The following is a 178834-nucleotide window of genomic DNA, read 5'->3' as shown; positions in this document are numbered from 1 at the left end:
AGCAGACGGCCCTCGGACAGCACGATCAGCACCTTGCCCTCGGGGAAGGTCCAGGTGTGCACCTGCGGCTTGACCTCGTCCTTGACGATCCCCGGAATCGCGGCGAGGCCGGCCATGTCGATCTCGTTGTCGAAGTGGCCGATGTTGCCCACGATCGCCTGGTGCTTCATCCGGGCCATGTCCGAGGCCATGATGATGTCCTTGTTGCCGGTCGTGGTGATGAAGATGTCGGCCGTCTCCACCACCTCATCCAGCGTGGTCACCTGATAGCCGTCCATCGCCGCCTGCAGCGCGCAGATCGGGTCGATCTCCGTGACGATCACCCGGGCGCCCTGGCCGCGCAGCGACTCCGCACACCCCTTACCGACATCGCCATACCCGCACACCACGGCGGTCTTGCCGCCGATCAGGACGTCGGTGGCGCGGTTGATGCCGTCGATCAGCGAGTGCCGGCAGCCGTACTTGTTGTCGAACTTCGACTTGGTCACCGCGTCGTTCACATTGATCGCCGGGAACAGCAGGGTGCCCTCGCGGTGCATCTCATACAAGCGGTGCACGCCGGTGGTGGTCTCCTCGGTCACCCCGCGGATCTCCGAGGCCAGCTGCGTCCACTTCTGCGAGCCCTCGCTGATGGTGCGGTTGAGGACCTGCAGGATCACGCGGTGCTCGTCGTTCTCCGCCGTCTCCACCGCCGGGACCTTGCCGGCCTTCTCATACTCCACACCCTTGTGGACCAGGAGGGTGGCGTCGCCGCCGTCGTCCAGGATCATGTTCGGGCCGCCGGTGGGGGTGTTCGGCCAGGTCAGCGCCTGCTCCGTGCACCACCAGTACTCCTCCAGGCTCTCGCCCTTCCAGGCGAAGACCGGCACACCCTGCGGGTCTTCGGGGGTGCCGTTCGGGCCGACCGCGATCGCCGCGGCCGCGTGGTCCTGGGTGGAGAAGATGTTGCAGGAGACCCAGCGCACCTCCGCACCCAGCGCCACCAGCGTCTCGATCAGGACGGCGGTCTGCACGGTCATGTGCAGGGAGCCCATGATGCGGGCCCCGGCCAGCGGCTGGGAGGCGGCGAACTCCTTGCGGATCGCCATCAGACCGGGCATCTCGTGCTCGGCCAGAGTGATCTCCTTACGGCCGAACGCCGCCAGGGAGAGGTCGGCGACCTTGAAGTCCTTGCCGTTGATGAGAGTCATGAGTGAGCTGCTCCTCGTGGATGGGTCGAGGGTGGACATGGCTGACCTGCGGCATCGGGTACAGGGTGCACCGACGCGCGCAGCGCAGTCCGTCGGAGGCCCTCTCTCCCTCGGACAGTCCGTGCGTGGACCGCCCGACCGCCATCAGCAGCGACGTCTGGCTCGGTCACCAAGCTACACCGATTGGCCCAGCAAGCCCCAGCCCGCCTTCGCGTACCCGATGTTCGGCGGATAGGCCGTCAGAGGTGGACGTTATGGGACCTTTGCGCCTTTGATCCTGCGGTTATGTGTTGCAGGATGCCTTGAGATCGGGAACATATGCGCGATCTTGTGCGGCAAAGGCGTTAGGAGATCCACGTGACCAGTCCGGCCGATCCCCCCATGGGCGGGGGCACCAGCGGGCAGCGGAGGCTGAAGCTGCTCGCCGTCACCGCCTGTCCGACCGGTATCGCCCACACGTACATGGCGGCGGAGAAGCTCTCGCAGGCGGCGGAGAGCCTCGGCATCGACATGAAGGTGGAGACACAGGGCTCCATCGGCGCCGAGAACGTCCTTTCTGACAACGATGTCAGAGATGCCGACGGCATCATCATCGCAGCCGACAAGGACGTGGACCGCAGCCGGTTCGCCGGCAAGCGCGTGCTGTCCGTCGGGGTGTCCGAGGGCATCAGCCACCCCGAGCGGCTGATCGAGCGGGTGCAGAGCGCTCCTGTGCACGGCGGCGGTGGCGGCGGTGCGACAGAGGCTTCCGCCGGGGGCCTTGGCGGTGCGGCGGAGGCTCCCGCCCAGGGCAGTGGAGGCGGCCGGGAGCGGAGCGTCGCGTACAAGGCGCTGATGAACGGCGTCTCGTACATGATTCCGTTCGTCGTGGTCGGTGGTCTGCTGATCGCGATCTCGCTGGCGCTGGGCGGCGACGCGACGTCCAAGGGCTATGTGATCCCGGAGGGGACCTTCTGGGCGCACGTGAACGCCATCGGGGTCATCGGCTTCACGCTGATGGTGCCGATCCTGTCCGGGTACATCGCGTACGCGATCGGGGACCGGCCCGCGTTGGTGCCGGGCATGATCGGCGGGTGGATCGCCAACACCGGTGAGCTGTACGACTCCAAGGCGGGCGCGGGCTTCATCGGGGCCATCGTCACCGGCTTCCTGGCCGGCTATCTGGTGCAGTGGATCAAGAAGGTCGAGGTCCCGAAGTTCGTCCGGCCGATCATGCCGATCATCGTGATCCCGATCGTCGCGACCACCGCTCTCGGGCTGTTCTTCATCTACGTCATCGGCAAGCCGATCTCCTGGGTGTTCGAGCATCTGACGAGCTGGCTCAGCGGGATGACGGGCACCAGCGCGATCCTGCTCGGGGCGATCCTCGGCCTCATGATCGCGTTCGACATGGGCGGTCCCGTCAACAAGACCGCGTTCCTCTTCGGTACGGGGCTCATCGCGACCGGCAACCAGACCGTGATGGGCATGTGCGCCGCGGCCATCCCCGTGATGCCGCTCGGTCAGGGTCTCGCCACGTTGCTCCGCCGCAAGCTGTACTCGGAGCAGGAGCGCGAGACCGGGATGGCGTCGCTCTTCATGGGCTTCTTCGGGATTTCCGAGGGCGCCATTCCGTTCGCCGCCGCCCGGCCCGCGCAGGTCATTCCCGCCAACATGCTGGGCGGTGCCGTCGCCGGTGCGATCGCCGGCATGGCGAGCGTGAAGGACGCGGTGCCGCACGGCGGACCGATCGTGGCGGTGCTTGGCGCAGTGGGCGGCGTACCCATGTTCTTCGTGGCCATCGCCATCGGTGCGGTCGTCACGGCGCTCACGACCGTGACTCTGGTCGACCTCGGTGAGCGCAAGCGGCGCGGGGCTCCCCTGGTCGAGGTGCCGGGCGGGCCCGAGCCGGTGCTCGCCGGGGCTCCGCGGAAGGCGCCGTCCGCCCCTTCCGCCAATACCCGAACCGAACACCCGAAGCCGGAGCCGGAGCCGACGCAGCCGGCCGACGACGTTCTCTCTGGGTACCTCACCCGGCAGACCGTGAAAGTCCGGCTCGACGCCGGCGACAAGGAGGCCGCCATCCGTGAGATGGCCGCGCTGCTCGCCACCACCGGCAAGGTCAACGACGTGGAGGAGCTGGTGCGGACCGCGCTGCGGCGCGAGGAGCAGGGCACCACAGGGCTCGGCGAGGAGATCGCCATCCCGCACGCCAAGACCGATGCCGTGGACGCCCCGGTCGTCGGGTTCGCGCGGTCGTCGGAGGGCATCGAGTGGGGTTCGCTCGACGGTACGAAGGCCAAGCTGATCTTCATGATCTCCGTACCGGAAGCGGCCGCCGGGGACGAACATCTGCGGATTCTCGCCCTGTTGTCGCGGAAGCTGATGGACACCGGCTTCCGGGAGCGGCTGGAGGCGGCGCCCGACGACGCGGCGATCCTCGACGTACTGCGGGAGGTCCGGTAGCAATCAGCGGCCGGGAGCTTCCCGGATACGCGGACGGGGCCCCGCACCACCCGGTGCGGGGCCCCGTCCGCGTACGGACCGGAAGGCTCAGTGGCCGCCGGGCGCCTTCGCCGGGTTCTGGCCCGCGGCGGCCGCCGACTCGCTGTAGATGTCGGGTTCGAGGTAGATCACCCGGGCGATCGGTACCGCGGCGCGGATGCGCTCCTCCGCGGCGTTGATCGCGGCGGCGACCTCGGTGGCCGTGTCGTCGTGCTGGACGGCGACCTTGGCGGCGACGAGCAGTTCCTCGGGGCCGAGGTGGAGCGTGCGCATGTGGATGACCTTGGTGACCGTCTCGCCGTCGACCAGGGCCTTCTCGATCTTGCCGACCTCTTCGGTGCCCGCGGCCTCACCGAGCAGCAGGGACTTGGTCTCCGCGGCGAGGATGATCGCGATCGCGATGAGCAGGACGCCGATGCAGAGCGTGCCGATGCCGTCCCAGACGCCGTCGCCGGTGGCCAGCGCGATGCCGACGCCGCCGAGGGCGAGGATCAGGCCGACGAGCGCGCCGAGGTCCTCCAGGAGGACGACGGGCAGCTCCGGGGCCTTGGCGCGGCGGACGAACTGCGTCCAGGTGAGGTTGCCGCGCGTCGCGTTGGACTCCTTGATGGCCGTCCGGAAGGAGAAGCTCTCCGCGATGATCGCGAAGACCAGGACGCCGACGGGCCAGTACCAGTGCTCGATCTCGTGCGGGTGCTTGATCTTCTCGTAGCCCTCGTAGATGGCGAACATGCCGCCGACCGAGAAGAGGACGATGGAGACGAGGAAGGCGTAGATGTAGCGCTCGCGGCCGTAGCCGAACGGGTGCTGCGGGGTCGCCTCGCGCTGCGCCTTCTTGCCGCCGACGAGCAGGAGTCCCTGGTTGCCGGAGTCGGCGAGGGAGTGGACGCTCTCGGCGAGCATCGAGGACGAGCCACTGAAGATGAACGCGACGAACTTCGCCACCGCGATCGCGAGGTTCGCGGCCAGTGCCGCGACAATCGCCTTTGTTCCGCCTGACGCGCTCATGAGTGCGGGGTACCCCTTCGCCTTCGTACGTATCGACCACGCTGTCGGCGGTGCTTTGCCCGCCCTTTGCGGTGGGTCATTGTTGCAGCACGGGACGGCTCCGGTGTGTCAGGCCACCACGGTGGCTCGGAAAACCGTGCCGGGACCGGACACTTCGGCCTTTTCGTCGGCGGGGACGAATGCGGACTGACCGGGCGTCAGGGTGAGTTCGCCCGCGCGGACCGAGCCCGCCGTGCAGAGCAGGATCTGCGGTGTGGGGGCCGTGAGGTCGTGCGGGGCGGCGCCTTCGGGCAGGACGAAGCGGGAGAGGCGGAACTCGTCGATCGGGGTTTCGTAGACCTCTTCGCCGGTCTCGGAGGCCTCGGGGCGCAGGACGCCGGGGTCGGTGGCGTCGAAGCGGACGATGCGCAGCAGTTCGGGTACGTCGACGTGCTTGGGGGTCAGGCCGCAGCGCAGGACGTTGTCGCTGTTGGCCATGATCTCGACGCCGAGGCCGTCGAGGTAGGCGTGCGGGACGCCGGCGCCGAGGAACAGGGCCTCGCCGGGCTGCAGTCGGACGTGGTTGAGGAGCATGGCCGCGATGACACCCGGGTCGCCTGGGTAGTGGTGGGCGATGCCCGCGTACGGCTCGTACACCCCGCCGAGGCGCTGGGCGGCGGCCGTGACCTCGGTGACCGTCTCGGCCATCTCCTCGGGGTCGGCGGTCAGCACGGCCGTCAGGACCTCGCGCAGGGCGGCCTCTTCGGGCTGGGCGCGCAGCAGGTCGACGTACGGCTTGAGGCTGTCGACCTCCAGGGCTTCCAGGAGGGCCGCGGTCTCGGCGGGGGCGCGGAAGCCGCAGAGGCCGTCGAACGGCGTGAGGGCGCAGATCAGTTCGGGCTTGTGGTTGGCGTCCTTGTAGTTGCGGTGCGGCGCGTCGACCGGGACGCCGCGGCGCTCCTCGTCGGCGTAACCCTCCTTCGCCTGCGCGAGGTCGGGGTGGACCTGGAGGGAGAGGGGGGCGCCCGCGGCGAGGATCTTGAGGAGGAAGGGCAGGCGCGGGCCGAACTTGGCGGCCGTCGCCGTGCCGAGCTCGCGTTCCGGGGCCGCGTCGATGACCTCGTTCAGCGCGCCGCGCTCCGTGCGCGAGGGCGCGCCCGGGTGGGCGCCCATCCACATCTCGGCCTGCGGTTCGCCGCTCGGCTCGGCGCCGGTGAGCTCCGCGATGGCGGTGGTGGAACCCCAGGCGTAGGGGCGGATGGTGTTGGTGAGGCGGTCCACGGAGGGGCTCTCCCTTACTGGGTACTACTGCGTACTTACTGGAAACTGCTGCGTACGCGAGTGCTGGACTGCGGTGGTGACCCGTGCGGTGACCGCGGAGGTGACCGGTGCAGTGGTCATGATCCGGCTCCCGAGGCGAGCGCCAGGTAAACGGCGGCGAAATCCGTGACGGCGATCAGCTCGGCGAGCGCTTCCAGTTCGCCGCCGTCCTCCGGTTCGAGTTCGCTGAGCGCGACGTCGTGGCCGTGTGCCAGTTCGCGGGCGGCGGGGGCCGCGGTGAGGCCTCCGGCGTCCACAGGACGGTCGCGGAGCAGCACCACGCGCGCGCGGAGGGCCGCCGGGTCGTCGACGCGGTCGCGGAAGAAGTCGTCGGTGTCGTCGCCGCCGGTGGGGCTGCCGGCGAGGACGGCGCCGTGCGCGGGCAGTGCCTCGGGCAGTTCGGCGGCGAGTGCGGCGTGCCCGGCCTGCTCGGCGAGGGTGGCGGCGAAGCGGCGTCCCGCGGCTCCCGCGGACTGGCCCTCGGTCCAGATCAGCGGGAGGGAGTCGGCCAGTTCGGCGGCGAGCGTCTTGGCGGGGTTGCTGTACGTGGAGATGGCGGGGCCGCAGCGCTCCGCGACGCGGTCGAGGCGGTCGGCGACCTTCTGCAGGGTGGCGTCGGGGGCGGCGACCAGGCCGGTGCGGTCGAGGAGCATCAGCAGCGGGACGAGGAGGGCCCACAGGGTGCAGGGGGCGCCGGGTGCGGCTTCGTCCTCGACGCGGCGTGCCTCGTACGACGCGGAGCCGCGGGTGGCGTCGTCGTGCGGGCCTTCGTAGGCGCCGTAGGGCGAGGTGGCCATGGGGACGGTGAGGCCGTGGCTGCCCTCCACGCTCTCGGCGAGCGGGGTGCGCGCGGGGGTGACGGCGACGACCGTGCAGCCGCGGCGGTACGCCTGGTCGGCGAGGAGGGAGAGGCCCGGTTCGGTGCCGTCCGGGGTGGCGATGAGGAGCAGGTCCACGGGGCCGACCCAGCCGGGCAGGGTCCAGCGCAGGGCGCCCGCGGCGGGGGCGACACCGCTCGGCGCCAGCCGGATGACGGGGCAGCCGGTGCCCACGAGGCCGTCGAGGATGTCGGCGACGCAGGTGGCGGCGGTCCCCGGGCCGGCGATCAGGACGGCGCGGGGGCGGCCGTCGGGCTTGAGCTCCGTGAGACCCGCCTCCGCGGCGTGCCGGGCCGCGGTGCGGACGCGGGCGCCCGCTTCCGCCGCGCCGCGCAGCAGTCCGCGGCGGTCGGCGCGGGCGAGCGCCTCGGGGTCGTCGAGCAGCGACTCGTCGAGCATGGGTCAGGTCTCCGATCGCCGTGCGCGGCTTCCTGCAGGGTGGCCCGGGGTGTGCCGGGCGGGTGCCGCTATGCGGGGCGGCGTGCCTCGTCGACCAGGAGTACGGGGATGCCGTCGCGGAGCGGGTAGGCGAGGCCGCACTCCTTGGCGTCCGCCGTGCAGATCAGCTCGGTGTCCGTCTCCTTGAGGGGGGCGTGACAGGCCGGGCAGGCGAGGATCTCCAGGAGGCCGGCTTCGAGCGGCATGGGGTGGGTCCCTTCGAGCGGATGCGGTGGGGTGTGCGCTGTGTCGGCGCACAGGATGCGGCCTGGTCAGCCTACCTCCGTGCGCGGCGCCGCGTGGGGGTGCGGGAAGGTCGCGGCCGGACTGCCACGACCGTCCCGCTCTCCGTGCGCGACCGCCCTCTGGTGGCGGGTGTCAGCCGCGGATGATGGCGAGGGCCTCGTCGCGCACCTTGGCCATGGTCGCCTCGTCGCGTGCCTCGACGTTCAGACGGAGGAGGGGTTCCGTGTTCGACGCGCGTACGTTGAACCACCAGTCGGCGGCGGTCACGGTGAGGCCGTCCAGCTCGTCGAGGGTGATGCCGTCCTTGCCGTCGTACGCCGTCTTGATCGCGGCGAGGCGGGCGGTCTGGTCGTCGACCGTGGAGTTGATCTCTCCGGAGCCGGCGTAGCGGTCGTACTGGGCGACGAGGGCGGAGAGCGGTCCTTCCTGGCCGCCGAGGGCCGCGAGGACGTGGAGCGCGGCGAGCATGCCCGTGTCCGCGTTCCAGAAGTCCTTGAAGTAGTAGTGCGCGGAGTGCTCGCCGCCGAAGATCGCGCCGGTCCGCGCCATCTCGGCCTTGATGAAGGAGTGGCCCACGCGCGTGCGCACGGGCGTGCCGCCGTTCTCCTTCACGACCTCCGGGACCGACCAGGAGGTGATGAGGTTGTGGATGACGGTGCCCTTGCCGCCGTGCTTGCCGAGCTCGCGGGAGGCGACGAGGGCGGTGATGGCCGACGGGGAGACCGGGGCGCCGTTCTCGTCGACGACGAAGCAGCGGTCCGCGTCGCCGTCGAAGGCGATGCCGAGGTCGGCGCCCTCTTCGCGGACCCGCTTCTGGAGGTCCACGATGTTGGCCGGGTCGAGGGGGTTGGCCTCGTGGTTGGGGAAGGTGCCGTCGAGCTCGAAGTACATCGGCACGAGCTCCAGGGGCAGGCCCTCGAAGACGGTGGGGACCGTGTGCCCGCCCATGCCGTTGCCCGCGTCGACGACGACCTTGAGGGGGCGGATGGCGGTCAGGTCGACGAGGCCGCGGAGGTGGGCGGCGTAGTCGGTGAGGGTGTCGCGCTCGGTGAGGGTGCCGGGGGTCGCGGCGCTCTCGGGGGCGCCGGACTCGCTCCAGCGCTCCACGAGGGCGCGGATGTCCGCGAGGCCGGTGTCCTGGCCGACGGGGGCGGCGCCCGCGCGGCACATCTTGATGCCGTTGTACTGGGCGGGGTTGTGCGACGCGGTGAACATCGCGCCCGGCAGGTCCAGGGCGCCCGACGCGTAGTACAGCTGGTCCGTCGAGCACAGGCCGATCTGCGTCACGTCCACGCCGAGAGCGGCGGCGCCCCGCGCGAAGGCGCGCGAGAGGCCGGGCGACGAGGGGCGCATGTCGTGTCCGACCACGATCGCGTCCGCCTCCGTGACCTGTGCGAACGCCGCCCCGAACAGCTCGGCGAGCGACTCGTCCCACTGGTCCGGGACCACCCCGCGGACGTCGTACGCCTTCACGATCTGGGACAGATCAGCAGTCACGGCCAACCCTCTCTGCAGGTTCTGCGAGTCAAACGAGTACGGAGAGCCCTCCGCGGTCACCCCAAAAGTACCCGCTGTGACCGACAGCAGGCCGCGTCTGTGGAGAGCGCGCTCACGGCAGCATCCAGCCGAGCACCACGGTGCTCTGTCCGACGACGATCAGGCACATGACGAGGAGCAGTCCGAGGCTCCAGGGCAGCACCTTGCGCAGCAGGTCGCCCTCCTTGCCTGCGAGTCCGACGGCGGCGCACGCGATCGTCAGGTTCTGCGGGGAGATCATCTTGCCGAGGACGCCACCGGAGCTGTTGGCGGCCGCGAGGAGTTCCGGCGACAGGCCGGACTGCTGAGCGGCCGTCACCTGGAGTGCGCCGAAGAGCGCGTTGGCCGAGGTGTCGGAGCCGGTCACCGCGACGCCGAACCAGCCGAGTACCGGTGACAGGAAGGCGAGTCCGGCGCCGGCGGCGGCTACGTAGTGCCCGATCGTGGCGGCCTGGCCGGAGAGGTTCATGACGTAGGCGAGCGCCAGCACGGAGGTCACGGTGAGGATCGCGAAGCGCAGTTCGTGGACGGTGGCGGCCCATTCGCGCATCGCCACGCGCGCGTGGACCCCGATGACCACCGCGGTGCCCACCCCGGCGAGCAGCACGAGCGTGCCGCCGGTCGCCACGAGCGGCAGCGAGAAGACGTTGCCGCCGACCGGGTCACCCGAGGGGTCGCCGACGTTCAGGAAGGGCCAGTCGAAGGTGCGGGTCGCCTTCGCGAGGAGGTCCTTGACGGCCGGGATCTGGGCGACGGAGAAGACGGCGACGATCAGGGCGTACGGGGCGTAGGCGCGCAGCACTTCGGGGCGCGGGTCGTCGTGGTCGAGGTCTTCGCTGCGGGCGCCGGTGAGGACGGCGGCGCGGACGGGCTCGGGGGCCGGCCTGCGCGCGTGCGGGACCGCCATCAGCGCGCCCGCGCCCGCCAGCGCGGCGCCGATGTCGGCGAGTTGCGCCGAGACGTAGTTGGAGGCCGCGAACTGCGCGACGGCGAAGGCGGCTCCACAGGCCAGGGCGGGCACCCAGGTCTCGCGAAGGCCGCGCCGCCCGTCCACGAGCGCCACGAGGAGCAGCGGCACGACGAGGGCGAGCAGGGGTGTCTGGCGGCCGACGACCGTGGCGACAGTGTCCAGTGGCAGGCCCGTCACCTGAGCCAGGGTCAGTACGGGGGTGCCCATGGCTCCGAAGGCGACGGGTGCGGTGTTGGCGACGAGGGCGACGACCGCGGCGCGCACCGGGTCGAAGCCGAGGGCGACGAGCATGACCGCGCTGATCGCGACCGGCGCCCCGAACCCGGCGAGCGCCTCCAGGAGCGCTCCGAAGCAGAAGGCGACGACGAGGGCCTGGATGCGGGGGTCGTCGGAGAGCCTGCCGAAGGAGCGGCGCAGGATGTCGAAGTGCCGGGTGCGGACCGTCATGCGGTACACCCACAGGGCGTTGACGACGATCCACAGGATGGGGAAGAGCCCGAAGAGGGCGCCTTGCGCGGCGCTGGATGCGGTCTGGCCGAGCGGCATGCCGTACGCGAGCCAGGCGACGAGGACGGCGACGGCGAGGCCGATGAGGCCCGCCCGATGCGCTTTCATGCGGACGGCGCCGAGGAGGACGAGGACGGTCAGGAGGGGCAGGGTCGCGACGAGTGCGGACAGGCCGAGCGAGTCGGCCACGGGCTCCAGTTGCTGCACGAACACGGAACGCCTCCCGGCTGTGGGGTGGCGAAATCGTCAGTGCCCGGGAGAACGGACGTCAACGTGCCGGACGGGGAAGATCCGGTGAAGGGCGCGTCCGTGGAGCGTCGGTCAGGAGTCCGGTGAGCGCAGCACCCTGAGGTGGCCGCGGCGTGCGACCTCCATGGGGTCCGCCCGGCGGGCGCCGCCGCCGGCCTCGGCCGCGCGCTCCTGCGGGCGGGCCGCCTCGCGCACGGCGTTGGCGAGCGCTTCGAGGTCGTCGCCGGAGGGGCGGGCCGGACCCGAGGCGTCGGCGAGCCGGACGACGTCCCAGCCGCGGGGTGCGGTGAGGCGCTCGGAGTGCTCGGCGCACAGGTCGTAGCAGTGGGGTTCGGCGTAGGTGGCGAGGGGGCCGAGGACCGCGGTCGAGTCGGCGTAGACGTACGTCAGCGTCGCGACGGCGGAACGGCCGCAAGCGGTGCGCGAACAGCGACGTACAGGGCTCACGATGTTGGACGGTACCGCACTCTTGAGCGGGCCGCGACGACTCTCCATCAGGTCACTCCACCGTGTCGTGTCCGGTCCCGTGCGCCGACGCACCGCACGCGCACGCCGTTGACCTGCGTGGACGCCAGTGACCACAGGGGCGCGTGGTGTTGAATCCGGTCACCACATGGCGCGGATCACGTCATTTGGCGTGAGATCGACGGTCCAGGAGAGATACGGAATTGAGTCCAACCGCGACCGGAACGGTCAGGAAGCGACATGTCGCGCTCCACATGGAACATGCCGTGCCCCACATGGAAAGGCCGATCTCGGGGACTACTCTTCGTCAGTGATGGACGACCCCGTACAGCCCCGCTCCGCAGACCCGAGGCCCCGCCGCCGCGACCGCCACGGCAGGGGCATGCGCGGCCCCGTGGCGCCGCCTCAGGTTCCGCTGTCCGCCAGCCGGGGCGAGGCCTTCACCGATCTCGTGCAGGACTCCGTGGAGCGTCTGGAGCGGCGCTGGCCGCAGCTCACGGAGATCGAGTTCATGGTGCTCGAGGTGCCGCCCCTGGGCCGGGCGGGCGTCGAGTGGCAGGACGAGGTGGTGCCCTTGGGCGGCACGATCACGGCGTCCGAGGGGCGGCCCGCCCGCGTCGTCATCTACCGCCGCCCCGTGGAGATCCGCACCAAGGGCCGCGACGAACGCGCGCACCTCGTGCACGAGGTGGTCGTCGAGCAGGTCGCGGAGCTGCTCGGCATGTCCCCGGAGTCGGTGGACCCGCGCTACGGCGACGGCGAGGACTGACGCCCCGTCCTTCCGGCACCCCCTTGGTGAGCCCTCACTTCTGAAGCACCGCCAGGTCCCGCTCGGCCTTCGGCACGGCCACCGTCCCCCGGTCGTCCGGCAGCGTCTGGACGGTGAACATCGGGACGCCGCCCTCCGGCTGGGACAGCGTCCGTGCCGCGTGGACCGGGCCGCCGGAAACCGGCTCCACCGTGAGGGCGTAGGCACCCTTCAGCCCGTCGGGCCTCGGCGGGTCCGCGATCTCCAGGGTCGTGCCGCCCTTGACCGTGTACGTCTTCGTCACCGGGGAGCCGCCCTCGGTGCCGGACGACGCCGTGACCTTCACCTTCGCCGACTTCTCCGGCGCGACCAGCGAGAGCGTGGAGCCCTTGGCGCGGTTGCCCGCGGCCGTCGCGCGCGTGCCCACCTCGCCCGTCGCCGGGATGAACGCCGTCTCCTGCTTGCTGCCCTTGCCGCGGGTCACCCGCAGCGCCGCCACCACGGGGACCGGCGTGTCGGTCGGCGACAGGAGCAGCGAGCCGGCCTCGCCCTTGGTGACGTCGCCGAGGTCGACGGCGGCCGTCATGCCGGACTTGACGTGCAGGTTCTCGTTCCCGGCCGGGGTGAGCGTGCCGTTCGGGGAGGCCAGCTGGACCTTCAGGTCCGCGTCCCGCGCACCGGGTGCGTAGGCGACCAGGCGCACCGAGGTGGCGTCCTTCGGGATGCCGGGCAGGACGAGGCGGTCCGCCGGATCCGTGGACGCGGGCAGCCAGTCGCCGCCCAGCTTCTCGTCGGAGGACTGCACGGCGGCCGCGACCCGGCCGCTGCGCGCGATCACGTGCATGGTGAGGTTCGGGTACGCCTTGTCGGCGAGCGTGGAGAGCAGCACCGGGACGCTGGAGTGCGGCTGGACCTGGATCGAGTCGCCGACCGCGGACGTGACCTCGCCGTCCGGGCCGAACAGCTCGACGTCGATCACGGCGGCGGAGTCGTCCGGGTTCGTCAGGTGGATGTAGTCGCTGCGGTCCTTGGCGGTGCTCGCGCCGGGGAACCAGAAGTCGGTGTCGGGCGCCGTGCAGTGGGTGCCGTGCATGCCGCGGCCGCTGCCCGCCGCGTACGTCGTGGTCTGCTGCACGGTCCAGCCGGGGGCGAGCCCGCCGTCGGCCGTGCCGATGAGGGCGGGCGCCTCGGCTCCCGACTCCTCGCCCGCGACGGGCTCGCCCGGCGTCTTCTGGGTGAGGAAGGGCTTGGCCTTCTTGTCGTTCTGCTTGGCCGCGTCGGTCAAGGCCTTGCTCACGGGCAGCAGTTCCGCCTTGCCCGTGGCCTCGGCGCCGCTCGCCTTCGGTGTGAAGGCGGTGTACGAGGTCTCGGCGAGGTCGGAGGAGCTGGGCACCGGGCAGAGGAGGCTGGTGCGCTCGACGGGGAGCCGCGCGGCGGCCTTCGCCCCGGCGTCGTCCGTGCCGTCCTTCCCGCCGAAGGCGGCGAACCCGGTGACGGCGCCGAGCGCGACGACCACGGCGATCAGGGACTGGGTGGTGCGGTTCACTGCTGGCTCCCGTCGGGGCGCTCACTGTCGGTGCCGTGGGGCGGGGTGCCGCGGGGCGGCTGCGGGGGCGGGGGCGGCATCGGGGGCCGACCCTGGTCGTACGACGGGTCGTACGAGGTGTCGTACGACTGCCCGTACTGCTGGTCGCTTGCCTGCCCGTACTGCTGATCGCCCGACTGTCCGTACTCCTGGTGGTCTCCCGACTGCCCGTACTGCTGATCGCCTCCGTAGACACCGCCCGCGCCTCCGTAGGACGCGTACGGGTCGTACTGGCCGCCCTGGTAGGCGTCCGCCTGGTACGACGGCTGTTCGTACGCCCCGGCCGGGTACTGCCCGCCCTGGTACGCGCCGCCCTGGTACTGGCCGCCGTACGTGCCCTGCTCGGCGCCCGTGTGGGCGGGGGCCTCCCACTCCTCGTAGGACGACGACTGCTGGTGCGGGACGGCGGCGAGGGCCTCCTCCGAAGGAGGAGGCGGTACGTCCTGGCCCGCCTCCTGTGCGGCCTGCTCGCTCTGGGCCCGCAGCCTGCGCGCCCTGCGGCCCTCGCCCTCGACGGCCTGGGCCGGGACGACGGGCTCTTCGGGGAGGTCGTCGTCGACGTCGCGGCGGCGGCCCGGCAGGGCGAGCACCACGAGGACGACGGCGAGCGCGCCCTGCGCCCACAGCCAGGCCGTGTGGCTCAGCGGGGCGTCGAAGGTGACGTCCAGGTGGCCGCCCGCGGTGGGCAGTTCGAAGCCCTGGGCCCAGCCGTCGACGGTGGTGCGGGGCAGCGGGTGGCCGTCGAGGGTCGCCGTCCAGCCCGGGTCGGCGGAGTCGGCGAGACGCAGGACGCGGCCCGCGTCGCCGGACTCGATCTTCGTGTGGAGCTCGACGGGGCCGGCCGCGACGGGCTCCGGGTCGCCGGTCTTGTGGAGGATTGCGGCGCGCGCCACCTGCCGGTCGACGCGCCACAGGGCGCTGCCGTCCTCCTGGCTGAGCCGGGTGAGGCCCGGGGTGGCGTCCAGGGTGCGGCTCATCTGGCGGGGTGCCCCGTCGCGTACGAGGACGTACCGCACGGCGAAGCCGCCGAGCTGGTCGGCCTGGTCGGCGCCGGAGCCCGCGATCAGCCGGGCGACGATCTTGTCGAGCCGCTCGTCGTCGGGGGCCGCCGCGGCGAGTTCCGCGTCGCCGAGCCGGGCGCCGGAGCCCCGTACGAGCGTGTAGGAGACCTCGGCGGCGGAGTCGCTGCCAAGGACGAGGGTGCGGGCCTGGTCCTCGGTGCCGCTCTCCTCCGCGACGAACGCGGGCACCTGCACCGGGTCGCGCCGCTCCAGAGGGCCGTCGGCGCCGCCGATCATCCAGCCGGCGGCGACGAGCAGCGGTCCGGCGGCCGCGGCGAACGCGATGAGCGCGGCCACAGGCTGGCGCCAGCCGAAGCTCTGTTCGGCGACACGCGCGCGTGCCCCGTCGGCGCCGAGCGCGGCGGCGGCCAGGAGCGCGATGCCGTAGCCGAGGGTGGCCGGTCCTGCCCACGCCGAGCCGTTCGACAGGACGGCGAAGACGAGGGAGACCAGGGCGACGGCCCAGGCGGTGCGGACCGCGAGCTGCCGCTCACCGCGCAGCAGGGCGCCGAGCGCGGCGAGGACGATGCCGATGAGCAGCAGGCCGTGCACGGTGCCGGGGCCGCCGGGGCTGGCGCCGAGCAGGTCGAGGGCGGTGGCGGAACCGGTGCCGAACTCCAGGCCCGCTTCCTGGAAGAAGCCGAAGGGCAGCAGCGAGAGGGACCAGGGCGCGAGGACGAGAAGCGGGGTGCCGAGCGCGGCGAGGAAACGCAGTCCGTACGCCGTGATGTCGCCGCGGCGCACCACGAGGAGGGCGAGGCCGAGCACCAGGGCGATCGGCCAGACGATCGGCGTGAAGGCCGTGGCGAGGGTCAGGAGCAGGGTGTACGCCCAGGTGGCGCGCCAGGTGCCGCGGGTGCCCCGCGGGGTGGCGAGGCCGCTCGCCGCGATGCCCGCGCGCGCGATGAGCGGCAGCAGGACGGCGAGGACGGCGGTGCCGACGCGGCCACCCGCGAGAGCGCCGGTGACGGCGGGCAGGAAGGCGTACGCGATCGACGCCCACGCGCGGAGCAGCCGCGAGGTGACGAGCGGGCGCGAGGCGAAGTACGCGGCGAAGCCGGCCAGGGGGACGGAGCCGACGAGCAGCACGGTGACCGCGAGCCCGGTGGAGCCGAAGAGGAGGGAGGAGAGGCTGGCGACGAGCGCCACGTACGGCGGGGCGCCTTGGGTGCCGCCGGTGCCGACGGGGTGCCAGGCGTCGGCGTAACGCGCCCAGAGGTCGGAGGAGTCGGCGGGTGCGGGCAGCAGGGCGCCGCCCGCGAGCGCACCGGTGCCGAGCAGGGCGCGGCAGGCGATGAGCGACGCGAAGAGGAGTACTACGAAGAGGACGGGTCCCGGTCTGCGGGCGACGCGCTTGAGGCGGGCGAACTGCTCGACCTCCAGGAAGTCGGCGTCGTCGCCGCCGGGTCCTGACTCGACGGCTCCGTGCCGTCCCGCGCCGGCCGGGGCGTCGGCCTCGGTGCGGCCGATGAGGCTGCCCGCGGCCTGTTCGACGGTGGCCCGGACGGTGGCGCCCGGCGGTGGGAAGAGGGGCCGCATCTCGCCGGCGTCGGGCAGCGGCTTGCCGCGCTGCTTGCGGGCGCCGAGGATCCGGCCGGGCCGCAGCAGTGTGGCGAGGAGGCCGGCGACTTCGTCCAGGGCCTGCCCGGGGGCCTTGCCGACGAGGTACGCGAAGGTGCGCACGAGCGTGCCGACGACGATGCGGAAGAGCACCCAGGGCAGCACGGCCGATCGGGCGTTGACGAGCAGGGTGTAGGTGGCGCCCGCCTTGTCGACGCGGTGCGGCGAGGTCGCCGTGCGGCCGACGCAGTCGACGGTGCGGCGCTCGCGGGAGGATGCCTCGGCGTGCCGGACGACGGCGTCGGGGGCGACGAGGACGCGGTGGCCCGCGGCGTGCGCGCGCCAGCACAGGTCGACGTCGTCGCGCATGAGCGGCAGGCGGCGGTCGAAGCCGCCGAGCTGTTCGTAGACATCGCGGCGGATCAGCATGCCCGCGGTGGACACGGAGAGCACGGGCCGCACGTGGTCGTGCTGGCCCTGGTCCTGCTCGCGCCGGTCGAGGCCGGTCCAGCGGCGGCCGCTGTTGGCGATGGAGACGCCGACTTCGAGGAGCTGCCTGCGGTCGTACCAGCCGCGGAGCTTGGGGCCCACGACGGCGACTTCCTTGCCGAGCTCCTGTTCGTTCTCCACGACGCGGAGCAGTTCGGCGAGGGCGTCGGGCTCGGGCGCGCAGTCGTCGTGCAGCAGCCAGAGCCACTGCACGGGCTCGCCGTGCGGCAGCTCGGGCATGTCGTACGCGTCGTCGCGCCAGCTCCGGCTCACCGGGTCCCAGCCGCTCGGGCGCTTCAGATAGGGCAGCTCTTCGGGGGTGAGCACGGCGGCGCCGCGGACGGCCTCGTCGACGGCGGTGCCGAAGCCGGAGCGGCGGGCCAGGTGCAGCACCCGGTCGGCGCCGAGGGCCTCGGTGACCAGCTGGGCGGAGTCGTCCGCGCTGCCGGTGTCGGCGGCCACGGCGCTCTGCACGGGCCGCTCCTGCCCGAGAAGCCCCGCCAGGGCGTCGGGCAGCCAGCGGGCGCCGTCGTGGGAGACGAGGACGGCGGTCACGACATGCCGCGGGAACTCGGGCGGGCGGGTCGGGTCGAACCCGGTGGCAGCGTCGTGGGCTGCCGAATGGCTGTGCACGGACATCGAGGTACGGGCCCCGGTTCGCTGGACTGCGGTGGACGCCCGCGCCCCGCTGGGGCGCCGGGTCGTCTCGGACGGGGCCCCACACTAACGGCTGGCACAGGAACGGCCCGCCGCCTGTGGATAACCCACGGGTGACGGGCCGTTCGTCGCGCTTCGTTCGAGGGAGTCGTGTGGCGAATCGATCGTCGGCACGCGGGTGTGAGCGTGTCGCTCAGACCGCGGCCTTCTTCAGTCGTCGGCGTTCTCGCTCCGACAAGCCGCCCCAGATGCCGAAACGTTCGTCGTTCGCAAGTGCGTACTCAAGGCATTCCGAGCGGACTTCGCAGGCGAGGCAGACCTTCTTGGCCTCGCGAGTGGAGCCGCCCTTCTCGGGGAAGAAGGACTCGGGGTCGGTCTGGGCGCACAGTGCGCGCTCCTGCCAGCCGAGTTCTTCGTCCGCGTCCTCGACCAGCAGTTCCTGAACCAGCTCGGTCATGTGCGCCCCTCGTCTGTCTGTGCGTCCCCGTGGTGCGGCCGTCACCGGTTTCGGATGAACGACACGAGTGAAATTACAAGTGCGCCGATCCGGGCCAGTCAAGCCGAGATCTGCTATTGGGCCCCTTATTCACTCTGCGGAACCAAGGGTATGCGGAAAGTGTTCAAATCGGCCTAAACCATGACACCCTCGATGACTCGTCCGGCGCCCCGCCAACGAGTTCCCCCGAAATTCGATCTCAGTCGGATCTCGCTCGGGTCACATCAGGGAGGACGTCGATGTTTGAGTGCCGGTTGCTGCGCCATGTGTCCGGAGGGTCGGCTGCACAAACCTTTCGCCTGACAGAACAACCGGATGAGGTGAAACATAGCCCACATAGTGGACACCGAGTTGACAGTTGTAGGTGTGAGCGGCTGTTCTGGTGGGCATGCTCGCGAACCTGGCTCTTTCGATGACCCGCACCTGCGGTTCCATCGGTGCTGCCCACGCGCGCTGTCGCTGTTCCTGCTCCAGCTGTTGAGCCCATCCAGCTGTTGAGCCGCACGTCCCTTTGTATGCCGCGCCTCGTTTGCATGCCGTACCCGGCTTGCACGCAGAGCCGCACCCTCCCTCGCGACACCCCAGCACTCTTACGTTGAGGAACCACCGCACCATGAACAGCGACAGCGACCTCCAGATCGCCGGCGACATCCTCGAAGTCCCGCACCTCCTGCAGCCCGCCCGCGAGCACCCCGCCACCGTGGCCGAGTTCGTCGGCCTCGCCCGCACCATCGCCGCCGACCGCTCCCAGTGGGCCCACCTCGTCCAGTACGACGCCACCAGCCGCTGGTACCACCGCCTGCGCACCGGGCCCGGCTACGAGGTGTGGCTGCTCTCCTGGGTGCCGGGACAGGGCAGCGGCCTGCACGACCACGGGCGCTCCTCCGGCGTACTCACCCTCCTTGAGGGTGAGCTGACCGAGCACACGGAGCGGGGCACCCGGGCGCTCGGCGCGGGCGCGCAGCGCGTCTTCGCCCCCGGGTACGTCCACGAGGTCGTCAACGACTCCCTGGAACCGGCCGTCAGCCTGCACGTCTACTACCCCGGCCTCACCGAGATGCCGATGCACGCCGCCCGGTGCGCCGCCTCCGCCGCCCCGGACGCCGCGGAGGATGTCGTAACCGCCTGACGCGGTGTCGTACCCGCCTGACATGCTGGGGGCCATGCGCATTGTGGTTCTGGCCGGCGGCATCGGCGGCGCCCGATTCCTCCGCGGGCTCAAGAAGGCCGCGCCCGACGCGGACATCACGGTCATCGGCAACACCGGTGACGACATTCACCTGTTCGGGCTGAAGGTCTGCCCCGACCTCGACACCGTGATGTACACGCTCGGCGGCGGCATCAACGAAGAACAGGGCTGGGGGCGTACGGACGAGACGTTCAAGGTCAAGGAAGAGCTCGCGGCGTACGGGGTCGGACCCGAGTGGTTCGGCCTCGGCGACCGGGACTTCGCCACGCACATCGTGCGGACGCAGATGCTGGGCGCCGGATATCCGCTCAGCGCCGTCACCGAGGCACTGTGCGAGCGGTGGCAGCCCGGAGTGCGGCTCATCCCCATGTCCGACGACCGCATCGAGACGCACGTCGCCGTCACGATCGACGGCGAGCAGAAGGCCGTGCACTTCCAGGAGTACTGGGTCCGGCTGCGCGCCTCCGTGGACGCGCACGCCGTGGTGCCCGTCGGCGCCGAGCAGGCCAAGCCCGCGCCCGGCGTCCTGACGGCCATCGCCGAGGCCGACGTCGTGCTCTTCCCGCCGTCCAACCCCGTCGTCAGCGTCGGGACCATCCTCGCCGTGCCGGGGATCCGCGAGGCCATCGCCGACGCGGGCGTGCCGGTCGTCGGCCTCTCCCCCATCGTCGGCGACTCCCCCGTGCGCGGCATGGCCGACAAGGTGCTCGCCGCCGTCGGCGTGGAGACCAGCGCCGCCGCCGTCGCCGAGCACTACGGCAGCGGACTGCTCGACGGCTGGCTCGTCGACACCGTCGACGCGGGAGCGGTGGACCGGGTGGAGAGCGCCGGCATCCGGTGCCGGGCCGTTCCGCTGATGATGAGCGACGTCGACGCCGCCGCGCAGATGGCCCGCGAGGCCCTCGCCCTCGCTTCGGAGGTACGCGCGTGACCTCACCGTCCTACCGGGTGTGGGCCGTCCCCGGGCTGCCCGAGGTGCGGGAGGGCGACGACCTCGCCAAACTCATCGCGGCCGCCGAGCCTGCGCTCGCCGACGGGGACGTCGTCCTGGTCACCTCCAAGATCGTCAGCAAGGCGGAGGGGCGGATCGTCGAGGCGGCCGACCGCGAGGCGGCCATCGACGAGGAGACCGTGCGGGTCGTGGCGCGGCGCGGGCCCCTGCGCATCGTCGAGAACCGGCAGGGGCTCGTGATGGCCGCGGCCGGTGTCGACGCGTCGAACACCCCGGCCGGGACCGTGCTGCTGCTGCCGACCGACCCCGACGCCTCGGCCCGTGCCGTACGGGAGGGGCTGCGGGGCGCGCTGGGTGTGGACGTCGGCGTCATCGTCACCGACACCTTCGGGCGGCCCTGGCGGGCCGGGCTCACCGACGTCGCCATCGGGGCCGCGGGGGTGCGGGTCCTCGACGACCTGCGGGGCGGCGAGGACGCGTACGGCAATCCGCTGAGCGCGACCGTCGTCGCCACCGCCGACGAGCTCGCCGCCGCGGGTGACCTCGTCAAGGGCAAGGCGGCGGGGCTGCCTGTCGCCGTGGTGCGGGGGTTGCCGCATGTGGTGGGCGGCTCGGTGGAAGGTTCGAAGGGCTCCGCGGACGACGGGGCGCGGGCGTTGGTGCGGGCCGCGCAGGACGACATGTTCCGGCTCGGGACGTCCGAGGCGGTGCGGGAGGCGGTGACGCAGCGGCGGACCGTGCGGGAGTTCACGGACGACGAGGTCGATCCCGGTGCCGTGCGGCGGGCCGTCGCCGCGGCGGTCACCGCGCCGGCGCCGCACCACACCACTCCCTGGCGGTTCGTCCTCCTGGAGTCCGCCGCGTCGCGGGTCGAGCTGCTCGACGCGATGCGGGACGCGTGGATCGCGGATCTGCGGCGGGACGGCAAGTCGGAGGAGTCCATCGCCAAGCGGATCCGGCGCGGGGACGTGCTGCGCAGGGCGCCCTATCTGGTGGTGCCCTGCCTGGTGATGGACGGCTCCCATACGTACGGGGACGCGCGGCGGGATGCCGCCGAGCGCGAGATGTTCGTCGTCGCGGCGGGGGCCGGGGTGCAGAACTTCCTGGTCGCGCTGGCCGGGGAGCGGCTCGGGTCGGCGTGGGTTTCCTCGACGATGTTCTGCAGGGATGTCGTTCGGGAGGTGCTTGGGCTGCCCGGGTCCTGGGATCCGATGGGGGCGGTTGCTGTGGGGCGGGCTGCGGGGGAGCCGGGGGCTCGGGGGCGGCGCGAGGTGGACGACTTCGTCGTCGTCCGGTAGCGCCCGCCCCGGGGCGGGGGTCTTTTTGCGCAGTTCCCCGCGCCCCTGGGGTCCGTTCCCCCGGCACGGTTGCCGGTGCGGGTCGTGGGTTGTTTGCGCAGTTCCCCGCGCCCCTGAGTCGTTTCCCCCCGCGGTGTGACTTCGGGTGCGGGTCGTGGGTTTTTTGCGCAGTTCCCCGCGCCCCTGAACCCTCGGCCCTGAGCCCCCGCCCTAGCCCTCGGCGCTGAGCCCGCACCCTGAGCCCTCGGCGCTGAGCTCCCACCCTGAGCCCTCGGTTCTGAGGCCCCCGGCCTTAGCCCTCAGCTTTGAGCTACCGGCCTAAGGCCCCCCGGCCTCAAGTGGTCCCTTCGGTGGAGGGGGTTACCACGTGGCGATGTTTGTTTTGCGCATTCGGGGGGCCCTGCGGGGTGGGGTTCGGCCGCTTAGGTAGATGAGGCGGGTGGCTCTGTGGCGTTGGGTGGTGTAGGGAGTGAGGAGGGCGAGCATTTCGGGGTCGGTGGCGTCGCGGTTGTTCGCCAGGGCGTAGCCGACGATGCCCGGGAGGTGGAGGTCGCCGACGGTGACCGCGTCGGGGGCACCGTGGCTGCGCTGGACCGTTTCCGCCGAGGTCCAGGGGCCGATGCCCGGGATCAGTTCCAGGCGGGCCTGGGCCTGTGGCGGGGCCATGGATGACGCCTCTTCCAGGCGGGCCGCGCAGGCCACCGCGCGCAGGATCGTGGAGGCCCGCTTGTTGTCCACGCCCGCCTTGTGCCACTCCCAGGAGGGGATCAGGGCCCAGGTGCGCGGCTCGGGCATCACGTGCATGCGGGCCTCCGCGGGCGTGGGGCCCGGCGCGGGATCGCCGTACTTGCGGAGCAGGAGGCGCCAGGCGCGGTAGGCCTCGTCCGTCGTGATCTTCTGTTCCAGGATCGACGGGATCAGGGACTCCAGGACCAGTCCCGTACGGGTCAGTCGCAGGCCGGGCCGCCGGTGGACCGTCGCGGCGATCAGGCGGTGGCGCGGGACGAACGCGCCGGGGTCGTCCGACGCGCCCAGCATCTCGGGCAGTCGGTCGAGGAGCCAGGTCGCGCCCGGCCCCCAGGCCTCCGCCTCCACGGATCCGGAGCGCAGGGCGACCCGGAGGGTGCCGGGGCCCTCCGGCGTGCGGCTGGCGCGCCAGACCGAGCCGTCGGGGGTCGTACGGAAGGCGGGATCCGCCGGGCCGCGGCGCAGCGGGCCGAGGGTGAGGCGGAGGTCCAGCGGGTAGGGCGGCCGCCAGGTGCGGGTGTGCGTGGCCGTCGAAGGGCGCGGGACGCCGTGGGGTGCGGCCGTCGCGGGGATCGCCGTTTCGCCGCCGCGCACGGTGGTGCGGGTGGGGCGCGGGGCGAAACGGGATGACATCTGTACGAGGGTAGGGGACGGCGGGCCGCATCCGCCCCGGAGTCGTCCTACTGGTCCGAGGAGAAGCGGACCGCGCCCGCCGGGAGTGTGGCATCGCACCAGACGCGTACGCCCGCACGCAGTTCGTTGTCGGCGCCGACGGTCGCTCCGTCGCCGATCACCGTCCCCGAGAGCACCGAGCGTGCGCCGATCCGCGCGCCCGCGCCGATCAGGGAGTCCGTGATGACCGCGCCGGGTTCGACGACCGCTCCGGCGAGGATCGTGCTGCCGGCGATCCGGGCGCCCTCGCCGACGCGTGCGTTCTCGCCGACCACCGTGCCGCCGGTGAGCTTCGCGTCGGGGGCGACGGAGGCGGTGGGCAGGACCAGCCGGTCGCCGCAGCGGCCGGGGACCGCCGGGGAGGGCGCGCGGCCGAGGACGAGGTCCGCGGAGCCGCGTACGAACGCCTGGGGCGTCCCCAGGTCCAGCCAGTACGTCGAGTCGACCATGCCCTGGAGGTGGGCGCCGGAGGCTAGGAGACCGGGGAAGGTCTCGCGCTCGACGGAGACGGGACGGCCCGCGGGGATCGTGTCGATGACCGAGCGCCGGAACACGTACGCGCCCGCGTTGATCTGGTCGGTGACGATCTCCTCGGGGGTCTGCGGCTTCTCCAGGAAGGCGGTGACCCTGCCGGACGGGTCGGTCGGGACCAGGCCGTAGGCGCGCGGGTCGTCGACCTTCGTGAGGTGCAGGGAGACGTCGGCGCCCGAGCTCTCGTGCGTGGCGACGAGGGCGCGGATGTCCAGGCCCGTGAGGATGTCGCCGTTGAAGATGAGGACCGGGTCGTCGGGGCCCGAGTGCAGGCGCGCGGCCACGTTGCGGATGGCGCCGCCGGTGCCGAGGGGCTCGGTCTCCGTGACGTACTCGATGTGGAGGCCGAGCGCCGAGCCGTCCCCGAAGTACGGCTCGAAGACCTCGGCGAGGTAGGAGGTGGCGAGGACGATGTGCTCCACGCCCGCCGCGCGGGCCCGCGCCAGCTGGTGGGTGAGGAACGGGACGCCCGCCGCCGGGACCATCGGCTTGGGCGTGTGCACCGTGAGGGGCCGCAGCCGGGTTCCCTTGCCGCCGACCAGGAGGATCGCTTCTGTCACCTGTCGTCTCTGCTTCCTGCTGGGGCCGGCCGAACTTGAGTTTCGGCCGGCCAGTGTATGCAGACGGATTTGCAGATCGTGCAGTTCGCGCGGTGCCTCGGAGCTCAGCGGCCCTGGAGTCGGGCCGAGGTCGAGCGGGTCGTGCCGAGCTTCTGGTAAAGGCGCCTACCGGGGCACTCGGTGCGGAACCCGTCCCGATGCCCGGAGATCACCCGGAGCCGGACTTTCCTGCCTTTCTTGTAAAGATTGCCCCCACCCGACTTCAGGTATGTGGTGCCGCGCGGGTTGCCGCCGTACAGGCCGAGCTTCCACGCGGTCAGCCGGGCGACGGCTTTCACGGCCGCCTTCGGCGGGTTGACGGTGCTGTACGAGCCGATGACGGCGATGCCCGTGCTGTTGCTGTTGAATCCGAGAGTGTGGGCCCCAAGGACCGGCTTGGCCACACCTCCGGCACGTCCTTCGTAGATGTTTCCGCACTTGTCGACCGCGAAGTTGTAGCCGAGGTCACGCCAGCCGCCGCTCTTGACGTGGTAGCGGTAGATGCTCCGCAGCACGGATCCGGCCTGCGAGCAGCGGTAGCGGTTGCCGGACGCGCTGTGGTGCACGAAGGCGACCTTCACGGTCTTCGTGTACGCGAAGTTCTTCTCCCGGAGCTTCTCGTTGGCGCCCCAGCCCTTGCGCGTGATGATGCGCGGGCGTGGGCCGACGTACGGGCGCGCCTTGCCGACGGCGTCGGGTCCGCCGCGGGCGGCGATCAGGTCCTCCTCCGTCTGCCGCTTCGTCAGTTCGGGGATGGCCGCGGCGTCGAGGGGCGCGAGGTCCGCGTTGACGGCGGAGGCCGCGGCGCTCTCGGCGGACAGCACGCTGGTCCGCGGCGCGTCGAGGACCTGGGTGGCGCCCTGCGGCGGGGGCTCGTCGCCCGGGTCGACGAGTTCCAGGCGCAGCCCTTCGGGGAGCAGGCCGTTTTCGGAGGGGGTTGAGGTGGTGGAGGAGGTGTCGGGGTGTCCGGTGGCGGTATCAGGGTGTGCGGTGGCGGTGCGGTCCGTGGGTGAGTGGCGTTCCGCCCGTACGCGGATCTCGACGCCGTCCGAGGCGCCGACCCACAGGGGCGCGGTCGAGCCGCGGACCGCGCCGGAGCCGCGTTCGGGGGTGCCGGGGTCGGCGGCGTGTTCGTGGTTGTGGGTCTCGACGCTCTGCCAGCCGGACCAGGTGGTGGTGCCGACCGCGCGGGTGCGGACCTGGACGGTGCCGTGCAGGTCCACGTCAGGGTCGTTCCAGACGACGCCCACCAGGGAGAAGGGGCGGACGTCGCGCCGGGCCACGCCCTGCTCGCTCGCCCCGGCCGGGCCGAGGGAGCGGTCGGAGGCGAGCGGGGCGAGGGGGAGGGACTGGGTGCTGCCGGGGATCCCCTCCGCGGCGGGGCCGGCGGCCGACGGTACGCCGGACGACGTCGCGGCTCTGGCGCCGGACGCCGGCAGGGTCAGGGGCAGGGTGAGGGCGGCCGCGCACGTGACGCCGATCGAGGAAGCTAGAAGTCCACGCATACAGCTGATCGTTGACATAACGACACATATCTGTCCATTGGGGAACTGACGGGTCGTCGGCCCGGAGCGGGGGTTCCCGGCGTTCCCGCTCCCCCGCCACGCCGGGGGGCGCGCGGACGCCCGCGTACCCTTGCGCCCGTGAACGCCAACGACCGCACCCCTGCCGACCTGCTGCGATCCGCGCTCGCCTCGGACCCGGGCCGGCCCCTTGTCACCTTCTACGACGACGCCACCGGTGAACGCGTGGAATTGTCCGTGGCCACCTTCGCCAATTGGGTGGCCAAGACCGCCAATCTGCTCCAGGGCGATCTCGCCGCCGAGCCCGGCGACCGGGCCGTCCTGCTGCTGCCCGCGCACTGGCAGACGGCGGTGTGGCTGCTCGCCTGTTCGTCGGTGGGCGTGGTCGCGGACGTGGGCGGCGATCCGGCGTCGGCCGACCTCGTCGTCAGCGGGCCCGACTCGCTCGATGCCGCGCGTGCCTGCTCCGGGGAGCGGGTGGCGCTCGCGCTGCGGCCGCTCGGCGGGCGCTTTCCGCAGCCGCCGGAGGGCTTCGCCGATTACGCGGTCGAGGTGCCGGGGCAGGGGGATCAATTCGCTCCGTACGCGCCGGTGGATCCGGACGAGGTCGCCCTCGTGGTGGGCGGGGTCGAGCTGACGGGGGCGGAGGTGGTGGAGCGGGCGCGTGCCGAGGCGGGGGTCCTCGGGCTGGGGCCCGGGTCGCGTGTTCTTTCGGGGCTGCCGTACGACTCGTGGGAGGGGCTTGTCGCGGGGCTGTACGGGGCGTTGGCTGTGGGTGGGTCTGTGGTGCTGTGCCGGCATCTTGATGCTTCGGGGGAAGGGTTGGGGAAGCGGGTGGCGGATGAGCGGGTGACTGTCACCTTGCGGTGACTGGCCGGGGGCCTTGGGGGGTTCTTTCGGGTGCGGGTTCGTCGTGGCTGGTCGCGCAGTTCCCCGCGCCCCTGGACGAGCCCCCGGCTCGTCACCTGCCGTAGGGCCCCCCTTTCGGGTGCGGGCCCGTCGTGGCTGGTCGCGCAGTTCCCCGCGCCCCTGAGGTCGCTCCCCTTTCGTCGCTGGCTGCGGGCCGGTTCGCCTGCCCGGTCGCGCCCACGCACGCGGCGCAGCCGCACATGTCACGGTCCCGCGCCCCTGCACCGGGCCCCGGCACACCACCTGCCGCAGGGCTCCTCTTTCGGGTGCGGGTTCGTCGTGGCTGGTCGCGCAGTTCCCCGCGCCCCTGGGGTCGCTCCCCCCCTCGTCGCCCGCTGCGGGCCGGTTCGACCGCCCGTCGCGCCCACGCGGCGCAGCCGCGCATGCCACAGGTCCGCGCCCCTGGACCGGCCCCCGGCACACCACCTGCCGCAGGGCCCCCCTTTCGGGTGCGGGCCCGTCGTGGCTGATCGCGCAGTTCCCCGCGCCCCTGAGGTCGTTACCCCTTCGTCGCCAGCTGCGGGCCGGTTCACCTGCCCGGTCGCGCTCACGCGGCGCAGCCGCACACGTCACAGCCTCGCGCCCCTGGGATCGCTCCCCTTTCCTGGCTAGCTGCAGGCCCGGCTCGCCTGCCGGCCGCGCCCGCGCGGCGGAGCCGCACATGTCACAGCCCCCGCCCCACCCCAGCCCCGATAAATCCCCCGTTCGGCGCACGGGTGGTGTGGGTCCGGAGGCCCGGGGGCGGTTGGGGGGGCATGGTCGTCGGTACGGGCCATGCACCGACGGAGCCATGAGGGGTGGACGCTCACGTGACCGAGGACGCAGGGATGCCTTCCGGAGGGGGCGGGGAGACGGGGGCGTCGAAGGCGGCGTACGGGCCGGGGGCGGGGGCGAGTCCCAGTGGGGTGGGGGTCGCGCGGCGCAGGCATCGCTGGCTGCGCTACACCGCGCTCGGCGCAGCCGTCGTCGTGCTCGGTGCGGGCGGCGTGGGCTGGATGGCGTACGAGAAGCTCAACGGCAACATCACCAAGGACACGGACGCGGCCGCCGAGCTGGCCCGCTTCGAGAAGGAGCGCCCGACCGCACTGGTGCGGGGCGCCCAGAACATCCTGCTGCTCGGCTCCGACACCCGCGCGGGGCCGGACAACAGCAAGTACGGCAAGGACCCCGGCACCCAGCGCTCCGACACCACGATCCTGCTGCACCTGGCGGCCGACCGGCGAAGCGCGACCGCCGTGTCGATCCCGCGCGACCTGATGGTGGAGATCCCCGGCTGCCGGGGCACGGACGGCTCCCGGGCCGAGCCCCGCTTCGCCCAGTTCAACTGGGCGTTCCAGCTCGGCGGGACGGCCTGCACCATCCGTACCGTCGAGAAGCTCACCAAGATCCGTGTCGACCACCACATGGTCGTGGACTTCGCCGGGTTCAAGGACATGGTCGACGCGGTCGACGGCGTACAGGTCTGCCTGCGGGCGCCGATCGACGACAGCGACGCGCACGTGAAGCTCGCGCCTGGGCTGCGGACGCTCGACGGCGAACAGGCGCTGGGTTACGTACGCGCCCGCAAGAGCCTCGGCAATGGCAGCGACACCGAGCGGATGGACCGCCAGCAGGAGTTCCTCGCCGCGCTCGTCAACAAGGTGCAGAGCAATGACGTCCTGCTGAATCCGACGAAGCTCTATCCGGTTCTCGACGCGGCGACTTCTTCGCTGACGACCGACCCCGCACTCGCGAGTCTGCGGGGTTTGTACGAACTGGTGCGCGGGATGCGCAATATCCCCACAGAACGGGTGCAGTTCCTCACCGTCCCCCGGCAGTCGTACACCTACGACGCCAATCGCGACGAGCTCGTCGAACCCGCCGCGGAACAGCTCTTCACGCGGCTGCGCACCGACACCCCGGTCGAGGTGGCCCCGCACCAGCCCGCCGGGCAGGCGCAGGAGGAGCCTTCCGGAGAGGAGGCCTCTGGCGAGGAGGCCTCTGGCGAAGAAGGGTACGAGGACGAGTACGGCGGGGGCGGTGAGTCCTGGAGCGACGAGAAGCCGGACGACCCCTCGCATACGCCCTCCCCCGCACCGACATTCCGGGGCAACACGGCCGCACGCTCCACCTGTGAGTAAAACGATCCCCAAGGGAACGCCGCGCGCCACTAAGAAATAGGGCGGATTGCCCAGTTGTAGGGGAGTGGAATTTGTCACCGGCGTCGCTCGGCGCTGAACTGGGCGGATAGTGTGAGCGATCCGGTGCGCCGGGCCTTTCGGCCACGCACCGCTGGAACGACTGACCGAGCGCCTTCTTGAGGGGGGAAAGGCGCCGCGTGGCCCCGACGGAGGACGCAGAAAACCGTGGACGCGCAAGGCCGTGGGCGGGCAGAGAACATCGACCCCGCAGACCAGTGGGTGCTCAACCCGGACACCGGCGATTACGAACTGCGACTGAGCCCTTCCGCAGGGCAGTCGGCGGTCCCGAAACCCCGTGCTTCGTCACCCCGTCAGAGCGGCCGCGGCCGCTCGGCGCCGGGACGCGAGCGTCCCGGTCAGGGCGAGCGCGACGAGCGCCGCGAGGTGCCCGGGCAGCGCAGACGGCGCGTCAAGGAGCCGGAGCCGGGGGGCGGCGGCCGGCGCAAGCAGAATCCGCGCAAGTCCAAGGGCAAGAAGACCACCAAGGGCAAGAAGGTCCTGGTCTGGACGGGCGGCACGCTGGCATTCCTGCTCGTCGCGGGCTGCACCGGCGGCTACCTCTACTACCAGCACCTCAACGACAACATCACGTCGATAGACGATGACGGCGCGGGCACCGGCGGCTTCAGCAAGGACCGGGCCATCAACATCCTGGTGATGGGCACCGACAAGCGCAGCGGCAGCGGCAACAAGGGGTACGGCGACGAGGGCAGTGCCGGGCACGCCGACACGACGATCCTGCTGCACGTCTCCAAGGACCGGACGAACGCGACCGCGCTGAGCATCCCGCGCGACATGATCGTCGACATCCCGGACTGCCCGACGAAGCAGGAGGACGGCAGCACGAAGAGGATCCCCGGCACGCCGAACGCCCGCTTCAACGAGAGCCTCGGCCAGAACGACCGCACGCCCAGCTGCACGATGCGTACGGTCAAGGCGATCACCGGGATCACGCCCGACCACTTCATGGTGGCCGACTTCAACGCGGTGAAGACGCTCTCCAGCGCGGTCGGCGGCGTGGAGGTCTGTCTGGCCAAGGACATCGACGACCCCAAGTCGCATCTGAAGCTGGCCAAGGGCAAGCACACGATCGAGGGCGAGGACGCGCTCGCGTTCGTCCGCACGCGCCACTCCGTGGGCAACGGCGGCGACTTGAGCCGCATCGAGCTGCAGCAGCAGTTCCTCAGCTCCCTGATGCGCAAGCTCAAGTCGAGCGACACCCTCTCCAACCCGAAGAAGATGTTCAGCCTCGCGGAGGCGGGCACCGAGGCCCTCACCGTCGACTCCAAGATCGCCGACATCATGAAGCTCAAGAACCTCGGCATGGAGCTCGGCAAGCTCGACATGAAGAACCTGAGCTTCACCACGGTGCCGGTCATCGACAACCCCGCCGAGAAGGTGCACACCACGGTCGTGCCCGCGCCGGGCAAGGCCGAGCAGCTCTTCGCGATGATGCGGGCCGACGAGTCGCTGACCGCGGTGAAGCAGAAGCAGAAGAAGGAGAAGGCCGCGGTGGCCGCCCGCCTCAAGGGCCCCAAGGCCGACGCCGCCGACGTGCGGGTCGACATCTACAACGGCAGCGGCAAGACCGGCGCCGCTCAGACAACTCTCACGTGGCTGCAGAACGCTGAGGGCGTGCTCAAGTCCAGCCAACTGGGGAACGCGCCCTCGGTCATCAAGAAGACGACGCTCGAGTACGCGCCGGACCAGGCCGACCAGGCCCGTCGGCTCGCCGACATCATGGGTCTTTCGGGCGGCGCCCTGAAGCCGGGCAAGAGCGAGAAGAACGCACAGGGTCTCCCGACCATGAAGCTGACACTCGGTGGCGACTTCAAGGGCGCGGGGGTGCCCATTGATGCACCGACGAAGGCGCCGAAGGACCTGAAGAAGGTCGAAGCGGACAAGACTGTGTGTGCCGAGTGACCTGAAGCGGTTGTTCTACGTCTAACAATGCGCCAAGGCGCCGTGGAACGGCCGCAGTTCAGGAACGGGGCGGGGAGGGGCTGGGGATGAGGCAGGACAGCGTGCGTAAGGAGGGGGCGCGACGGCGTGCCCCGCGCGCGAGTGATCGCGGTCGGAGCGGCGGTGCGCGCGACGGCGCGGCGGGCTCCGGCAAGCCCGCGGAAGGCGGCGAGCCGCCGGAGGGCAATGGCCGGCACCGGCGCGGCACGAGCGGCGGCGAGCGGCCGCCGCGCCGCAAGCGCGGCATACTGCGCTGGTCGGCGACGGTCCTGTCCGTGCTGATACTCGGCACGGCCGGCGCCGGATACCTCTACTACCAGTACCTCAACGGCAACATCGAGACGGACGACCTGAACCTCGGCGAGCACCGGGCCCCCGAGCCCACGCCCAACGCCGCCGGCCAGACGCCCCTGAACATCCTGCTCATCGGGTCGGACGCGCGGGACTCCAAGGCGAACCAGAAGCTCGGCGGCGCGAAGGACACCTTCGGCTCGCCGCCGCTCGCGGACGTGCAGATGCTGCTCCACCTCTCGGCCGACCGCAGCAACATGTCCGTGATCAGCATGCCGCGCGACACCCTGCTCCAGATCCCCAAGTGCACGGACCCCGACGGCAAGGTCTATCCCGAGACCGGGCCGCGGTACATGACGAACGAGTCCCTGGGCCGCGGCGGACCCGGCTGCACGGTCGCCACCTGGGAGAAGCTCACCAACATCCACATCAACCACTTCATGATGGTCGACTTCGCGGGTGTGGTCTCCATGGCGGACGCCATCGGCGGCGTGCCGGTCTGCGTGGACAAGAACATCCACTCGCGCACCAGCACGGGCAAGGGCTCGGGCCTGAAGCTGAAGAAGGGCACCACGGAGATCCAGGGCGAGCAGGCCCTGCAGTGGCTGCGCACCCGCTACGGCTTCGAGGGCGGCACCGACATCAGCCGCGCCAAGGCCCAGCACATGTACATGAACGCGCTGGTCCGCAAGCTCCGCGAGAACACCGGCCTGACCAGCCCGAACCAGCTGCGCAAGCTCGCCGACAAGGCGACGAGGGCGCTGAAGGTCGACGACGGCCTCGGCAACCTCAAGAAGCTGTACGACCTCGGCAACGAGCTCAAGAAGGTCCCGCCGTCGCGCACGACGATGACGACCATGCCGTTCGAGTACGTCGGCGCGCGCGTGATCCCCAAGCCCGGCGACGCCGAGCAGCTGTTCCGTCTCGTACGCGACGACATCCCCCTGGACGGCAAGGGCAAGAAGAAGCCGGCCAAGGAGAAGCCGTCGGACGACCCGGCCGCCGCGGACGACAAGATCGCGGTGCAGGTCCAGAACGGCACGCGCAGCGACGTGGAGCCGCCGGTCAGCGGCCGGGCGAGCACGGTGGCGCAGCTCCTCGTCGGCAAGGGCTTCACGAAGGCGACACCGGACTCCGCGACGGCGCTCGCCGAGAAGAAGACGGTCGTCCGCTACCCCAGCAAGGAGCTGGAGGGCGATGCCCAGCGGATCGCCAAGTCGCTCGGTCTTCCGCTCAGCGCGGCGAAGAAGTCGACGGACGTCTCCGGGGTGACGCTGGTCGTCGGCGCCGACTGGCGCGAGGGCGACGCCCCGCCCAAGGCGAAGAAGAAGGACGACACGACGCCGGACTCGGCGGACGCGCTCAGCGGGTCCGACAAGAAGGCGTGCATGAAGGTGGACCCTGCCTTCACCTGGTAGCCGCCCGGGAGCAGTGAGAAGGCCCCGCGAGGACACGAAGAGGGCCCCGGCTCGTGCCGGGGCCCTCTTCGCGTACGCGTATCAGGCGGCCCGCTGGGTCTCCCCGAGCACGGCCGGGCGGCGCGAGGCGATGACCTTCTTGGCGAGCGAGCGCGGGCTGGTGAGGAAGCCCCAGCCCCACGACATGTGCATGGTCGCGAGCGCCACCGGGATCCGCAGGCGCGCCTTCAGCGGCAGGCCCTTGCCCGCGGGGACGGAGCCGGCGACTATCGCCGCGAGGTAGCCGCCGGGGACGACGAAGCCCCACGGGGTGAGGGCCGCGCCCACGACGACGCCCGCCGCGATCGCGCAGACCGCGGTCGGCGGCGCGAGGTAGCGGAGGTTGATGGAGCCCTCGTGGTAGCGGGCGACGACGTGGCGCCAGCGGCCGTAGTCCTTGTACTGCTTGGCGAGGGCCTTGACGCTCGGGCGGGGGCGGTACGAGACCTTCAGCTCGGGCGAGAACCAGATCAGGCCGCCGGCCTCGCGGATGCGGAAGTTCAGCTCCCAGTCCTGGGCGCGGATGAACTCTTCGTTGTACCCGCCCTGCTGCTCCAGGGCCTCGCGCCGGAAGACGCCGAGATAGACGGTCTCGGCCTGCTGGGCCTCGCCGCCGGTGTGGAAGGCGGCGTTGCCCACGCCGATCTTCGACGTCATGGCGGCGGCGACCGCGTGCTCCCAGTCGTTCTGCCCCTCGGCGTGCATGATGCCGCCGACGTTCATCGCGCCGGTCTCCTCCAGGAGGCGGACGGCCGTCGTGATGTAGCCCGGCGAGAGGGCGGCGTGGCCGTCGACGCGTACCACGATCGGGTGGCGGGACGCCTTGATCGCGGCGTTGAGCGCCGCCGGCGTGCGCCCCGTGGGGTTGGGGACCGTGTGCACCCGGGGATCCTCCGCGACGAGCTCCGCGGCGATCTCGTCCGTGCGGTCGGTGGAGGGGCCGAGCGCGACGACGACCTCCATCTCGCCCGCGTACTCCTGCTGCAGGATCGCGTGCACGGCCTCGCGCAGGTGCCGCTCCTCGTTGAGGACCGGCATGATCACGGATACGGCTGGAGGCTGCGCCTCGGACTTCGCGTTCATCACGCGTCACGTTACCGCGAATGGGGGACACGGGTGCGCGCCGTCCGGGTCGCTACCCCGGGCCGCATTTCGTATGGGCTTACGTTTCTCGGGTCACCGGCTCGTCCACGCCCGCGCCACGGCCCGTCACGCGGAGGTGCTCCCCAACGTGCCCACACCGCCCCGCTCCCCCACGCCACGACCGCGCCGCCCCGGCCCACCGGGCCCACCGGACAGAAGGCCCGTCCGGAAGCGCGCGGGGCGGGGGAAGCGGCCGCGCTGGGTGAAGCGGGTGGTGACCGGGCTGTCCGTGGCGGTCCTCGTCGCGGCCGGCATCGGGCACTCCGTGGTCACGAGCCTCGACACGGGCATCAGGCGGGTGGACGCCTTCCGGGACATGAAGAACAGGCCCAAGCAGGGCAACGGCATGAACGTGCTGCTCGTCGGCACGGACGGCCGCGACAAGATCACGCCCGAGGAGAAGCAGAAGTACCGCCTCGGCGGCGCCCCCTGCCACTGCACGGACACGATCATGATCGTGCACATCTCGGAGGACCGGAACCGCGCGAGCGTCGTGAGCCTGCCCCGGGACAGCTACGCCGATCTGCCCGCGCACACCGACCAGACCACCCGCAAGAACCACCGCGCGCACCCCAACAAGCTCAACGCGGCCTACGCGGAGGGCGGCCCGAACCTCACCGTGCGCACCGTCGAGCACATGACGAAGGTCAAGATCGACCACTACCTGGAGGTCGACTTCCTCAGCTTCATGAAGACCGTGGACGTGCTCGGCGGCGTGGAGATCTGCACGACGCGGCCGCTGAAGGACTCGCACACCGGGCTCAGCCTGGGCGAGGGCACCCATCTCATGAACGGCGGCGAGGCGCTCCAGTACGTCCGTTCCCGGTACGTCGACGGGGCGTCCGACCTGGGCCGCATGCAGCGCCAGCAGCGTTTCCTCGCGGCGCTGATCGCGAAGGCGACGAGCGGCGGTGTCCTGCTGAACCCGGTCAAGTTCGGCGACGTGACGCGGACGCTGCTCGGCTCGGTGCGGGCGGACGGCGGCTTCGGCACGGACGAGATGCTGGATCTCGGGCGGGCGATGCGGGGCTTCTCGCCGTCGTCGTCGGAGTTCACGACCGTGCCGCTGGCCCCCCAGGGGCAGGTCGTGCCGGGCATCGGCTCGACGCTGAAGTGGCACCCGGAGAAGTCCGCGCGGCTGTTCCAGGCGCTGCGCGAGGACCGGCCGCTCGCGCCCCACCGGGTCCGGGCCAAGGGCACGCTCGTCGATGTCGCCCCGCAGCAGATCCGGGTCCAGGTGGACAACGGCACCGGGGCGCCGGGGCTCGGTCAGCAGGTCGACGCGGGGCTGCGGGCGACCGGCTTCCGGACGACGGGGGTGCCGGGGAACGTGCCGGGCGCCCCGGCGAGGCCCGTCGAGCGGACCGTCGTCGCGTTCGACCCGCGGTGGGACCGGTCGGCGAAGACGCTGGCCACGGCCCTGCCGGGGTGCGAGATGCGGCAGGTGCCCGGGCAGGGCGCGACGTTGAAGGTGATCGCGGGCAAGGACTTCAGGGCGGTGCGGCCGGTGCGGGCCGAGGACGTCCAGCAGGGTGAGTTCGGGGCGGTCACCGGGGATCAGGTGGTCTGCCCGTAGCGGCGCGCGCTCCGGGCGGGCCTTTTCGGGCACCCGGGCCGCGACCGCCGGGTGCCTCAGTCGCCTCAGTCGTCGAAGCCCTCGGCGGCCCGGGCCTCCCGCAGCTCCTTGATCGCCCGGCGGCGGGCCAGGCGGTGGGTGCGGCGGATCTGGGCCTCCTGGTAGCGGCGGCGGTCGCGGTCCGTCTCGGGGACGACCGGCGGGACCGTGCGGGGCTTGCCGTCGGCGTCGACCGCCGCGAAGACCAGATAGGCCGAGCCGACCTGCTGGGCGGGCGTCGACTCGTTCCAGCGCTCGGCGAGGACCCGGACGCCGACCTCCATGGAGCTGCGTCCGGTCCAGTTGACCTGGGCTTTCACATGAACCAGATCGCCCACGCGGACCGGCTCGAGGAAGACCATCTCGTCCATCGAGGCGGTGACAGCGGGCCCGCCCGAGTGGCGTCCGGCGACGGCTCCCGCCGCGTCGTCCACCAGTTTCATGATCACGCCGCCGTGCACCGTGCCGAGGAGGTTGGTGTCGCTGTGGGTCATGATGTGGCTGAGCGTGGTGCGGGACGCCGAGGTCGGCTTGCCCGGAATCGCCCCGGGGGTCCGGTCGGTTTCCCCCGAAATGGACGCTGCCGAACGGGGAGCCTGGTCTGTCATGCCCTCCACCCTATGTCGGACGTATGTCCGACCTCTCCTCGGTCGCTTTGCATCAGCTCTGCAACAGCCCTGCCTCGAATTCCCGACCGCCCTGTAAGGCGCGGGTCCCCGCGCGGCACACTGGGCCACATGAGCGATTGGCCTGACGATCAGGGTGGCGGCCGGGGATACGGCCGCGGCAGCGGGAACTCCCAGCCCGAGGGAGCCCGCGCGATGCGGCACGTCCAGCGCGGCCGGCCCTCACGTCCGGCCGGGCCACCGCCCGGCGGGGTCCCGCAGCAGCCCGCGTACGACGACGGGTACGGCGACCGGCAGTACGGCGACGGGCAGCCGTACGGCGACGCCCGCGACGAGGTCTTCGAGCCGCGCACCCCGCGCCGGGACCCGTACGGCCAGGGCCCCGACAACGCGTACGACAGCGGCTACAACACCGGCCAGGTCTACGGCCAGCCCGCCGGGGGCAGCGGCGGCGGCCCCGGACGCCCGGCGCGCGCCGCGCGCCCCGCGCCGAACTGGCGCAAGCGCATCAAGTGGGGCTCGATCACGCTCATCAGCGTGCTGGTCGTGACCTCCGTCGGCACGTACTTCTGGGCCGACTCCAAGCTCAAGCGCGAGGTCGACCTCTCCAAGGTCATCGAGCGGCCCGAGGGCGGCGCGGGCACGAACTACCTGATCGTGGGCTCCGACAGCCGCGAGGGCATGTCCGACGCGGAGAAGAAGGAGCTCCACACGGGCTCCGCCGAGGGCAAGCGCACCGACTCGATGATGATCCTGCACGTCGCGGACGACGGCGGGAACACCATGATCTCGCTGCCCCGCGACTCGAACGTCACGATCCCCTCCTTCAAGGGCGCCGAGTCCGGCAAGCTCTACCCGAACCAGGGCCGCCAGACGAAGCTCAACGCCGCGTACGCGGAGGACGGCCCCGAACTCCTCGTACGGACCGTGGAGTACAACACCGGCCTCCGGATCGACCACTACGCCGAGATCGGCTTCGGCGGCTTCGCCAAGATCGTGGACGCGGTCGGCGGCGTCGAGATGGACATCCCCAAGGCCTTCAAGGACAAGAAGTCCGGCGCCGACTTCGAGGCCGGCAAGCAGACGCTCGACGGCCAGCAGGCCCTCGCCTTCGTCCGCACGCGGTACGCGCTGCCCGGCAGCGACCTGGACCGCACGAAGAACCAGCAGAAGTTCCTCGCCGCCCTCGCCAACCAGGCCGCGACGCCCGGCACGGTCATGAACCCGTTCAAGCTCTACCCGACGATGGGCGCGGGCCTGGACACCCTGATCGTCGACAAGGACATGGGCCTGTTCGACGTGGCCTCCATGTTCTGGGCGATGAAGGGCGTGACCGGCGGCGACGGCAAGTCGATGAACATCCCGATCGCCGGCATGGCGGGCGGCAACGTCCTCTGGGACAAGGCCAAGGTCAAGCAGCTCGTCGAGCAGCTGAACAACGACGAGAAGGTCACGGTCTCCGGGTAACCGAACCCGGCGGGTACCCCGAACGCTCCGTCCGCCGCGAAGCCGTGGCCGCTCCGTGCCACGGTTTATTCGAACTGCCACCCGCCGACGTCCGGAGCACCCGCCATGGCAGACCTGCAGGAGGAACTGAACACCACCGCCGAGGCGGGGGCGCTCGACCCGCCCCTCGTCCCGCCCGATACCGAGCCCGATCCTGCCCACGAGCCCGAGCCCGAGCCCGCCCCCGGCACCGAACCGCGGCCGGAGCCGGGCCGGTGCGCCGAGCCGGCCGACCCCGCCGAGCGGGCCCGCGCGCTGCTCGCCGCGCATCCGGTCGCCGACGGATACAGCGGCCTGCCCTGGGCGCTGCGCCAGCTCGCCTGGTACGACTTCGAGACGGGCGACAGCGTCCTGGAGAGCGACGTCCCGCGGCTGCGCGGGGGCCGGGTCGGCGCGCAGTTCTGGTCCGTGCACGTGCCCGAGGGGCCCGCCACCGACGGCGTGGACCGCACCATCGGCGCCACGCTCGACCAGATCGACCTCGTGAAGCAGGTCGTCGCCGCCCACCCCGAGGCCCTGCGGATGGCCCGCAACGCCTCCGAGGCCGCCGACGCGCGCAACTGCGGCCGCATCGCCACCCTCATCGGCCCGGCCCGCGGCACCGCGCTCGGCGACTCCCTGGGCACCCTGCGCATGCTGCACAGCCTCGGCCTGAGCGTGGTGACCCTCTCGGGCACGACGTGGGCCGGCGCGGGCGGCCTCACCCCGTTCGGCGAGGAGGTCGTCCGGGAGATGAACCGGCTCGGGGTCCTCGCGGACCTGTCCGGCGCGGCCGAGGTGACGGCGCGGCGGGTGCTCGCCGTCTCGAAGGCCCCGGTGGTCTTCATGCGCTCGGGGGCCCGCGCCCTGAACGACCATCCGGCGAACCTCACGGACGAGATGCTGGCCGCGGTGGGCGCCGCCAAGGGCCTGTGCCTCGTGCCGCTGACCGCCGAGCGGACCGGCCCCTCGGTGCGGGAGGTGGCGGACCACCTCGATCACGTACGCCGGGTCGCGGGGCCGGAGTGCGTCGGGATCTCCGGGACGTACGACACCTACGAGGCGCACCCGCACGGGCTCCCCGACCCGTCGGGCTATCCGCGGCTGATCGCCGAGCTCATCGAACGCGGCTGGCCGGAGGCCGAGTTGGCGCTGCTCACCTGGGGCAATGTGCAACGGGCCCTGCGCGGCGCGGACTTCACGGCGCGGGCCGCCAGGCAGCGGCGGCCCGCGTCGACGGCGACGAGGGACAGCTTGGACGGCTGACCTGCCGGCCCGGGGGCCGGAGTCAGGGTCAGGGTCAGGGTCAGGGTCAGGGGATCTTGCAGAGGCAGAACGGGTGGCCGACCGGGTCCGCGTAGACGCGGAAGTCGCGCTTGCCGCCGTCGTCGTCCAGGTCGAGGGGGCGCGCGCCGAGCGCGAGCACCCTCTCCTGGGCGGCGTCGAGCTCCTCGACGGTGCGGCCCGCGTCCAGGTCGAGGTGGACCTGCTGCGCGTTCACGTCGGCGCGCGGCCACTCCGGCGGGTGCAGGTCCTCGACCTTCTGGAACGACACCTTGACGCGGCCGGGCGTCACCAGGTCGACCCAGTCGCCGTCCTGCTCGATGGTGCCGCCGATGAGCTCGGCGTAGAACTCGGCGAGGGCGCGGGGATCGGGGCAGTCAAAGACGACGTTGCGCAGTCGGGCGATGGGTTCCGTCGTGTCCATCTCGTCTCCTCGTGTCTCTCGTGCTTCCCCGGGTGCACATCGGCACCGGGACTGGACGAGTGCCCACTCACCCCATCATCACCCCTAGGCCGCTGGACGTCCCATCGCGCGGTACGTCCAGCCGGCGGCCCGCCACGCCACGGGGTCCAGCGCGTTGCGGCCGTCGAGGACGATGGGGGCGGCCGCCACGGAGGCGAGCTCCGCCGGGTCCAGCTCGCGGAACTCGCGCCACTCCGTCAGGTGCAGGACGACGTCGGCGCCCCGGACGGCGTCCAGCGCCGTGTCCGCGTAGCCGAGGGTGGGGAAGAGCCTGCGGGCGTTGACCATGCCCTTGGGGTCGTACACGGTGACCTGGCCGCCCTGGAGGTGGATCTGTCCCGCCACGTTCAGGGCCGGGGAGTCGCGCACGTCGTCCGAGTCCGGCTTGAAGGTGGCGCCGAGGACCGCGACCCGCTTGCCGAGGAAGGAGCCGCCGCCCAGCGCCTCGCGCGCCATCTCGACCATCTGGCCGCGCCGCCGCATGTTGATGGAGTCGATCTCGCGCAGGAAGGTCAGGGCCTGGTCGGCGCCGAGCTCGCCCGCGCGCGCCATGAAGGCCCGGATGTCCTTCGGCAGACAGCCGCCGCCGAAGCCGATCCCGGCCCGCAGGAACTTCTTGCCGATCCGGTCGTCGTGGCCGAGGGCCTCCGCCAGCTTCACGACGTCGCCGCCCGCCGCCTCGCACACCTCGGCCATGGCGTTGATGAAGGAGATCTTCGTGGCGAGGAACGAGTTCGCCGAGGTCTTCACGAGCTCGGCCGTCGGGAAGTCCGTGACGACGAAGGGCGAGCCCTCCGCGATCGGTGTCGCGTACACCTCGCGCAGCAGCTTCTCCGCGCGCTCGCTGCGCACGCCGACCACGATCCGGTCGGGGTGCAGCGTGTCCTGCACGGCGAAGCCCTCACGCAGGAACTCCGGGTTCCAGGCCAGCTCGACCTCGTCGCCCGCCGGGGCGAGCTCCGCGAGGCGCGCCGCGAGCCGGTCCGCGCTGCCGACCGGGACGGTGGACTTGCCGACGACGAGCGCCGCCCTGGTGAGGTGCTTGGCGAGCGACTCGAAGGCGGTGTCCACATAGGACATGTCGCAGGCGTACTCGCCGTGCTTCTGCGGGGTGTTCACACAGATGAAGTGGACGTCGCCGAAGTCGGCGGCCTCCGCCGGGTCCATCGTGAAGCGCAGCCGGCCGCTGGAGCCCTCGATGCCCGTGACGTGCTTGCGGAGGAGCTCTTCGAGGCCGGGCTCGTACATGGGGACCTCGCCCCGCTGCAGCATCTCGACCTTCTCGGGCACGACGTCGAGACCCAGCACCTCGAAGCCCAGTTCGGCCATGGCCGCGGCGTGCGTGGCGCCGAGATAGCCGGTGCCGATCACGGTGATCTTGAGGGCCATGCGCTGCTCCAGGGGTCTGCGGCTTCAGTGCGCTGACGAGCATAGTTCGCGCGTGTCCCGCCCTCTCACCGGGCACGATTCCCGCTGTCGCCAAGCTCACGTATCCCTCGCGCCGGAGGCACCACTAAAATTTGGGTTACTTAACGGTAATTAGCATCCTTGGAGCGTGAGAGACCTTGGCCGGATCGGCTGATTTCGACCTGTACCGCCCGTCCGAGGAGCACGACATGCTCCGGGACGCGATCCGCTCGCTGGCCGAGGCGAAGATCGCCCCGTTCGCCGCCGCGGTGGACGAGGAGGCCCGCTTCCCGCAGGAGGCCCACGACGCGCTCGTCGCCAACGACCTGCACGCGGTCCACGTACCGGAGTGCTACGGCGGCGCGGGCGCCGACGCGCTGGCGACCGTCATCGTGATCGAGGAAGTGGCGCGCGTCTGCGCGAGCTCCTCCCTCATCCCGGCCGTCAACAAGCTCGGCTCGCTGCCCGTCATCCTCTCCGGCTCCGAGGAGCTGAAGAAGAAGTACATGTCGCCGCTGGCCGGCGGCGAGGGCATGTTCTCGTACTGCCTCTCCGAGCCGGACGCCGGTTCGGACGCGGCGGGCATGAAGACCAAGGCCGTGCGCGACGGCGACTACTGGGTGCTCAACGGCGTCAAGCGCTGGATCACCAACGCCGGCGTCTCCGAGTACTACACGGTGATGGCCGTCACCGACCCGGAGAAGCGCTCCAAGGGCATCAGCGCGTTCGTCGTCGAGAAGGGCGACGAGGGCGTCTCCTTCGGCGCGCCGGAGAAGAAGCTCGGCATCAAGGGCTCCCCCACCCGCGAGGTCTACCTCGACAACGTCCGCATCCCCGCCGACCGCATGATCGGCGAGGAGGGCACGGGCTTCGCGACCGCCATGAAGACCCTGGACCACACCCGCATCACCATCGCGGCGCAGGCCCTCGGCATCGCGCAGGGCGCCCTCGACTACGCCAAGGGGTACGTCAAGGAGCGCAAGCAGTTCGGCAAGCCGATCGGCGACTTCCAGGGCGTGCAGTTCATGCTCGCCGACATGGCGATGAAGGTGGAGGCCGCGCGTCAGCTGACGTACGCGGCGGCCGCCAAGTCGGAGCGCGGCGACAGCGACCTCACCTTCCAGGGTGCGGCCGCGAAGTGCTTCGCCTCGGACGTGGCGATGGAGGTCACCACGGACGCGGTGCAGCTCCTTGGCGGGTACGGGTACACGCGGGACTATCCCGTCGAGCGCATGATGCGTGATGCGAAGATCACGCAGATTTATGAAGGCACGAATCAGGTGCAGCGGATCGTCATGGCCAGGAACCTGCCGCAGTAGGGTTTTCGCAGGTCAGCGGCTATTTTCGATGGCTCGCGGGCTGTGATCGGCTTCCGGCCCGTTCGGGTCCGTATCGGACTGATCATGGGCGTCATGCTGGGGAAATCCTGGGCTGACACTGGGCCGGACACGGCGCCTGACCTGCATAAACGCAGCGGCCCCCGGCGCGATGCCGGGGGCCGTTCGTATGGGCTGGGTCAGGCGACTTCGGCCCGCTCCGTGGGGTCGTCTGCGCCGGGAGTGAGCATCGTTGCGATGGCCGCCCGGCCGCGCTGCTCGGCTCCCTCAAAGATGTAGTGGTAGTGCTCCCTGAGCACGTCCGTACTGCTGTGGCCCATCCAGTCGGCCACGTCATTCTCCGGGACGCCCGCGTACAGCAGACGGGACCCGTAGTAGTGCCGCATGGAGTGCGGCTTGCAGTACTCCACCTCTGCCTTGTTCAGGGCCGCAAGCCAGATCTGCCGGTAGAAGTACGAGGCGTACAGGTAGCCGGTCCGGGTGACGTTGGGGAATAGGAGTCGTTCCGGCCCCCACACTCCGTGGTTCTTGATGTGCCGCCGCAGCTCGAACGCCACGTTCGGAGGCAGGGGCACGACGCGCCCCGGCTCCTCTTCCTCTCGGGCCTTGATATGCCGCCGCTGGAGTGCGCTGTTCTTCCCCGACTCCGTTTCGCCGTCCTCGGCTATCTGGAAGTCCACCCGAAGGACCTCGGCTTTGAAGTCGATCTGATCCCGAGAGACCGCCATCGCCTCACCGAGGCGGAGCCCGCAGCCAGCCATCAGCCACAGCATGCCCCGGTACCGGGCCGGGGCCGCGTCGAGCATCGCCAGGACTTCGCGCGTCGTGAGCCGTCGAGCCTTGCTCTTGTGCTCGCGGATCTCCTTGGCGCGGCTGCCCGCGTGCTTGATCTTTTTGCACGGGTTGCGGCCGATGATCTCGTTGACGACGGCCCAGTCCATCATTCCGGAGAAGAACGAGAACCGCTGGCGCCGGGTCCGGGCCGCTAGCTTGCGGTCTTTCTCCATCCACAAGAGCCACTGCTCAATGTCGGCAACCTTCAGGGACACAATGGAACGGGCCTTGAAGAACGGCTCCAGGGTCGTGTTCTGGATCGAGCGGTACTGCTTCTTGGTGCTGTTCTCCAGCTTCCTTTGATTCGTCCACTGCTCCCAGACCGCCGTCACCGGCTGCTTCCCCAGCCGGTCATCCAGGTAGGTCCCGGCGTCTAGTTCTTGCTCCTTCCGCTTCCGGTGGTCGTCGGCGCGCTTTTTCGTCTCGAACGACTTCTGCCGCTGCTTGCCGTCCGGGTCGTACCAGAAGGTTGTCCACTTCTTCGGGTCGTCTTTCGAGCGAGCTACCCATGCCCTTGCCACTGGCGATAGTCCCTGCCGTGATCGGGGGCCACGTCAGCCCCACCTGCGGCCAGTCTTGGGCCGTCCACCGGTGGTTGTCAACTGATGGTGGACCACCGCCTGTGGTACATTTTTGCCATGGCAGATGAGAACGGGTTTGAGATCACCCAGCACCAAGGCGCGTGGGACATCCGTATGTGGTGGCCGAGCGGGCCGGTAACTGGTGGCCCGCAGCGCATCACGATCGAGCAGGCGGAGAACGCCCCCGCCCGCGACGTGGCCCGCGGAATCTCTACGACCGTGCTCCGCAGGCTCGATCTCACGGAAGCAGTCCGCGCGGTGCAGGAGCGTGCTCCGAGTCTCGAAGAGCAGGCGCGGAAGATCGGCCAGGCGATTGAGGAAACGGGCAGGGGGGCCGGGCAACTGCTCGCGCGCCAAGGGGTCTCGGCCCCTTACCTCGTGGTGCTCTCAACCGTGTACGTCCAGATGGCGAATATGGGCGCGACTCGTCCTGTCGATTGGCTGGCGCAGCTGATCGAGCGTCGGCCGGAGACCGTGCGGGACCATCTCAAGAAGGCTCGCCGAGACGGGTACTTGAGTTCCCTTGCTGGGAAGGCCGGCGGGGAACTGACCGACAAGGCCAGAGCCGTGCTCGATTCCCTGCCGGAGGAGGGAGAAGCCGGGTAGCCCCGGTTCCTGCACACCCGCACAACCATGCCCCCGAGGCCCCTCGGGGGTTTTCCTTTCCCTGGAGACTATGTGACCAAGCTGATGACCGTCGATGACGTTGCTACGTATCTCCGCGTGCCGAAGGGCTGGGTGTACGAAAACTGGAAGCCGAAGGCAATTCCGTTTCGGAAGGTGGGGCAATCCCTCCGCTGCCGCCCGGTCGACTTGGAGAAATGGCTAGACCGCCAGAACTGAACAGCACGGCAGACAGCGCCCCCGAGGCAATCGGGGGCTTTCTTATTTCCCGAGGGGCCTGTGTGAACGTTTCCCGCGATTGCCATGAGAACGAGTTCATCCCGCCGACCGACGAGAAGCACCGGGGCAGGTTGGAGCGCAAGGCGGACACATTCCTAGAGGCGGCCGGAGACGAAAAGCGAGACGACTGGCCTGGGGCCTGGAACCAGCGGTCGGAAACGGAGTTCGAGCGGATAGCGGCGGCGCATACGGGAATGGTTCCTTTGACGGTGGCGTCGCTGTGCGCTTCGCTGCCCGAATTCGCCCCGGAGGCACGGCGTCATGCGGTGGAAAGCATGATGCGGGAGCGCCCGGGGCTAGAGGCGGCGGAACCCGGCGTGCAACTCCTCGACGCGGTAGACGATTCGGCGGAGTTCGGTTCCGGTTTCGCGATGGAGCGTCGGGCCTTCCCGCCCGAGACGTGCCGATGGGGCACCTGCCAAGAGCCGCTGTATGCCCAGGAGGCGGCCCGAGGCAGGGGCAACCCCCGCAAGTACTGCAATCCCCACAAGCGGGAAGCCAAGAGCCACACGCAACGGCTCAGGCGCAAGGGAATATACGTCGGCGTTCACCGAAACATGTCCTACCGACCGGACGGCCAGAAGCCAGCCGTAGCGGCCTGGCTGAAGACTCCGACGATCGGCGGCAAGAGTACTGACCAGTATCAGCAGTCCCGGGATGTGTGGGAGAGGCTGAACGTTCCTCAAGTCCTGTGAAGCATTTATTCAGAGTCTACGGAGAGGCGTTCTCTCTGGGGCCATGCACACTCGGCGGTGTGCCTCTGGCACGGCCTAGCGGCCGGGCAGTTCCTAAGTCGTCATGAGGCTCTGCGGATACCTCCCTGTGAGGGGGACAACGGAGAGAAACACTGGCCCCCTTACTTCCTGCTGATCTCGTTCACAGTGGGGGGTAAGGGGGGCAGTGTTTCTCTCACGTTGTCCTCTTGTGAGGTGTGAGGGGCCGCCTTGAGAGCGGCCCTTACTACTTCTTGGTTACCTAGATTCTTAGGAGGTGTCGCCCGTGAGCGACCCCCAGACTGATTCCCATTCTCCGGTCCCGGTGCCGGCCGACGGTTCCGATTCCGTCCGGGCGGAGGTCCAGCGCGAGTACGCGGCCAAGCTCGCCCATGCCGAACTCAGGACCCAGGCCGCCCAGGCCGGTATCAAGCTGGGCGACGGCTTCACCGATTACCTGGACGCTTCCAAGCTCCTTGGTGAGGACGGCACTCCTTCGGCCGAGGCCATCGGTAAGGCCCTGGCCCCGTTCGCGGCGGCACAGCAGCCGCAGTTCCCCCACCTCGTCGGCGCTGGCTTCCACCGTGACGGCGACCGCGTACCCGCCCGCCGCGTTTCCCTCGACATCCGCAAGCGCTAACCAGGAGTACCCATATGACCTTTGCCTACCAGAACCCCGCCACCCATACCTTCGTCCCGGAGATCTGGGATGCCGAACTCCTCGTCGCCTTTGACCCGCTGCTGGTGTGGGGTTGCCCGATCGTCGCCAACAACAAGTACGAGGGCGACATCCGGAAGCAGGGCGACGTTGTCCACATCAACTCGCTTCTGCGGCCGACCGTGGGCAACTACACCATCGCGGACGGCATGACGGCCCAGCGGCCGGAGACCGTTGATCAGAAGCTCCCGATCACTGAGGCCAAGTACCTTCAGGTACTCATCGAGGACGCGGAGCGGGTTCAGCTCGCCGGGGGCTTGGGCTCCCCGATCAATCAGCAGATGATCCGTTCCCTTGCCCGCGAAGCCGACACCTTCATGGGCAAGGTGATCGCGAACAGTGCCACGGCCCTTCCCGCCGTCAAGGCCACGGCCGAGAACGCCCCCCAGGCGCTCTACAGCGCCATCCTGGACATGATGCTGGCCCTGGACGACAACGACATCCCGGCAGGCCGTTACGTGGTCGTCTCGCCCCGCGTAAAGCGGTACCTGATCGAACACCCGGCCGTTGCCAACGCTGCTGCGTACGGCGAGGGCGGCGTGACCGCGAACGGCGTTGTGGCCAAGCTGGCGGGCTTCACCATTCTGACCACCACGGCCATGCCCAAGGGCGTGGACATCGTGGCCGGACACAAGGACTTCGCCACCTATGCAAGCCAGTTCACTGGGTTCCGTGAGGGCCAGTCGGAGAAGTACCGCGCCGACTACATCGACACCCTCCACCTTTACGGCGGCAAGATCGTGCGGTACCCGGAGCTGGACACCAAGAAGGCGGACAACACCTTTGATGAGTCCAAGCCGACCAAGGGAATCGTGAAGGCCGCCGTGGAATGGGTCACCGCGGCCTGACCCTGGATTAGTTCGGGCCCCCGCCCATCGGCGGGGGCCCGTTCCCGTTCACGCACCGCAGCGCCGGCCATCGACGCCCCGTAACCAGAACCGGAGGAAACTTGCCCAGGATGCGCAACCCCAATTCGCCACACTCCCGTTTCCGGGATCAAATCGTGCTGCCCCTGCAACATGACCTTCCCGCCCCCGAGATGCCCGCAGGCCGGGACTGGACGGACGCCGAACGCGCCCTCTGGGACGACCTCTGGTCCACGTCTCAGGCATACATGTGGGATGACTCGACCGAGCACGTTGTAGCCGCCCTGGTCGTCTACTGGTCAGCCATTCTCGCCGGAACTGCAAGCAACACGCAGCACATGGAATACCGACACCTTTCGGAATCACTCGGGCTGACTCCGAAAGGAATGAAGACGCTGGGATGGGTGATTGCCGATGAGTAAGCGTGCTGCCCTCGCTGGTCGTGCCGGTGGCCCCGGTGGGCCTCGCAGCAGGGACCGTTACGGCTATCGCACCCGTTGGGACTGGAAGGACTGCCAGCGCCGCTGTTCTCCGAACCCTGGCCCCCGTGACCATGGGCCCGAATGCCAGGGGTTCGTCATCCCGTACTGCTCAGCGGGCGGAAATGCCTCGTGCCACTGCACCCATTGCGATACCGAACGGGCTGGTTCACTGGCCGATGCAGAATCGGATCAGGAGCTATACGAGAGGCTGAATCGGGAGTGAGAGACGGGGCCCGGGAGGGCCCCGTTCCTGGCTGCGAAAATTTGATTGGCAAACATGGTTGAAGGAAGGCACCCCCGGTGGGTCCTCATTACTTACTAAAACCCATTACCCCCGTTATTGAATTCATGAGAGTAATACTCTAGATATCCATCCGTTACCGTTCCGTGATAGGGGATTGGCAGAGTTGATCTCACGCCGCACCACCGAGTGCGGAGGCCGTCAGAGACTCACTCCGGCCGCTCACTGAGACTTCCTCCTTCACGCGAACGAACAAAGGATTCCCGGCAATGCGGAAGACCGTCCTTGTGCCCGTTGAAAAGACCTACTGCGACGCTCACCTGTCGAAGTCGGGGGCCGAAGTGGAGGCGGCGGAAGCGCTCGTACTGGGAACCGGGCGCTGGGACCTATGTCTTGAGCACTCGGTGATCTTCGGGCGGTACCTCTGTGACGCTCTGGGGGTGCCTGGCGTCGATGAGCCTGCACCGGTTGAGCCGCAGCCTGATCTGTCCCCGGTGCCCGAGCCTGCCCCGGCGCCCGTGGCCGAGCCGGAAGCGCGGGACGTCAGTGAAGACGTCGCCGATGCTGATGTGCCGGAGTCTGCCCCGTCCGTGATGCTGGCCGGTGAGGTGCCGGGGTACGAGTGGGACGCGGCACGGGAGGCCGTACGCAACCTGGGCTATGAGGTAGTGGGGCGGGCCGATGCCTCCACCGTGCTCCTGATCCTGGGAGAGGGCGGAGAGCGTAACGGGACCAAGCTGCGGGACGCTGCCGAGCGTGGCATCCCGTGCATGGACGTACGCGCCCCGGGCCGCTTCCGGGACGCGATCCGTGCCGGGGAACTGTCAGGCGGCGACCCGCTTCCGGAGCCTGCCAAGGTCGGCCCCAAGACCATGACCGAACGGGAACGCAACAAGGTCATGCGCGCATGGGCACGGGAGCACGGCTACACCGTGCCCGTACGCGGCCGTATTCCGATGAACGTCCGGCACGCCTACGAGCTGGCCCACAAGGACGCGGCGGGAAAAGCGGTAGCGGCCTGAGCGCCGCGCCCACAGTGACGGCCGCAGGGGGCGGCCGTCACCCCGGCCCCCAGGATCTGAGCGTGTGGAAGCGCGCCAAGGGATACGGTGCGGAGTCCAAACCGTCGCGGGGGCAGTACGCGCCCGGCTCATGGGTCATCTGGACGACGGCTAAGGGAAAGCCTCGTACTGGGGTCGTCAGCTCTGACCCGTTGGCAGTGGCAGCCGTCCGTAGGGTGATCCCCTCCGACAAGGTGACCCGCTGCACCGCCGTGATCATCCCGGCGGATGGGGGAGACACGCTCCCCCTGCTGCGAAAGTCAGCCAAGGAATCCCACGCCCTGACCAAGGACAACGGCCGGTGGCGCGAGGTCACCCCGGCCCACAACCAGACCGCCCGTGAGGAACTGACCGCAGCATGAGCACCCCCGATTTCCGCACCCTGAGCACAGGCCGACTCCGGGCGGCCGTGGCCTCCCTGGCACCCCACGTGGAGTGGTCCCCGGTCGGCCTGCTCGGCGGCCTGCTGTGCGTGTTCTCCGCGATGCTGCCCGAAGTCCGCGTGCAGCGCGGATCCGGGACCATGCCCCTCATGCTCCACGTGCTCCTGTGCGGCGGCACCGGAGAGGGCAAGGGCCAGTCCTGGGGCGTCGCCGCCCAGGTGGCGAAGGATGCGAACAGTACGTTCATGTCCGGCCACGTCATCAACGGCGTGGTCGGCGGAGCCGGACTCATCCAGGCCATTGACGACCGCGACGGACACGCGTTGATCGTGGATACCGAATACGCCCGCGTGCTGCGGGCGGGGCGTAGACAAGCCAATCTGTCTCAGGTGCTGCGGGACCTGTGGGACGGGGCCACGGTCGCCACGTCCCGGGCCAAAGAACCGGTCCAGGTCGATGACCCCCGGGTTTCGATCATGGGGCACATCACACCCGAAGAGTTCCGGGCCAGCATGTCCACCACCGAGCGCGACGGCGGTAGCTACAACCGGCTGCTCATCCTGCCCGTGACGCAGGTGCGATGGCTGAGCGAGCGTGAGCAGATGCCCGCCCACCTCATTCCCGCAGCCGGGGAAGCGATGGCCCGTGCGGTGCGCTTCGGCCAGCGGGCCGGGCTGGTCACCCTGTCCGAGGACGCTTACGACACTGCCGACATCATCCGGCGGGACCTGCTGACCAAGGCCCGGGAGTCCGAAGGGCTCAAGGCGTTCGCCGCCCGCTGCAATGAGCAGGTCCGCCGCATCGCGGCCCTATACGCCCTCTTCGACCTGCGCTCCGAGATCACAGCGGCCGACCTGGAAGCGGCAGCAGCTCTGGTCACCTACGCCATGGACGCGGTGGAAGAGATCACCGGCGGCATGGCCGCCCCGCAGGGGAAGCGCCAGCCGCTGTCCCTCCTGGAAAAGGTCCGCGCCCGGATCGAGATGCACGGCGGTCGGGCCACGTCGTCTCAGGTACTCCCGTACGTGGGGGCCACGGCCGATGAGGTCAAGGCACTGCCCGGAATCGTCGTCACCGTGGAACGGGAAGGCAAGACGGGACGACCGAAGACCGTCCTCACGGTCCGCGATGACGCTACCCAAACCGTCGCGGAACCGGTCTCCCATTCTCGGATGCTCATGCCGGCCGACCCTGAACCGGAGCCGCAGCGCGCCACGGTGGTCCAGATGGACGCCTACCGCCCGACTCCCAAGCAGGCCCCGGAGCCCGCGCCCGAACCGAAACGCCCGGAACCGCTTGACGCCAACCCCTTCCTGGCACTCCTCTAATCAATCAAAAAGCTGCCCCGGCCCGTGATGAGCCGGGGCAGTTTCATTGCTTCGGCTTGCTCTACTCGGCCCGTTCCACCAGGGCGACCGATGTGCACAGGCGCCGGAACCGGGCGTGCTGGGTGCGGCCGGTGTGGCTCATGCACTCCATGTCTACGGCCGCACCATCCGACGAAGGCGCGGCCTTCCAATCGCACGTCAGGCATTTCGCCTCGAACGTCGCCTCTGTGTCTGGATGCTGGGTGATCCGGTGCTTCACATACCGCTGGGCCGTGCGGGGCATCGTGTGCGCTCCCCCTCGTCAGGTGTGGGCGGTCGTCGGCGGGGCCTGGGTGTGGTACTCACCTCATCGGGCAGTCCTGGCCCGGCATGGCGCGGTTCGGGGAGCAGCACACCAGGGCCAGGGACAGGAACGAGGGGCGTTCGAGATAGAAGCCGTGGGACACGTCGCCGCCCCATGCCAGCCGTTCGACGGCGGAGCTGACGACTATGGCCAACCGCGTCGTGTCGCGGTCCTCTTCGGAGTCGAACCGGGGCGCGTACGCGGCGAGCTGTTCCCCGAGCCACTGCGCGGCCTCCTTCGGCTCATCCCAGGTGCCTCGTGCCAGCCTGCCGGGCTTGGTGAGCCAGCGCGCCGTTTCCAGCGGGGGCAGGTCGCTGACGGGGAACTCTGCCCGCACTACCCGATAGCGTTCGACGAGCCGCTTTCCTTCGGTGTCGTCGTCACCGGCTGGGGCTGGAGGCGGATCGGGATGGGGAGGGCGCCGCAAAGCCTCCTCGTCGAACCGCTTCTTCGAGCCCGTCCACAGGTAGCCGTGGTAGTGCAACTGGTGATCCTTGTCAGAGCAGTTGAAGGCGGCCCCCGCACTCCCCAGAGAACGGGGGCCGCCGGTCAGGGAGCGGCTGTTCAGGCCGAGAGACCGAAGCGGGCCGGGTCGATCCCGGCTGCGTTCAGTTCGGCGGTGGTGAACCTCAGCGGCTCCGCACCGGGCCGCTTGCTGTCACCCAGGGCCCACGCATCGGGGCCGATCTTCGCCAGCGTGGCGCAGGACTCGCCGTCCGGGTGCGTGTTGCCCCCGCACGCCTTGAGGAACGTGGCTCCGTCGATGGGCAGGCTGTACAGGTCGGTTCGGGCCATGGCTGTGCCTTCCTGATAGATCAGTGAAGGGCAGGCTCAGAACGGGTACTGCTCCGGCTTCTGTACGTAAACGACTCCAGGGGCAAGAGCCGTCGCGGACTCCCGAAAGAGTTCGTCCAGCATCGACCTGGGGCCGTCCCGCATGGCATTGGCCAGGTTCTCCGCCAGTAGAGCGGCCTCGGACGGAAGCAGGACCATTTCTGTGTCTGCCATGTGCCGACCGTTCTTCGTCAACCACATCGGGACACGAATGTTCCCATCATCATCCCGGTAAGCCCGGCGGCTCGGGATCGGGTCCATCCGCCAACCCTGCGGGCCGCTCTGCCTGTGGTTCTTCGGTTCGGTTGGCATGGAGGCATCGTTCTCTCAGGCGATATCACCGGTCCACCTACTTGCATGGGCTTGCACCGCAATTGGCCCGACTGGCCGCGGTATTGACGACATGCCCGCTGGCCGACGATGCTCGTGCAAGTCCAAGCAAACACTTAGCTCAGGGAGTCAGCTATGGCCGCAGAGTTCGTCGGCATCGACCCTGACACTGACAGGGACCACTGCCCCACTGTGTGGGCGGACGCAGAAGCTCAGGAGATCCTGTTGCAGGGGTGGAAGCCGACCCCCGAGACTCAGGCGGAGTGCGAGGGAACCAGCCCCGCGAACGGTCCGGTGCCTGACAGCGAGGCCATCGTCAGGCTTCCGGCCCGGATGATTCCGATGATTAGGGAGGCGTGTGATGCCGTCGAGCGAGCTCAGCTTCGCTGAGCTGCTTGGCCAGTGCGAGCGATCTGCCATTCACCTGGAGTTGCGCGACTCGTACGCTGCCACGGACCGGTTCGAGGCGTGGAAGCGGGGAGAGCGGATCAACTGGGAGGATCGCGAGTCGTGGTGGCATCCCTATGACCAGTTGATCGCTGACACTGTGGCCAGAGGCGTGGTGATCCGAAGGGCGCGGGTGGTCTCCGAACCGGTGTCGGAGTACATCCGCTGGGAGTACTACGTCACCCGTGCCAATGTCACGGCGGGGGAGCAAGTCCGCTGGCTGCCACGGCGACGAGCCACGGCCATTCCCCTGCCGGGCAATGACTTTTGGCTGTTCGATGGCGCGCTGCTCCGGGTGCACCACTTCTCAGGTGACGGCGCGGTGGTGGAGGACGAGATCACGGCCGATCCGGAAGCAGTGAAGCTGTGCTCCGCTGCGTTTGAAGCAGTCTGGGAGCGAGCGATCCCGCACCACCAGTACAAGGTCTGACGAAAGCCAGCTCCATGCCCCCGCACCCCTCTTCACGCGTTCAGAAGGCCCGTGAAGCCCTGGCCGGCCGTCTGCGTGAGATCCGGAGAGACGCGGGGATCAGCGGGCGGGAGCTGGCCGTCAGGTGCGGCTGGTCCGAGTCCAAGTCGTCCCGGATCGAGAACGCCAAGACGCCTCCATCCGATGCCGATATCCGGGCGTGGTGCCGGGCCTGTGCCGCTGAGGGCCAAGCCCCGGACTTGATCGCGGCCAACCGGCAGTCCGCCGACGCACATGTGGAGTGGAAGCGGCTCCAGCGGACCGGTCTCCGGAGACTCCAAGAGAGCACCGGCGACCTGTACCAACAAACTAAGACCTTCCGCGTCTACGTATCCGATGTGATTCCTGGCTTCCTCCAGACACCGGGGTACGCCTCCGCGCTGCTGTCCTCCATTGCGGATTTCCGGGGGACACCGGATGACGTGAGCGACGCCGTGACAGCTCGGATACGGCGTAACGAGGTGCTGAGCAAGGGCGGGCGCCGGTTCTCCTTCGTGTTGGAGGAGTCGGTGTTGCGATACCGGCTGTGCAGCGCCGAAACCATGGCGGCACAGCTCGGCCACCTGCTCGGGGTCATGGAACTTCAGAACGTTGCCATGGGCATCGTCCCGTTCTCGGAACAACGGGCCGTGTGGCCCATGCCGACCTTCACGATCTTCGATGACCAGAGGGTGCACGCTGACACTCTGGACGCCGCCTCCACTCTCACGCAGCCGAGTCAGGTCGAGCTGTACGCCCGTGCCTTTGAACGTCTCTCTCAGCAGGCCGTACGGGGAGCGGCGGCCCGCTCCCTCATTGCGGGCGCGGTGGCATCCCTGGGCTGACCAGCGACCACGACACCGCGCGTACAGGCGATCATGGGGAAATGCTGGGGAGGTGCCCCACGGAAGGGGTATCTCCCCAGGTCATAGGCTTGTCCTCTGTAAAGCACGCAGATCTACGAGGGGACGAATCAGGTTCAGCGCATCGTGATGGCGCGGAACCTGCCGTAACGCTCCCCCGGCGCCGGGGCTGGACCCTGCTTTCCAGCACCCGGCGCCTTCGGGCTGTGCCCACCCGTTCCGCCGTGCGGAACGCCTGCCCACAGCGGAAACAGCTACCCGTCGAGTTGCTCCAGGGTCGCGATCGACGGGCCCCTGCGGGACCGGAGGTCCCGTGAGACGTCCTCTGCCGCGCCGAGGACTCGCACCGTGTTCTGCCACGTCAGCTTCGCGAGGTCGGGCTTGGACCAGCCGCGGGTCAGGAGTTCCGCGAGCAGGTTCGGGTAGCCCGACACGTCGTCCAGGCCGGCCGGGGTGAACGCCGTGCCGTCGTAGTCGCCGCCGATGCCGATGTGGTCGATGCCCGCCACCTCGCGCATGTGGTCGAGGTGGTCGGCGACCGTGGCGGCCGTGGCGACGGGGCGGGGGTTGCGCTCCTCGAAGGCCGCGTGGACCTTCATGGCCTCCGGTGTCGTGTCCAGGTGGTGGAAGCCGTGCGCGCGCATGTTCTCGTCGGCGGCCAGGGTCCAGTCGACCGCCGCCTGGAGGACGAACTTCGGGACGAACGTCGCCATCGCCACGCCGCCGTTGCCCGGCAGCCGCTCCAGGACGTCGTCCGGGATGTTGCGCGGGTGGTCGCAGACCGCCCGCGAGGACGAGTGGGAGAAGATGACCGGCGCGACCGACGTGTCCAGGGCCGCCCGCATCGTCGTCGCCGCCACGTGCGAGAGGTCCACGAGCATGCCCATGCGGTTCATCTCGCGCACGACCTCGTGGCCGAAGGGCGAGAGGCCGCCGACGCCGGGATCGTCCGTCGCCGAGTCCGCCCACGCGATGTTGTCGTTGTGCGTGAGGGTCATGTAGCGGACGCCGAGCGTGTGCAGCGCCCGCAGCGTGGCCAGGGAGTTGTTGATGGAGTGGCCGCCCTCCGCACCCATCAGGGAGGCGATGCGGCCCTCGCCGCGGGCCTTCTCCATGTCCGCGGCGGTCAGGGCGCGGGCCAGGTCGGAGGGGTGGCGCGTGAGCAACTGGTCGACGCAGTCGACCTGTTCGAGCGTGGCGCTGACCGCGGCGTCGCCGGTCAGGTCCGTACGGACGTAGACCGACCAGAACTGCGCGCCGACGCCGCCCGCGCGCAGCCGGGCGATGTCCGTGTGGAGCTTGCCCGTCTGGTCGGCGGCGATGTCGAGGCGGCCGATGTCGTAACCGGCCTTCTCGCGCAGCGCCCACGGCAGGTCGTTGTGGCCGTCGGCGACGGGGAACTCGGCGAGCAGGGCCCGTGCTTCTTCCAGCTTCTCCGGATGCGTCATACCCGTCACTGTGCCGGTCACTTCCCCGAGCCGAAGCCGAATCCGGAACCCGCTCCCTCGACCTTGGCGCGCAGCCGCTTGCCCTTCTCCGTCGCCTGGTCGTTCAGCTCCTGCTGGAACTCCCGCATGCGGGCGAGGAGTTCGGGGTCGTGCGCCGCCAGGATGCGGGCCGCGAGCAGGCCCGCGTTGCGCGCGCCGCCGACCGAGACCGTCGCCACGGGGACGCCCGCGGGCATCTGCACGATGGACAGGAGGCTGTCCATGCCGTCCAGATACTTCAGGGGGACGGGCACGCCGATGACCGGCAGCGGGGTCACCGAGGCCAGCATGCCGGGCAGGTGCGCGGCGCCGCCCGCGCCCGCGATGACCGCCTTGAGGCCGCGGTCCGCGGCCTGCTCGCCGTACGCGATCATCTCGTGCGGCATGCGGTGCGCGGAGACGACGTCGACCTCGAAGGGGATCTCGAACTCGTCGAGGGCCTTGGCGGCGCCCTCCATGACGGGCCAGTCGGAGTCCGAGCCCATGACGATGCCTACAACAGGTGCGGTCATTCGGTGATCGTTCCTCTGAGGTAGCCGGCTGCGTGGCGGGCGCGGTCGAGGACCTCGTCCAGATCGTCGCCGTAGGTGTTCACGTGACCGACCTTGCGGCCGGGCTTCACGTCCTTGCCGTACATGTGGATCTTGAGCTGCGGGTCGCGGGCCATGCAGTGCAGGTACGCGGCGTACATGTCGGGGTAGTCCCCGCCGAGGACGTTGGCCATCACGGTCCACTTGGCGCGCGGGCGCGGGTCGCCGAGCGGCAGGTCGAGGACCGCGCGGACGTGGTTGGCGAACTGCGAGGTGATCGCGCCGTCCTGCGTCCAGTGGCCGGAGTTGTGCGGGCGCATCGCCAGTTCGTTGACGAGGATGCGGCCGTCGGGCGTCTCGAAGAGCTCCACCGCGAGGTGGCCGACGACGCCGAGCTCCTTGGCGATGCGCAGCGCCAGCTCCTGGGCCTCGCCCGCCAGGGCCTCGCTCAGGCCGGGGGCCGGGGCGATGACCGTGTCGCAGACGCCGTCGACCTGCTGGGACTCGACGACGGGGTAGGCGACGGCCTGGCCGTGCGGCGAGCGGACGACGTTCGCCGCCAGTTCGCGCACGAAGTCGACCTTCTCCTCCGCGAGCACCGGGACACCGGCCCGGAAGGGGTCTTCGGCGTCCTCGACGGAACGTACGAACCACACCCCCTTTCCGTCATAGCCGCCCCGCACCGTCTTCAGGATGACCGGAAACCCGTCGCCCTCGGCCGCGAAGGCGGCCACGTCGGCCGGGTCCCTCACGATCCGGTGGCGCGGGCACGGCACGCCGATCTCCGTGAGCTTCTCGCGCATCACGCCCTTGTCCTGGGCGTGCACCAACGCGTCGGGCCCCGGGCGCACGGGAATGCCGTCCGCCTCCAGGGCCCGGAGATGCTCGGTGGGTACGTGTTCGTGATCGAAGGTGATCACATCGCAGCCCCGCGCGAAGTCACGCAGCGTGTCGAGGTCGCGATAGTCGCCGATCACGACTTCGCCGACGACCTGCGCCGCGGAATCCTGCGGGGTGTCACTGAGGAGCTTGAATTTCAGGCCGAGGGGGATGCCCGCCTCGTGGGTCATGCGGGCGAGCTGACCGCCGCCGACCATGCCGACTACCGGGAACGTCACGCCCCCAGGGTATCGGCCGGTATCGGCCACCCCGCAACGGCCGGAACCAGCACCTCACGGTGCCTGTCGTCACAGGGCGGGCACAGTGTCCGGGCGCCCGCGCGCGCCGGGCAGGCCCGCTGGTTAGCATGGCTGGGTCGACACGACCGAATCACCAATCCGTCGGCACGTACACGACCGGTACGAACGACCGGTACGGAATCGACGGGGGCTGGGGCGACACCATGACGGAACGGGGCGCACTGCGCGTGCGGCTGGACCAGGTCTGGCGTGAAGTCGCCAAGTTCGGGGCCGTGGGGGCGGTCGGGACGCTGGTGAACTTCGCTGTCTTCAACCTCGTGCGGCACGTCACCGACCTCCATGTGGTGCGCGCGAGCGTCGTGGCCACGATCGTCGCCATCGCCTTCAACTACGTGGGGTTCCGCTACTTCACGTACAGGGACCGTGACAAGACCCGCCGCACCAAGGAACTCTCGCTGTTCCTGCTGTTCAGCGCGGTCGGCCTGGTGATCGAGAACGGCGTGCTCTACGCCGCGACGTACTGGTTCGGCTGGGACGGCCGCCTCCAGGCCAACTTCTTCAAGTTCCTCGGCATGGGCATCGCGACGCTCTTCCGCTTCTGGTCGTACCGGACCTGGGTGTTCAAGGCGCTGCCCGTGGGCGAGCCCGTCGCCCATGCCGAATCGTTCCTGGAGACGCCGGGCGGCGGGCAGGCCGGCGAGCAGGCGGACGGGAAGCCCGCCAGGCCCGTGGCCCGCTAGCGAACCGTCCTGCCCTTCTCCTTCTCCCTGTCCTCCGCTTCGCCGTCCGTGTCCTTCGACGGCGGCGTACGCGACAGGAAGAGCCCGAAGACCGGCGGCTGCGTCTGCAGCATTTCGAGGCGGCCACCGTCCGCCTCGGCCAGATCCCGCGCCACCGCGAGGCCGATTCCCGTCGAGTTGCGGCCGCTGATGGTCCGCTCGAAGATGCGGGCGCCGAGGTCGGCAGGGACGCCCGGGCCCTCGTCCGTGACCTCGATGACCGCCTGGTTGCCGGTGACGCGGGTGCGCAGCGCGACGGTGCCGCCGCCGTGCATCAGCGAGTTCTCGATCAGCGCGGCGAGCACCTGGGCGACCGCGCCCGGCGTGCCCACCGCCTCCAGGTGCCGCTTGCCGGAGCTGACGATGGCGCGGCCCGCGCTGCGGTAGGCCGGGCGCCACTCCTCCAGCTGCTGCTTGACGACCTCGTCCAGGTCGAAGGCGACGGCCGAACCGGTGCGCGGGTCACGGGAGTTGGTGAGCAGCCGCTCCACGACGTCGGTCAGCCGCTCGACCTGGGCCAGCGCGATCGTCGCCTCCTCCTTCACCGTGTCCAGCTCGTCGGTGACGGTGATCTCCTCCAGGCGCATGGACAGCGCGGTGAGCGGGGTGCGCAGCTGGTGCGAGGCGTCGGCGGCCAGCCGCCGCTCGGCGGTCAGCATGCGGCCGATGCGCTCGGCCGAGGAGTCCAGGACGTCGGCGACGCGGTCCAGCTCGGGCACCCCGTAGCGCTTGTGCCGGGGCCTGGGGTCGCCCGAGCCGAGGCGCTCCGCGGTCTCGGCGAGGTCGGTGAGGGGCGATGCGAGGCGGTTGGCCTGGCGTACGGCGAGGAGCACGGCCGCGACGATGGCGAGGAGCGCCACGGCGGCGATGATCAGCAGGGTGCGGCCGACCTCGCGGGTGACCGCCGCCTTCGGCTCCTGGACGGTGACCTTCTCGCGCTGCTCGCCGGGGCGGGTGGCGCTGATGACGTCGCCGGTGGGGCGGGTGCCGATCTCGATGGGCTTGCGGCCCGGGATCTCGATGCGTGCGTAACGGTCGGTGGCGACCTGGTCCCGCAGGATGGCGCCGGTGATCTTCTCCTCGCTGATCAGCCGGCTGTCGACGATGCTGGCGAGGCGGAGGGCCTCGGAGTCGACGCGTTCCTGGGCGCTGCTGCTGATGGTCCTCGTCTCTACGATGACGAGGCTCACCCCGAAGACCGCGATCACTACGAGGACGACGGCGAGAGTGCTGTTGATCAGGCGACGGCGCATACACACAGTGTCGCGGATCGCCCCTCACCCTTGACGGGGGCGCTGCCGCAGGCTCCCTTCAGGGGCGCGCAGACGCGTCTGCCTCCGGCGGTGCAACGGCGGGTGCGGGTCTGTTCTTGGTTGCTCGCGCCGTTCCCCGCGCCCCTGACGGGGCGCTGCCGCAGGTTCCCCAGGGGCGCGCAGACGCGTCTGCCTCCGGCGGTTCAACGGCGGCTGCGGGTCGTTTTCGGTTGCTCGCGCAGTTCCCCGCGCCCCTGGCGGGGCGCTGCCGCAGGTTCCCTAGGGGCGCGGGGAACTGCGCGGTCAGCCCGCGACAAGCCGCAGACGCGTCTGCCTCCGGCCGTGCAACGGCGGGTGCGGGTCTGTTGTTGGTTGCTCGCGCCGTTCCCCGCGCCCCTGACGGGGGGCTGCCGTAGGCTCCCGGGCCCGGGGGGAGAGCGGGGCGCCGCCCCCGAAGGGGTGGCTGTCAGCTTTTTTCGAAGCGGAAACCCACGCCCCGTACCGTAGCGATGTACCGAGGATTCGCCGCGTCGTCCCCGAGCTTCTTGCGCAGCCAGGAGATGTGCATGTCGAGGGTCTTCGTGGAAGACCACCACGTCGTGTCCCAGACCTCGCGCATCAGCTGGTCACGGGTGACGACCCGGCCCGCGTCGCGCACCAGGACCCGGAGGAGGTCGAACTCCTTGGCGGTGAGCTGGAGCTCCTCGTCGCCCATCCACGCCCGGTGCGACTCGACGTCGATGCGCACGCCGTGCGTGGCGGGCGCCTCCTTCGGCTCCGTGGCGCCGCGCCGCAGCAGGGCCCGGACCCGGGCGAGCAGCTCGGCGAGCCGGAAGGGCTTGGTCACGTAGTCGTCGGCGCCCGCGTCGAGCCCGACGACGGTGTCCACCTCGTCGGCGCGCGCGGTCAGGATGAGGATCGGCACCGTGAGCCCGTCGGCCCGCAGCCGGCGGGCCACCTCGAGCCCGTCCATCCCGGGCAGCCCCAGGTCGAGTACGACAAGATCCACACCGCCCTGCAGACCTGCGTCGAGAGCGGTCGGGCCGTCCTCGCGGACTTCGACCTCGTAACCCTCCCTGCGCAGGGCACGGGCCAGCGGCTCCGAGATGGACGCGTCGTCCTCGGCGAGCAGTACACGGGTCATGGGGTGATGGTAGTCCGCGGTGGACAACCCCCGGGAGGTGATCGCACAGTGGAGCGGTACGCCTGCGGCTATGGGACGCGATTCCGGTAAACACCTTTGATTGTGCGCTGTTGGTTGCGGCGAAACCTGTGATCCATCTCTCAAGTCCTTCCATATGCATCCCTGCCGTGTCGTATGGTGACCCAACGCCTCATGCACTACTCAAGGACCTTTGGCCCGCTGTGCGGCCTTAGGTCTCTTTTATGTGCGGGCCGGCTCTGCTGGTCTTGAAAGGAATGACCTGTGGTCGGGCCCTGCGCGCGAGGATGCGCCCAGGGTGTGGATCCCGGAGTCACCGCTCCTCACCTCCCCACGCGGGGGTGAGAACCTCCCCCGGGCGTGGGGCCGGGCGGTACGACGACGGTGCCGACCGCCCCCCACCGGGCGCGCTCACGCTCCTGCCGCGCGCGTCCCGAACCCACGAGGATCGACCCATGGCGTCCAGCCTGACGAAGGACTCCGCCAGCACCCCTGGCTCCGAGAAGACCTTCTTCGGCCACCCCCGCGGACTGGCCACACTGTTCATGACCGAGATGTGGGAGCGGTTCTCCTACTACGGCATGCGCGCCCTGCTCGTGCTCTACCTGGTTTCCGGCGGCGCCGACGCGGCGACCGGCAGCCAGGGCGGCGGCCTTGCGTACACCGCGGCGGCCGCCACGGCCATCTACTCCGTCTACGTGGCCATGGTCTATCTCATGGCCATGCCCGGCGGCTGGATCGGCGACCGCATCTGGGGCGCCCGCAAGACCGTCGCCATCGCGAGCTGCGTGATCGTCGCCGGTCACGTCTGCCTGGCGCTGCCGAGCTCGGCGATGTTCTTCGTCGGCCTGGCCCTGGTCGCGGTCGGCTCGGGTCTGCTGAAGGCCAACATCTCGACGATGGTCGGCCAGCTCTACAGCGACCCGAAGGACCTCCGCCGCGACGGTGGCTTCACCATCTTCTACATGGGCATCAACCTCGGTGCCTTCGCCGCGCCCTTCGCCATCGGCATTCTCGGCGAGAAGGTCAACTGGCACCTGGGCTTCGGTCTGGCCGCGATCGGCATGGCGCTCGGCGCGATCCAGTTCATGGTCGGTTCCCGTCACCTCTCCGCGGAGAGCAGCCTGGTCCCGAACCCGCTGTCGGCCGAGGAGAAGCGCGGCGTCATCGTCAAGACGCTGGGTGCCGTCGCCGTCATCGCGGCGTTCTACCTCGTCGTGGCCTTCACCGACGTCTACCGCCTGACCCTGAACTGGGCGCTGCTCCCGATCACCGTCGCCGGTCTGCTGATCCCCGTCGCCGTGCTGGTCAAGATCAAGCGGGACAGGGAGCTCAACAACGAAGAGCAGACGAAGATGACGGCGTTCATCTGGTTCTTCGTGGCCGCCGCGATCTTCTGGATGATCTTCGACCAGGGCGCGTCGACGCTGTCGCTCTTCGGTGACTCCCACACCTCCCGGGACATCTTCGGCTGGGAGATGCCGAACACCCTGTTCCAGTCGCTGAACCCGGGCTTCATCATGCTGCTCGCCCCGGTCTTCGCGGCCCTGTGGATCAAGATGGCCCGCAGCAACCGCGAGCCCAGCACCATCGTGAAGTTCTCCTTCGCCCTGGTGATGGCCGGCGCCTCGTTCTTCGTGTTCCTCGTCCCGATGGGCATGGCCACCGGCGACACGAAGGTCACCATGTGGTGGCTGGTGCTGATCTTCCTGATGCACACGGTCGCCGAGCTGTGCCTGTCCCCGGTGGGCCTCTCGCTGACCACAAAGATGGCGCCCGCGAAGTACGCCTCCCAGATGATGGGTGTCTTCTTCCTCGCCGTCACCGCGGGTGACAGCGTGACCGGCATGCTCGCCATCGCCGGCGTCGACCTCAACGGCCGGGGCATGGTCGCCCTGGAGGCCGCGGCCGCGGTGGTCGCGGGCGTCTCGGTCTACATGGCCCGCAAGAAGGTCAGCGGGCTCATGGGCGACGTGCGCTGACCCGTACACACCGCAACGGTTGACTCGCTCGAACTGAGGGCCGCCGCACCACCCGGTGCGGCGGCCCTTGGCGTTTCTCCGGTTCCGGGGGCGCGGGGCGGTGCAGCATCTGGGGCATGGCCATGCGTCGTACGTTGCTGACCCTCACCCTGTGCGGGGCGTTGCTCTCGTCCAGTGCCGCCGCCCAGGCGGCCCCCGAGCCGTCGCCGGGGCGGCTCTTCCACTACGGCGGCCATGCCCGCCAGAACATCACCGTGTACGGCGACGGGGGCCCCGCGCTGATGATCGTGCACGGCGGCTACTGGTCGAAGGACACCGACTGGAGCGGCCGGGCGCGGTGGTTCGCGGCGCGCGGCTTCACCGTGTACGACACGGACTACCGCCTCACCTCCGATGCCGTCTGGCCCGCGCAGCGCGACGACGTGCACGCGGCGCTGCGCTGGGTGCAGGGCTTTCACGGCGGGTCCCTGCCCCTCGTCCTCGGCTCCTCCGCGGGCGGGCACCTGGCGCTCCAGGCGGGGGCGTACGGGGCGGGGCGTGCGCGGGTACGGGGTGTCGTCGCGCTCTCCCCTGTCGCGTCGCCGTACCGCGCGTGGCTCGACGGCGCGAGGCGGGGGGCGTCCGCCGAGCGGCGGGCGCTGCGGAGGGCCGCGGAGCGGCTTGCGGGGTGCGTGCCGACGTGGGCCGCGGGGCGGGGCTGTTCGGCCCGGTGGGTCGACCTGAACGTCGCCTCCCACGCGTCCGGCGCGGATGACGCGCCGCTGCTGCTCGTGCACTCGGCGGATGACTTCGTCCCGCCGGCGCACTCCGCGGAGCTTGCGGAGGCGCAGCGGGAGGCGGGGCTTTCCGATGTGACCGTCCGTACGGTGGGTGGCCCCGCGCACGGGGGCCCGCTCCTTCGGGACCCGGCCACGTCCCGCTCGGTCCTGCGCTGGCTCCGCGCCCACGCCTGACCCCTGACGGCGGCCCGCCGCCGCGTCTGCCTGCGGCGGCTCGCGGGCGAGTGCGGGTCTGTTGTGGCTGGTCGCGCAGTTCCCCGCGCCCCTAAAAGCCCGCCCACGCGTCTGCCTGCGGCCGGCTCGCGGGCGCGTGCGGGTCTGTTGTGGCTGATCGCGCAGTTCCCCGCGCCCCTGGGGCCGCCTGCGGTGGCATCGGGCTGGCCTGGGTTGCTCGGGGGCGCTGCTGCGGGTCACCTCAGGGGCGCGGGGAACTGCGCGACCAGCCGCCCACGGCCCGCGGTGGCCCACAGGCCCCGGCCCGGCAGACGGGTCCGGGCTAGCGCAGGCCCCGGCGCCTGGGGAGGAAGGTGAAGACGGCTCCGCCGAGGAGGATCACTGTGCCGGCGATCAGTCCGAGCGCCCGCAACGCCCCGTTGTCCTCCGCGCCCGTCTCCGCGAGGCCGCCGCCCGAGGACGACGAACCGCCCCCCGTGGCCGGGGAGCCTCCACCCGTGGACGGGGAACCGCCGTCGGAACCGGACGTGCCGCCCGGCTGCGCCGCCGTGTCCAGTTCCAGGGAGACGTCACTCTTGACCGGCGTACACGTCGTCGTCGTACCCAGTGCCTTGACCGTCAGGACACCCGGCGACAGCGTCGACTTGCCGTCCGCGCCCGGCTTGTACGTGCCGGTGAGGTCGGGGATGGTCATCGGCTCGCCGGACTTGATGGGCTCCTTGTTGGTGGGGCCCTCCACATGAACCGTGCCCTTGTCCGCGCCGCCCAGCTGGACCTCCATCGACGGCTTCACCGAGTCCGCGGGGATGTCGGCCGGGCTGTCCATGACGGACTTCTTGAACTCGACGGTGAGGCCGTAACTCCCGCCGTCCTTCTTGGCGTTGATCTGGACGGGCGAGGTGGCGTCCTTGTCGCCGATCGGCGTCTTGCACTTGTAGGGCGTCTGGACCTCCTTGCCGGGGAAGTCGGTCTGCCCGTCTCCCCCGCCACCGGAAGCACCACTAGAGGTACCACCAGAGGTACCGCCGCCCGAACTGCCCCCCGCCCCCGTCACCTTGATCGTCGCGCCCGCCTTCACCTGCTCCTTCGGCGTGCACTTCGTGTCGGTCGAGATCGGCTTGTTGACGTTGATGTTGTACGCGTCCGGGGTGAGCGTCACCTCCCCCGCCGCCGTCAGTTTCAGTCTGCCCTTCATGTCGGACAGGATCATGGGGCTGTTCTTCTTGATGGGCGGGTTCTTGCGCTCACCCGTCACCTTGAGGTCCCCGCTCTGGCCACCGGCCAGCTTGATCGTGCCGGTCGGCTGCACGGTGTTCTCGGCGAGGTCGAGTACGTCCGGGTTGCTGGACGCGGCCTGCGTCGTCTTCCACACGATGTCGACCTCGTCGCCGACCTTCGCCGTGGCCGGCGCGGTGATCTCCACCTTGGTCGTGCCCTGCACGGGCGGCAGGTTGGAGATCGGCGGAGGGATGCACTCCGTCTTGTAGGCGACTTCGGCGGCCTGTGCCGGGCCCGCGCCGAGCAGGATGCCCGCTCCGCCCAGCAGGAGCGCGACCGAGGCCGCGCCCGCTCTCCGTCGTAGCGTGATCACGTGGTTCCCTTCGTCGGACTGTCGTCGGACGGTGCGGAGAGCCGGCCTGCGGGTGCGCCGGGGTCTGTGTCGGGGGTGAACCAGGGCAGGGAGGCGGTCGGCGACCCACCGGTGCCGTCCTGCGCGCCGGAGCCCGGTGCGCCGGATCCGCCCGCCGCCCCCGGTCCCCCCGCCGGTTTCGTACGAGGTGTGGGCGCCGCGTGCGACGCACGCGGGCCGCCCGGCGCCCGGGCCTTCCGCCGGTCCGCGTCGACCGCCCCTTGCGGCAGTCTCAACTGCGGCAGGCGGCGGGTGAGTTCAGCGAGCCGGCGCCCGGTCCGGTGCCGACCGCCGCGCGAGACGCGGCGCCGGTTCGGGCGGAGCCGGTCGACGATCGCCATGCCGATGCGGAAGACGGCCGCGGGCACCACGACGCCGAGCAGGATCCAGAAGAGGGTGACGCCCCAGGGGCGGCCCACGCCCCACGGCTGCTCGGCCAGGACCTTTCCGCCGAACTTCAGCGAGACCAGATAGTCGCCGTGCGACCCCGCCGCCAGCTCCACCGGCAGCTTGATCTGCGCCTTCTTGCCGGGCGCGATGGTGCCGCGCCACTGCTGTTCCTCCCACTCCGGGGCGAACACGCCGTGGGAGGTGCCGACTTGGAAAACCGGGTCCTTGACGGGGGCGGAGCCGACGTTGCCGACGGTGAATTCGAGGGTGCGCTGCGGCGGGGCGCCGAACCAGGTCAGCACTCCGCTGGAACCCTCCAGGCGGGTGTCGGTCAGGACGGACAGCTTGCCGCCGCCCGCCTGCCGGGGCAGCGGCTTCACGGGGTGGCCCGCGACTTTCAGTACCGCGTCGACCTGCTGCTTCTCGCCGGTCACCGTGGAGACGTGGACGACGCAGGGGCAGGGCTCTGGCGGTTCGGCCACGGGGAGCTTCTTGTCGAAGGTGCCGTTCTTGTCGGTGGTGACGGCCCGGCCCTCGGAGTTGGCGCAGGAGTTGGTGCCGCCGATGACGCCCTTGCCGGGCGCGGACTGGCCGCAGACGAGCATCATCAGCAGGGCGTCCGGCCGCCAGCCCTCTCCCCTGACGGTGACCGAGCCGCCTTTGCCGGCCTCGGAGGTGGAGAGCTTCACGGTGGGTTTGTCGGCGGCGGTGGCGGCGGCTGCGTTGGTCTGCGGCAGCAGTACGAGGGTGAGGAGGGCCAGTACGGCGAGTACGGCGGGTACCGCCCCGGAGGCCGGGCCGGGACTCTTCTTCCGGTTCACAGCTCGTCTCCCGTCCCCGCCCGAGCCAACTCCTTCTGCCCTTGCCCCTGTTGCTCTCTCTGTTCGACCACCGGGCCGGGCGACTCCTCGTGAAGCGATCTCCGTCTGCGTACGAGATATGTCGTCCCGGCCGCGGCGGCGAGCAGCAGGGCGCCGCCGCCCACCACCGCGCCCCAGGGCACGAAGCGGGCCGAGGCCGTCGCCGTGTCGCGGGCGCCGCCCGCCGCCGTGGCCGTGAGTTCGACGTCGACGGCGTCGAGGGCCGGCGGGTCCGGCCACGGCTCGGTCAGGGAGATCCGGCGGCCGGGCAGGAGCTCGACCGGCAGGGTGCGCGCGGGGCGGTCGATGAGCGTGCCGCGGACGCCCTCCGCGTGCACCGCGAGCTTCGGGGTCAGCACGGTGTTGCCGCGGTTGACCAGGTCGTACGTGATGCGCTCGGCGTCGGTGTCGACCTTGACGCGTTCGACGGTGAGCGCCGAGAGGGTGGGCCCGCCGACGCGCAGGTGCACGCGCACGCCCACCGTGCGGCCGCCGGCGCTCGCGACGATCACCCCCGGGTGGTCGCCGGGCACGGCGCCCGCGGGCACCGTCAGCGTGAACGGCACCTCGGCGCGGGTGCGCGGCGGGACCTTCACCTGCCGTTTCGCGAAGGTGATCCACGCGCCGGTCTTCCTCGGCCTCTCCTTGGCCGGGGTGACGGAGAACGCGCCGGATCCGGTGTTGCGGACGTCCGCGCCCCGCAGGGAGATCGTGCGGGGCTTCGGGCCTGGGTTGGTGACGGACAGGGTGTCCTGGAGCACCGCGCCGGGGGCGCCCTCCGCGTAGAAGGAGGGCCGCCCGTCCTTCGCCGGACGCGTCCCGGCGCCCGCGGAGGGCGCGACGGACCAGTCCGCGGAGCCACCGCCGTCCGCGTGCGCGGGGGCCATGCCCGCGGCCGCAAGGATCAGGGCGGCCGCGCACAGCACGGCCCGTGCGGAGGACGTCATCGGCGGCTTGCCCGTCATCGGCGGCTCCTGATCCTCTGGCCTGTTCTTCTGGCCTGTTCCTCTTGCGCGTGGCGCGCGGCGCGCGGTCCGGCTCCGGTGTCCCGCGCGCTACCGCGAGCGCGCCGCCTGGTTCCTGCGGGTCAGCCAGAGCGCGCCCGCCGCGCCCGCGAGCAGGACGGTGCCGCCGAGGGTGCCGAGGGCGACGGCGGAGTCGGCGGGGCCGGTCTGCGGGAGTTCCGCGCCGCCGGACGCGGCGCTGTCGGAGCCGCCGGTCGCGTCGGACGTACCGCCCGAGGTGCTGCCGGTGTCGGACCCGCTGTCGGAGCCTCCGGAGCCGCCGGTGCCGCCGCCCGAGCCCTTGACGTCCAGTTCCAGGGAGGGCTTGGGGTTGTTGGACGGGGTGCACGTCGTGGTCGTACCGAGCGCCTTGATCGTGAGGACGCCGGCCGTGAAGGTGACCTTGCCGCTCTTCTTGGGCGTGTACGTGCCCGACAGGTCGCTGATCTTGATGGGGGTGTTGGCGGGGATCGCCTCGGAGTTCGGGGCGCCGGAGACGGGGACGGTGCCGCTGTCGGCGCCGCCCACCTTGATCACGGCGCTCGGCTTCATCGCGCCCTTGCCGAGCTCGACGGGGCTGGAGGAGACGCCCTTCTGGAAGGACATGGTGAGCTTGTAGCCGCTGCCGCTCTTGACGCTCTTGATGTCGATCGGCGAGACGGCGCCCTTGTTCCCGATGGGCGTCTTGCACTGGTAGTTGACGTCCTGGACGGTGGCCTGCGCGGCGGGGGCGGCCAGCAGCACCGCTGAGCCGCCGGCCAGGACGGTGGCGAGCGCGAGCGCGGCCGGTTTTTTCGTGTGCGACACCTCGTTTGTCCCCTCATGCCGGTCGTGGCGTGCCGCGGTGCGGAGTTGCTCGTGTTACTGACGGCACATCAGATTGGGCGCTCAAGGTACGCCCGGGACCTTGCCGAGGGAAGACAAAGGACGCGCCGGATCCGTGCTGATCCGACGCGCACACTAACCGTGGGTAACAGCCGTGGCCCCGGCTGAGCACGGGCAGGCGACCGCCCCCTGCCGTGCGAACAGCCGGGCGGGCCGGCCAGGCAGCCCGACGGGCAGAGAGCCCGGCGGGCGGGCAGCCAGGCGGGCGGGCAGCCCGGCGGGGCAGCCAGACAATCAGCGGGCCTACGAGCAACCAAGCGCCGCAGACACCAGACGGGCGCATGGGCGCCGGACGGGAACCGGGCGAGCGCACCTGGCAACGGACGGGACCAAGCCAGGCAGCAGGAACCGGGCGGGCGGCGACGCGCACCAGGCGGGCGGCACCTGCCGGCGGGAGCCGAGGTAGCAGCAGGACAGAGTGGACCGCGGCGCGCGCCAAGCGGGCGGCACCGGTCGGCGGGGGCCGAGGGGGCGGCGGCGGGCCGCGGCGCGCGGCTAAGTGGGCCCGCGCCAGGTGGCGGGGGCGAGAGGGCGGCGGCGCGTGCCATGCAGGCGGCGCCGGGGTGGCGGGAAAACCGAGAGGGTGGTGGTGGGCGCTAGGACGGGGCGCCCAGTTCTGCCCAGACTGTTTTGCCCGTGCCTCCGGAGTTCCGGACCACGCCCCAGTCCAGGCAGAGCCGCTGGACGATGAACATTCCGTGTCCGCCGGGCCGCCCCGCGCGGTGCGGCGTGCGCGGCGCGGGCTGCCCCGTGCCGCGGTCGGAGACCTCGATGCGCAGCACCTTGCCGTCACTGGAGAGCCAGAGCTCGTCGGGGCCCTCGGCGTGCAGGCAGGCGTTGGTGACCAGCTCGGAGACGACGAGGAGGACATCCTCGGCGGCGGCGCGCCGGTCGGCGCTCTCCGCGGGCAGCCAGCCCCACGCGTGGAGCGCCTCGCGCGTGTAGTCGCGCGCGAGGGGAACGATGCCGCTCGCCCCGTTCAAGCTCAGCCTGCGGACCTGCCGGGAGGGCGTCCCGGAGATCCGGTCCGCAGGAGCGTCCGCGACTGCGGTCTCGGAATCCGGGCCGCGGTCGCCCGGCGAGTAAGGCCGGGTGGTGCTCATCAGCGCTTCACCTCACCGACAAGAGGACTGAGGGCTCTGAACTCTGGACAAGTTGAGAACTCTGGGCGAGTAGGGGACATCGGCTGCTTGCCGTTCTGACTGTTGATTTTGCGGACCGCCCGTCGACGGATCCAGGTCTCTCCTGCCCGGACGAACCGTGAGAACACCCACTTGTTCGGCACGGTCCGTGTGACGCTGGTAACGCCATGATCACGCAGAGGCAACTGACGCGTAACGGTCGCGTGTGACCAGCGCGGATTCATGCGTACTCATTCGTCCAGAGCCGCTTCGAGCGTCTCGTGAAGCGTGAAGACCGCCTCGGCCCCAGTGATCTCGAAGACCCTGGCGACCACCGGCAGCATTCCCGCCAGATGCACGCCGCCGCCCGCCGCCTCGGCCTTGAGCCGGGCACCGAGCAGCACATTGAGCCCGGTGGAATCACAGAACTCAAGGCGTGAGCAGTCGACGACCAGTCGTGCATAGCCGTCCGTGAGGCAGTTCTCGAGTGGCTCACGCAACACGTCGGCGGTGTGGTGATCCAACTCACCCGCCGGGGTCACGACGGCACTCGTGCCCACCTTCCGGACTTCGACCAGAAGTCGGCCCCTGTGTGCGCTGCCGACCGTCCCGCGGTCCATCGTCACTCTCTTCCGACCGTCGTGGCTGTTGATGACGCCCCTGAACATTACGCCCTCCTGGCGGTCCGGGGTACCCGAACATCCCCCCGAATTCGGACATTTAGCCACAGAACGCACTTGCGACCGGCACGCGGAAGCGGGTAGGGGTAGAAGAGACATCAATCGACACGGACGGCTTTGGAGGCGCCGCACACCGCAGTGCACGTATTGGCATCGGCAGCCATATGCCGAGAACGATGGAGGACACCATGTCACCCCGGCTCGACGAATCGCATACTGACCAGGCGACGTCGACACTCCCGCCGCACCACTCCGCCACCGAGATCCCGGGCCCCGCTCCCGAGTCCGTACCCGCTCAGCGCGGGACCATACCCACTCAGGACGGACTCGAAGGCCTCGACGACCTCCCCGAGATCCCGCCGTTCGACGAGGTGGGGCCGCTGGACGCGAGGGCCCTGTCCAAGACCCTCTTCGAGCGCCTCGAATCGCTCGAGGAAGGGACGCACGAATACGCGTACGTCCGTAACACCCTGGTCGAACTGAATCTCGCCCTGGTGAAGTTCGCCGCCTCCCGGTTCCGCTCCCGCAGCGAGCCCATGGAGGACATCATCCAGGTCGGCACGATCGGCCTCATCAAGGCCATCGACCGCTTCGAGCTCAGCCGCGGCGTCGAGTTCCCCACCTTCGCCATGCCGACGATCGTCGGCGAGATCAAGCGCTTCTTCCGCGACACCAGCTGGTCGGTGCGGGTCCCGCGCCGCCTGCAGGAGCTCCGACTGGACCTCGCCAAGGCGGGCGACGAACTCGCCCAGCAGTTTGATCGCGCCCCCACGGTGGGCGAGCTCGCCGAGCGCCTGGGCATCTCGAACGACGAGGTCGTCGAAGGCATGGCCGCCTCCAACGCCTACACCGCGAGCTCCCTGGACGCGCAGCCCGAGGAGGACGACTCCGAAGGCGCCCTCGCGGACCGCATCGGCTACGAGGACCACGGTCTCGAGGGCATCGAGTACGTCGAGTCGTTGAAGCCGCTGATCGCCGAGCTGCCGCCGCGCGACCGCAAGATCCTCTCCCTCCGCTTCGTCGCCAACATGACGCAGTCGGAGATCGGCGAGGAGCTCGGCATCTCGCAGATGCACGTGTCGCGCCTGTTGTCGCGAACTCTCGTCAAGCTCCGCAAGGGGCTGACGGTCGAGGAGTGACCGCCGCAGCCGCGCCCCGCGTGAACGGCCCTGTGGGGCCCGCCCCTTGAAGGGGGACGGGCCCCACTGCCGTTCCGGTCACGCGCGCGCGTCCGGTCACGCGCGCGTGTCCAACGCGGCGGCGACCGCGGCCTCCGCGTGCAGCCGGGTGGTGGGAAACACCGGCACCGGACTGTGCTCGTCCTTGATGAGCAACTCGATCTCCGTGCAGCCGAGGATCACGCCCTCGGCTCCCTCGCGCACGAGGCCCGCGATGACCTCCTGGTAGGCGGCCCGGGACTCCTCCCGTACGACGCCGAGGCACAGCTCCTCGTAGATCACGCGGTGCACGACGGCCCGCCCCGCCGCGTCCGGCACGAGCACGTCCAGCCCATGGCTCGCCAACCGCTCCCGGTAGAAGTCCTGTTCCATGGTGAACGCGGTCCCGAGCAGCCCCACGCGGCGCACCCCCGCACGCAGAACGGCCTCGGCGGTGGCGTCCCCGAGGTGCAGGAGCGGCACGGAGAGCGCGTCCCCCACCTGGTCGGCGACCTTGTGCATGGTGTTGGTGCAGATGAGGACGAGGTCGGCCCCGGCGGCCTCGACTCCCTTGCCGGCGGCGGCGAGCACGTCCCCCGCCCGCTCCCACTCCCCCACCACCTGCAGCCGCTCGATCTCCGCGAAGTCGACGGAGTACAGCACGCAACGCGCGGAGTGCAGCCCCCCGAGCCGCTCCCGCACGAGCTCGTTGAGCAGCCGGTAGTACTCGGCACTGGATTCCCAGCTCATGCCGCCGATGAGCCCGATGGTCTTCATACGGCCAGGATGCCGCACGGTTTCACCCCCTCCGGAGGTGGTCCGCCCTCACGCGGGGAGCGGCATGCCGTGCACGACGGCCGGCCCGGCGGCCTCATGGGCTGCGCGGGCCCGGACTCGGCTGCGGCGCCGCTTCCGCCGTTGCGGGTGCCCGGCGCGCACCCGTACCGGGCAGCAGTCGGGCCAGGAGCCGGTGCGCGAGCTGCCGCAGCACCTACGGCTCCCCCAGCTCGCACCAGACCGTCTTGCTGTCGGCCCCCTGTTCCACGCCCCACCGCAGCGAGACGGCGTCCAACAGGGCGAGGCCGCGTCCCGTCTCGTCGTCCCGGCCCGCGCGGCGCAACAGTGGCCAGGCTCGCGGGTCAGGATCGGTGACGGCCAGGCGGATCCGTCCGGCGCCGCCGGTGACTCTCACCTTCACGGGCGTCCCCTCGCCGAGGTGCAGGATCACGTTGCTGAGCAACTCGCTGGCGCAGAGCTGCAGGTCGGGGTGCGGGCCGTAGGGGGACTCGCTCAGGGTGCGGCGGAGTTCGGGGACTGCTTTGGGGATGGCGAGCAGGGACAGTACGAAGTCTGGGTCTTGCATGGGGGGCACCTTCCGTGCGCTCTGTGACGAGTTGGTCACACAGTGACGTTGGGCGGCGTAGCGTGACAGGGGTTTGGGTTGCGCAGGGCAAGTGGCGAATGGCGGTGGCGGGTTGTGCCTCCTCGTAAGGATCCCGACGCGTCGGCGAGCGTCCCGGCTTTCTATGGCGCCGAGTTGCGCTTCAAGAGGGAGGAGGCGGGCCTCACTCTCGAAGGGCTGGCCGAGGGCAGTTACCGAGGAGTGTCCTTCCTCAGCCAGATCGAGCGCGGAGAGCGACGCATGCCGCTGGATCTGGCCCAGCACGTCGACGGGAAGCTGAACACTGACGGCTTTTTCCAACGCCGCTGTGAAGATGCGCGCAAGGCCCGGCAGGGCGGCCACGCGGAGTACTTCGCGGACGTCGCGGAGATGGAGAAGTTCGCGGAGTCCATTGAGGACTGGGCTCCGATGATCGTCCCCGGTTTGTTGCAGACGAGGGTGTACGCGCGAGCGATCGTACGGGCGGCGATGCCCAGGGCGGCAGTCGACGAGGTCGAGGAGAAGGTGGACGCACGGATGGGCAGGGCCAATCTCTTCGAGCGGGACAAGCCCCCAGAGCTGTGGGCCATCCTGGACGAATCGGTGATCCGCCGCAGGGTCCTTCCACCGGAGGAGATGGCGGAACTGCTGGAGCACATCGCGGAGACGGTCCAGAGGACCCGCGCCGTTCTGCAGATCGTTCCGGAAACCACTGCTGCCCATCCGTTCATGATGGGCATGACCAGGGCCATGACCTTCGCGGATGCACCTCCGGTGGTGTACACCGAAAGTCTGCACAGCGGTCAACTCATCGATTACCCACCGCTCGTGAAGCAGTACCGAGGGTCGTACGATCTGCTCAGGGCCGCCGCACTGCCGCCGGAGGCGTCCCTCGCCATGATCGAGGATGCGGCTAAGGATTACCGAAATGGCATGCTACGAGGTTGACTTGACCAGCGCCGTGTGGCGCAAGAGCACACACAGCAACGGCACCGGCGGAGAGTGCGTCGAGATAGCCGAACACTTCCCCGGCGCCGCCCGCTGGCGGAAGAGCCCTTACAGCAACGGCTCCGGCGGCGACTGCGTCGAGGTCGTCGACGGGCTCCCCGGTGTCGTCCCCGTCCGGGACTCCAAGGTCACGGACGGCCCCGTGCTCGTCGTGCCGGCGGCCGCGTGGGCGCCCTTCGTCGGCGCCGTGGCCAAGGGCGAGCTGCTGGCCTGACAGGGAGGCCACCGGGCCCCCTGTCGCCCCGCACCCCCCCGAAGGAGACGTTGATGGTCGCCGGGGCCGCCCGGTTTTTTGCGGAGTGTGGCGGTTCCAGGCCGGCCGTAAAGGGCGCTCCCTGCGGTCGCGTCGGCTGCGCCGATTCCGCTTCGCTCCACCCTTGACTCCCGCCCCTCCACCGCACGTTGACCTTGACCCGGACGGCCAGGGGTGGGGCCGACGGGGACTGTCTGTCGGGTCATCCCCTTTCATCGCCGGGTGCGGACCGGCCCAACGTGTGTCGACGTCACCGTCGGGGCTCGGCCCCCGGCTTCGCCGCTCGGGCCATCGGCTCTCGCTGCCGCGTGCGGACCGGCCCATCGTGGGCAGACGCCACGGTGAGGGCTCGGCCAGCCGCGCGGCCTCTCCGCTCGGTCATCACCTTTCGCCACCGGGCGCGGACCGGTCCATCGCGGGTGCGGGGCGTGGTCGGGGCTCGGTCTTCCGCATGTTCTCGCGTCCTCTCGTGTGGCCGTGCCGGTCGGGGACCTACTTTGGGAAAGTTGCGAATCAGGTCGGCGCGCGCCCCCTGCCGCACCCCGCGCGCCTGTTTCTTACGCCCGTCCGGCGCGGGAATCCGACGCGGCGGGTCTGCGTGCCGGGGGCGCCTTGGTCGCGAAGGGGGGCGCGCGGCACACACATTCGCAACTTTCCCAAAGTAGGTGCCGCCGAGCGGCGAAGCCGGGGCGGCTGACCGAGCCCTCACCGTGGCGCGCGCCCACGTTGGGCCGGTCCGCACCCGGCCGCGAGAGCCGATGACCCGAGCGGCGAAGCCGAGGGCCGCGCCCCGACCGTGACAGGCACCCACGTTGGGCCGGTCCGCACCCGGCAGCGAAAGGGGATGACCCCACAGACAGTCCCCGTCGGCCCCACCCCTGGCCGTCCGGGTCGAAGTCAACGTGCGGTGGAGGGGCGGGAGTCAAGGGTGGAGCGAAGCGGAATCGGCGCAGCCGACGCGCAGCGCAGCGGAGCGCCCTTTACTGCCGGCCCGGAGCCGCCACACTCCGCAAAAAACCGGGCGGCCCCGGCCACCATCAAAGACGCAGGCCCACCGAAGGGGACGACAGTTGACCACCACGACTACCTGTGAGAGTGATCCGGCTCTTCACCCCTTTGGTCGAGTTGATCCGGTTTTCGAACACGCCCTACGCTTTTCGGTGCGAGAGACAACGGCTGTCGCCGGATGGGGACGTTGCGGGGGCGGGGGCGGTCGTGGGCGTGGGGCCGGAGGAGGATGGAGGCGGGCAGGGGCTGCTCGGGCGGGGGGAGTTCCTGCGGGCGGTGCGGGCCGAGTTGGAGCGGGCCCGTGGGGGGCGTGGCGGGCTGCTGTTGGTCACCGGTGAGGCGGGGATCGGCAAGACGGCTCTCACCGGTTGCGCGGTGCACGAGGCGCGGCGCGCGGGCATGGCCGTGCTGCGCGGGTCGTGCTGGGGCGCCGACGGCACGCCGGGGTACTGGCCCTGGACGCAGGTCATACGCGGTCTGCGCAGGTCTCTGCGGGCCGAGGCGTGGGAGGCCGCGTCGGAGGCTGCCGGTGTGGTGTGGCAGGTGCTGCTTGACGGCGGGGGCGGCGGGGCGGAGGAGTCGGGCAGGTTCGAGCTGTTCGACGCGGTCACGACCATGCTGGTCACCGCGGCGCAGCACCAGCCCGTCCTGGTGGTCCTCGAGGACGTGCACTGGGCCGACCCGGCGTCGGTCGCCCTCCTGGAGTTCGCGGCCCAGCACGTGTCGCTGGAGCGGGTGTTGATCGTGGCCACGTGCAGGCTCGTGGAGGTCGAGCGGCCTGACCACTCCCTGCGCGACCGGCTCCGGTCACTGACCGCCCGGGCGACGACGCTCACGCTCACGGGACTCGGCGCCGACGACGTCGCCGAACTGATGCACCGTACGGCGGGCAGCGCACCGGACGGCAAGCTCGTCGCCGACGTGCTGCACCGGACGGGCGGCAACCCCTTCTTCGTACAGGAGACAGCGCGCCTGTGGGCCGGCGGTCACGAGGTGAGCGGGATGTCTCCGGGCCTGCACGCCTCCCTCCGGCAGCGGCTGCACCTGCTGGACGGCGCCGTCGCCGACTGTCTGGGGGCCGCGTCCGTGCTCGGGCGGCGGTTCCGCACCGACACGCTGGCGAGCGTCATGGGCGCCTCGCCCGAAGAGGTGCGCCGGTGGCTGGACCAGGCGGCGGACGCGCGGCTCGTGGCGTACGAGTCCTCCAGGGAGGGGTCCGCCCAGAGCGTGCTCTTCGAGCACGACCTCGTGCGCGAGACCCTGTACGGCGGCCTGGACACCCGGCGCGTACGCCGACTGCACGCGGCCGCCGTCCGTGCGCTGCGGAGCAGCACGGACGAGCAGGACGTGACCCTCCCGGTGGAGCTGGCCCGCCACGCCCATCTCGCCTTCGAGGAGCTGGGCCGCGACGAGGCCGTGGACCTCCTGCTGTCCGCCGCGCGGCACGCGGAGAACCGCATGGCGCACGAGGAAGCGGCCGGGCACTACGAACGCGCCCTCGACCGCCTCGGGGACGCGGCCCCCGCACGCCGGGTACTCCTCGGCCTCCACTTCGGGACGGCGCTCCAGATGCTCGGCGAGCACGAGCGGTCCTGGCGTGTGTACGCCGACGCCGCCACCCTGGCGCGGGGCCTGGACGATCCCCTGCTGATGGGGTGGACGGCGCTGACTCTGTACGGCTCCGACGGCCGTGGCGACACCGCGCTGCTGAAGCCGCGCGCCCTGCGGTGGGCCTACGAACAACAGCGCGCCGCCGCCGGGGAACCGGCGACGGCGGGCGACGACGGCGGACCGACCCTGTCCCAGTCCTCCCTGGCCCGGCACGTGGCGGCCGGCGTGATCGACGGGGCCCGCGCGGCGGGCGACGACGACACGTTGCACATCGGGCTCTGGGCACGGCTCCAGTCGGAGTGGGGTCCGCGGACGGTGGGCGACCGGCGGGCCCTGGCGGACGAGCTCGTTGCGGTGTCCCGGCGCCGTGGCGACCGGTGGACGGAGCACGTGGCGATGTCCATGCGCTGGGTCGCCGCACTGGAGGCGGGCGACCCGCGCTTCATGGCGGACTTCCACGCCATGGTGGCGCTGGGCGCCGCCGACGGCTCGGCCCGACTGCGGCTGCACTCCGTGATCGACCACAGCATCGTCCACGCCCTGACCGGCAGGTTCGCCGAGGCGACCGAGCTCCTCGAAGCCTCGGAGTCGATGAGCACCCCGGGCGCCAACTACTACCACTACTTCGTCTCCCACCACCGCTGGAGCCTCCTCGTCCTGCGCGGCAGGTTCACCGAGGCGCGACAGCTCCTCGACACGCTGCGGGCCCAGCAGCATCCGTACGTCGACCTCGTCGAGGCCCTCGCCGAACTGGAAGCCGGCGAGTGCGGGGGCGTGCCCGTCCCCCGCCCCGGCGCGGGCGCCGGCGGCGACACGGTGCTCCACCGCAGCGTCACCCCGCTGTGGCTGCGCTACCAGGCGCAGGCGGCCGCCGCGTCGGGCGACCCGGCGTGGTGCGACAACGCCCACGCCGCGCTCGTCCCGTACACCGGCCAGTGGCTGGTCTCGCTCTTCGGGTGGGACATCAGCGGCCCGGCCACGCTCTGGCTGGGCATCCTCGACGCCGCGCGGCAGCGCTGGGACCCGGCCGTACGCCATCTCACCGAGGCGTGCCGGTCCGCCGACCGCTTGCACGCCCTGCCCTGGTCGCTGCGGTCCCGCCTCGAACTGGCGGCCGCGCTCGCGGCGCAGGGCGCCCACGACGAGCGGTATGTGGCCGGTCTGCTCGGCGAGGCGGAGTCACAGGCGCACGAGCTCGGCATGACGCATCTGCTCGCCCGCGTCGAGCACTTGGGCGGCGGCCATGCGGACGCCGGCCATGCGGACGCCGGCCATGCGGACGCCGGTCGTGCGGACGCCGGTCGTGCGGACGCCGGTCGTGCGGCCGATGCCGGTCATGCGGACGCCGTTCCTCCCGGCCCGCACGACACCCCCGCCGCGTACGAGTTCCGGCGCATCGGCGAGGTGTGGCGGCTGACGTACGAGGGCCGCACCGTCCACATGCCCGACGCGAAGGGCCTGCGCGACCTGCACTGCCTGCTGAGCCTGCCCGGCCAGGACATCGCGGCCGTCCGGCTGCTGAACCCGGACGACGACACGGTCGCCACCGTGCACGGCATGGGGGCCGACGACGTGCTCGACGACGAGGCCCGCACCCGCTACCGACGTCATCTGGAGCGCCTGGAGGAGGAGATCGACCGGGCGGTCGAGCAGGGCGACGAGCAGCGTGCGGCCGCCTACGACCAGGAGCGCGCCGACCTCCTGGAGGAGCTCCGGCGCTACGCGGGCCTCGGAGGCCGCCCGCGCCGCCTGGGCGACTCGCGCGAGCGCGCCCGCAAGAACGTCACCGGCCGCATCCGTGACACCTTGCGCAAGCTGGACCAGCGGCACCCCGACCTCGCGGCCCACCTGCGCCGCGCCCTCTCCACCGGGACGATGTGCCGCTACACCCCCGACCGGGACCTCCGCTGGAAGCTGTGACCGGCCGTGGGGGGGGGCGCCCCCCCCCGGGGCCCCGGGGGGCGGCGGGCCCGGGGGGGGCGCGCGGCGGGCCCCCCGCGCCCCGGGGGGGGGGGGGGCCCCCCCGCCCCCCCCCCCCCCGGGGCCCCCCCCCCCCCGCCCGGATCTGCGAAGGCAGGGTCACAGCGGCTGCCAGTCGAGCCAGGTGCTGCCGGGCTGGTGCTGCCAACGGTGATGTACGCCACCGGGGTTGTTGGCGAAGATCTCCAGCCGCCCGTCCCGATTACGCAGCGCCCGGATGAAGTAACCCCCACCGCCGAAGTCCTGCCAGGTACGCCACGCCCCCGAAGCGTCGACCTGGTAGTTGTGCTGCAGGACGTCGTCGTTCATCGCGAACACCTCGATCCGCTCGTCATGCGACTCCACCACCGCGAGGCGCGCGCTCACCGGACCACCCAGCGGCTGCCAGTCATGCCAGTCACCGGCCGGCACGTTCTGCCAACGGTGGTGCACTCCGGCCGAGTTGGTCGCGAAGACCTCCAACCGCCCGTCGCGGTTCTTCGCCACCGCCAGATGCTCACCGCCCAGACCGAAGTCGACCCACTCCCGCCACGTCCCCGCCAGATCCGTCTGACACGTGTGCCGGAAGATGTCGTCATTCATGGCGAACACCTCGATCCGCCCGTCCGACGCCGGAGCCGCCGCGAGCCGCGCACCCGCCGGACCACCCAACGGCCGCCAGTCGTGCCACGTCCCACCCGGCGTGTTGTGCCAACGGTGATGCACACCACCGGAGTTGGAGGCGAAGACTTCCAGCCTGCCGTCATGATTGCGCCCGACCGCCAGGTGGTCCCCGCCGCCGCCGAACGCGTACCAGTCGGCCCACTCCCCCGACACCTTCGCCTGATACCGGTGCATGAACGTGTCACCGTTCATGGCGAACAGCTCCAGGCGCCCGTCCGGCGACGCCGCCAGCGCGACCGTCGCCGACGCCGGGCCGCCGAACGCCTGCCAGCCCGACCACGCACCACCCGGCTCGTGCTGATACGTGTGGTAGATCTGGTCGACCGCCGCGTGGAACACCTCCACACGGCCGTCCGCCGACATCCCCACCGCGAGCCGCTGCCGCCGGTCCGGCTTTCCCGGGCCGACCGCCTCCTTCGCTTCGTCGAGCAGCGCGCGGGCCTTGCCCTCGGCCTGGTCGTACCGGTCGGGGAACGCGGAACGCTGCACTCTCTGGGCCGTCTGCCCGGCCGTCAGGTTCGGGTGCTGCTGCTCGACGCGGATCGCCCGCGTGAAGAACTGCTCGGCGGCGTACGGCACGTGCATGATCTGTTGCGGTGTGCCCCAGCCCTGGCTCGGGCGCTGCTGGAAGACGCCGAGGGAGTCGCGGTCACCGCAGTCGAGGTTGTTCATGTGGGACTCGACCCAGCCGGCTTCGAAGCCGGCCAGCATCACTTTGTCGGAGACGCCGAGGTCGCGCCCGACGGTGTACACCGTCTTCGTGACGTCCAGGTCTCGGTCCGGAGGTACGCGGCAGGGTGCCATGGGAGTGTTCCTGTCTGTGCGAGGCTCTGTGCGAGGCCGATGGGGCTTGGGTGAGGGCGTCACAGCGGCTGCCAGTCGAGCCAGGTGCTGCCGGGCTGGTGCTGCCAACGGTGATGGACGCCGCCGGGGTTGTTGGCGAAGATCTCCAGCCGCCCGTCCCGGTTACGCAGCGCCCGGATGAAGTAACCCCCACCGCCGAAGTCCTGCCAGGTGCGCCACGCCCCCGAAGCATCGACCTGGTAGTTGTGCTGCAGGACGTCGTCGTTCATCGCGAACACCTCGATCCGCTCGTCGTGCGACTCCACCGCCGCGAGGCGTGCGCTCACCGGGCCGCCCAAGGGCTGCCAGTCGTGCCAGTCACCGGCCGGGATGTTCTGCCAACGGTGGTGTACCCCTGAGTCGTTGGTCGCGAAGACCTCCAACCGCCCGTCGCGGTTCTTCGCCACCGCCAGATGCTCACCCCCCAGGCCGAAATCGACCCACTCCCGCCACGTCCCCGTCAGGTCGGTCTGGCACGTGTGCCGGAAGATGTCGTCGTTCATCGCGAACACCTCGATCCGGCCGTCGGACGCCGGAGCCGCCGCGAGACGCGCACCCGCCGGACCACCCAACGGCCGCCAGTCGTGCCACGTCCCACCCGGGGTGTTGTGCCAACGGTGGTGGACGCCGTCGGCGTTGGAGGCGAACACCTCCAGGCGGCCGTCGTGGTTCTTGGACACGGCCAGGTGGTCCCCGCCGCCGCCGAACGCGTACCAGTCGGCCCATTCCGCCGACACCTTCGCCTGGTAGCGGTGCATGAACGTGTCACCGTTCATGGCGAACAGCTCCAGCCTGCCGTCCGGTGACGCCGTCAGCGCCAGGGCCGCCGACGCGGGGCCGCCGAACGCCCGCCAGCCCGACCACGTCCCGCCCGGCTCGTGCTGATACGTGTGGTAGATCTGGTCGACCGCCGCGTGGAACACCTCCACACGGCCGTCCGCCGACATCCCCACCGCGAGCCGCTGCCGCCGGTCCGGTGCCACCGGACCCTTCCACCAGCTCGTCTCCTTGCGGGCGCCGGCCCACGAGAAGCTGAAGTGGATGTGGTTGGTGTGCGGGTTGGCGCCCCGGTACGGCTGCCAGCCGGCGTCCGGGCGGTTGGCCATCCAGATGCGCCGGTTCCAGATCATGTACATGATGCCGAAGCGGCGGGCGAGGGCGTGCGGGTTGCCGTGCCGGTCCGTGGCGTGCAGCCAGTTGATGAGGTCGTCGGCCAGGTGTTCCTGGCCCTGCACGTTCACGCCCCAGTCCCAGGCCCGTCCCTCCTTGTGCTCGCTCTGGCCTCCGCTGCCGCAGGCCCTGCTGATCCCCATGTTGGTCGTACCGGGGTAGGCGGCGAGCACCAGGTCGCGGAAGCCGACCAGGCCGGGCTTGGCCTCGGGGTCGCAGTCGCGCTGCGGTTCGTAGGGCGCGTACGGGTCGATGTCAGGACCGAATTCGGGTGCGGTGGGTGCCATGTCAGGCTCCTCGGGTCTCGGCCCCCCGCCCGGTGCGGAGGATCGTCGTACCCGTAGGGCGCGTGATGGGATCGCGCGGCCGCCAGACGCGATCACGCGCCTGCCCCGTGGCAGTGGCGCGGGCCCGTCCGACCGGGCCCGTGCCTCGTTCAGGTCGTCCTCGGTGCGTCCGCGCGCCGGGACGGGCACCCACGAGGAAGGCTTCCGTCGTGATCCATCGCAGAACTCCCCGCCGGGCGGCCGTCGCGCTGACGGCCACCGCCCTGACGTTCACCGCGCTGCTGTCCGCCCCGCTCACCTCCACGGCGAATCCTGGCTCCGGCGCCCACGAGCCCCCGCTCGCCGGCGACACTGTGCGCACCGACGCCGGTCTCGTCCGCGGCGCCCGGGCGGGCGCGCACCGCGTCTTCCGGGGCATCCCCTACGCGGGCGCCCCCAAGGGGCGCCACCGCTGGGCGCCGCCCCGCCCCGTACGGCCGTGGAAGGGGGTCAGGGACGCCACGAAGCCCGGGCCGCTGTGCCCGCAGGTGCCGTCGGCGTACGCGCAGATCTCCAGCACCGAGGAGGACTGCCTGGTCCTGAACGTCACGACGCCGCCGGCCGCGGACCGGCACCCGCGGCGGCCCGCGCCCGTCCTCGTGTGGATCCACGGAGACGGCTCCGTGGGCGGGGGCGGCTTCTTCGACGGACGCCGGCTGGCACAGCGCGGCCTGGTGGTCGTCACCGTCAACTACCGGCTCGGCGTCTTCGGCGGTCTCGCTCTGCCGGGTCTGCGGGGGTCGGGCACCTTCGGCCTCCAGGACCAGCGTGCCGCCCTCACCTGGGTACGGAACAACGCGCGGGCCTTCGGCGGCGACCCGGGGAACGTCACCTTGGCCGGTGTGTCGTTCGGCGCGTCCGCCGTGGCCGGACACCTGACGTCACCCGCCTCCAAGGGCCTCTTCCACCGGGCCGTCATGGCGAGCGGCGAGGCCGTGATGGACATGCCGGCCGGTGCGATGGGCCCCGGTGTGCCGGGCTATCCGTGGTACGTGTGGCGGGCGGGCCGCGAGATGGAGGACATCACCACGGAGATGACCTCGACCCTCGGCTGCCGGGACCGCCGCCCGCAGCGCACGCTCGCCTGTCTGCGCGCCCTGCCCGTGAAGACGATCCTCAAGGTGCCGCACATCATGAACGCCTTCCAGGCGTTCGGATACGGCAACGCCACCCTGCCCGAGCTGCCCCCGAAGGCCCTGAGCGCCGGGCGTTTCCACCGCGTGCCCGTCCTGTCGGGCGCGACGCTCGACGAGCACCGGACGTTCGTCGGGATGACGTACGACGCGGTGGGCAGGAAGTTCACGGAGGCCGACTACGGGCGGGCGCTGCGCACCGCGTTCGGCAGGGAGCCCGCGCGTCGGGTGCGGGCCGAGTACCCCACGGCCGCGTTCCCCTCCCCCGCGCTGGCGTGGGCCACCGTGATCACCGACCGCATGTGGGCGCGCGGCACGCGGGCCCAGCACGAGGCGCTGGCCCGGCATGTCCCTGTGTACGCCTACGAGTTCGCCGACCGCGACGCACCGATGTTCCTGCCGCTGCCCGGCGACTTCGACTTCGGTGCCTTCCACGCGGGCGACATCCCGTACCTGTTCGAGGACGAGACGGCCGAGCCGCAATTCACCCCGGCGCAGCGGCGCCTGTCGGCCACGATGAGCGATTACTGGGCGGCGTTCGCCCGCACCGGCACGCCGGGTGCCGGTGGCCTGCCCGCCTGGCGGCCCTACACCCCACACACGCCGTACACACAGTCACTGGCGCCGCACCGGATCGGGCCCGTCGACTACTACCGGGAGCACAACCTCGCCTTCTGGGGGGCCGCCCGCGAAGGTGGCCCCCCGGCAAGGTGATCAGCAGGGATCAGCGGTGCTCAGCGGTTCGGCGGCTTGACCCAGCCCTTGCGGACCAGCTGGTCACAGTGCCACTTGCCCTGCGCCGGGCTCTCACCCTTGTCGGCGGTCGCCTTGAGGCAGTCCGCGTAGGGGAAAGGAGGTCCCTGAACAGGGGCGGCGGGGGCGGCCTGGGCGGTCGCGGCCGACAGGCCGAGCCCGCCGGCGGCCACGGCCAGGGCGATGGCCATGCTCATTCGACGCACAGATCTCTCCACTTCTCGGGTTTTCTCGCGTCTTCGCGTGCCGGAGCGGAACGCTCCGGCACATCGCTCAACGAGAGAGGCCGTCAGCGGGGAATCACCCATCCGCTGTAACTCGGCTGCCCCGCTGCCACACCTCGGCGACCAGCGGCACCCCCGGCCGGTACGCCAGGTGGACGTGGCTCGGGGCGTCGAGGAGGGCCAGGTCCGCGCGGGCGCCCTCGCGGATGACGCCGATGTCCGTGCGGCGCAGGGCCGCCGCGCCGCCCGCCGTGGCGGACCAGACCGCCTCGTCCGGGGTCATGCCCATGTCCCGTACGGCGAGGGCGATGCAGAACGGGACCGAGGACGTGAAGGACGAGCCCGGGTTGCAGTCCGTGGAGAGGGCGACCGTCGCGCCCGCGTCCAGGAGGCGGCGGGCGTCGGGCCACTCGGCGCGGGTGGAGAACTCCGCGCCGGGGAGCAGCGTGGCGACCGTGTCGCTGTTCGCGAGGGCGTCGACGTCGGCGTCGGTGAGGTGCGTGCAGTGGTCGGCGCTCGCCGCGTCCAGCTCGACGGCCAGCTGCACGCCGGGGCCGTACGAGAGCTGGTTCGCGTGGATGCGGGGGTGCAGGCCCTTCGCCTTGCCCGCCGTCAGGATGGCGCGGGCCTGGTCGCCGTCGAAGGCGCCCTTCTCGCAGAACACGTCGATCCAGCGGGCGTGCGGGGCGCAGGCGTCCAGCATCTCGCCGGTCACGAGGTCCACGTACGCCGCCGGGTCCTCGGCGTAGTCCGGGGAGACGATGTGCGCGCCGAGGAACGTGACCTCCTCGGTGTGCTTCGCCGCGATGCGCAGGGCGCGGGCCTCGTCCTCCGTGTTCAGGCCGTAGCCCGACTTCGTCTCGAAGGTGGTCGTGCCCTGGCGGAGGGCCTCGCGGAGGTAGTGGGTGAGGTTCGCCTCGAGTGCGGCGTCCGTCGCGGCCCGGGTCGCGGCCACCGTCGTGCGGATGCCGCCCGCCGAGTACGCGCGGCCCGACATGCGGGCGTTGAACTCCTGGGTGCGGTCGCCCGCGAAGACGAGATGGGAGTGGGAGTCGACGAAGCCGGGGATCGCGGCGCGGTGCTTCGCGTCGTGGATCTCGTCCGCCGCCGGGGCCTTGGCCGCCGGGCCCACCCAGGCGACGGTCTCGCCGTCCAGGACGACGGCCGCGTCCGTCAGGAGGCCGAGGGGGCTGCCGTCCCCCTGGGCGGGGTCGTTCGTGACGAGGCCGGCGATGTTGGTGATGAGGGTGGTGGGCATCAGGGTCTCCGGGAGGGGGAGGGGCTGAGACTGGCGGGATCAGGGCAGCGTGTCAGTCCCGCAGCGCCGCGATCGCCTCCGTCAGGGCCGACGCGACGTCGGGGACCGCCGTGTGAGTGCCGTCGCGGACCACGTGGCGGCCCGCGGCGACCGTGTGGCGGACGTCCGCCGCCGTCGCGGCGAACACCGCCGTCTCGGCGGCCAGGCGTGGCACCGGGCCCGCCGTGCGGACCGAGTCGAGGGCGATCGTCGTGAGGTCGGCGAGCGCCCCGCGCTCGATGACGCCCGCGTCCGGCCAGCCGAGCGCCGCGTGCCCGTCGGCCGTCGCCGCGCGCAGCAGCGCCGCCGCCGTCCAGTGGCCGCGCGTGTGCGAGCGGAGGCGTTCGTCCAGCTCCATGGCGCGGGCTTCTTCGAGGATGTCGATGACGGCGTGGCTGTCGCTGCCCAGGGAGAGGGGGCTGCCCGCCCGCTGGAGGTGGAGGGCGGGGCCGATGCCGTCCGCCAGGTCGCGTTCCGTCGTCGGGCACATGCAGGTGCCCGTCGTCGTGCCGCCGAGCAGCCCGATGTCCTCCTCCGTGAGGTGCGTGTTGTGGACGCCCGTGGTGCGGGGGCCGAGGACGCCGTGGTCGGAGAGGAGCTGCGTGGGCGTGCAGCCGTGCACCTCCTGGCACGCGTCGTTCTCCGCGGTCTGCTCGGAGAGGTGGACGTGGAGCGGCGCCTGACGGGCCGCCGCCCAGTCCGCCACCGTGCCCAGCTGCTGTGCCGGGACCGCCCGTACGGAGTGGATCGCCGCGCCGATCCGGGCGTGCGGGCGGTCCTTGAGGGACGAGACGCGCTCCGCCCAGGCCTCCGTCGTACCGTCGGAGAAGCGGAGCTGGTGGCGGTTGGGGGGCTTGCCGCGCCGCGCGTCGAGGAGTCCTGACGCCACGTACGCCGTGTCGAGGAGCGTGATGCGGACGCCCGCGTCGGCGGCGGCCTGGATGAGCGCCTCGCCCATCGCGTTCGGGTCCGCGTACGGGGTGCCGCCGGGTGCGTGGTGGAGGTAGTGGAACTCCCCCACGGTCGTGATGCCCGCGAGCGCCATCTCCGCGTAGACCGCGCGGGCCAGTGCGTGGTACGTCTCCGGCGTCAGCCGGTCCGCCACCCCGTACATGACCTCCCGCCACGTCCAGAATGTGCCGGAGCCGACCTGCACCGTGCCGCGCAGCGCGCGGTGGAAGGCGTGCGAGTGGGCGTTGGCCAGGCCGGGGAGCGTCAGGCCGCGCAGCACCGTCGCGCCGGGCGGGGGTGCGTCGACGCCCTTGCGGACGTCCGTGATCCGGTCGTCCGCCACGTCGACCGCGACGCCCGGCTCGACATGGGTGCCGAGCCAGGCGTGCTCCAGCCAGTACGTCGTCATGCGCAGGCCAGCCCTTCCAGTACGTCGGCCAGTGCGGTCACCCCGGCCAGGCAGTCGTCCTCGGCGGCGTGTTCCGCCGGGGAGTGCGAGACGCCCGTGGGGTTCCGCACGAACAGCATGGCGGTGGGGATCGAGCCGGACAAAATACCCGCGTCGTGTCCCGCGCCCGTGCCGAGGACGGGGAGCGGGCGCTCCGCGCGGGCGCCGAGGATCGCGCCCAGCTCGTCGCGGAGCGCGTCCTCGAACTCGATGACCGGTGTGAAGGACTCGCGGACGACGTCGAGGTCGATGCCGTGCCGGTCCGCGTACTCGCGGGCCGCCTTCTCGATGCCCGTGACGACGGTGTCGAGGGTGGCCTGGTCGGCGGCGCGGGAGTCGAGCCAGCCGCGGACCAGGGACGGGATGGCGTTGACGCCGTTCGGCTCGACGGAGATCTTGCCGAAGGTGGCGACCGCGCCCGCCAGTTCGGCCTCGCGGCGGGCGGCGAGGACCGTCTCCGCGTAGGACAGCATCGGGTCGCGGCGGTCGACGAGGCGGGTGGTGCCCGCGTGGTTGGCCTCGCCGCGGAAGTCGAAGCGCCAGCGGCCGTGCGGCCAGATGGCGCTCGCGATGCCGACGGGGTCGCCGGACAGGTCGAGGGCGCGGCCCTGCTCGACGTGCAGCTCCACGAACGCGCCGATGCGGGCGAGGCGTTCGGGGTCGGGGCCGATGGCGTACGGGTCGTAACCGGCCGCCTCCATCGCCTGCGGCAGCGATACGCCGTCGCCGTCGCGGAGCTTGTGCGCCGCCTCGACGGTGAGCTGTCCCGCGGTGAGCCTCGACCCCACGCAGGCCAGGCCGAAGCGGGCGCCTTCCTCGTCGCCGAAGTTGACGATGGCGAGGGGCTTGGTGAACTCGGCTCCCCGCTCGCGCAGTTCGTCTAGGGCCGCGAAGGAGGAGACGACGCCGAGGGGGCCGTCGAAGGCGCCGCCGTCCGGGACGGAGTCCAGGTGGGAGCCGGTGACGACGGCGTCACCGGCCGCGGGGTCGCCGAGCCAGGCCCACTGGTTGCCGTTGCGGTCCAGTTCGTAGGTGAGGCCCCGGGTGTCGGCCTGCGCCTTGAACCAGGCGCGGCAGTCGGAGTCGGCCGCAGTCCAGGCGTAGCGGCGGTAGCCGCCCGAGCCGGCGTCGCGGCCGATGGAACTCAGGTCCCGCCACATTTCCTGGAAGGACACGGGGCTCCGCCCCGGACCCCGCTCCTCGATCGCCGGAGGGGCTGAATTACTCACTCCCCCTCCCGCATGGGAACCCGCACGCCCCGCTCGTCCGCCACGCGCTCCGCGATGTCGTACCCGGCGTCCACATGCCGGATGACGCCCATCCCGGGGTCGTTGGTGAGCACCCGGCGGATCTTCTCGCCGGCCAGCTTCGTGCCGTCGGCGACCGAGACCTGGCCCGCGTGGATGGAGCGGCCCATGCCGACGCCGCCGCCGTGGTGGAGGGAGACCCAGGAGGCGCCGGACGCGACGTTCACCATGGCGTTCAGGAGGGGCCAGTCGGCGATCGCGTCGGAGCCGTCGAGCATGGCCTCCGTCTCGCGGTACGGGGAGGCGACGGAACCGCAGTCGAGGTGGTCGCGGCCGATCGCGAGGGGCGCGGCGAGGGTGCCGTTGCCGACCATGTCGTTGAACATGTCGCCGGCCTTGTCGCGCTCGCCCTGACCGAGCCAGCAGATGCGCGCCGGGAGGCCCTGGAAGTGGACGCGCTCCCCCGCCATCCTGATCCAGCGGTGCAGCGACTCGTTCTCCGGGAAGAGATCGAGGATCGCCTTGTCCGTCTTGTGGATGTCGGAGGCCTCGCCGGAGAGCGCCGCCCAGCGGAACGGGCCCTTGCCCTCGCAGAAGAGCGGGCGGATGTAGGCGGGCACGAAGCCGGGGAAGGCGAAGGCGCGGTCGTAGCCCGCGAGTTGAGCCTCGCCGCGGATCGAGTTGCCGTAGTCGAAGACCTCGGCGCCCGCGTCCATGAAGCCGACCATCGCCTCGACGTGCCTGGCCATGGACTCACGGGCACGGGTGGTGAAGCCCGCCGGGTCCTTCGTGGCGTACGCCTGCATGTCGTCGAAGGCGACGCCGCTCGGCAGGTACGAGAGCGGGTCGTGGGCCGACGTCTGGTCGGTCACGATGTCGATGGGCGCGGACTCGGCGAGCATGCGCGGGACCAGGTCGGCGGCGTTGCCGAGGAGACCGATGGAGAGCGGGCGGCGGGCGTCCCGCGCCTCGACGGCCAGCTGGAGCGCGTGCTCCAGCGAGTCGGCCTTCACGTCCAGGTACTTGTGCTCGATGCGGCGCTCGATGGCGCGCGGGTCGACGTCGATACAGATCGCGACGCCGTCGTTCATGGTGACGGCGAGCGGCTGGGCGCCGCCCATGCCGCCGAGGCCCGCGGTGAGGGTGATGGTCCCCGCGAGGGTGCCGTTGAACTTCTTGGCGGCGACGGCGGCGAAGGTCTCGTAGGTGCCCTGGAGGATGCCCTGCGTGCCGATGTAGATCCAGGAGCCCGCGGTCATCTGGCCGTACATGGTGAGGCCGAGCTGCTCCAGGCGGCGGAACTCCTCCCAGTTCGCCCAGTCGCCCACCAGGTTGGAGTTGGCGATCAGGACGCGCGGCGCCCACTCGTGGGTCTGCATGACGCCGACGGGGCGGCCGGACTGGACGAGCATCGTCTCGTCCTGCTTCAGGGTCTTGAGCGTGCGCACCATCGCGTCGAAGGAGCGCCAGTCGCGGGCCGCCTTGCCGGTGCCGCCGTAGACGACGAGCTTGTCGGGGTGCTCGGCGACCTCGGGGTCGAGATTGTTCTGCAGCATGCGGAGGGCGGCTTCCTGCTGCCATCCCAGGGCGCTCAGTTCCGTACCGCGCGGTGCCCGTACGGGGCGGGGTCCTGACATGGCGATGCCTCCTCGAAGCTGTGAGCTCGACGCTGTGAGCTTGACGCTGTGACCTTGCTGCTGTGACCTTGTTATTCACATCCTGGGGTTCTGAATAGGGCTAGTCAATAGCGAACGAATGCGCGAGTACGCCAGCGGGGTCGCGCCCACGGATGATTGGCTGGATCACATGGCTCACGACGAGGACGACGACCAGCAGGCACGGGACGAGACACAGGAGACCCAGGTCCTCCACACCGCTGCCGGCGCCGGTGCCGGTGTCGCCGGTGCCGGTGCCGATGTCGCTGCCCGCCGCGACCAGGCCGTCCTCGCCGCCGTCGAGCGGGGCGTCGTCGGCTCCGCCGCCCCCGTCGTCGGCCTGCTCGACGTCGTCGGCATCCGTGCGAGCGCCGCCGCCCTGCGCGCCGCCTTCGACGCCGTCACCCCGCCCGGCACCCCCGTCCTGCACGCCTTCGCGGTGAAGGCGACCCCGCTCGTGCCGGTCCTCCGGCTGCTGCGTTCGGCGGGGATCGGCGCCGAGGTGGCCTCCCCCGGCGAGCTGGCCCTCGCACGGGCCGCCGGGATACCGCCCGCCGACACCGTCCTCGACTCGCCCGCCAAGACCCCGGCCGAGCTGCGCGAGGCGCTGGCGCTCGGCATCGCCGTGAACGCGGACAACCCGCAGGAGCTGGCCCGCGTCGACGCCCTGATGCAGTCGGCCGCGACCGGCTCGCCCGTCGGCATCCGCGTGAACCCGCAGATCGGCGGCGGCGCGATCGGCGCTCTCTCGACGGCGACGGCCACCTCCAAGTTCGGGGTGCCGCTGCTCGACGAGGGCGCCAGGGAGTGGGTGGTCCGGGCCTGCCTCGACCGGCCGTGGCTGACCCGCCTGCACGCGCACTCCGGGTCGCAGGGCATGCCCCTGGAGATGATGGTGCGGGGCGTCGCGGCGACGTACGAACTGGCCGAGGAGATCAACGAACGCGCCGGGCGGCGGCAGATCGACACGATCGACATCGGCGGCGGCCTGCCCGTCAACTTCGGCTCCGACGACGAGACGCCGACCCACGCGCAGTACGCGCGCCGCCTCAAGGCACGGGTGCCGGGGCTGCTCGACGGGCGGTACGGCATCGTCACCGAGTTCGGCCGCTCGCTGCTCGCCAAGCACGGGACGGTGCTCGCCCGCGTCGAGTACGCGAAGCGGGCGGGCGGGCGGCCCATCGCCGTGACGCACGCGGGCGTGCAGGTGGCGACCCGGACCGTGTACGCGCCCGCGTCGTGGCCGCTGCGGATCGCCGCGTACGACCCGAAGGGGCGGCCCAAGAGCGGTCCCGCCGTCGGGCAGGACGTGGCGGGGCCGGCCTGCTTCGCGGGGGACCTGCTCGCGGAGAACCGGCCGCTGCCGCTGCTCGAAGCGGGGGATTATGTGGCGGCGCTGGACACCGGGGCGTACTACTTCGCGCAGCACTACTCGTACAACAGCCTTGCCCGGCCCGCTGTTTGGGGTTTCTCCGCGGATCCGTCGCGCACCGGCGAGGTGCGCTTCGCGGTCGTACGGGAGCCTCAGACTCTGGACGAGATCGTGGCGGAGGCGGGGGGCAGCGCGGAGCGCGACGCGCTGCGTCAGCTCTAGCCCGCACCCGGGGGCAGACGCGTCTGCAGGGCTTGGACCGTTCGCTGCTGCGGGCCCGTGGTGGCTGGTCGCGCAGTTCCCCGCGCCCCTGGCGGGACCTTCGGCAAGGCCCCCCTTCACCGCGACCCCGTCGCCGGGTGCCCGCGCCCTGAGGGGCGCGGGGAACTGCGCGAGCAACCCACGGCGGGCCGCACCCGCACGAGGCGCCGCCCGGGCAGACGCGTCTGCGGGGCCTGGGCCGTTCGCCGGTGCGGGCTCGCTGGGGCTGGGCGCGCAGTTCCCCGCGCCCCTGACCGCACCTTCGGCAGCGGCCCCGTAAGGGGAAGGGGAAGTCTCTGAGGTTGCTCAAGTTGGGCTTAGTGATCTGGATCACGGGCAGACCCTCAGTCCCGATCCAGTCCCGAACCCCGGGGGAGGCTCCTGTGACGACATCGGACACGTCCGCCGCCGCACCACCACCGGCCGAAGAGCCGGCGCTGCACCGTGCCATCGGCCCCAAGCTGCTGATCCTCTTCGTGATCGGCGACATCCTCGGCACGGGGATCTACGCCACCACCGGCAAGGTCGCCGGGAAGGTCGGCGGCGCGCTGTGGCTGCCGTTCGCGATCGGGTTCGTCGTGGCGATCCTGACGGCTGCTTCGTACGTCGAACTGGTCGGCAAGTACCCGAAGGCGGCCGGTGCCGCGCTCTACACGCAGAAAGCGTTCAAGACCCCGTTCCTCACCTTCATCATCGCCTTCATGGTGATGTGCTCGGGGCTGTCGTCCGCGAGCGCGGCGGCCCGCGCCTTCAGCGGGGACTATCTGGGCGAGCTGACCGGCGACGCGCTGCCGCCCACCCTGATCGCCATCACCTTCATCGTGCTGCTCGCCGCGCTGAACCTGCGGGGCGTCTCGGAGTCGGTCAAGACGAACGTGGTGCTCACCCTCGTCGAGCTGACCGGCCTCGCGATCATCCTCGCCATCGGCGTGTATGCCGTGCTGACCGGGGACGGCGAGCCCTCGCGCCTCACCGAGTTCGAGGCGGGGGGCGGCACCGCGTATGCCCTCATGACAGGCGTGCTGGGAGCGACCGCGCTCGGCTTCTTCGCCTTCGTCGGCTTCGAGGACTCGGTGAACATGGCCGAGGAGACGAAGGACCCCGTCCGCACCTTCCCGCGCGCCATCTTCATCGGCGTCGCGGTGACCGGCACCATCTACGTCCTGGTGGCGCTGGTCTCGTCCCTCCTCGTCGACTACAAGACCCTGGAGGGTTCGAGCGGTCCGCTGCTCGAGGTGGTGAAGGCCGGCGGCGTCGACTTCCCGCACAAACTCTTCGCCCTGATCGCCCTGTTCGCGGTCACCAACTCGGCCCTCATCAACATCATGATGGCCTCGCGGCTCTGTTACGGCATGGCCAACGAACGCATCCTGCCGCGCGCCATGGGCCGTGTCCTCGCCAAGCGCCGCACCCCGGTCGTCGGCATCGTCTTCGTCTCCCTGCTCGCCATCGGCCTGGTGTCGACCGGTGAGATCGAGGGGCTCGGCGACACGACGGCGTTCCTGCTCCTGTGCGTCTTCGCGGTGGTCAACGTGGCGGTCCTGGTGCTGCGCCGCGACCCCGTCGAGCACGAGCACTTCCGTACGCCGACGGTGCTGCCCGTCCTGGGTGCGGTCACCGCCCTGGTCCTCGCGAGCCCGCTGGCGGACCGCCCCGCGGAGGTCTACATCCGGGCGGGCGTCCTGATCGCCATCGGTATCGCGCTGTGGGCGGTCAACAAGGCGGTGCTGAAGGCCCGGGGAGAGGGGTGATTTTCGGCCATTGTTAGTGCAGCGCTCAACAGTCGGCCAGGAGCAGGCTGGTTGGGGTCAGCGGCGATCAATAGCCTGATGCGCGTTGCCTGTACCGACCAAGGAGCTCTATGTCCGCCGCGCAGCAGGTCCCCGACATCCTCTCGCCCGAGTTCGCCAAGGACCCCTACCCGGCCTACCGGGCGATGCGGGAGAACACACCGCTCCTGTGGCACGAGGCGACCCAGAGCTGGATCATCTCGCGGTACGAAGACGTCGAGCGCGTGTTCAAGGACAAGGGCTCGCAGTTCACCACCGACAACTACGACTGGCAGATCGAGCCCGTCCACGGCAAGACGATCCTCCAGCTCAGCGGCCGGGAGCACGCCGTGCGGCGGGCCCTGGTCGCGCCCGCCTTCCGCGGCAGCGACCTCCAGGAGAAGTTCCTGCCGGTCATCGAGCGCAACTCCCGCGAGCTCATCGACACCTTCCGGCACACCGGCGCCGTGGACCTCGTCGAGGCCTACGCCACCCGCTTCCCCGTCGACGTGATCGCCGACATGCTGGGCCTCGACAAGGCCGACCACGCGCGCTTCCACCGCTGGTACACCACGGTCATCGCCTTCCTGGGCAACCTCGCGGGCGATCCCGAGGTCGCGGCGGCCGGCGAGCGGACCCGCGTGGAGTTCGCCGAGTACATGATCCCGATCATCCAGCAGCGCCGCGACCGGCCCGGGGACGACCTGCTGTCCACCCTGTGTGCCGCCGAGGTCGACGGTGTGCGCATGAGCGACGAGGACATCAAGGCCTTCTGCAGCCTGCTGCTGGCCGCCGGAGGCGAGACCACCGACAAGGCGATCGCCTCCATCTTCGCCAACCTCCTGACCCACCCCGATCAGCTCGAAGCCGTCCGGCAGGACCGCACCCTGATCGCCCGCGCGTTCGCCGAGACGCTGCGCCACACGCCGCCGGTGCACATGATCATGCGGCAGTCGGCGGTCGACGTGGAGCTCACCGGCGGCACCGTGCCCGCCGGTGCCACCGTCACCTGCCTGATCGGGTCGGCCAACCGCGACGAGCGGCGCTACCGGGACCCGGACCGCTTCGACATCTTCCGCGACGACCTGACCACCACGACCGCGTTCTCCGCCGCCGCGGACCACCTCTCCTTCGCCCTCGGCCGCCACTTCTGCGTGGGCGCCCTGCTGGCCAAGGCGGAGGTGGAGATCGGCGTCGGCCAGCTCCTGGACGCGATGCCCGACGTACGGCTCGCCGAGGGCTTCGACCCGGTGGAGCAGGGGGTGTTCACGCGCGGCCCGCAGTCGCTGCCCGTGCGCTTCACCCCCGTCACCGCCTGATTCCGGAGCGGGGCGGGCGCCGCCCGGCCGGGGTCATGACACAGGCTCTCAGTGCGTCACCGGCGTGAACTGCACCGGCAGCGACGTCAGGCCGCGCATCCAGATGGACGGGCGCCACCTCAGCTCCTCCGGCTCCACCGCGAGGACCAGGTCGGGCAGCCGCTCCAGGAGCGTCTCGACCGCGGTCCTGGCGATGACGTCGGCCAGCAGGGGGGCCGGGTACGGGCAGCGGTGCTCGCCGTGGCTGAAGGAGAGGTGCGCGGAGTTCTCCGGTCCCACGTGCGACTCGGGCCAGATCTGCGGGTCGGTGTTGGCCGCGGCGAGGCCGAGCACCAGGCAGTCGCCCGCCCGGATCTGCCGCCCGCCCAGCTGGGTGTCGCGCACCGCCCAGCGCCCGATGAAGTTCTGCGTGGGGGTGTCGAGCCACAGCACTTCGTTGAGCGCCTCGCCCACGCTCAGCCGCCCGCCGGACACGTTCAGGGCGAACCGCTCGTCGGTCAGCATCAGCCGCAGCGTGTTGCAGATCCAGTTGGCCGTCGGCTGCTGGGCCGCGGCGATGACGGAGATCAGGTCCTGGACGATCTCCTCGTCGGTGAGGCCCGCGGGATGCAGCAGCATCCGCGAGGTGACGTCCGCGCCCGGCCTCTCCCGCTTCTCCTTGACCAGGAGCTGGATCCGCTCGCCGACGCGCGTGTACGCCGCCACGGGGTCGTCGCCCTCCGCCGCGTCGAGCGAGATCCGCAGGTCGTCCACGAGTTGCTGCGTATCGGTGCCCGACTCGGGCATGCCGCACATCTGCACCGCGGCCCGCATCGGCAGGGCGTGGGCGTACGCGCTCATCAGTTCCGCCTGGCCGCTCCCGGCGAACGCCGCGATCAGCCGGTCGGCGATCCGGCCGCAGTCCCTGGCCAGTTCGAACTGGTCGACGCCCTCCAGCGCCTCCGTGATCACACCGGCCCGGCGCCGGTGCTCCTCGCCCTCGGTGAAGAGGACCGACGGCTGGTAGCCGACGAAGGGCATCAGGGGCCAGTCCGCGGGAATGCGGTCCCACTGGTTCCAGCGGCGCGAGTCTCGGGCGAACAGCTCGTCATGGCCGGTCACATAGCTGACCTCGGAGTACCCGAGGACCAGCCACGCCGGCACGTCCCCGTCGAGCAGCACCGGCGCGACCGCCCCGTGCTCGCGGCGCAGGCCGCGGTAGAGCTGCGCCGGTGTCTGCTGGTACTCCAGACCGCCGAGGCGTACGGCACCGGCGTGAGCGGGACACCCCGGCGGAGGGTCACTCTGCTCGAAAGGGGATCCGGTCGGCTCGGTCACGGTGTCATCTCCTGGGCCATGGCCAGTTTGTAGAGGTGGTCCACGAGGGTGATCAGGACGTCCTTGCCGGACGATCTCACCCTCGCGTCGCAGTCGATCAGGGGCACGTGGGCGGGGAGCGCGAGGGCCTGGCGGATCTCGTCCAGCGAGTGCCTGGCGGTGTCGTCGTCGAACCGGTTCACCGCCACCACGAACGGCGTCCTGTGGTGCTCCAGACGGTCGATCGCGTACCAGGAGTCGTCCATCCGCCGGGTGTCGACCAGGACGACCGCGCCCAGCGTGCCGGCGAAGAGCCGGTCCCACAGGAACCAGAAGCGCTCCTGGCCGGGCGCGCCGAACAGGTAGAGCACCACGCGTTCGTTGAGGCTGATCCGGCCGAAGTCGAACGCCACCGTCGTCGTGGTCTTGGCGGCCACCTCGGACGTCTCGTCGACACCGATGCCCGCCTGCGTCATGACCTCTTCGGTGTTCAGCGGGCGGATCTCGCTGACCGAGCGGACCAGTGTGGTCTTGCCGACGCCGAATCCGCCCACCACGACGATCTTCAAGCCGGTCTCTGCGGTGTCGGACAGCGGAGTGCGGGACGGCAGCTCAGATGTTGCGGAGCCCATGGAGCACCTCCTTGAGAAGGTCGGATTCGGGCATCGAGGCGACCGCGTGGGCCGCGCGGGGATGACGGGCCGTGATCCGGCCCGTCGCGAGCAGGTCGCCCAGCAGAATCCGCACCACGGTGATGGGCAGCTTGAGCTCCGCGGCGATCTCCACCACGGCTGTCGGATGCCGGCACAGGTCGAGGATCCGGGCGTGCTCCGACTGCATCCCGGCCGTGGGCTCGCACTCGCTCACCACCAGCGTGACGAGGTCGAACGAATCGTCGTCGGCCCGGCTGCGGCCACCGGTGACCGTGTAGAGCCGGTCCGGGTCACCGATGTCCACGGGCCTGCGCGGCGTCACGAGGAGCCGCTGCTCTCGGCCTCGGCGCGCGGCTCGGCGCGCAGGTGCTCCCCGATCTGTTCCACGAGCTCCGTCATCTGGTGGCCCACCACGCCCGGGTCGGCGTTCTCGTCGGCGATGACCGCCAGGTGCGCTCCTTGCCCCGCCTCGACGATGAAGAGGAGTCCGCCGTGGAATTCGGTCATGGAGTGCCGGACGCCGCCGGTTCCGTCGCCGAACTCCGCGGACGCGCCCTGGGCCAGGGCCTGGATGCCGGAACAGATCGCCGACAGCTGGTCGGCCTGGTCGAGCGTCAGATGCTCGCTCCAGCACAGCTTCAGGCCGTCCCGGGAGAGCACCAGGGCATGCCGCGTACCGGGGGTGCGCTGGAGAAGGCTCTGGAGGAGCCAGGTCAGGCTGTTGTCAGTGGTCTGCATGGTGGGTAGGGCGAGGTGCTTCGGGCGAGCCGAGCCCAGTCACCGGCCCGTGCCTCCAATCTCACGGTCTTGAGCGGGGGGGGGGAAGGGGGAAGGAGGGCGCCGGACCCGGGCGCCGTGCGGGGAGCGCTTCGGTTACTCGGTCGGGGGCGGGCCGGGTTCGCCGGGGGTGCCCGGAGCGGCCGGGGGCTCGGGCGCCGCCGGGAAGCCCGGGGCCTCGCCCCCGGCGCGCCGCGAGCGGTGGAAGGCGCCGAACCGGGAACCGGCGTCGCGCGCCCGCCCCGCCTCGTCGGGCAGTGCCCCCGCTCCCGTGGCGGAGCCGGCGTCGGCTGCCGCCTTGCGCTGGCGGCGTTCGCGGTCCGCCTCGGCCATGGTGCGGCCGGGTGCGCGCACGGGCAGGCCGTTCGGCGTGGCGGCGGGGGCGGCGTGCGCCGGCCGGGCGGGGGTGTCCGCGGCGGCGGGCGGTGCGACGGCGGCCGGGGGTGTCACGGGTGCCGTGGGTGTCACGGGTGCCGGAGGTGTCAGGGGTGCCGGAGGTGCTTCGGGCAGGGCGGGGAAGGCGGGGGTCGCCTCGGCCGCCCCGGCCGCCGGGGCCGGCGCCGCCGGGAGCGGCGGGGGTGTCGCCGCGGTGGTGCGCCGTACGGGGTGCTGCGGGGCGGGGTCGCGCTGCTGGGCGAGGAGCTGCGGCGGCAGGAGGACCACCACACCCGTGCCGCCCCGCGAGGACGGGCGGAAGTTGACGCTCATGCCGTACTTGGCGGCGAGCCGTCCGACCACGGCGAGGCCGAGGCGGGTGCCCTGGAGCGAGGCGAGGTCCGTCGTCTTCCCGGAGACGGACTCCTCGGCCCGGCGCATCGCCGCGTCGGCCATCCGCAGGCCGCTGTCCTCGATCGTCACGACGATCCCGGCGCTGCGCTCCTCGACGTAGACGTGCACTTCGTCGATGGGCGGCGAGAAGTTCGCGGCGTTGTCCATGAGTTCGGCGAGGACGTGCATGACGCTCTCCGCGGCGAAGCCGGCGACCGCCACGGTCGTCGAGCAGTGCAGCCGTACCCGCTGATACGCGGAGATGCGGCCGACGGCACCCCGCAGGATGCTCTCCATGACGATCGGCTTGTTCCACGCGCGGCTGGACCGGCCGCCCATGAGCAGGGCGAGGCGGTCCGTCATCAGGCCCAGCTGGGACGTGCTGTGGTCAAGCCGCAGCAGGTCGCCGAAGACCTCGACGCCGTGCCGCTCCTGCATGTCCCGCAGGTCGGCGAGCATGCTCACGGCCTTGGCCTGGACGCGGCTCAGCGCCTTGGCCGATGCGGCCTGCGCGGCGGCGGCACGTCGTTCGCTGTGGGCGAGTTCCCGGATGAACGATTCCGCGGGCAGCCGCAGCAAGGGGTTCTGCGGCCACTGGAGCCCGGCCAGGACGGTGTCCGCGGAGGCCCCCTCGCGCAGCTGCCCGATCGCGGTCGGCATGGTCACCTTGGTGAGTACGTCGAACTCTTCGGAGGACTGCGCCAACTGGCCCTGCGCGTGGCCGAGCTGGGCCTCCACGGACCGGGCGTGCCGCACCGTTTCCTCCACCACCGAGGCGAAGGTCTGCACGATCCGCCGGAGCTGGGCGTCGGACGGAGGCGCCGTGTTCGCCAGGGCCTCACCCGCTGCCGCGCCGTCGCGCAGTTGCTTCACGAGGCTCGGGAGGGTGACGTTCACGAGGTGGGCGGACTCGGCTATCTGGTGGCCAAGCTGAGCCCGCAGCGCCTCGGCCTCGGCCTGGGCCGCCGCGGCGGAGCGGGCGAGCCGCTGCCGCGCCACGGAGCCGACGAGCAGGCAGACGGCAAGGCACAGCCAGCCGGCCGCGAGCGAGGCCGCCGTCCAGCCGCGGGCGGCGTCCGGTGCCGCGGCAGCCGCGAGGGCGCCGGCGCCGCCGGTCACCACCAGCACGCCGCCGGGCACGGCCCACGCGGAGCGCTCCGCCTTTGCTGTGCGGCGCGGGCTGGGAGGAGCAGGCACTGACATTCAGCGGTCCCTCGGTCCTTGGGTGCAGGCGGACAACGAGCCGATCGGTACGCATCGGTCGTGGGCCCGGAGGGGGCGCCAAGAGGACGGCGATCTTCCGGACCACGTATCGCGCCATGCTAGCCACCCGTCCGGGTATGAACATCAGCCCGGTGAGCCTGCTTGCCCCTCAGTCGAGTTCGTCGCAATCTCGCCCCCTCGAACGCGCGCCGGTGATAAGGGAGTTCGACTTCTTCGGGGGCGGTGCGGCCCGGATCCCACCGCCGGGAGCCGTCGGCGGAGGCGGCCTCGCCGCTATCGGGCCGCCGCGACGGTGCGGCGCCGCACCCCGCCCGGCCCGGCGTCACCCGCCGCCGGGCCCGTCGTGCGGTAGGCCCTGACCGCCTTGCCCGCGGGGGCGCCGGCGCCTCGGCCGAGCCAGTCGACGCGCACCCACAGGAGCACGTCGTCCGCCCGCTCGCGACGGCCGACCCACGCGGCCTTCGCCCACAGGCCGGCGCCGGCGCCCGCGAGGACCGCGCCGCCCGCCACCGGCAGGGCGAAGGCGCTGCCGAGTGCGGCGAGGAAGGCGGCGGCGAGCCACCAGCGGTGACCGTGCCGCCAGTTGCGCACGCTCACCGACCGGCTCTGGAGCACGTCGTACTTCCCGGCGCGGGTCGCCTCGCGGGCGAGGGCGCCGTAACGCTTCCTGCGGGAGTACGCGACGGCGGCCGCGACGACGATGAAGAGGGCCGCCCCGGTGAGTACGCCGATACGGCGTCCGGTGAGACCGGGCGGCAGCGCGCCGATCCCCGCGGCGAGCACCCCCAGCCACCACAGGGGCGCCGCCCCGGCCCGCACCACCACCGGCACCCGCACCAGCCCGTGCCCACCGCGTCCCACGTCGCCTCCCATGCCTCCCGTCGCGCTTCTTCGGCGGAGGAGGTTAGCGACGGAATCTGAGGACAGGGTGAGAACACCCACCCACCACACCGACTCGGCGCCGGGTCACGCTTCCAGGGAGTGGGCCGCTTGGAATTGCTGTTCGGCCTCGGTCGGGTGGCCCGCTGCCGCGTAGGTGCGTCCGAGGCGGCGGCGGATCTCCGTCTCCAGGGGCCTGCTGGTGTGTTCGGTGAGTGTGGCCAGGGCCTCCTGCTGGAGGGTGATGGCCAGGGGCAGGTTGCCGCAGCCGTGTTCCGCGGCGCCGAGCAGGGACAGGCTCGTCGCGCGCAACTGCAGGTCGCCGACCTCCTGGGCCAGCTCCGCCGCGCGCCGCGCCAGATCCTTGACCTCGGCGTGCCGGCCGAGAGCCGACTGAGCCTCCGCGGTGAAGCACAGGGTCTTGCTGATCATTCTGGGTCGGCCGATCTTCTCGGCGAAGGTGAGGGACGTGGCGTAGTACGTGAGGGCTTCCTCGTGCCGGCCCTGCTGGTCGTGGAGGGCGCCGAGGTTGCAGCTCGACATACCGGCGAGCCAGTCGTCGTCGAGGCGGGCCGCCATCTCCATGGCCTCGCCCAGGTGGGCGGCCGCCTCGGGAAAGCGGCCCAGCGCACGCTCCGCGGCACCCATGCCGGCGGTCGCCCGGGCCTGTTCGCGCAGGTCGCCTTGGTGGCGGGCGATGCGGAGCGCGTCGGTGCACCAGGCGTGGGCCTGCCGGAAGCGTCCCTGGTAGATGTCCGCGATGGCGAGGCAGTTGCGCAGCGAGGACGGCATCCGCCGGTCGTCGGCCAGGTCGGCGCCGGACAGCGCGAGCTCCAGGGCGGAGCGGCACTCGTGGTAGCGGCCCTGGCGTACCAGCGGGTCGAGCAGGGACTCGGCGATCCAGCAGGCGTGGTCGCGCTGCCCGGTGGCCGCCGCGAAAGCGACCACGTCGAGCAGTTGGCCGCCCGCGGCGTCCAGCCACGCGTCGGCTTCCCGCCAGTCCGAGAAGGGGGAGCCGGAGACGTCGGGGCCGGTCGGGAAGCCCTCGGGGCCCCAGTCGCTGGCGATGCGCCCGGCGGCGGTGTAGAGGTGCAGCACGGCGGCGCGGTCGGCCGCGGCCTCCTCCGGTTCGGCGGCGGCGAGGCGGCGCGTGTGGTCGCGTACGAGATCGTGCAGCCGGTAGCGGCCGGGCCGGGGCTGCTGCAACAGGCTGGCGTCGACCAGGCGCTCCAGGAGATCCTCGGTCTCGTCGAGGGGGCGCCCCAGCATGACAGCGGGAGTGAGCCCGTCGAACTCGGCGGTCGGCGACTGGCCCAACGCCCGGAAGCCACGCCTCAGTTCGGGCACGAGGAGGTCGTACGACATCCGGAAGGCGGCTTCCACGCTGCGGTCCTCCGCGCGGAGCTCGCCCAGGCGGCGCTCGTCGTCCGACAACCGGCCGACCAGATGGGCCACGGTCCAGGAGGGGCGGTTCTGCAGGCGGGCCCCGGCGATCCGCAGCGCCAGCGGAAGGCCGCCGCAGCGGCGGGCGAGCTCCTGAGCGGCCTCCGGTTCCTGTTCGGCGCGTGTCTCGCCGAGAAGGCGGGTGAGGAGGGTGACCGCCTCGCCCGTGTCCAGGGGCTCCACGGTGAGGCGCCGGTCGGCGTCGAGGCCGGGCAGGCGCTGGCGGCCGGCCACGAGGACCCGGCTGCCCGGGCCCGCGGGCAGCAGGGGCCGCACCTGCTCCGCGCTGCGGGCGTCGTCCACGACCAGCAGCAGCCGCAGGGAGCTGGTGGCCGCACGCCATGCGGACACCAATTCATGCAGCTCATCGGGGAGTTCCCCATCAGCGGCATTGACGGCACGGAGCAGCCGGTGCAGTGCGCGCTGCGGCCGCAGACTCTCGTGCGGGGCGCCGTGCGTGTGCAGATCCACGAACAGACAGCCGTCCGGGTACTGATCGTGCAGCGCCCAGGCGGCGCGAACCAGCAACGCGGTCTTGCCGACGCCCGCGGTGCCGTCCACAGCGGCCACAGAAACGGAGCCTCGCGGCACCGGCGCGGTGAGCAGGGCGAGTTCCGCCTCACGCCCGACAAGCCAGGCGGTGTCGCCGGGGAGTTCGTTGCGGCGGGGGTGGGGTGGGGGTGGAGAGGCAGGCGATGGTTGGGGGGTGGTGGGGGCCGTGGTGCGGGGGGACGAGGGGTGGCCGAGCAGTTGTAGGTCGTCTCGGCGCAGTACTGCCTGGTGGGTTCGGCGGAGGTCGTCGCCGGGCTCCACGCCCAGTTCGTCGCGGAGCCGGTCCCGTGTCTCCCGGTAGGCGGCGAGCGCTTCGGCCTGTCGGCCGCTGCCGTAGAGCGCGCGCATGCGCAGGGCGGCGAGGGGCTCGTCGTGCGGCCGTGCCGTCGGCGCCGCCAGCAGTTCGTCCAGCGCCTCCGCATACCGGCCCAGGAGCACCAGGCACTCCACCCGCTCCTGGTGGAGGGTCCTCCGCAGCCGGGCGAGGCGCTGCCGCTCGGCGTCGGCGAGCGGTCCGGGCAAGCCGGCCAACGGCTCCCCGCGGAACAGGTCCAGTGCTCGCGTACAGCCGTCGAGGGCGGCGGCGAGGTCACCCGCCGCTCTCGCGCCACGCGCCGCGCCCGCCTCCGCGGTCAACTCCCCTAGGTCCGTGCGGGCTTGTCCGGGTACGAAACGGTAGCCGCCGCGCTCGCCGCGGATCACGGACGCGGCGGGGCCGGTGCCGGGTGCGTCCAGCGTCTTGCGCAGGGGGTAGACGTAGCTGGGCAGGACCCGGTGGCCCGTGCCCGGGGGTTCCGGTCCCCATACGTCGTCCAGCAGTTGCTGCCGGGTGACGAGCGTCTCCGCGCGCAGGACCAGTGCGGCCAGTACCGCCTGACGGCGTACGGGTCCCAGGTCGAGCGGCACCTCACCGCGGTGGGCTGCGACCGGGCCGAGCAGGGCGAGGTGCAGCCGGTCCTTCCCTGTGACCTCTGTGTTCTCGTCCACCCGAACTCCCCCGTCGTTCCTGTGGTTCCCCGTAGCGCCGCGTTGGTCCTCCGCGGCGGCCGAGTCCCCTGCTTCAGCAGGATTTCATCGGCATTGCAGTGTCTCGCGAGAAGGTGCGGCGGGTCATGTCCGGTCCCGGTCGTCGAGGAAGCGAGCTGTTCCGTGAGTGAGAACCCGCAGGTGGATCCCCGGCAGGGCTTCGCCCAGGCGCCACCCCCGGCGCCCGGCCAAGCGCCACCCCCGATGCCCGGCCAGGCGCCGCCGCCCGTCCCGCCGCAGGCGCCCGGCGCGCCCTCGGCCTGGTCGCAGCCGGTACCTGCGGGCGGCCCCGGCGGACCCGGCGGCCCACGCGGCGGCCGTTCCCGCGGCTGGCTGATCGGCGGCGCCGCCGCTCTCGCCGTGGCCGTGGTCGTGGGCGTGGTCGTCGTCGCCACGTCGGGGGACGACGACAAGAGCAGCGAGTCGGCCAAGCCCCCGGGTGCGCCCGGTAGCGGGCCGGGAGGTGCCGCCAAGCCAAAGGCACCGTCGGCGGGCAAGGCGTTCTCCAAGGTGCCCAAGGGATGCGAGCTGATCAAGACGGCCACCATCGAGAAGATCGCGCCCGGAGCCAAGTGCACGCCCGGCCTGATGGACGACGCGGACACGTCCATGATGATCACGAGGATGCCGAGGTGGCAGCCCGCGGACTACAGCCTCTATCAGAGCCTGGACGTCAACCTCACGGTCGGCGCGAGCGTCGAGGGCCAGTACGACCTGAAGAAGAGGGGCCTCCTCAAGGCGGTGACCGGCAACAAGGTGGAGGACCCCCACTCCGTCAGCGGGCTCGGCGAGGAGGCCTTCGCCGCTCACCACGTCGACGCCCGGGGCGGGTCGCTGACCTATGCCAAGGTGGTCGTCCGTGAGGGCAACGCCTCGCTCAGGGTTGAGCTCGTCTACAGCCAGGACACCTCCGAACTCACCCGCAAGCAGGCCGAGGACGTCGTCGTCACCGCCGCCCGTGACGTGCTCGCCTCGATGAGCTGACCCCGCGGCGACGACGTGTACACCCACACCCACGAAGGCAGCGACCCCGCAGTCGTACACAGCCCCGCCCGGATCGGCCCCTACGAGGTCTTCCAGCTCCTCGGCGAGGGCGGCATGGGCAGGGTGTTCCTTGCCAGGTCGCCGGGGTCGCGGCTGGTCGCCCTGAAGGTCATCCGGCCCGAGTACGCCGAGGCGCCCGACTTCCGCGGGCGTTTCCGGCGCGAGGCCGCGTCGGCCCGGCGCGTGAGCGGCTTCTTCACCCCGCCGGTGCTCGACGTGGACGCGGACGCCCCGCAGCCCTGGCTGGCCACCGCCTACGTCCCGGCGCCGTCGCTGCACGACGTCGTACGCCGCTTCGGCGTGCTGCCCGAGGCGGGCCTGCGGGCCCTCGGCACCGGCCTCGCGGAGGCGCTGCTCGCCATCCACGACGCCGGCATCGTCCACCGCGACCTCAAGCCCGGCAACGTACTCGTCGCCGAGGACGGGCCCCGCGTCATCGACTTCGGCATCAGCAGCGCGGTCGACGCCACGCAGGTGACGCGGACGGGCGCCGTGGTGGGGACGCCCGGGTTCATGGCGCCCGAGCAGATCGTGTCGAGCCGTGCGGCCGGACCGGCGGCGGACGTCTTCTCGCTGGGCTGCGTCCTGGTCTTCGCGGCCACCGGGCGGGGCCCCTTCGGTTCCGGCGGGACGGCCGAGATCCTCTACCGGGCGGTCCACCATCCGCCTCAACTCGACGGCGTACCAGCGGCGTTGGTGCCGCTGATCAGCGGCTGCCTCGGCAAGGATCCGGCCCTCAGGCCGTCCGCCGCCTCGGTGCTCGCCGCGCTGGGGCCCGCCGATCCTGCCGCGCTGCTCACCCAGGGCCTGCGGGAGGACGTGGCGCGGCGGGAGGCGCACGCCGCCGTCCTGGTCGCCGCGCCGCCCATGCCGATGGCGCCCCTCGCGCCGCCCGTCGACCCGTTCGCCACCGCCCCCAAGGGGCCGAGCCGCCGCAGATTCCTGTGGCTCGCCGCGGCCGGCACCACCGTCGCGGCGGGCGGCGGTGCCGCCGCGCTGGCCGGGTGGCGGCCGGAGTCCGACAAGGACCCGGCCCCGAGCGGCGGCAAAGGCAGCGAGGGCAGCACGGGGCGGCCCGAGCCCAAGGTCCCTGCCGGCCCGAAGCCACGGTGGTCGGTCCCGCTGAAGAAGCTTCAGAGCGCCCAACTACAGCTTTTGGGCGACCTGTTGGTGCACTGGGACCAGGAGCACGCGACCGCCTATGACACCGCGTCGGGCAAGGAGCGCTGGAAGGGTTCGCTGCGCATGCCCTCCGACGTGTCGACCGGCCCGAAATGGCTGGGCGTGGGCGGGTCGACGCTGTTCGCCACGGCGTGGAGCGGCGAGCGCGGCTATCTGTTCGGCGTCGACGCCGCGGGCCGGCAGAAGTTCGGCCACACGGTCACCGAGCCGGGCGCCGGCGCCCAGTCCGCCGACTTCGTCGACGGACTGCTGTCCGTCGCCGGTTCGGTCGCCGTCATCGGCACCAGTGGCCACAAGGGTTACGGGGTCCTCGCGGTCGATCTCGGCTCGGGTGAGGTGCTGTGGTCGCGCAGGATCAAGGGCAGCGACTTCCAGGCCTACGCCGACGGGGACCGCTGCTTCCTCCAGGACAACGGCACACTCCGCGGCCTCGGCCTGCGCTCGGGCGCCGAGCGGTGGAAGGTCCCGGACGTCGTCAAGCCCGGCGCCTACCCCCACCTGTCCACCGACGGCAGGATCCTGCTCGTCACCAGCACGAAGGCGCAGGCCTTCCGCGTCACCGACGGCAAGAAGCTGTGGACCGCCGTCAACGAGACGACCACGATCAGCGCGGCCAGGGTCCGCGGCGAGCGCGCCTATCTCTACGACGGCCCCGGCACCGCGTTCGCCCTGGACACGCGGAGCGGCAAGCAGGTGTGGAACACCGCGAGCCCGGTGCGCCTGACGACCACCGGTGGCGCGGACGACCAAGGGCCCACCGTCTCCTCGTCCGTGGTGGCCATCGCCACCTGGGCCACCGGCGACGTGCCGGGGTTCGTCGTCCTGCGCGCCTCCGACGGCAAGCCGCTCTGGGCGCACCAGCCGTCCGGCGCCAAGGAGGCGGGCAAGACCGACTGGCTGCTCCAGGTCTCCGGCAACACCCTCTTCGCCGCGTCCGCGTCCACCCTCCACGCCTTCCGGAGCGACACCTCGTGACCATGCCGCCGCCCCCGCCCCTGCCGCCGTCCGCGCCGCCGCCCGCCGGGCCGACGCCGTCCGCACCGCCCCCACCGCGGGCCGCCGCCCCCGCCTCGTACATCGGCCCCTACCGGGTGATCAGGGAGCTCGGCGCGGGCGGCATGGGCCGGGTGCACCTCGCCGCGTCGCGCAGCGGCCGTGCCGTGGCCGTGAAGGTCGTACGCCCCGAACTCGCCGCCGACCCCGACTTCCGCCGCCGCTTCAAGGCCGAGGTCGATGCCGCCCGCGCGGTCTCCGGCGCCTTCACCGCGCCGGTCGTCGACGCCGACCCCGAGGGGCCGCAGCCGTGGCTTGCCACCGCGTACATCCCCGGCCCCTCCCTCACCAATGCCCTGGACGCCCACGGGCCCATGCCCGAGCCGACCCTGCGCGTGCTCGGCGGCGGCCTGGCCGAGGCGCTGGCCGCGATCCACCGGGCCGGGCTCATCCACCGCGACCTCAAGCCGTCCAACATCCTGCTCACCCTCGACGGCCCGCGGGTCATCGACTTCGGCATCAGCCGGGCCGTCGACGGGACGGTGCTCACCGCCGCGGGGCAGGTCGCGGGGTCGCCCGGCTTCATGTCGCCCGAGCAGTCGCGGGGCGGCGAACTGACGGCCGCGAGCGATGTGTTCGCCTTCGGCGCCGTGCTCGCCTTCGCCGCCACCGGCACTCCGCCGTTCGGCACCGGTGCGGTCCACGCCCTGCTCTACCGGGCCGCCTACGAAGAGCCCGAGCTGACCGGCGTCCCGCCCGGCCTGCTCGGCATCGTCGCCGCGTGCCTCGACAAGGACCCCGCCCGCCGGCCCACCGTCGAGCAGCTCCAGGCGTGGCTGCGCCCGGAGACGACCGCCGGCTGGCTCGGCGCGGTCGAGCTCCAGGTCACCGAGGACCAGCGCACGCTCCAGGGCGCGCTGCGCGGCCCGCTGCTCAGCCGCCGCCGGCTGCTGGCCGGCGGCGGCGCGCTCGCCGTGACCGCGGCGGCCGGGGGCGCCTTCTGGTTCCTGCGCTCGCGCGGCGGGGGCGGCGGTGACGCGGCCGCCGCACCCGATCTCGACTGGACCAAGGAGCTTCCGCAGCCCGCCATGTTCCTGCGCGCGGTCACCCGGTCCACGCTGCTGTGCACCGAGAAGGCCTCCGGCGCCTGCTTCGACCGGACTACCGGCAAGCTCCTGTGGAAGGACCTCGGCGGCCAGAACACCGACGCCCTCGCCGACGACAAGCGCGTCTACACGGTCCGCACCGACGGCAAGGTGCACGCGTTCGACGGCCGGTCCGGCAAGAAGCTGTGGGACGCGCCACCGGTCGGCGAAAGCGCGCCGCAACTCCACCTCTCCGACGGCGAGTTGGTCATGACGACGAGCGGCGGGCGCTTCCGGGCCCTGGAGGCGTCGAGCGGTGCGGTGCGGTGGACCGCACGCGACGTGGAAGACGTGAGCGTGGCGCTCGGCACCACTCCGGCGGGCGCGCCGCTCGTCTGGGGCGGCGCGTCGAAAACCACCCCGGGCGCGATGCTCAGGGGTTACTCCGCCCTCGACCGGGACACGGGCGAGCGCGTGTGGGCGAAAGACCTCGTCACCGTCCACCCGCCGGAGAAGAGCAAGGTCCTCTACGCCATCGACGCCAAGATGAAGCTGCTGGCCCTCGACCCCGACGACGGCGGGACCCGCTGGAGCGAGCCCACCGAACTCCCGCCCACGAACGCCGAGATCCTCGGCTGGGAGGGCTCCCTGAGCCTGCTCGAAGGCACCCTCTTCTGCTATCCGAGCACCGGCTTCAGCGGCTCGACCCGCGGGCTGCTCGCCGCCTTCGACCCGGCGTCGGGCAAGACCCTGTGGTCGGTGCGGACCGCCGCCCGCGGCAACCGCGGCTTCGCACGCGCCGGCGCGACCGTCTGCCACCTGGACAAGAAGGTCCTGCACGGGCTGGACGCCCGGACCGGCGCGGCACGCTGGACGGCGGGGGCGGGCCTGGGCGGCCTCGACCTCCTGGGCGCCCTGCACGGACTCTTCCTCGCCGCGGGCGACAAGGGCCTGTACGCCTTCCACGCCGGCACCGGCGAGCAGGTCTGGCACCACCGGGCCACCGGCGGCTCCGGACCGTGGACGGCGCGTGCCGTCGGCGACCACCTGTACGCCACCTGGTCCGGGAAGCTCTTCCGCTTCACCGTGCCCAAGGCGTAGTGGCACACGGGCTGCGCCTACTCCACGAACAGCCCCCGCTCCGCCGCCCGTACGTCGAACTCCTCCAGGCGGGCCTGCGCGTCCGGAAGGCCGTCGCACATCGCCTCCAGGAGGACCCGGCCCAGGAGCATCGGCGCGCAGGCCGTGTCGAAGGCGAGGCCCGTGCCGACCGCGGCCGGCAGGAGGAGGTCGGAGTGGGCGGCCACGGGGGCGAACGCGGAGTCGGCGACGGTGACGACCGTCAGGCCCGCCGACCGGGCGTAGGCGAGCGCGTCGACGACCTCGCGGGGGTGGCGGGGCAGCGCGAAGCAGAGGAGGGCGGTGGCGCCCGCGCGGACCGCCGCGTCGACGCGGTCGGCCAGCATCGTGCCGCCCTCGTCGAGGAGCCGCACGTCGGGGTGGACCTTGGCGGCGAAGTACGAGAAGCCGTAGGCCTGCGAGGCGGCGGCCCGCAGTCCGAGGACGGGCAGGGGCCGGGAGGCGGCGAGGAGCCGTCCTGCCCGCTCCACGGGCGCCGGGTCGGCGAGGGCCTCGGCGAGGTGCCGGAGGTTCTCGATCTCCGCCTCGACGGCCTGCTGGTACTCGTTCGCCAGCGTCTTGGCCGACGTCTCGGGGGGCGCCACGTCCCGCAGGTGCCTGCGCAGGGCCGGGTAGCCGTCGAAGCCGAGGGCGACGGCGAAGCGGGTGACCGATGGCTGGCTCACCCCGGCGAGCTCGGCCAGCTCCACGCTGGACAGGAAGGGCGCGTCGGCGGCCCTGCGCACCATGCAGTGCGCGATGCGCCGCTGGGTGGGCGTGAGCCGGTGGCCCTCGAAGAGCACTTGCAGTCGCGCGGCAGGGCTGTCACTCATGCCGTCCCCCTCAGGATGTCCGTACCCGCAGTCGTTCCGGCGCCGAGGTCCGACCAGAGCCGGGTGAACCGGTCGAGGAGTCCCGCCGCCGCCGTCACATCATCCGTCAGCGGCCGGTCCGCGATCTCCGGTTCGAGTACGGAGTCGGCGAGTTCGAAGGCGTACGCGAGCGGGGTGGCCGGGTCGAGGCGCAGCTCACGCTGCCGCAACGCCCGCACCGCCGCGACGAGTTCGCAGCCCACCACCATGCGGTAGGCCTCGCAGGCGCGCAGCGTCTGGCGGGCCGCGAGCGAGGCGAAGCTGGCCTGCTCCTCGACGCCGCGGGAGAGCACCGCGTGGCCGAGGGAGGCGGGCGCGGAGAAGGCCCGCAGGTCGCCGAGGGCGGCTCCGGCCGCGTATTCGAGGATCATGACGCCCGACGAGGCGGGCTCCCCGTCGGCGAGGAAGGGCCGCAGGCGGGTGAAGGCCGGTTCGTTGAGCGTGGAGAGCCGCGATGTCGACAGGCGGGCCGCCTGGGTGACCGCGAGCCTGAAGTGGTCAAGCGCGAGGGCGAGTTGGGCGAGGTAGAAGCCGCCGTGGTGGTAGGCCGCCATGTCGTCCGGTGAGATCAGGGGGTTCTCGGCGGCGGCGTTGATCTCGACGGTGAGGACCTTCTCCAGGGCGTCCGCGGCGTCGTGCGCGGGCCCGTGGATCTGCGGCACGCAGCGGAAGCCGTAGGGGTCCTGGATGCGGCCGAGGGGCGGCGTCGGGCGGTCGGGGGCGCCGAGCAGGCGCCGCATGCGCGCGGCGACCGCGTAGGAGCCGGGGTGGCGGCGCGCCTCGTGCACGGGCAGGGCGTACGCCTCGTACGACCCGTCGACCGCCATCAGCGACAGTGCGGCGACCACCTGGGTGGCACCGATCAGGCCGCGCAGTTCGTGCAGGGCGAGCGCGGACTGGCCGAGGGTGAGGGCGTTGCTGCTGATCAGGGCGAGGGCGTCGTTGTTGTCGAGGGGCTGGGGCTCCGGGGGCGCCCCGCTCCCCCGCCAGGGGTGTTCGCCCGCGAGCGCGAGGCCCACCTGGGCGAGGGCGGCGATGTCGCCGGTGCCGACCGAGCCGAATTCGTTGACCGTGGGGTGGGCGCCGGTCTCCAGGGCCCGGCAGAGCGCGGTGACGACGCTGGGGCGCAGGCCCGCGCCGCCCGCGAGGAGCTGGTTGGCGCGGACGGCGAGCATGGCGCGGACCTGCCGGGCGGGCAGCTCGGCGCCGATGGCCCCGGCGTGCGAGCGCAGCAGCCGCAGGCCGTGGTCGGCGGCCGCATCGGTCGGTACGTCTTCGTTCCGGTTGGCGCCGACTCCGGTGGAGCGGCCGTAGACGCGGCCCCAGGCGGCGATCTCCCGCGCGGCGTTCCAGGACTCCTCGGCGCGCTTCATGCCGTCGGTGGCGGGCACCGGCCGGGCGTCGGATTCGGCCAGGCGTACGACGTCTGCGACCATCATTCCCCGGCCGTCGAGGACGACGACCGCTTCCCTGTCGTCGGTCGCCGTGTCCGCGATACGAGACGACTTCACGCGCATTCCCTCCTCAACCGGACGTTCTGTCTTGCCCTGCGGCCACTTGTTACCGGTGATTTACGCGGGGCGCACCGAAAACTATTGACAACTTATTCAGACAGCGAGAACTCTGCATGACCATATACAGCCGGGCAAGGGACTCCACATGATCCAATTCGATACGGTCCACAAGCGCTTCCCGAACGGCACCACAGCGGTCCACGACCTCACCCTGGACATGCCCGAAGGCGGCGTGACCGTCCTCGTCGGATCTTCCGGTTGCGGCAAGACGACGACCCTCCGCATGATCAACCGCATGGTCGACCCGACCTCGGGGACGATCCGGGTCGGCGGCCGCGACATCCTGGAACAGGACGCGGCCGACCTGCGCCGCTCCATCGGCTACGTCATCCAGCAGGCCGGCCTCTTCCCGCACCGCACGGTCCTCGACAACGTCGCCACGGTGCCGCTGCTGCTCGGCTGGGGCCGCAGGAAGGCGCGGGCGCGGGCGGCGGAGCTCCTGGAGACGGTCGGTCTCGCCCCCGACGCGGGGAAGCGCTACCCGCACCAGCTCTCCGGCGGCCAGCAGCAGCGCGTCGGCGTGGCCCGCGCGCTCGCCGCCGACCCGCCGGTCCTCCTCATGGACGAACCGTTCGGCGCGGTGGACCCGGTGGTCCGCACCCAGCTCCAGGACGAACTCCTGCGCCTTCAGCGGGAGTTGAGCAAGACCATCGTCTTCGTCACGCACGACATCGACGAGGCGGTGCGGCTCGGTGACCGCATAGCCGTCTTCCGTACCGGCGGGCACCTCGTGCAGTGTGCCGAGCCCGCGGAGCTGCTCGCCCGTCCCGCGGACGACTTCGTCGCGGACTTTCTGGGCGCGGAGCGCGGCCTGAAGCTTCTTTCCCTCGCCTCCCTGTCGGGCGTCCCGCAGGGGCCGGCGCCGGAGGGCGGTGCGTGGACGCTCCGCTTGGACGCGGCGGGGTCTCCTCTCGCCTGGCGCCACGTCGACGGTGACGCGCCGGATGTTCCCGTACGTCCACTCCGTGACACGGACACGCTTCTCGCGGCGCTGGACGAGTCGCTGTCCTCCCCGGCGGGGCTGGTCGCCCGCGTGGACGCGGAGGGCCGCCTGACGGGGGTGTCGTCCCGTGAGGACATCCACGACGGGGCGAGCGCGGCGCACGCGGTCAACCGCGGGCCGGTGGGGGCTCGTCGCGCAGTTCCCCGCGCCCCTGACTCGTCCACCTCGGCCAGAGGCGTCTCGGTGCCGGGCGAGGAGGACGGCCCAGGGGCGCGGGGAACTGCGCGATCAGCCCCCACCAGCCCGCAGGCGAAGAACAACCCGAGCCCTACCCCATGACCATCGACTGGTCGTGGATAGCCGACCACACCGACGATCTCGCCACCCTCACCCTCTCCCACCTCCAGGCCGCCCTCTCCGCCGTGGCCCTGGGGCTGCTCATCTCTCTCCCCCTGGCCGTCGTCGCGCACCGCGTCCGCCCCCTGCGCGGACTGCTCCTGGGCCTCTCGAACGTGCTGTTCACCATCCCGTCCATCGCCGTCTTCGTCCTGCTCCTGCCGGTCAGCGGACTCACCCGCACCACCACCGTCATCGGCCTGACGATCTACACGCTCGTCGTGCTCCTGCGGAACACGGTCGAAGGACTCGACTCCGTCCCCGCGAAGACCAAGGAAGCCGCCAAGGCCATGGGCACCCGGCCCCTGCGCACCCTCCTCACCGTCGAGCTGCCCCTCGCCCTTCCCGTGATCATGGCGGGCGTACGGATCGCGACCGTCATGTCGATCTCCCTCGTCTCCGTGGCGACGTACATCGGCGACGGCGGCCTCGGACAGCTCTTCACGGACGGCTTCCAGCGCAACTTCCCCACCCCGGTCATCGCCGGCGTGGTCCTCACGCTGCTCCTCGCGCTCGTCGCGGACGCGCTGCTCGTCGCCCTCCAGTACGTCCTGACGCCCTGGACCCGCCGCCGGAGGAGTGCCTGACCATGTACGAACTCTTCAAGGATCTCGGCGCCTGGCTGGTCAGCGGCGAGCAGTGGACCGGCCAGGACGGCATCGGGCACCGCCTCGCCGAACACCTCCAGTACTCGCTGCTCGCGACGCTCGTCGCGGCCGCCATCGCACTGCCGCTCGGCCTGCTCATCGGGCACACCGGGCGCGGTGCCTTCGTCGCCATCAACCTGGCCTCGTTCGGCCGGGCGCTGCCCACCGTCGGGCTCGTCGTCCTCGTCTTCCTCGCCAGCGGCCTGTCGATGTGGCCCGTCTACATCGCGCTCGTCGCGCTCGCGGTCCCGTCCATCGTCACCAACACGTACGCGGGCATGACCGCCGTCGACCCCGAGGTGAGGGACGCGGCGCGCGGCCAGGGCATGCGCGCCCACCAGGTGCTGTTCCAGGTCGAACTGCCGCTCGCGCTGCCGCTGATCATGACGGGCCTACGGCTCGCGCTGATCCAGGTCGTCGCGACCGCCACGATCGCCGCGTACGTCTCCTTCGGCGGCCTCGGCCGGTACGTGTTCGACGGCCTCGCCCAGCGCGACCTCGTGCAGGTGCTCGGCGGCGCCGTGCTCGTGGCCCTCGTCGCCGTCGTACTGGATCTCGCCCTCTCGGCCCTCCAGCGCGCCCTCTTCCGCCACCGCCCCACCACGTCGGCCTAGGAGCAGACAGCAGATGCCAGCCATGAACCGCAGAACCCTCCTCGGCGGGCTCCTCGCCACCGCGTCCGTCCCCGCGCTCGCCGCCTGCAGCGGCGGCATCACGTCCCTCGACGGCGGGGGCTCGGGCGGCGGCGGAGGCGGCTCCAGCAAGGGCGGCGTCACCATAGGCACCGCCAACTTCACCGAGAACCAGGTCCTCGGCCACCTCTACGCCGCCGCGCTCGAAGCGGCGGGCGTGGAGACCAACGTCCGCCCCAACCTCGGCACCCGCGAGATCCTCATCCCCGCCCTCAAGGGCGGCGACATCGACCTGCTGCCCGAGTACCAGGGCGCGCTCCTGCACTACCTGGACCCGAAGGCGAAGGCCACGGAGGAGGGCGAGATGCAGAACGCCCTCGCCATGGCCCTGCCGCGCGGCCTCCAGATCCTCCCGTACGGGCGGGCGGAGGACTCCGACGCCTTCGTCGTCACGCGTGACACCGCGAAGGAGTACGGCCTCAAGTCCCTCGCCGACCTCGCGAAGCACAACGGCAAGCTGGTCATCGGCGCCGCACCCGAGGTGAAGAAGCGCACGGTGGGCGCGGTCGGCCTCAAGGACGTCTACGGAGTCGAGTTCAAGGAGTTCAAGTCGCTCGACTCGTCCGGTCCCCTGGTGAAGGGCGCCCTGCGCAAGGGCGACGTCGACGTCGCGAACCTCTTCACCACCGACACCGACATCGCCGCCGAGAAGTGGGTCGTCCTCACCGACCCCAAGAACCTCATCCCCGGCCAGCACGTCGTCCCGCTCATCGCCGACCGCAAGGCCGACTCGACGGTCCGCAAGGCGCTCGCACGCCTCGGCGCCCTCCTGACGACCGAGCAGCTCACCGAGCTCAACCGCCTGGTGGACAAGGACAAGAAGGACCCGGAGGACGTCGCGAACGACTGGGCGTCCCGCCACGGACTGACGGAGAAGTCCGCTTAACCGAAGGGGGAGTCGATCGGCATGGCAGCTGAAGACCTGGTGGAGCGGCGCTCCATCGACGTCGTCCCCGACGACGAACGGCACGGCACCGCGTTCAGCCAGTTCACGCTCTGGCTCGGCGCCAATCTGCAGATCACCGCGGTCGTCACGGGCGCCCTCGCCGTCGTCTTCGGCGGCGACGTGGTGTGGTCGCTGGTCGGCCTCGTCCTCGGCAACCTGCTGGGCGGCGCGGTGATGGCCCTGCACTCGGCGCAGGGCCCGAAGCTCGGCCTGCCGCAGATGATCCAGTCGCGGGCCCAGTTCGGCGTGAAGGGCGCGGTCGTCCCGCTGCTCCTCGTCATCCTCATGTACGTCGGGTTCTTCGCGAGCGGCAGCGTCCTCGCCGGGCAGGCCACGGCCGAGCTGACGCACACGAACGACACCACCGGCATCGTGGTCTTCGCCGCCGTCACGGCGGTCATGGCCGCGATCGGCTACCGCGTCATCCACGCGCTCGGCCGGGTGGCGAGCGTGATCTGCGCGCTCGCGTTCGTCTACCTCGGCATCCGGCTCGTCGACCGCGTGGACGTCGGGGCGCTGTTCGGCGACGCCCGCTTCGACCTGCCGATGTTCCTGCTCGCCGTCTCGCTGTCGGCGTCCTGGCAGCTCGCGTTCGGTCCGTACGTCGCGGACTACTCGCGCTATCTGCCGCGTACGACGTCGGCGAAGGCCACGTTCTGGTGGACGCTTTCGGGCTCGGCGATCGGCTCGCAGTGGTCCATGACCTTCGGGGTCCTGGTCGCGGCGAGCGCGGGGGACGCCTTCCTCGCCAACCAGGTCGGGTACGTCGTCGGCCTCGGCGGCACCGGCCTGATCGCCTCCTTCCTGTACTTCGTGATCGCGCTCGGCAAGCTGACCATCAACGTGCTCAACACCTACGGCGGCTTCATGTCGATGGTGACCAGCATCAGCGGCTTCCGGGGCCGGCGGGTCCTCGGGCCGCGCGGGCGGGCCGCGTACATCGCCGTGATCATGGTGGCGGGCACGGCGGTGGCGCTGCTCGGCAAGGACAGCTTCCTGGCGTCCTTCAAGGACTTCCTGCTGTTCCTGCTGACCTTCTTCACGCCCTGGTCGGCGATCAACCTGGTCGACTACTACCTGATCTCCCGCGAGCGGTACGACATCCCCGCCCTCTTCGACCCGCACGGCCGCTACGGCGCCTGGCGGTGGGACGCGCTGCTCGTCTACGGCGTGGGGCTGCTCGCCCAGCTGCCGTTCCTCGTCACGCACTTCTACACGGGCCCGCTGGTCGATCCGCTGGGCGGCGCCGACATCTCGTGGATCGTGGGTCTCGTGGTGCCCGCGGTGCTGTACTGGTCCCTGGCCAGGCGGAACCCGCCCGTCCCTGGGGATGGGACCCGGACGGAAAGGGGGGTTAGCCCCAGCGCGAGGGCCACCCAGGCGCCGTAACGTAAACGGCTATGGAAGCCCGTGACGCGGAACTCAAGAAGGAACTCGACGCCACTCTGCACGCCCGCAGAGAGCTCGGCGAAGAGTACGACTCCGCCTTGGTCGACTCCTTCCTCGGGAAGGTCGAGCAGCGCCTGGACGGCACGATCGACCGCCGCCTGCGCCGTCACCTGGCCGAGCAGCAGATGGTCGTCGCCCGCGGCGCCCGCTCCCCCGGCAGCCCCGTCGACTCCTGGAGCGAGCGCTTCGGCTTCGGCGTCATCTCGCTGGTCCTCGCGATCCCGCTCTCCGCGATCGCCGCGGTCAACGCCGGCCTGACCGGCCTCTTCGTCTCCTGGGCCGGCATCCTCGGCGTGAACGCGGTGCACGGCCTGCGCGGCACGTCCTTCGTCCACCGGCGCGACGAGCGCCCCTCGGAGTGGGACGACTGAATCACCTTGCCGCCCAGCCGGAGGTGCCGGTACAGGGGCGCGGGGAACTGCGCGACCAGCCCCCACCGGCCCGCAGGGAAAGAACCGCCCACCCCAGCGGAGCGTCAGCGCGGGGACCGCCGCACCCCCAGGGTCACCCAGGGGGCGGGACGACGGCGGTCCCCGCGAGGGACGCGGGCCGGGTCAGAGCCGGGCCACGTCCGGGCGTCCGTGGATCCGGGAGCCGCTCCGGAGGTCCTGACGCCGACAACGACCAATGTGCCGCAGCCTTGTTAAGCGGGTGCTGCGCGCACATGACGTGCTCGTACCGCTTCGGAGAAGAAGCCCCTACTGGGACCGCCCTACCGGGACCGGCCTACTGGGACTGCTGCCCCGCGAGGAACGCGAGCAGGTCCTGCCGGCTCACGACACCGGTCGGCTTGCCCTCGACCAGGACGATCGCCGCGTCCGCGCCGCCGAGCACCGACATCAGGTCCGCCACCGGCTCGCCGGAGCCGACCTGCGGCAGCGGATCCGACATGTGCTTCTCCAGCGGGTCGGAGAGCGAGGCGCGCTGCGTGAAGAGCGCGTCGAGCAGCTCCCGCTCCACGACCGAGCCGATGACCTCGGCGGCCATCACGTCGGGGTGGCCCGCGCCCGGCTTGACGATCGGCATCTGCGAGACGCCGTACTCGCGAAGCACCTCGATCGCCTCGCCGACCGTCTCCTCGGGGTGCATGTGGACGAGCGAGGGCAGCTCGCCGCCCTCCTTGCGGCTCAGCACGTCGCCGACGCGCGGCTGGTCGCCGGCCTCCTCCAGGAAGCCGTAGTCGTTCATCCACTCGTCGCTGAAGATCTTGCTCATGTAGCCGCGCCCGGAGTCGGGGAGCAGGACGACCACAACGTCGTCGGGGCCGAGGCGCTCCGCGACCCGCAGCGCCGCCACGACCGCCATGCCGCAGGACCCGCCGACGAGCAGCCCCTCCTCCTTGGCGAGCCGCCGGGTCATCTGGAAGGAGTCCTTGTCGGACACGGCGATGATCTCGTCGGTGACGTTTCGGTCGTACGCCGTCGGCCAGAAGTCCTCACCGACGCCCTCGACGAGGTAGGGCCGCCCGGACCCGCCGGAGTACACGGACCCCTCGGGGTCGGCGCCGACGACGGTGACCTTGCCGCCGGAGACCTCCTTCAGGTAGTTGCCCGTGCCGGAGATCGTGCCGCCGGTCCCGATGCCCGTCACGAAGTGGGTGATCTTCCCCTCCGTCTGCTCCCACAGCTCGGGGCCCGTGGAGTGGTAGTGGGAGAGCGGGTTGTTCGGGTTGCTGTACTGGTCGGGCTTCCAGGCGCCGGGCGTCTCGCGCACGAGCCGGTCGGAGACGTTGTAGTACGAATCCGGGTGCTCGGGGTCGACGGCGGTCGGGCAGACCACCACGTCGGCGCCGTACGCGCGCAGCACGTTGATCTTGTCGAGGGACACCTTGTCCGGGCAGACGAAGATGCACTTGTAGCCCTTCTGCTGGGCCACGATGGCAAGGCCGACGCCGGTGTTGCCGGACGTCGGCTCGACGATCGTCCCGCCGGGCTTCAGCTCCCCGCTCTGCTCGGCCGCCTCGATCATGCGCAGCGCGATGCGGTCCTTCACGGAACCGCCGGGGTTGAAGTACTCGACCTTGGCCAGGACGGTCGCCTGGATGCCCGCGGTTACGTTGTTGAGCCTCACGAGCGGGGTGTTGCCGACGAGGCTGATCATCGAGTCGTGGAATTGCACCGTTGTCTCCGGGCTGCGATGTAGTGCGACGAATTGGTGCGGTCAGCCTAAGGGTCCACCTCATCCGTTCACCTCCGCTCGCGATTGGCCGACCGTGCTTACGGGGCAATGAGTGGATGTACGGCCGTACGAACCGGTACGGCACGAGGAGGTGGCTGCAGGGCATGTCGAGGGCGAGGGTGGCACGGCGGATCGCCGCGGGCGCGGCGTACGGCGGCGGAGGCATCGGGCTGCTCGGGGCCGCCACGGTGGGCGTGGTGCTGGCCGAGGTACAGCTGGCGAAGCGGAACGTGGGCAATGGCGGGCACGCGGATCCACCGCGGGCGGACGGCCGGTACGGCGGGGCGTTCGCCCATCCTGCCCGCGCCGACTCCCCCGAACCGGTGCGGTTCGCCATGCTCGGGGACTCCACGGCGGCGGGACAGGGCGTGCACCGGGCCAGGCAGACCCCGGCGGCGCTGCTCGCCTCCGGGCTCGCCGCGGTCGCCGAGCTCCCCGTCGACCTGCGGAACGTGGCGCTGCCCGGCGCCCAGTCGGACGACCTGGACCGGCAGGTGACGCTGATCCTTTCGGACCCGGCCTGGGTGCCGGACGTCTGCGTCATCATGATCGGCGCGAACGACGTGACGCACCGGATGCCGCCGACGCGGTCGGTGCGCCATCTCTCCGCCGCGGTGCGCAGGCTCCGTACGGCCGGTGCGGAGGTCGTGGTCGGCACCTGCCCCGACCTCGGCACGGTCGAGAACGTCTACCAGCCCCTGCGGTGGCTGGCCCGGCACGTCTCGCGGCAGCTGGCCGCGGCGCAGACGATCGGCGTGGTGGAGCAGGGCGGGCGGACGGTGTCGCTGGGCGACCTGCTCGGTCCCGAGTTCGCGGCGCACCCGCGGGAGCTGTTCGGCCCGGACCGCTACCACCCCTCCGCGGAGGGGTACGCGACGGCGGCGATGGCGGTCCTTCCCACGCTGTGCGCGGCGCTGGGCCTGTGGCCGGAGGAGGAGCGCCCGGACGTCTCGCGGCGCGAGGGGTTCCTGCCGGTGGCCAGGGCGGCGGCGCAGGCGGCTTCGGAGGGCGGTACGGAGGTCACGGCGGCGATGCCTACGGGGCCACGGGGGCCGTGGGCGCTCCTCAAGCGCCGTCGCCGCCGCCGCATCCACACCCCGGAACCCTCCCCTCTCCCTCACTGACCTCCGCCCTTCGGGCGTGGGCGGGTGCCTTCGGGTGCGGCCCGGCGGGGGCTGAGCGCGCAGTTCCCCGCGCCCCTGAATACTTGCCCGGCGCCGTTCCCTTGGCGGTGCAGGGCGCGGTGGACCACCCAGGGGCGCGGGGAACTGCGCGACAAGCCCCCACCGGGCCGCAGGAGAAAACGAACCGGATGCGAAACGTACCCCCACCCGCCCAGGGCCCCGCGGCCTGAGCGCCCGCTTAGAAATGCGGCCCGTGTCACACCCCCGACCCGATGACCCGCACCATTACGTGCAGGTAACTTCCCAGAGAGCCATGAGAGAGCAGCCCTGCCCCACCCTTCGCCTCGTCACTGGAGCGTCCTGATGCCCGAAGCCGTGATCGTCTCTGCCGCCCGCACCCCGATCGGCCGCGCCTTCAAGGGCTCGCTGAAGGATCTGCGTCCGGACGACCTGACCGCCACCATCATCGAGGCCGCCCTCGCCAAGGTCCCGGAGCTCGACCCCAGGGACATCGACGACCTGATGCTCGGCTGCGGCCTGCCCGGCGGCGAGCAGGGGCACAACCTCGGCCGCATCGTGGCCGTGCAGCTGGGCATGGACCACCTCCCGGGCTGCACCATCACCCGGTACTGCTCCTCGTCCCTGCAGACCTCCCGTATGGCACTGCACGCCATCAAGGCCGGTGAGGGCGACGTCTTCATCTCCGCCGGCGTCGAGATGGTGTCCCGGAGCGTGAAGGGCACCTCCGACGGCCTGCCCGACACCCACAACCCCCTCTTCGCCGATGCCGAGGCCCGCACCGAGGCCGTGTCCAAGACCGAGGGCTCCACGTGGCACGACCCGCGCGAGGACGGCCTGCTCCCGGACGCGTACATCGCGATGGGCCAGACCGCCGAGAACCTGGCGCGCCTCAAGGGCGTCACCCGCCAGGACATGGACGAGTTCGGCGTCCGCTCGCAGAACCTCGCCGAGGAAGCCATCAAGAACGGCTTCTGGGAGCGCGAGATCACCCCGGTCACCACCCCGGACGGCACGGTCGTCAGCAAGGACGACGGGCCGCGCGCGGGCGTCACCATGGAGGGTGTGCAGGGGCTGAAGCCGGTCTTCCGCCCCGACGGCATGGTCACGGCGGGCAACTGCTGCCCGCTCAACGACGGCGCCGCCGCCCTCGTGATCATGAGCGACACCAAGGCCCGCGACCTCGGCCTGACCCCGCTCGCCCGCATCGTCTCCACCGGCGTCACCGGCCTCTCCCCCGAGATCATGGGCCTCGGCCCGGTCGAGGCGTCCAAGCAGGCCCTGCGGCGGGCCGGGCTCACCATCGACGACATCGACCTCGTCGAGATCAACGAAGCCTTCGCCGCGCAGGTGATCCCGAGCTACCGCGACCTGGGCATCGACATCGACAAGCTCAACGTCAACGGCGGCGCCATCGCCGTCGGCCACCCCTTCGGCATGACGGGCGCCCGCATCACCGGCACGCTCATCAACTCCCTCCAGTTCCACGACAAGCAGTTCGGCCTGGAGACGATGTGCGTCGGCGGCGGCCAGGGCATGGCGATGGTCATCGAGCGCCTCAGCTAGCTCCGGCCAGGCCCCTGGATCACTTCGTGACCCAATCTCCCCCAGGATGTGACCTATCTCCTGGGGGAGATACATATGCCCAGCTCAGAGCGGATCCGGGGATGTACACCGGGCCAAAAGACCTGTCCAATTCGTGACGTAATGCACTGACAGGCGGATCGTGCAGGCTTCAAGCTGATGTAGGAAGTCGGGGGTCGACTTGAAACCGGGAGTACGTCAGTGAGCGCCTTGCCTCTTGCCCTGCTGCTCTCCACGGCCGCTGCCACGGCCGTGGGCGTCGCCGCCCTGCACGCCGTGCACGGCCTGCGGAAGCAGATCGCCGAGATCACAGCCCTGCACGCCGAGGCGGTCGGCAGCCGTGCCACGAGCGGCCCGCACCCGACGGTGCCGGCCGCCCGCACCACGGTGGACACCGACGAGATACGCGCGGCGGTGACCGAGGCGCTCGCCGAGGAGCGGGAGCGGGAGCTCGCCGAGGCGAGGGCCTTCTGGGCGGCCCAGGAGGCCCGTGAGGGCTCCGAGGGGCCCTCTCTGCTCAGCGGCCTGCCCGGCATCCCGGACAGCATCGCCGACGAGCTGTTCCTGCCGCGCCAGGCCGACTTCGCGGGCCTGGAGTCCGACAGCCTGGAGCCGGTGATCGAGCCCTTCGCCGACCCCGCGGGCACCGACGAGTTCGCCGGCGGCACCTCCCTCGACGGAGTCCACGGCGGAGACTCCCCGGAGCTGGCCGCCGCCCGCCGCCGTCACCCCTCGCACCCGGACTTCGTGCCGGTGCAGACCCCGGCCCCCGACGGCACCCACGGCGACCACGAGCGCACGGTGGAGTGCCTCGAGGAGCTCGCCGCCGCCCGCACCGCCCTCGCCGACGTCCGCCCCGGCCCGCTGGGCACACTGGACGTTTACGTCTTCGCGGACGGCACGACGCTGTGCATGACGCCCGGCCACCGCGAGACGGCGGAGCTCCTCGCCACGGCCCTGCGCGAGGGCCGGACCCCGTTCCTGCTGGGCGGCTCCGGCATCTCGGGCGCGTACGCCCTGACCTTCGAGTGCGGCACCGAGAACGTCTACATCCTGGCCGACCGCGTCATCGCGTCCGTCTGAGCCGGCGGGCCGAGGGCCCGCCGACGGCCTGTCCTAGACCCCGGCCCGTTTCTGCGCCTCCTCCACGAGGCGCAGCACCCGCTCCAGCTCCTCGGCGTCCGTCAGGACGAGGGCCAGGTCCCGGCCCGCGACGGTGATCTGGTCGGCGGCGGCGAACATCCCGGCGTCCGGCATCTCCCGCGGTGGGGTTTCCGGCTCCTCGATGCGCTGCGCGAGAACGGCCAACTCCCTGGCCAGGGCGAGCGCTTCGGTCGCCGCTCCGCGCTGCAGCCGGCTCTGTGGCGCGGCCCGCAGGCGGTCGGCGAAATGGTCCACTGCGGCCGTCAAAGGCGTCGTATCGAGCACCCCGCGACCCTATGTGGCTTTACGGGACTGTTGCCAACGCCCCGGCGCTCAGGCACGGTGTCGTGAAGGACGGAACACATCGCGACGCGTCCGGAGGCGCCGATGTCACAAGTCTTCTCCGAGGAGACCCACCGCAACCTGCTCGCCCGAATCCCCCAATGCACCGGTCGTGAAGTCTCCGACTGGCTCCGCGCCGTGGACGAAGGACCCTCTCTCTTCCGCTTCGAGGAGAAGGTCAGCTGGCTCCGCGCCGAACACAATCTCGCGTACGGCCACGCGAAGGCGATCATCCACGAGTACGACCTCAGGCGGGCCGCCCGAAAATTCCTCTGACCCCCCACCCACACGGCAAAGGGCCCGCGGACCGTCTCCGGTCCGCGGGCCCTTCTGCGACTACGCGCCTCAGTCGTTGCCCGAGAAGATGGCGATCAGGCGCAGGAACTCCATGTAGATCCAGACGAGCGTCATCGTCAGACCGAACGCGGCGAGCCAGGCCTCTTCCTTGGGGGCGCCGTACGCGATGCCGTCCTCGACCTGCTTGAAGTCGAGGGCCAGGAAGCAGGCGCCGAGCAGGATGCCGACGATGCCGAACGCGATGCCGAGGCCACCGCTGCGGAAGCCGAGACCGTCACCGCCGCCGAAGACCATGAACAGCAGGTTCACGGCGGTCAGCAGCAGGAAGCCGAGGGCCGCGGCCATCACGAAGCCGTAGAAGCGGCGGTTGACGCGGATCCAGCCCGCCTTGTAGGCCACGAGGACGCCGATGAAGACGGCCATCGTGCCGAGCACGGCCTGCATGGCCGCGCCGCTCGCGATGCGGTTGTCGACGACGCTGGAGATGACGCCGAGGAAGACGCCTTCCAGTGCCGCATACGCCATGATCAGCGCGGGCGAGGCCTTGCGCTTGAAGGCCTGGACGAGGCCGAGCACCATCGCGATGAGGCCGGCGCCGATCGCGATGCCGTACGACTTGCTGATGTTCGCGTCGTCCACCGGCAGGAGCGCCCAGGCGAGGGCGGCCGTGACCACGAGCGTGCCGAGCGTGGTCGCGGTGCGCATGACGACGTCGTCCATCGTCATGCGTGTGGTCACGGGCGCCTGGGGCGCGCCGTGCTGCAGGTCCTGCTGGGCGTACGGATTGGTGGCGTAGGGGTTGCCCGCGGGGGCCTGCTGGCCGCCTGCGTACGGATTGCCCTGCGCGTACGGGTTGCCCTGCTGGGTCTGGGTCGCGGCTGCGGGTCCCCCGGCCTGCGGCTGCGCGCCGAAGCCGGCGAAGCCGTTGTCGCGGCTGAACCCCCGTCGCGAGAAGACCGGGTTACTGCTCCTCATTTCACTCCTCCATGGCCACCGTGTGTGGCTTTGCCTCAAGAGTAATGCGTAGGCAAAGGGATGGGCCTAGTGCTTGGGGAGGATCTTTCCCTCTCTGTGAGGAAGAACGCTCGACCTGGGGCGTACTGTTCCCGGATCGGTACCGTTCCGCCGCCCGGGTGACCGCGCGGTCAGGAGGGGTGGGGTGCCGGGGAGCGGTGCCAGGGGGCCGTGCCGCCGGCACCTTCACCAATCAGCGGATGTGCCCGGAGCCGGACTCGAACCGGCACGCCCCCGAGGGGCAGCGAGGTTTAAGCTCGCCGTGTCTGCATTCCACCATCCGGGCAGGCCATGGGCTCCGCGTCGAGGCTTCGACCCTATCGGGAGGCATCCCCCGAACAGCGGAAGGACAGCCCGATGTTGTCTTATTTTATTGACGTCTGAGGGTGCATCAGCCGTTGTCACGGTCCGTTGGTACATGCCGGAGGCCCTACCCCGGGCCCGGCCGGTCTCGTGGGCCTCTGCACGGAATGACGGAATTTAGCCCTCCCGACGTTCCCGGTCCCGCTTTCTCCTCCTTTCCGCATCAGGGACGCACGTCATCCCCAGGTATGACAGGACGCCCTCAAGTCCGACTCGAGAGGGCCCCGGGAACCGGAACAGCGGCTGACTACATGGCGCTGATCGGCCGGGACGATGGAGTACGTCCCCACTCGTCGTCCCGACAGGAGCACCACCCCGTGACCACCACCCCTTTCGCCACTCGCGCCACCGCCGTGGCCGCGCGCGCCACGGAACTCTCCAAGGTGTACGGACAGGGTGAGACCCAGGTGGTCGCCCTGGACCGGGTCTCCGTCGACTTCGGGCAGGGCGAGTTCACCGCGATCATGGGCCCCTCGGGCTCCGGCAAGTCGACCCTGATGCACTGCGTCGCCGGCCTGGACAGCTTCAGCTCCGGCTCCGTGCGCATAGGCGAGACCGAGCTGTCCACGCTCAAGGACAAGCAGCTCACGAAGCTCCGCCGGGACAAGATCGGCTTCATCTTCCAGGCGTTCAACCTGCTGCCGACCCTGACGGCCCTGGAGAACATCACGCTGCCGATGGACATCGCGGGCCGCAAGCCGAACCGCGAGTGGGTCGAGCAGGTCATCGAGATGGTCGGCCTCTCCGGGCGCCTCAAGCACCGGCCCACCGAGCTCTCCGGCGGCCAGCAGCAGCGCGTCGCCGTGGCCCGCGCCCTCGCCTCCCAGCCGGAGATCATCTTCGGTGACGAGCCGACCGGAAACCTCGACTCGCGCTCCGGCGCGGAGGTCCTCGGCTTCCTCCGCAACTCCGTGCGCGACCTCGGGCAGACCGTCGTGATGGTCACCCACGACCCGGTCGCCGCGTCGTACGCGGACCGCGTGATCTTCCTCGCGGACGGGCGCGTCGTCGACGAGATGCACCGGCCTACCGCGGACGGGGTGCTCGACCGCATGAAGCACTTCGACGCGAAGGGCCGGACCAGCTAGGCGCCGGTCGCCGCCTTCCTCGACTGCGGGACGGCCGTGGCTGGTCGCGCAGTTCCCCGCGCCCCTGAAGGGGCGCTCCGCCGCCCCTTCCTTTTCACCTGGACTCACACCCATGTTCCGTACCGCCCTGCGCAACGTGCTCACGCACAAAGCCAGGCTGTTGATGACCGTGCTCGCCATCATGCTCGGCGTCGCCTTCGTCTCCGGCACCCTGGTCTTCACCGACACCTTCGGCAACGCCTACAAGAACAAGTCGGCGAAGAGCTTCGACCACGTCTCCGTCGCCATCACGTCCGCCAGCGACTCCTCCGGCGACGACAGCGGCCGGGGGCCCAAGCAGAAGCCCGAGCTCACCGACTCCCTCCTGAAGAAGGCCGACGGGCTGCCCGGCGCCGGTGCCGTGCTCGGCTCCGTCTCGGGCTTCACCGCGCTCGCCGACAAGGACGGCAAGCTGGTGGGCGGCGAGTGGGGCACCACCGGCGCCAACTACTTCCCGGGCAAGGACGGCAAGGACCCGCGCTACGACTTCACCGAGGGCACCGCCCCGAAGTCCGCCGGTGACATCGCCCTCGACTCCCGCACCGCCGGCCGCACCGGCTACAAGGTGGGCGACTCCGTCCGCTACTCCACCGACGGCCCGGTGCGCACCGCCAAGGTCAGCGGCATCTTCGACACCGACGAGGGCAGTGTCGTCGCGGGCGGCAGCCTGGTCGTCTTCGACAACAAGACCGCGCTCAAGGAACTCAACAAGAACCAGTACGACGAGATCGACGTGAAGGCGGCCGCGGGCACCTCCGAGGCGGCCCTGGAGAAGTCGGTCGAGAAGATCCTGCCCAAGGACTCCTCGACGATGACGGGCGGCGAGCTCAAGGCCCAGCAGGACAGGATGATCGAGGAGCAGACCAGCTCCATGAGCCAGGTCCTGCTGATCTTCGCCGGCATCGCGCTCTTCGTCGGCATCTTCATCATCGCCAACACCTTCACCATGCTGGTCGCCCAGCGCACCAAGGAGCTCGCGCTCATGCGGGCCGTCGGTGCCTCGCGCCGCCAGGTGACGCGGTCCGTGCTGATCGAGGCCTTCCTGGTCGGCATGATCGCCGCCGTGAGCGGTTTCGCGCTCGGCATCGGCGTGGCCGTGGGCCTGGAGTCCCTGATGAACTCCGCCGGCGCCTCGCTGCCCGACGGACCGCTCGTCATCGCCCCGACCACGATCGTCGTGGCGCTGCTCATCGGCGTGGTCGTGACCATGCTGGCCGCCTGGCTGCCGGGCCGCCGCGCCGCGCGCATCCCGCCGGTCGCCGCGATGAACAGCGTCCACGCGACGCCGACCGTGCGGGGCTTGGTGGTCCGCAACACCATCGGTTCGGTCATCGTCGCGCTCGGCGCGGTGATGCTCTTCATGAAGGACAACTACGTGAAGTCGGGCGGCGCGGGCGTCATGCTCGTCGGCGTCATCGTCCTCACGCCGCTGCTGTCCCGCCCGTTCATCGCCGCCTCGGCGCCGCTCCTGAAGCCGTTCGGCGTCACCGGCAAGCTGTCGCGCCTCAACTCCGTGCGCAACCCGCGCCGCACGGCCTCCACGGCCGCGGCCCTGATGATCGGTCTGACCCTCATCACGGCGATGACCGTGGTCGCCACCTCGATGAGCACCGCCATCAACAAGATGGCCGCCGGCGCCATGAAGGCCGACTACAGCGTCTCCATGGCGAACTTCCAGCCGCTGACCCCCGAGGTCCGCGAGAAGCTGGACAAGATCCCGGACGTCGCGGCGACCACCCCGCTGCGCAGCACCTACGGCGAGGCCGACGGCGGCTTCGTCTCCATCTCCGGCGTCGACCCGAAGACCTTCGGCGAGCTGGTCGGCCTGGACTTCACCAGCGGCTCGGTGGCCGGCCTGAAGTCCGGCGGCGTGCTCGTCGACACGGACACCGCCAAGGACAAGGGCCTCAAGGCGGGCGACACCCTGCCGCTGAAGTTCGACGACGACGGCAAGAAGGTCCGGCTGAAGGTCGCCGGTGTCTACGAGGGCAACGAGATGCTCAACGGCCTCTTCGCGCCGACCTCCGTCGTCGACCCGCACCTGACCAAGGTCGTCGACAAGCAGGTCCTGGTGAAGATGAAGGACGGCACCTCCGACAAGGCCGAGGACGCCATCGTCAAGGCCCTCGGCGAGAACCCCGCCATCACCGTCCAGGACAAGGACGCGATCAGCAACCAGGTGGCCGGCGCCATCAACATGATGCTGAACATGCTCTACGGCCTGCTGGCCATGGCCGTCCTCATCGCGGTGCTCGGCGTCATCAACACCCTCGCGATGTCGGTGTTCGAGCGGAAGCACGAGATCGGCATGTTGCGGGCGATCGGCCTCGACCGCGCGAAGGTCAAGCAGATGGTGCGCCTGGAGGCGGTCATCATCTCCCTGTTCGGCGCGGTACTCGGCATCGGTCTCGGCCTCTTCATGGGCTGGGTCGCGGGCGGCACCATCTCGAACAGCGTCTCCACGTACTCGATGGAGATCCCGCTCGGCCGGATCGTGATCTTCCTCGGGATCGCGGCCCTGGTCGGTGTCCTCGCGGCGATGTGGCCGGCCCGCAGCGCGGCGAAGCTGAACCCGCTGATGGCCATCAAGAGCGAGTAGCGCTCCGCTCGGCAGTACGGAAAAGGGCCCCGGCGAGGGGAATCTCGCCGGGGCCCTTCGGCTTGCCCTGTGTCGCCGCTGCGCGGCTCGTCCTCAAACCCCGGACGGGCTGAGACGGTCAGCCGCGCCAGTCCCTCGTCCGCAGGCTCAGGCCCGAGGTCCCGGTCTCCGGGGTCTTCACCGCGAGGACCTGGTTGACGCCGATGCGGTTGTGTTCGAAGGCCAGCGCGGAGGCGGCCATGTAGAGCCGCCAGATGCGGGCGCGGCCGGGTGAGGTGAGCCGCCGGCCCTCCACCCAGCGCGCCTCCAGGTTCGCGACCCAGCGGCGCAGGGTCAGGGCGTAGTGCTCGCGGATGGACTCCAGGTCGCGGACCTCGAAGCCGGCCCGCTCCAGGAGCGCCGCCGTGGTGCCCACGGGCGCCAGCTCGCCGTCCGGGAAGACGTACGCGTCGATGAACTCGTCCACGGAGTACGCCGATTCGTCGGCCTGCGGGCGGCGCGCGATCTGGTGGTTGAGCAGCCGCCCGCCGGGCTTGAGGAGGGCGTACAGGTCGCGGGCGTACTCCAAATAGCGTTCGCTGCCGACGTGTTCGGCCATGCCGATGGAGCTGATGGCGTCGTACGGTCCGTCGCGCACGTCGCGGTAGTCCTGGACGCGGATCTCGATCCGGTCCGTCAGCCCCTCCTCGGCCACCCGCTTCCTGGCGTAGGCGGCCTGCTCCTGGGAGAGGGTGACGCCGACGACGCTCACGCCGTGCTCGCGTGCCGCGTGGATCGCCATGGAGCCCCAGCCGCATCCGACGTCGAGCAGCCGTATGCCGGGCTTCAGGCCGAGCTTGCGGGAGACGAGTTCGAGCTTGTCGCGCTGGGCGTCCTCCAGGGTGCCGTCGGGCGACTCCCAGTAGGCGCACGAGTAGACCATCGACGGGCCGAGGACCAGTTCGTAGAAGTCGTTGCCGACGTCGTAGTGGTGGCTGATGGCGCGGCGGTCGCTGCCCTTGGTGTGCAGGTGGAGACGGCCGTGTCTGCGCATCTCCTCGGGCGGCGGGGCGGGCGGCAGGAAGGGGGCGGAGAGGGCGACCAGGGAGCGGACCGCGGCGCGGAACTCCGGGTCGCGCAGGGACTGCCGCAGGCTCCTGGCACCGTCGTCGCGCTCCCAGATGAACTCCGCCATCGTGTCCAGGGCCTGGTACAGGTCGCCCTCGACGTCCAGGTCACCGGCCACCCAGGCGCGGGCGAGGCCCAGCTCCCCCGGCTTCCACAGGAGGTGGCGCAGGGCGCGGCGGTTGCGTACGACGAGGGCGGGGGCGTTCGGCGGGCCCGACTCCGACCCGTCCCAGGCGCGGATACGCACCGGCAGCGGGGCTCCCATGAGCTGCTCGGCGAGGGTCTTCAGCCGCTGTGCGGCGTCCTGCATGGCGCACACCTCCGTGGATGGGGCATCCCTTGTTGTGACAATGAGGGAAAATCCCGGAACGGTCCAACACCACGTCAACACCGAAGGGGCCCGGACGCAGTCCCGTTGCCGCGTCACGGTACGGCAAAATAGATGCCCCCGGCATCTACTTTTCGCCGGACACGCCGAAGGGGCCGCCCGCACCACGGATGGCGGGCGGCCCCTTCGGGGTGGATCAGTGACGCGAGGTCAGGAGGCCTTGGCCTTCTCCTCGGTCTTCACCGCGGGCGCCGGCTCGGCGGCGGCAGCGGGCTTCGGGGCGGGCTTGGCCGCCTCGTAGAACTCCTCGCGCGGGGCCTCCAGAGCACCCAGGGAGACGACCTCGCGCTTGAGGAACATGCCGAGCGTCCAGTCCGCGAAGACGCGGATCTTGCGGTTGAACGTCGGCATCGCCATGCCGTGGTACGCGCGGTGCATGTACCAGGCGAGACGGCCCTTGAGCTTGATCTTCATCTTGCCCATGACGATCATCGCGACGCCCTTGTGCAGGCCGAGACCGGCGACCGCACCCTTGTTGGCGTGGCTGTACTCCTTCTGCGGGAAGCCCCGCATGCCGGAGATCACGTTGTCGCCGAGGACCTTCGCCTGCCGCAGCGCGTGCTGGGCGTTCGGCGGGCACCAGGCGTTCTCGTTGCCGGCCTTGCGGCCGACGACGTCCGGCACCTGGGCGTTGTCGCCCGCGGCCCAGATGTAGTCCGTGCCCTGCACCTGGAGCGTCGTCTGGGTGTCCACGTGGCCGCGCGGGCCGAGCGGCAGACCGAAGCGGGACAGCGCCGGGTTCGGCTTGACGCCCGCGGTCCACACGATCGTGTTCGAGTCGACCTCGAGGCCGTTGTTCAGGACGACGTGGCCGTCCACGCAGGAGTCCATGCCGGTCTTCAGGTAGACCTCGACACCGCGGCCCTCGAGGTGCTCCTTGCCGTACTGGCCGAGCTTCGGGCCGACCTCGGGGAGGATCTTGTCCGCGACGTCGACGAGCACGAAGCGCATGTCCTCGCGCTTCACGTTCTTGTAGTACTTGGCCGCGTCGCGGGCCATGTCCTCGACCTCGCCGATGGTCTCCGCGCCCGCGAAGCCACCGCCGACGAAGACGAAGGTCAGCGCCTTGCGGCGGACCTCCTCGTCGGTCGTGGAGTCAGCCTTGTCCAGCTGCTCCAGGACGTGGTTGCGCAGGCCGATGGCCTCCTCGATGCCCTTCATGCCGATGCCCTGCTCGGCGAGGCCGGGGATCGGGAAGGTGCGGGAGACCGCGCCCATCGCGATGACCAGGTAGTCGAAAGGCAGCTCGTAGGCCTCGCCGACGAGCGGCGCGATCGTGGCGACCTTGCGGTCCTGGTCGATGGTGGTGACCCGACCGGTGAGGACTTCCGCCCTCGGCAGTACGCGTCGCAGCGGTACGACGACGTGCCGCGGCGAGATGCTGCCGGCGGCGGCTTCGGGGAGGAAGGGCTGGTAGGTCATGTACGACCGGGGGTCGACGACCGTGACGGTCGCCTCTCCGAAGCGCATCTTCTTGAGAATGCGCCGAGCTGCGTACAGGCCTACGTACCCACCGCCTACTACGAGGATCCTGGGACGCTCCGTGGTGCTCATGCCATCGAGTATCCACCCGCCCGGCGGGGGTCGCTCGTGCGCCCCTTCACAAGCATGCCAAGGGCCTCTGCTACACTTCGCCGCCCACGTGACCGAGGTCATGGTGCCGGTGGGGAACCACGATGCCACACGAGTCGTTGTGCACCCCTTGTGAGCTGCACTCCGAGGCCCCGCCCGGCCCGAACCGGAGCCCGGCGCCACACTCCGGTGACCCGCACGAAACATCCCGGCCACGGGCGCGGCCCTTCGAAAAGCCCCCTTTAGGCGGCCCGACACCGTCGAACCTCGCCCATCAGGGCCTTTTTCCTTGTGAAGAACTTCACGAACTTTCTCGCGAGCGGGTTCAGGCGAGAGACCAGCCGATGCCGTCGAGGATGTCGTGCTCGCTCACCACGACCTCGCGCGCGCCCACCCTGTCCATGATCGCCAGCAGCACCAGGGCGCCCGCCGCGATGACATCGACGCGGCCCGGGTGCATCACCGGGATCGCGGCGCGCTCGTCGTGCGTGGCGTGCGTGAGGCGGTCCACGATGGCGCTCACCTGCTCGTACGGGATGCGGGCGTGGTGGATCGCCCGCCAGTCGTACGTGTCGAGGCCGAGCGCGATCGCGGCGACCGTGGTCACCGAACCCGCGAGGCCGACCAGCGTGCGGGCCTCCTTGAGCGGCACCGTGCGCTCGGCCAGGTCGAGGGCGGCCTCGATGTCGGCGCGGATCGCGTCGAGCTGCTCGGCCGTGGGCGGGTCGGTGACGACCCCGTCGCGTACGAGATGACGCTCGGTCATGCGGACGCAGCCGACGTCGACGGAGCGGGCCGCCCGCACGTGGTCCGTGCCGACCACGAACTCCGTGGAGCCGCCGCCGATGTCCACCACCAGGTAGGGCGCGGCGACGTCGTCGCGGCCCGTCAGCTCCTTGGTGGCGCCGGTGAAGGAGAACTCGGCCTCCTGGTCGCCGGAGATGACCTCGGGCTCGACGCCCAGGATGTCCAGGACGCCCTGGACGAACGCGTCGCGGTTCTCGGCGTCGCGGGACGCCGAGGTGGCGACGAAGCGGACGCGCTCGGCGCCGTGCTCCTTGATGACGGCGGCGTACTCGCGGCAGGCCGCGAAGGTGCGCTCCAGCGCCTCGGGGGCGAGGCGCCCCGTCCTGTCGACGCCCTGGCCGAGCCGGACGATCGTCATCCGCCGGTCCAGGTCGACCAGTTCGCCCGTGGCCGGGTCGGCGTCCGCCACCAGGAGGCGGATCGAGTTCGTGCCGCAGTCGATGGCGGCGACGCGGGTCACTCGGCGTCCCCGGCGGCAGCGGCATCGGCGTCCGTGCACGGCGTGACGCACGGACCCTTCGCCCACCACTCCGGGAGCATCGCGATGGCCTCGTCGCCCAGCGGGTTCACACCGGGGCCGGCGGCCAGCGAGTGACCGACCAGGACGTGCAGGCACTTCACGCGGTCCGGCATGCCGCCCGCGCTCGGGAAGCCCTCAAGGACCTCGATGGCGTCACGGCGCGCGATGTAGTCCTCGTGGGCGGCGCGGTACTGCTTCGCCAGCTCCTCGTCCGTCGTGAGCCGCTCCGACATCTCCTTCATGACGCCGTTGGCCTCCAGCGTGCCGATCGCGGAGGCGGCCCGCGGGCACGTCAGGTAGTACGTCGTCGGGAAGGGCGTCCCGTCCGGGAGGCGCGGCGCCGTCTCGACGACGTCCGGCTGTCCGCAGGGGCAGCGGTGCGCGATGGCCCGCAGGCCGCGCGGCGGTCGGCCGAGCTGCTGCTTGAAGGCCTCGACGTCGGCGTCGGTGGGCTCGGTGCGCGGGGTGCTCGGCGGGGGCGTTTCCATGCCTGTCTTTCGTGTCGGTACGGGTCGGGTACGGATCGGGGAGTCAGTCGTCGGGGCGGTCGGCCTTGTCGACGCCGTCCCAGACGTTCGAGTACCAGGGGCGCGCTGCCGCCCCCTGGTCCGTGCGGCGGCTCTGCGCCGCCGCCGGGTCGATCACCGTGAAGCCGGTCTCGCCCGGCATCACGTAGTGCAGGCGATCTCGGATGCGCTGCTCCGCGTACGCGTCGTCCTGCCAGCGGGCCTTCTCGTCGCGGAGCTTCTCGACGTCCGCGCGGTGCTCGGCCTGCTGTCTGCGCAGGTCGTCGATCTCGGCGCGCTGCGAGACGTACTGCCGCATCGGGTACGCGAGCGCGACGACCAACGAGCAGAGCACGAGCGCGAGAAGGGCGGCCCGGCCGGTGAGCCGGGAGCGGCGGGCCTGGCGCTTGGTCTGGGAGCGGTAGACGCGCTCCGCGGTCTGCTCGCCGAGCAGCCGCAGACGGGTCGCGGTGGAGAACCGGTCCTTGGTCCCGGCCTTGGCCATGGTTCCGCCTCCCCGGCGCAGCGCCTGCACGTACGTACGTCCCCGCACACGGTACGGGACCATGTGCGGGGACGTAGGTAACCCGGCGTCACTGCCAGGCTTAGTGCGTGATCAGCCCTTGAAGCGCGGGAACGCGCTGCGACCGGCGTAGACCGCCGCGTCGTCGAGGATCTCCTCGATGCGCAGGAGCTGGTTGTACTTGGCGACGCGCTCGGAGCGGGCCGGGGCGCCGGTCTTGATCTGGCCGCAGTTGGTGGCGACGGCGAGGTCGGCGATGGTGACGTCCTCGGTCTCGCCGGAGCGGTGGGACATCATGCACTTGAAGCCGCTGCGCTGGGCCATCTCGACGGCGTCCAGGGTCTCGGTCAGCGAACCGATCTGGTTGACCTTGACGAGCAGGGCGTTGGCCGAGTTCTCCTCGATGCCGCGGGCCAGGCGCTCCGGGTTGGTGACGAACAGGTCGTCGCCGACGAGCTGCACCTTGTCGCCGAGCTTCTCGGTGATGGCGTTCCAGCCGGCCCAGTCGTCCTCGAACAGCGGGTCCTCGATGGAGACGAGCGGGTACGAGGCGACGAGCTCCTCGTAGTACTCGGTCATCTCGGCGGCCGAGCGCTCCTTGCCCTCGAACTGGTACTTGCCGTCCTTGTAGAACTCGGACGCGGCGACGTCGAGGGCGAGCGCGATCTGCTCGCCGGGGACGTAGCCGGCCTGCTTGATGGCCTCGAGGATGAGGTCGAGGGCGGCGCGGTTGGAGTCCAGGTTCGGGGCGAAGCCGCCCTCGTCGCCGAGGCCGGTGGAGAGGCCCTTGTCCTTCAGGACCTTCTTCAGCGTGTGGTAGACCTCGGTGCCCCAGCGCAGGGCCTCGGAGAAGGACTCCGCGCCGATCGGGGCGATCATGAATTCCTGGATGTCGACGTTCGAGTCGGCGTGCGACCCGCCGTTCAGGATGTTCATCATCGGGACGGGCAGCAGGTGCGCGTTCGGACCGCCGAGGTAGCGGAAGAGCGGCAGGTCGCTGGCCTCGGAGGCGGCGTGCGCGACGGCGAGCGAGACGCCGAGGATGGCGTTGGCGCCGAGGGAGCCCTTGTTGTCGGTGGCGTCCAGGTCGAACATCGCCTGGTCGATCAGGCGCTGCTCGGTGGCGTCGTAGCCGACGAGCTCCGGGCCGATCTGCTCGATGACGGCGAGGACGGCCTTCTCGACACCCTTGCCCTGGTAACGGTTGGGGTCACCGTCACGGAGTTCGATGGCCTCGAAGGCACCGGTGGAGGCACCGGACGGAACGGCGGCACGACCGGTGCTGCCGTCGTCGAGGCCGACCTCGACCTCGACCGTGGGGTTGCCTCGGGAGTCCAGGATTTCCCGGGCTACGACGACGTCGATGGACGGCACGAGCATCTCCTTCTGGGAGTGTGACGCGTAAACACGATTACGCCGGGCCGCTTCGGCCCTGCGTCTCCTGAGCCTAACCGGCTCCGGGCCTTCGGCCAGCCGACCGCCCGTCCCCTGGGACGGCACAAGGCCCATATGGCGCGGAAACAGGGCGTAAGGCCATGTTCTCTACTCGCTAGTAGCGAACAAGAGGGGCCGGAGGCGGCGGGGGGAACGGGTGCGGACATGCCCCCGCCCCGGTGCGTACGGGGGATACGCGCACCGGGGCGGGGAGCCCGTGGGGACGGGGGGTACGGCCGTGCGTCCGCCGAGGCACGGCCGTGACCGGCCGGGTCAGCTCAGGTGGAGCTGCTGGCCCGGGTAGATGAAGTCGGCGTCGTCGATGATGTCGCCGTTGAGCTTGTAGACCTTCTGCCAGCCGCCCTTGACGTCGTGCGCCTGGGCGATCTTGGACAGGGTGTCGCCCGTCTTGACCTTGTACTCGCCGTCGCCCTTCTCGACCTTCTTGCCGGTCGGGGTCTCGACGGTCTTCTTGGTCTCGGTCTGCGGCGTCGGCTGCGGCTTGGGCGCGGCCTGCTTCGGCGCGGCCTGCTGCTGCGGAGCGGCCTGCTGCTGCGTCTGCTGCGGCTGCGGCTTGCTCTGCTGCTGCGGGGCCTGCTGCTGCGAGCCGCCGCCGTTGTACGCGGCGCCCGAGAGGCCGACGCCACAGCTCGGCCAGGCGCCCTTGCCCTGGCCGGCGAGGACCTTCTCGGCGATCTCGATCTGCTGGGCCTTGGAGGCCTTGTCGGCGGTCGGCGCGTACTTCGTGCCGCCGTACGCGGCCCAGGTGGACGGCGAGAACTGGAGGCCGCCCTGGTAGCCGTTGCCGGTGTTGATGGACCAGTTGCCGCCGGACTCGCACTGGGCGACGGCGTCCCACTCCTGACCGGTGGCGGCGTTGGCCGAGCCGGCCGCCATCAGCGGGGCGGCGACGGCGGCGCCGGTCACGCCGACGAGCGTGGCGACACGAGTGGCCTTGGACGGGCGACGGTGCTTGCCCTTGCCGGAAAGCAGCATGAGTTCATCCCCTACACCGACGCCTGCGAGGTGAGCTGTCGGGTTCGGGCCGATGTGGTTGCCCGGCCGCACTCTCGCGAGTGCGGCTTCACCCCTAGCCGCATGACACGGCACTTACCTTGGGTCCCCCGCTCCTGCCCACGGCGCTCTTGAGCGACGACTGTTCCCGTCCGGCCGTTGGCAGGATTCGGCGTACCGACCGGCGGGGCTCACCAGTGGCGAGCGGTCACGACCGTAGACACGCTCCCCACCGAATTTCAAAGACGATCAGGGCTTCTGAGACCCATCTCTCACTCGCGCCAAACCGGACAACACCGGCCAAGTCCCCCGCAGACGCATCGTCAAATCCCGTTACTTTTCGCCCACATCGAGGCTCTGACCGGGGAGGATGAGATCCGGGTCGCCTCCGACGGTCTTCTTGTTCTCGCTGTAGAGCTCGTGCCATCCGCCGTCGACCCCGAAGTCGTCCGCGATGACCGAGAGGTTGTCCCCGGAGCGGACGGTGTACGTCCCGTCGGCGAGCTTCTCGGAGCGGTCGGCGCCGCGCGAGGCGTGCCGTCCGGGGCGGTCGCCGGCGCTGTCGCTCTCGTCCGCGCGGTCGCCGCGGTGGCGGCCGGAGGAGGAGCCGTTGGGGTCGGTGGCGTCGTCGGCCGGGTCGGTCGACTTCTCGGGCGTGGGTGAAGTGGTGTCCTTCTGGCCGGACTTGCCGGAGTCGCCCTTGCCGACGGCGTCTTCGGCGCCGCCCTTGCCGCCCTTGCCGTCCTTGCCGTCCTTTTCGCCGGACTCGTCGTGATTCTTCTCTCGCGAACCGTCGCCGGAGGCGGGCGTGTCGCTCGCGTCGTCGGAGGGCCGCTCCGAGTCGTCGGAGTCCGTGGCCTCGCCGGAAGACTTGTCCGTCCCCTTCTCGGGGGCCTTGGAGCCCTTGGAACCCTCGGGCTCCTTGGCGTCCTTGGAATCCTTGGAACCCTCGGGGTCCTTGGAGTCGGCCGAACCCGTCGAGTCGGAGGGCGTCGGGGTGACGGGCCCGCCCGGGTCGACGTCGGCCGCGGCACCGCCCTTGCTGAGCCCGGCGATCGGGGCACAGCTCGGCCAGGCCGCGGTGCCCTTGTCGCGGAGGATCTTCTCGGCGACGGCGATCTGCTGCGAGCGGCTGGCCTGGTCGGGGCTGGTCGCGTAGTCGAGGCCGCCGTACGCCTCCCACGTCTCCTGCGAGAGCTGGAGGCCTCCGTAGTAGCCGTTGCCGGGGTTGGCGCTCCACGCGCCGCCGCTCTCGCACTCGGCGAGCTTCTCCCACGTGGTGGTCTCGGCGGCGCTCGCGCTGGTGGCGCCGAGCAGCGGGATGGCGATGGCTGATCCGGTGACACCTGCCGCGACGATGAGGGCCGGGGCCTGGCGGGGGCGTCGGTGACGACCATTGCCGGAGAGCATGCGGGTGCCTTTCAGGAGACTGCAGCGACGACTTGGGCGCCTGGGGCGCTCAAGTCGTCGTGAACGTAGCCGCAGTCGAACGCTTGTCACAAGTCGATGCAGCAGAGATCACGTGAACATCACAGTCCTGACGGCTCGTCAGTGGGGTGTACGCCGGGCACCGTTTTCTGTGCGGTTGTGAACTCCACGGGCAGCGTGCGCAGTCCTCGCATGATCAGCCCGCCACGCCACCGCAAATCCGCGGGATCCGCCGCCAGTTGCAGGTCGGGAAGGCGTCGCAGCAGGGTCGCGAGGGCGGTGCGGCCCTCCAGGCGGGCGAGCGGGGCGCCGAGGCAGTAGTGGATGCCGTGCCCGTATCCGAGGTGCTGATTGTCACGGCGGGAGAGGTCGAGGGTGTCGGGGTCGTCGAACCGGGCGGGGTCGCGGTCGGCGGCGGCGAGCACGACGAGGACGGGGTCGCCCGCCGCGATGTCCTGTCCGCCGATGCTGAGCGCCTCGGTCGCGAACCGCCAGGTGGCGAGCTCGACGGGCCCGTCGTAGCGCAGCAGTTCCTCGATGCCGGTCTCCAGGAGGCCGGTGTCGCCGTCGTCCAGCGCCCTCTGCAGCCGCTCGCGCTGCTCGGGGTGGGTGAGGAGGGCGTACACGCCGTTGCCGATGAGGTTGACGGTGGTCTCGAAGCCGGCGAAGAGGAGGATGAAGGCCATCGCGGCGGCCTCGTTCTCGGTGAGGTGCTCGCCGTGGTCGGAGGCCTTGATGAGGCCGGAGATGAGGTCGTCGCCCGGTTCGAGGCGCTTGCGGTGGATGAGCTCGGCGAGGTAGCCCCGCATCTTCTTGACGGACCGGGCGACACCGCCCCTGGGCCCGCCCCCGTGCCGGATCATCATGCCCGCCCAGTCGCGGAAGTCGTCCTGGTCCTCGCGGGGGACGCCGAGCAGGTCGCAGATGGCGTAGATGGGGAGAGGGAAGGCGAACTCGTGGATGAGGTCGGCGCTGCCCTCGTGGGCGAACCGGTCGATGAGCTGGTCCGTCAGCTCCTGCACCCGGGGCGCGAACTCGGCGACGCGGCGCGGCGTGAACGCCTTCGCGACGAGGCGGCGCAGCCGGGTGTGGTCCGGCGGGTCGATGTTGAGCAGATGCGTCATCAGCTCGGCCTTGCGCTCGCCCGGGATGCCGGTCTTCCCCTTGGCGTGGGCGGGCTCGGCGTGGTGGGCCGGGTTCTTGCTGAGCCGCTGATCGGCAAGGGCCTGCCGTGCATCGGCATACCGGGTGACCAGCCAGGCCTCGACCCCACTGGGAAGCCGCTGCTTGCTCACGGGCTCGTGCTCGCGCAGCCAGGCGTACGCGGGATAGGGGTCGGTGGCGAACTCCCAGCTGAAGAGTTCGGGCTGCGGGGTCGCCCCGGGCGCGGGGGTGGCTCCTGCGGGGCAGGTCGCGGGCGGCTGGTCGTGCATGCGGCGACCGTATCCCTAGGGGGAGCCGGGGCTCTTCCTCGGCCGGGGGTGCGGGTGGCGGGCGTTAGTCGAGGTGGGGGTCCGGGGAGTGGATGGAGAGGGGGCCTGTGGGGCGGAGGGGGCCCTTCAGGCGACGGGTCGCTGAGGCGTCGCCCTCGGATTGGGCGATGCGGAAGTAGTGGACCGCCAGGTGCTGGTGGACCTGGCCGAGCAGGGCGGCCGCCCCGGTCTCGCCCGCCTTCGCGGCGGCCGTGAGATAGGGGAGCGCTTCCTCGTACGCGACCCGGGTCGCGAGGAGGTGGCCGAGGCGGCCGGCCGCGCGGGAGTGCCCGCGGTCGGCGGCCTTACGGAACCAGTCCTCGGCGGCCGCCGTGTCCCCCTCGTCCCCCGCCAGCAGGCCGAGCCATGACATGGCGTCCGCGTCCCCGTTCGCGGCGCGGGGCATGAGAGTCAGCCGGAAGGCGGTCACCAGACCGCGCAGCTCGGCAGGTTCATGCGGCTCCAGTTCCTCGTACGCGCGGACCCACACGCCGTCCGGCACCGGCTCCGTCAGCTCGGAGCGGGCCGCGTCGGCGATCAGCGAGCCGTACGCCCGCCAGGTGCCGGGCCACTCCCCCGGTACGAGCAGGCCCGTCACGCCGTGCCGGGGCGCGGTGGCCCAGGCGAGCGCCTCCTCGAACGTCTCCTCGGACGTCGCCCCGGTCCCGAGGGGGCCTTCCAGGTCGTACTCCTCCTGGACCTTCCTCAGCAGTTTCGGCGTGACGCCCCGGGTCAGCCCGCACCGCGCCAGGTCGATCGCCGCGCGCACCAGGAGGTGGCCGAGCAGCCGCGTGCCCGCGCGGCGCGCCCTGCGCCACTCCTCCCACAGGTCCGGACCGAGGGCGAGGAACTCCGTGATGCCGAGGTCCCCGCGCCAGCGGACGGCGTCCGTCAGGCGCGGGTCGTCGGCCGTCGCGAGCCGCGCCAGCTCCGCCTCGCTCCACTCGGTGGGCACCTCGACGGTCTGCGCGACGCTCAGGACGCGGGCGGCCGGATGGTGTCCGAAGCGGTGTCTGTCGTACGCCTCGTCCCGCATCGTCGCCAGGACGAGGACGCGGTCGTGGGTGAGCCTGGCGAGGACGCCGGGGGTGCCGGGCTCCGCGAGGTGGCCGTCCAGGTCGTCCAGCCACACCACGTGGGTGCCCGTGGCCTCCCGGCCCCGGAGCTGGTCCGGGAGGTCGCGAAGGTTCGCTCCGCCGCTCGCGACGAAGACCCGGGTGTCCTCCGCCACGCTCGCCCGCAGGGCCGCCCACGCCGTCGAGGTCTTTCCGGAGAGGGGGCCGCCCGTGACGATGACGAGGCCGCCGTAGTGCGCGGCCTGCTTCAGGAGGACGGTCAGCTCGTCGTCGCAGTCCCTGGTGACGTAGGGCGGGAGGGCCGTCGCGCCGGGGAACCGGCGGGTGGGGCGCACGCCGAGGCCGAGGCGGCGGAGCCCGTCGAGGCGGGGCCAGCCGTCGGCGGCGGCGTGCTGGGGTGCGGGCCATGCGGGCGGCGGGGGCAGCGCGTTGACGGTGACCGATCCGATGGAGTCGGCCTGCACGACGGTGCCTTGCGCACCGCCGGTGACGGAGTTCCGCGCACCGGGGCCGGACTGTGCCTCGGTCTCCTTCTCCTTCTCTTCCTCGGACTGGGCGGCGGTGTACCAGGCGGGCGGTGTGTAGTCGAGGACGAAGTCCCCGGTGGTGTCCGCGGCCTCGGCGGGCTCCGTCGTCTCGGGCTCGCCGCCCGTCGGAGGCGTCACGTCCCAGAAAGAGGCGGCGGAGTCGGCCACGAGGACGCGGAGGCGGTCCGCCCGCAGTCCCCCGCCGCCCCTGAGGCAGTCGTACAGCACCCCGTGCCAAAACCGCTGGAGTGTGCGCGTGTCGGCGACCTCCGCGAGCACCCGCGCCCTGTCGATGTCGAGCTCGGTCGCACCGGCCTTGGCGCCCGACAGCCGGAGGAACGCCGCGAACTCGTCGCGGGCCCAGAGCCAGCGACGCTGGTGCCCCCACATCGCCCCGACGAGGACATCACCCGCTTCGGCGGCCAGCGCCTCCAACTCCGTTGCCACACAAGCCCCCACGCCCGTCGAACCGCCTCAGGAGGCAACGGTACTAAGCGTCCGCCCCCTCGGCCGCCCGCACCGCGTCCCGGTAGGCCCGCGCGGCCGCGCGGAGTGCCGCCTCGGGGTCGACGCCCGCCGCCTCGGCGCGCAGGGCAAGGGCGAGGAGTTCATACCCCACGCCCTCCCCCTGCGGCACCTCCACCTCAAGGCCCGCCGTGCGCACCCGGGACGCCAGCTTCGCGGCCAGCGCGAGGCCGGGCTGGCCGAGCGGGATGCCCTCGGTGACCGACGTGCGCTGCTTCTCCTCCGCCTTCGTGCGGAGCCAGTGCGCCTTCACGTCCTCCGGCGTGTCCGCCGAGTCGTCGCCGAAGACGTGCGGGTGGCGGTGGATGAGCTTCTCGACGATGCCGCCCGCGACGTCGTCGATGGAGAACGGCTCGTCGCCGGGCTCGCCGGAGGCCTCCTCGGCGATCCGCGCGTGGAAGACGACCTGGAGCAGGACGTCGCCGAGCTCCTCGCGCAGCTCCTCCCTGTCGCCCTCCTCGATCGCCTCGACCAGTTCGTACGCCTCCTCGATCGCGTACTTCGCGAGGCCCTTGTGCGTCTGCTGCGAGGACCACGGGCACTCGCCGCGGATCCGGTCCATGACCTGGACCAGGTCGAGCAGGCGGGCGCCCGGCAGGTCGTACGAACCGGGGAGGAGCTCCAGGTCCGGCATGGCGACGCGGCCGGAGCCCGCGAGCCGGGCCAGGCCGTCCGTGAGTTCCCGGTCGCCCTCGGCGGTGGCGACGACCAGGACCGTGCGGCCGCCCGCGCAGGCGTCGACCAGCTCCTGCGCACCGGGCGCGGCCTGCTCGACACGCACGCCCGCCTCCCGCAGATACGGCAGCTGCGGGTGGGAGGCGTCGGCGCACAGCACCGCGTCTGCGCCGTGCAGCGCCTGCCAGGCGGGCCAGGACAGGAGGCCGGGCGCGACCCGGTGGCTGGAGGTCAGCAGGATGACGCGGCCGGCGGGCGCGTCGGCGGAGTCGGCCGGGGGCGTGGTCTCGGTCTCGTTCACCCGTCGAACGTAACCCAGCCCGCCGGCGGCTCTCCCCTATACCCCTGCGCCTTCTACGCCGGCCTTTCCTCCGCCGATGCCCCGGCGTCGGTGACCTCGCGCACCCACGGGGTCTTCGCGTCCGTGCGCTTGTTCTTGTCGACGTCCCATGCGCCATAGCGCGGGTTCAGGTCGATGTCGAGCTTCTTGGAGGCGGCCGACAGGGCCTTCCAGAACACCGCCTGGCCCTCGGGCGACTGCATGTCCGCGTCCAGCTTCTTCGCGAGCTTCTGCGCCTCGATCTCCGTGCGCAGGCTGTCGTCGAGGCGCGCCGGGGCCACGCCGTACTGCTGCAGCCAGGACTGCTCGAGGGCCTTCTTGCCGCCCTCCTGCTGCTCCATGGCGGCCCGCATGGTCTGGATGTCGCGGCGCGTGACGCTCACCCCGGCGTCGGTGGCCGCGCGGTGCAGGACCTTGTCGAGCACCATCGTGTGCAGGGTGCTGCGGGTGAGGCCGCCGGACTTGGCGATGGCCTGGGAGTACTGCGCGTCGTCGGGGATGGCGGCCCGCTGCGCCTCGCGCACCTCGTTCACCCGGCCCTCCAGCTGCGCGACCGTGATGCGGTCGCCGCCGACGACGGCCGCGGCGCCTGGGTGCGCTTCGCTGCCGCAGGCGGTGAGGAGGGGAGCGGCGGCGAGCGCGGCGGTGGAGAGGATGAGCGCGGTGCGACGGCTGTTGCGGCGGTGCAAGGTGGGCCTCCCTGCTACGAGTTTGTGCGTCGGTGCACAAAGTCCGGCAGTGATCGATGGTAGGCAGTGGCCGTCTTCTCGGCCAGCCATTCGACCAACGATTCGGCCGGAGTTCGGGCACCCGGCACCACTCCACCGCCCGTCGCTAACCGCGCACCTGTCCGAGCCACTGGAGCGTGCGCCGGATCTCCGCGGGGAACGGGTGGCCGGGGCCGTGCAGCAGCTCCGCGTCGTGCAGCAGCCGGGCCAGCGTGTCGTGGGCGGCGTGCCGGTCGCCGAGGGCGAGGAGCAGCTGGCCGATGCGGCGGCGGATCTCCAGGGACTGGTGGCGGTCCTCCGTCGCGTACTGGTTCTCGTAGTAGGGGAGCAGCGCGCGGTACTCGGCGAGCGCCGCGGCCGGTTCGCCGAGCTGCTCCAGGCACTGCGCGGCCTCGTACCTGAACTGGAGCGAGTGCGGGTCGGCCTGTCCTGACTCGGCGGCGCGCTCGTCGGCGAGGCGGCGCAGTTCGGGCAGGGCGCGGCGGTACTGGCCGTCGTCCATGAGGGTGGCGGCGTACTGCTTGCGCAGGGTGCGGACGACGGGTGAGTGCTCGCCGTGCTTGGCGGCGGCGGCCGGGAGGATCGCGCCGAGGATGTCCACGGCCTGGGTGATGCGGCCCTCGCCGAGGAGCCGCTTGACGTCCTCGACGGCCCGGGCGATGTCCTGCGCGGGGGGTGCGTCCGGTGTGCCCGGGGGGTGCGGCGGCATGTCGGGGGCGGGCGCGGGTGTGGTCGCGCGGTCCGGCCACGGTGCGTGCGGGCGCACGAAGGGGCGGGTGGGGTCGAGGGGGTGGCCGGCGGGGATGCCGCGGGCGGGCAGCAGCGGCGCGAGTTCCGCGTAGACCTCCTGGGCGCTGCCGTGGCGGTGCTGGGGGTCCTTGGCGAGCAGCCGCAGGACGAGGGTCTCCAGGGCCTCGGGCACCTCGGGGCGCAGTCGGCGGACCGGCAGCGGCGGTTCGTAGAGGTGGCGGTGGAGGACGCCGAGGGCGGTGGATCCGGAGAACGGCACGTCGCCGCTGAGGAGTTCGTGCAGCAGTACGCCGAGTGCGTAGAGGTCGGTGTACGGGCCGACCGCGCCGCCCATGGCCTGTTCGGGGGCCATGTAGGCGGGGCTGCCGATGGGCGATCCGGTGTGGGTGAGGCGGGTGGTGTCGGTGTCCATGACCGAGGCGATGCCGAGGTCGAGGATGGAGACCGTGCCGTCCTGCTTGACCATGACGTTCCGCGGCTTGAGGTCGCGGTGGACGATCGGCACTGCGTGCACCGCGGAGAGCACGGCGCACAGCTGGGCGGCGACGGCGACGGCCCACTGCCAGGGGTAGGGGTCGTGCTCGGCGAGGTGGTCGCCGAGGTCGGCGCCGTCGACGTACTGCATGACGAGGTAGAGGTCCTCGCCCTCGCTGCCCGCGTCGTGCACGGTGACGAGGCCGGGGTGGTCGACCTGCGCGGTGACGCGGCACTCGCGCACGAAGCGGCGGCGCAGCTCCTCGGCCTCGGCGCCCGCGACCCGGTCGGGCCTGAGCAGCTTGACGGCGACGCGCCGGTCCAGGCGCTGGTCGTACGCCGTCCAGACCTGGCCCATGCCGCCCTGGCCGATGAGCGTGGAGAGTTCGTAGCGCCCGGCGACGACGCGCACGGTCAGCTGCCGCCTTCCTGCTTGCGCAGGTAGTCACTCAGCTCGTCGAGCTCGGCCCTGACCTGGTGGATGCGGGCGGGGGCGGGGCGCGCGGGCGGCGGGGTCTGCTGGAACGGCGGGTGACCGAGCTGGGTGGGCTGCGCGTGGAGCGGGGCGGGTGCGGCCGGGGCGGGCGCGGCCGGGGCGGGCGGCTGCGGGTAGCCGTACGAAGGCTGCGGCTGCGCGTAGCCGGTGAATCGCGGCTGCTGCCGGTACGGGCTGAAGTGGCGTATGTCCGCGAACAGGTAGTAGGCGACGGCGGCGACCATCGTGCAGAGCGTCACGATCATGCCGGCGTTGCCGGGGCCCTGGAACTCCTCCTCGCCCGGGTCGATGCCGACGAGCACGATGGCCACGATGTCGAGGGCCGTCACGAGGCCGAGGACGACCCAGTCGTACGACTTGCGGGTCACGAGAGCGAGCCGCAGCATCGCGGCCCAGGAGAGGAGCCCGCAGGACAGCACCGCGAGCACCACGAACAGCACGCGCAGCGTCACATGCGTCCCCCCGGAGGGGGGCTGCGGTTGCGGCGGCGCGTAGCCCTGGCCGTGCATGGCTGCTCCTGGTGCCCGATGAACGAATGGTTGAGGGTTCGAGCGTATAGGCCGTCCGGCACGACCGGTCCCGGGTGTACCGAACCGTTGTCGTACTGGTCACGCGGCCCCGGGCGGAAGGGTTCCCTCCGTCAGGCCGTCGTGCATGCCGCGCACCAGCCGGTCGCCGAGCCGGGCCGCGTGGCGCAGGGCGTCCTCGAAGTCGGCGAGCCGCCGGAAGCGTTCGCTGTAGCCGCGCTGTCCGGCGAGCGGCAGCCGGGGCAGCTGGAGGCGGCGGACGTCGAGCCGGGCGGCGGTCGAGGCGTAGCTGCTCGCCTGGCGGTGGTTGGCGGTGCCGCGCAGGAACCCGGCGAGGAACCACGGGTCGAGGGCGGCCGGGTCGGGGCGCAGCAGGGCCAGGCCGCGGCCGAGGGCGGCGCCCGCGGTGGCCTCGTCGACCACGCGGGCCGCGGCGCCGCCGCCGAAGACCGGGACGACGACGTCGCCGGGTTCGGTGCGCACGGGGTCGTCGTCCGCCGGGCCCTCGTGCGCGATGCCGGAGGGGGCGGTGCCGGCGAGCACGTCGTGGTCGGTGAGGACGGGGGTGCCCGCGGCTCCCGCGCCGGTGCCGGCGTGCAGCGACAGGGCCCCGGCGCGGGCCAGTTCGCCGACGGTGGTGAGCGGCGGGCGCGCGGTCTCCGCCGCCGACGGGGTCAGGTCGTCTTGCGGCGGTGTGAGGTCGGCGGCCCTGCGCAGCGCCTCGCCCAGGCCGCTGTGGACGGCCGCGAGCTCCGTGCCGCCGCCGGCCTCGGCGGGGGGCGGAAGGCGGCGCGCGGGGGCCAGGTCGACCTCGTCGTCGAGGAGTTCGAGCACGGGCACGCAGCGGGCCGAGCCGGGGCGTTCGTCGAGGGTGCCGTGCCGCTCGACGTGCTGCCAGGCGTCGAGCACGGCGTCCCGCACGGCGGGCCACAGCTGCTTGTCGCGTCCGTCGGCGGCCGGCAGAGCGGCCGTCTCCATGAGCAGCAGCTCGGGCGCGGGCCGCGCCGCGGGGTCCGGCCTGCGCAGCACCCAGACGTGCAGGGGCAGGTTGTACGGGGGCGCCACGCCGGCCGGCAGGGCGATGACGGCGCGGAGCGCGCCGCGGCGCAACAGGTCGGCGCGGATGCGGCGGCCCGAGCGGCGGGACGCGGCGGCGGGCGGCATCAGGAGGACGGCGGTGCCGCTGTCGGTGAGGCGGGCCAAGGCGTGCTGGACCCAGGCGAGTTCGGACTCCGAGCGGGCCGGGAAGCCGTACTCCCAGCGGGCGTCGTAGGCCAGTTCGTCGTGCCCCCAGTTGCGTTCGTTGAACGGCGGGTGGCAGAGGACCGCGTCGGCCTTGCGGCCTTCGTGGGCGTCGGCGCGCAGGGTGTCGGCGGCGGCGGTGCGCACGGTCGCGTCGGAGTGCAGGGCGAGCCGGAGCGCGGTGAGGGCGGCGAGCTCCGGGGCGCTGTCCTGGCCGTACAGGTACTGGTCGGGGCGGGGCGTGACGGCGCGCAGGAGGGCGCCGGTGCCGCAGGCGGGGTCGAGGACGGTGCGGGCGGGGGCCCTGCTCTCGGCGATCCGCGCCATCAGCTCGGCGGGCCCCGGCGGGGTGAGCGTGTACTGGCGGGGGTTGGCGTCGGTCTGCCGGCCGAGCAGGAACTCGTACGTCTGTTTCGCACCCAGCTCGGACGCGAGCTCGGCGACTCCGCGCAACAGCGGGGCGGACGGCAGGAGTTCGGTGGGCGCGGGGACGCGGACGGCGCGCCCGCGCCGCACCCCGAACCGCGCCGCCACCACCTCGTCCAGCTCGTCCGGCAGGAGCTGCGCGAGCCGTTCGTCGGACACGGCGCTCACCGCGAGCCAGGCGGACGGCTTGTCGCGGATCAGGAGCAGGGCGCAGCCGGCGTGCAGGAGGGCGGTGACGGGGCCCGCGGGGTGTCCGGCGAGCTGCTGCCAGACGCGTTCGCGGAGCGGGACCTCGACGAGCTTGCCCTGGCCGCGCAGCCACCGCTCGACCTCGGCGAGCGCGAAGGAGGGGCTGGTGTCGGTGCCCCCGACGGGCTTGGGGAAGTCGCCGTGCCGCCTGCGCCAGTTGCTGACGGCGGCGCGGCCCACCCCGGCAAGGCGGGCGATCCCGGCGGCGGTGACTTCGGTCGCGTCGTCCCGCGGCGTCATCTGGCAGCTCCCCTCGTGCGCGGGGTCAGTCGCGCGTCGTGCGCGGGGTCAGTCGCGCGTCGTGCGCGGGGTCAGTCGCGCGTCGTGCGCGGGGTCAGTCGCGCGTCGTGCGCGGGGTCAGTCGCGCGGGGTCGAGCATACCCAGGCGATCAGCGGCACGGACCGCTTCACGGCGTTAACCCAAGATCCACCGATACCCGTGTTGACTCGGTTCACAGGATCCTGGTCTGATGTTCCCCACCGAACGAGTTCCCTGGGGGGATTTCCATGCGTCACCGTCACCACCCGCGCCGTACCGCCGCCGTCGCGGCCTGCCTCGTCGCCGCGGCCGTCGGCCTCACCGCCTGCGGTTCCGAGAAGGACGACAAGCCGAAGGAGCCCTTCGCGGGCATGTCGGGCACCCAGATCGTCGACAAGGCCGTCAAGGCGACCAAGGGCGCCGAATCGCTGAAGCTCGCGGGCGAGGTCTCCGACGACGAGCCCGGCCGGATGAAGATGAACCTGGCCCTCGACACCTCGGGCAAGTGCGCGGGCAAGCTGGCGGTGGGCGACGAGGGCTCGTTCGACCTGATCGTCCCCGGCGACAAGACGGTCTACGTGAAGTACGACGAGAAGTTCCTGCGCGCCCAGAGCAAGGGGGAGCCGAAGGACGAGACCGACGCCGTGGTCGACATGCTCGCGGGCCGCTGGGCGAAGACGAAGGCGTCGGGCGCCGACGCGAAGGACATCGCCGGCATGTGCGACCTCGACGAGCTGCTCACGGACTTCGAGGGCATCAACTCCAACGCCCGCAGGGGCGCGACGACCACCCTCGACGGCACCCCCGCCATCAAGATCAACGCCCATGACGCCAAGGACAAGTACACGATCTACGTCGCCACCGAGGGCAAGCCGTACCTGCTGAAGATCGTCGACAGGGGCACGGCGAAGCCGGAGTACCTGACATTCACCGACTACGACAAGCCCGTGAAGACCGCGCCGCCCGCCGGCAAGGTCATCGACCTCGACGACCTGGGCAGCTGACGCCGCTCGGGCCGCTCGAGCCGCTCGGGCCGCTCGAGCCGCTCGAGCCGCTCGAGCCGCTCAGAGCGTGTGCCGCACCCACACGTTCGGCTCGACGTACACGCCGTAGCCGCGCGCCGGTTCGCAGTGGACCGGCACCAGCGCGCCCGGCACCTCCACCGGGCCCTCCTCGTCGAACGGCAGCCCGGTCCACTCCCGCCACTGCGCGGTCGACCCGGACACCGTCATGGAGGCGTGCGCGACCTTCTCGATGACGCCGCCCGCCCGCACGTGCACCCGCAGCCACGGGTCGTGCGGCAGGCCGTCCTCGCGGGTGCGGTACGCGTACTCGTCGATCCGCGAGGCCGGTTCGAGGTGCTTGGCGTTGGGCCGCACGGGCGCGACGACCTCGGTGAAACCGCGGGCACGGGCGTTCTCCCGCATGGCCGCGAGCATCCGCCCGGATATCCCCTTGCCGCGCGCCGCCTCGTCGACGGTTATCTCGATGGCGCTCACGGTGTCGGCGGCCTTGCCGTGCCGCAGGTCGGAGAAGGCCCACAGCAGCACCTGGTCCCAGCCTCCGTCGGGCAGTTCACCGTCGCCGCGGGAGCGCAGGGCGAACGGCACGCTGAACGCACGGGCCACGACCTTGCCGTCGGCGTCGCCGTCGGTGGCGACCAGGACGTACTCCGGAAGGTCCTTGACGATCCGTCCGATCAACGACCAGCCGACCGGGTCGTGCAGGATGAACTCCGGCCAGTCCTCGGCCATGTGCCACAGCGGGCCCGCGAGGTCGGGCCGCTCGGCCAAGGTCGTGATCTTGAGGTCCATGTCCCGCACGGTACGCATCCCGCGGGGCGGGCGGTATCTGTTTTTCCGCGGTGCCGTGGCGGCTGGGTCCCGCCCCATCAGGGGCGCGGGGAACTGCGCGCCCAGCCCCCGACGGCCGGAACCCCGCAGACGCGTCTGCCCACCCCGGGCTCGTCGGCGACTGCGGGCCGCCTTGGCCCGCTCGCGCAGTTCCCCGCGCCCCTAAAAGGCCCCTACGGGGCCCTAAAGCGGGGCGGCGCCCCACCAGGGGCGCGGGGAACTGCGCGCCCAGCCACCGACAGCCCGCACCAGGCCAACGGCCGCAACCCCGCAGACGCGACTGCCCACCCCGGGCTAGTCGCGCCCACGCGGCGGAGCCGCATATGACACAGCCCCGCGCCCCTTAGAGGCCCCTGCGGGGCCCTAAAGCGGGGGCGGGGCCCCACCCCCAGGGGCGCGGGGAACTGCGCGCCCAGCCACCGACAGCCCGCACCAGGCCAACGGCCGAAACCCCGCAGACGCGTCTGCCCACCCCGGGCTAGTCGCGCCCACGCGGCGGAGCCGCTTATAGGCCCCTACGGGGCCCTGAAGCGGGGCGGGGCCTTCGTCGGGGCGTCGCCCCACGGGAGTTTCTCGTCGGGGCAGGCCCCGAGAACCTTTCGCATTGCGTCGCGTTCCGCGGCGGTCACCCACACCCCGTACTTCTTCTTCACCGCGACCTGTCCGGCGACGTACGCGCAGCGGTACGACTTGTTCGGCGGCAGCCACGTCGCCGTGTCGCCGTCGCTCTTGCCGCGGTTGGTGCCCGCGTCGACCGCGAGGAGGTTGAGCGGGTCGTTGGCGAACGCTATGCGCTTGCTCGGCTCCCACCGGGACGCGCCCTTCTGCCAGGCGTCAGAGAGTGCCACCACATGGTCGATGTCGACCTGACTGCGGCCTCGCCGGAACGTCACTTCCCTGCCCGTGTACGGGTCGGGCGCGAGCTTCCCGGAGACCACCCGGCACCTGCCGCCCTGGTACCGGACGTCCTCCAGGTCCCGCTTGAGGATGTCGTCCCGGGTCGGGCAGTGGTTGGAGTCGGTGTCGGCCCACGGGCTGCCGAACCGGTCGCGGTCGTAACCGGTCTTGGGCGCCCGCCCCTTGACGGTGAGCGTGTCGACGGCGGCGAGTGCGGACCCGGCCTCGGCGCGGGGCCCCGCGCCGCCTTCCGCCGTGTCCTCGGAGCCGGTGTCGCAGCCGGTCAGGAGCGCGGGGACGGTGAGCAGCGCGAGCAGGGCCGAGGTGGTACGGCGGTTCACAGGACCACCACCGTGTCGCCGAGGGCGACTCCGGCGGGCGTCACGACGTCCGTGTGGATGCCGATGCACATGCCGCGGACGGCGGTGAGGGTCTTGAGGACGCGGTTGTCGACAGGGAGGCCGGGCTGGGCCTGGGTGACCATGACGCAGCGCTTGACGCGCTTGACCCCGCGCAGCCGCAGCGGCTCCGCACCCTGCCCGCCGCCGATGACGATCTCGCGGCCGATCCAGTTCTCCTCGACCCAGGGCTCCTCGGTCTCCACGACGATGTTCTTGCGCAGCCGCCGTACGTCGACGGGGTCGGCGTCACCGAGCAGGTCGCCGAGCGCGCGGAGCGAGGCGGTGCCGACGAGGGAGACGGCGGAGACGTCCTTGTGGCCCTCCGGCCCGCTGTCCGGCCCTTCCCGGACCAGCTCGACGCCCTCGCCGAAGCGTTCGGGGACGCGGGGGTCGCCGGGACGCAGCGTGGCGCCGTCCGGCGCGGTGACGACGGGCAGACCGTCCTCGTCGTACGACGCGTAGTGTTCGAGCAGTCCCGGGATGCGGCGGAAGCGAGCGTGGTTCTTGCCGCTGCCCAGCTTGCCGTCGGCGTGGCGCAGGGCCCACAGGCGGTCGCCCACGACGCCGCGCTCGTGGACCTCCAGCCGGTCGTGTTCCTCGCCGAGCATCGACTTCACCGGATACCGGCGCAGACCCACGACCTTGAGCGTCACGGCGCTCTCTCCTCCCCTGGGCGGACTCTCGCGCCCACCACGGTAACGGCCGTGAGAATATCTCCTGTTCACTCACCTATCAGGAGATTCATGCGCAAGCGTCTGCCTCGGTCCCGGCTCGTCCTCGTGCTCGCCGCGATCGCTCTCGGCACCACGGCGTGCGGCCCGTCCGACGACTCGTCCGCCCCGGCCGCTCCCTCCGCGAGCGCGTCACCGTCGGTGAGCGCGTCGCCCGTCCCCGAGGGGCGCGGACTGCAAGGGCCCGCCGCCGCGTTCTTCCTGAAGACGCTGCGGAAGCACTACCCGGACCTCGACCACATCAAGGACGACGCGCTCGTCGCCGAGGGCGACGCCCTGTGCACCGTCCGGGGAGCCGCGCTCGGTGAGCAGTTCACCGAGTCCACGCGCCGGCTCGGCACCACCAAGAAGCAGACGTCCCGCATCATGGGCGCGGCCCACGCCCTGTGCCGGGACAAGGAGGACCAGCTGTTCCAGGACTGACGTGGGCGGACGATTACCTCCGCGGTAATCGACCGCTCTCCGCCTCCCCGGCAGGATCGGACACATCAGCCGAGAGCCGCACCCCGAGGAGGGCCCCATGACCGCCACGAGCACCGACATCGCCGCCCGCACCCGCTCCGTCGTCGAGGAGTTCCTCCAGGCCCGGCTCGCCGGGGACACCGGGCGGATGGAGGAGCTGTTCGCCGACGACGTCGACTGGCTGCTCGCCGAGAACCCCGTCGTGCCGTGGATCCGCCCGCGCTCCACCGGCGCCGAGTGTGCCACGCAGGCCGCGGAGATGGCCGAGCACACCGTCGCCGAGGACGCCAGGGCCTCCCTCGACACCTTCCTCGTCGACGGCACCGACGCCGTCCTGTTCGGACACCTCTCGGGCACCGTGCGCGCCACCGGCAAGTCCTTCGAGGGCCCCTTCGCGCTGCGCCTCACCGTCGAGGACGGCCGGATCACGCGGCACCACCTCTACGAGAACAGTCTCTCGATCGCCGAGGCGTGCACCGCGTAACCCTTTATGGCCTCTCCCGTACGCCTACGAGCCCAGGATCGACGTCAGGAACTCCCCGACCCAGCCGAGCAGTTCCCGCCCGACCAGCGGCTTGCCGCCGACCTTCGCCGTCTTCGGGCGGGGGACCAGGACCTGGCCCGCGGTCGCCTTGATGACCGTGCCGGGGTAGAGGCGCTTGAGCCTGAGCTCCTGCGACTCCCGCAGCTCCACCGGCGCGAAGCGGATGTTGGTGCCCTGGAGGACGATCTCGCCGACACCGCAGGCGCGGGCCAGCATGCGCAGGCCCGCCACGAGGAGGAGGTTCTCGACCGGCTCCGGCAACTTGCCGTAGCGGTCGGTGAGTTCCTCGCGTACCGCCTTGATGTCCTCCTCCGTGTTGGCGGAGGCGATGGCGCGGTAGGCCTGGAGGCGCAGGCGCTCGCCGGGGGCGTAGTCGTGCGGGACGTGCGCGTCGACCGGCAGCTCGATCTTGACCTCCAGCGGCGGCTCCTCCTCCACGCCGCCCTCCAGGGACGCGCGGTAGTCGGCCACCGCCTCGCCCACCATGCGGACGTACAGGTCGAAGCCGACGCCCGCGATGTGGCCCGACTGCTCGCCGCCGAGGAGGTTTCCGGCGCCGCGGATCTCCAGGTCCTTCATCGCCACGTACATGCCCGCGCCCATCTCCGTGTGCTGGGCGATCGTGGCGAGGCGCTCGTGGGCGGTCTCCGTGAGGGGCTTCTCCGGCGGGTAGAGGAAGTAGGCGTAACCGCGCTCGCGGCCCCGGCCGACGCGGCCGCGCAGCTGGTGCAGCTGCGACAGGCCGAAGTTGTCGCCCCGTTCCACGATCAGCGTGTTGGCGTTGGAGATGTCGATGCCCGATTCGACGATCGTCGTCGAGACGAGCACGTCGAACTTCTTCTCCCAGAAGTCGACGACCACCTGCTCCAGGGCCTGTTCCGACATCTGGCCGTGGGCCGTCGCGATGCGCGCCTCGGGGACGATGTCGCGGAGCCTGGCCGCCGCGCGGTCGATCGACTCGACGCGGTTGTGGATGTAGAAGACCTGGCCCTCGCGCAGCAGTTCGCGGCGGACGGCGGCGCCGATCTGCTTCTCCTCGTACGGCCCGACGAAGGTCAGGACCGGGTGGCGCTCCTCGGGGGGCGTCGTGATCGTCGACATCTCCCGGATGCCGGTGACGGCCATTTCGAGCGTACGGGGAATGGGGGTGGCCGACATCGTCAGGACGTCGACGTTGGCGCGGAGCTTCTTCAGCTGCTCCTTGTGCTCGACGCCGAAGCGCTGCTCCTCGTCGACGATGACCAGGCCGAGGTCCTTGAACCTGGTCTCGGAGGAGAAGAGGCGGTGGGTGCCGATGACGATGTCCACCGAGCCGTCGCGCAGCCCTTCGAGGGTCGCCTTCGACTCCGTGTCCGTCTGGAAGCGGCTGAGCGCCTTCACGTTGACCGGGAACTGCGAGTACCGCTCGGAGAACGTGCCGAAGTGCTGCTGGACGAGGAGCGTCGTGGGCACGAGCACCGCGACCTGCTTGCCGTCCTGCACCGCCTTGAAGGCGGCGCGGACCGCGATCTCGGTCTTGCCGTAGCCGACGTCGCCGCAGATCAGGCGGTCCATCGGGACCGTCTTCTCCATGTCCTCCTTGACCTCGGCGATCGTGGTGAGCTGGTCGGGCGTCTCCACATAGGGGAAGGCGTCCTCCAGCTCGCGCTGCCAGGGCGTGTCGGGGCCGAAGGCGTGGCCGGGCGCGGCCATGCGGGCGGAGTACAGCTTGATGAGGTCCGCGGCGATCTCCTTGACCGCCTTCTTCGCGCGCGCCTTCGTCTTCGTCCAGTCCGCGCCGCCGAGCCGGTGCAGCGTCGGGGCCTCGCCGCCGACGTACTTGGTGATCTGCTCCAGCTGGTCGGTGGGGATGTAGAGCCGGTCACCGGGCTGGCCGCGCTTGGCGGGGGCGTACTCCACGACGAGGTACTCGCGGGTGGCGCCCTGGACGGTGCGCTGCACCATCTCGATGTAGCGGCCGACGCCGTGCTGCTCGTGGACGATGTAGTCGCCGGCCTCCAGGGTCAGCGGGTCGATGGTCTTGCGGCGGCGGGCCGGCATGCGCTGGCCGTCCTTGCCGGCCGCCTTCTGGCCGGAGAGGTCGGTCTCGGTGAGGACGGCGAGCTTGAGCGCCGGGTCGATGAAGCCGTAGTCGATCGAGCCGCAGGAGACGTGCACCAGGGAGGGCGTCAGCTCGCCGAGGTCGCCGTCGAGGCGGGCCGCGATGCCCTCGCCGCCGAGGACCTCGACGGTGCGGGCGGCGGGTCCGTGGCCCTCGGTCACATAGACGGTGCGCCAGCCGTCGGCGAGCCAGCCCTTGGTGTCGGCGAGGGCCTTCGCGGTGTCGCCGCGGTACGTCTCGGGGGCGTGCATGCCGAGCTTGAGGGTGTCGGCGCCAAGGTCTTCGTCGGCGGCGAAGGGGCTCACCGACCACCACATCATCCCGAGGTCGCGGGCGTGGTCGCGGACGTCCGCGATGCCCCACAGCGACGCGGCGTCCACGTCGATGGGCGCCTCGCCGCCACCGGCCGTCGCCGCCCAGCTGGCCTGGAGGAACTCCTGCGACGTCGCCACCAGGTCGGCCGCGCGCGTCCGCACCCGCTCCGGGTCGCAGACCACCGCCATGGAGCCCTTCGGCAGCACGTCGAGGAGCAGCTCCATGTCGTCCACCAGGACCGGGGCCAGCGACTCCATCCCCTCGACCGCGATGCCCTCGGCGATCTTCCCGAGCAGCTCGCCGAGCTCCGGGTGCAGCTCCGCGAGGGCGGCGGCCTTCTCCCGCACCTCGTCGGTGAGCAGCAGCTCGCGGCAGGGCGGCGCCCACAGACCGTGCTCGGCGACTTCGAGCGAGCGCTGGTCGGCGACCTTGAAGTACCGGATCTCCTCGACGTCGTCGCCCCAGAACTCCACGCGCAGCGGGTGCTCCTCGGTGGGCGGGAAGACGTCGAGGATGCCGCCGCGCACGGCGAACTCGCCGCGCTTCTCGACCAGCTCGACCCGGGAGTACGCGGCTGCCGCCAGCGCCGCCACGACCTCGTTCAGATCGGTGGTCTCGCCGGAGCGCAGCGCCACCGGCTCCAGGTCGCCGAGCCCCTTGACCTGCGGCTGGAGGACGGAGCGGACCGGTGCGACGACCACCGAGACCGGGCCGGTCTCCGGGTCGTCCGTGCGGGGGTGGGCGAGGCGGCGCAGCACGGCGAGGCGGCGGCCGACCGTGTCGGAGCGCGGCGAGAGGCGCTCGTGCGGCAGCGTCTCCCACGACGGGTACTCCGCGACGCCGTCGGGCGGCAGGATCGTGCGCAGCGCCGCGGCCAGGTCCTCGGCCTCGCGGCCGGTGGCCGTCACGGCGAGGACGGTGCGGCCGGACTCGCGGGCCAGCGCCGCCACCGCGAAGGGCCGGGCGGCGGGCGGGCCGACCAGGTCGATGTGCGTGCGGTGGCCGTCGGTCGCGGCCTTGACCGCTTCGGCGAGTGCCGAGTCCTTGACGACAGCGTCGAGCAGACCGTGCAGGCTCATTGAAGGCTTTCCGTCCAGGTACCGGGGGTGAGCCGGAGTGGGTGGGCAACGCGAACCGCCCGGCACGTCGCACGGGCCGGGGGTTCCCAGCGTACGACTACGGGGTGATCGGCGCGGCATGGTACGGGCGGGCCCGGCGAGCCCCGGCGGGCGGGGCCGTGCGCGCCCTCCCGCACAATGACCGGAAACCATGACCGGAAACCGCCGCCCGAAAATTCTTTCCCACCGCGTAAACCGGACGCGTGTCCCAGGCGTACTGCCTTCGAGAGTCATGCGCCACACGCACCAGGAGACCACTTGACCGACGAGGAGTTCGAGGCGTTCTACGCGCACTCCGTGCGACCGCTGGTCGGGCAGGTGTATCTGATGACGGGCGACCTCCACGAGGCACAGGACGTCGTCCAGGAGGCCTTCGTCCGCGCCTGGGCGCGCCGCGCCCGTCTCGAGCGCGACGCCGGGCCCGAGGCGTGGATCAGGACCGTCGCCTGGCGGCTCGCCGTCAGCCGGTGGCGGCGGCGCGGGCGGGCCGCGGACGCCTGGCGGCGCCACCACGGGGAGCGGGCGGGCGCCGTGCCCGAGCCCGAGCCGGACACGGTCGCGCTGGTCGCCGCGTTGCGGCGGCTCTCCGAGCGGCAGCGGCGCGTGGCGGTGCTGCACTACGTGTGCGACCTGAGCGTGCAGCAGGTCGCCGCGGAGACCGGGATCGCGGCCGGGACCGTCAAGTCCCACCTGTCCCGTGCCAGGGCGGCGCTCGCGCCGCATCTCGACGACGCGCCCGCCGGCGACGCGCCCACCTCGGAGGAGCACCGTGCCTGAGCCCCACTCCCCGGCCGACGACAGCCTCGCCGTCGCGCTGAAGCGGGCCGCCGCGTCGGGCGGCAGGCTCGCCTCGCCGGTCCCCGCCGGACAGGTCTCCGCGCGCGGCGCCCGCCGCAGGCGCCGGACCTACGCGGCGGGCGCGGCGCTCGCCGTGTGCCTGGTGTCCGGGGGCGCGGCGGTCGCCGCGCTGCAGCTGGGCCGCGAGGGGGAACCGGTGGGGCCCGCGGTGCCGCCGAGCCCGACGAAGTCGGCCTCCCTCCCGGAGTCGTCCTCCTTGCCCGACCGGTCGGGCTCGCCTGCGCGAGGCTCGTCCCCGCCGACGGGGACGCCGTCCCGGATGCCGTCGACGTCCCTGCCGCCGCCGGATTCCGCGACGCCGACCACACCGCCCACCACCACACCGACCACCGCTCCGCCGGGGGACTGACTTCTTTGATGCGCACCGCCACCGCACAGGGCTCCGCCCCGGACCCCGCTCCTCGCACGCCGGAGGGGCCGGCCTCCTCCCCCTCCCACGAGCCCATACCGGAGCGGGACCGGACCGGCACCGCCCCCGACAGGGCGGGACGCCTCTGGGACCGCGCCCCGCACCTGCTCGCCGCCGGCCTGTTCCTCGCGTACGCCGTCGTGTCCGTCAGCCGGTACCGGCGCCTCGAGACGCGCTCCTGGGACCTCGGCATCTTCGAGCAGGCCGTCCGCGCCTACGCGCACCTCCAGGTGCCGGTGGCCGACCTCAAGGGGCCAGGCGCGAACATCCTCGGTGACCACTTCAGCCCCGTCACCGCCCTCCTCGCGCCCGCCTACCGCCTCTTCCCCTCGCCGGTCACGCTGCTCGTCGCGCAGGCGCTGCTGATCGCCGTCTCCGTCGTCCCGGTGACGCGTGCGGCGACCCGGCTCCTGGGGCGCGGCCCGGGGCTCGCCGTCGGGGTGGCGTACGGACTGTCGTGGGGCGTCCAGCGCGCCGTCGACTTCGACTTCCACGAGATCTGCTTCGCGCTGCCGCTGATCGCCTTCTCCCTCGAAGCGCTGCTGCGGCAGCGGTGGCGGGCCGCCCTGCTCTGGGCGCTGCCGCTCGTCCTCGTGAAGGAGGACCTGGGCGCGACCCTCGCGGCGATCGCCGTGGTCGTGGCGATCCGGTGCCGCCGCACGGACCCGAAGGCCCTGCGCCACGCCCTCGGGGTCGCCGCCTTCGGCGCGGTCGCCACCCTCGTCACCCTCACCCTGGTCATTCCCGCGTTCAACTCGGTCGGCGCGTACGACTACTGGGACAAGGTCGGCGATGCGGGCGGCACCGGGGTCCTCGACGGCGCCGGCACCAAGCTGCGCACCCTCGCCTGGCTGCTGATCCCCACCGGGCTGCTCGCGCTGCGCTCGCCGCTGCTCCTGGTCGCGCTCCCCACTCTCGGCTGGCGGTTCCTCTCCGCCGACGACCACTACTGGGGCACCGACTGGCACTACAGCGCCGTCCTGATGCCCGTCGTTCTGCTCGCCTTCGCCGACGCCGTCGCCGCCGCGCGCCGCGACCGGCGGCCGTGGCTGCGCCGGTACGCGGACCTGCTGCCGGCCTGCGCCGCCGCGGCCGCGCTCGCCCTCACGACGTCCCTGCCGCTGGCGGGCGTCACCGAGTCGTGGACGTACGAGAAGAGCGAGCAGGTCACCGCCGTGGAGCGGGTCCTCGACCGGGTCCCGGACGGCGCCACCGTCGAGGCGAACATCGGGCCGGTCAGCAGGCTGACCTCGCGGGCCCGCGTCTTCTGGGTGGGCGCGGCCGACCCGGTCGTCCCCCAGTACATCGCTCTCGACGTCCGCTCCGGCTGGACGAAGGACCCGGTCGCGTACGCCGGCAAGCTGCACCCGGGCGAGCGGTACGTCGCCGAGGACGCGGCGTACGGGTACGTGCTGCTGCGCAGGGAGTAGGACCCAGGGGGACACACACCACCGGCCCCGGCGGGTGCGCAGTGCGCGCGCCCGCCGGGGCCGGTGTCTCCCCCGCACCCCCGTGGCGGTGGCTATTCGGTGGCGATGGCGTTGAGGACGTTCATCCGGCCGGCCCGGAAGGCCGGGACCAGCGCCGCGAAGAGGCCCACGAACGCCGATCCGACGAAGACCGCGATGATCGTCGGCCACGGGATCTCCAGGACCTTCAGGCCCTCCAGGGCGAGGAGCTGCTGGGCCGTCGCGCCCCAGCCCATGCCCAGGCCGAGGCCGAGCAGGGCACCGAAGAGGGCGATGACCACGGACTCCAGGCGGATCATGCGGCGCAGCTGGCGGCGCGAGAGGCCGATGGCCCGCATCAGGCCGATCTCGCGGGTGCGCTCCACCACGGAGAGGGCCAGGGTGTTCACGACGCCCAGGATCGCGACGATGATCGCAAGGCCGAGCAGGCCGTAGACCATGTTGAGGAGCTGGCCGACCTGGTCCTTCAGGGTCTGCTTGAAGTCGGTCTGGTCCATCACCTTGTACTGCGGGTACGCCTCCAGGGACTTCTTCAGGGAGGTGTACGCGGCGTCCTCCTGGCCCTTGTCGGCCGTGGCGAACATGATGTCGTTCTGCGGCATCCGGTCCGCGGGGACGTACTGCTCCAGGGTCGTGATGTTCAGGTACATCGCGCCGTTGTCGACGGTGCCGTCGTCCTTCGTGATGGCCGCGAGCCGCAGCTTCGCCGTCTTCCCGTGCTCGAAGGCGACCTTCAGCTCGTCGCCGACCTTCAGACCGTGCTTCTCGGCGAACTCGTCGCCGACCGACATGGCGTTCTTCCCGTACGCGGCGGACAGTTCACCGGCGACCGTCTCGCGGCGCAGGTCCTTGGCGTACGTCGGGTCTGCGGCGCTCAGGCCGACGCCGTCCACGGCCTTGCCGCCGGGTGTGGTCAGGTCCGCCTCGATCTGCTTGTAGCGCGTGATGTGGCCGATGTGGTCGGCCTTCTCCAAGGCCTCGGCGGCCTTCGTGGTGATGGAGATGCCGGGCTGGGTGGGCTGCACGATGAAGTCGGCGCCGACCGATTTGTCGAGCTCCTCCGTGGCCGACGCGACCATCGAGGAGCCGACGACGGAGAGGCAGGCGACCAGGGCGAGGCCGATCATCAGGGCCGCGCCGGTGGCGCCGGTGCGGCGCGGGTTGCGCAGGGCGTTGCGCTCGGCCATCCGGCCGACCGGGCCGAAGGCCCGCAGGAGCACCGCGCTGAGGACGCGGACGACGCCGGAGGCGAGCACGGGGCCGATGACGACGAAGCCGATGAGGGTGAGGACGACACCGCCGCCGAGGAAGAGGGAGCCTTCCTTGGCCTTGTCGGCCTGCGCCGCGGCGTAGAGGGCGAAGACGCCGGCGCCGGTGAGGACCAGGCCGATGACGGCGCGCAGCGCGCTCGCCCTGCCGTCGGCGGGGGTGCCCGCGTCGCGCAGCGCGGCCATCGGCGAGACCTTGCCGGCCCGTCGTGCGGGGAGGTAGGCGGCGAGGACGGTGACGACGATGCCGAGGACCATGCCGACGACGGGCGTCGTCCAGCTGACGGTGAGGTCGCCGGTGGAGAGCTCCATGCCCATGCCCGCCATGAGCTTCATGAGGCCGACGGCGAGGCCGATGCCCGCGCCGACGCCGAGTATGGAGCCGAACACGCCGAGCAGCAGCGCCTCGACGAGCACCGAGCGGTTGACCTGCTTGCGGCTGGAGCCGATGGCGCGCATCAGGCCGATCTCGCGGGTGCGCTGGGCGACCAGCATCGAGAAGGTGTTGATGATGAGGAAGATGCCGACGAGGAAGGCGATTCCGGCGAAGCCGAGCATCGCGTACTTCATGACGTCGAGGAAGCTGCCGACCTCCTTGCGGCCGTCGTCGGCGGTCTCCTTCTGCGTCTTGATGTCGTACGCGGCCTTGTCCAGGGCCGCCGCGACGTCGGCCTTCAGCTCGGTGTCGCTGACGCCCGCGGCCGCGGTGAGGTTGACGTGCGTGAACCGTCCTGTGGCGCCGAGGAGTTCGCGCTGGGAGGTGGCGGTGTCGAAGTAGAAGATCGCGGCGCCGGGGTTGGTCACCTTGAAGGTGGCGATGCCGGAGATCTTCGCGGTGTGGTCGCCGGTGGCGGCGATGGTGCGCAGCTCGTCACCGATCTTGAGGTCGTGCTTGTCCGCGGTGTCGGCGTCGACCATCACCTCGGTGGGGCCGCGCGGGGCGTGGCCGGAGGTGATGTCCATCGAACGCAGGTCGTTGCGCGTCCAGTTGCCGGCGATGGTCGGGCCGCCGCTGGTCGGCCCCATGTTCTTGTTCTTCTTGTCGACGACGGTCACGCTCTGGCTGCTGACGGCGCCTTCGGCGGCCTTCACGCCCGGGACCTTCCCGGCCTCACGGACGACGGAGGCGGGCAGCGACTCGGGCTTGCCGCTGCGGGGCGTCTCGCCCGCGTCCTTCGCGGACTTGGGGGTGACGGTGACGTCGGCTGAGGTCGCCGCGAAGAGCTTGTCGAAGGTGGTGCTCATCGTGTCGGAGAAGACGAGCGTGCCGCAGACGAACGCCACCGAAAGGACCACGGCCACCGCGGAGAGCGCCATGCGTCCCTTGTGCGCGAAGAAGTTGCGCATCGAGGTCTTGAGGACGGTCATGACGTGCGCCCCCGGGCGTCGAAGGACTTCATGCGGTCGAGGACCTGGTCGGCGGTGGGGTGGTGCATCTCGTCGACGATCCGGCCGTCGGCGAGGTACAGGACGCGGTCCGCGTACGAGGCGGCGACCGGGTCGTGCGTGACCATCACGATGGTCTGGCCGAGGTCGGTCACCGAGCGGCGCAGGAAGCCGAGGACCTCCGCGCCGGCCCGGGAGTCGAGGTTTCCGGTCGGCTCGTCACCGAAGATGATCTCCGGCCGGGAGGCGAGGGCGCGGGCCACGGCGACGCGCTGCTGCTGGCCGCCGGAGAGCTCGGTCGGGCGGTGCTTGAGGCGGCCCGCGAGGCCCACGGTCTCCACGACCTGGTCGAGCCAGGCCCGGTCGGGCTTGCGGCCCGCTATGTCCATCGGGAGCGTGATGTTCTCGATGGCGTTCAGCGTGGGGAGGAGGTTGAACGCCTGGAAGATGAAGCCGATGCGGTCCCGGCGCAGCTGCGTGAGCTTCTTGTCCTTGAGGCCGGTGATCTCGGTCTCGTCGAGGTAGATCTGCCCTTCGCTGACCGTGTCGAGGCCCGCGAGGCAGTGCATGAGGGTGGACTTGCCGGAGCCGGAGGGGCCCATGATCGCGGTGAACTGCCCGCGGGCGATGTCCACGTCGATGCGGTCGAGCGCGACGACACGGGTCTCCCCGCTGCCGTACGCCTTCACGACCTGGCGCGCCCGTGCCGCCACGGCCGTACGCCCTCCAGTGCCCCCGTGCCTGGGTGTGGTCACAGCCGTTGTCACGGTAAGTCTCCTATGTCGGTCATGCGGTGGGTCGGGCGCGTTCGCCGTGCGAACAAGTCTGGTGTCACAGGGGGGTTCGGCGCGCTGGTGCTCAGCGCAGTCTTTTCCGGGGGAAAACCCCACCCCCGCCGGTGCGGTGCGCCGTAAAGCCAATCTAAGGACCGGCCGGGGCCCGCTCATCCTCCAGTGGGACGAACGCTCCCCAGTCCGTTGTACGGAGGTTCCCCTAGGGGATCTCCACCCGTCGGTGGAGATCGACTCAGGGTCGCCGTCCCCCTGCCCCGCGCTCGCCCCGCGCCTGCCCCGCGCCCTCCCCGGGTCCTCCCCCGGGTGAGAAAGTGGCCCGCAGCAACCGCGTGCAGGGGGAAGGAAGTTCCGTGGGCACCCAGGAAGCGATACGGGGCAGGGGCGCGGTCGTCGCCGCGCTCATGCTCGCCATGGCGCTGGTCGCCGTCGACTCCACCATCGTGTCGACCGCCGTCCCGCAGATCGTGGGCACGCTCGGCGGCTTCTCGATCTTCTCCTGGCTCTTCTCCGGCTACCTCCTCGCGGCCACGGTGACCCTGCCCGTCTACGGCAAGCTCTCCGACACGTTCGGCCGCAAGCCCGTGCTCATCACGGGCTGCGTGCTCTTCCTCCTCGGCTCCGCGCTCTGCGCGCTCGCCTGGAACATGGAGTCGCTCATCGCCTTCCGCGTCGTCCAGGGACTCGGCGGCGGCGCCGTCCAGGGCACCGTGCAGACCCTCGCCGCGGACCTCTACCCGCTCAAGGAACGCCCCAAGATCCAGGCCAAGCTGTCCACCGTGTGGGCCACGTCGGCCGTCGCGGGGCCCGCGCTCGGCGGCCTCATCACCTCGTACACCGACTGGCGCTGGATCTTCCTGATCAATCTGCCCATCGGCGCGGTCGCGCTCTGGCTGATCGTGCGCCACCTGCACGAACCCGAGCGGGAGAGCGTGCCGCGCGGCCGCGTCGACTGGCCCGGCGCGCTCGCCGTCTTCGCCTGCGGAGGCACCCTCCTGACCGCGCTCGTGCAGGGCGGGGTCGCCTGGGACTGGCTGTCGGCGCCCTCCCTCGCCCTCTTCGCCGCCGGGCTCGCGCTGATCGCCGTCGTCGTCCTCGTCGAGCGCCGGGCCGCGGAGCCCATCATCCCCGGCTGGGTCTGGCGCAGGCGCACCATCGCCGCCGTCAACCTCGCCCTCGGCGCGCTCGGCCTGCTGATGGTCGCGCCGACCGTCTTCCTCCCCACGTACGCCCAGTCCGTGCTCGGACTCGCCCCCGTCGCCGCCGGCTTCGTCCTCTCCGTGATGACGCTGAGCTGGCCGGTCTCCGCCGCGCTCAGCCAGCACGTGTACCGCAGGATCGGCTTCCGCAACACCGCGATCACCGGCATCTCCGCGGCCGCGCTGATCCTCTTCGCGTTCCCCCTGCTGCCCTACCCCGGCGCCGCCTGGCAGCCCGCCCTGCTCATGCTGCTGCTCGGCGCGGCCCTCGGCATCTTCCAGCTGCCGCTCATCGTCGGCGTCCAGTCCACCGTCGGCTGGGCCGAGCGCGGCACGGCCACCGCGTCCGTCCTGTTCTGCCGCCAGATCGGGCAGACGCTGGGCGCCGCCCTGTTCGGCGCGGTCGCCAACGGAGTGCTCAGCGCGCGCCTCGACGGGGCCGGGTCCCTCGACTCGGTGGCGCGCATCCTGGACGACCCGGGGTCGGTGGCCGACCCCGAGCCGCTGCGGCGGGCCGTCGACTCGGCCGTCGACGCGGTGTACCTCGGGGCGGGCTGTGCCGCCGTACTCGCCCTGCTCGTCCTCCTCTTCCTGGCACCGCGGCGCTTCCCCGTCCTCAAGGACGCGCAACTCGCCCCTCAGCAGGAGCAGTTGTCCCCCACACAACAGACCGACTGACCGGATCCCCGAAAACCCCGCACGCCGCCCCTACTTACAAGTAACGTCTCGCTCCCCTCGCTCCCTGCGGTCCGCACCACGGACCGGAAGCCGCGCAAGGAGAACCGGGATGACCCACCCCCCGTACGACGCCCCCGTCCCGCCCCCACGGCCCGAGCCCCACCTCCCCCACGCCGAGCCCCACCTCACCGCCCCCGAGCCCCACCTCACCTACCCCTGGCAGCCACCGCCCCCGCCACCGCCGCCACCGCCGCCCCCTCTCCCCCGCCACCCCGCGCCCGGCCGCCACAGCGACCTGCGCAAGCTGCGCGGCGCCTACCGACGGCAGCGCAGGATCGCCACCCTCACCGCGCTCGGCTACTTCACGCTCTTCCTCCTCCTGTCCGCCCTCGCCCCTTCCCTGCTCGCCGGCACCGTCTCCGGCGGCCTGAACACCGGGCTGCTGCTCGGCCTCGGCCATCTGCCCGTCACCTGCCTCGCCCTCGTCCTGTACGAGCACACGGCCCGCCGCCGCGTCGACCCGCTGGCCCAACGCCTGCGCAGGCAGAGCGAGTCGGCCGCCGCACGGACGGGCGGTGAACCCGCATGAGCGACCAGGCCCAGACCATGTCCCTCGTCGCCTTCACCGTCGTGGTCACCCTCACGCTGCTGCTCTGCGTCCTGACGGGACCCGACCGGGACGACCTCGACGAGTTCTACACCGGCTTCGGGGCGCTCTCCCCGATGCGCAACGGCCTCGCCATCGCGGGCGACTACATCTCCGCCGCCACCGTCCTCGGCACCACCGGCGTGATCGCCCTCCTCGGCTACGACGGGGTGGTCCTCGCCCTCGGCACGGCGCTCTCCCTCACCCTCCTGATGTTCCTGCTGGCCGAACCCCTGCGCAACGCGGGCCGGTTCACCATGGGCGACGTCGTGGCACGCCGCATGCCGGGCCGCGCCGTCCGCATCGCCGTGTGCGCGGCCACCCTGGCCGCCCTGCTCCCGCTCATGCTCGTCCAGCTCGCGGGCGCGGGCGACCTCCTCGCCTTCCTGCTCGGCTTCTCCGACGACGGCCTCAAGACCGGCTGCATCGTCGCGCTCGGCGCCCTGATGATCAGCTACGCGGCGATCGGCGGCATGAAGGGCACCGCCCTCATCCAGATCCTCAAGATGGTGATGCTGCTCGGCTCCGGCGCGGTGATCGCCGCGCTGATCCTGCGCCGCTTCGACTGGGACGCGGGCGCCCTGCTGACCGCAGCGCAGCGCGGCAGCGGAGCGGGACCGGCCTTCCTCCGCTCCGGCCTCCAATTCGCGGACAGCCCCAACCCCCGCCTGGACATGCTCAGTTCCGAGCTGACGGTGGTCCTCGGCGGCGCGGCGCTCCCCCACGTCACCATGCGCATGTACACGGCGCGCACCGCCCGCGAGATACGCCGCTCCATGTCCTGGGCGGTCTCCTCGGTCTCCCTCTTCGTCCTCGTCATCACCGTCGTGGGATTCGGCGCGACCGCGCTCATCGGCGGCGCCGCCATCGCGCAGGACGACCCGCAGGGCAACACGGCCTTCCTGCTCGGCGCCCGCGCCGCGTTCGGCACCCACACCTCGACCGCCGAGACGCTGGTCTTCACGACGGTCACCACGGCACTGTTCCTGACGCTGCTCGCCTCGGTGGCCGGCATGATCCTCGCCTGCGCCAACTCCCTGGCCCACGACGTCCTCGCCCACGGCCGCGCCTGCTCGCCCCGCCGCGAGATGACCCTGGCCCGCGCCTCCGCACTGACCACCGGCGCCCTCGCGATCGCCCTCGCCGTCCTGGTCAAGGACCACAGCCTCCAGCCCCTGGCCACCCTCTCGTTCTGCCTGGGCGCCTCGGCCCTCGCCCCCGCCCTGGTCTACACCCTCTTCTGGCGCCGCTACACGCGCACGGGCCTGCTCTGGACCCTGCTCGGCGGCACACTCGGCGCGACGGTCCTGATGACCGGCACCAACCTCGTCTCCGGCAGCCCTGGCGCCGCCTTCCCGAACCACGACTTCACCTGGTTCCCCTTCACGACGACCGGCATCGCCTCCATCCCCCTCGGCTTCCTCCTCGGCTGGCTCGGCACCCGCCTCTCGGGCCCCGCCGAAACACAGGACCACCGCAAGCGGTACGAGGCGGTGGAGGGCTGGATCCTGGCGGGGGCGGCCCGCAGGGGAAGGTGACCGAACCAGCGCCTAGGGCGTCTCCTCCGCCGGTGCGCGGCCCGTCAGGGCGGCCAGGCTGCTGCGTACGTGGTCCATGTGGGCCCGCACCTCGTCCCACTGCTCGCCGTGTTCGCGCAGCACCCGCTCCGTGTCGCGGGCCAGCCGCTCCTCGACCAGGACGGCCTCCGCGACCAGCTCCGCGCCGTGCGCCTCCGCGTCCTCCTGCCGGTGCCGCGCGGACTCCTCCGCCTCGGCGAACGCCCGCTTGGCGGCGGAGAGCCGGGCCTCCGCCGCGGCCACCCGCTCCGCGTCCCGCGCGTCCGACGCCGCCTCCCGCTCCGCGATCTCCCGCTCGGCGGCCTCCCACCGCTCGCCCTGCTCCTTCTCCTGCTCGGCGAAGAGCGCCTCGCACCGCTGCCGCATCTCCCGCAGCGCGGCCAGCGCCTCACCGCGCCACGCCTTCACGTCCCGCCGTGCGGAGATCCGCGCCTCGTCGGCCGTCGCCCGGTCCGCGAGGAGCCGCTGCCGCACCCGCTCGTCCGCCTCGGCGCCCACCTTCTCGGCGTGGGCGCGCGCGGCCTCCCGCACCTCACGCGCCGCGGCCTCGGCCGTCTCCGTCAGCCGCCGCGCCTCGGTTTCCGCGGCCTCGCGCAGGGCGGCGGCCTCCGCCTCGGCGAGGGCCAGGATCTGCTGGGCGCGCTCGCCCAGCGTCTCGTACGTCTGGGGGGCGAGCCGCGACACCACGTCCCGCAGGTGCTCGGCCTCCACCTCCATGTCCTTGGCGAGGACGGTCAGCCGGGCGGCCCGCTCCCACGCCTCGTCCCGCGCCCGCGAAAGACCGGCGGCGTACGCCTCCACCTGCTCGGGACGGTAGCCGCGCCCCCGCACCGTGACGAAGCCGTGCGGCGACGACGATGCACCGCTGCTGCTCATCCTTGGACCACCTCTCCGGCGTACCACGCGCGTACAGCGCGATTGGCGCACATCTTGATGGATCAAGCGGAAGCGCTCATAACCCGACACTCCGCCCACTCCGCCCGGTCAAGGATGCGTCAATTGGGGCCGGAAGTCGGAATCGGGGCGTCATTCCCGCCGCCCACGCCCCGAATGGCCGAGGCGCCCGCCCGTGCTCCGGGTCGGGCGCCTCGCTCATTCACAGGGCAGTGGCTACAGCAGGCCGTCCCACATCTGCTCGAGCAGCACCGACCACCAGCTCTCCGGCGACGCGAGCGCCGCCCCGTCGAGAGCCGCCAGCTGGTTCTGGAAGTCGACGGTCCAACGGCCCGCCTGCTCCTGGTTCAGCCCGAAGCGCAGCCGCCACATCCGGCCGAGCAACGCCATGCAGCGCGCGAACTCGGGCAGCCCCGTGTTCACGAACTGCGGCGGCACGGGCGCACCGCCGGGACCGGCCTCCACCGGCACCGCCACGATGTTCGCCGTGCCGTACTGGACGCACAGCGCGCGCCCGAAGTCACTGCCCATCACCAGGTACGAACCCGCGTCGGACGCCGGCTGCACACCCCGCTCCTGCGCCAGCTCCGCCAGCGTCGGCACCGGCCGCCCCTGCTGGGCCTGCGCCCAGAAGAACGGCCCGAAGTCGACGGGCAGCCCCGCCACCACGAGGGTGTGCGCCACGATGTCCGGCACGCCCTGCCGGGACACCGCCCGCTGGTCGAACCGGAAGATGCCGGGACCGAAGGCCGCGGCCAGCTCCTGCGCGACGCCCTCCGGCGGGATCGGCGGGGCGGGCGGCACCTGCTGCAGCGGTGCGCGCACCGGCGCGGGCCTGGCGGGCCCGTCCGCGACCTGGTGCAACTCGCCCTGGTGCGCGAGCAGCTGCTGCATGCCCTGGCGGCGGGACGCGTGGTCCCTGCCGTACGGGGCGATCGACGTGATCCGCGCCTGCGGCCAGGTCTCGCGGATCATGCGGGCGCAGTACGCGCCCGGCAGCTCGCAGGACTCCAGCTCGGTGTGGAGTTCCAGCACCTGCTGCGGCGGCACGTTCAGGCCGCGCAGCTCGTGCAGGATCTGCCACTCCGGGTGCGGCGTGCCGGGCGCCGAACGCCGGATGAGCTGCTGCTCGGAGCCGTCGGCCGCGCGATACCGCAGCACTGCCTGGTAGCCCGGGCCGACGGTCGGCTGACCGGTGGGCTGCTGCGGGTAGCCGTACGGCTGGCCACCCGGTACGCCGGGGCCGCCCGGCATGCCGGGAGCGCCGTGCATGCCCGGGGCGCCGGGGCCGGGGTGGCCCGGCGCGGGCGGCGGCGGCATGCCGGGCGCACCCGGGCCGCCGACCGGGGGGCCGGCCAGCATCGTCGCGGCGTGGTGGACGCCGCCGCCGGGGGGCGGCGGGGTGCCGGGGCCGGCGGGCGCGCCCGGAGCGCCGGGGCGCGCGCCGGGCTGACCGGGGGGACCCGGAGGCCGCGGCGCACCGGGGGTGCCGGGGGCACCGGGGGGAGCGGGCGGCTTGAGCCCACCGCCCGGAGCACCGGGACCGCCCATGCTCGGGTCGGCCAGCATCGTCGCCGCGTGGTGCACCCCGCCCGGGGGCGTACCGGGAGCGCCGGGGGGACCGGGGGGACCGGGAGGCTGGGGGGCGCCAGGGGCACCCGGAGCGCCGGGGGGAGCCGGCGGCTTGACCCCGCCGGGGCCGCCCATGCTCGGGTCCGCAAGCATCGTCGCCGCGTGGTGCACCCCACCGGGGGGCGTACCAGGAGGCGTGCCGGGAGCGGCGGGAGCGGCCGGTGGCTGAGGGCCGTCCGGGCCGAGCGAGGACACGAGCTGCGTCGGAACGTAACCACCGGCGGGCGTGCCGGGGGCGCCGGGCCCCGAGGGCGGCGGCGTACTTCCGGCGGGGGCGCCGGGCGCGCCCGGCGGGGCGGGAGGCGGCGGTGTGCTCGCCCCGCCCCCGCGGGAGCCGTGCGGCGGCCCCTCGGCCTTGCTGGTGGCGGCGTCCGCGATGTTCCCGGCGCCCGGGGCGCCGGGCGCCTGCGGGTACCCGTACGCGGAGGCGCCGGGGGCCTCGGGGGCGCTCGGCGGCGGAGGCGTCGGCGAACCGACGGGCGGCTGCGGCGGGGTGGGCGGCGGACCGGCAGGAGCGGCGGGGGCGGCCGGCGCCGGCGCGGCGGGAGTACCGGGCGCCGGGGCACTCGGAGCGCCGGGAGCCGCAGGACCGCCCGGAGCCGGAGCGGCCGGGGCGCCAGGAGCCGAGGACCCGGGCCCACCCGGAGCCGAAGCCGCGTCAGCACCAACGCCGGGAGCAGCCGGAGCAGCGAAGCCACCCGGCGCCGAAGCACCAGGAGCACCAGGAGCCGGGGCTCCCGGACCCGCCGGACCGCCCGGAGCCGGGGCTCCCGGACCCGCCGGACCGCCCGGCGCCGGAGCGCCCGGACCCGCCGGACCACCCGGCGCCGGAGTGTCCAGTGCCGGAGCGATCGCCGTCGCCGGGAGCTGACTGCCCCCGTGCATCAGGGCCGTCTTGGCCTCCGGTGCGACACCCGGCGGCGGGGTGTCGTCCTCGTCCAGGCCGGCCAGCGGCGGCGCGAACACCGTCGCGGGCAGCGGCACCGAATGGTCCTCGCCCGCATCGGAGTTGGTGTCCGTACCGGCCCACGGAGTCGCCCCCGCGGGCACACCCGGCGACGTGGCGGGCAGGCTGTCGTCGCGTCCCGGCACGTCGTCCTCGTCGGAGGCGGCGGCCGCGGGCCACGGCGTACCGCCCCCCGGAGCGGCGGGAGTCGCGGAAGTCGCGGGCGCACCCGGCGCCTCCGGGAACCCGGAAACCGGAAGCTCCTCGGCCGCCGCGGGCTCCCCGGATTCACCGGAGCCGGATGCGCCGGAACCGGATGTGCCGGGACCGGGTACGTCGGAGCCAGATGTGCCGGGACCGGATGCGTCGGAACCCGACCCCCCGGAACCCGAACTCCCCGCCGCCGAGCGCCGGTCCGGAATGCCCATCTTGTCCGCCGCCTCCTGGAGCCACTCCGGAGGCGTCAGCAGGAACGACGTCTGGTTCAGGTCGACCCGCTCCGGGGGCGCAGGCACCGCGTCCTGCGGCGCCGCGTCCGGCAGGCCGTACTCCTCCTCGTACCGGCGGATCACCTCGCCCACCGGCAGCGCGGGCCAGAGCGTCGCGTCGCCGCTGTCCCGCGCGATGACGAGCCGCTGCCCGCCGCCGTCCGACACCGGACCGTGCTCGCGGTCCTCGGCCCACACGACGAACCCCAGGTCGAACTCCCGGACCCGCACCTCACGGTGCTGATAGCCCGGCACGTCGCCGTTGATCCACTCCTCGGCGCGCTCCTGCGCCTGCGCGAAGGTCACCACTGTTGCGTCACTCCCCACCCGGCACGGGGACGGCTTGCGCGAAGCCGCCGTCCACCATCAGGTTCGCCACGGTCTCCAGCTCGGGCGGATTGCCCGCGAGCCGGGACAGGAACACGTCGAAGTCGTCGCCGCACGGCAGCAGCAGCCGCCGCACCCGCTCGGCCGGCGGCCACCCCGCCGCCTCCGAGACGTCGCGCGCGTCGTCGTACGCGCAGAACCACACCGAACCGATCCGGTCGCCCTTGACCTTCACGGCGAGCAGGCCGCCCTGCACGAACCCGACACCCAGGTAGTCCTTGGTCAGGTGGTCGCGCAGGCACTTGTTCACGTACACCAGGTCGTTGACCGCGGCCTCGTCCCGCACCGTGAAGAACGGCTGGTCCACGAGCAGGCCCAGCTCTGCGTCGAGCGCCGCGCCGACCGGCGCGCAGCCGCCCGCCGCCTTCAGGAAGGAGCGGTAGGCGCCCGGCAGCCGGTACCCGAGGTCCTCCTCCACGCCCTGCACCTGCTGCTCGGTCACCGCGACCGAGGCCTTCGGCAGACCGAAGTGCGCGGGACGCGTCTCCTGCAGCGGGCGCGTGCCCCTCTTCTCCTGGTCCACGGCCGTCGTCGCGATCCCGCCGTGATGCCGCAGCAGCGCCTTCACCTCGACGGGGACCAGCTCCAGCCGGCGGCTGTGCGCCGCGTGGTGCCAGGTCCAGCCGTGCGGGGTCGCCACCGCGGGAATCGTGTCCCACAGTTCGTGGCCCGCCGCGGCCATCGCCGCGTTCGCCGACACGTAGTCCGTCAGGCGGAGTTCGTCGACACCGAACCCCTCGGGCGGCTCGGCGATCTCCGCGGCGGCACGCGCGTACGACGAGAAGTCCGGGAAACCGTGCTCGTCCACCCGCACCCCCCTGGGATGGCGCGCGGCACGGACCGGGTCAGGGAAGTGCACCACCTGCCCGGCGTAGGCCGCGTTCGGCGGCGCGGACTGCTGCCCCAGCCGACCTGTCGTCATGGCGGTTGCCCCCTGCGGCACTGTGGAAGGTTCTGGTTCTGGTCCTGCGATGTCGACACAGCCTATGCGCAAGAACGGCACCGGTCACCGGGCCTCCGGTTCCATGACCACGAGCCACCGGACGGTCACCGTGCGACGAATCCCGACGGAAAGCCAGGCGTGTCGCAGTGCCCCAGCTTCCGCACCACCCGCCCCATTTGGCAGGCTGTCCCCCGCAACGCGGGGGCGTGGCACACGCGGTGACCGCCGCGAGCAGGGGGAGGGAAGAGCACGATGCAGACGGCACAGAGCGGCATGTCCGGCCACACGCTGTCCACGACGGCGGCCACCACGACGAACGACACCACCGCACGGGGGCACGCTCCGGCGGCCATCCCTGGCACCGGAGACCCACGCGCAGGTGCCGCGAGGGCAGGCGACGCACGCACAGGCGATCCCCGCGCGGCAGGCGACCCGCGCGCGGGAGACCCCCGCGTCGGCTGGAGCGCCACCGCCGCCCACGCGCCCATCCTGCGCCAGCGCCGCGACGGCATCCTGCCCACCGTCGCCGCCGCCCTCTCCGTACGCGGGCAGACCACGCTCACCTGCACCGCACGCCGCGGCGACGAACCGCCCGCGCTCCACCCGCTCGTCCAGGACTTCCTCGACGCCCTCACCAGCGGCCAGCGCGAACGCTTCACCGGCCGCTGCGCCGAGGCCATCCTGATCTCCCGCCACCTCACGGCGGCCGACGCGAGCCGCTCCAAACGCGCCTCGCGCAAACCCATGACCAACGGCGAGGCCCGCAAGGCCCTCAAGCACGCCAAACTCACCACCCGCCGCATCCGCGAGGACGGCGACCCGCTGCACGGCGCCTTCGCCCAGCCCTGCCGCTCCTGCGCCGCCCTCACCGCGCACTTCGGCGTCCGGGTCGTCGACCCCACGACGAGCGACGCCTGACCGCCGACCGGCCGACCACCCCCCACGACCGCCCGCACGACCGCCCCCACGACCGAACGAGGGCCACCCGATGCACCCCGAACACCCCGCCACGGCCACCTCGCCCGCCGCCGGCGGCAGCACGCGATTCCCCGTCCCCGTCGACGCCGCCCTCCGCGCGGCCGGCTGGCGCCCCGGCCACTGGGACATAAAGCAGGCCGAGATCTGGGCCGACGCCCTGCGCCGCCACACCTCACCCGCCGGCCACCGGCACACCGTCTTCCCCGCCGCCGTCGAGGCCTGGGCCGAATTCGGCGGCCTGCACATCACGCCGCAGGGACCCGGCCGCCAGATAGCCCCCGCCACGGTGCACCTCGACCCCATGTACGGCCTGCACCTCGCCCGCACCCTCGGCGACCTCGGCCGCGCCCTCGGCACCGAGGTGTGCCCCATCGGCGAAGAGCCCGACAACCAGGCGCTCCTGGCGATCGATGTCGAAGGCCGCGTCTACAGCCTCGACCACAGCGGCGACTGGTTCCTCGGCGCCCACATCGACCAGGCCCTCGCCACCCTCATCACCGGCGCCCAGCCCACCCGCCTCTCGGCCAACGCGAGCTTCTAGGGCCTGCCCGGGACCCACCCCGTACTACGCCCGCCGGCGGCGCCGCTACCCCGCGAACGCGGGCGCCGCCGGAAGCACCGCGGAGACCCGGAAGCCGCCGCCGTCCGTCGGGCCCGACACGAAGACCCCGCCCAGGCCCGTGACCCGCTCCTTCATCCCCACGAGACCGTTGCCACCGCTCGGCAGGCGGGCGTCCGCCGACCCGTCCGGCTCCGGCGGCGGCTCGTTCTCCACCTGCATCGCGATCTCCGCACCCCGGTACGCAAGCCGCACATACGTCTTCGCGCCCGCCGCGTGCTTGTGGACGTTCGTCAACGCCTCCTGCACCACCCGGTAAGCGGTCTGCTCCACCTCCGCCGAACAGTCACGCGGCTCGCCCTGCACCGACAGGTCCACCGCCATGCCCGCCGCCCGCGACTGGCCCACCAGCTCCTCCAGCTCCGCCAGACACGGGCCGTCCTCGTCGACCGCGCGCGACGCCGCGGCGGCCGCCGCGAACCCCACGGCGGCCAGCGGCAGCGGATCGACGGGCTTCGCGCTCTCCGTGCCGTCCCCGGTCCGCAGCACCCCGAGCATCTGCCGCAGCTCCGTCAGCGCCTGCCGGCCCATGTCACCCACGAGCGCCGCGTTCCGCACGGCCTTCTCCGGGTCCTTGCGGGCCACCGCCTGCAGCGCCGCAGCATGCACCACCATCAGGCTCACCCGGTGCGCGACCACGTCGTGCATCTCACGGGCGATCCGGGTCCGCTCCTCGTTCCGCGCCCACTCGGCCCGCTCCTCGGCCCGCTCGGCGAGCAGCTGAAGCTCCCGCTCCAGGCTGTCCGCCCGCTCCCGCATGCCCTCCACGAGACGGCGCCGCGCGCCGACGTACAGGCCGAGCAGCACCGGCGGCGCGGTCACCCCTATCGCGGCGGTCACCGCGAAGAACGGAATGAACTCGCTGCCGATCGACGGGCTGCCCTCCGCCATGTCCTGGTTGGCCCGCACCAGCGCGACGATCAGCGTCCCCGCCATCGACATGCCGGCGAGGGCGCCCGTGATGCGGCGCGGCAGCTCGGAGGCGGCCAGGGTGTAGAGGCCGACGACGGTGAGGAGCACGCCCATCTGCGCGGGCGTGATCGCGATCGATATCAGCACGACGGCGACGGGCCAGCGCCGCCGGATCAGCAGCGCGGCACCCGCGAGCACACCGAAGGCGATGCCCACCGGCACGGGCAGTCCCGCGTCCCGCGCGAAGGCGACTCCCTCCGCTCCGCACTCCGCCGCGGACAGCACCGCGAGCCCGGCGTCCAGCGCGGCACCGCGCCACCGCTCCCACCACCACGGCCCGGTCATGGCCGTGGTGCGGTCGTCCCCCGTCGTGGTCATGCCTTCCAGCGTACGGGCGTTCCGCCCCGGTTTTCCGGTGAGTTTCCCGCTCGGTGATCCAGCACACGCCCCGTTCGACCGAAAGCGAAACGCACCGTTATCCCTCGAACTGTTGAACCCTTCACGGTTCCACCCCGGAACACCCCATTCCGCCCGACGGTCGTCCCATGACAGAGATCACTCCCGCCGAGGGCGGCACGGGCGAGTCGGGCAAGTACGGGGACTTCGAGGGACTGCGGGAGAGGGCGGTCGCGCTGCGGCGGGCGGGGCTGAGCCTGCGGCAGATCTCCGCCGAGCTCGACGTGCGCAGCAAGGAGACCCTGAGTCGACTGGTCCAGGGGGAGCCGCCCGCGGAGTGGACCAAACGCCCGAGGGCGAAGGACAGCCATCGGCGACGAGCGCGCGAGCTGCGGCGCCAAGGGTGGACGTACAACGAGATCCAGACAGAGCTGGGTTGCTCCAAGAGTTCCGTCTCGCTGTGGGTACGGGACCTGCCTTCGCCAGAGCCCCGCTGCACACCCGAGGAGCAGAGAACGCGCATGAACGCGGGTCTCGCCGAACTGCGCGCCGCGCAGGAGCGGGAACGCCGAGCGCAGAAGGACGCCGCGATGCGGACAGTGGGGCACCTGTCGGAGCGTGAGCTTTTCCTCGCGGGGGTGGCCCTCTACTGGGCCGAGGGCACCAAGAGCAAGACCTACCGCCGCAGCGAGGTCCTGCAGTTCATCAACAGCGACCCGGACGTGATCCGCTTCCACCTGCGCTGGCTCGCCTCGCTAGGCGTCACGAAGGATCGGCTGACCCTGCGCGTGAGCATCCACGAGAGCGCCGACGTGCCCGCCGCCGAGGCCTTCTGGGCGGGCGTCGTCGGAGTCGAAGCCACCGCGTTCAACAGGGCGACGCTGAAGAGGCACAACCCTCGCACGGTCCGGAGGAACACCGGGGAGGCCTATCACGGCTGTCTCATCGTCTACGTTCGCCAAAGCGCCGATCTCTACCGTCGCATGGAAGGGGCTTGGTACGGCATAGTGTTGGGTGCCGACTCGGCGACTTGACCCAGTGTCCGGTTTAGTCGAGTTTCATCCCCCATGGTGTAATCAGGCAGCACTGCGGTTTTTGGTACCGTCTGTTCAGGTTCGAATCCTGATGGGGGAGCACTTTTTGCCGGGTCCTGACCGCCAAGGTCGGGACCCGCCCTCATTTCCGCCCCACAACGCCCCGGTATCCTGCGGATGTCCTCCCCCCAGAGGAACCCCAACCCATCCGAAGCCGAAGGGCATCCCCCGTGAGCGCAACCTGCCCGGCAGCCGTCGTCGTCCTCGCAGCGGGTGAGGGCACCCGTATGAAGTCGGACCTGCCCAAGGTCCTGCACGAGATCTGTGGCCGTTCCCTCATCGGACACGTGCTCCACGCCGCCTCCGCGCTCTCGCCCGAGCAGCTCGTCACCGTCGTCGGTTTCCAGAGCGAGCAGGTCAGGGAGCACCTCGGCGCCGTCGCGCCGCAGGTCCGCACCGCCTACCAGGCCGAGCAGAACGGCACGGGGCACGCCGTCCGCATCGCCCTTGAGGAGCTCGGCGGCCCGGTCGACGGCACCGTCGTCGTGGTCTGCGGCGACACCCCGCTCCTGACGGGCGCGACGCTGCAAAAGCTCGCCGCCGTCCACAGCGACGACGGCAACGCCGTGACCGTGCTGACCGCCGAGGTGCCGGACGCGACCGGCTACGGCCGCATCGTCCGCGACGCCGCGAACGGCGCCGTCACCGCGATCGTGGAGCACAAGGACGCCACCGAGTCCCAGCACGCGATCCGCGAGATCAACTCGGGCGTCTTCGCCTTCGACGGCCGGCTCCTCGCGGAGGCGCTCGGCAAGGTCCGCACGGACAACAGCCAGGGCGAGGAGTACCTCACGGACGTCCTCGGGATCCTGCGCGAGGCCGGGCACCGGGTGGGCGCGGCCGTGGCCGACGACCACGAGGAGATCGCGGGCATCAACAACCGCGTGCAACTGGCCCAGGCGCGGCGGACGTTCAACGACCGGCTGCTGACCGAGGCGATGCTGGCGGGCGTCACCGTCATCGACCCCGCGTCGACGTGGGTGGACGCCACGGTCACCTTCGAGCGGGACGCGGTCGTGCACCCGGGGACGCAGTTGCAGGGCGCCACGCACGTGGGCAAGGGCGCCGAGGTCGGGCCCAACACGCGGCTGAGGGACACCACGGTGGGCGCGGGCGCCCGGGTCGACAACAGCGTGGCGGACCACGCCGAGATCGGCGAGCGGGCGAGCGTCGGCCCGTACGCGTATCTGCGGCCCGGCACCCGGCTTGGAACCAAGTCCAAGGCGGGTACGTATGTGGAGATGAAGAACGCGACGATCGGTGAGGGCGCGAAGGTGCCCCACCTGTCGTACGTGGGCGACGCGACCATCGGCGAGTACTCCAACATCGGTGCCGCGAGCGTCTTCGTGAACTACGACGGCGAGGCGAAGCACCACACGACGGTGGGGTCCCACTGTCGTACGGGTTCGGACAACATGTTTGTGGCTCCTGTCACGGTCGGGGACGGCGCGTACACCGCCGCCGGCTCCGTGATCACGAAGGACGTGCCGGCCGGTTCGCTGGCCGTCGCCCGGGGCCAGCAGCGGAATATCGAGGGCTGGGTGGCCCGTAAGCGTCCGGGGAGCGCGGCCGCGAAGGCGGCGGAGGCGGCGTCCCGGGAGCCGGCCGGCGAAAGCTGACCGGAAACAGGTGCGTCTGACACGGCGTACCGTGATAGTGCACATTCGGCCGACTCGACGCACCGGGACGCGTGAGTACGGCAGCGGGAAGAACTCTCTGAGGAGACAGTGCTGTGACCGGGATCAAGACGACCGGCGAGAAGAAGTTGATGCTCTTCTCCGGCCGCGCCCACCCCGAGTTGGCCGAGGAGGTCGCACACAAGCTGGGTGTCGGCATCGTGCCGACGAAGGCCTTCGATTTCGCCAACGGCGAGATCTACGTCCGCTATCAGGAGTCGGCGCGCGGCGCCGACTGCTTCCTGATCCAGAGCCACACCGCTCCGATCAACAAGTGGATCATGGAGCAGCTGATCATGATCGACGCGCTGAAGCGCGCGTCGGCCCGCTCCATCACGGTCATCGTGCCGTTCTACGGTTACGCGCGGCAGGACAAGAAGCACCGCGGGCGTGAACCGATCTCGGCGCGTCTGATCGCGGACCTCATGAAGACCGCGGGTGCCGACCGCATCCTCACGGTCGACCTGCACACGGACCAGATCCAGGGCTTCTTCGACGGTCCGGTCGACCACCTCTTCGCGCTGCCGATCCTCGCGGACTACGTGGGCGCGAAGGTCGACCGTTCGAAGCTGACGGTCGTCTCGCCGGACGCCGGCCGCGTGCGGGTCGCCGACCGCTGGTGCGACCGTCTCGGCGCGCCGCTGGCGATCGTGCACAAGCGCCGCGACAAGGACGTGGCGAACCAGGTCACCGTGCACGAGGTCGTCGGTGAGGTGAAGGGCCGCGTCTGCGTCCTGGTCGACGACATGATCGACACGGGTGGCACGATCTGCGCCGCCGCGGACGCGCTGTTCGCGCACGGCGCCGAGGACGTCATCGTCACGGCTACGCACGGCGTGCTCTCGGGTCCCGCAGCGGACCGCCTGAAGAACTCGAAGGTGAGTGAGTTCGTCTTCACGGACACGCTGCCCACGCCGAGCGAGCTCGAGCTCGACAAGATCACGGTGCTCTCCATCGCGCCGACGATCGCGAACGCGGTGCGTGAGGTCTTCGAGGACGGTTCGGTGACGAGCCTCTTCGACGAGCAGTAGGACCCGCTCGGAAGATCCTTTTGGTGCGGCCTCCGTCGCCGAGTAGACTGCTGAAGTTGCTCGGCGAGGGAGGCCGCACTTTTCTGTGTGGCTGTCCGTTATCGACGCGCTCTTCGTAGCAGGCCGTTCGTGGCCGGGTGACCGATTCTTTTCCGTCACTGCATATACGAGGAGTGCACATGTCCGAGGTGAAGATCACCGCCGAGACCCGTACCGAGTTCGGCAAGGGTGCGGCCCGTCGTCTGCGTCGCGCCGACAAGCTGCCCGCCGTCGTCTACGGCCACGGCACGGACCCGGTCCACATCGCCCTTCCGCACCACGACACGCTGATGGCGCTGAAGACCTCGAACGTCCTGATCAACCTGGACATCGACGGTCGCAGCGAGCTCGTCATCCCGAAGGCCGTCCAGCGTGACGCCCTGCGCATCGGCATCCTCGAGCACGTCGACCTGCTCATCGTGAAGCGCGGCGAGAAGGTCACCGTCGAGATCCCCGTCCACACCGAGGGCGACCTGGCGCCGGGCAACAACCTGCTCGAGCACGTCCTGAACACCCTGCCGGTCGAGGCCGAGGCCACCCACATCCCGGAGTCGGTCACCGTCTCCATCGCGGGTCTGGACGCCGGCGACGCGGTTCTCGCCAAGGACATCCCGCTGCCGGCCGGCTCCACGCTGGCCGTCGAGGAGGACACCGTCGTCCTGCAGATCCTCTCCGCGCAGGCCGAGGAGGCCCCGGCCGAGGGTGCCGAGGGCGACGCGGCCGCCGAGGCCTGAGCCTCGCGACGCACGTTCGGCACGGCAGCCGCCGCTCCCTCGGGGGGCGGCGGCTGCCGCGTATGAGGTCAGAGACGCGCGCAGGACCGCGTATGAAGGAGACATGCACGTGACGACCGACGCCAGCGCCCCCTGGCTGATCGCGGGCCTCGGCAATCCGGGCCCCGAGTACGCCATGAACCGGCACAACGTGGGCTTCATGGTGGCCGACCTGCTCGCGCACCGCATGGGCGGCAAGTTCAAGCGGGCCGGGAAGGCCCAGGCGCAGGTGGTCGAGGGCCGCATCGGTCCGCCCGGCCCCGCGAACCGCCGGGTGATCCTGGTGAAGCCGATGTCGTACATGAACGTCTCCGGCGGCCCGGTGACGGCGCTCCGCGACTTCTACAAGGTCCCGACGGAGCACATCGTCGCGGTCCACGACGAGCTGGACATCGACTACGGCACGCTGCGGCTGAAGCTGGGCGGCGGCGACAACGGCCACAACGGTCTGAAGTCGATGACGAAGGCGATGGGCTCCGACTACCACCGGGTGCGGTTCGGCATCGGCCGCCCGCCGGGCCGGATGCAGGTCGCGGACTTCGTCCTGAAGGACTTCTCCTCGACGGAGCGCAAGGAGCTGGACTACTTCGTGGACCGGGCGGCGGACGCGGTGGAGGCCCTGATCATCGAGGGCTTGGAACGCGCCCAGAGCACATACAACTCCTGAGGACGCTCAGACTGCGTCACCGGGCGCGTCGGTCGAGTCAGGGGCGCGGGGAACTGCGCGCCCGGCCACGACGAACCCGCGGTCAAAAACACACAGGGCCCCGCACCGCCGAAGCGATGCAGGGCCCTGTCGCATGAGCCGAGGCCGGATCAGCCGGTGTTACGCAGCCCCGCCGCCACACCGTTGACCGTGAGCAGCAAGGCGCGCGCGAGCAACGGATCAGGCTCCTGCCCCGCCGCCGCGGCATCCCGCTGCCGCTTCAGGAGCGCGACCTGAAGATACGAGATCGGGTCGAGGTACGCGTCGCGGATCGCGAAGGTCTGCTGGAGCGCCGGGTGGGAGTCGAGGAGTTCGTCCCCGCCGGTGATCCGCAGGACCTCGCGGACGGTCAGCTCGTGCTCCTCCTCGATCGTGTCGAAGACGTGCTTGAGCTCGTCCGGCACGAGCGTGTCGACGTAGTGCCTGGCGATCCGCAGGTCCGTCTTGGCGAGGGTCATCTCGACGTTGGAGATGAAGTTGCGGAAGAAGTGCCAGTGCTCGTGCATCTCGTCGAGCACGGTGTCCAGACCGGCCTCGCGCAGCGCCTTGAGGCCCGAACCGACGCCGAACCAGCCGGGGACGATCTGCCGCGACTGGGTCCAGCCGAAGACCCACGGGATGGCGCGCAGGCCGTCGAGCGAGACGCCCGAGCCGGGGCGGCGCGACGGCCGGGAGCCGAGGTGCAGGTCGGCGAGCTGGTCGACCGGTGTCGACGCGAGGAAGTACGTCGGCAGGTCCGGGTCCTCGACCAGGCGCCGGTACGCGGAGTGCGCGGCGTCCGAGACGACGTCCATGGCGGCGTCCCAGCGGGCGAGGGCCTCGTCGGACTGGCGCGGCGCGGTGTGCAGGGCGGAGGCCTGCAAGGTGGCCGCGACGGTCAGTTCCAGGTTCTCGCGGGCCAGGGACGGCACGAGGTACTTGTCGGAGATGACCTCGCCCTGCTCGGTCACCTTGATCTCGCCCTCCAGGGTGCCCCAGGGCTGGGCGAGGATCGCGTCGTGGGAGGGACCGCCGCCGCGGCCGACGGTGCCACCGCGGCCGTGGAAGAGGCGCAGCCGCACGCCGTAGCGATGGGCGACGTCACGCAGGCGTCGCTGCGCCCGGTGGATCTCCCACTGGCTCGTGGTGATGCCGCCGAACTTGGACGAGTCGGAGTACCCGAGCATGACCTCCTGCACGTCGCCGCGGAGGGCGACGAGGCGGCGGTACGACGGGTCGGCGAGCATCTCGTCGAGGATGACGTCGGCGGCGCGCAGCTCGTCGGTGGTCTCCAGGAGCGGCACGATGCCGATCTTCGCCCAGCCGGCGTGCAGGTCGATGAGCCCGGCCTCGCGGGCGAGGACGGCGGCGGCGAAGACGTCGTCGGCGCCCTGGCACATCGAAATGATGTACGACTCGATGACCTCGGGTCCGAAGACTTCGAGGGCCTTCTTGACGGTTTGGAAGACGCCGAGGGTCTTCTCGCCGGCGGCGTCCACGGGGGCCGGGGACGGGCCGAGCGGGCGCCGGGACCTGAGCTCCTTGGCGAGGAGCTTCTGGCGGTACTCGCGGGGCATGTCCGCGTAGCGCCAGGACTCCTCGCCGAGGCGGTCGAAGAGCTGGCCGAGG

146 protein-coding genes, 2 tRNA genes, 2 pseudogenes and 1 riboswitch (1 of these 151 running past the window's edge) are annotated in these 178834 nt (G+C 71.6%); of the genes and pseudogenes, 68 read left to right on the top strand and 82 right to left on the bottom strand.

Annotation, left to right across the window (positions count from 1 at the left end; translation table 11 throughout):
- On the bottom strand, window positions 1-1190 hold a 1190-nt coding region (gene ahcY, locus ACH4D5_RS19295; protein ID WP_398303717.1), incomplete at its 3' end, for an adenosylhomocysteinase.
- Between the two features lie 357 nt (window positions 1191-1547).
- Between ahcY and ACH4D5_RS19290 the strand changes: the two genes are divergently transcribed.
- Window positions 1548-3635 carry a fructose-specific PTS transporter subunit EIIC gene (locus tag ACH4D5_RS19290; protein ID WP_398303715.1) on the top strand — a complete coding sequence of 696 codons (2088 nt, stop codon included), beginning with the start codon at window positions 1548-1550 and terminating at the stop codon, window positions 3633-3635.
- 87 nt (window positions 3636-3722) lie between these two features.
- Here the strand turns inward: ACH4D5_RS19290 and ACH4D5_RS19285 are convergent, their stop codons facing one another.
- The 7 genes from ACH4D5_RS19285 to ACH4D5_RS19255 all read right to left on the bottom strand — a co-directional run bounded on the left by ACH4D5_RS19285 (window position 3723) and on the right by ACH4D5_RS19255 (window position 11300).
- Window positions 3723-4682 carry a cation diffusion facilitator family transporter gene (locus ACH4D5_RS19285; RefSeq protein WP_398303713.1) on the bottom strand — a complete coding sequence of 320 codons (960 nt, stop codon included), beginning with the start codon at window positions 4680-4682 and terminating at the stop codon, window positions 3723-3725.
- 108 nt (window positions 4683-4790) lie between these two features.
- Window positions 4791-5942 carry a mannose-6-phosphate isomerase, class I gene (gene manA / locus ACH4D5_RS19280; protein WP_398303711.1) on the bottom strand — a complete coding sequence of 384 codons (1152 nt, stop codon included), beginning with the start codon at window positions 5940-5942 and terminating at the stop codon, window positions 4791-4793.
- Between the two features lie 116 nt (window positions 5943-6058).
- Entirely contained in the window at window positions 6059-7258 is a 1200-nt protein-coding gene (locus ACH4D5_RS19275) for an SIS domain-containing protein (protein ID WP_398303709.1), read from the bottom strand.
- A 68-nt stretch (window positions 7259-7326) separates the two neighbouring features.
- Window positions 7327-7503: a Trm112 family protein gene (locus ACH4D5_RS19270; protein ID WP_362997443.1), complete on the bottom strand. Its 177-nt coding sequence runs from the start codon at window positions 7501-7503 to the stop codon at window positions 7327-7329.
- Between the two features lie 172 nt (window positions 7504-7675).
- Window positions 7676-9040: a phosphomannomutase/phosphoglucomutase gene (locus ACH4D5_RS19265; protein WP_398303707.1), complete on the bottom strand. Its 1365-nt coding sequence runs from the start codon at window positions 9038-9040 to the stop codon at window positions 7676-7678.
- Between the two features lie 112 nt (window positions 9041-9152).
- Entirely contained in the window at window positions 9153-10769 is a 1617-nt protein-coding gene (locus ACH4D5_RS19260; protein WP_398303705.1) for an L-lactate permease, read from the bottom strand.
- A 108-nt stretch (window positions 10770-10877) separates the two neighbouring features.
- Window positions 10878-11300 carry a DUF3499 domain-containing protein gene (locus ACH4D5_RS19255; RefSeq protein ID WP_398303703.1) on the bottom strand — a complete coding sequence of 141 codons (423 nt, stop codon included), beginning with the start codon at window positions 11298-11300 and terminating at the stop codon, window positions 10878-10880.
- 283 nt (window positions 11301-11583) lie between these two features.
- On the opposite strand from ACH4D5_RS19255, the gene ACH4D5_RS19250 reads away from it, so the two are divergent.
- Window positions 11584-12039 carry a metallopeptidase family protein gene (locus ACH4D5_RS19250; protein ID WP_398303701.1) on the top strand — a complete coding sequence of 152 codons (456 nt, stop codon included), beginning with the start codon at window positions 11584-11586 and terminating at the stop codon, window positions 12037-12039.
- 34 nt (window positions 12040-12073) lie between these two features.
- On the opposite strand, the gene ACH4D5_RS19245 is transcribed toward ACH4D5_RS19250, so the two are convergent.
- The 3 genes from ACH4D5_RS19245 to ACH4D5_RS19235 all read right to left on the bottom strand — a co-directional run bounded on the left by ACH4D5_RS19245 (window position 12074) and on the right by ACH4D5_RS19235 (window position 17827).
- Window positions 12074-13564: a DUF5719 family protein gene (locus ACH4D5_RS19245; protein WP_398303699.1), complete on the bottom strand. Its 1491-nt coding sequence runs from the start codon at window positions 13562-13564 to the stop codon at window positions 12074-12076.
- A complete protein-coding gene (locus ACH4D5_RS19240) occupies window positions 13561-17352 on the bottom strand; it encodes a glycosyltransferase (protein WP_398303697.1) in 3792 nt (1263 codons plus the stop codon). The genes ACH4D5_RS19245 and ACH4D5_RS19240 overlap by 4 nt, the downstream gene beginning before the upstream one ends.
- A gap of 211 nt (window positions 17353-17563) precedes the next feature.
- On the bottom strand, window positions 17564-17827 hold the full coding sequence (locus ACH4D5_RS19235; protein WP_016642094.1) for a WhiB family transcriptional regulator: 264 nt from the start codon (window positions 17825-17827) through the stop codon (window positions 17564-17566).
- Between the two features lie 652 nt (window positions 17828-18479).
- On the opposite strand from ACH4D5_RS19235, the gene ACH4D5_RS19230 reads away from it, so the two are divergent.
- The 3 genes from ACH4D5_RS19230 to ACH4D5_RS19220 are packed head-to-tail and all read left to right on the top strand — an operon-like array spanning window position 18480 to window position 21305.
- Window positions 18480-18995: a cysteine dioxygenase gene (locus ACH4D5_RS19230; protein WP_398303695.1), complete on the top strand. Its 516-nt coding sequence runs from the start codon at window positions 18480-18482 to the stop codon at window positions 18993-18995.
- Between the two features lie 34 nt (window positions 18996-19029).
- On the top strand, window positions 19030-19986 hold the full coding sequence (gene cofD / locus ACH4D5_RS19225) for a 2-phospho-L-lactate transferase (RefSeq protein ID WP_398303693.1): 957 nt from the start codon (window positions 19030-19032) through the stop codon (window positions 19984-19986).
- Window positions 19983-21305 (top strand): coenzyme F420-0:L-glutamate ligase, encoded by a 1323-nt coding sequence (locus ACH4D5_RS19220; protein ID WP_398303691.1) that lies wholly within the window; start codon window positions 19983-19985, stop codon window positions 21303-21305. The genes cofD and ACH4D5_RS19220 overlap by 4 nt, the downstream gene beginning before the upstream one ends.
- Before the next feature lie 360 nt (window positions 21306-21665).
- On the opposite strand, the gene ACH4D5_RS19215 is transcribed toward ACH4D5_RS19220, so the two are convergent.
- From ACH4D5_RS19215 to ACH4D5_RS19205, 3 genes are all read right to left on the bottom strand, one after another.
- Window positions 21666-22685, bottom strand: a complete 1020-nt coding sequence (locus ACH4D5_RS19215; protein ID WP_398303689.1) for a DNA-3-methyladenine glycosylase family protein — start codon at window positions 22683-22685, stop codon at window positions 21666-21668.
- A 47-nt stretch (window positions 22686-22732) separates the two neighbouring features.
- On the bottom strand, window positions 22733-23815 hold the full coding sequence (locus tag ACH4D5_RS19210) for a sugar phosphate nucleotidyltransferase (protein WP_398303687.1): 1083 nt from the start codon (window positions 23813-23815) through the stop codon (window positions 22733-22735).
- A gap of 104 nt (window positions 23816-23919) precedes the next feature.
- On the bottom strand, window positions 23920-25359 hold the full coding sequence (locus tag ACH4D5_RS19205; protein WP_398303685.1) for a peptidoglycan recognition protein: 1440 nt from the start codon (window positions 25357-25359) through the stop codon (window positions 23920-23922).
- A 138-nt stretch (window positions 25360-25497) separates the two neighbouring features.
- Between ACH4D5_RS19205 and ACH4D5_RS19200 the strand changes: the two genes are divergently transcribed.
- From ACH4D5_RS19200 to ACH4D5_RS19185, 4 genes are all read left to right on the top strand, one after another.
- Window positions 25498-26247, top strand: a complete 750-nt coding sequence (locus ACH4D5_RS19200) for a TIGR03089 family protein (RefSeq protein ID WP_398303683.1) — start codon at window positions 25498-25500, stop codon at window positions 26245-26247.
- Between the two features lie 866 nt (window positions 26248-27113).
- Window positions 27114-28406, top strand: coding sequence for an LCP family protein (locus ACH4D5_RS19195; protein WP_398303681.1), 1293 nt, complete (start codon window positions 27114-27116; stop codon window positions 28404-28406).
- A 225-nt stretch (window positions 28407-28631) separates the two neighbouring features.
- On the top strand, window positions 28632-30389 hold the full coding sequence (locus ACH4D5_RS19190) for an LCP family protein (RefSeq protein WP_398303679.1): 1758 nt from the start codon (window positions 28632-28634) through the stop codon (window positions 30387-30389).
- Between the two features lie 86 nt (window positions 30390-30475).
- Window positions 30476-32137: an LCP family protein gene (locus tag ACH4D5_RS19185; RefSeq protein WP_398303677.1), complete on the top strand. Its 1662-nt coding sequence runs from the start codon at window positions 30476-30478 to the stop codon at window positions 32135-32137.
- A gap of 81 nt (window positions 32138-32218) precedes the next feature.
- On the opposite strand, the gene ACH4D5_RS19180 is transcribed toward ACH4D5_RS19185, so the two are convergent.
- The gene (locus ACH4D5_RS19180; RefSeq protein WP_398303675.1) at window positions 32219-33259 is read right to left on the bottom strand and encodes a glycosyltransferase family 2 protein; all 1041 of its coding nucleotides are present in this window, start codon (window positions 33257-33259) and stop codon (window positions 32219-32221) included.
- A 73-nt stretch (window positions 33260-33332) separates the two neighbouring features.
- Here ACH4D5_RS19180 and ACH4D5_RS19175 point away from each other — a divergent pair, with 73 nt between their 5' ends.
- Entirely contained in the window at window positions 33333-34895 is a 1563-nt protein-coding gene (locus tag ACH4D5_RS19175; RefSeq protein ID WP_398303673.1) for an LCP family protein, read from the top strand.
- A 65-nt stretch (window positions 34896-34960) separates the two neighbouring features.
- On the opposite strand, the gene ACH4D5_RS19170 is transcribed toward ACH4D5_RS19175, so the two are convergent.
- A complete protein-coding gene (locus ACH4D5_RS19170; protein ID WP_398303671.1) occupies window positions 34961-35542 on the bottom strand; it encodes an acyl-CoA thioesterase in 582 nt (193 codons plus the stop codon).
- A 129-nt stretch (window positions 35543-35671) separates the two neighbouring features.
- On the opposite strand from ACH4D5_RS19170, the gene ACH4D5_RS19165 reads away from it, so the two are divergent.
- Window positions 35672-37027 carry an LCP family protein gene (locus ACH4D5_RS19165; protein ID WP_398303669.1) on the top strand — a complete coding sequence of 452 codons (1356 nt, stop codon included), beginning with the start codon at window positions 35672-35674 and terminating at the stop codon, window positions 37025-37027.
- A 105-nt stretch (window positions 37028-37132) separates the two neighbouring features.
- Complete coding sequence (locus ACH4D5_RS19160) at window positions 37133-38311, top strand: membrane dipeptidase (RefSeq protein ID WP_398303667.1); 1179 nt, start codon at window positions 37133-37135, stop codon at window positions 38309-38311.
- A gap of 46 nt (window positions 38312-38357) precedes the next feature.
- Here ACH4D5_RS19160 and ACH4D5_RS19155 read toward each other — a convergent pair whose 3' ends face one another.
- The gene (locus tag ACH4D5_RS19155; protein ID WP_398303665.1) at window positions 38358-38753 is read right to left on the bottom strand and encodes a VOC family protein; all 396 of its coding nucleotides are present in this window, start codon (window positions 38751-38753) and stop codon (window positions 38358-38360) included.
- 84 nt (window positions 38754-38837) lie between these two features.
- Window positions 38838-40181, bottom strand: coding sequence for a UDP-glucose dehydrogenase family protein (locus ACH4D5_RS19150; protein ID WP_398303663.1), 1344 nt, complete (start codon window positions 40179-40181; stop codon window positions 38838-38840).
- A gap of 176 nt (window positions 40182-40357) precedes the next feature.
- On the opposite strand from ACH4D5_RS19150, the gene ACH4D5_RS19145 reads away from it, so the two are divergent.
- A complete protein-coding gene (locus tag ACH4D5_RS19145; protein WP_398303661.1) occupies window positions 40358-41518 on the top strand; it encodes an acyl-CoA dehydrogenase in 1161 nt (386 codons plus the stop codon).
- Window positions 41519-41715: 197 nt separating this feature from the next.
- Here the strand turns inward: ACH4D5_RS19145 and ACH4D5_RS19140 are convergent, their stop codons facing one another.
- Complete coding sequence (locus tag ACH4D5_RS19140; RefSeq protein WP_398303659.1) at window positions 41716-42891, bottom strand: tyrosine-type recombinase/integrase; 1176 nt, start codon at window positions 42889-42891, stop codon at window positions 41716-41718.
- Window positions 42892-43008: 117 nt separating this feature from the next.
- Between ACH4D5_RS19140 and ACH4D5_RS19135 the strand changes: the two genes are divergently transcribed.
- From ACH4D5_RS19135 to ACH4D5_RS19095, 9 genes are all read left to right on the top strand, one after another.
- Window positions 43009-43557, top strand: a complete 549-nt coding sequence (locus ACH4D5_RS19135; RefSeq protein WP_398303657.1) for a hypothetical protein — start codon at window positions 43009-43011, stop codon at window positions 43555-43557.
- Between the two features lie 72 nt (window positions 43558-43629).
- Window positions 43630-43794 carry a helix-turn-helix domain-containing protein gene (locus tag ACH4D5_RS19130; protein WP_398303655.1) on the top strand — a complete coding sequence of 55 codons (165 nt, stop codon included), beginning with the start codon at window positions 43630-43632 and terminating at the stop codon, window positions 43792-43794.
- A gap of 62 nt (window positions 43795-43856) precedes the next feature.
- On the top strand, window positions 43857-44549 hold the full coding sequence (locus ACH4D5_RS19125; protein ID WP_398303653.1) for a hypothetical protein: 693 nt from the start codon (window positions 43857-43859) through the stop codon (window positions 44547-44549).
- Between the two features lie 304 nt (window positions 44550-44853).
- Entirely contained in the window at window positions 44854-45207 is a 354-nt protein-coding gene (locus ACH4D5_RS19120; RefSeq protein WP_398303651.1) for a hypothetical protein, read from the top strand.
- 14 nt (window positions 45208-45221) lie between these two features.
- The gene (locus ACH4D5_RS19115) at window positions 45222-46133 is read left to right on the top strand and encodes a hypothetical protein (protein WP_398303649.1); all 912 of its coding nucleotides are present in this window, start codon (window positions 45222-45224) and stop codon (window positions 46131-46133) included.
- Between the two features lie 110 nt (window positions 46134-46243).
- The gene (locus ACH4D5_RS19110; protein ID WP_398303647.1) at window positions 46244-46573 is read left to right on the top strand and encodes a hypothetical protein; all 330 of its coding nucleotides are present in this window, start codon (window positions 46244-46246) and stop codon (window positions 46571-46573) included.
- A 570-nt stretch (window positions 46574-47143) separates the two neighbouring features.
- Window positions 47144-47896 carry a histone-like nucleoid-structuring protein Lsr2 gene (locus ACH4D5_RS19105; protein WP_398303645.1) on the top strand — a complete coding sequence of 251 codons (753 nt, stop codon included), beginning with the start codon at window positions 47144-47146 and terminating at the stop codon, window positions 47894-47896.
- A gap of 197 nt (window positions 47897-48093) precedes the next feature.
- Window positions 48094-48297 (top strand): hypothetical protein, encoded by a 204-nt coding sequence (locus ACH4D5_RS19100; protein ID WP_398303643.1) that lies wholly within the window; start codon window positions 48094-48096, stop codon window positions 48295-48297.
- Window positions 48294-49646: a DUF3987 domain-containing protein gene (locus ACH4D5_RS19095; RefSeq protein WP_398303642.1), complete on the top strand. Its 1353-nt coding sequence runs from the start codon at window positions 48294-48296 to the stop codon at window positions 49644-49646. The genes ACH4D5_RS19100 and ACH4D5_RS19095 overlap by 4 nt, the downstream gene beginning before the upstream one ends.
- A gap of 341 nt (window positions 49647-49987) precedes the next feature.
- On the opposite strand, the gene ACH4D5_RS19090 is transcribed toward ACH4D5_RS19095, so the two are convergent.
- The 3 genes from ACH4D5_RS19090 to ACH4D5_RS19080 all read right to left on the bottom strand — a co-directional run bounded on the left by ACH4D5_RS19090 (window position 49988) and on the right by ACH4D5_RS19080 (window position 50997).
- The gene (locus tag ACH4D5_RS19090) at window positions 49988-50473 is read right to left on the bottom strand and encodes a hypothetical protein (protein ID WP_398303641.1); all 486 of its coding nucleotides are present in this window, start codon (window positions 50471-50473) and stop codon (window positions 49988-49990) included.
- An 80-nt stretch (window positions 50474-50553) separates the two neighbouring features.
- Window positions 50554-50784 carry a DUF397 domain-containing protein gene (locus ACH4D5_RS19085; RefSeq protein ID WP_398303640.1) on the bottom strand — a complete coding sequence of 77 codons (231 nt, stop codon included), beginning with the start codon at window positions 50782-50784 and terminating at the stop codon, window positions 50554-50556.
- 36 nt (window positions 50785-50820) lie between these two features.
- On the bottom strand, window positions 50821-50997 hold the full coding sequence (locus tag ACH4D5_RS19080) for a hypothetical protein (RefSeq protein ID WP_398303638.1): 177 nt from the start codon (window positions 50995-50997) through the stop codon (window positions 50821-50823).
- Window positions 50998-51288: 291 nt separating this feature from the next.
- Here ACH4D5_RS19080 and ACH4D5_RS19075 point away from each other — a divergent pair, with 291 nt between their 5' ends.
- The 3 genes from ACH4D5_RS19075 to ACH4D5_RS19065 are packed head-to-tail and all read left to right on the top strand — an operon-like array spanning window position 51289 to window position 52893.
- Entirely contained in the window at window positions 51289-51543 is a 255-nt protein-coding gene (locus ACH4D5_RS19075; protein ID WP_398303636.1) for a hypothetical protein, read from the top strand.
- Window positions 51515-52030 (top strand): DUF6879 family protein, encoded by a 516-nt coding sequence (locus tag ACH4D5_RS19070; protein WP_398303634.1) that lies wholly within the window; start codon window positions 51515-51517, stop codon window positions 52028-52030. The genes ACH4D5_RS19075 and ACH4D5_RS19070 overlap by 29 nt, the downstream gene beginning before the upstream one ends.
- A gap of 14 nt (window positions 52031-52044) precedes the next feature.
- Window positions 52045-52893 carry a helix-turn-helix domain-containing protein gene (locus tag ACH4D5_RS19065; protein WP_398303632.1) on the top strand — a complete coding sequence of 283 codons (849 nt, stop codon included), beginning with the start codon at window positions 52045-52047 and terminating at the stop codon, window positions 52891-52893.
- Window positions 52894-53165: 272 nt separating this feature from the next.
- On the opposite strand, the gene ACH4D5_RS19060 is transcribed toward ACH4D5_RS19065, so the two are convergent.
- The 3 genes from ACH4D5_RS19060 to ACH4D5_RS19050 are packed head-to-tail and all read right to left on the bottom strand — an operon-like array spanning window position 53166 to window position 56025.
- Window positions 53166-54359, bottom strand: coding sequence for a dipeptidase (locus ACH4D5_RS19060; protein WP_398303630.1), 1194 nt, complete (start codon window positions 54357-54359; stop codon window positions 53166-53168).
- 17 nt (window positions 54360-54376) lie between these two features.
- Entirely contained in the window at window positions 54377-54910 is a 534-nt protein-coding gene (gene purE, locus ACH4D5_RS19055) for a 5-(carboxyamino)imidazole ribonucleotide mutase (RefSeq protein WP_398303628.1), read from the bottom strand.
- Window positions 54907-56025, bottom strand: a complete 1119-nt coding sequence (locus tag ACH4D5_RS19050) for a 5-(carboxyamino)imidazole ribonucleotide synthase (protein ID WP_398303783.1) — start codon at window positions 56023-56025, stop codon at window positions 54907-54909. Before ACH4D5_RS19050 ends, purE begins: the two co-directional genes overlap by 4 nt.
- A gap of 245 nt (window positions 56026-56270) precedes the next feature.
- On the opposite strand from ACH4D5_RS19050, the gene ACH4D5_RS19045 reads away from it, so the two are divergent.
- Window positions 56271-56807, top strand: coding sequence for a GtrA family protein (locus ACH4D5_RS19045; RefSeq protein WP_398303781.1), 537 nt, complete (start codon window positions 56271-56273; stop codon window positions 56805-56807).
- Here the strand turns inward: ACH4D5_RS19045 and ACH4D5_RS19040 are convergent.
- Complete coding sequence (locus ACH4D5_RS19040) at window positions 56804-58099, bottom strand: ATP-binding protein (RefSeq protein WP_398303626.1); 1296 nt, start codon at window positions 58097-58099, stop codon at window positions 56804-56806. The two genes, ACH4D5_RS19045 and ACH4D5_RS19040, sit on opposite strands and share 4 nt — an antisense overlap.
- A gap of 466 nt (window positions 58100-58565) precedes the next feature.
- The gene (locus ACH4D5_RS19035; RefSeq protein WP_055567988.1) at window positions 58566-59243 is read right to left on the bottom strand and encodes a response regulator transcription factor; all 678 of its coding nucleotides are present in this window, start codon (window positions 59241-59243) and stop codon (window positions 58566-58568) included.
- A gap of 473 nt (window positions 59244-59716) precedes the next feature.
- Between ACH4D5_RS19035 and ACH4D5_RS19030 the strand changes: the two genes are divergently transcribed.
- Both ACH4D5_RS19030 and ACH4D5_RS19025 read left to right on the top strand, forming a co-directional pair.
- Window positions 59717-61243, top strand: a complete 1527-nt coding sequence (locus ACH4D5_RS19030) for a peptide MFS transporter (protein ID WP_398303623.1) — start codon at window positions 59717-59719, stop codon at window positions 61241-61243.
- Between the two features lie 116 nt (window positions 61244-61359).
- Entirely contained in the window at window positions 61360-62196 is an 837-nt protein-coding gene (locus ACH4D5_RS19025; RefSeq protein WP_398303621.1) for an alpha/beta hydrolase, read from the top strand.
- Window positions 62197-62518: 322 nt separating this feature from the next.
- Here the strand turns inward: ACH4D5_RS19025 and ACH4D5_RS19020 are convergent, their stop codons facing one another.
- The 6 genes from ACH4D5_RS19020 to ACH4D5_RS18995 form a co-directional block, all read right to left on the bottom strand.
- A complete protein-coding gene (locus ACH4D5_RS19020; protein WP_398303779.1) occupies window positions 62519-63742 on the bottom strand; it encodes a hypothetical protein in 1224 nt (407 codons plus the stop codon).
- A gap of 41 nt (window positions 63743-63783) precedes the next feature.
- A complete protein-coding gene (locus ACH4D5_RS19015) occupies window positions 63784-65037 on the bottom strand; it encodes a hypothetical protein (protein ID WP_398303619.1) in 1254 nt (417 codons plus the stop codon).
- Window positions 65034-66041: a hypothetical protein gene (locus tag ACH4D5_RS19010; RefSeq protein ID WP_398303618.1), complete on the bottom strand. Its 1008-nt coding sequence runs from the start codon at window positions 66039-66041 to the stop codon at window positions 65034-65036. The genes ACH4D5_RS19015 and ACH4D5_RS19010 overlap by 4 nt, the downstream gene beginning before the upstream one ends.
- 90 nt (window positions 66042-66131) lie before the next feature.
- On the bottom strand, window positions 66132-66887 hold the full coding sequence (locus ACH4D5_RS19005; RefSeq protein WP_398303616.1) for an LPXTG cell wall anchor domain-containing protein: 756 nt from the start codon (window positions 66885-66887) through the stop codon (window positions 66132-66134).
- Between the two features lie 674 nt (window positions 66888-67561).
- On the bottom strand, window positions 67562-68068 hold the full coding sequence (locus ACH4D5_RS19000) for an ATP-binding protein (RefSeq protein ID WP_398303614.1): 507 nt from the start codon (window positions 68066-68068) through the stop codon (window positions 67562-67564).
- A 269-nt stretch (window positions 68069-68337) separates the two neighbouring features.
- Window positions 68338-68706: an STAS domain-containing protein gene (locus ACH4D5_RS18995; RefSeq protein WP_398303777.1), complete on the bottom strand. Its 369-nt coding sequence runs from the start codon at window positions 68704-68706 to the stop codon at window positions 68338-68340.
- A 236-nt stretch (window positions 68707-68942) separates the two neighbouring features.
- On the opposite strand from ACH4D5_RS18995, the gene ACH4D5_RS18990 reads away from it, so the two are divergent.
- Window positions 68943-69905, top strand: a complete 963-nt coding sequence (locus ACH4D5_RS18990; protein WP_398303612.1) for an RNA polymerase sigma factor SigF — start codon at window positions 68943-68945, stop codon at window positions 69903-69905.
- 96 nt (window positions 69906-70001) lie between these two features.
- On the opposite strand, the gene ACH4D5_RS18985 is transcribed toward ACH4D5_RS18990, so the two are convergent.
- Window positions 70002-70700 carry an aspartate/glutamate racemase family protein gene (locus tag ACH4D5_RS18985; RefSeq protein ID WP_398303610.1) on the bottom strand — a complete coding sequence of 233 codons (699 nt, stop codon included), beginning with the start codon at window positions 70698-70700 and terminating at the stop codon, window positions 70002-70004.
- Between the two features lie 214 nt (window positions 70701-70914).
- Window positions 70915-71286 (bottom strand): ATP-binding protein, encoded by a 372-nt coding sequence (locus ACH4D5_RS18980; protein ID WP_398303608.1) that lies wholly within the window; start codon window positions 71284-71286, stop codon window positions 70915-70917.
- 114 nt (window positions 71287-71400) lie between these two features.
- Here ACH4D5_RS18980 and ACH4D5_RS18975 point away from each other — a divergent pair, with 114 nt between their 5' ends.
- From ACH4D5_RS18975 to ACH4D5_RS18965, 3 genes are all read left to right on the top strand, one after another.
- Entirely contained in the window at window positions 71401-72252 is an 852-nt protein-coding gene (locus ACH4D5_RS18975) for a helix-turn-helix domain-containing protein (protein WP_398303606.1), read from the top strand.
- Complete coding sequence (locus ACH4D5_RS18970; protein ID WP_398303604.1) at window positions 72233-72526, top strand: DUF397 domain-containing protein; 294 nt, start codon at window positions 72233-72235, stop codon at window positions 72524-72526. The genes ACH4D5_RS18975 and ACH4D5_RS18970 overlap by 20 nt, the downstream gene beginning before the upstream one ends.
- A 1254-nt stretch (window positions 72527-73780) precedes the next feature.
- Window positions 73781-77104 carry an ATP-binding protein gene (locus tag ACH4D5_RS18965; protein WP_398303602.1) on the top strand — a complete coding sequence of 1108 codons (3324 nt, stop codon included), beginning with the start codon at window positions 73781-73783 and terminating at the stop codon, window positions 77102-77104.
- A gap of 159 nt (window positions 77105-77263) precedes the next feature.
- Here the strand turns inward: ACH4D5_RS18965 and ACH4D5_RS18960 are convergent, their stop codons facing one another.
- On the bottom strand, window positions 77264-78631 hold the full coding sequence (locus tag ACH4D5_RS18960; protein WP_398303600.1) for a peptidase M23: 1368 nt from the start codon (window positions 78629-78631) through the stop codon (window positions 77264-77266).
- A gap of 59 nt (window positions 78632-78690) precedes the next feature.
- Entirely contained in the window at window positions 78691-80127 is a 1437-nt protein-coding gene (locus ACH4D5_RS18955) for a hypothetical protein (RefSeq protein WP_398303598.1), read from the bottom strand.
- 209 nt (window positions 80128-80336) lie between these two features.
- On the opposite strand from ACH4D5_RS18955, the gene ACH4D5_RS18950 reads away from it, so the two are divergent.
- On the top strand, window positions 80337-82013 hold the full coding sequence (locus ACH4D5_RS18950; RefSeq protein WP_398303597.1) for a carboxylesterase/lipase family protein: 1677 nt from the start codon (window positions 80337-80339) through the stop codon (window positions 82011-82013).
- A 20-nt stretch (window positions 82014-82033) separates the two neighbouring features.
- Here ACH4D5_RS18950 and ACH4D5_RS18945 read toward each other — a convergent pair whose 3' ends face one another.
- From ACH4D5_RS18945 to hutU, 5 genes are all read right to left on the bottom strand, one after another.
- The gene (locus ACH4D5_RS18945; protein ID WP_398303775.1) at window positions 82034-82249 is read right to left on the bottom strand and encodes a hypothetical protein; all 216 of its coding nucleotides are present in this window, start codon (window positions 82247-82249) and stop codon (window positions 82034-82036) included.
- A gap of 103 nt (window positions 82250-82352) precedes the next feature.
- Entirely contained in the window at window positions 82353-83534 is a 1182-nt protein-coding gene (gene hutI, locus ACH4D5_RS18940; RefSeq protein WP_398303595.1) for an imidazolonepropionase, read from the bottom strand.
- 52 nt (window positions 83535-83586) lie between these two features.
- Window positions 83587-84933: a formimidoylglutamate deiminase gene (locus tag ACH4D5_RS18935; RefSeq protein WP_398303593.1), complete on the bottom strand. Its 1347-nt coding sequence runs from the start codon at window positions 84931-84933 to the stop codon at window positions 83587-83589.
- The gene (locus ACH4D5_RS18930; protein ID WP_398303773.1) at window positions 84930-86132 is read right to left on the bottom strand and encodes an allantoate amidohydrolase; all 1203 of its coding nucleotides are present in this window, start codon (window positions 86130-86132) and stop codon (window positions 84930-84932) included. The genes ACH4D5_RS18935 and ACH4D5_RS18930 overlap by 4 nt, the downstream gene beginning before the upstream one ends.
- A 65-nt stretch (window positions 86133-86197) precedes the next feature.
- The gene (hutU, locus tag ACH4D5_RS18925; RefSeq protein WP_398303591.1) at window positions 86198-87856 is read right to left on the bottom strand and encodes a urocanate hydratase; all 1659 of its coding nucleotides are present in this window, start codon (window positions 87854-87856) and stop codon (window positions 86198-86200) included.
- A 169-nt stretch (window positions 87857-88025) separates the two neighbouring features.
- On the opposite strand from hutU, the gene ACH4D5_RS18920 reads away from it, so the two are divergent.
- From ACH4D5_RS18920 to ACH4D5_RS18910, 3 genes are all read left to right on the top strand, one after another.
- Window positions 88026-89468, top strand: a complete 1443-nt coding sequence (locus ACH4D5_RS18920; protein ID WP_398303589.1) for a diaminopimelate decarboxylase — start codon at window positions 88026-88028, stop codon at window positions 89466-89468.
- A gap of 422 nt (window positions 89469-89890) precedes the next feature.
- Window positions 89891-91258, top strand: a complete 1368-nt coding sequence (locus tag ACH4D5_RS18915) for an APC family permease (protein WP_398303587.1) — start codon at window positions 89891-89893, stop codon at window positions 91256-91258.
- A gap of 110 nt (window positions 91259-91368) precedes the next feature.
- Window positions 91369-92595, top strand: a complete 1227-nt coding sequence (locus ACH4D5_RS18910; protein ID WP_398303585.1) for a cytochrome P450 — start codon at window positions 91369-91371, stop codon at window positions 92593-92595.
- A 48-nt stretch (window positions 92596-92643) separates the two neighbouring features.
- Here ACH4D5_RS18910 and ACH4D5_RS18905 read toward each other — a convergent pair whose 3' ends face one another.
- From ACH4D5_RS18905 to ACH4D5_RS18875, 7 genes are all read right to left on the bottom strand, one after another.
- Window positions 92644-93912, bottom strand: a complete 1269-nt coding sequence (locus ACH4D5_RS18905) for a cytochrome P450 (protein ID WP_398303583.1) — start codon at window positions 93910-93912, stop codon at window positions 92644-92646.
- A complete protein-coding gene (locus ACH4D5_RS18900; RefSeq protein WP_398303581.1) occupies window positions 93909-94523 on the bottom strand; it encodes a GTP-binding protein in 615 nt (204 codons plus the stop codon). Before ACH4D5_RS18900 ends, ACH4D5_RS18905 begins: the two co-directional genes overlap by 4 nt.
- Complete coding sequence (locus ACH4D5_RS18895) at window positions 94504-94866, bottom strand: DUF742 domain-containing protein (RefSeq protein ID WP_398303579.1); 363 nt, start codon at window positions 94864-94866, stop codon at window positions 94504-94506. The genes ACH4D5_RS18900 and ACH4D5_RS18895 overlap by 20 nt, the downstream gene beginning before the upstream one ends.
- On the bottom strand, window positions 94863-95282 hold the full coding sequence (locus ACH4D5_RS18890; RefSeq protein WP_398303577.1) for a roadblock/LC7 domain-containing protein: 420 nt from the start codon (window positions 95280-95282) through the stop codon (window positions 94863-94865). Before ACH4D5_RS18890 ends, ACH4D5_RS18895 begins: the two co-directional genes overlap by 4 nt.
- A 135-nt stretch (window positions 95283-95417) precedes the next feature.
- Window positions 95418-97292 (bottom strand): sensor histidine kinase, encoded by a 1875-nt coding sequence (locus ACH4D5_RS18885; protein WP_398303575.1) that lies wholly within the window; start codon window positions 97290-97292, stop codon window positions 95418-95420.
- 294 nt (window positions 97293-97586) lie between these two features.
- The gene (locus ACH4D5_RS18880; protein ID WP_398303573.1) at window positions 97587-98186 is read right to left on the bottom strand and encodes a hypothetical protein; all 600 of its coding nucleotides are present in this window, start codon (window positions 98184-98186) and stop codon (window positions 97587-97589) included.
- Window positions 98187-98279: 93 nt separating this feature from the next.
- Window positions 98280-101174 (bottom strand): AfsR/SARP family transcriptional regulator, encoded by a 2895-nt coding sequence (locus ACH4D5_RS18875; protein ID WP_398303571.1) that lies wholly within the window; start codon window positions 101172-101174, stop codon window positions 98280-98282.
- Between the two features lie 162 nt (window positions 101175-101336).
- Here ACH4D5_RS18875 and ACH4D5_RS18870 point away from each other — a divergent pair, with 162 nt between their 5' ends.
- Genes ACH4D5_RS18870 through ACH4D5_RS18860 form a run of 3 tightly spaced genes read left to right on the top strand, consistent with a single transcriptional unit; the run spans window position 101337 to window position 106618 of the window.
- Window positions 101337-102197, top strand: coding sequence for a hypothetical protein (locus tag ACH4D5_RS18870; RefSeq protein WP_398303569.1), 861 nt, complete (start codon window positions 101337-101339; stop codon window positions 102195-102197).
- A gap of 15 nt (window positions 102198-102212) precedes the next feature.
- Entirely contained in the window at window positions 102213-104414 is a 2202-nt protein-coding gene (locus ACH4D5_RS18865) for a PQQ-binding-like beta-propeller repeat protein (protein ID WP_398303567.1), read from the top strand.
- Window positions 104415-104416: 2 nt separating this feature from the next.
- Window positions 104417-106618, top strand: a complete 2202-nt coding sequence (locus ACH4D5_RS18860; protein WP_398303771.1) for a PQQ-binding-like beta-propeller repeat protein — start codon at window positions 104417-104419, stop codon at window positions 106616-106618.
- Between the two features lie 17 nt (window positions 106619-106635).
- On the opposite strand, the gene ACH4D5_RS18855 is transcribed toward ACH4D5_RS18860, so the two are convergent.
- Together ACH4D5_RS18855 and ACH4D5_RS18850 are read right to left on the bottom strand one after the other, a co-directional pair.
- Entirely contained in the window at window positions 106636-107469 is an 834-nt protein-coding gene (locus ACH4D5_RS18855) for a MurR/RpiR family transcriptional regulator (RefSeq protein ID WP_398303565.1), read from the bottom strand.
- Window positions 107466-109025, bottom strand: coding sequence for an aromatic amino acid ammonia-lyase (locus tag ACH4D5_RS18850; protein ID WP_398303563.1), 1560 nt, complete (start codon window positions 109023-109025; stop codon window positions 107466-107468). The genes ACH4D5_RS18855 and ACH4D5_RS18850 overlap by 4 nt, the downstream gene beginning before the upstream one ends.
- A 142-nt stretch (window positions 109026-109167) precedes the next feature.
- Between ACH4D5_RS18850 and ACH4D5_RS18845 the strand changes: the two genes are divergently transcribed.
- Genes ACH4D5_RS18845 through ACH4D5_RS18820 form a run of 6 tightly spaced genes read left to right on the top strand, consistent with a single transcriptional unit; the run spans window position 109168 to window position 114526 of the window.
- Window positions 109168-110364, top strand: a complete 1197-nt coding sequence (locus ACH4D5_RS18845; protein ID WP_398303561.1) for an ABC transporter ATP-binding protein — start codon at window positions 109168-109170, stop codon at window positions 110362-110364.
- Entirely contained in the window at window positions 110361-111008 is a 648-nt protein-coding gene (locus ACH4D5_RS18840) for an ABC transporter permease (protein ID WP_398303559.1), read from the top strand. The genes ACH4D5_RS18845 and ACH4D5_RS18840 overlap by 4 nt, the downstream gene beginning before the upstream one ends.
- A gap of 2 nt (window positions 111009-111010) precedes the next feature.
- Window positions 111011-111682 carry an ABC transporter permease gene (locus ACH4D5_RS18835; RefSeq protein ID WP_398303557.1) on the top strand — a complete coding sequence of 224 codons (672 nt, stop codon included), beginning with the start codon at window positions 111011-111013 and terminating at the stop codon, window positions 111680-111682.
- 22 nt (window positions 111683-111704) lie between these two features.
- Window positions 111705-112646, top strand: a complete 942-nt coding sequence (locus tag ACH4D5_RS18830; RefSeq protein WP_398303555.1) for an ABC transporter substrate-binding protein — start codon at window positions 111705-111707, stop codon at window positions 112644-112646.
- A gap of 21 nt (window positions 112647-112667) precedes the next feature.
- The gene (locus ACH4D5_RS18825) at window positions 112668-114095 is read left to right on the top strand and encodes a purine-cytosine permease family protein (protein WP_398303553.1); all 1428 of its coding nucleotides are present in this window, start codon (window positions 112668-112670) and stop codon (window positions 114093-114095) included.
- Window positions 114096-114106: 11 nt separating this feature from the next.
- Window positions 114107-114526 carry a hypothetical protein gene (locus ACH4D5_RS18820; RefSeq protein ID WP_398303551.1) on the top strand — a complete coding sequence of 140 codons (420 nt, stop codon included), beginning with the start codon at window positions 114107-114109 and terminating at the stop codon, window positions 114524-114526.
- Between the two features lie 355 nt (window positions 114527-114881).
- On the opposite strand, the gene ACH4D5_RS18815 is transcribed toward ACH4D5_RS18820, so the two are convergent.
- Window positions 114882-116273: a cystathionine beta-synthase gene (locus tag ACH4D5_RS18815; RefSeq protein WP_398303549.1), complete on the bottom strand. Its 1392-nt coding sequence runs from the start codon at window positions 116271-116273 to the stop codon at window positions 114882-114884.
- Between the two features lie 164 nt (window positions 116274-116437).
- On the opposite strand from ACH4D5_RS18815, the gene ACH4D5_RS18810 reads away from it, so the two are divergent.
- The 3 genes from ACH4D5_RS18810 to ACH4D5_RS18800 all read left to right on the top strand — a co-directional run bounded on the left by ACH4D5_RS18810 (window position 116438) and on the right by ACH4D5_RS18800 (window position 120142).
- On the top strand, window positions 116438-117457 hold the full coding sequence (locus ACH4D5_RS18810) for an SGNH/GDSL hydrolase family protein (RefSeq protein ID WP_398303547.1): 1020 nt from the start codon (window positions 116438-116440) through the stop codon (window positions 117455-117457).
- Window positions 117458-117820: 363 nt separating this feature from the next.
- The gene (locus ACH4D5_RS18805; protein WP_398303545.1) at window positions 117821-119041 is read left to right on the top strand and encodes an acetyl-CoA C-acetyltransferase; all 1221 of its coding nucleotides are present in this window, start codon (window positions 117821-117823) and stop codon (window positions 119039-119041) included.
- Window positions 119042-119260: 219 nt separating this feature from the next.
- Window positions 119261-120142, top strand: coding sequence for a hypothetical protein (locus ACH4D5_RS18800; protein ID WP_398303543.1), 882 nt, complete (start codon window positions 119261-119263; stop codon window positions 120140-120142).
- 33 nt (window positions 120143-120175) lie between these two features.
- Here ACH4D5_RS18800 and ACH4D5_RS18795 read toward each other — a convergent pair whose 3' ends face one another.
- Window positions 120176-120487, bottom strand: a complete 312-nt coding sequence (locus ACH4D5_RS18795) for a hypothetical protein (protein ID WP_398303541.1) — start codon at window positions 120485-120487, stop codon at window positions 120176-120178.
- A 102-nt stretch (window positions 120488-120589) separates the two neighbouring features.
- On the opposite strand from ACH4D5_RS18795, the gene ACH4D5_RS18790 reads away from it, so the two are divergent.
- Complete coding sequence (locus ACH4D5_RS18790; protein ID WP_125513198.1) at window positions 120590-120820, top strand: DUF4287 domain-containing protein; 231 nt, start codon at window positions 120590-120592, stop codon at window positions 120818-120820.
- 69 nt (window positions 120821-120889) lie between these two features.
- Here the strand turns inward: ACH4D5_RS18790 and ACH4D5_RS18785 are convergent, their stop codons facing one another.
- Both ACH4D5_RS18785 and ACH4D5_RS18780 read right to left on the bottom strand, forming a co-directional pair.
- Entirely contained in the window at window positions 120890-121816 is a 927-nt protein-coding gene (locus tag ACH4D5_RS18785) for a Bax inhibitor-1/YccA family protein (RefSeq protein WP_398303539.1), read from the bottom strand.
- 242 nt (window positions 121817-122058) lie between these two features.
- Window positions 122059-122141: transfer RNA gene (locus tag ACH4D5_RS18780), tRNA-Leu, on the bottom strand.
- A 394-nt stretch (window positions 122142-122535) separates the two neighbouring features.
- On the opposite strand from ACH4D5_RS18780, the gene ACH4D5_RS18775 reads away from it, so the two are divergent.
- Window positions 122536-123306, top strand: coding sequence for an ABC transporter ATP-binding protein (locus ACH4D5_RS18775; RefSeq protein ID WP_398303537.1), 771 nt, complete (start codon window positions 122536-122538; stop codon window positions 123304-123306).
- 112 nt (window positions 123307-123418) lie between these two features.
- A complete protein-coding gene (locus tag ACH4D5_RS18770) occupies window positions 123419-125944 on the top strand; it encodes an ABC transporter permease (RefSeq protein ID WP_398303535.1) in 2526 nt (841 codons plus the stop codon).
- Window positions 125945-126062: 118 nt separating this feature from the next.
- Here ACH4D5_RS18770 and ACH4D5_RS18765 read toward each other — a convergent pair whose 3' ends face one another.
- The 16 genes and pseudogenes from ACH4D5_RS18765 to ACH4D5_RS18690 form a co-directional block, all read right to left on the bottom strand.
- Window positions 126063-127361, bottom strand: coding sequence for a class I SAM-dependent methyltransferase (locus ACH4D5_RS18765; RefSeq protein ID WP_398303533.1), 1299 nt, complete (start codon window positions 127359-127361; stop codon window positions 126063-126065).
- 228 nt (window positions 127362-127589) lie between these two features.
- Window positions 127590-128993, bottom strand: coding sequence for an NAD(P)/FAD-dependent oxidoreductase (locus ACH4D5_RS18760; protein ID WP_398303531.1), 1404 nt, complete (start codon window positions 128991-128993; stop codon window positions 127590-127592).
- Window positions 128994-129336: 343 nt separating this feature from the next.
- Entirely contained in the window at window positions 129337-130278 is a 942-nt protein-coding gene (locus tag ACH4D5_RS18755) for an exopolyphosphatase (RefSeq protein WP_398303529.1), read from the bottom strand.
- Window positions 130275-130826 (bottom strand): DUF501 domain-containing protein, encoded by a 552-nt coding sequence (locus ACH4D5_RS18750; RefSeq protein WP_398303527.1) that lies wholly within the window; start codon window positions 130824-130826, stop codon window positions 130275-130277. The genes ACH4D5_RS18755 and ACH4D5_RS18750 overlap by 4 nt, the downstream gene beginning before the upstream one ends.
- Before the next feature lie 43 nt (window positions 130827-130869).
- Window positions 130870-131349, bottom strand: coding sequence for a septum formation initiator family protein (locus tag ACH4D5_RS18745; protein WP_398303525.1), 480 nt, complete (start codon window positions 131347-131349; stop codon window positions 130870-130872).
- Window positions 131350-131460: 111 nt separating this feature from the next.
- Window positions 131461-132741 (bottom strand): phosphopyruvate hydratase, encoded by a 1281-nt coding sequence (eno, locus tag ACH4D5_RS18740; RefSeq protein ID WP_362998513.1) that lies wholly within the window; start codon window positions 132739-132741, stop codon window positions 131461-131463.
- A 333-nt stretch (window positions 132742-133074) separates the two neighbouring features.
- Window positions 133075-133278, bottom strand: a pseudogene (locus ACH4D5_RS18735) (LysM peptidoglycan-binding domain-containing protein); the annotation flags it as partial.
- 123 nt (window positions 133279-133401) lie between these two features.
- Window positions 133402-133797, bottom strand: a pseudogene (locus ACH4D5_RS18730) (transglycosylase family protein); the annotation flags it as partial.
- A 4-nt stretch (window positions 133798-133801) separates the two neighbouring features.
- Window positions 133802-133953, bottom strand: a riboswitch (cyclic di-AMP (ydaO/yuaA leader).
- Window positions 133954-134148: 195 nt separating this feature from the next.
- Window positions 134149-135225, bottom strand: coding sequence for a transglycosylase family protein (locus tag ACH4D5_RS18725; protein WP_398303523.1), 1077 nt, complete (start codon window positions 135223-135225; stop codon window positions 134149-134151).
- Between the two features lie 119 nt (window positions 135226-135344).
- Complete coding sequence (locus ACH4D5_RS18720) at window positions 135345-136676, bottom strand: cytochrome P450 (protein ID WP_398303521.1); 1332 nt, start codon at window positions 136674-136676, stop codon at window positions 135345-135347.
- Window positions 136677-136740: 64 nt separating this feature from the next.
- Complete coding sequence (locus ACH4D5_RS18715; RefSeq protein WP_398303519.1) at window positions 136741-138765, bottom strand: sel1 repeat family protein; 2025 nt, start codon at window positions 138763-138765, stop codon at window positions 136741-136743.
- 43 nt (window positions 138766-138808) lie between these two features.
- Window positions 138809-139819, bottom strand: coding sequence for a nucleoside triphosphate pyrophosphohydrolase (locus ACH4D5_RS18710; RefSeq protein WP_398303517.1), 1011 nt, complete (start codon window positions 139817-139819; stop codon window positions 138809-138811).
- Between the two features lie 53 nt (window positions 139820-139872).
- Window positions 139873-140547 (bottom strand): SurA N-terminal domain-containing protein, encoded by a 675-nt coding sequence (locus ACH4D5_RS18705; protein ID WP_398303515.1) that lies wholly within the window; start codon window positions 140545-140547, stop codon window positions 139873-139875.
- Between the two features lie 145 nt (window positions 140548-140692).
- Entirely contained in the window at window positions 140693-142228 is a 1536-nt protein-coding gene (locus ACH4D5_RS18700; RefSeq protein WP_398303769.1) for a protein kinase, read from the bottom strand.
- On the bottom strand, window positions 142225-142815 hold the full coding sequence (locus tag ACH4D5_RS18695) for a hypothetical protein (RefSeq protein ID WP_398303513.1): 591 nt from the start codon (window positions 142813-142815) through the stop codon (window positions 142225-142227). The genes ACH4D5_RS18700 and ACH4D5_RS18695 overlap by 4 nt, the downstream gene beginning before the upstream one ends.
- Before the next feature lie 99 nt (window positions 142816-142914).
- Window positions 142915-144990, bottom strand: a complete 2076-nt coding sequence (locus ACH4D5_RS18690; protein ID WP_398303511.1) for an N-6 DNA methylase — start codon at window positions 144988-144990, stop codon at window positions 142915-142917.
- A gap of 267 nt (window positions 144991-145257) precedes the next feature.
- On the opposite strand from ACH4D5_RS18690, the gene ACH4D5_RS18685 reads away from it, so the two are divergent.
- Entirely contained in the window at window positions 145258-146013 is a 756-nt protein-coding gene (locus tag ACH4D5_RS18685) for a hypothetical protein (RefSeq protein ID WP_398303509.1), read from the top strand.
- A 60-nt stretch (window positions 146014-146073) separates the two neighbouring features.
- Here the strand turns inward: ACH4D5_RS18685 and ACH4D5_RS18680 are convergent, their stop codons facing one another.
- The 3 genes from ACH4D5_RS18680 to ACH4D5_RS18670 form a co-directional block, all read right to left on the bottom strand.
- A complete protein-coding gene (locus ACH4D5_RS18680; protein ID WP_398303507.1) occupies window positions 146074-146823 on the bottom strand; it encodes an N-acetyltransferase in 750 nt (249 codons plus the stop codon).
- Window positions 146824-147377: 554 nt separating this feature from the next.
- The gene (locus ACH4D5_RS18675; protein ID WP_398303767.1) at window positions 147378-148076 is read right to left on the bottom strand and encodes an HNH endonuclease family protein; all 699 of its coding nucleotides are present in this window, start codon (window positions 148074-148076) and stop codon (window positions 147378-147380) included.
- Window positions 148077-148096: 20 nt separating this feature from the next.
- Window positions 148097-148813 (bottom strand): MOSC domain-containing protein, encoded by a 717-nt coding sequence (locus tag ACH4D5_RS18670; RefSeq protein ID WP_398303505.1) that lies wholly within the window; start codon window positions 148811-148813, stop codon window positions 148097-148099.
- Between the two features lie 90 nt (window positions 148814-148903).
- Between ACH4D5_RS18670 and ACH4D5_RS18665 the strand changes: the two genes are divergently transcribed.
- Window positions 148904-149314 carry a hypothetical protein gene (locus ACH4D5_RS18665; RefSeq protein WP_398303503.1) on the top strand — a complete coding sequence of 137 codons (411 nt, stop codon included), beginning with the start codon at window positions 148904-148906 and terminating at the stop codon, window positions 149312-149314.
- Window positions 149315-149411: 97 nt separating this feature from the next.
- Window positions 149412-149837: a nuclear transport factor 2 family protein gene (locus ACH4D5_RS18660; protein ID WP_398303501.1), complete on the top strand. Its 426-nt coding sequence runs from the start codon at window positions 149412-149414 to the stop codon at window positions 149835-149837.
- Between the two features lie 24 nt (window positions 149838-149861).
- Here ACH4D5_RS18660 and mfd read toward each other — a convergent pair whose 3' ends face one another.
- Window positions 149862-153392: a transcription-repair coupling factor gene (gene mfd, locus ACH4D5_RS18655; protein ID WP_398303499.1), complete on the bottom strand. Its 3531-nt coding sequence runs from the start codon at window positions 153390-153392 to the stop codon at window positions 149862-149864.
- A 297-nt stretch (window positions 153393-153689) separates the two neighbouring features.
- Here mfd and ACH4D5_RS18650 point away from each other — a divergent pair, with 297 nt between their 5' ends.
- From ACH4D5_RS18650 to ACH4D5_RS18640, 3 genes are read left to right on the top strand one after another with little or no spacing between them, the layout of a single operon-like run.
- A complete protein-coding gene (locus ACH4D5_RS18650) occupies window positions 153690-154208 on the top strand; it encodes a SigE family RNA polymerase sigma factor (protein ID WP_398303497.1) in 519 nt (172 codons plus the stop codon).
- Complete coding sequence (locus ACH4D5_RS18645; RefSeq protein WP_398303495.1) at window positions 154201-154638, top strand: hypothetical protein; 438 nt, start codon at window positions 154201-154203, stop codon at window positions 154636-154638. Before ACH4D5_RS18650 ends, ACH4D5_RS18645 begins: the two co-directional genes overlap by 8 nt.
- Before the next feature lie 8 nt (window positions 154639-154646).
- On the top strand, window positions 154647-156128 hold the full coding sequence (locus tag ACH4D5_RS18640) for a DUF2079 domain-containing protein (RefSeq protein ID WP_398303493.1): 1482 nt from the start codon (window positions 154647-154649) through the stop codon (window positions 156126-156128).
- A 92-nt stretch (window positions 156129-156220) separates the two neighbouring features.
- Here the strand turns inward: ACH4D5_RS18640 and ACH4D5_RS18635 are convergent, their stop codons facing one another.
- Window positions 156221-158803 (bottom strand): ABC transporter permease, encoded by a 2583-nt coding sequence (locus ACH4D5_RS18635; protein ID WP_398303491.1) that lies wholly within the window; start codon window positions 158801-158803, stop codon window positions 156221-156223.
- Window positions 158800-159588 (bottom strand): ABC transporter ATP-binding protein, encoded by a 789-nt coding sequence (locus tag ACH4D5_RS18630; RefSeq protein WP_398303489.1) that lies wholly within the window; start codon window positions 159586-159588, stop codon window positions 158800-158802. The genes ACH4D5_RS18635 and ACH4D5_RS18630 overlap by 4 nt, the downstream gene beginning before the upstream one ends.
- 377 nt (window positions 159589-159965) lie before the next feature.
- Between ACH4D5_RS18630 and ACH4D5_RS18625 the strand changes: the two genes are divergently transcribed.
- The 3 genes from ACH4D5_RS18625 to ACH4D5_RS18615 all read left to right on the top strand — a co-directional run bounded on the left by ACH4D5_RS18625 (window position 159966) and on the right by ACH4D5_RS18615 (window position 163673).
- Window positions 159966-161489, top strand: coding sequence for an MDR family MFS transporter (locus ACH4D5_RS18625; RefSeq protein ID WP_398303487.1), 1524 nt, complete (start codon window positions 159966-159968; stop codon window positions 161487-161489).
- Window positions 161490-161598: 109 nt separating this feature from the next.
- Window positions 161599-162078, top strand: a complete 480-nt coding sequence (locus ACH4D5_RS18620; protein WP_398303485.1) for a DUF485 domain-containing protein — start codon at window positions 161599-161601, stop codon at window positions 162076-162078.
- Window positions 162075-163673 (top strand): cation acetate symporter, encoded by a 1599-nt coding sequence (locus ACH4D5_RS18615; protein WP_398303483.1) that lies wholly within the window; start codon window positions 162075-162077, stop codon window positions 163671-163673. The genes ACH4D5_RS18620 and ACH4D5_RS18615 overlap by 4 nt, the downstream gene beginning before the upstream one ends.
- Before the next feature lie 12 nt (window positions 163674-163685).
- Here ACH4D5_RS18615 and ACH4D5_RS18610 read toward each other — a convergent pair whose 3' ends face one another.
- The 3 genes from ACH4D5_RS18610 to ACH4D5_RS18600 form a co-directional block, all read right to left on the bottom strand.
- On the bottom strand, window positions 163686-164588 hold the full coding sequence (locus tag ACH4D5_RS18610; RefSeq protein ID WP_398303481.1) for a cellulose-binding protein: 903 nt from the start codon (window positions 164586-164588) through the stop codon (window positions 163686-163688).
- A gap of 234 nt (window positions 164589-164822) precedes the next feature.
- Window positions 164823-167981 (bottom strand): SUKH-4 family immunity protein, encoded by a 3159-nt coding sequence (locus ACH4D5_RS18605; RefSeq protein WP_398303479.1) that lies wholly within the window; start codon window positions 167979-167981, stop codon window positions 164823-164825.
- Window positions 167982-167988: 7 nt separating this feature from the next.
- Entirely contained in the window at window positions 167989-168981 is a 993-nt protein-coding gene (locus ACH4D5_RS18600) for an SMI1/KNR4 family protein (RefSeq protein WP_398303477.1), read from the bottom strand.
- A gap of 294 nt (window positions 168982-169275) precedes the next feature.
- Here ACH4D5_RS18600 and ACH4D5_RS18595 point away from each other — a divergent pair, with 294 nt between their 5' ends.
- A complete protein-coding gene (locus ACH4D5_RS18595; RefSeq protein WP_398303765.1) occupies window positions 169276-169920 on the top strand; it encodes a YwqJ-related putative deaminase in 645 nt (214 codons plus the stop codon).
- A 70-nt stretch (window positions 169921-169990) separates the two neighbouring features.
- Window positions 169991-170521: an SUKH-3 domain-containing protein gene (locus ACH4D5_RS18590; RefSeq protein WP_398303475.1), complete on the top strand. Its 531-nt coding sequence runs from the start codon at window positions 169991-169993 to the stop codon at window positions 170519-170521.
- Between the two features lie 45 nt (window positions 170522-170566).
- On the opposite strand, the gene ACH4D5_RS18585 is transcribed toward ACH4D5_RS18590, so the two are convergent.
- Window positions 170567-171889, bottom strand: a complete 1323-nt coding sequence (locus ACH4D5_RS18585; protein WP_398303473.1) for a sensor histidine kinase — start codon at window positions 171887-171889, stop codon at window positions 170567-170569.
- A 167-nt stretch (window positions 171890-172056) separates the two neighbouring features.
- On the opposite strand from ACH4D5_RS18585, the gene ACH4D5_RS18580 reads away from it, so the two are divergent.
- The 6 genes from ACH4D5_RS18580 to pth all read left to right on the top strand — a co-directional run bounded on the left by ACH4D5_RS18580 (window position 172057) and on the right by pth (window position 177187).
- Window positions 172057-172941 carry a hypothetical protein gene (locus ACH4D5_RS18580; protein WP_398303471.1) on the top strand — a complete coding sequence of 295 codons (885 nt, stop codon included), beginning with the start codon at window positions 172057-172059 and terminating at the stop codon, window positions 172939-172941.
- Between the two features lie 27 nt (window positions 172942-172968).
- Window positions 172969-173041: transfer RNA gene (locus tag ACH4D5_RS18575), tRNA-Gln, on the top strand.
- 130 nt (window positions 173042-173171) lie between these two features.
- The gene (gene glmU / locus ACH4D5_RS18570) at window positions 173172-174620 is read left to right on the top strand and encodes a bifunctional UDP-N-acetylglucosamine diphosphorylase/glucosamine-1-phosphate N-acetyltransferase GlmU (RefSeq protein ID WP_398303469.1); all 1449 of its coding nucleotides are present in this window, start codon (window positions 173172-173174) and stop codon (window positions 174618-174620) included.
- A gap of 113 nt (window positions 174621-174733) precedes the next feature.
- A complete protein-coding gene (locus tag ACH4D5_RS18565; protein WP_150168841.1) occupies window positions 174734-175708 on the top strand; it encodes a ribose-phosphate diphosphokinase in 975 nt (324 codons plus the stop codon).
- A 179-nt stretch (window positions 175709-175887) separates the two neighbouring features.
- Complete coding sequence (locus ACH4D5_RS18560) at window positions 175888-176481, top strand: 50S ribosomal protein L25/general stress protein Ctc (protein WP_398303467.1); 594 nt, start codon at window positions 175888-175890, stop codon at window positions 176479-176481.
- 103 nt (window positions 176482-176584) lie between these two features.
- Window positions 176585-177187, top strand: coding sequence for an aminoacyl-tRNA hydrolase (gene pth, locus ACH4D5_RS18555; RefSeq protein WP_398303465.1), 603 nt, complete (start codon window positions 176585-176587; stop codon window positions 177185-177187).
- 149 nt (window positions 177188-177336) lie between these two features.
- Here the strand turns inward: pth and ppc are convergent, their stop codons facing one another.
- Window positions 177337-178834 carry the 3' portion of a phosphoenolpyruvate carboxylase gene (gene ppc, locus ACH4D5_RS18550; RefSeq protein WP_398303463.1) on the bottom strand. 1247 nt of this gene lie beyond the right edge of the window, so 1498 of the gene's 2745 nt are visible here — the last part of the coding sequence; its start codon lies beyond the right edge, outside the window; its stop codon occupies window positions 177337-177339.

Source organism: Streptomyces sp. NPDC018029, from assembly GCF_044327655.1.
Lineage (GTDB): Bacteria > Actinomycetota > Actinomycetes > Streptomycetales > Streptomycetaceae > Streptomyces.
Note: the sequence above shows the minus strand (reverse complement) of the source record. Positions and strands in the feature narration are given on the sequence as shown.

Coding starts and splice junctions, on each gene's coding strand:
- ACH4D5_RS19155 (WP_398303665.1), bottom strand. CDS start 38,753: ATGGACACGACGGAACCCATCGCCCGACTGCGCAACGTCGTCTTTGAC.
- ACH4D5_RS18680 (WP_398303507.1), bottom strand. CDS start 146,823: ATGGACCTCAAGATCACGACCTTGGCCGAGCGGCCCGACCTCGCGGGC.
- ACH4D5_RS18810 (WP_398303547.1), top strand. CDS start 116,438: ATGTCGAGGGCGAGGGTGGCACGGCGGATCGCCGCGGGCGCGGCGTAC.
- ACH4D5_RS19080 (WP_398303638.1), bottom strand. CDS start 50,997: ATGGCAGACACAGAAATGGTCCTGCTTCCGTCCGAGGCCGCTCTACTG.
- ACH4D5_RS19160 (WP_398303667.1), top strand. CDS start 37,133: ATGGCAGACCTGCAGGAGGAACTGAACACCACCGCCGAGGCGGGGGCG.
- ACH4D5_RS18980 (WP_398303608.1), bottom strand. CDS start 71,286: ATGCAAGACCCAGACTTCGTACTGTCCCTGCTCGCCATCCCCAAAGCA.
- ACH4D5_RS18765 (WP_398303533.1), bottom strand. CDS start 127,361: ATGCAGGACGCCGCACAGCGGCTGAAGACCCTCGCCGAGCAGCTCATG.
- ACH4D5_RS18830 (WP_398303555.1), top strand. CDS start 111,705: ATGAACCGCAGAACCCTCCTCGGCGGGCTCCTCGCCACCGCGTCCGTC.
- ACH4D5_RS18945 (WP_398303775.1), bottom strand. CDS start 82,249: ATGAGCATGGCCATCGCCCTGGCCGTGGCCGCCGGCGGGCTCGGCCTG.
- pth (WP_398303465.1), top strand. CDS start 176,585: ATGCACGTGACGACCGACGCCAGCGCCCCCTGGCTGATCGCGGGCCTC.
- hutU (WP_398303591.1), bottom strand. CDS start 87,856: ATGTCAGGACCCCGCCCCGTACGGGCACCGCGCGGTACGGAACTGAGC.
- ACH4D5_RS19150 (WP_398303663.1), bottom strand. CDS start 40,181: ATGGCCCTCAAGATCACCGTGATCGGCACCGGCTATCTCGGCGCCACG.
- ACH4D5_RS18785 (WP_398303539.1), bottom strand. CDS start 121,816: ATGAGGAGCAGTAACCCGGTCTTCTCGCGACGGGGGTTCAGCCGCGAC.
- ACH4D5_RS18665 (WP_398303503.1), top strand. CDS start 148,904: ATGCGCAAGCGTCTGCCTCGGTCCCGGCTCGTCCTCGTGCTCGCCGCG.
- cofD (WP_398303693.1), top strand. CDS start 19,030: ATGCGCATTGTGGTTCTGGCCGGCGGCATCGGCGGCGCCCGATTCCTC.
- ACH4D5_RS18620 (WP_398303485.1), top strand. CDS start 161,599: ATGACCCACCCCCCGTACGACGCCCCCGTCCCGCCCCCACGGCCCGAG.
- ACH4D5_RS19255 (WP_398303703.1), bottom strand. CDS start 11,300: ATGGAGAGTCGTCGCGGCCCGCTCAAGAGTGCGGTACCGTCCAACATC.
- ACH4D5_RS18990 (WP_398303612.1), top strand. CDS start 68,943: ATGGAGGACACCATGTCACCCCGGCTCGACGAATCGCATACTGACCAG.
- ACH4D5_RS18595 (WP_398303765.1), top strand. CDS start 169,276: ATGTCCGGCCACACGCTGTCCACGACGGCGGCCACCACGACGAACGAC.
- hutI (WP_398303595.1), bottom strand. CDS start 83,534: ATGCCCACCACCCTCATCACCAACATCGCCGGCCTCGTCACGAACGAC.
- ACH4D5_RS19195 (WP_398303681.1), top strand. CDS start 27,114: ATGCCTTCCGGAGGGGGCGGGGAGACGGGGGCGTCGAAGGCGGCGTAC.
- ACH4D5_RS18560 (WP_398303467.1), top strand. CDS start 175,888: ATGTCCGAGGTGAAGATCACCGCCGAGACCCGTACCGAGTTCGGCAAG.
- ACH4D5_RS19035 (WP_055567988.1), bottom strand. CDS start 59,243: ATGACCCGTGTACTGCTCGCCGAGGACGACGCGTCCATCTCGGAGCCG.
- ACH4D5_RS19135 (WP_398303657.1), top strand. CDS start 43,009: ATGGCAGATGAGAACGGGTTTGAGATCACCCAGCACCAAGGCGCGTGG.
- ACH4D5_RS19205 (WP_398303685.1), bottom strand. CDS start 25,359: ATGCGTGGACTTCTAGCTTCCTCGATCGGCGTCACGTGCGCGGCCGCC.
- ACH4D5_RS18770 (WP_398303535.1), top strand. CDS start 123,419: ATGTTCCGTACCGCCCTGCGCAACGTGCTCACGCACAAAGCCAGGCTG.
- ACH4D5_RS19065 (WP_398303632.1), top strand. CDS start 52,045: ATGCCCCCGCACCCCTCTTCACGCGTTCAGAAGGCCCGTGAAGCCCTG.
- ACH4D5_RS19215 (WP_398303689.1), bottom strand. CDS start 22,685: ATGTCATCCCGTTTCGCCCCGCGCCCCACCCGCACCACCGTGCGCGGC.
- purE (WP_398303628.1), bottom strand. CDS start 54,910: ATGACCGCACCTGTTGTAGGCATCGTCATGGGCTCGGACTCCGACTGG.
- ACH4D5_RS19235 (WP_016642094.1), bottom strand. CDS start 17,827: ATGACCGAGCTGGTTCAGGAACTGCTGGTCGAGGACGCGGACGAAGAA.
- ACH4D5_RS18995 (WP_398303777.1), bottom strand. CDS start 68,706: ATGGACCGCGGGACGGTCGGCAGCGCACACAGGGGCCGACTTCTGGTC.
- ACH4D5_RS19040 (WP_398303626.1), bottom strand. CDS start 58,099: ATGCGCCGTCGCCTGATCAACAGCACTCTCGCCGTCGTCCTCGTAGTG.
- ACH4D5_RS18930 (WP_398303773.1), bottom strand. CDS start 86,132: ATGTGGCGGGACCTGAGTTCCATCGGCCGCGACGCCGGCTCGGGCGGC.
- ACH4D5_RS19045 (WP_398303781.1), top strand. CDS start 56,271: ATGACGGAACGGGGCGCACTGCGCGTGCGGCTGGACCAGGTCTGGCGT.
- ACH4D5_RS18720 (WP_398303521.1), bottom strand. CDS start 136,676: ATGCACGACCAGCCGCCCGCGACCTGCCCCGCAGGAGCCACCCCCGCG.
- ACH4D5_RS18825 (WP_398303553.1), top strand. CDS start 112,668: ATGGCAGCTGAAGACCTGGTGGAGCGGCGCTCCATCGACGTCGTCCCC.
- ACH4D5_RS19285 (WP_398303713.1), bottom strand. CDS start 4,682: ATGAGCGCGTCAGGCGGAACAAAGGCGATTGTCGCGGCACTGGCCGCG.
- ACH4D5_RS19240 (WP_398303697.1), bottom strand. CDS start 17,352: ATGTCCGTGCACAGCCATTCGGCAGCCCACGACGCTGCCACCGGGTTC.
- ACH4D5_RS18855 (WP_398303565.1), bottom strand. CDS start 107,469: ATGAGTGACAGCCCTGCCGCGCGACTGCAAGTGCTCTTCGAGGGCCAC.
- ACH4D5_RS18610 (WP_398303481.1), bottom strand. CDS start 164,588: ATGAGCAGCAGCGGTGCATCGTCGTCGCCGCACGGCTTCGTCACGGTG.
- ACH4D5_RS18635 (WP_398303491.1), bottom strand. CDS start 158,803: ATGACCGTCCTCAAGACCTCGATGCGCAACTTCTTCGCGCACAAGGGA.
- mfd (WP_398303499.1), bottom strand. CDS start 153,392: ATGAGCCTGCACGGTCTGCTCGACGCTGTCGTCAAGGACTCGGCACTC.
- ACH4D5_RS19070 (WP_398303634.1), top strand. CDS start 51,515: ATGCCGTCGAGCGAGCTCAGCTTCGCTGAGCTGCTTGGCCAGTGCGAG.
- ACH4D5_RS19180 (WP_398303675.1), bottom strand. CDS start 33,259: ATGAACGCGAAGTCCGAGGCGCAGCCTCCAGCCGTATCCGTGATCATG.
- ACH4D5_RS18910 (WP_398303585.1), top strand. CDS start 91,369: ATGTCCGCCGCGCAGCAGGTCCCCGACATCCTCTCGCCCGAGTTCGCC.
- ACH4D5_RS18690 (WP_398303511.1), bottom strand. CDS start 144,990: ATGACGCCGCGGGACGACGCGACCGAAGTCACCGCCGCCGGGATCGCC.
- ACH4D5_RS19050 (WP_398303783.1), bottom strand. CDS start 56,025: ATGGTCGGCGGCGGTCAGCTCGCCCGCATGACCCACGAGGCGGGCATC.
- ACH4D5_RS19270 (WP_362997443.1), bottom strand. CDS start 7,503: ATGCCGCTCGAAGCCGGCCTCCTGGAGATCCTCGCCTGCCCGGCCTGT.
- ACH4D5_RS18590 (WP_398303475.1), top strand. CDS start 169,991: ATGCACCCCGAACACCCCGCCACGGCCACCTCGCCCGCCGCCGGCGGC.
- ACH4D5_RS18820 (WP_398303551.1), top strand. CDS start 114,107: ATGGAAGCCCGTGACGCGGAACTCAAGAAGGAACTCGACGCCACTCTG.
- ACH4D5_RS18580 (WP_398303471.1), top strand. CDS start 172,057: ATGACAGAGATCACTCCCGCCGAGGGCGGCACGGGCGAGTCGGGCAAG.
- ACH4D5_RS18615 (WP_398303483.1), top strand. CDS start 162,075: ATGAGCGACCAGGCCCAGACCATGTCCCTCGTCGCCTTCACCGTCGTG.
- ACH4D5_RS18985 (WP_398303610.1), bottom strand. CDS start 70,700: ATGAAGACCATCGGGCTCATCGGCGGCATGAGCTGGGAATCCAGTGCC.
- ACH4D5_RS18745 (WP_398303525.1), bottom strand. CDS start 131,349: ATGGCCAAGGCCGGGACCAAGGACCGGTTCTCCACCGCGACCCGTCTG.
- ACH4D5_RS19105 (WP_398303645.1), top strand. CDS start 47,144: ATGCGGAAGACCGTCCTTGTGCCCGTTGAAAAGACCTACTGCGACGCT.
- ACH4D5_RS18695 (WP_398303513.1), bottom strand. CDS start 142,815: ATGCACGGCCAGGGCTACGCGCCGCCGCAACCGCAGCCCCCCTCCGGG.
- ACH4D5_RS18970 (WP_398303604.1), top strand. CDS start 72,233: ATGGCATGCTACGAGGTTGACTTGACCAGCGCCGTGTGGCGCAAGAGC.
- ACH4D5_RS19000 (WP_398303614.1), bottom strand. CDS start 68,068: ATGAGCACCACCCGGCCTTACTCGCCGGGCGACCGCGGCCCGGATTCC.
- ACH4D5_RS19170 (WP_398303671.1), bottom strand. CDS start 35,542: ATGACAGACCAGGCTCCCCGTTCGGCAGCGTCCATTTCGGGGGAAACC.
- ACH4D5_RS18920 (WP_398303589.1), top strand. CDS start 88,026: ATGGCTCACGACGAGGACGACGACCAGCAGGCACGGGACGAGACACAG.
- ACH4D5_RS19230 (WP_398303695.1), top strand. CDS start 18,480: ATGAACAGCGACAGCGACCTCCAGATCGCCGGCGACATCCTCGAAGTC.
- ACH4D5_RS19250 (WP_398303701.1), top strand. CDS start 11,584: ATGGACGACCCCGTACAGCCCCGCTCCGCAGACCCGAGGCCCCGCCGC.
- ACH4D5_RS19110 (WP_398303647.1), top strand. CDS start 46,244: ATGCGCAACCCCAATTCGCCACACTCCCGTTTCCGGGATCAAATCGTG.
- ACH4D5_RS18640 (WP_398303493.1), top strand. CDS start 154,647: ATGCGCACCGCCACCGCACAGGGCTCCGCCCCGGACCCCGCTCCTCGC.
- ACH4D5_RS19095 (WP_398303642.1), top strand. CDS start 48,294: ATGAGCACCCCCGATTTCCGCACCCTGAGCACAGGCCGACTCCGGGCG.
- ACH4D5_RS19025 (WP_398303621.1), top strand. CDS start 61,360: ATGGCCATGCGTCGTACGTTGCTGACCCTCACCCTGTGCGGGGCGTTG.
- ACH4D5_RS18900 (WP_398303581.1), bottom strand. CDS start 94,523: ATGGGCTCCGCAACATCTGAGCTGCCGTCCCGCACTCCGCTGTCCGAC.
- ACH4D5_RS19085 (WP_398303640.1), bottom strand. CDS start 50,784: ATGGCCCGAACCGACCTGTACAGCCTGCCCATCGACGGAGCCACGTTC.
- ACH4D5_RS18725 (WP_398303523.1), bottom strand. CDS start 135,225: ATGCTCTCCGGCAATGGTCGTCACCGACGCCCCCGCCAGGCCCCGGCC.
- ACH4D5_RS18880 (WP_398303573.1), bottom strand. CDS start 98,186: ATGGGAGGCGACGTGGGACGCGGTGGGCACGGGCTGGTGCGGGTGCCG.
- ACH4D5_RS18840 (WP_398303559.1), top strand. CDS start 110,361: ATGACCATCGACTGGTCGTGGATAGCCGACCACACCGACGATCTCGCC.
- ACH4D5_RS18955 (WP_398303598.1), bottom strand. CDS start 80,127: ATGGCACCCACCGCACCCGAATTCGGTCCTGACATCGACCCGTACGCG.
- ACH4D5_RS18860 (WP_398303771.1), top strand. CDS start 104,417: ATGCCGCCGCCCCCGCCCCTGCCGCCGTCCGCGCCGCCGCCCGCCGGG.
- ACH4D5_RS19175 (WP_398303673.1), top strand. CDS start 33,333: ATGGGCTTACGTTTCTCGGGTCACCGGCTCGTCCACGCCCGCGCCACG.
- ACH4D5_RS19060 (WP_398303630.1), bottom strand. CDS start 54,359: ATGACGCATCCGGAGAAGCTGGAAGAAGCACGGGCCCTGCTCGCCGAG.
- ACH4D5_RS19275 (WP_398303709.1), bottom strand. CDS start 7,258: ATGCTCGACGAGTCGCTGCTCGACGACCCCGAGGCGCTCGCCCGCGCC.
- ACH4D5_RS18890 (WP_398303577.1), bottom strand. CDS start 95,282: ATGCAGACCACTGACAACAGCCTGACCTGGCTCCTCCAGAGCCTTCTC.
- ACH4D5_RS18835 (WP_398303557.1), top strand. CDS start 111,011: ATGTACGAACTCTTCAAGGATCTCGGCGCCTGGCTGGTCAGCGGCGAG.
- ACH4D5_RS19115 (WP_398303649.1), top strand. CDS start 45,222: ATGACCTTTGCCTACCAGAACCCCGCCACCCATACCTTCGTCCCGGAG.
- ACH4D5_RS19010 (WP_398303618.1), bottom strand. CDS start 66,041: ATGACGGGCAAGCCGCCGATGACGTCCTCCGCACGGGCCGTGCTGTGC.
- ACH4D5_RS18600 (WP_398303477.1), bottom strand. CDS start 168,981: ATGACGACAGGTCGGCTGGGGCAGCAGTCCGCGCCGCCGAACGCGGCC.
- ACH4D5_RS19075 (WP_398303636.1), top strand. CDS start 51,289: ATGGCCGCAGAGTTCGTCGGCATCGACCCTGACACTGACAGGGACCAC.
- ACH4D5_RS18845 (WP_398303561.1), top strand. CDS start 109,168: ATGATCCAATTCGATACGGTCCACAAGCGCTTCCCGAACGGCACCACA.
- ACH4D5_RS19030 (WP_398303623.1), top strand. CDS start 59,717: ATGGCGTCCAGCCTGACGAAGGACTCCGCCAGCACCCCTGGCTCCGAG.
- ACH4D5_RS19165 (WP_398303669.1), top strand. CDS start 35,672: ATGAGCGATTGGCCTGACGATCAGGGTGGCGGCCGGGGATACGGCCGC.
- ACH4D5_RS18790 (WP_125513198.1), top strand. CDS start 120,590: ATGTCACAAGTCTTCTCCGAGGAGACCCACCGCAACCTGCTCGCCCGA.
- ACH4D5_RS18760 (WP_398303531.1), bottom strand. CDS start 128,993: ATGAGCACCACGGAGCGTCCCAGGATCCTCGTAGTAGGCGGTGGGTAC.
- ACH4D5_RS18585 (WP_398303473.1), bottom strand. CDS start 171,889: ATGACCACGACGGGGGACGACCGCACCACGGCCATGACCGGGCCGTGG.
- ACH4D5_RS18960 (WP_398303600.1), bottom strand. CDS start 78,631: ATGGCACCCTGCCGCGTACCTCCGGACCGAGACCTGGACGTCACGAAG.
- ACH4D5_RS18935 (WP_398303593.1), bottom strand. CDS start 84,933: ATGACGACGTACTGGCTGGAGCACGCCTGGCTCGGCACCCATGTCGAG.
- ACH4D5_RS18885 (WP_398303575.1), bottom strand. CDS start 97,292: ATGTCAGTGCCTGCTCCTCCCAGCCCGCGCCGCACAGCAAAGGCGGAG.
- ACH4D5_RS18660 (WP_398303501.1), top strand. CDS start 149,412: ATGACCGCCACGAGCACCGACATCGCCGCCCGCACCCGCTCCGTCGTC.
- ACH4D5_RS18685 (WP_398303509.1), top strand. CDS start 145,258: ATGCGTCACCGTCACCACCCGCGCCGTACCGCCGCCGTCGCGGCCTGC.
- ACH4D5_RS18805 (WP_398303545.1), top strand. CDS start 117,821: ATGCCCGAAGCCGTGATCGTCTCTGCCGCCCGCACCCCGATCGGCCGC.
- ACH4D5_RS18750 (WP_398303527.1), bottom strand. CDS start 130,826: ATGGAAACGCCCCCGCCGAGCACCCCGCGCACCGAGCCCACCGACGCC.
- ACH4D5_RS19185 (WP_398303677.1), top strand. CDS start 30,476: ATGAGGCAGGACAGCGTGCGTAAGGAGGGGGCGCGACGGCGTGCCCCG.
- ACH4D5_RS18850 (WP_398303563.1), bottom strand. CDS start 109,025: ATGCGCGTGAAGTCGTCTCGTATCGCGGACACGGCGACCGACGACAGG.